At 41.5% G+C, this 230,686-nt stretch carries 201 protein-coding genes, 4 tRNA genes, 1 pseudogene and 3 riboswitches (2 of these 209 only partly in view); of the genes and pseudogenes, 110 read left to right on the forward strand and 96 right to left on the reverse strand.

What is annotated here, in order from left to right:
* Both OQ289_RS08245 and OQ289_RS08250 read right to left on the reverse strand, forming a co-directional pair.
* Window positions 1-572: the start of an NAD(P)/FAD-dependent oxidoreductase gene (locus tag OQ289_RS08245; protein ID WP_270090267.1), read on the reverse strand. 598 nt of this gene lie to the left of the window's left edge; only the first 572 of its 1,170 coding nucleotides appear in the window; it begins with the start codon at window positions 570-572; its stop codon lies off the left edge, out of view.
* A gap of 101 nt (window positions 573-673) precedes the next feature.
* Complete coding sequence (locus OQ289_RS08250) at window positions 674-1,324, reverse strand: DUF6266 family protein (RefSeq protein WP_270090268.1); 651 nt, start codon at window positions 1,322-1,324, stop codon at window positions 674-676.
* Between the two features lie 550 nt (window positions 1,325-1,874).
* Here OQ289_RS08250 and OQ289_RS08255 point away from each other — a divergent pair.
* The 8 genes from OQ289_RS08255 to OQ289_RS08290 all read left to right on the forward strand — a co-directional run bounded on the left by OQ289_RS08255 (window position 1,875) and on the right by OQ289_RS08290 (window position 14,276).
* The gene (locus tag OQ289_RS08255; RefSeq protein ID WP_270090270.1) at window positions 1,875-2,501 is read left to right on the forward strand and encodes a class I SAM-dependent methyltransferase; all 627 of its coding nucleotides are present in this window, start codon (window positions 1,875-1,877) and stop codon (window positions 2,499-2,501) included.
* A gap of 168 nt (window positions 2,502-2,669) precedes the next feature.
* Entirely contained in the window at window positions 2,670-4,049 is a 1,380-nt protein-coding gene (locus OQ289_RS08260; RefSeq protein WP_270090271.1) for an MATE family efflux transporter, read from the forward strand.
* A gap of 672 nt (window positions 4,050-4,721) precedes the next feature.
* The gene (locus OQ289_RS08265; RefSeq protein WP_270090273.1) at window positions 4,722-6,047 is read left to right on the forward strand and encodes an IPT/TIG domain-containing protein; all 1,326 of its coding nucleotides are present in this window, start codon (window positions 4,722-4,724) and stop codon (window positions 6,045-6,047) included.
* 19 nt (window positions 6,048-6,066) lie between these two features.
* Window positions 6,067-9,210, forward strand: a complete 3,144-nt coding sequence (locus OQ289_RS08270; protein ID WP_270090274.1) for a SusC/RagA family TonB-linked outer membrane protein — start codon at window positions 6,067-6,069, stop codon at window positions 9,208-9,210.
* A 23-nt stretch (window positions 9,211-9,233) separates the two neighbouring features.
* Entirely contained in the window at window positions 9,234-11,291 is a 2,058-nt protein-coding gene (locus OQ289_RS08275) for a RagB/SusD family nutrient uptake outer membrane protein (protein WP_270090275.1), read from the forward strand.
* 118 nt (window positions 11,292-11,409) lie between these two features.
* Complete coding sequence (locus OQ289_RS08280) at window positions 11,410-12,303, forward strand: BT_3044 domain-containing protein (protein WP_270090276.1); 894 nt, start codon at window positions 11,410-11,412, stop codon at window positions 12,301-12,303.
* 12 nt (window positions 12,304-12,315) lie between these two features.
* Window positions 12,316-13,590: a BACON domain-containing protein gene (locus tag OQ289_RS08285; protein WP_270090277.1), complete on the forward strand. Its 1,275-nt coding sequence runs from the start codon at window positions 12,316-12,318 to the stop codon at window positions 13,588-13,590.
* Window positions 13,591-13,793: 203 nt separating this feature from the next.
* Window positions 13,794-14,276 (forward strand): hypothetical protein, encoded by a 483-nt coding sequence (locus tag OQ289_RS08290; protein WP_270090279.1) that lies wholly within the window; start codon window positions 13,794-13,796, stop codon window positions 14,274-14,276.
* Between the two features lie 36 nt (window positions 14,277-14,312).
* On the opposite strand, the gene OQ289_RS08295 is transcribed toward OQ289_RS08290, so the two are convergent.
* Entirely contained in the window at window positions 14,313-14,993 is a 681-nt protein-coding gene (locus OQ289_RS08295; protein ID WP_270090280.1) for an alpha/beta fold hydrolase, read from the reverse strand.
* 264 nt (window positions 14,994-15,257) lie between these two features.
* On the reverse strand, window positions 15,258-16,172 hold the full coding sequence (locus tag OQ289_RS08300) for an SRPBCC family protein (protein ID WP_270090281.1): 915 nt from the start codon (window positions 16,170-16,172) through the stop codon (window positions 15,258-15,260).
* A 188-nt stretch (window positions 16,173-16,360) separates the two neighbouring features.
* Between OQ289_RS08300 and OQ289_RS08305 the strand changes: the two genes are divergently transcribed.
* The 3 genes from OQ289_RS08305 to OQ289_RS08315 all read left to right on the forward strand — a co-directional run bounded on the left by OQ289_RS08305 (window position 16,361) and on the right by OQ289_RS08315 (window position 18,331).
* Entirely contained in the window at window positions 16,361-17,344 is a 984-nt protein-coding gene (locus OQ289_RS08305; RefSeq protein ID WP_270090282.1) for a GlxA family transcriptional regulator, read from the forward strand.
* 319 nt (window positions 17,345-17,663) lie between these two features.
* Window positions 17,664-17,948, forward strand: a complete 285-nt coding sequence (locus OQ289_RS08310) for a DUF6922 domain-containing protein (RefSeq protein ID WP_270090283.1) — start codon at window positions 17,664-17,666, stop codon at window positions 17,946-17,948.
* Complete coding sequence (locus OQ289_RS08315; RefSeq protein ID WP_270090284.1) at window positions 17,948-18,331, forward strand: nucleotidyl transferase AbiEii/AbiGii toxin family protein; 384 nt, start codon at window positions 17,948-17,950, stop codon at window positions 18,329-18,331. Before OQ289_RS08310 ends, OQ289_RS08315 begins: the two co-directional genes overlap by 1 nt.
* A 384-nt stretch (window positions 18,332-18,715) precedes the next feature.
* On the opposite strand, the gene OQ289_RS08320 is transcribed toward OQ289_RS08315, so the two are convergent.
* Both OQ289_RS08320 and OQ289_RS08325 read right to left on the reverse strand, forming a co-directional pair.
* Window positions 18,716-18,800, reverse strand: a tRNA-Ser gene (locus tag OQ289_RS08320).
* A gap of 108 nt (window positions 18,801-18,908) precedes the next feature.
* Window positions 18,909-19,793, reverse strand: a complete 885-nt coding sequence (locus tag OQ289_RS08325; RefSeq protein ID WP_270090285.1) for a bestrophin family protein — start codon at window positions 19,791-19,793, stop codon at window positions 18,909-18,911.
* Window positions 19,794-19,940: 147 nt separating this feature from the next.
* On the opposite strand from OQ289_RS08325, the gene OQ289_RS08330 reads away from it, so the two are divergent.
* The 3 genes from OQ289_RS08330 to trxA all read left to right on the forward strand — a co-directional run bounded on the left by OQ289_RS08330 (window position 19,941) and on the right by trxA (window position 21,945).
* Window positions 19,941-20,801: a glycoside hydrolase family 25 protein gene (locus tag OQ289_RS08330; protein ID WP_270090286.1), complete on the forward strand. Its 861-nt coding sequence runs from the start codon at window positions 19,941-19,943 to the stop codon at window positions 20,799-20,801.
* 162 nt (window positions 20,802-20,963) lie between these two features.
* Window positions 20,964-21,635: a rhodanese-like domain-containing protein gene (locus tag OQ289_RS08335; RefSeq protein WP_270090287.1), complete on the forward strand. Its 672-nt coding sequence runs from the start codon at window positions 20,964-20,966 to the stop codon at window positions 21,633-21,635.
* 10 nt (window positions 21,636-21,645) lie between these two features.
* The gene (trxA, locus tag OQ289_RS08340) at window positions 21,646-21,945 is read left to right on the forward strand and encodes a thioredoxin (protein ID WP_270090288.1); all 300 of its coding nucleotides are present in this window, start codon (window positions 21,646-21,648) and stop codon (window positions 21,943-21,945) included.
* An 11-nt stretch (window positions 21,946-21,956) separates the two neighbouring features.
* Here trxA and OQ289_RS08345 read toward each other — a convergent pair whose 3' ends face one another.
* Both OQ289_RS08345 and rpoN read right to left on the reverse strand, forming a co-directional pair.
* A complete protein-coding gene (locus OQ289_RS08345) occupies window positions 21,957-23,276 on the reverse strand; it encodes a hemolysin family protein (protein WP_270090289.1) in 1,320 nt (439 codons plus the stop codon).
* A 263-nt stretch (window positions 23,277-23,539) separates the two neighbouring features.
* Window positions 23,540-25,003, reverse strand: a complete 1,464-nt coding sequence (gene rpoN / locus OQ289_RS08350; RefSeq protein ID WP_270090290.1) for an RNA polymerase factor sigma-54 — start codon at window positions 25,001-25,003, stop codon at window positions 23,540-23,542.
* 240 nt (window positions 25,004-25,243) lie between these two features.
* Here rpoN and OQ289_RS08355 point away from each other — a divergent pair, with 240 nt between their 5' ends.
* Window positions 25,244-27,604, forward strand: a complete 2,361-nt coding sequence (locus OQ289_RS08355; protein WP_270090291.1) for a transglycosylase domain-containing protein — start codon at window positions 25,244-25,246, stop codon at window positions 27,602-27,604.
* 44 nt (window positions 27,605-27,648) lie between these two features.
* Window positions 27,649-30,795 (forward strand): tolB protein precursor, encoded by a 3,147-nt coding sequence (locus tag OQ289_RS08360; protein ID WP_270090293.1) that lies wholly within the window; start codon window positions 27,649-27,651, stop codon window positions 30,793-30,795.
* Between the two features lie 35 nt (window positions 30,796-30,830).
* On the opposite strand, the gene OQ289_RS08365 is transcribed toward OQ289_RS08360, so the two are convergent.
* Window positions 30,831-31,163, reverse strand: a complete 333-nt coding sequence (locus OQ289_RS08365) for a hypothetical protein (protein ID WP_270090294.1) — start codon at window positions 31,161-31,163, stop codon at window positions 30,831-30,833.
* Window positions 31,164-31,275: 112 nt separating this feature from the next.
* Here OQ289_RS08365 and OQ289_RS08370 point away from each other — a divergent pair, with 112 nt between their 5' ends.
* From OQ289_RS08370 to OQ289_RS08395, 6 genes are all read left to right on the forward strand, one after another.
* Complete coding sequence (locus OQ289_RS08370; protein ID WP_270090295.1) at window positions 31,276-32,055, forward strand: XRE family transcriptional regulator; 780 nt, start codon at window positions 31,276-31,278, stop codon at window positions 32,053-32,055.
* Between the two features lie 107 nt (window positions 32,056-32,162).
* Window positions 32,163-32,633: a ribosome assembly cofactor RimP gene (rimP, locus tag OQ289_RS08375; protein ID WP_081981191.1), complete on the forward strand. Its 471-nt coding sequence runs from the start codon at window positions 32,163-32,165 to the stop codon at window positions 32,631-32,633.
* A gap of 2 nt (window positions 32,634-32,635) precedes the next feature.
* Window positions 32,636-33,874, forward strand: coding sequence for a transcription termination factor NusA (gene nusA / locus OQ289_RS08380; RefSeq protein WP_033564449.1), 1,239 nt, complete (start codon window positions 32,636-32,638; stop codon window positions 33,872-33,874).
* A gap of 103 nt (window positions 33,875-33,977) precedes the next feature.
* A complete protein-coding gene (gene infB / locus OQ289_RS08385; RefSeq protein ID WP_033564450.1) occupies window positions 33,978-37,058 on the forward strand; it encodes a translation initiation factor IF-2 in 3,081 nt (1,026 codons plus the stop codon).
* 66 nt (window positions 37,059-37,124) lie between these two features.
* The gene (locus OQ289_RS08390; protein WP_033564451.1) at window positions 37,125-38,171 is read left to right on the forward strand and encodes a ferredoxin--NADP reductase; all 1,047 of its coding nucleotides are present in this window, start codon (window positions 37,125-37,127) and stop codon (window positions 38,169-38,171) included.
* 64 nt (window positions 38,172-38,235) lie between these two features.
* Window positions 38,236-40,158 carry an acetoacetate--CoA ligase gene (locus OQ289_RS08395; protein WP_033564452.1) on the forward strand — a complete coding sequence of 641 codons (1,923 nt, stop codon included), beginning with the start codon at window positions 38,236-38,238 and terminating at the stop codon, window positions 40,156-40,158.
* Between the two features lie 134 nt (window positions 40,159-40,292).
* Here the strand turns inward: OQ289_RS08395 and gdhA are convergent, their stop codons facing one another.
* The 4 genes from gdhA to OQ289_RS08415 all read right to left on the reverse strand — a co-directional run bounded on the left by gdhA (window position 40,293) and on the right by OQ289_RS08415 (window position 44,244).
* The gene (gdhA, locus tag OQ289_RS08400) at window positions 40,293-41,624 is read right to left on the reverse strand and encodes an NADP-specific glutamate dehydrogenase (protein ID WP_033564453.1); all 1,332 of its coding nucleotides are present in this window, start codon (window positions 41,622-41,624) and stop codon (window positions 40,293-40,295) included.
* A 121-nt stretch (window positions 41,625-41,745) separates the two neighbouring features.
* Window positions 41,746-42,558, reverse strand: a complete 813-nt coding sequence (locus tag OQ289_RS08405) for a MetQ/NlpA family ABC transporter substrate-binding protein (protein ID WP_052144095.1) — start codon at window positions 42,556-42,558, stop codon at window positions 41,746-41,748.
* 20 nt (window positions 42,559-42,578) lie between these two features.
* Complete coding sequence (gene metI / locus OQ289_RS08410; RefSeq protein ID WP_270090296.1) at window positions 42,579-43,232, reverse strand: methionine ABC transporter permease MetI; 654 nt, start codon at window positions 43,230-43,232, stop codon at window positions 42,579-42,581.
* On the reverse strand, window positions 43,225-44,244 hold the full coding sequence (locus OQ289_RS08415; protein WP_270090297.1) for a methionine ABC transporter ATP-binding protein: 1,020 nt from the start codon (window positions 44,242-44,244) through the stop codon (window positions 43,225-43,227). Before OQ289_RS08415 ends, metI begins: the two co-directional genes overlap by 8 nt.
* Before the next feature lie 481 nt (window positions 44,245-44,725).
* Here OQ289_RS08415 and OQ289_RS08420 point away from each other — a divergent pair, with 481 nt between their 5' ends.
* The 6 genes from OQ289_RS08420 (at window position 44,726) to OQ289_RS08445 (ending at window position 50,557) form a co-directional block, all read left to right on the forward strand.
* Entirely contained in the window at window positions 44,726-46,054 is a 1,329-nt protein-coding gene (locus tag OQ289_RS08420) for an inositol-3-phosphate synthase (RefSeq protein ID WP_033564456.1), read from the forward strand.
* A gap of 165 nt (window positions 46,055-46,219) precedes the next feature.
* On the forward strand, window positions 46,220-46,927 hold the full coding sequence (locus tag OQ289_RS08425; protein WP_270090298.1) for a nucleotidyltransferase family protein: 708 nt from the start codon (window positions 46,220-46,222) through the stop codon (window positions 46,925-46,927).
* Between the two features lie 13 nt (window positions 46,928-46,940).
* Window positions 46,941-47,846, forward strand: a complete 906-nt coding sequence (locus OQ289_RS08430) for a hypothetical protein (protein ID WP_033564458.1) — start codon at window positions 46,941-46,943, stop codon at window positions 47,844-47,846.
* The gene (locus tag OQ289_RS08435; protein ID WP_033564459.1) at window positions 47,812-48,774 is read left to right on the forward strand and encodes a CDP-alcohol phosphatidyltransferase family protein; all 963 of its coding nucleotides are present in this window, start codon (window positions 47,812-47,814) and stop codon (window positions 48,772-48,774) included. The genes OQ289_RS08430 and OQ289_RS08435 overlap by 35 nt, the downstream gene beginning before the upstream one ends.
* Window positions 48,764-49,783 carry a lysylphosphatidylglycerol synthase transmembrane domain-containing protein gene (locus OQ289_RS08440; RefSeq protein ID WP_270090299.1) on the forward strand — a complete coding sequence of 340 codons (1,020 nt, stop codon included), beginning with the start codon at window positions 48,764-48,766 and terminating at the stop codon, window positions 49,781-49,783. The genes OQ289_RS08435 and OQ289_RS08440 overlap by 11 nt, the downstream gene beginning before the upstream one ends.
* A 45-nt stretch (window positions 49,784-49,828) precedes the next feature.
* Entirely contained in the window at window positions 49,829-50,557 is a 729-nt protein-coding gene (locus OQ289_RS08445; protein WP_033564461.1) for an HAD family hydrolase, read from the forward strand.
* A 51-nt stretch (window positions 50,558-50,608) separates the two neighbouring features.
* Here OQ289_RS08445 and OQ289_RS08450 read toward each other — a convergent pair whose 3' ends face one another.
* Window positions 50,609-51,205, reverse strand: a complete 597-nt coding sequence (locus tag OQ289_RS08450) for a DUF937 domain-containing protein (RefSeq protein WP_270090300.1) — start codon at window positions 51,203-51,205, stop codon at window positions 50,609-50,611.
* A gap of 349 nt (window positions 51,206-51,554) precedes the next feature.
* Complete coding sequence (locus OQ289_RS08455; protein WP_270090301.1) at window positions 51,555-52,538, reverse strand: aldo/keto reductase; 984 nt, start codon at window positions 52,536-52,538, stop codon at window positions 51,555-51,557.
* Window positions 52,539-52,806: 268 nt separating this feature from the next.
* Here OQ289_RS08455 and OQ289_RS08460 point away from each other — a divergent pair, with 268 nt between their 5' ends.
* Window positions 52,807-53,745 (forward strand): DUF2891 domain-containing protein, encoded by a 939-nt coding sequence (locus OQ289_RS08460; RefSeq protein ID WP_270090867.1) that lies wholly within the window; start codon window positions 52,807-52,809, stop codon window positions 53,743-53,745.
* 43 nt (window positions 53,746-53,788) lie between these two features.
* On the opposite strand, the gene OQ289_RS08465 is transcribed toward OQ289_RS08460, so the two are convergent.
* Window positions 53,789-54,052 carry a 5-oxoprolinase gene (locus OQ289_RS08465; protein ID WP_270090302.1) on the reverse strand — a complete coding sequence of 88 codons (264 nt, stop codon included), beginning with the start codon at window positions 54,050-54,052 and terminating at the stop codon, window positions 53,789-53,791.
* Window positions 54,053-54,116: 64 nt separating this feature from the next.
* A riboswitch (SAM-I-IV-variant riboswitch) is annotated at window positions 54,117-54,212 on the reverse strand.
* Between the two features lie 186 nt (window positions 54,213-54,398).
* On the opposite strand from OQ289_RS08465, the gene OQ289_RS08470 reads away from it, so the two are divergent.
* The 5 genes from OQ289_RS08470 (at window position 54,399) to OQ289_RS08490 (ending at window position 62,160) form a co-directional block, all read left to right on the forward strand.
* Window positions 54,399-56,594: a bifunctional alpha,alpha-trehalose-phosphate synthase (UDP-forming)/trehalose-phosphatase gene (locus OQ289_RS08470; RefSeq protein ID WP_270090303.1), complete on the forward strand. Its 2,196-nt coding sequence runs from the start codon at window positions 54,399-54,401 to the stop codon at window positions 56,592-56,594.
* On the forward strand, window positions 56,587-58,380 hold the full coding sequence (locus OQ289_RS08475; protein WP_033564467.1) for a glycoside hydrolase family 15 protein: 1,794 nt from the start codon (window positions 56,587-56,589) through the stop codon (window positions 58,378-58,380). The genes OQ289_RS08470 and OQ289_RS08475 overlap by 8 nt, the downstream gene beginning before the upstream one ends.
* 122 nt (window positions 58,381-58,502) lie before the next feature.
* Window positions 58,503-60,392, forward strand: a complete 1,890-nt coding sequence (htpG, locus tag OQ289_RS08480; RefSeq protein WP_270090304.1) for a molecular chaperone HtpG — start codon at window positions 58,503-58,505, stop codon at window positions 60,390-60,392.
* Window positions 60,393-60,508: 116 nt separating this feature from the next.
* A tRNA-His gene (locus OQ289_RS08485) sits at window positions 60,509-60,584 on the forward strand.
* A 340-nt stretch (window positions 60,585-60,924) separates the two neighbouring features.
* On the forward strand, window positions 60,925-62,160 hold the full coding sequence (locus OQ289_RS08490) for a PQQ-dependent sugar dehydrogenase (protein WP_033564657.1): 1,236 nt from the start codon (window positions 60,925-60,927) through the stop codon (window positions 62,158-62,160).
* Between the two features lie 85 nt (window positions 62,161-62,245).
* Here the strand turns inward: OQ289_RS08490 and OQ289_RS08495 are convergent, their stop codons facing one another.
* The 3 genes from OQ289_RS08495 to OQ289_RS08505 all read right to left on the reverse strand — a co-directional run bounded on the left by OQ289_RS08495 (window position 62,246) and on the right by OQ289_RS08505 (window position 64,513).
* Window positions 62,246-63,043: a class I SAM-dependent methyltransferase gene (locus tag OQ289_RS08495; RefSeq protein ID WP_270090305.1), complete on the reverse strand. Its 798-nt coding sequence runs from the start codon at window positions 63,041-63,043 to the stop codon at window positions 62,246-62,248.
* 104 nt (window positions 63,044-63,147) lie between these two features.
* A complete protein-coding gene (locus tag OQ289_RS08500) occupies window positions 63,148-63,645 on the reverse strand; it encodes a GNAT family N-acetyltransferase (protein ID WP_033564470.1) in 498 nt (165 codons plus the stop codon).
* A 7-nt stretch (window positions 63,646-63,652) separates the two neighbouring features.
* Window positions 63,653-64,513 carry a sulfurtransferase gene (locus OQ289_RS08505; RefSeq protein WP_270090306.1) on the reverse strand — a complete coding sequence of 287 codons (861 nt, stop codon included), beginning with the start codon at window positions 64,511-64,513 and terminating at the stop codon, window positions 63,653-63,655.
* A 296-nt stretch (window positions 64,514-64,809) separates the two neighbouring features.
* On the opposite strand from OQ289_RS08505, the gene OQ289_RS08510 reads away from it, so the two are divergent.
* Window positions 64,810-65,940, forward strand: a complete 1,131-nt coding sequence (locus OQ289_RS08510; RefSeq protein WP_270090307.1) for an MBL fold metallo-hydrolase — start codon at window positions 64,810-64,812, stop codon at window positions 65,938-65,940.
* Between the two features lie 32 nt (window positions 65,941-65,972).
* Here the strand turns inward: OQ289_RS08510 and OQ289_RS08515 are convergent, their stop codons facing one another.
* From OQ289_RS08515 to OQ289_RS08565, 11 genes are all read right to left on the reverse strand, one after another.
* Window positions 65,973-66,557, reverse strand: a complete 585-nt coding sequence (locus OQ289_RS08515) for a DUF417 family protein (RefSeq protein ID WP_270090308.1) — start codon at window positions 66,555-66,557, stop codon at window positions 65,973-65,975.
* A gap of 80 nt (window positions 66,558-66,637) precedes the next feature.
* Window positions 66,638-67,462 carry a helix-turn-helix domain-containing protein gene (locus OQ289_RS08520; protein WP_270090309.1) on the reverse strand — a complete coding sequence of 275 codons (825 nt, stop codon included), beginning with the start codon at window positions 67,460-67,462 and terminating at the stop codon, window positions 66,638-66,640.
* Between the two features lie 4 nt (window positions 67,463-67,466).
* The gene (locus OQ289_RS08525; protein ID WP_270090310.1) at window positions 67,467-68,036 is read right to left on the reverse strand and encodes a Crp/Fnr family transcriptional regulator; all 570 of its coding nucleotides are present in this window, start codon (window positions 68,034-68,036) and stop codon (window positions 67,467-67,469) included.
* A complete protein-coding gene (gene ribB / locus OQ289_RS08530) occupies window positions 68,021-68,695 on the reverse strand; it encodes a 3,4-dihydroxy-2-butanone-4-phosphate synthase (protein WP_270090311.1) in 675 nt (224 codons plus the stop codon). Before ribB ends, OQ289_RS08525 begins: the two co-directional genes overlap by 16 nt.
* A 5-nt stretch (window positions 68,696-68,700) precedes the next feature.
* The gene (locus OQ289_RS08535) at window positions 68,701-68,925 is read right to left on the reverse strand and encodes a DUF2798 domain-containing protein (RefSeq protein WP_033564476.1); all 225 of its coding nucleotides are present in this window, start codon (window positions 68,923-68,925) and stop codon (window positions 68,701-68,703) included.
* A 127-nt stretch (window positions 68,926-69,052) separates the two neighbouring features.
* A complete protein-coding gene (locus OQ289_RS08540; RefSeq protein ID WP_270090312.1) occupies window positions 69,053-71,452 on the reverse strand; it encodes a S9 family peptidase in 2,400 nt (799 codons plus the stop codon).
* Between the two features lie 251 nt (window positions 71,453-71,703).
* Window positions 71,704-72,855, reverse strand: coding sequence for a molecular chaperone DnaJ (dnaJ, locus tag OQ289_RS08545; protein WP_033564478.1), 1,152 nt, complete (start codon window positions 72,853-72,855; stop codon window positions 71,704-71,706).
* Between the two features lie 11 nt (window positions 72,856-72,866).
* On the reverse strand, window positions 72,867-73,412 hold the full coding sequence (locus tag OQ289_RS08550) for a nucleotide exchange factor GrpE (protein ID WP_270090314.1): 546 nt from the start codon (window positions 73,410-73,412) through the stop codon (window positions 72,867-72,869).
* A gap of 153 nt (window positions 73,413-73,565) precedes the next feature.
* Window positions 73,566-74,246: a cell division ATP-binding protein FtsE gene (locus tag OQ289_RS08555; protein ID WP_033564480.1), complete on the reverse strand. Its 681-nt coding sequence runs from the start codon at window positions 74,244-74,246 to the stop codon at window positions 73,566-73,568.
* Between the two features lie 6 nt (window positions 74,247-74,252).
* Window positions 74,253-74,456, reverse strand: a complete 204-nt coding sequence (locus OQ289_RS08560; protein ID WP_033564481.1) for a hypothetical protein — start codon at window positions 74,454-74,456, stop codon at window positions 74,253-74,255.
* Between the two features lie 62 nt (window positions 74,457-74,518).
* Window positions 74,519-75,541: an acyl-CoA reductase gene (locus tag OQ289_RS08565; RefSeq protein ID WP_333485595.1), complete on the reverse strand. Its 1,023-nt coding sequence runs from the start codon at window positions 75,539-75,541 to the stop codon at window positions 74,519-74,521.
* A gap of 153 nt (window positions 75,542-75,694) precedes the next feature.
* On the opposite strand from OQ289_RS08565, the gene OQ289_RS08570 reads away from it, so the two are divergent.
* Window positions 75,695-76,045, forward strand: coding sequence for a 4Fe-4S dicluster domain-containing protein (locus OQ289_RS08570; protein WP_033564482.1), 351 nt, complete (start codon window positions 75,695-75,697; stop codon window positions 76,043-76,045).
* Window positions 76,046-76,291: 246 nt separating this feature from the next.
* Window positions 76,292-77,728 (forward strand): dicarboxylate/amino acid:cation symporter, encoded by a 1,437-nt coding sequence (locus tag OQ289_RS08575; protein ID WP_270090316.1) that lies wholly within the window; start codon window positions 76,292-76,294, stop codon window positions 77,726-77,728.
* A 132-nt stretch (window positions 77,729-77,860) separates the two neighbouring features.
* Here OQ289_RS08575 and hmpA read toward each other — a convergent pair whose 3' ends face one another.
* From hmpA to OQ289_RS08600, 5 genes are all read right to left on the reverse strand, one after another.
* Window positions 77,861-79,066, reverse strand: a complete 1,206-nt coding sequence (gene hmpA / locus OQ289_RS08580; RefSeq protein ID WP_270090317.1) for an NO-inducible flavohemoprotein — start codon at window positions 79,064-79,066, stop codon at window positions 77,861-77,863.
* 54 nt (window positions 79,067-79,120) lie between these two features.
* A complete protein-coding gene (locus OQ289_RS08585; protein WP_033564484.1) occupies window positions 79,121-79,558 on the reverse strand; it encodes an RrF2 family transcriptional regulator in 438 nt (145 codons plus the stop codon).
* Window positions 79,559-79,603: 45 nt separating this feature from the next.
* On the reverse strand, window positions 79,604-79,966 hold the full coding sequence (locus tag OQ289_RS08590; protein WP_033564485.1) for a hypothetical protein: 363 nt from the start codon (window positions 79,964-79,966) through the stop codon (window positions 79,604-79,606).
* 106 nt (window positions 79,967-80,072) lie between these two features.
* Complete coding sequence (locus tag OQ289_RS08595; protein ID WP_033564486.1) at window positions 80,073-81,287, reverse strand: trans-sulfuration enzyme family protein; 1,215 nt, start codon at window positions 81,285-81,287, stop codon at window positions 80,073-80,075.
* 36 nt (window positions 81,288-81,323) lie between these two features.
* The gene (locus tag OQ289_RS08600; RefSeq protein WP_270090318.1) at window positions 81,324-81,692 is read right to left on the reverse strand and encodes a DUF488 domain-containing protein; all 369 of its coding nucleotides are present in this window, start codon (window positions 81,690-81,692) and stop codon (window positions 81,324-81,326) included.
* Between the two features lie 127 nt (window positions 81,693-81,819).
* Between OQ289_RS08600 and OQ289_RS08605 the strand changes: the two genes are divergently transcribed.
* From OQ289_RS08605 to OQ289_RS08645, 9 genes are all read left to right on the forward strand, one after another.
* Entirely contained in the window at window positions 81,820-82,212 is a 393-nt protein-coding gene (locus OQ289_RS08605; RefSeq protein ID WP_270090319.1) for a group III truncated hemoglobin, read from the forward strand.
* A gap of 26 nt (window positions 82,213-82,238) precedes the next feature.
* Complete coding sequence (locus OQ289_RS08610) at window positions 82,239-82,943, forward strand: DUF542 domain-containing protein (RefSeq protein WP_270090321.1); 705 nt, start codon at window positions 82,239-82,241, stop codon at window positions 82,941-82,943.
* Between the two features lie 493 nt (window positions 82,944-83,436).
* On the forward strand, window positions 83,437-85,101 hold the full coding sequence (locus tag OQ289_RS08615; protein ID WP_270090322.1) for a hypothetical protein: 1,665 nt from the start codon (window positions 83,437-83,439) through the stop codon (window positions 85,099-85,101).
* Between the two features lie 40 nt (window positions 85,102-85,141).
* Entirely contained in the window at window positions 85,142-86,080 is a 939-nt protein-coding gene (locus tag OQ289_RS08620; protein ID WP_270090323.1) for a hypothetical protein, read from the forward strand.
* Between the two features lie 34 nt (window positions 86,081-86,114).
* The gene (locus OQ289_RS08625) at window positions 86,115-87,059 is read left to right on the forward strand and encodes a gliding motility-associated C-terminal domain-containing protein (protein ID WP_270090324.1); all 945 of its coding nucleotides are present in this window, start codon (window positions 86,115-86,117) and stop codon (window positions 87,057-87,059) included.
* 286 nt (window positions 87,060-87,345) lie between these two features.
* Complete coding sequence (locus OQ289_RS08630) at window positions 87,346-88,065, forward strand: YARHG domain-containing protein (protein WP_270090325.1); 720 nt, start codon at window positions 87,346-87,348, stop codon at window positions 88,063-88,065.
* Window positions 88,066-88,104: 39 nt separating this feature from the next.
* On the forward strand, window positions 88,105-88,398 hold the full coding sequence (locus OQ289_RS08635) for a hypothetical protein (protein WP_156142793.1): 294 nt from the start codon (window positions 88,105-88,107) through the stop codon (window positions 88,396-88,398).
* Window positions 88,399-88,417: 19 nt separating this feature from the next.
* The gene (locus tag OQ289_RS08640; RefSeq protein WP_270090326.1) at window positions 88,418-89,089 is read left to right on the forward strand and encodes a hypothetical protein; all 672 of its coding nucleotides are present in this window, start codon (window positions 88,418-88,420) and stop codon (window positions 89,087-89,089) included.
* Window positions 89,090-89,471: 382 nt separating this feature from the next.
* On the forward strand, window positions 89,472-90,287 hold the full coding sequence (locus OQ289_RS08645; RefSeq protein ID WP_270090327.1) for an alpha/beta fold hydrolase: 816 nt from the start codon (window positions 89,472-89,474) through the stop codon (window positions 90,285-90,287).
* A 158-nt stretch (window positions 90,288-90,445) separates the two neighbouring features.
* Here OQ289_RS08645 and OQ289_RS08650 read toward each other — a convergent pair whose 3' ends face one another.
* Complete coding sequence (locus OQ289_RS08650; protein ID WP_270090328.1) at window positions 90,446-91,582, reverse strand: serine hydrolase domain-containing protein; 1,137 nt, start codon at window positions 91,580-91,582, stop codon at window positions 90,446-90,448.
* Window positions 91,583-92,293: 711 nt separating this feature from the next.
* Here OQ289_RS08650 and OQ289_RS08655 point away from each other — a divergent pair.
* The 10 genes and pseudogenes from OQ289_RS08655 (at window position 92,294) to OQ289_RS08700 (ending at window position 104,808) form a co-directional block, all read left to right on the forward strand.
* Window positions 92,294-92,860: an RNA polymerase sigma factor gene (locus OQ289_RS08655; protein WP_270090329.1), complete on the forward strand. Its 567-nt coding sequence runs from the start codon at window positions 92,294-92,296 to the stop codon at window positions 92,858-92,860.
* Window positions 92,861-92,985: 125 nt separating this feature from the next.
* Window positions 92,986-94,080, forward strand: coding sequence for a FecR family protein (locus OQ289_RS08660; protein ID WP_270090330.1), 1,095 nt, complete (start codon window positions 92,986-92,988; stop codon window positions 94,078-94,080).
* 36 nt (window positions 94,081-94,116) lie between these two features.
* Window positions 94,117-97,446 carry a SusC/RagA family TonB-linked outer membrane protein gene (locus OQ289_RS08665; protein ID WP_270090331.1) on the forward strand — a complete coding sequence of 1,110 codons (3,330 nt, stop codon included), beginning with the start codon at window positions 94,117-94,119 and terminating at the stop codon, window positions 97,444-97,446.
* Window positions 97,447-97,449: 3 nt separating this feature from the next.
* Window positions 97,450-98,727 carry a RagB/SusD family nutrient uptake outer membrane protein gene (locus OQ289_RS08670; RefSeq protein ID WP_270090332.1) on the forward strand — a complete coding sequence of 426 codons (1,278 nt, stop codon included), beginning with the start codon at window positions 97,450-97,452 and terminating at the stop codon, window positions 98,725-98,727.
* 2 nt (window positions 98,728-98,729) lie between these two features.
* Window positions 98,730-99,677 carry a phosphodiester glycosidase family protein gene (locus OQ289_RS08675; RefSeq protein WP_270090333.1) on the forward strand — a complete coding sequence of 316 codons (948 nt, stop codon included), beginning with the start codon at window positions 98,730-98,732 and terminating at the stop codon, window positions 99,675-99,677.
* An 8-nt stretch (window positions 99,678-99,685) separates the two neighbouring features.
* Window positions 99,686-101,443 (forward strand): hypothetical protein, encoded by a 1,758-nt coding sequence (locus OQ289_RS08680; RefSeq protein WP_270090334.1) that lies wholly within the window; start codon window positions 99,686-99,688, stop codon window positions 101,441-101,443.
* Between the two features lie 340 nt (window positions 101,444-101,783).
* Window positions 101,784-102,488 carry a hypothetical protein gene (locus OQ289_RS08685; protein ID WP_270090335.1) on the forward strand — a complete coding sequence of 235 codons (705 nt, stop codon included), beginning with the start codon at window positions 101,784-101,786 and terminating at the stop codon, window positions 102,486-102,488.
* 1,184 nt (window positions 102,489-103,672) lie between these two features.
* Window positions 103,673-103,966 (forward strand): hypothetical protein, encoded by a 294-nt coding sequence (locus OQ289_RS08690; protein ID WP_270090336.1) that lies wholly within the window; start codon window positions 103,673-103,675, stop codon window positions 103,964-103,966.
* Between the two features lie 85 nt (window positions 103,967-104,051).
* A pseudogene (locus tag OQ289_RS08695) lies at window positions 104,052-104,327 on the forward strand (transposase); the annotation flags it as partial.
* Window positions 104,328-104,418: 91 nt separating this feature from the next.
* Window positions 104,419-104,808 (forward strand): hypothetical protein, encoded by a 390-nt coding sequence (locus tag OQ289_RS08700; RefSeq protein WP_270090338.1) that lies wholly within the window; start codon window positions 104,419-104,421, stop codon window positions 104,806-104,808.
* Here OQ289_RS08700 and OQ289_RS08705 read toward each other — a convergent pair.
* Window positions 104,781-105,281, reverse strand: a complete 501-nt coding sequence (locus tag OQ289_RS08705) for a PDDEXK nuclease domain-containing protein (RefSeq protein WP_333485600.1) — start codon at window positions 105,279-105,281, stop codon at window positions 104,781-104,783. The genes OQ289_RS08700 and OQ289_RS08705 overlap by 28 nt on opposite strands.
* Before the next feature lie 70 nt (window positions 105,282-105,351).
* On the opposite strand from OQ289_RS08705, the gene OQ289_RS08710 reads away from it, so the two are divergent.
* The 4 genes from OQ289_RS08710 to OQ289_RS08725 all read left to right on the forward strand — a co-directional run bounded on the left by OQ289_RS08710 (window position 105,352) and on the right by OQ289_RS08725 (window position 107,519).
* On the forward strand, window positions 105,352-105,777 hold the full coding sequence (locus tag OQ289_RS08710) for a hypothetical protein (protein WP_270090339.1): 426 nt from the start codon (window positions 105,352-105,354) through the stop codon (window positions 105,775-105,777).
* 244 nt (window positions 105,778-106,021) lie between these two features.
* The gene (locus OQ289_RS08715) at window positions 106,022-106,270 is read left to right on the forward strand and encodes a hypothetical protein (RefSeq protein ID WP_270090340.1); all 249 of its coding nucleotides are present in this window, start codon (window positions 106,022-106,024) and stop codon (window positions 106,268-106,270) included.
* A 58-nt stretch (window positions 106,271-106,328) separates the two neighbouring features.
* Window positions 106,329-106,526, forward strand: coding sequence for a hypothetical protein (locus OQ289_RS08720; protein ID WP_270090341.1), 198 nt, complete (start codon window positions 106,329-106,331; stop codon window positions 106,524-106,526).
* Window positions 106,527-107,177: 651 nt separating this feature from the next.
* Window positions 107,178-107,519: a transposase gene (locus tag OQ289_RS08725; protein WP_443020436.1), complete on the forward strand. Its 342-nt coding sequence runs from the start codon at window positions 107,178-107,180 to the stop codon at window positions 107,517-107,519.
* A 191-nt stretch (window positions 107,520-107,710) separates the two neighbouring features.
* On the opposite strand, the gene OQ289_RS08730 is transcribed toward OQ289_RS08725, so the two are convergent.
* From OQ289_RS08730 to OQ289_RS08740, 3 genes are all read right to left on the reverse strand, one after another.
* On the reverse strand, window positions 107,711-108,286 hold the full coding sequence (locus tag OQ289_RS08730; protein ID WP_270090342.1) for a hypothetical protein: 576 nt from the start codon (window positions 108,284-108,286) through the stop codon (window positions 107,711-107,713).
* 102 nt (window positions 108,287-108,388) lie between these two features.
* Window positions 108,389-109,036 carry a hypothetical protein gene (locus OQ289_RS08735; protein WP_270090343.1) on the reverse strand — a complete coding sequence of 216 codons (648 nt, stop codon included), beginning with the start codon at window positions 109,034-109,036 and terminating at the stop codon, window positions 108,389-108,391.
* A gap of 28 nt (window positions 109,037-109,064) precedes the next feature.
* Window positions 109,065-109,658, reverse strand: a complete 594-nt coding sequence (locus OQ289_RS08740; protein ID WP_270090344.1) for a hypothetical protein — start codon at window positions 109,656-109,658, stop codon at window positions 109,065-109,067.
* Between the two features lie 534 nt (window positions 109,659-110,192).
* Between OQ289_RS08740 and OQ289_RS08745 the strand changes: the two genes are divergently transcribed.
* Genes OQ289_RS08745 through OQ289_RS08755 form a run of 3 tightly spaced genes read left to right on the forward strand, consistent with a single transcriptional unit; the run spans window position 110,193 to window position 118,593 of the window.
* Window positions 110,193-115,682 carry a SusC/RagA family TonB-linked outer membrane protein gene (locus OQ289_RS08745; RefSeq protein ID WP_270090345.1) on the forward strand — a complete coding sequence of 1,830 codons (5,490 nt, stop codon included), beginning with the start codon at window positions 110,193-110,195 and terminating at the stop codon, window positions 115,680-115,682.
* Between the two features lie 11 nt (window positions 115,683-115,693).
* The gene (locus tag OQ289_RS08750) at window positions 115,694-117,085 is read left to right on the forward strand and encodes a RagB/SusD family nutrient uptake outer membrane protein (protein ID WP_270090347.1); all 1,392 of its coding nucleotides are present in this window, start codon (window positions 115,694-115,696) and stop codon (window positions 117,083-117,085) included.
* 35 nt (window positions 117,086-117,120) lie between these two features.
* Window positions 117,121-118,593 carry a TlpA family protein disulfide reductase gene (locus OQ289_RS08755; protein ID WP_270090348.1) on the forward strand — a complete coding sequence of 491 codons (1,473 nt, stop codon included), beginning with the start codon at window positions 117,121-117,123 and terminating at the stop codon, window positions 118,591-118,593.
* A 50-nt stretch (window positions 118,594-118,643) separates the two neighbouring features.
* On the opposite strand, the gene OQ289_RS08760 is transcribed toward OQ289_RS08755, so the two are convergent.
* The 4 genes from OQ289_RS08760 to OQ289_RS08775 all read right to left on the reverse strand — a co-directional run bounded on the left by OQ289_RS08760 (window position 118,644) and on the right by OQ289_RS08775 (window position 121,973).
* Window positions 118,644-118,904 carry a hypothetical protein gene (locus OQ289_RS08760; protein ID WP_270090349.1) on the reverse strand — a complete coding sequence of 87 codons (261 nt, stop codon included), beginning with the start codon at window positions 118,902-118,904 and terminating at the stop codon, window positions 118,644-118,646.
* 78 nt (window positions 118,905-118,982) lie between these two features.
* Window positions 118,983-119,471: a MauE/DoxX family redox-associated membrane protein gene (locus OQ289_RS08765; protein ID WP_270090350.1), complete on the reverse strand. Its 489-nt coding sequence runs from the start codon at window positions 119,469-119,471 to the stop codon at window positions 118,983-118,985.
* Between the two features lie 332 nt (window positions 119,472-119,803).
* On the reverse strand, window positions 119,804-120,931 hold the full coding sequence (locus OQ289_RS08770) for a hypothetical protein (RefSeq protein WP_270090351.1): 1,128 nt from the start codon (window positions 120,929-120,931) through the stop codon (window positions 119,804-119,806).
* A gap of 304 nt (window positions 120,932-121,235) precedes the next feature.
* Window positions 121,236-121,973, reverse strand: coding sequence for a helix-turn-helix transcriptional regulator (locus OQ289_RS08775; protein ID WP_270090352.1), 738 nt, complete (start codon window positions 121,971-121,973; stop codon window positions 121,236-121,238).
* A 174-nt stretch (window positions 121,974-122,147) separates the two neighbouring features.
* On the opposite strand from OQ289_RS08775, the gene OQ289_RS08780 reads away from it, so the two are divergent.
* The 11 genes from OQ289_RS08780 to OQ289_RS08830 all read left to right on the forward strand — a co-directional run bounded on the left by OQ289_RS08780 (window position 122,148) and on the right by OQ289_RS08830 (window position 136,864).
* On the forward strand, window positions 122,148-123,518 hold the full coding sequence (locus OQ289_RS08780) for a hypothetical protein (RefSeq protein ID WP_270090353.1): 1,371 nt from the start codon (window positions 122,148-122,150) through the stop codon (window positions 123,516-123,518).
* Window positions 123,519-123,674: 156 nt separating this feature from the next.
* Window positions 123,675-125,084 carry a hypothetical protein gene (locus OQ289_RS08785; protein WP_270090354.1) on the forward strand — a complete coding sequence of 470 codons (1,410 nt, stop codon included), beginning with the start codon at window positions 123,675-123,677 and terminating at the stop codon, window positions 125,082-125,084.
* Window positions 125,085-125,121: 37 nt separating this feature from the next.
* Entirely contained in the window at window positions 125,122-125,619 is a 498-nt protein-coding gene (locus OQ289_RS08790; RefSeq protein WP_270090355.1) for a hypothetical protein, read from the forward strand.
* A 153-nt stretch (window positions 125,620-125,772) separates the two neighbouring features.
* On the forward strand, window positions 125,773-126,360 hold the full coding sequence (locus OQ289_RS08795; RefSeq protein ID WP_270090356.1) for an RNA polymerase sigma factor: 588 nt from the start codon (window positions 125,773-125,775) through the stop codon (window positions 126,358-126,360).
* Between the two features lie 55 nt (window positions 126,361-126,415).
* Entirely contained in the window at window positions 126,416-127,576 is a 1,161-nt protein-coding gene (locus OQ289_RS08800) for a FecR family protein (RefSeq protein ID WP_270090357.1), read from the forward strand.
* Between the two features lie 128 nt (window positions 127,577-127,704).
* Window positions 127,705-131,142 carry a TonB-dependent receptor gene (locus OQ289_RS08805; protein WP_270090358.1) on the forward strand — a complete coding sequence of 1,146 codons (3,438 nt, stop codon included), beginning with the start codon at window positions 127,705-127,707 and terminating at the stop codon, window positions 131,140-131,142.
* 30 nt (window positions 131,143-131,172) lie between these two features.
* Entirely contained in the window at window positions 131,173-132,804 is a 1,632-nt protein-coding gene (locus tag OQ289_RS08810) for a RagB/SusD family nutrient uptake outer membrane protein (protein WP_033564503.1), read from the forward strand.
* Between the two features lie 39 nt (window positions 132,805-132,843).
* Complete coding sequence (locus tag OQ289_RS08815; RefSeq protein WP_270090359.1) at window positions 132,844-134,514, forward strand: DUF5018 domain-containing protein; 1,671 nt, start codon at window positions 132,844-132,846, stop codon at window positions 134,512-134,514.
* A 67-nt stretch (window positions 134,515-134,581) separates the two neighbouring features.
* Window positions 134,582-135,943 carry an alpha amylase family protein gene (locus tag OQ289_RS08820; RefSeq protein WP_270090360.1) on the forward strand — a complete coding sequence of 454 codons (1,362 nt, stop codon included), beginning with the start codon at window positions 134,582-134,584 and terminating at the stop codon, window positions 135,941-135,943.
* A 142-nt stretch (window positions 135,944-136,085) separates the two neighbouring features.
* Window positions 136,086-136,244: a hypothetical protein gene (locus tag OQ289_RS08825; RefSeq protein ID WP_270090361.1), complete on the forward strand. Its 159-nt coding sequence runs from the start codon at window positions 136,086-136,088 to the stop codon at window positions 136,242-136,244.
* A 110-nt stretch (window positions 136,245-136,354) separates the two neighbouring features.
* A complete protein-coding gene (locus OQ289_RS08830) occupies window positions 136,355-136,864 on the forward strand; it encodes a hypothetical protein (RefSeq protein ID WP_270090362.1) in 510 nt (169 codons plus the stop codon).
* Window positions 136,865-136,870: 6 nt separating this feature from the next.
* On the opposite strand, the gene OQ289_RS08835 is transcribed toward OQ289_RS08830, so the two are convergent.
* From OQ289_RS08835 to OQ289_RS08860, 6 genes are all read right to left on the reverse strand, one after another.
* Window positions 136,871-138,112 (reverse strand): ROK family transcriptional regulator, encoded by a 1,242-nt coding sequence (locus tag OQ289_RS08835; RefSeq protein ID WP_270090363.1) that lies wholly within the window; start codon window positions 138,110-138,112, stop codon window positions 136,871-136,873.
* A gap of 714 nt (window positions 138,113-138,826) precedes the next feature.
* Window positions 138,827-138,911: transfer RNA gene (locus OQ289_RS08840), tRNA-Leu, on the reverse strand.
* Between the two features lie 13 nt (window positions 138,912-138,924).
* Window positions 138,925-138,997: transfer RNA gene (locus OQ289_RS08845), tRNA-Gly, on the reverse strand.
* 142 nt (window positions 138,998-139,139) lie between these two features.
* Window positions 139,140-140,324, reverse strand: a complete 1,185-nt coding sequence (locus OQ289_RS08850) for an oxygenase MpaB family protein (RefSeq protein WP_270090364.1) — start codon at window positions 140,322-140,324, stop codon at window positions 139,140-139,142.
* Between the two features lie 6 nt (window positions 140,325-140,330).
* The gene (locus OQ289_RS08855; RefSeq protein WP_033564510.1) at window positions 140,331-140,699 is read right to left on the reverse strand and encodes a hypothetical protein; all 369 of its coding nucleotides are present in this window, start codon (window positions 140,697-140,699) and stop codon (window positions 140,331-140,333) included.
* The gene (locus OQ289_RS08860; RefSeq protein ID WP_270090365.1) at window positions 140,674-141,327 is read right to left on the reverse strand and encodes a YgjP-like metallopeptidase domain-containing protein; all 654 of its coding nucleotides are present in this window, start codon (window positions 141,325-141,327) and stop codon (window positions 140,674-140,676) included. The genes OQ289_RS08855 and OQ289_RS08860 overlap by 26 nt, the downstream gene beginning before the upstream one ends.
* A gap of 197 nt (window positions 141,328-141,524) precedes the next feature.
* Here OQ289_RS08860 and OQ289_RS08865 point away from each other — a divergent pair, with 197 nt between their 5' ends.
* Window positions 141,525-143,528 (forward strand): M13 family metallopeptidase, encoded by a 2,004-nt coding sequence (locus OQ289_RS08865; RefSeq protein ID WP_270090366.1) that lies wholly within the window; start codon window positions 141,525-141,527, stop codon window positions 143,526-143,528.
* Between the two features lie 74 nt (window positions 143,529-143,602).
* On the opposite strand, the gene OQ289_RS08870 is transcribed toward OQ289_RS08865, so the two are convergent.
* The gene (locus OQ289_RS08870; RefSeq protein ID WP_052144106.1) at window positions 143,603-143,995 is read right to left on the reverse strand and encodes a YchJ family protein; all 393 of its coding nucleotides are present in this window, start codon (window positions 143,993-143,995) and stop codon (window positions 143,603-143,605) included.
* A 3-nt stretch (window positions 143,996-143,998) separates the two neighbouring features.
* On the reverse strand, window positions 143,999-144,880 hold the full coding sequence (locus OQ289_RS08875) for a cupin-like domain-containing protein (RefSeq protein ID WP_270090368.1): 882 nt from the start codon (window positions 144,878-144,880) through the stop codon (window positions 143,999-144,001).
* Between the two features lie 140 nt (window positions 144,881-145,020).
* Between OQ289_RS08875 and OQ289_RS08880 the strand changes: the two genes are divergently transcribed.
* Window positions 145,021-145,524, forward strand: a complete 504-nt coding sequence (locus OQ289_RS08880) for a lipocalin-like domain-containing protein (RefSeq protein WP_270090369.1) — start codon at window positions 145,021-145,023, stop codon at window positions 145,522-145,524.
* Window positions 145,525-145,586: 62 nt separating this feature from the next.
* On the opposite strand, the gene lysS is transcribed toward OQ289_RS08880, so the two are convergent.
* The gene (gene lysS / locus OQ289_RS08885; RefSeq protein ID WP_270090370.1) at window positions 145,587-147,305 is read right to left on the reverse strand and encodes a lysine--tRNA ligase; all 1,719 of its coding nucleotides are present in this window, start codon (window positions 147,303-147,305) and stop codon (window positions 145,587-145,589) included.
* A 304-nt stretch (window positions 147,306-147,609) separates the two neighbouring features.
* Between lysS and OQ289_RS08890 the strand changes: the two genes are divergently transcribed.
* The 3 genes from OQ289_RS08890 to OQ289_RS08900 all read left to right on the forward strand — a co-directional run bounded on the left by OQ289_RS08890 (window position 147,610) and on the right by OQ289_RS08900 (window position 150,867).
* A complete protein-coding gene (locus OQ289_RS08890; protein ID WP_270090371.1) occupies window positions 147,610-148,224 on the forward strand; it encodes an RNA polymerase sigma factor in 615 nt (204 codons plus the stop codon).
* Between the two features lie 5 nt (window positions 148,225-148,229).
* Window positions 148,230-149,561 carry a hypothetical protein gene (locus tag OQ289_RS08895; RefSeq protein ID WP_270090372.1) on the forward strand — a complete coding sequence of 444 codons (1,332 nt, stop codon included), beginning with the start codon at window positions 148,230-148,232 and terminating at the stop codon, window positions 149,559-149,561.
* Between the two features lie 244 nt (window positions 149,562-149,805).
* Window positions 149,806-150,867 (forward strand): endonuclease/exonuclease/phosphatase family protein, encoded by a 1,062-nt coding sequence (locus OQ289_RS08900; RefSeq protein WP_270090373.1) that lies wholly within the window; start codon window positions 149,806-149,808, stop codon window positions 150,865-150,867.
* A gap of 95 nt (window positions 150,868-150,962) precedes the next feature.
* Here the strand turns inward: OQ289_RS08900 and OQ289_RS08905 are convergent, their stop codons facing one another.
* Window positions 150,963-151,574, reverse strand: a complete 612-nt coding sequence (locus OQ289_RS08905; RefSeq protein ID WP_033564516.1) for an HAD family hydrolase — start codon at window positions 151,572-151,574, stop codon at window positions 150,963-150,965.
* Between the two features lie 3 nt (window positions 151,575-151,577).
* The gene (locus OQ289_RS08910) at window positions 151,578-152,774 is read right to left on the reverse strand and encodes a proline dehydrogenase family protein (RefSeq protein ID WP_270090374.1); all 1,197 of its coding nucleotides are present in this window, start codon (window positions 152,772-152,774) and stop codon (window positions 151,578-151,580) included.
* A gap of 143 nt (window positions 152,775-152,917) precedes the next feature.
* On the opposite strand from OQ289_RS08910, the gene OQ289_RS08915 reads away from it, so the two are divergent.
* The 3 genes from OQ289_RS08915 to OQ289_RS08925 all read left to right on the forward strand — a co-directional run bounded on the left by OQ289_RS08915 (window position 152,918) and on the right by OQ289_RS08925 (window position 155,134).
* Complete coding sequence (locus OQ289_RS08915; RefSeq protein WP_033564676.1) at window positions 152,918-153,124, forward strand: RNA-binding S4 domain-containing protein; 207 nt, start codon at window positions 152,918-152,920, stop codon at window positions 153,122-153,124.
* Window positions 153,125-153,157: 33 nt separating this feature from the next.
* Window positions 153,158-154,225, forward strand: coding sequence for a 3-dehydroquinate synthase (aroB, locus tag OQ289_RS08920; protein WP_033564518.1), 1,068 nt, complete (start codon window positions 153,158-153,160; stop codon window positions 154,223-154,225).
* 180 nt (window positions 154,226-154,405) lie between these two features.
* The gene (locus OQ289_RS08925) at window positions 154,406-155,134 is read left to right on the forward strand and encodes a ThuA domain-containing protein (RefSeq protein WP_270090375.1); all 729 of its coding nucleotides are present in this window, start codon (window positions 154,406-154,408) and stop codon (window positions 155,132-155,134) included.
* Between the two features lie 3 nt (window positions 155,135-155,137).
* Here the strand turns inward: OQ289_RS08925 and OQ289_RS08930 are convergent, their stop codons facing one another.
* Both OQ289_RS08930 and OQ289_RS08935 read right to left on the reverse strand, forming a co-directional pair.
* Window positions 155,138-157,039, reverse strand: a complete 1,902-nt coding sequence (locus tag OQ289_RS08930; protein WP_270090376.1) for a TonB-dependent receptor plug domain-containing protein — start codon at window positions 157,037-157,039, stop codon at window positions 155,138-155,140.
* An 80-nt stretch (window positions 157,040-157,119) separates the two neighbouring features.
* Window positions 157,120-158,061 (reverse strand): zinc dependent phospholipase C family protein, encoded by a 942-nt coding sequence (locus tag OQ289_RS08935; protein ID WP_270090378.1) that lies wholly within the window; start codon window positions 158,059-158,061, stop codon window positions 157,120-157,122.
* Window positions 158,062-158,224: 163 nt separating this feature from the next.
* Here OQ289_RS08935 and OQ289_RS08940 point away from each other — a divergent pair, with 163 nt between their 5' ends.
* From OQ289_RS08940 to OQ289_RS08950, 3 genes are read left to right on the forward strand one after another with little or no spacing between them, the layout of a single operon-like run.
* The gene (locus OQ289_RS08940; RefSeq protein WP_033564522.1) at window positions 158,225-159,211 is read left to right on the forward strand and encodes a glycosyltransferase family protein; all 987 of its coding nucleotides are present in this window, start codon (window positions 158,225-158,227) and stop codon (window positions 159,209-159,211) included.
* 3 nt (window positions 159,212-159,214) lie between these two features.
* Window positions 159,215-159,988 carry an FKBP-type peptidyl-prolyl cis-trans isomerase gene (locus tag OQ289_RS08945; RefSeq protein WP_270090379.1) on the forward strand — a complete coding sequence of 258 codons (774 nt, stop codon included), beginning with the start codon at window positions 159,215-159,217 and terminating at the stop codon, window positions 159,986-159,988.
* Window positions 159,975-160,883, forward strand: a complete 909-nt coding sequence (locus tag OQ289_RS08950) for an aldo/keto reductase (protein WP_270090380.1) — start codon at window positions 159,975-159,977, stop codon at window positions 160,881-160,883. Before OQ289_RS08945 ends, OQ289_RS08950 begins: the two co-directional genes overlap by 14 nt.
* Before the next feature lie 120 nt (window positions 160,884-161,003).
* Here OQ289_RS08950 and kdsB read toward each other — a convergent pair whose 3' ends face one another.
* The 3 genes from kdsB to trpS form a co-directional block, all read right to left on the reverse strand.
* Complete coding sequence (gene kdsB / locus OQ289_RS08955; RefSeq protein WP_270090381.1) at window positions 161,004-161,744, reverse strand: 3-deoxy-manno-octulosonate cytidylyltransferase; 741 nt, start codon at window positions 161,742-161,744, stop codon at window positions 161,004-161,006.
* Between the two features lie 90 nt (window positions 161,745-161,834).
* Window positions 161,835-162,449 (reverse strand): deoxynucleoside kinase, encoded by a 615-nt coding sequence (locus tag OQ289_RS08960; protein ID WP_033564526.1) that lies wholly within the window; start codon window positions 162,447-162,449, stop codon window positions 161,835-161,837.
* 21 nt (window positions 162,450-162,470) lie between these two features.
* Window positions 162,471-163,469 (reverse strand): tryptophan--tRNA ligase, encoded by a 999-nt coding sequence (trpS, locus tag OQ289_RS08965; protein WP_033564527.1) that lies wholly within the window; start codon window positions 163,467-163,469, stop codon window positions 162,471-162,473.
* Between the two features lie 392 nt (window positions 163,470-163,861).
* Between trpS and OQ289_RS08970 the strand changes: the two genes are divergently transcribed.
* Window positions 163,862-164,473 carry a TetR/AcrR family transcriptional regulator gene (locus tag OQ289_RS08970; RefSeq protein ID WP_270090382.1) on the forward strand — a complete coding sequence of 204 codons (612 nt, stop codon included), beginning with the start codon at window positions 163,862-163,864 and terminating at the stop codon, window positions 164,471-164,473.
* Between the two features lie 108 nt (window positions 164,474-164,581).
* On the opposite strand, the gene OQ289_RS08975 is transcribed toward OQ289_RS08970, so the two are convergent.
* The 8 genes from OQ289_RS08975 to mazG all read right to left on the reverse strand — a co-directional run bounded on the left by OQ289_RS08975 (window position 164,582) and on the right by mazG (window position 171,595).
* Window positions 164,582-165,292: a HesA/MoeB/ThiF family protein gene (locus tag OQ289_RS08975; RefSeq protein WP_270090383.1), complete on the reverse strand. Its 711-nt coding sequence runs from the start codon at window positions 165,290-165,292 to the stop codon at window positions 164,582-164,584.
* A gap of 111 nt (window positions 165,293-165,403) precedes the next feature.
* Complete coding sequence (gene thiH, locus OQ289_RS08980; protein ID WP_270090384.1) at window positions 165,404-166,519, reverse strand: 2-iminoacetate synthase ThiH; 1,116 nt, start codon at window positions 166,517-166,519, stop codon at window positions 165,404-165,406.
* Between the two features lie 5 nt (window positions 166,520-166,524).
* Window positions 166,525-167,295 carry a thiazole synthase gene (locus OQ289_RS08985; RefSeq protein ID WP_270090385.1) on the reverse strand — a complete coding sequence of 257 codons (771 nt, stop codon included), beginning with the start codon at window positions 167,293-167,295 and terminating at the stop codon, window positions 166,525-166,527.
* Complete coding sequence (gene thiE, locus OQ289_RS08990; RefSeq protein WP_270090386.1) at window positions 167,288-167,920, reverse strand: thiamine phosphate synthase; 633 nt, start codon at window positions 167,918-167,920, stop codon at window positions 167,288-167,290. Before thiE (OQ289_RS08990) ends, OQ289_RS08985 begins: the two co-directional genes overlap by 8 nt.
* Before the next feature lie 12 nt (window positions 167,921-167,932).
* A complete protein-coding gene (locus OQ289_RS08995; RefSeq protein WP_270090387.1) occupies window positions 167,933-168,541 on the reverse strand; it encodes a thiamine phosphate synthase in 609 nt (202 codons plus the stop codon).
* The gene (gene thiC / locus OQ289_RS09000) at window positions 168,541-170,361 is read right to left on the reverse strand and encodes a phosphomethylpyrimidine synthase ThiC (protein WP_270090388.1); all 1,821 of its coding nucleotides are present in this window, start codon (window positions 170,359-170,361) and stop codon (window positions 168,541-168,543) included. The genes OQ289_RS08995 and thiC overlap by 1 nt, the downstream gene beginning before the upstream one ends.
* A gap of 29 nt (window positions 170,362-170,390) precedes the next feature.
* A complete protein-coding gene (thiS, locus tag OQ289_RS09005) occupies window positions 170,391-170,594 on the reverse strand; it encodes a sulfur carrier protein ThiS (RefSeq protein WP_270090389.1) in 204 nt (67 codons plus the stop codon).
* Window positions 170,595-170,663: 69 nt separating this feature from the next.
* Window positions 170,664-170,758, reverse strand: a riboswitch (TPP riboswitch).
* Between the two features lie 30 nt (window positions 170,759-170,788).
* Window positions 170,789-171,595 carry a nucleoside triphosphate pyrophosphohydrolase gene (gene mazG, locus OQ289_RS09010; RefSeq protein ID WP_270090390.1) on the reverse strand — a complete coding sequence of 269 codons (807 nt, stop codon included), beginning with the start codon at window positions 171,593-171,595 and terminating at the stop codon, window positions 170,789-170,791.
* A 384-nt stretch (window positions 171,596-171,979) separates the two neighbouring features.
* Here mazG and OQ289_RS09015 point away from each other — a divergent pair, with 384 nt between their 5' ends.
* Window positions 171,980-173,761, forward strand: a complete 1,782-nt coding sequence (locus tag OQ289_RS09015) for an ABC transporter ATP-binding protein (protein ID WP_270090391.1) — start codon at window positions 171,980-171,982, stop codon at window positions 173,759-173,761.
* Here OQ289_RS09015 and OQ289_RS09020 read toward each other — a convergent pair whose 3' ends face one another.
* On the reverse strand, window positions 173,762-174,346 hold the full coding sequence (locus tag OQ289_RS09020) for a DUF4126 domain-containing protein (protein ID WP_270090392.1): 585 nt from the start codon (window positions 174,344-174,346) through the stop codon (window positions 173,762-173,764).
* A gap of 125 nt (window positions 174,347-174,471) precedes the next feature.
* Window positions 174,472-176,388 (reverse strand): ABC-F family ATP-binding cassette domain-containing protein, encoded by a 1,917-nt coding sequence (locus OQ289_RS09025; protein WP_270090393.1) that lies wholly within the window; start codon window positions 176,386-176,388, stop codon window positions 174,472-174,474.
* Window positions 176,389-176,439: 51 nt separating this feature from the next.
* Between OQ289_RS09025 and OQ289_RS09030 the strand changes: the two genes are divergently transcribed.
* Window positions 176,440-177,474 carry a quinone-dependent dihydroorotate dehydrogenase gene (locus OQ289_RS09030; RefSeq protein WP_270090394.1) on the forward strand — a complete coding sequence of 345 codons (1,035 nt, stop codon included), beginning with the start codon at window positions 176,440-176,442 and terminating at the stop codon, window positions 177,472-177,474.
* 72 nt (window positions 177,475-177,546) lie between these two features.
* On the opposite strand, the gene OQ289_RS09035 is transcribed toward OQ289_RS09030, so the two are convergent.
* The 4 genes from OQ289_RS09035 to OQ289_RS09050 all read right to left on the reverse strand — a co-directional run bounded on the left by OQ289_RS09035 (window position 177,547) and on the right by OQ289_RS09050 (window position 183,600).
* Entirely contained in the window at window positions 177,547-178,716 is a 1,170-nt protein-coding gene (locus tag OQ289_RS09035) for a tetratricopeptide repeat protein (protein WP_270090395.1), read from the reverse strand.
* A gap of 2 nt (window positions 178,717-178,718) precedes the next feature.
* On the reverse strand, window positions 178,719-179,819 hold the full coding sequence (locus OQ289_RS09040; protein ID WP_270090396.1) for a tetratricopeptide repeat protein: 1,101 nt from the start codon (window positions 179,817-179,819) through the stop codon (window positions 178,719-178,721).
* Window positions 179,820-179,832: 13 nt separating this feature from the next.
* Complete coding sequence (gyrA, locus tag OQ289_RS09045; protein WP_270090397.1) at window positions 179,833-182,397, reverse strand: DNA gyrase subunit A; 2,565 nt, start codon at window positions 182,395-182,397, stop codon at window positions 179,833-179,835.
* Between the two features lie 426 nt (window positions 182,398-182,823).
* Window positions 182,824-183,600, reverse strand: a complete 777-nt coding sequence (locus OQ289_RS09050) for a hypothetical protein (RefSeq protein ID WP_270090398.1) — start codon at window positions 183,598-183,600, stop codon at window positions 182,824-182,826.
* 222 nt (window positions 183,601-183,822) lie between these two features.
* Here OQ289_RS09050 and OQ289_RS09055 point away from each other — a divergent pair, with 222 nt between their 5' ends.
* Entirely contained in the window at window positions 183,823-184,086 is a 264-nt protein-coding gene (locus OQ289_RS09055; protein ID WP_270090399.1) for a hypothetical protein, read from the forward strand.
* Window positions 184,087-184,162: 76 nt separating this feature from the next.
* Here the strand turns inward: OQ289_RS09055 and OQ289_RS09060 are convergent, their stop codons facing one another.
* Genes OQ289_RS09060 through OQ289_RS09070 form a run of 3 tightly spaced genes read right to left on the reverse strand, consistent with a single transcriptional unit; the run spans window position 184,163 to window position 187,160 of the window.
* A complete protein-coding gene (locus tag OQ289_RS09060; RefSeq protein WP_270090400.1) occupies window positions 184,163-184,939 on the reverse strand; it encodes a methyltransferase domain-containing protein in 777 nt (258 codons plus the stop codon).
* 8 nt (window positions 184,940-184,947) lie between these two features.
* Window positions 184,948-186,495: a serine hydrolase gene (locus OQ289_RS09065; protein WP_270090401.1), complete on the reverse strand. Its 1,548-nt coding sequence runs from the start codon at window positions 186,493-186,495 to the stop codon at window positions 184,948-184,950.
* Window positions 186,492-187,160 (reverse strand): HAD-IA family hydrolase, encoded by a 669-nt coding sequence (locus tag OQ289_RS09070; protein ID WP_270090402.1) that lies wholly within the window; start codon window positions 187,158-187,160, stop codon window positions 186,492-186,494. Before OQ289_RS09070 ends, OQ289_RS09065 begins: the two co-directional genes overlap by 4 nt.
* A 121-nt stretch (window positions 187,161-187,281) precedes the next feature.
* Here OQ289_RS09070 and OQ289_RS09075 point away from each other — a divergent pair, with 121 nt between their 5' ends.
* Window positions 187,282-188,145, forward strand: a complete 864-nt coding sequence (locus OQ289_RS09075; RefSeq protein WP_270090403.1) for a mechanosensitive ion channel family protein — start codon at window positions 187,282-187,284, stop codon at window positions 188,143-188,145.
* On the opposite strand, the gene coaA is transcribed toward OQ289_RS09075, so the two are convergent.
* The 5 genes from coaA to OQ289_RS09100 all read right to left on the reverse strand — a co-directional run bounded on the left by coaA (window position 188,142) and on the right by OQ289_RS09100 (window position 192,637).
* On the reverse strand, window positions 188,142-189,077 hold the full coding sequence (coaA, locus tag OQ289_RS09080; RefSeq protein ID WP_270090404.1) for a type I pantothenate kinase: 936 nt from the start codon (window positions 189,075-189,077) through the stop codon (window positions 188,142-188,144). The two genes, OQ289_RS09075 and coaA, sit on opposite strands and share 4 nt — an antisense overlap.
* Before the next feature lie 203 nt (window positions 189,078-189,280).
* A complete protein-coding gene (locus tag OQ289_RS09085; RefSeq protein WP_270090405.1) occupies window positions 189,281-189,682 on the reverse strand; it encodes an OsmC family protein in 402 nt (133 codons plus the stop codon).
* A gap of 38 nt (window positions 189,683-189,720) precedes the next feature.
* Window positions 189,721-190,098: a methylglyoxal synthase gene (locus OQ289_RS09090; protein WP_270090406.1), complete on the reverse strand. Its 378-nt coding sequence runs from the start codon at window positions 190,096-190,098 to the stop codon at window positions 189,721-189,723.
* A 32-nt stretch (window positions 190,099-190,130) separates the two neighbouring features.
* Complete coding sequence (locus tag OQ289_RS09095; protein WP_270090408.1) at window positions 190,131-191,363, reverse strand: nucleoside recognition domain-containing protein; 1,233 nt, start codon at window positions 191,361-191,363, stop codon at window positions 190,131-190,133.
* Between the two features lie 218 nt (window positions 191,364-191,581).
* The gene (locus OQ289_RS09100) at window positions 191,582-192,637 is read right to left on the reverse strand and encodes a patatin-like phospholipase family protein (protein ID WP_033564547.1); all 1,056 of its coding nucleotides are present in this window, start codon (window positions 192,635-192,637) and stop codon (window positions 191,582-191,584) included.
* Window positions 192,638-192,914: 277 nt separating this feature from the next.
* On the opposite strand from OQ289_RS09100, the gene OQ289_RS09105 reads away from it, so the two are divergent.
* From OQ289_RS09105 to OQ289_RS09120, 4 genes are all read left to right on the forward strand, one after another.
* On the forward strand, window positions 192,915-193,373 hold the full coding sequence (locus tag OQ289_RS09105; RefSeq protein WP_270090409.1) for a hypothetical protein: 459 nt from the start codon (window positions 192,915-192,917) through the stop codon (window positions 193,371-193,373).
* A 116-nt stretch (window positions 193,374-193,489) separates the two neighbouring features.
* The gene (locus OQ289_RS09110) at window positions 193,490-193,978 is read left to right on the forward strand and encodes a BON domain-containing protein (RefSeq protein WP_270090410.1); all 489 of its coding nucleotides are present in this window, start codon (window positions 193,490-193,492) and stop codon (window positions 193,976-193,978) included.
* Between the two features lie 25 nt (window positions 193,979-194,003).
* A complete protein-coding gene (locus OQ289_RS09115) occupies window positions 194,004-194,423 on the forward strand; it encodes an SH3 domain-containing protein (RefSeq protein ID WP_270090411.1) in 420 nt (139 codons plus the stop codon).
* Between the two features lie 293 nt (window positions 194,424-194,716).
* A complete protein-coding gene (locus tag OQ289_RS09120) occupies window positions 194,717-196,579 on the forward strand; it encodes a M1 family metallopeptidase (protein ID WP_270090412.1) in 1,863 nt (620 codons plus the stop codon).
* Window positions 196,580-196,590: 11 nt separating this feature from the next.
* On the opposite strand, the gene tenA is transcribed toward OQ289_RS09120, so the two are convergent.
* Genes tenA through thiM form a run of 4 tightly spaced genes read right to left on the reverse strand, consistent with a single transcriptional unit; the run spans window position 196,591 to window position 199,484 of the window.
* Window positions 196,591-197,238 (reverse strand): thiaminase II, encoded by a 648-nt coding sequence (tenA, locus tag OQ289_RS09125; RefSeq protein WP_033564552.1) that lies wholly within the window; start codon window positions 197,236-197,238, stop codon window positions 196,591-196,593.
* Window positions 197,225-198,061 (reverse strand): bifunctional hydroxymethylpyrimidine kinase/phosphomethylpyrimidine kinase, encoded by an 837-nt coding sequence (thiD, locus tag OQ289_RS09130; protein ID WP_270090413.1) that lies wholly within the window; start codon window positions 198,059-198,061, stop codon window positions 197,225-197,227. The genes tenA and thiD overlap by 14 nt, the downstream gene beginning before the upstream one ends.
* The gene (thiE, locus tag OQ289_RS09135) at window positions 198,058-198,690 is read right to left on the reverse strand and encodes a thiamine phosphate synthase (protein WP_270090414.1); all 633 of its coding nucleotides are present in this window, start codon (window positions 198,688-198,690) and stop codon (window positions 198,058-198,060) included. The genes thiD and thiE (OQ289_RS09135) overlap by 4 nt, the downstream gene beginning before the upstream one ends.
* Complete coding sequence (gene thiM, locus OQ289_RS09140; protein ID WP_270090415.1) at window positions 198,687-199,484, reverse strand: hydroxyethylthiazole kinase; 798 nt, start codon at window positions 199,482-199,484, stop codon at window positions 198,687-198,689. Before thiM ends, thiE (OQ289_RS09135) begins: the two co-directional genes overlap by 4 nt.
* 251 nt (window positions 199,485-199,735) lie before the next feature.
* Window positions 199,736-199,831, reverse strand: a riboswitch (TPP riboswitch).
* Window positions 199,832-200,056: 225 nt separating this feature from the next.
* Between thiM and OQ289_RS09145 the strand changes: the two genes are divergently transcribed.
* Window positions 200,057-200,512, forward strand: a complete 456-nt coding sequence (locus OQ289_RS09145; RefSeq protein WP_270090416.1) for a hypothetical protein — start codon at window positions 200,057-200,059, stop codon at window positions 200,510-200,512.
* A 133-nt stretch (window positions 200,513-200,645) separates the two neighbouring features.
* Window positions 200,646-201,377: an AAA family ATPase gene (locus OQ289_RS09150; protein WP_270090417.1), complete on the forward strand. Its 732-nt coding sequence runs from the start codon at window positions 200,646-200,648 to the stop codon at window positions 201,375-201,377.
* A 14-nt stretch (window positions 201,378-201,391) separates the two neighbouring features.
* Here OQ289_RS09150 and OQ289_RS09155 read toward each other — a convergent pair whose 3' ends face one another.
* Both OQ289_RS09155 and OQ289_RS09160 read right to left on the reverse strand, forming a co-directional pair.
* Entirely contained in the window at window positions 201,392-203,218 is a 1,827-nt protein-coding gene (locus tag OQ289_RS09155; RefSeq protein ID WP_270090418.1) for a mechanosensitive ion channel family protein, read from the reverse strand.
* A gap of 205 nt (window positions 203,219-203,423) precedes the next feature.
* Window positions 203,424-203,678, reverse strand: a complete 255-nt coding sequence (locus OQ289_RS09160; RefSeq protein ID WP_270090419.1) for a hypothetical protein — start codon at window positions 203,676-203,678, stop codon at window positions 203,424-203,426.
* A 551-nt stretch (window positions 203,679-204,229) separates the two neighbouring features.
* On the opposite strand from OQ289_RS09160, the gene OQ289_RS09165 reads away from it, so the two are divergent.
* Together OQ289_RS09165 and OQ289_RS09170 are read left to right on the forward strand one after the other, a co-directional pair.
* On the forward strand, window positions 204,230-204,835 hold the full coding sequence (locus OQ289_RS09165) for a GNAT family N-acetyltransferase (protein ID WP_270090420.1): 606 nt from the start codon (window positions 204,230-204,232) through the stop codon (window positions 204,833-204,835).
* An 89-nt stretch (window positions 204,836-204,924) separates the two neighbouring features.
* Window positions 204,925-205,254, forward strand: a complete 330-nt coding sequence (locus OQ289_RS09170) for a HopJ type III effector protein (protein WP_270090421.1) — start codon at window positions 204,925-204,927, stop codon at window positions 205,252-205,254.
* 30 nt (window positions 205,255-205,284) lie between these two features.
* Here OQ289_RS09170 and OQ289_RS09175 read toward each other — a convergent pair whose 3' ends face one another.
* Window positions 205,285-206,745, reverse strand: a complete 1,461-nt coding sequence (locus tag OQ289_RS09175) for an aminotransferase-like domain-containing protein (RefSeq protein ID WP_270090422.1) — start codon at window positions 206,743-206,745, stop codon at window positions 205,285-205,287.
* 96 nt (window positions 206,746-206,841) lie between these two features.
* Between OQ289_RS09175 and OQ289_RS09180 the strand changes: the two genes are divergently transcribed.
* The 5 genes from OQ289_RS09180 (at window position 206,842) to bioA (ending at window position 211,547) form a co-directional block, all read left to right on the forward strand.
* Window positions 206,842-207,474 (forward strand): hypothetical protein, encoded by a 633-nt coding sequence (locus tag OQ289_RS09180; protein WP_270090423.1) that lies wholly within the window; start codon window positions 206,842-206,844, stop codon window positions 207,472-207,474.
* A complete protein-coding gene (locus OQ289_RS09185) occupies window positions 207,446-208,561 on the forward strand; it encodes an aminotransferase class I/II-fold pyridoxal phosphate-dependent enzyme (RefSeq protein WP_270090424.1) in 1,116 nt (371 codons plus the stop codon). The genes OQ289_RS09180 and OQ289_RS09185 overlap by 29 nt, the downstream gene beginning before the upstream one ends.
* Window positions 208,562-208,671: 110 nt before the next feature.
* Window positions 208,672-209,283 carry a dethiobiotin synthase gene (gene bioD, locus OQ289_RS09190; RefSeq protein ID WP_270090425.1) on the forward strand — a complete coding sequence of 204 codons (612 nt, stop codon included), beginning with the start codon at window positions 208,672-208,674 and terminating at the stop codon, window positions 209,281-209,283.
* 15 nt (window positions 209,284-209,298) lie between these two features.
* The gene (gene bioB, locus OQ289_RS09195) at window positions 209,299-210,291 is read left to right on the forward strand and encodes a biotin synthase BioB (protein ID WP_270090426.1); all 993 of its coding nucleotides are present in this window, start codon (window positions 209,299-209,301) and stop codon (window positions 210,289-210,291) included.
* Window positions 210,276-211,547, forward strand: a complete 1,272-nt coding sequence (gene bioA, locus OQ289_RS09200; protein ID WP_270090427.1) for an adenosylmethionine--8-amino-7-oxononanoate transaminase — start codon at window positions 210,276-210,278, stop codon at window positions 211,545-211,547. Before bioB ends, bioA begins: the two co-directional genes overlap by 16 nt.
* Window positions 211,548-211,553: 6 nt before the next feature.
* On the opposite strand, the gene OQ289_RS09205 is transcribed toward bioA, so the two are convergent.
* The gene (locus tag OQ289_RS09205; protein ID WP_270090428.1) at window positions 211,554-212,666 is read right to left on the reverse strand and encodes an acyltransferase family protein; all 1,113 of its coding nucleotides are present in this window, start codon (window positions 212,664-212,666) and stop codon (window positions 211,554-211,556) included.
* A 368-nt stretch (window positions 212,667-213,034) separates the two neighbouring features.
* Here OQ289_RS09205 and OQ289_RS09210 point away from each other — a divergent pair, with 368 nt between their 5' ends.
* On the forward strand, window positions 213,035-214,096 hold the full coding sequence (locus tag OQ289_RS09210; protein ID WP_270090429.1) for a linear amide C-N hydrolase: 1,062 nt from the start codon (window positions 213,035-213,037) through the stop codon (window positions 214,094-214,096).
* Window positions 214,097-214,302: 206 nt separating this feature from the next.
* On the opposite strand, the gene OQ289_RS09215 is transcribed toward OQ289_RS09210, so the two are convergent.
* From OQ289_RS09215 to OQ289_RS09235, 5 genes are all read right to left on the reverse strand, one after another.
* A complete protein-coding gene (locus OQ289_RS09215; RefSeq protein WP_270090430.1) occupies window positions 214,303-215,682 on the reverse strand; it encodes a RagB/SusD family nutrient uptake outer membrane protein in 1,380 nt (459 codons plus the stop codon).
* Between the two features lie 19 nt (window positions 215,683-215,701).
* A complete protein-coding gene (locus tag OQ289_RS09220; protein WP_270090432.1) occupies window positions 215,702-219,103 on the reverse strand; it encodes a SusC/RagA family TonB-linked outer membrane protein in 3,402 nt (1,133 codons plus the stop codon).
* Between the two features lie 148 nt (window positions 219,104-219,251).
* Window positions 219,252-220,421: a FecR family protein gene (locus OQ289_RS09225; RefSeq protein ID WP_270090433.1), complete on the reverse strand. Its 1,170-nt coding sequence runs from the start codon at window positions 220,419-220,421 to the stop codon at window positions 219,252-219,254.
* Between the two features lie 228 nt (window positions 220,422-220,649).
* Window positions 220,650-221,225 carry an RNA polymerase sigma factor gene (locus tag OQ289_RS09230; protein WP_270090434.1) on the reverse strand — a complete coding sequence of 192 codons (576 nt, stop codon included), beginning with the start codon at window positions 221,223-221,225 and terminating at the stop codon, window positions 220,650-220,652.
* A gap of 126 nt (window positions 221,226-221,351) precedes the next feature.
* Window positions 221,352-221,690 (reverse strand): hypothetical protein, encoded by a 339-nt coding sequence (locus OQ289_RS09235; RefSeq protein ID WP_270090435.1) that lies wholly within the window; start codon window positions 221,688-221,690, stop codon window positions 221,352-221,354.
* 279 nt (window positions 221,691-221,969) lie between these two features.
* Between OQ289_RS09235 and OQ289_RS09240 the strand changes: the two genes are divergently transcribed.
* The 3 genes from OQ289_RS09240 to OQ289_RS09250 are packed head-to-tail and all read left to right on the forward strand — an operon-like array spanning window position 221,970 to window position 227,627.
* Entirely contained in the window at window positions 221,970-222,872 is a 903-nt protein-coding gene (locus OQ289_RS09240) for a dihydrodipicolinate synthase family protein (protein ID WP_270090436.1), read from the forward strand.
* Between the two features lie 57 nt (window positions 222,873-222,929).
* Entirely contained in the window at window positions 222,930-226,109 is a 3,180-nt protein-coding gene (locus OQ289_RS09245; RefSeq protein ID WP_270090437.1) for a SusC/RagA family TonB-linked outer membrane protein, read from the forward strand.
* 15 nt (window positions 226,110-226,124) lie between these two features.
* Window positions 226,125-227,627 carry a RagB/SusD family nutrient uptake outer membrane protein gene (locus tag OQ289_RS09250; protein ID WP_270090439.1) on the forward strand — a complete coding sequence of 501 codons (1,503 nt, stop codon included), beginning with the start codon at window positions 226,125-226,127 and terminating at the stop codon, window positions 227,625-227,627.
* A gap of 58 nt (window positions 227,628-227,685) precedes the next feature.
* On the opposite strand, the gene OQ289_RS09255 is transcribed toward OQ289_RS09250, so the two are convergent.
* Entirely contained in the window at window positions 227,686-228,384 is a 699-nt protein-coding gene (locus OQ289_RS09255; RefSeq protein ID WP_270090440.1) for a FadR/GntR family transcriptional regulator, read from the reverse strand.
* Between the two features lie 175 nt (window positions 228,385-228,559).
* Between OQ289_RS09255 and OQ289_RS09260 the strand changes: the two genes are divergently transcribed.
* The 3 genes in view from OQ289_RS09260 to OQ289_RS09270 are tightly spaced (at most 3 nt apart) and all read left to right on the forward strand, a layout consistent with a single transcriptional unit that may run on beyond the window.
* Window positions 228,560-229,690: a sialidase family protein gene (locus tag OQ289_RS09260; RefSeq protein WP_270090441.1), complete on the forward strand. Its 1,131-nt coding sequence runs from the start codon at window positions 228,560-228,562 to the stop codon at window positions 229,688-229,690.
* Between the two features lie 3 nt (window positions 229,691-229,693).
* Entirely contained in the window at window positions 229,694-230,458 is a 765-nt protein-coding gene (locus OQ289_RS09265; protein ID WP_270090443.1) for an SGNH/GDSL hydrolase family protein, read from the forward strand.
* A protein-coding gene (locus OQ289_RS09270; RefSeq protein WP_270090445.1) for a succinylglutamate desuccinylase/aspartoacylase family protein crosses the window boundary here: on the forward strand, window positions 230,442-230,686 show its 5' end (the start). Its footprint extends 676 nt past the window's final position; the window shows 245 of its 921 coding nt (coding positions 1-245); its start codon is at window positions 230,442-230,444; its stop codon lies beyond the right edge, outside the window. Before OQ289_RS09265 ends, OQ289_RS09270 begins: the two co-directional genes overlap by 17 nt.

Below are 230,686 nucleotides of genomic sequence, written 5' to 3' on the forward strand. Positions count from 1 at the left end.
GCCTGAAGAGGGGTGATGTGAATTTTTTTATCGATCAACATAGGTACCCAACCCGCGTCAGATCCTGTTTTTGCCCATGAGCCTCCGCCCAAGGCCAATATAAGTTTGTGATAGCTTTTGTTTACAACCGTATTGTCATGGCTAAGGGTCACCGTATGTGTATCAAAGTCTAAAAGTGTGTGCTCGTAATGTATATGAACGCCCAACTTGGCTAAATGTGTTAACCAAGCTTGCAGCACCTGTATGGGTTTGATGTTTTTAGCTGGAAATATTTTTCCTGAACTGCCGATGTACGTGGGGATTCCGATTGACAAAAGCCATTTTACGGTATGACCGTTGTCGAATGCCCGTACGATATTGCGGATTTCATGAGTATCATATTTTTCAACAAATGTATCGATTGCCTCACTATGTGTCAAATTGAAGCCACCATGGCCCGCCACCAGAAATTTTCTAGCAGCTGCTTTATTTTTTTCATATAGGTGTACTTGATGACCATCAGTTGCCAGCTGCTGTGCGGCCATTAAACCTGCTGGGCCTGCTCCAATGATGATGATAGGACCTTTTTTCATGCCCCGTAAAAATAAGCATTTAAAAAGGGGATAACATAGTTGTATAGATAAATATCCATATTTATCTATATATTCCTACGCGCTTTCTGTCCGTGTAGCGGCTATGTCGTGAAAGTTCCGGCGTACATGCTGTCCATTTTTCTATCGCTATGATCCACTGATACAAAGCCAATGTGTACATGGTAAGTTGCCCCTTTTTCGATATCTTTTCCAGTGATGCTTTGGGCCTTGTCGGTAAGATAGTTTCCGATTACTTGACCCGCTGGCCAGTGCTTTCCAAGGTCTGGGATTAGGGCAATCACGGATCTGAAGTTGCCACTCTCTGATTTCTTGACCCTATCCTTGTCATACTCCCACTGACAATGCAGGATTCCGTTTTCATATCGAAATGTGACATCTGTTATTAGCGATTCCATTCCCTTACAAATGCGAAGTGAATCGTGATCGATATGTAATCCATCATCGTCCATGCTTACCGCATGTAAGAGCGTATAGGACATCGCGGAGTTGAAGGCCGTTCGGTTTTCCTCGTAATTGTGAAATCCTGACCTAAGAAATGGCTTCAGTAGACTTAAAAAGCGTTGTGTAAAACCAAACCGACCACGGTTTTCGACCTCCCCATTGGATAATTCCCTGTTTTTCTTTACTCGGGGCAATGTCCGGACACACTCAATGTCTTTCCATTTATAAAATACATGCGGTCCAACTTTCCCAGAAACTGAACCATTGGCACCTTTCTTAGTTCTTCCCATATTTATGTTAAGGTTTATACTTGTTCCTACTAAGATAGGGAAAAATGGGGGATAAATTATATCTAACTTCTTTTTTAACAAGTATTTAATACGAAATATATTAGGATATTATACGGTTGTAATCCGTATTATTCCGAGTAATATCCGAATGAAGTCCGTATAATGTCCGAATAAAACCCGATTAAATTCATAAATTAATCCCCAATAATACCCTAGTTGTCCTCTCGGATGGGTAAGCTTGAGAAGGCGTATATTATCTCTTTACAATCGGTTTATGGTAGTTATTTGCTCTTAAATGAGTGTCCTTTTGTGAAGATGTACCCCGTATCTATCGCGAGCGGTTTTGGTCGTTTATAATGCTAATGTCATAATTTATGCACCTTGCATCTCTTTATTTATAATGATTCTAAATAATATATATATTCGTTCACTATTACGGATAGGAATAAGGCGATTTATCGCTGTATCATTATGTACTATAGGTAAACAGGGTACACGGAAATAGTCTAAGTAGAGCAACAATTAGGAATAGACACTTAACAATATACGTATGGACAATGTATGGCTGGGTAGATGGAATGACCGTTACAGTGAAGCGGGGTATGCTTATGGAGCTGAACCTAATAAATTTTTTAAAGAGACGATTGGCCAGATAGAAAGTGGTGTAAAAATTCTGTTCCCTGCTGATGGTGAAGGACGGAATTCGGTATATGCGGCCGCATTGGGATGGGATGTCTATTCGTTTGATATCAGTGAAGTTGGGAAAGCAAAAGCCGAAAAACTCGCAGTAGAACGAAATGTGAGCTTGAACTATCAACTAGGTGAGTTACCGAAATTGTCTTACCAGCAGGGAGAGTTTGATGTGCTGGCATTGATATATGCCCATTTTCCATCAGAGATCAAGGTTGCGTATCACAAAAGATTGATTGATTTATTGAAACCTGGTGGACACATAATCTTTGAAGCTTTTAGCAAAAATCACCTTACTTATCGAAAGCGAAATCCTGGGGTGGGTGGCCCGACTGATATAGATAGTTTATTTTCGATTGAAGAATTGATGTCCGATTTCCAGGGATTCACGTTTTTGAGTATGGAAGAGGTCGAAGTGCAGCTGAGCGAAGGTCGTTACCACATTGGGACGGGAAGCGTCATACGATTTGTAGCACGTAAGTTATAAAAGAATATGCTAACAGTAACCGCCGGGCTATCGAGTCTTGAACGCTCCAAAAGATAAAATCCTCGACAACAGCGAATGCATCCTATGTGCATGATTTCCTAACGGGCTATTTATCTGCTGCTGTATAGCCGGACAAAGCCACGGGATTCAATTAAATTAGAGAACCAAATGGATAAACAAAAAAATGTCATCTTAAACGAACGATTGTCCAAGGTCATGCAGTTGTCGTGGCCCGCAGTGGTAGCGATGGTATTATACGGACTGAATAACTTCCTCGATGGGATTTTCGTCGGACATCTCATAAACAATACCGCATTGGCTGCCGTTGGGATTACCTATCCCTTGGCCCAATTTGCGCAGGGCTTCGGGACACTAATTGGTACTGGGGTTGGTTCGGCCATCAGCATTTGGATTGGTGCCAATGATAAGGAGAAATTAGAAAAGGCTTTTGGAACGGTCAATTACTTGACGTTCCTGTTTTCGATTCTCATCACCGTTCCATGCTATATTTTTGCAGAACAATTGGTGTTCATGATGGGTGGGAGGGGTGAAATCCTCGTATTAGGGGTGGAATATTTTCGAGCGACTATCATAGGAAGCTTTTTCTGGATACATGGATTGGCACTGAATATGATTATAAGGGCTGAAGGACGAATGAAAACTGCCGCCTGGATGATTGCCGTCGGGCTGGTAGTAGATGTTGCGCTCAAACCGATTTTCATTGCCACATTTGGATGGGGAGTAGCAGGTGCTGCTTGGGCCACTAATATTTCCATGATTATCTACACGATTCTAGGGGTATGGTATTATGCTGGAGGAAAGTCATCCTTTAAAACAACGTTTTGGTCCCTCAAAAAGGATGTAGCAATTATCAAAGAAACGCTTGCATTGGGGATGCCTGGTTTTATCATGATGGTGATGATTGTCGTTCAGAATATTGTTGTTTTCAATGCATTGGCCAGATATGGAAATGAAATGGATATTACCTTTTTTACTGCAGTCAATCGTTTTTATATTCTGCTGAATACCCCTTTGTGGGGGTTGATGCGGGCTTTGCAACCCGTGACAGGAATGAATTACGGAGCCCAACAATATGGTCGAAGTATAGGAGCATACCGATTGTTTTCGTTTACAGGTTTGGTCATCCTATTGCCTTTTTGGTGTTTTGTCATGTTCTACCCTGCTGAGGTAATGTCCGTCATGATTCCCGGTACGACTTTTTCTGGCGACCAGTTAATGGATTTCCGGGTATACATGAGTGTGCTATTGGTATTGCCATTTGTGTTCATGGCTATGGTTTGGTTTCCGGCGATAGAAGATGCAAAGCCTGCCACGATTATTAGTATTTTGAGACAGGTAATTTTTTATATACCCATACTTCTCATTGTTCCTCGATTTTATGGCGTTAGTAGTATTTATCTGGCAAGTGCAGTTATCGATTGGATTATTTTTGGAGTCGTTATTTATGCGGTTTGGAAGAGCGCAAAAAAAATAAGTTTACGACCTAAAGGGGCTCGAGTAGTCCAGTTAAATCCTCGAGACCAATAAGTGTGGAAACAGTGGGCGATACCTTATAGTAATAAAAGTGCTAATCACGATTCTTTATACTCTTCTTCCAATGACATCAGGGTTCGACTTCTACAGAAGGTCGAACGCTAGCGAAGTTCAGCTCCTGCCGATATATAGCTGGCAGCAACCTTGCCCTAGCCAATAATCTGCCCTACTTCACCGGACATCATACCATCTATTTGATGCGGTGTCGGTATTGCGCCCTTTCCCGATACATCGATTACGGCTATAGATGCTGATTTGGCCATAGGTGCTTCCCTTTTAGCACGTGCGTGTATGCGCCAGCCTCTAGCCCTTTATTCTACTGTTATTTCTTGGAGTTAGGTACCTGCTGTCCCATTTGCGAACGGAGAGTTTGCTTTTTTGATACAGCGATTTCTTTTGTTTTTGGGTGACTTCTCTTTTTTACCTCGTATTGTCTAGATGAAAAAATGACTCACGCACGTGATGTTATTTTAATATAATATTAATGAAATGGTAATGGCATTTGTGAAGGTTTGTGCAAGGGTATTGCATAGTTTTGCAGCATCAAAATAAAACCCTACACCTGTGTTAACTTGTATTATATGTTTATCGTGTTTTTGAGTTGTAATCCGAGTTATTCGTTTGTTTTATATTTTAATTAGTCAAAAAATTAACCATCATGATGTTATGAAAAAATGTAATCTATTGACATTTTCGTTTTTGTTATTACTGCTCTTTTATGGTTGCAAAGATGATGCTGCAATAAAGGCCACGGAGCATGATTCCACCAAGCCTATCACCCTTACCTCTTTCTTTCCAGCAGAAGGGGGTGCCAAAGATAAAATTTTGTTGAATGGCGATAATTTTGGGGCAGACCCTAAGAAAATTAAAGTGTATTTTAACAATGCCCAAGCGGCGGTAGTGTCTTCCAGTGGAGAGCGTATTTATGCCATTGTACCTCGCTTACCAGGAGACGATCCTAAGATTTCCGTAGTGATCGGCAAAGATTCTGTCGTCTATGATAATTCATTTGTATATCACATACAGGCGCAAGTCAGTACGGTGACGGGCACGGGCGACAAAAACTTTCTCGCGGGGACTCTGGATCAGGCCCATGTGTACGGTAAGTACTTGGACATGGATGCGCAAGGGAATCTGTTTATGACTTGGCGTGATGGGGGATCGTTTGGTGTAGCACGGATCAATGAAAAGGAAAATATCGTAACTCCTTTATATCAGGCTCCATCTGCTCCGAATCCGTATGCCAACGGGGTGACGGTAGATCGCGAGACGGGAATTATGACTGTATCCCATGAATCGGTAGCGGAGGTGTTTTTCTCCTTCGATCCTCGTGAAGCTTGGACACTTCGTCAGCGTAATGCCCAATTCTCTGCGGCAGATTACGGTAAAATTGTCCAAGCGGATCGCTATGCCAATTTTGTGACATTCTGCCCCTATGATGGCTACCTCTATACCCGCTTTCGTGATGGGCATATCGCCAAAATACATCCCGTGACTTATGCGGCCACGATCGTGCATAAGGGACCCTATGGTTCTCAATATGGGCAAGCTATCAATCCTGCCAAGCCATGGGAACTGTATATAACACTGCATACCAATGCAAGTCCCAATACCTTTGCTCAAGGTATTTCAGTTTTAGATCTCCGGGATCCGGATGGTACAGGCGGATTCAAGCGGGTCAACGCTCCCGGTGGTTCGGGATTCCGTGATGGCCCAGTCAAGGATGCTATATTCAACGTGCCAAAGGACATCAAATTTGATAAAGCCGGGAATATGTTTATTGCCGATTATGGAAACCATTGTATCCGTATGCTTTCAGCAGATGGTATAGTATCTACCGTAGCAGGTCAACCTACCAAAGCCGGGTACAAAGATGGAGGACCTGTCGAATCCCAGTTTAATCAACCTTGGGGTGTAGCGGTCAATGATCAAGGCGATATTTATATAGCCGATTGGAACAATGCACGTATCCGTAAACTAGTTATTGAGTAATTAACCTTTTATCTATATCATGAAGATCATTCATTTTTTGTGCATACTGCCCTTGTGCTTATGGCTCTCGGTTTCGTTTGCACAGCAAACACAAGAAGAATTAACCATTGCTGGTTCCGTAGTAAGCGATAAGGGGGAGCCGATAGCCAATGTCTCCATTTATATTAAGGACAAACCTACTGGTGCTACATCAACAGGCAATAAAGGAGAGTTTAGTATCAAAGCCGTGTATGGTGATAGGTTGATATTTACCTATGTGGGATACGAGTCTGTCGAACATCTCGCAGTGCAGCCTACCACAGATTTGAGAATCGAACTAGCGGATAAGACTTCGGAACTCGACGAGGTTGTCGTTGTCGGTCTGGGTGCTCAACAACGGAAAATCAGTTCCGTGGGAGCCATCACCACTGTTGATGTCAAGCAATTGCAGAGTCCAGCGCCATCGATCGCCAATTTACTTGGAGGGCGTGCCGCGGGGGTAATCTCGATGCAGAGCTCAGGTGAGCCGGGTGCAAATATAGCCGACTTCTGGATTCGAGGCATAGGTACATTCGGGGCCAATGCGAAAGCACTTGTGCTCATTGATGGTCTAGAAGGCGATTTAAATACTATTGACCCCGCGGATGTCGAGAGCTTCTCTATTCTGAAGGATGCTTCTGCTACAGCTGTATACGGTGTTAGAGGAGCAAATGGGGTTGTATTAGTGACAACGAAAAGAGGTACGGTAGATCGCATTCAGATTACTGGTCGCGTCAATTCAACACTTTCTAGACTTAATCGATTGCCGGAGTATCTGCGGGCATATGACTATGCGCTGTTGGCCAATGAAGCTACTGCAGTACGTGGGGCCGAACCTCTGTTTAACGAAACGGAACTCGGTATCATAAAACATAATTTGGATCCAGATATGTATCCGGATATTAGCTGGCAGGATGAAATCCTTGGAAAAAACTTTTGGCGCCAGAGTTATTATGCTTCTGGGCGTGGTGGATCCGAAGTTGCACGTTACTTTTTAAGCTTGGGAGCTAATACAGAAACCGCTGCCTACAAAGTAGATAAAAATAGTATCTACGCTTCAAATGTGGGGTATAATACCTATAATTATCGCGTCAACTTGGATATAAACTTGACTAAAACCACTAAAGTGTTTTTAGGCTCAGATGGCTTTTTATCTCAATTAAGTCAGCCGGGAGTTGCTGATACAGACTACATCTGGAAGACACAATCTACGCTTACACCTGTTTCCATTCCTATTCAATATTCTAATGGACTGCTACCAGGAGTGGGAAGTGGAGAACGCTCATCTCCCTACGTGATGATCAACCGTACAGGTAAATCAACGGACGATTTGTATAAAGGGAAAGTTACCCTAGCTATCGATCAGGACTTAAAAAGTTTGTTGGAAGGCCTGAAGATTCGCGCACAAGGTGCTTATGATATTCATAATTATTTCAATGAGAAAAGAACCATACAACCAGCATTATTTGAAGCGACTGGACGTAATTTGGATGGTTCCCTCATCATGACCCAAAAGGTACAAGAAAGACCTGCTTCCTATACCAAAGAGCTAAGACAATATCGCAAGTATCATTTTGAATCCACGCTTAATTACGACAGGAGGTTTGGCGAGGATCACCGTACTTCGGCATTGGTATACTATTATTTAAGTGATTCAAAGGATACCAAAGACGCGAAGAATAACTTGACTGCGATACCTGTTCGTTATCAAGGGGTCTCCAGTAGGTTTACTTATGGTTACAAAGATACCTATCTATTGGATGCCAACTTTGGATACACCGGTTCTGAAAACTTTGAACCAGGTCGTCAGTATGGTTTCTTTCCTTCAATTGCGGTAGGTTGGGTGCCGACAGGATATAAATTTGTCCAGGAAAAAGCGCCTTGGCTCGACTACTTTAAAATAAGAGCATCGTATGGTACCGTAGGTAATGATCGAATCACCGACGACATCCGATTCCCATACCTGACCAAAGCTGATATTTATAATAATACTGCAAATAATAATGTATGGGGTATTGGAGGCATCGAAACGATTACCGAAACGCGAATCGGAGCCGATAATTTGGCATGGGAGAGGGCTATTAAGTCCAATATAGGTATTGAAGGGAAGCTCCTGAATGGTAAAATTGATTTCGTAGTTGACTTTTTCCAAGATCAACGTAATGGTATCTTCCAACAACGGGTGCAGGTGCCTGATTATGTGGGGGTAATCTCTAACCCATACGCCAATGTGGGCCGTATGAAAAGTTCGGGTGCAGATGGTAGCATTACATATACCTCCAAGATCAATAACGATATGACGCTGACCTTGCGTGGTAATTTTACCTATTCCAAAAATGTGGTGCAGAATTGGGAGCAAGCTTATTTGGAATATTCTTATCTGGAATTCAATGGTTATCCACATAATTCTATCCGTGGCTACCAATCCTTGGGTTTATTCAAAGATGAGGATGATATCAAGTATAGTCCTACACAGAGCTTTGGGCCTGTATTGCCCGGGGATATCAAATATAAAGATGTCAATGGAGATGGTGTAATCAATACGTTGGATAAGGTGCCGCTGACACACAGTAATTATCCCCTAACAATGTATGGCATAGGAGGGGAGTTTCGCTATAAAAACTTGTCGTTGGGAGTTCTTTTCAAAGGGACAGGTAAAACTTCTTTCTTCTACGTAGGGCAACCGATGAATTATAAGGGCGTTACAGAAAATACAGGCATGGGGTATATGCCTTTCTTTGGTGGAACAGATGGTAACTTGATTTCCTTGGCCAAAGATCCTGCCAATCGTTGGATACCACGAGAATACGCATTGGAACATGGCATAGACCTTTCTTTGGCTGAAAATCCAAATGCGCGTTTTCCTCGCTTGCAATATGGCAATAACAGCAATAATAGTCAGCTGTCAACCTTCTGGCAGGGTGATGCTCGCTACATACGCTTACAGGAAGTCACGCTGAATTATCATGTAAGTCCTAATTTCCTAAAACGAGTAGGGGTGACTTCAATGGACCTTCAGTTCGTCGGGAATAATCTCTATATCTGGGATAATGTTAAAATATTTGATCCGGAGCAGGCGGCGTGGGGCGGACGTAAGTATCCGATACCAACCACCTATTCCTTACAGGCATATATCAATTTTTAGTATTACAGACATAAATTAAAGACATGAAAACGTCAATAATCATAAAAAAAATAACAAAAGCGGCTTTAGCCGTACAGCTGTTGTTTATGGCAACTTCCTGTGATGATTATCTCAATATCGACACTTACTTTGACGATGAGTTTAATATCGATTCGGCCTATGCCAATACCCGCTATATGGAGGCCTATATGTGGGGTGCAGCAGCGTTGTTTCCAGATGAATCCAGTACGGTACGGAGTAATTATACTCCCGGCCCTATGGCGACAGATGAAGGTATTAATGGTCTTACCGGCACCGGAACAGCTAATATCTATTATGGGATGGATTTCGTAACTGGAAATATTACACCAGATTATTATGGATCGGGCGGCACTCTGAATCAATGGGGCAAGAACTACAAAATAATTCGTAAGTGTAATAATATTCTGAAGAATATAGACGTGCCTAGGGATATGACCTATTCGGATCGGAATCGTATTGAGGGGTACACCCGTTTCATACGGGCCTATGCGTATTACAATCTAATCCTCGATTTTGGCCCACCGATTTTATTAGGCGATGAGGTCATCAATACCAATGAGACGATTGAATATTATGATCGTCCAAGAGCTACTTATGATGAAGCGATGAACTACATCTGTGATGAATTTGAGAAGGCTGCTATACAGCTTCCTGTCGATGTGGGTTTGTTGGATTTTGGAAAGCCCACCAAGGGGGCAGCATTGGCCTTGATCGCGCGCCTACGTCTGATACATGCTAGTCCGTTGTTTAATGGCGGGGCTGCAGCTGCCGCCTATTACGGTAACTGGATCCGTAAATCCGATGGTGCACACTATGTATCGCAGCAATATGACGAAAGCCGTTGGGCTGTAGCAGCAGCGGCGGCCAAACGCGTAATGGATATGGGGAAATATAGACTTTATACTGTGCCTGCCGATGAAAGGACGCCTGTATTGCCGGCTGGAGTAACTACCGACCCGAACTTTTATGGAGCTTATCCGAATGGGGCTTTGGGTATTGATGCGCTTAAGTCGTATTCAGATGTATTTACTGGAGAGTCGGTAGCGGCCATTAATCCGGAATATATCTGGGGTAGAAATACAGACTACCTAAAAACAAATATTAGCCAAGGGTCCATGCCGCCTACTTTAGGTGGCTGGGGGCGATTCTCTGTGACACAAAAAGTGGTGGACGCCTATTTGATGGAGGATGGCCGCACAAAAGAAGAGGCTCGTGGTCAGACCTATTTTGAAGTAGTCGCTGACCTTCCGACTGGCGGAACTTTTGATGATCTCTTTACCACCCAAGCAAAGAATTTCTCCGGTTATCCGCTTAATGCTGGCATATTTAAAATGTATGCCAATCGCGAGATGCGGTTTTACGCATCCATTGGGTTTAATGGTGCTGTATGGCAGGCCTTATCGAGTACGACATTGAACAACCATACGGCTAAATATTTTTATCAGGAGCCTGATGGTCGTGGGGGCGTATCGGCATCATCACCCAACTACCCATTGACAGGATATGTGATAAAGAAATGGAACAATTCCTACGATGCATTTACTGGTACAGGTGCTCGACACTTGCCTAAGGCTTATCCTATAATCCGCTATGCGGAGATATTACTTTCTTATGCAGAGGCATTAAATAATCTAACAGGTAGTCATACGGTAAAGCTAGGGGAGCAAACATACACGCTTGGTCGTGATGAGAATGAGATTAAATCCTCCTTTAACCTGGTACGTTACCGTGCGGGGCTACCTGGTCTTTCGTCGATGCAGCTAGCAAGTAAAGCTGAAGTGCAAAAGCAGGTAGAACGTGAGCGTATGGTGGAATTCTTATGGGAAAATAGACGTTTTTATGATGTGCGTCGTTGGGGGATTTATGAAGAAACTGAGCGCGAGCCTATCCGCGGGATGAATCCAGACGGAGCAGACAGGGAATCTTTTTACAGACGTGTCAGTCCTGGTACTTCTTCTTTCTTAACACGTCAGGTGGACAAGAAGTTGATTTGGGTGCCTATACCACGCGCGGAGATGAGAAGGTTGCCTTCTTTGGATCAGAATCCAGGCTATAATTAGGATTAAGCATTTTAGAATTAAATATAAAATGAAATATCCAGATAGTACAGACTGCACTAGCACGAACGGTTACAGTCTGGATATTCCATTTGACAGATGAAAATCAAATTAAATATAAATGAAACGAAGATATATTGCAGCACTTGCACTTTCGGCTCTTTTCGCTTCCTGCAAAGACAATGACATATTCGAAAAAGAAATGTACAAAAATGAGGTAGCATTGATCAGTAGCGATTATCATAATACCTTTAAAGAAGTCGTCCAATTGACCGGTGAGGAAGTTCTCGGTTATGTCGCAGCTTCTTCGGGAGGGACCCATGCACCCAGCACTGATTTGGTAATCGGGCTGGAGGAAGATTTAGCGCCCTTGGCAAAATACAACTTTGCTGTATATGATAATGCGGAGGATTTATATGCGAAGATGCTACCAGCAGAAAAGTACCAGATTATGGATGATAAAATTGTGATCAAAGCGGGCGAACTAACGGGACGTACCATGATCAAATTGCGTCCTGATGGGTTATCACCAGACTCGACCTATTTTATCGGAATAAAGGCGACCAATGCATCCGGTGTGGAGATCAATCCAAAGAAAAATACGATGTTGTATCAGGTTATTATCCAAAATGAGTATGCATCACAGGCTACAAATTCGATGTATTCCATGGTTGGGTTTGCAAATGGTTTGTCCACAGCAGCAAACAAGCAGTTGTTTCCACTTACTAGTAATAGCGTGCGGATGATAGCCGGAAACGAGACGTTTGTTTCCAAAGTCCCAAACATAGCTAAAAACTGTATCACACTTGAGATGGATGAATTTAATAATGTGACCATCAAACCGTATAAGGATATACAGGTCGTGCAATTGGATAATGACCCGATGTACCCAAATAAATTTAAGGTTGAAGAGGCTTTCGGTATGCGCACGAATGTCTTCCTATTGTCGTATCAGTATACGATTGGTAACGAGACGAAGATTATGAAGGAACGCGTGGAGATGCAGGTTAAATAATATATGGAATCCATGAAAGCTACTAATTATCACAAATTGAAGGTTGTACCCAAAACAATATTAGCCTTTTTCCTGAGCTTGGGCGTGTTGTTTTCGTCTTGTAAAGATGAAAATGAGATGAGCGACTTCTTTACCCTTAAAGATAACCCATCAAAAATGGAGGTCACTGCAAGTGGTTCCTCTGAGACGTATACCGTACAGGCGAGTGGTTCTTGGAAAGTGGAACCTTTGCGTCAGGAGCATTGGGTCAAGATTGATCCAATGGAAGGTAATGGAGAGGGGACTTTTACTATTACGGTAAGCAAAAATACGGATGAAGAAGCCCGAGCTTTGACGCTGTTTTTTACGGTAAACGGACATTTGCAAAATAAGGTATTGAAAGTGGAGCAGGCTGCAGCTACGGACGGTGAACAGCTGGAAGACCCGCATCTAAGAATAGATGGTATTTCTGACAGGTTGGACGTCTTGGAAGCTGGTCACACAGGGAAGTACATTTTGCGTGCTACCGGTAAATGGAAGTTAGATGTAGAGGAAACGTCTGATTGGTTGACTATCGCCCCAATGGAAGGCACTGGTGATACGCCTATAACACTAGCAGTTGCCAAGAATATAGATGTCGAAAGAACGGCTAATTTATTGTTCTTCCTAAATGAGGTGCAACAATCTAATTCCATTGCTGTCTATCAAAAAGGTGTGAAGTTGCAAGTAGAGGGTGATGTTGTATTGAGAGAGGACTTTAGTTGGCTAACTTATGGGAATGAAGTTTTTAACGTCACTACCGGTGAGACGAGGATAGGTTCCTGGAATGCGGCAGAATTAGCCAAGGGATGGACAAGCACTATAAATACGACTGAGGGAGGAGGTAGTTATGCCTCCATTTATGCACGACCAGGTTTTATAAAATTGGGTCGGACGAATTACGGAGGTGATCTCGTCTCGCCTAAACTATCTAACGTGCAGCGTACCAAGAATCTAGTGGTTACCTTTAAAGCTGTCCGATATGCAGTCAGTGACCATAATGTCCTCACTGTTGGGGTGAAAGGGCCCGGCACAGTTAGTGTAAGTCAATTTGACGTCAATAACGTAGCTGCTGTTAATTCTAATTTGGAATCATGCAGGGCGGCATGGCAAGCGCCTGCCGCAACGTATTCCTTCGTCATCACGGGTGCTACAGCTGAGACCCAATTTTGGTTTTTAGGGGGTGCTTTTGACCAGCGTTCAGGTAACTGGCCGGCTACCGTTAACCGCATTTTTATCGATGATGTTGTCGTTACCGTAACAAAATAATAGGGTTAGCCCATGTATGCTATTTTTTCAACTTGCAACATGGGCTCGCCCTCAAGCATTGGGGTACCAGATGAAATAACTAGCTAAAGTTTCAGGGGGACTGTCATTACCATTGTCACTGTCTTTTGTAGAATCTGATAAACGTGTTAGACTAACATCGATATCTATTAAAAAACGAGGCACATATATTGTGGAGACTTGGTATGATATATTGCCGTTTGTTTTTGCTTTTTATTGGATTGCAGTTTTCGTTTGATGGCTTTTCGCAGGTGTTTAGTGTGGGAGCCAAACAGGACAAACGGACGATGTTTCAAGCAGCTCTTAATTTTCCTATTGTTTTTGATAACAATAAGAATTATGATTTTACGATAGGGGTGGATTATACCAGTAAAAATCATACTCAACCTTCTGGTTTGTCCCCACAGCTTGGATTTGTACGTTATATTGTCGATAGTAAATACAAAGAGTTCTTAGTTTCGGCGAATGTACAGACAGGGTATTTGTTCGATTTTAATAGGGGTATGGGGAACCAATTTCGTGTGAGCCCACACCTGTACATAGAATATCAAAGTTTTTTAAATTGTAAGATTGGCTATGATTATGCGATGCCGTTGCAAAAGGGCTATCCCTTTGTTTCCATCGGAATTGGGGGGCTCATGATGTTTCGGCATTTTAGTATTATGTGAGGATAGTGGGGATACAATAATGTTGATCTCTATATTTTATTTCTCCTTATTGACACGGTTGTAGAGTTTTACTATTTCGTCAGCGACCAGCTTTGGTTCGTCGTAAAAAACATGATGCTCAGCGTGTTCTGCTAATATATATATTCTGTTTTTCTTTTCGTCAGCGAATTTCTTTAGACTAGTAAGGAAGCGAGTCCTGTCATTTCCATCGAATGGTGTTAATCCTGAGGCTATGACTGTCATTGGTGTCTGGATAGAGGCTGATACGCTACGCATTACTTCGCTTGTATTCTCATAATTGAGGACTAAATGATAGAATCCTAAACTTTCCTTTTTGATTTGTTCCAAACTATCTATGAATAGATTTTTAGTGTATGTGGCTCTTTGTTCATCCATAAATGAGGGACTTACGACATCAATGAATACTGCTCCTTTCACCTTATCTGGATCGTTCGAGATAAATTTCATGGCATAGTTTCCGCCTAGAGAATGTGCAACAAAGAAATACTCATCGTTAAAATTCAATCGATGTAATGCATCCTCTAAGTTTTTAACTTCATTAGTGATGTTTATTTGTATTGTGTCTATTCCGCTTTTTCCAAATCCGGCTCTATCATAGGCGATTAGCGGCGCAGTAATCCTTTGATTGATTAGCGCCATAACCTCTTTCCAGACCGTACCGTCATTACCTGCTCCGGATTCGAAAACTATAGGCATCCCATTTCCGGGTATAATGGTGAAATTTAGCTTATGGTTACCGACATCGATAAGCTTTTCTTGTGTTTGGGAGTTGGCTTTGTTTGTTAAAAATAATAGTATAAAAATTATGAAGTTGTAGCGAAATTTCATTGTGCTCTTAAAATGATTGATTTTTCAAATATACCTAAAAGAAAAAGACAAAAAAGAAGTCACGATAGCAATTGCTAGTCGCAAAAAACGAGGGTATAAGCCCAATTTTGAAGACCCTCGTTTTTGACGTAATTATACTTTGTCGAACTCCGGATAGGGAAATCCCTTTCCTTTTTCACAGAGGGATTTAAGGCTTCTGAAAAATAGCCCCCAATCATGCGTACAGGATGCAAATTCTGGTGTATAGGCTTCCCATCCATCATGATGAAAAAACAGCGTACACCCTTTAGGATGGGGTTCCAGTTCAAAAGTTAGTGTAGTACCTACCCAATCTTCGTAGGCTTTGATGCAGTTCCATCTTACAATACTGTAGGGTCTTAGTTCGGTTACAGCCATTTCTTTAAAATATTCAGGACCGAAGCCAAATCTTAAAATACTTCCTACTTCTGGTTTTGCAACCGTATCAGGTGTCCACCAGCCTGCCAGCCCATCTTGTTGGGTAATAGCCTGATAAACTTTCTCCACAGGTGCCGCGATTGATAACCTATGGCATATACTTTTGGTATCGTACCGTTGATCGGTCGAGGCGGCTGTTCCTATATTCTCTCTAGGTGTAGGATTGCCTTCGCCTGTTAGAATAAGCCCCTTTAAACTGTCGTGGATGTAATGTGTCCATGCACTATGGCAAACCTGGTAGCACTCATAGGAGGGAACCAGACCCTGATGTGTAAATTTTAACTGTGTTTTACCATTTTTTGCAGATATTTTAAAGATAATGTCAGTATCAATCCATTCACTGCTGTCTTGGGTGAATTTGAAGTAATTGTCAAGTACATGCCAGACCACCGTTTCGCCGGGTTCCATCTCGGTAATTTTAATACGGCAGCGATGGACATCCTGATAATGATATGAGAACTCACTGCCAAGTTTTGCAGTTTCCCCGTCAATATTTGCCGACCACCATCCGCTTACATTATTAACAGCATCAAATACTTCTTGCGGGGTGGCATCTAACTCAATTGTTGTTGTAAAATCCTGTTGTTGCATAATTCATTTTTTTATTAATCGGGTTATGTATTCTTTTTCCAGTTCAAAGTTAGTGACATATAAACACCTTGATAGCGTGTCATATAGACAATATGAGGGGTTGATTTGGACAATATGTTTTTCTAACTTTACTTGAGGGAATAAGAGTATAACTTGAATAAGCAGGTCTTTTACATAAATCACATTTTATGAGACATCTCACAATATTAGTACCGGATATGCAGACAGGTCCCAATACACTATCGTGTATTATTGGCTCCTATCACATTTTTACGGAAGCCAATAACTATTATGAGCGCCTTAATAAAGGGAAATTGTTTACGATAGAATTGGCAGGGGTTTCTGTACAGGCGGATTTTGTAAATGGTTTATTAAAGGTTATGCCACAAACGAATATTGATGCTTTGTCCGAAACAGATCTGATTATAATTCCGGCTATAACAGCTGCTTTTAAAAAGCCTGAAGCAGGCAATGTAAGATTAGTAGACTGGATCACGAAACAGTATAAAAAAGGGGCAGAGGTTGCAAGCATGTGTACAGGAGCTTATTTACTGGCGGCAACTGGTCTCTTGGATAGGAGGAGTTGTTCTATTCATTGGAATGCAGCCGCTAATTTTGAAAACCTATTCCCAAAAGTGGATTTGAAAGCAGAAAAACTCATTACTGATGAGCAGGGGATTTACACCAATGGCGGTGGCTATTCTTTTTTAAACCTATTGCTTTACCTGGTTGAAAAGTATTACGACAGACAAACGGCTATCTATTGCTCCAAAATCTTCCAGGTCGACCTGGACAGACAAACACAATCAGATTTTGTGATATTTAAGGGGCAAAAATCACATGGAGATGAAGTAGTGGTAATGGCGCAAGAATACATTGAAAAGAATTTTTCGGGAAAAATATCAATGGATGAGCTTTCGAAGAAATTTTCTATTGGAAGAAGGAGTTTTGATCGGAGGTTTATAAAGGCTACAGGTAACACACCTGTGGAATATTGGCAGCGGGTAAGGGTCGAATCTGCGAAGAGGGAATTCGAGACCTCTCGCAAGACGGTCAATGAGGTCATGTATGAAGTGGGCTATACTGATGTAAAGGCTTTTAGGGAGGTGTTCCGTAAGGTGACCGGTGTGTCACCACTTGGATATAAGGGTAAATACAATACCTTCAAGTGAATTGCAGGTGACATACTGCAATTAATTGATGTTACAATCGGCTCTATTAGGATTGCCTATAGATGTAAGTAAGATTAGTACACAGGCATGCATGGAGAAAAGTAAGTGATGGAGAACTGAATGTTGCTGGACAACGTAACCAAGAATGAAGCTAAGCGTAATGAACGCGCCTCGCAAGACAGTCCCATGGAAGGCCGAATGCCTTATTTTCTTCCCCTCGTTTACTATTGGATAATTTTAAAATGACATGTCGTTAAATGGACGGCTTATGCTCAAATTTATTTTACTTTTATTTCCAATATGCTGTAAATTTGTATAAATGAGCGCAATAAAGGATATATCGCAAATTTTTCCCAAACACTTATTTTGGGATGTCGATCCACAGAATTTAGATATTCAGGATGACAGTGATTTTATTATCCCTAGAGCGCTAATTGCTACAACTGCGGAGACATTTGCTAAAGATATCCAACCCTTGGAAAAGCTTTACAGCAAAATGCAAATTGTCAGAGAATTGCAAAAAACAAAAGAACGTATTAGTAATGAGGTCTGTAAACTTGTTGCTCGTCGTTACCATGTTCGGCAATTTTTACGTTATCAATAATGTCTGCTATTTCTCAAGGTCTACTAAAGACTATTCGTGAGTTACAATGTTTTGAAAGTTTTTTAGGTGGAGGCACAAACTTAGCTATTCGATATCATCATCGGATATCCACTGACATTGATTTCTTTTTCCCTCATATTGTCGGAAAAGCAGGTTATGAAAGAATCAAAGAAGATATCCAAAATTTTTATGGCGCACGTGTGTTTGGCCTCCAATTCCCGTGCGATATCAATGACCAGTATATTTTTCTTCGTTTTTTTGTTATATGTGATGGAGAAACGATTAAGGTAGAGGTTCTTCAAAATATGAAAATGGCTGGGGTCTCGCACGAAATAGGAAATCTGAAATATGTTGGAAGGCTTATAAAAGCAAAAACCCTATAAATACTGCTATTTATTTATAGGGTTTTGATACTTTTTCCTTGTTTTGATACTTTTTCCTTGTTAGGATGCGGAGATCGAGGGATTACCTACGGTCATCCCTAATTGGAGGTGGCTTCAAATAAACCCAAAGTACTCGCTTTGCTCATTTCTTTCGTCGTTTTTCTCTTTTTTTCTCAAACTGCGTTTGTCAAAAAGCTATAAAACGACAAAACCTGACTAATGTCAGGCTTTGTGTTTGTTTGGCGGAGAGCGAGGGATTGGCTCAGTCCTACAGGGCACCTGCACGAAAACCGTGAGCCTTCTAGAATCGAACCCCGGCCATCCCTTCTGGTTCTCATCCCTCTAAACGCAAAAAACCTCCATCTTTCGATGAAGGTTTTTCTGCGGAGAGCGAGGGATTCGAACCCCCGAACCTGTGACAGTTAACGGTTTTCAAGACCGCCGCATTCGACCACTCTGCCAGCTCTCCGCCACAAAAGTAGAAAATCTAACTAATTATCCAAAACTAAAAATGAATCCAAGGTCTTAAAGCTTGAAAATGAGCCTAATTAATTTATTTCCCTCATTTCTGACTTGATTACGGATGTAAAATTTCGTGGATATGCTTCTTGATATTGGACATAAGCTTGTCTTGGGGGAGGTCATCCGAATCGGTTCCGAAGGGATCTTCAATGGATTCGGCAATTAATTCCAACGATGCTAACACATAGAATACGAATGGGACGGCGGCAATAACAAAGTACCCAATAGAAAAAACATAGCCTATAGGAAGCGTAAACACATAAAAGACAATGAATTTCTTTATGAATGAACTATACGACTGCGGGATAGGGGTGTTTTTGATGCGCTCGCAAGCTCCACATACACGTGTGAGTTGCTGTAATTCGTCGTTTACGATAATAAATTGGTCTCCAGATATAATGCCAGCCTGATATAAGCTGTTCACTTTTTTGAAAATCAGCGCCGCCAATTGGTTCGGTGTATGTTTTTGAAGGTCCAGATTGCCTAATTCAGGATGTTCATTGTCATCCAGCATATAGGTGGTATAGTCTGACCGGAGGAAATTACGCATGATCTGAGCATACATAGGAATGGCTTTCCTGAAAAATGAACGGTTGACGTGGTCGGCTTCAGGTAGGAATGCATTCATTTTGAAAGCTAGCGTACGGCTAATATTTGTCAACATACCCCACTGTTTACGTGCTTCCCACCATCGATCATAGGCTGTGTTGGTTCTGAATACAAGTAATAATGATAACGCAAAGCCCAATAAGCTATGTACAATAGTAATGTTCTTAATCCAACTTTTTTCGGAGAGGTGCAAATATTCCAATTCGAAATAGGCAATGCCACCGGATAAAATCGCCGTTAACAATAAGTAAGGGAATAGTTTGCGTACGGTGTCTGATCGGTGTAGATAGAAAGTGGCTCTAAACCATTCTTTTGGATTATATATTTGCATGTGCAAACTAAAATAAATTTACTTTTATATGCAATTTATAATTGCATATAAAAGTAAATTTTTCTTCTCTCTTATGCGTTTGATGACGAAATTATATTTCTTGGATTTTAATTTGAAAGTATCCTTACAATGCCTTAATTTCATGCCATGGCTAAAAAAGCTGTAAAGCGCGTGCAGACCCCCAAAAAGGCAGGACCGAAAGACGATAGGCGGGTATATTTGATATGGAGTATTATCATTCCTATCCTAATTGTAGTATTGGGAGTGACTTGGCACTACCGATCAGGCATTAAATATTATTTCAAAGAGATTTCTTCTGGAAAGCACGACACGGCATGGAAGGATGCGAAATATGACATTCGTAACGTCGAGTTGATGACCAAGCACGATGATAAGATTTTTGGAATCGATATCAGTCAATATCAGGGCAAGATAGATTGGGTGGAGGTTAATACAATCAACGATAAATTTCCGGTGGATTTTATTTTTATTCGATCGACAATGGGGGAGTCGAGTGTGGATAGTAAATTTAAGTCAAACTGGAAGAGTGCGCAATCGAGGGCTAAGCTTAGAGGAGCATATCATTATTTTAGGCCTAATGAGAATTCGCTGAAGCAAGCTCAAAATTTTATCAAGACCGTACGACTGAGACCTGGAGATCTTCCTCCTGTATTGGATATTGAAGAGCTGCCTCGAGGACAATCTATGGATAGCTTACGTGTGGGTTTAAAGCGATGGTTGGACATCGTGGAGCAACACTATGGTATTAAACCGATCTTGTATTCTGGGGATAAATATTTTACTGATTTTCTGGAAAAGGAATTTTCTGATTATGTAATTTGGATAGCAAATTATAATTTTTGGATAGATGATTTGAAGGATCACTGGGATTTTTGGCAGTTTTCGGAAAAGGGAACGGTACGCGGGATTAAGGGACCGGTGGATCTAAATATATTCAATGGCAATATTGAAGATCTAGAGCGATTGGCTATACCTTATTCAGATTAATGACGGTATGGAGACGGTAGTATATAATATATTGTCGATTTTTGTATCTTAAGGGTTGGCCTTACATCGAAATGTAGAACGGATTTTGGTTAAGACCCTGTGGTCTATGATATATAAAAAGGAGAATAGCATATGTGTGTCTTTGGAATAAAAAAAAGTGTGGTGTCACTATTGATGGTGATAGCACTGATGATGACCAGTACTGTCTTTGCACAACAAGCATCTTTCGCTTTGGATGTGAAAAAATTTTCAGAAATATCGAAGGAAAGTATCATTGTCGACACACGTCCATCTGCTGATTTTTTAAAGGGTTTTATCGATGGTAGCATTAGTATTGGATGGCAAGGACCTTTTAATACTTGGATACAGAAGATAGTAGACGACAAGACCAAGTCTTTGATTTTGGTCACAGTGCCGGGTACCGAGCAGGCTGTAATGGAGCGATTGGATTCACTCGGATATACTGCAGTGAAGGGATACCTTGCAAATGGAATGGATGCTTGGCTGAACGCCGATAGGCCTATTGTAAGTCTTCCTAATGTGACGGCCGAAGAGGCTATGGCACTGAATAAGGACGAAAATTATATATATGTCGATGTGCGCTCGGCGAAAGAATTTGAAGCTGGGCATGTAGCAGGTGCATTGAATATGCCTTTGCAGAATTATTACTATGAAATGAAGTCCGAACCCCACATAACGTATTTACTTCAGTGCCAAGTTGGGTATAGAAGCACATTGGCGGCTTCTATTTTATATGCAAAGGGCGTGAAAAATATAAAAAATGTAGATGGTGGTTATAAAGCGGTTTCTGCTATTTCCCAGTCAAAAAAATAAAAGGTAGATTATGGCAACGTTTAACGATATCATTCAAAAAAACCCATTGGTCTTGATCGATTTTTCGGCGTCCTGGTGTGGCCCCTGTCAACAGCTGTCACCTATATTAGATGAGGTTAAAAAACATTTTGGTGATGATCTTTCCGTCATTAAGATTGATGTTGACAAGAATCAAAAATTGGCGGCTTATTATCGTGTACAAGGGGTGCCAACAATGATGTTGTTCAAATCGGGAAACCAAGTATGGCGACAAAGTGGCTTATTGATGAAAAGTGAGTTAATTAAAGTCATCAATCAGCATCAGAAATAGGAGCGTTTCGGTTAATCTTCGTAGTTATCTATTCTTGGTTCGGGTAATTTGGTGACTAATAATTTGTCAATACGATTGCCGTCCATGTCGATGACTTCTAGACTTAAGCTTTTGAAGGTAACTTTGTCTCCCTCTGCTGGAATACGGTCCAATATTGAAAAGACCAATCCTGCAATGGTTGTCACATTGTTGATTTCCTCTTCTTCTTCTTCGTCAAGACCAATTTCAAAAGTCTCCAGAAAATCATCTAGTTGATATCGTCCATTTACGAGAAAGGAACCATCTTCTCGTTTGAGCATGTGACGGTCGTGTTCAGCGACTTCTTCTTCAAAGTCACCTACTAGTCCCGTGAGGATATCTTTTAGTGTGATGATACCCTGGGGTATACCATACTCGTCGATAACAATGGCTTGTGCTGATTTTGAATTTTTGAAGGAAGCAAGTACCGTCAGCGCCGGACTATTTTCATTAATATAGGGTATGGGTTGTATCAGTTTCTCAAGATCTGTCTCTTGCCCGGTGAGGTATTGCATTAGAAGTGTCTTGACATGTACTACTCCACGGATTTGATCAAAGTTGCCCTGACATATTGGATATACGGTGTGCTTGGATTTCATGATGATTTCTTTGTTTTCTTCAAAGGTGTCATCTAAGTCCAGAAACGCTATTTTACCACGGTGCACCATCAAGTTGATAGCCCTTTTGTCACCGAGACCTAAAAGTCTGTCGACGATATCATGTTCGAAATTGTCAATAATGCCACTGTCTACCCCTTCGTCCACGAGTGCTTTAATCTCTTCTTCTGTTACCGTATTTTTACTCACTTTGATGTTTAATAACTTGACGATAAAATCGGTAGAGCTACTTAAAAACCACACGAACGGACGCATAATCTTACTCAGGAAATTCATAGGAACTGCAACGAGTATAGCGTATTTCTCTGGAATTGCCATCCCGATTCGTTTCGGCACTAATTCACCAATGACCAATGAAAGATACGTTATCAGAATGACAACTAGGACAACGGATAACTGCTGACTGTATGGTGCTATCCATTCAATATGTTGGAGTTGTACTTGTAGGAAGGACGATATAGAACCTCCGCTGAAGAAACCCGTTAGAATACCAATCAACGTAATTCCAATCTGCACAGTGGAGAGAAATTGGTTTGGAGATTCTTTTAGGGATAAGGCTATTTTTGCAGAAGCATTTTTTTTGGAGCTCTCTGCTTGTAATCTGGCTTTTCTACTGGATACGATGGCAATCTCAGAGGCGGAAAGAACTCCGTTTAAAACAATAAGAATAAGAATGACTATAATCTCTGTTAACATACGTTGTGTTGAATAGTCAGCAATTTACTGAAAAAACGCTATTAAAAGCAGAATATTTTTTATTTAAGGTCGTAATAGTGTAGATATGCGTAGAGGTGGGTGGTTGCGGTCATGGACAGTGTTAAGGCCTTCGAATCGTCTGGCGGTGCAAATAGGAATCGGCTAGCTTAAAATTGATTTAATCGTATGCGCTCGATAGCATATCAAACGCATACGATTAGATATAGTGGTGATTCTTTCTGAAATTTTGAGAGCATTTTTGATTAAAGCTCTTTTCTCAAGCGTGCTACTGGAATGTTCAAAGCTTCTCGATATTTAGCTACTGTACGTCGTGCTATTGAATATCCTTTTTCTTTCAGAATGTCAGTTAGCTTCTCATCAGCTAAAGGTTTGCGTTTGTCTTCATTGGCAATGCATTCTTCTAGGATTTTCTTGACCTCTTTGTTAGAAACCTCTTCACCAGAGTCTGTTTGTATAGCTTCTGAAAAGAATGATTTCAATAAGAAAGTGCCAAATTCGGTCTGCACATATTTAGAGTTAGCTACACGGGATACGGTTGATATATCCATCTCTATTCGGTCGGCAATATCTTTCAAGATCATGGGTCTAAGCATACGGTCATCCCCCGTCAAGAAGTAATCATACTGGTATTCCATGATGGCATTCATGGTCTTAAGTAGGGTTTGTTGTCTTTGCTTGATGGCGTCGATAAACCATTTTGCAGAGTCTAACTTTTGTTTGACAAATTGAACCGCTTCCTTCATCTTTTTATCGCTTTTTTCAACCTTTTCATAATGCTCAAACATTTCTTGATAAGAGCGTGACACCCGAAGTTCGGGAGCGTTACGGCCGTTGAGCGTGAGATGTAGGACACCATCATTATTGGAAATGTGGAAATCAGGGATGATATGCAGCTGCTTGCCCGCTACTGCGCCAGAATCTCCTGGTTTGGGATTCAACTTTAGGATTTCGTTAATAATGCTTTTCAGCTCTTCAGATGTTAAACCTAAGGATTTCTCAAGCTTATCATAGTGTTTTTTGGTAAACTCGTCGAGATAGTTTTTAACAATTGTAATCGCTTGATTTATAGTAGAGCTGTTTTGGCTTTTTTTACGTAGCTGGATGAGTAGACATTCTTGCAAATCGCGTGCACCTATTCCTGCGGGTTCAAAATCTTGGACTACTTTGAGCATTTCGAGCACTTCTTCTTCAGTAGCTATGACGTTTTGAGAGAAAGCAAGGTCGTCAATCAGGGATAAAATGGGCCTACGTAGATAGCCATCATCATCTAAGCTGCCGATAATCTGTTGCCCAATAAGGAAGTCCTTGTCGTCCAAAGCCAAGAGGTCTAGTTGATTTTGCAGATTTTCAAAAAATGAATTTTGAACGGCAATCGGGATTTCTTTGCGATCATCTTCGTCATCACCTCCATAGGAGCTACCGTAGTCACTAAAATCACCTTCTTGTATATATTCATCCACGCTGAAATCTTCCTCAAATGAGTTGTCTTCACCCTCGAATTGTTCGTCAGGATCCTTATCTGGATATTCCTGAACAGGTTCATTCATGTTGATCAAGCTACCATCTTCTAGTGCGGGGTTTTCTTCTAATTCTTCTTTGATTCGGGCATCTAATGAAACTGTGGGCACCTGAAGCAGTTTGATGAATTGGATCTGCTGAGGTGAAAGTTTCTGTAAAAGTTTCTGTTGTAAAGTTTGCTTCAACATGTTTTTTCGGATGAACTAATTGCTGTAAAAATATGCAATAATTATTTAAATGTTTACATCTTGTAGGTAAATCTACTAAAGGTATATGGCTTTTGGATAATATGGGTATCAAAAGCCATATAAAGTCCAGTTTGTAAGCATACAGATATAAATGTTAAAATTCGTTAATTTTGATTAGGGTGTCTCTAATTAATGCATTTAAACAGCTTTTTTACCAAAAGTATTTTCCATATTTACATCATGTTTAGACGTGTCAAAAATAAGTTTTTGCGTTATTTTATTATAGCTATCTATTTTATTGTTCTGGTTGTTTGTGCGGTACAGATTAATTTCTTGTGGCTTTTTGGATATTCTCCGACAAAAAAGGACATCGTGATGCCGTCGCTTAATATATCTACCGAATTATATACTGCAGATTCTGTACTCATAGGCCGCTATTTTGAGGAAGATCGGGATCCTGTACCTCATGATAGTATTTCATCTAATGTATTCAATGCCTTGGTAGCCACTGAGGATATACGATTTTATAAACATAATGGCATCGATTTTCTAGGCTTGGTCTCTGGTGTGGTCTCGACACTGAAGGGGGATAAACGGGGTGCCAGTACTATCACCCAACAACTTGCCAAGAATCTATATCGTACCCGTTACAATACCTCGGCTGGTATTTTGGGCAAAGTCCCTGGTGTAGGATTGATCGTTAATAAATTCAAAGAATGGATGACGGCCTACAAACTGGAAAGTAAGTATGGAAAAGATGATATTATAACGATGTATCTCAATACGGTCTCTTTCAGTAACAATGCGTATGGAATCAAGTCCGCTGGACTTCGGTACTTCAATAAGATGCCTAGCCAACTGACTGTCAATGAAGCGGCAATGCTGATTGGGATGTTGAAAGGTACAACACTTTATAACCCGCTTCGTAATCCCAAAAACGCACTTCAACGTCGAAATGTTGTATTATCTCAGATGCAGAAAGCAGGTTATTTGAAAGCGGATGAGGTAAAGCACTTTGCTGCTCAGGAATTGGGTCTTAATGCAAGTAATCAAGATCGACAGGATTCCAATGATTCGTATCTACGAGTAGCTGTAGAGCGTTGGTTGGAAAAATGGAGTGAGGAGAATGACGTAGATATCTACAAAGATGGGCTTAAAATCTATACCACCATTGATTCTAGGATGCAGAAAATCGCTGAGGAGATGGTTTCCAAGCAAATGAAGTTCTTACAGCAACGCCTAAAGAATGCATGGGGTAGCGAGGAGCCTTGGCGTGACAAAGAGGGGAATGTCATTCCTAATTTCATTGAAAATCTGGCGAAAAAGACGCCCTATTATGCTGCTTTAATCAAGAAGTATCCCAATAGCATGGATAGTGTCAATTATTATCTTAATAGGCCTAAAGAAATGGAAATCTTCACTTGGAACGGTAATCAAAAGAAGGAGCTTTCTACCATGGATTCTATTCGGCATTATGTAGTGATGCTCAATGCAGGGATGATGTCTATGGATCCTTATGACGGAAAGATAAAAGTGTGGGTAGGCGGGATTAATCACAAATATTACAAATTTGACCATGTTAATCAATCCAAACGTCAGGCGGGTTCTACATTCAAACCCTTTGCGTACTTAGCGGCTTTGGAGGCAGGGAAATCTCCATGTGATAAATATGTTGATAAACCTGTACGTATTTTTGCAGGAGTAAAAGATGGTGTGGATGAATATTGGGAACCGAAGAATGCCGATTGGAATTTCAGTTACAGAGATATGTCGCTTCGTTGGGCGATGGCACGATCGGTCAATTCTATTACGGCACAAATTACCGAAGAGGTGGGATGGGATAAGGTCGTGGAAACGGCTCATCGATGTGGTATCGAGAGTCCTTTGAAATCGGTGCCATCGGTCAGTTTGGGTTCGAATGATGTTTCGGTATATGAAATGGTACGTGCATATGCTACCTTTATGAATCAAGGTAAGCGTTTGGATCCTATTTTAGTTTCCAAAATCGTAAATTTTGATGGAAAGGTAATCGCGGAATTCAAGGCCAAAGAAGAAGAGGTATTGACGAAAGAGAACGCTTGGCTGATGACATATATGTTAAGAGGAGGAATGGAAGAACCTGGAGGTACTTCACAGGCGCTTTGGGAATGGGATTTGTTCAAGAAAGAAAATCAAATCGGCGGAAAGACGGGTACGTCTTCAGATTATGTAGACGGATGGTATATGGGAGTAACCAAAGATTTGGTGACTGGTGTATGGATAGGCTGTGACGAGCAAAGTATACATTTCAAGAATTCACATACAGGAGAAGGGTCAAAAACCGCTTTGCCTATCTTTGGAATGTTTATGGAAGAGATTTATAAGCGCCCTGAATTAGGGTATACCTTCGGTAAATTTCCAGAGGCTACCGTTGAGATTACAAAGAAATATAAATGTGAAAGTCCTCGATTGCCTGCTCCTGAATTGGAATCGGATAGTACAGCTATTGGGGATGAGATGCCAGAAGGAGAATTTATTGAAGGTGAAGGAGGGACGGAGACGGAGGTTTTGCCTTTGCCGCTGCCTAATGATGGGGAAGACAGGGCGGGTCCGGTGCTGTAATACACGAATATGCTTGCCAATTTTTGATAACTTAATTGAATTAAATGAAAGGAACTTTACGTAATCGGTTTTTAATTGGAACTAGATTCCTATTTGCGTTGCTCTTATTTTGTTTTGTATTACCTAATCTGAGCCAAGCCCAATATTTCGGTCAGAATAAGATGAGGTACAAGAAGTTGAAGTTCAACGTCTATGAGACGCCACATTTTGATTTGTACTATTATCTGAAAAACGATAGTATGGTGAGATGGTTGGCTAAGGAAAGTGAAGTTTGGTATGAGTTGCACCAGCAGGTCTTTCAAGATACATTCTTACGCAAGAATCCTGTTATTATCTACAGCAATCACCCTGAATTCCAGCAAACTACAGCAATATCCGGGGAAATAAGTGTCGGTACGGGTGGGGTTACGGAGGCGTTTAAGCAGCGTGTGGTGATGCCTATTATGCAGATTAACCAACAGACCCGACATGTGTTGGGGCATGAGTTGGTACATGCTTTTCAATATCGAGTATTAATTGATGGGGGTGATTCGACACGGTTGGAGAACATTGCTAACCTTCCTCTTTGGATGGTGGAGGGGATGGCCGAGTATTTTTCTATTGGTAAGAAAGATGCCTTTACCTCGATGTGGATGCGGGATGCGTATCTCAATAAGGATATCCCATCGCTGAAACAGATGACCGAACAATCTTACAAGTATTTTCCTTACAGATATGGGCAAGCCTTCTGGTCATATATAGGCTCTACTTATGGCGATACTGTCATCATGCCTTTGTTTATCGAAACAGCGAAGTATGGATACGAAATGGCTATGAAGCGAGTCTTTGGCTACGATGCGCAGACGATGTCCAATCTTTGGAAGAGCAGTATGGAGACCATGTACAAGAACTCAGGAAAGGATACGGTGTCGCGACCAATTGGTAAGGCGATCCTGAATACCAGCAATTCTGGCCGCATGAACGTGTCTCCAGCAATATCTCCAGACGGAAAATATGTGGCCTTTCTTTCAGAGAAGGACATGTTCAGCATTGATCTCTTCCTCGCTGATTCGCAATCGGGGCAGGTGATACGTAAACTGGGGAGTAGGCTGACGAATAAGGATATTGATGAATTCAGCTTTCTGGAATCCGCTGGAACATTTTCTCCCGATAGTCGAAAGTTTGCATTTTCGGTATTTAGTGAGGGTAAGAATAAGTTGATGACCGTGGATGTGGAGACGGGTAAGACACTATCTGTCGAGGCGATGGGCGATATTACAGAATTCACAAATATTACCTGGGCTGCAGACGGGGATCATGTTGCGTTTTCGGGATTAAGGAATGGACATAGCGATATTTATATCTACAATTTGAAGAGCAAGAAATTGAATCAGTTGACGAATGATGTGTATTCAGATTTTCAGCCTAGTTTTTCCCGTGATGGTAAATCGATCGTGTTCAGTACGGACCGCGTATCGTTGGCAGCGAATAATCGTTCTGTGGATATTCCAATGAACCTTTCCATAGTGGACGTGGGCTCTAAGCAAATCCGGAATTTGGAATTGTTTCCAGGTGCCAATAATCTAAACCCTCATTTCTCGGCCAATGGCGAGCAAATCTATTTCCTTTCTAACGGCGATGGCTATCGAAATATGTACCGATATACGCTGTCATCAGGGCAGGTAGAAAAATTAACGGACTATTTTACCGGAATCAGCGGGATTACGGAGTATTCACCTGCTATGAGTGTCTCTGCGCATGATGATATCGTATATTCCTATTTTAAGAATAATGCCTACAGTGTATATCATGCCAAGAGTTCGGAGTTCACGGGGACAGTGGTGGATGCGGGCGTTGTCAATTTTGATGCGGCGATGTTACCTCCTCCGGTGAGTCGTGGTGTGAATGTGGTGAATACCAATCTTCGAAATTTTAACGCCTTTGAACGTATCGGAGATGACCAGATCAACACAATCGCGTATAAACCTAAGTTCAAATTGGATTACTTGGCCAATAGTGGGATAGGCATGTCGGTAGGTAGCCGATACGGAGCGGGTATATCCAGTGGTATACAAGGGATGTTTTCGGATATTTTGGGGTACAACCAGATATTTGCTGCTCTAAATGTAAACGGCGAGATTCAGGATTTTGGAGGGCAGGTGGCTTATATCAATCAGAAGGGACGCTTCAATTGGGGTGGCGCTATTTCGCATCTTCCATATATATCGGCTTATAATGAGTATGGTTTGGAGGATTTTGGCAATGGAGAAGAGGCGTCGTTGAATACGTACATCATCCGGACTTTCCAACAACAGGCCGAGATGTTTGTCGCGTATCCATTTAATAGGCACCATAGGGTGGAGCTCGGAGCAGCCCTCATGCGGTATAGCTATCGTGTAGATAAATGGAGGCAGAGCTACTATTATGGTTATGGCGATCGGCAGAAGCTGAGTAATGAAGAGGCGTCTCAACTTGGATTTGGAAATTTGAAACCTTTTGTAATCCAACAAGTGAATACTGGCTTTGTGGGAGACAATTCTGTATTTGGTATTGCTGCTCCTTTGCAGGGATATCGGTATCGAGTAGGAGCTGAGCAGTATTTTGGAGATTATAATTTCTCTGCTGTCAATATAGATTTACGAAAATACAATCGATATCAGCCAGTCACCTTAGCCGCGAGATTTTATTCATATGCTCGCCTCGGGAATAGTGAAAATGCACTTTATCCGCTCTATATTGGGTATCCGTATTTAGTCCGTGGTTTTGAAAGTGGAGATTTTGATCAATCTGGAAAGGTGAATCTATCCGATTTGATGGGGTCTAGGACGGCGGTTTTCAATTTTGAGGTGCGACTGCCATTTACAGGGCCAGAAAAATTGGCGGCCTTTAAATCAGGATTTTTATTCTCGGATTTAAACTTATTCTTTGATGCAGGATTGGCCTGGTCGAAAGGAAATAAGGTGGTGTGGTCAGCAGATGATAGGCCTATAGTGCCTTTGACGGATCGGAATGGTCAGGATTTAATAGGTTCGGATGGGCAGCCGGTAATGGGGCCTGATCCAAATTATAAGATTCCAGTGATGAGTGCTGGGGTATCGCTTCGTATCAATCTTTTTGGAGCGATGATATTAGAGCCATATTATGCTTTCCCGTTTGTCAAAACGAACTCCAAGACGGGGACATTTGGAATTAACTTCACTCCGGGCTGGTAAACGCTAGTGCCCGGAGGAAGAGAACAGCTGTTGCATTAGGAAAGATATGCAACAGCTTTTTTGTTATTAGGGATAGTTAAAGAAGGGGTTAAGGTGCAAAGGTTTTTCCAATTTGGATTTTGTTTTCTGACGAATCGCTCTTTGACAATACGAGGTAAGGCGAAAAGTTCGCGCACCCGAATTTCTGCTTGTTCAAGAGCGTCCATATATTCCACGTAAACAATGCTACTCAATTTGATGCTTTGGCTGAATAAGGAGGAATGGATGGTTCTCATCTCTTGATAAGTGGACTGAATGTCACAGCTCATGTTGACTTCAAGATGACGGCGATTGCTGTCTGATGCGATGTAGATGCAGTATTTTTTCATATTTCCTCCTTGTTGTGACTAATATATTTGGATTTTATAAACCTTTTTGCTAATTTTGTTAGTGCAATTATACTAACTATTTTAGTATTTACAAATTTTATTTTAAAAATATATGTCTAACATCGCCTCAAATCTGAAGTATCTCAGGAGAAAAAAGGGATTAACACAGCAGCAATTTGCTGATTTAATGGGTATTAAGCGTGCTTCGGTGGGCGCATACGAGGAGGATCGTGCTGAACCAAAATATGAGTTGCTAAAAAAAATAGCGGAATGTTTTGATTTGACAATGGATGAGTTAGCGAATGAAGAAATTGATGAAAAGTGGAAGCCAACACCTAAGAGTAATGCTTCTAGTATGCGTGTGCTAAGTGTCACCGTCAATCAGGACGATCGGGAGAATATCGAATTGGTGCCCGTAAAGGCGAGTGCGGGATATATGAATGGATATGGGGACCCAGAGTATGTGGCAGATTTACCTAAGTTTTCATTGCCGATGTTCAATCAAGGGACTTATCGGGCATTTGAAATCAAGGGTGATTCCATGTTGCCCTTACCTTCAGGAGCTGTAATTATAGGTGAGTATGTCGAGAATTGGCATGATGTGAAGCCTGGGCAGACCTATGTCGTTGTATCGAGAGAGGAAGGGGTGGTGTACAAAAGGGTGGCTTTTAAATATAAGGAGGACAAGGGACTTAAATTGGTTTCGGATAATAAGACCTATGATCCTTATTGGGTGTCGTCTGGTGATATTTTGGAGATTTGGAAAGCGAAAGCTTTTATTTCAACAGAGCTTCCTGAGCCAAGTCCTGAACCTACTATGGAGACTTTGACGTCTATGATGGCGCAGATGCAAAAGACAATCAGTGCAGTGGTTGATAATGGTAAAGGGTGAAAAATTTTTGAAATTAAAAATATATTTTGTATTTTTGTACAATCTGAAAGGAAGGGGGCATGGTATGCCCCCTTTTTTAATTCTTTATTGACTTATTAACTAAGCAAGTGATGACAAAAATAGAACAGCGGGTTCAAGAATTGGTTTTAGAGAAGATAAGTGATCGATCCGATTTATTTATAGTAAGCATCCATATGAAGGGGAATGGAGTATTGGAGATTTTGATGGATGGGGATCAGGGAATAGCCATTGAGGACTGCGTTAAAATTAGTCGGCACGTGGGGTTTCATTTGGAAGAAGAAGAGGTCATTGCGACCGCTTACCGATTAGAGGTTTCTTCTCCGGGAATTGATAGCCCTTTGGTATTAGTTCGTCAGTACGAAAAGAATATTGGACGTAGTGTGCAGGTCAAGACCCCTGAAGGCGAAAAACGTGAGGGTAAGCTTTTGGAGGTGTCTTCTACTGCAATTACAATCGAAGAGAGTAAAAAAGAAAAAGGGAAGAAGGCCGAATTAATACAAGCGGTGATTCCATTTGAACAGATAACAGAAACAAAGGTGTTAATTTCATTTAAGTAAAAATGAGCAGCAATATCAATTTGATTGACTCTTTTCAGGAGTTTAAAGAGTTTAAAAACATTGACCGACCTACGGTAATCTCTGTATTGGAAGAAGTATTTCGCAGTATGATTCGGAAGCGCTTCGGTACAGATGAGAATGTGGACGTAATCGTCAATCCTGATAACGGAGATTTAGAGATTTGGCGTACCCGTGTGGTCGTTGAAGATGAATTTTCAGAAGACGATGATTTGGAGATTGAATTGGCTGAGGCGAATCAAATCGATCCTGATCTGGAGGTCGGTGATGACTATATCGAACAGATTACATTAGAAAGTTTCGGTCGTCGCGCAATTTTGGCTGCACGTCAGACTTTAGTTTCTAAAGTTTTGGAACTAGAGAAGGACGAGGTCTTCAAAAAGTACAAAGATCGCGAGGGAGAGTTGGTCATCGGTGAGGTGTACCAGATTTGGAAGAAAGAAATCTTGGTATTAGATGATGATGGTAACGAATTGATTTTGCCAAAGACCGAGCAGATTCCAGCCGATTATTTCAAAAAAGGAGATAGTATTCGTGCGGTAGTGCACAAGGTCGATATGATGAATAATAATCCAAAGATTATCATCTCTCGTACGGCACCTGAATTTCTACAGCGTCTGTTTGAGTTAGAGGTTCCTGAGATTTTCGATGGTTTGATTACCATCAAGAAAATTGTACGTGAACCGGGCGAGCGCGCTAAGGTAGCTGTTGAATCCTATGATGATCGTATCGATCCGGTTGGAGCATGTGTGGGAATGAAGGGTTCGCGTATCCATGGTATCGTCAGAGAGTTGAGAAATGAAAATATTGACGTTATTAATTTTACGACAAATCACTCTTTATACATTACGAGGGCTTTAAGTCCTGCACGTATTGGTTCAATAAAAATTGATGAAGAAAACAAAGCTGCGGCGGTGTATTTGAAATCTGACCAAGTATCTTTAGCGATTGGTCGTGGTGGACACAATATCAAGTTGGCAGGTAAATTGACCGGATACGAAATTGACGTATACCGGGAGAATGATGAGTTTGATGAGGATGTGGATATCGAAGAATTCAGCGACGAAATCGAAGGCTGGATTATCGAGGAATTGAAACGTGTAGGTCTAGATACTGCAAAGTCTGTGCTTTCTTTGACAGAAGAAGAGTTGGTCAGACGGACAGATTTGGAAGAAGATACGATTCAAGAGTTGGTCCGCATTCTGCAATCCGAGTTTGAATAGCCTTGGACTCACAATTTATTCATACAGCAATTTTGAATAAATTGTGAGTTACAAGTAAAAAAAACATATTTTTGTATATACTTATAATTACAGGACATAATAAATGACAGAAGGTAAAAGCATAAACTTACTAAAAGCAGCAAAAGAACTTAACATTGGTATCGCAACCGCTGTTGATTATTTAGTAAAAAAAGGTTTTGATGTGGAATCGAAGCCTAATACTAAATTATCAGGGGAGATGTACGGTGTTCTTTTGAGCGAATTTCAAGGTGACAAGATTGTTAAGGACGAGGCAAAGCAAATCGTAATTGGTAAAATTCGCCGTGATGAGTCGCCTGCTGGAAGTGGCAATGTGGCACCTAAAGAATCTGTCTCTGAAAAAGAGGATACGACTGAGGTGAAGGAGATTTTGATTAAGAATGCTCCTGTCGAAGCTGCAGTTCCGGCGAAGCCAAAAGATGTTGAAGAAAAGAAAGCTACCGAAGATCATCCCCATTTATCAGGAATGAAAATCGTAGGAAAGATTGACTTGGATAGCTTGGGAAAAGGTAAGCCTAAGAAAAATGAAGAAACAAATGAGCCTGTTTCGCAGAAAACCGATGAACCTAAGCCGGTTGAAGCTAAAGAGGAAAAGGTTATAGAACCTGTTGAAAAGCCTAAAGAAGTGACAAAACCAGTCGTTACAGAGAAAGTCGAGATTCCGAAAGAAGCTCCGGTTGTACAAGCTCCTAAGATAGTAGAGCCTGTTAAGCCAGTTGTCCAGGAAACCAAACCTGTGGTTCAGCCTGAGAAGAAAGAAGAAGTAAAACCCGCTCCGGTGCCAGAAGTCAAGAAAGCAGCTCCTCAGGATGATGTTATTCGTGCAAGAGCCGAGAGTTTAAGTGGTCCTAAAGTGATTGGCAAAATTGAATTGCCGGTTGCGCGTCCATCTCATAGAGATAGACCAGTGGCTTCCTCTTCAAACGCCACAGGTAATGCTAATGATCAAAAGCGTAAGCGTAAGCGTACGAACAATGCTCCAAATACAGGGGGGAATAATCAGCAGCAAAATAGACCGGGCGGTCATCAACAAGGTGGTGGTCAAGGCGGACAGGGTGGTCAAGGTGGTCAAACTGGGCCTGGAAATAACCAAAATCGTCCTGGAGGTAATAATCAAAACCGCCCTGGTGGTCATAATCAAAATCGCCCCGGTGGAAATTATCAAGGAAAAGGTGGTAATAGACCTGGTTTCCAAGGTAGAACAAAACCTGTTGAAAACAAGGAAGAACCTTCAGAAAAGGAAATCCAAGATCAAATCAAAGCAACACTTGCTCGTTTGAGTGGTGCTGGTAAATCTGGTAAATTTGCTCAACGTGCCAAATTGCGTCGTCAAAAACGTGATGAGGTAGCACATAGTGCAGAAGAGGCTGCATTGGAACAAGAAATGATGTCCAAAGTATTGCGTGTAACAGAATTTGTAACCGCAAATGAATTGGCCAATCTAATGGATGTATCTGTTACACAGATTATCGCTACTTGTATGAGCCTTGGTCTATTTGTCTCGATCAACCAACGTTTGGATGCAGAGACTTTAGCAATTGTTGCAGATGAGTTTGGATATCAAATTGAGTTTATCAAGCCTGAGGATGAAGAAGTAGCTGAGCTGGAAGAGCCGGATAGTCCCGATGAATTAGTGATGCGTGCACCTATTGTTACGGTAATGGGACACGTTGACCACGGTAAGACATCTTTACTGGATTATATCCGTAAAGCTAACGTTACAGGTGGTGAAGCCGGGGGGATTACGCAGCACATAGGTGCTTATGCAGTGAAACTTGAAGACGGTAGAAAGATTACATTCTTGGATACACCGGGTCACGAGGCCTTTACGGCCATGCGTGCACGTGGTGCGAAGATTACGGATATCGCGATTATCGTAATTGCAGCGGACGATAGTGTGATGCCTCAAACAAAGGAGGCTATCAACCATGCCCAAGCGGCAGGAGTACCAATCGTATTTGCTTTTACCAAAGTAGATAAACCAGGTGCTAATACGGATAAGATACGTGAACAGTTGTCTGTCATGAATATCTTGGTAGAAGATTGGGGTGGTAAATATCAATGTCAAGAAATCTCGGGTAAAACAGGTCTGAATGTAGATTTGTTGCTAGAAAAAGTATTACTGGAAGCAGAAATGTTAGATCTGAAGGCTGATCCTAAGAAGCGTGCGGTGGGATCTGTTATCGAGTCGGCATTAGATAAGGGACGCGGTATTGTGACAACAGTATTGATTGAAGGTGGTACATTACGTATCGGAGATCCAATCCTTGCGGGATCACACAGTGGTAAAGTGAAGGCTTTGACCAATGAACGTGGCGAACGTGTGAAGGAAGCAGGACCATCTACGCCAGTCCAAATTTTGGGTATGGCAGGTGCACCGACTGCAGGGGATAAATTCTACGTCTTAGAAAGTGAATCGGAAGCACGGCAAGTGGCGAACAAGCGATTACAGTTGCAACGTGAGCAAGGTATGCGTGCGCAGAAACATATTACACTGGCAGAGATTGGCCGTCGTTTGGCTATCGGTAACTTTAAGGAGCTGAACGTTATTGTGAAAGGTGACGTGGATGGTTCAATCGAGGCGTTGTCAGATTCATTGTTGAACTTGTCAACAGACGAGATTCAAGTAAATGTAATCCACAAGTCTGTTGGTCAGATTTCAGAGTCGGATGTATTGTTGGCATCTGCTTCGGATGCGATTATCATCGGTTTCCAGGTAAGACCATCACAAGGTGCTCGTAAGCTTGCTGAGCAGGAGCAAATCGATATCAGGCTTTACTCTATCATCTACGATGCTATTGAGGAATTGAAGTCGGCTATGGAAGGTATGTTAGCTCCCAAATTGGAAGAGAAGATTGTTGCGAACGTTGAAATTCGCGAAACATTCAAAATATCAAAGGTGGGCACGATTGCAGGTTGTATGGTGTTAGATGGAAAAATCAACAGAAACAGCGATATTCGTATCGTACGGGATGGTGTTGTCATCTTTACCGGTAAACTTGCCTCTCTAAAACGTTTCAAAGATGACGTGAAGGAAGTATCTCAAGGATATGAATGTGGTCTTAACATCCAAGGATATAACGATATCCACGAGGGTGATATCGTAGAGGCCTTCGAGCAAGTAGAAGTAAAACGTAAATTGTAATTAATTTTTACATATAGCTGAAACCCCATCTCCAGAAGAGATGGGGTTTTTTATTATCTTTGAAATATGCACAAGCTTCGTATTTCGGCTTTAAGGCAAGAGCCTAATCAGAATATTTCTATTGATTTCGATCCTGTTGAAGGTACTTATCCTGCCTACAAAGCAGGTCAATTTTTGACGCTCATTTTTACGTTTGATGAACGGGAGATCCGACGATCATATTCCTTTAAAAGCTCGCCATATGTTGATGAACCATTGAGCATTGCAGTAAAACGTGTCGATAATGGGGAGATATCCCGATTTTTGCATCATAAGATAGAAACAGGGCAGGAGATATCGGTGTTGGAGCCTCAGGGGCTTTTTGTATATGAACCTGTTGTTGATACGCAACGGACTGTTTTTCTTTTTGCCGCAGGTATTGGCATTACACCGCTTTTTTCCATATTGAAGACTGCTTTGGTCGCTGAGGTACAATCAAAGGTCGTGTTGGTCTATAGCAACAGTTCTCCTGAGCAAACTCCTTTCTTAGAGGAACTGGATGATTGGCAAAAACGATATCCCTCTAGATTTCATATTATATGGGTATTCTCGAATAGTAAAAACTTGATGAAAGCCAGATTGAATCGGGATTTTATTTATGATATCCTGGGCGAACATGTCTCCGAGCAGCAGCCGGATACTTTATTTTTCACTTGCGGACCAGTGATCTATATGGACCTTTGTAGATTTACACTTGTGGGTATGGGGTATCCAGAACATCAGATTCGACGGGAAACATTCTTATTACCCGAGAATGAAGAGGACGATGATGATGAGACGGAGAAAATCGTTGATGAAACGAGTTACGATATTTTCTTGAATTTCCAAGGTCAGTCTTACCCATTGACTATTCCCTATAATAAATCCATTTTGGATGTTGGTCTTGAGCATAAGATTAAATTGCCGTATTCCTGCAAATCAGGTATGTGTAGTACATGTATTTCACAATGTTCCAAAGGTCATGTACGGATGGATTATAACGAGATATTGACCGATCGAGAAGTAGACAATGGACGTATATTGTTGTGTACAGGTCATCCTACCGAGGACGGAACGGTAATCGATGTGTTATGAATATAAGGTTGTGAATGCAATGCATTTTGTCTAAGTTTGGGGCATAACCAATTGCTACACATGTATGAGTGATTTAATTTGGCAACCTCGACTGGAATATCGAAACGACTCTACTATCTATCAGTTTAAAACGTATGTAGAGCAAAATTATAGCCGTTCTTTTAGCAATTATGATGAATTTTGGCAATGGTCAGTTGATGAGTTAGCTGATTTTTGGACATCTATTTATTGCTATTTTGACATCCAATCGCACTCACCTTATGAGTCTGTTTTGAAGACTTCGTCACAGGGATTTATTGGCAATGAGTGGTTCAAGGGGGCGACTATCAACTATGCCGAACATATCTTTCGTCGTCATACACAGGAGCGACCAGCTGTCATCTATAAATCCGAAAACGCAGTAGTCAAAGAAGTTTCATGGGATGATTTGGCTTTTCAGGTACAGGCCATTCAACAATTTTTGATAAAAAAAGGAGTTCGGAAGGGCGATCGTATAGCTGGATTGCTAAACAATACAGTTGAAACCCTTGCTATCTTTTTGGCTGTTAATGCGATAGGTGCGATTTGGTCTTGCTGTTCTACAGACTTCGGAATTGCGAGTGTCGTGGAGCGATTTGAGGTCATTGAACCTAAGATTCTTTTTGCAGATAAGGACTATTCGTACAATGGAAAGGTATATGATAAGCGAGATGCTGCAACCGAAATCAAGAATCATGTACCTTCGCTTCGTGATGTTGTATTGGTGCACGGGGATATTTGGCAGACTATATGGAACGAGGTAGATACCAGTATGCCGTTGTATTTTGTGCCGGTGGCATTTGATCATCCGATTTGGATTTTGTATTCGTCGGGTACCACTGGTAAGCCAAAAGCCATTACCCATAGTTCGGGCGGAAATTTGATTGAACATTTCAAAGCGATGGCACTTCATCAGAATGTTCAGACAGGAGATCGATTTATGTGGTATTCTACTACAGGTTGGATGATGTGGAACTATGCGCTAGCCTCTTTATTGGTGGGTGCTACCTTATGTATATATGATGGGTCGCCTGTATTTCCTGAACGGACTTCTATGTGGAAATTTGCTGCTGAGCAGAAGATCAATCATATAGGGGCCGGAGCTACTTATTTCACTTCTTGTCATGATTTGGATTTGAAGATACTGTCTATGGACTTGAAGACTATAGGGTCGACAGGTTCGCCGCTACCTCCAGATACCTCTAGATGGCTTCAGCATCAGTTCGTGGATACTCAAATTGTGTCATTGAGTGGTGGGACGGATGTGTGCAGTGCTTTTTTATCGGGTAATGCGCTTTTACCTGTGTATGCTGGGGAGATACAATGTCGAACGTTAGGAGCTAAGGTGGTTGCATACAATGAGGCTGGAGTTGCTGTGTATGATGAAGTCGGTGAGTTGGTTATCGAAGAGCCTATGCCTTCGATGCCTTTATATTTCTGGAAAGATGAGGACAATCGCAAATATCAGGAGAGCTATTTTGAAAAATACCCAGGAGTATGGTGTCATGGTGATTGGATAAGGATTACATCGCATAATAATGGTGTTATCATATACGGACGATCGGATGCAACATTAAATAGGGGTGGGGTACGGATAGGTACAGCTGAGGTCTATAACGTGCTGAGTACCTTTGAGGAAATAGAGGATAGTCTTGTTATTTGTATAGATGGCAAGGATGGAAGTGCTGTAATGCCGCTGTACATAAAAATGAAAGCGGGTGTTAAGTTGGATGACGTGCTTCGTGTCGAAATCAAACAACGATTGCGTTCTACGTATAGTCCTAGACATGTGCCTGACCAAATTGTTGAAGTCCCTGATATCCCGTATACGATGAGTGGAAAGAAATTAGAGATTCCTGTAAAGAAGATTATGATGGGGATCCCTATAGCGCGCGCTGTCAGTATAGATGTCGTTAAAAATCCGGCTGCTTTGGATTTTTGGTTGATGGCGGATAAGCAATTTTCCTAAATCGATGGTAGGGATGGAGTACGATATTTAAAGATCGATGCTGCTTTTAAAAAAAAAGAAAGGTAGGTTTTTCCAAATGATGATATTTGAAAACACCTACCTTTCTTCATAAGAGGATAGTTCCCCTTTATAGACTAGACAACTCCCTGTGCAATCATAGCTTTGGCAACTTTCAGAAAGCCACCAATATTTGCTCCTTTTAGGTAATTGATATGGTTATCATCGTGTCCGTATTTGACGCAGGTCTTATGGATGTTATTCATGATGCCATGTAATTTCTTGTCTACTTTTTCTTTGGTCCATTGCTCTCGGATAGAGTTTTGTGACATTTCTAAACCTGAAACGGCTACACCGCCAGCATTGGCTGCTTTTCCTGGGGCAAAAATGACTTTGGCTTTGTGGAATAGCTTGATGGCTTCAGCAGTGGAAGGCATGTTAGCACCTTCTGCGACACATGTACATCCGTTGTTGATAAGTAGTTGTGCATCATCGGCATCCAATTCATTTTGAGTGGCGCAAGGTAAAGCGATGTCACATTTGAATTCCCAAGGATTTTTGCCTTCGTAGTATTTTGCAGTTGGATATTTGGAAACATATTTATCCAAATCACGACCTATAGTAGCTACAAACGCTAATTTTTCTGAGGTAATGCCTTCTTCATCATATAAGACACCCTGACTGTTGGAAAGCGTGACTACTTTTGCACCTAGTTGGATTGCTTTTTCAGCCGCATAGAAAGCAACGTTTCCTGCACCTGAGATGGTCACAATCTTATCTTTTAATTCTTCGTTGCGATAGTCGTATATACAGGATACAAAGTATAGTAATCCATAGCCTGTGGCTTCTGGACGGATGTATGAACCTCCCCAGTTGGCACCTTTTCCGGTCAATACTCCAGTGAAATTATTTTGAAGACGTTTGTATTGTCCAAACATGTATCCAATTTCGCGTTCGCCTACGCCAATATCTCCTGCAGGGACATCGGTCTCTGCTCCAATGTGACGGTAGAGCTCCGAGATAAAGCTTTGACAAAATTTCATGATCTCGGTATCAGATTTACCTTTTGGATTGAAATCAGAACCACCTTTACCACCTCCAATTGGAAGACTGGTCAGGCTATTTTTAAATACTTGTTCAAATGCCAAAAACTTGAGGATACTTAAATTGACATTGGGTGCAAATCGTAAACCTCCTTTATAGGGTCCGATGGCACTATTCATTTGTACACGATATCCACGATTTACCTCAATCTCGTTTTTGTCGTTAAGCCAAGCTACACGAAAAGATACCACACGCTCTGGCTCAGCAAGACGTTCAAGGATTTTTAGTTTTAAAAGCTCGGGTTGATATTCTTCGATATAAGGAATTAAATCCTCAGCGACTTCGGTAACCGCCTGTAGGAATTCTGGTTCGTTAGGATTACGTTTTTCGATATAATCAATGAATGATTTGTATACTTTCGACATATGGAAATAGGAAGTTTGTAAATTATTGTTGCTAATATATAAAAAAAAAGCTGAAATTGTTGATATTAATACAATTTCAGCTAATAAAGTTTGTAATTTTTATATATTCAAAAGGTGGATTTTACCAACCTTTAATGGCGTGTCCTTTGAATACTTTTTTGGCAACGGCTTCTACTTCTGGTGAATGATAAGCCTCTACGAATTTTTTAATGCGCTCATCATCCTTATTGTCTTCTCTCGTCACGATTAGATTGACATATGGAGAATCTTTATCTTCTGAAAATAGGCCATCAACCTCTGGGTCTAATCCTGCTTGGGCAGCAAAGGTATTGTTGATGACGGCTACATACACTTCTTTATCATCTAGTACACGAGGAAGTTGAGGGGCTTCTAACTCTAAGAATTTGACCTGTTTGGGATTGGATGTGATGTCCGTCACACGGGGTAATCCACCGGCGTTTTCTTTCAGGGTGATAAGGCCTTGTTTTTGAAGTAGGAGTAGGGCCCGTCCGCCATTGGTTGGATCGTTGGGAATGACAATGGTCTGTCCTGCTTTTAGTTCGTCGATATGCTTTATTTTTTTAGAGTATGCGACGATTGGGTATACAAATGTCTTACCCACAGGTGTCAAGGTGTAACCTCTTTGCTTGGATTGCTCATTCAGATAAGGTTGATGTTGAAAGGCATTGGCGTCGATATCTCCTTGATTTAATGCTTCATTGGGCACCACATAGTCATTGAAAGTAATTAATTCTACATCGACATCATATTGCTCCTTCGCTATTTTTGCAGCTTCTTCTGCAATTTCCTTCTCGGGGCCTGAAACTATTCCAACCTTAATTACCTTACTGTCTTGTTTGTTGCTGCTATTGCAGCTTGAAAAGGTGCAGAAAAGTAGTGAGAGAGAAAGTATTGTTGATAGTGATTTGATCATCGTTTTGTGTGTTTTAAATATTACCTATGGTTTGTTTTTTTGGAGAGAAAGTCTCCTGTCCATTGCATAATGAAAACGATTATAATCAGGAGAATGAGTACCGCATTCATGATAACGCTGTCGTAGCCAATATAACCATATTGGTATCCAATTTGTCCAAGACCACCTGCACCTACAGCGCCGCCCATTGCTGAATATCCAACTAAGGTAATTAATGTAATCGTAATATTGTTGACTAATGAAGGTAGACTCTCTGGAAGTAATACCTTGCATATTATGTGTCTATATGTAGCGCCCATGGCTCTTGCTGCTTCGATGAGCCCTTTAGGAATTTCTAAAAGACTGTTTTCTACTAATCTAGCAATGAATGGAGCGGCTCCGATACTAAGGGGGACCAATGCGGCGGAGATACCGATGGATGTGCCGACTATCTGTCGTGTAAATGGAATCATCCATACAATCAAGATGATGAAAGGGATGGAACGGAAAATATTGACGAGGATAGAGATGGTGTGATGTATGCCCTTATTTTCCATGACCTGCCCTTTTCTGGTCAAGAATAAGGTAATTCCTGTAGGAAGTCCAATGAGGAATCCAAAGAAGCCGGATGCAAATGTCATGATTAGGGTCTCAATGGTACCTTGTAATAGAAGGGTAAAGATGGTATCAGACATATCCTAAAATTTCAAAAGATGAATAATCCAGTTGCAAATAGCTTAGGCTATTGGCCACCGCTTGAGGTGTTCCATTGAGTTCCATGAATAAAAGACCGAAGCTGGTATGGCCTATGTATTCTATCTGAGCACTTATTAGTTTGGCCTCCACACCGTATGTCCGCTGTAAGTTGGATATGATGGAACGTTGCTCTTCGTCGCCGGTGATGTAAAGCTTGACGATGGGGCTTCCCTCTGTCTTAAGCTGGCTTTGTAAGGAAAGAGGAAGGTCTGCTTGAAAGGAAGATTGGATAAACTGTTTGGTTACAGGGTGTTGAGGGTCTGTAAATATCTGTTCGACCGTGCCTTCCTCCACAAGTTTACCGTGTTCCAGTACAGCTACGCGATCGCATATTGTCTTGATGACATCCATCTCGTGTGTAATCAATAGAATGGTGAGATTTAATTGCGTATTGATGGATTTCAGCAGTTGAAGGATCGATTTCGTGGTGCTAGGGTCCAAGGCGCTCGTCGCTTCATCACATAATAAAAGAGAAGGGTTGTTGGCTAATGCCCTTGCGATAGCGACTCGTTGTTTCTGTCCACCTGAAAGTTTCGCTGGATAGTCATGAGCTTTATTTGATAAACCAACGAGGTCTAATAGCTCGTCGACTCTATTTTGTATTTTTTCTTTTGACATGCCCATCAGTTCGAGCGGGAATGCGACGTTGCCGAAGACTGTACGGGAGGAAAATAGGTTGAAATGTTGAAATATCATACCTATCTCACGTCTTTTTACGTTGAGGTCAGCAGCGCTAAGCTGTATGAAATTTTGACCATTGATAATCACGCTTCCTGTGTCGGGTCGTTCGAGCAAATTGACGCAACGGATTAGGGTGCTTTTTCCAGCACCCGAACTCCCGATTACACCGAAAATCTGACCAGAAGGAATCGTTATAGAAACATCTTGCAAGGCAGGGGTGGTATTTCCCTTACTTATGAATGTTTTTGAAATATTGACTAACTCTACCATGTAGCTATATTAATAACATTTTTAACAAAAAAACCTTTCTCTTGAGCGTGGAAAGGCTTATTTATAAAGTTATTATCTTAGCATCAAAGGTATCAAATCTTTCTTTTTTTTCCAAGGTATTTTATAGTGTACAATTTCAGTTAGTAAACGCATTTTTATAAGAATATGAATTATAAGGAATTATTTAAACAATTTGGATGCGGTTGAAATTGTCAAAATTTAGCAATTTATTGCGGACGCTATTTCCAAGAGAGAGGCCTTTTGGAGAACTATATTTGTAATATAAGTATTTTATATAGAGTATGTTATGTTTTATTGAATTTGATGATTAAGTATTTGTGGTTTTTTGACCATTTAGTTTAAATGGTAAATACGTCAAATATTAAGTTCCTGTAAATAGAATATTATCTAAAATTCTTAACTTGCCACAAATTATAGTTAAATTGTATCAGTTCAGAACAATAAAATAGATTATATTAATATGGAAAATCAGGTGAAACAAGCCAACGGAAAATTGGGTATTTTAATTCCGGGCTTGGGTGCAGTCGCTACAACTCTTATCGCAGGTGTGGCGTCTATTAACAAAGGGTTGTCTCAGCCGATTGGGTCTGTATCACAACTTAGTCGCATCCGTTTGGGAAAACGTACTGAGGATAGAAATCCATTGATTAAGGATTTCGTTCCTTTGGCTAAGCTAGAGGATATTGTTTTTGGTGGTTGGGATGTTTACGAGGACAACGTATACGAGGCAGCCTCAAAAGCTCAGGTATTGGAACAAAGTCAATTGGACCAAGTAAAAGATACGCTGGTGGCTATAAAGCCTATGAAAGCGGTCTTTGATAAGGAGTTTGTCAAGAACTTGGATGGTACTCATATTAAGACCGAGTCTACCCGTCGTGAGCTTGCTGATGCTGCCCGTCGTGATATTCGTGAATTTAAAGAGCAAAATGGTCTTGATCGTATCGTAATCGTATGGTGCGGTTCTACAGAAAGATATATTGAAACAAATGATGCTTTCTCTACGTTAGCAAAATTGGAAGAAGCTTTTGACAACGACGACAAGCGTATTCCGCCAAGTATGATCTATTGCTATGCTGCATTGATGGAAGGTGTACCTTATGTAAACGGTGCTCCAAATCTTACTTGTGATGTTCCTGCTATTGAGGAATTGGCACAAGTCAATGGCGTCGCTATTGCTGGCAAGGATTTCAAGACGGGACAAACGTTAATGAAGACGATTGTCGCTCCAGGACTTCAGGCTAGGGCATTGGGTGTAGAGGGATGGTTTTCTACAAATATCCTCGGCAATAGGGATGGATTGGTGCTGGACGATCCAGATAACTTCAAGACTAAGGAGGTGTCAAAATTGTCTGTATTGGAAGAAATCCTGGATGCGAAGAAAAATCCGGAACTATATGGTAATCTTTATCATAAAGTGCGGATTAATTACTACCCTCCACACGGAGATAATAAGGAGTCTTGGGACAATATAGATATCTTTGGATGGATGGGATACAAAATGCAAATTAAGATTAATTTCCTATGTAGGGATTCAATCTTGGCAGCCCCAGTTGCCTTGGATTTGGCTTTGTTTATCGACTTGGCACAGCGTGCAGGTATGTCAGGTATCCAAGAGTGGTTATCTTTCTATTTGAAGTCTCCGCAGACAGCACCAGGATTGCCCCCTGAACATGATATCTTCAAGCAATTGATGAAATTACAAAATACACTTCGCCATATTATGGGAGAAGATTTAATAACGCATTTAGGCTTAGATTACTACCAGGAGCTAGTCGATAGTATTCAATAATTGCTAATTGCGCACATAAATTTTTAGAGGAGGCTGTTCAAAAATGTCACCCTGAGCAAGTTCAGAATCTCTTGATTTGCCTGTGAGGGCATCTTTTCGGACAGCCTCTTCCCATTACCATTACAACTTTATCAAACCAGTAATGGTAATTTTTTAATATAGAAGATGATGAACTTTGCTATTATAGCTGCTGGAGAAGGATCTCGCCTCAAAGAGGAAGGGATCGATATTCCCAAACCCTTACTACCTTTGAATGGTGTGCCTATGATTGGTCGCTTGATTCAAATCTTTGCAAACCAAGGTGCACAACAGGTTCATGTTATTATCAATAGTCAATCTCCTTTGCTCGAGAAATATCTGACTACTGAAGCTTTTGATGTCCCCATTATCCTCCTCATCCAAGATACCCCGAGTTCATTACACAGTTTTCATGCGTTGATCCAAGCCAACCCCGATTGGGATGCGGTGTGCTTGACGACTACGGATACTATCTTTAAAGAGGCTGATTTTGGGAAATATCTGCAGCAATTCAATATCGATCAGGAATCGGATGCTTTTATGGGGATAACGTCTTTTGTGGATGATGAAAGTCCGCTGTATGTGGAAGTGGATCAGAAATTGCAGATTACCGGTTTTGTGGATCGTTATGTTAGCGGAATTGAGTACGTCTCGGGAGGGATCTATGGCTTGCGCAGGAATGCAATAGCGGTTGTCAACCAATCAGTGATGGAGGGAAATACGCGAATGAGAAATTACCAAAGAGCATTGTTGTCCAATAAACTGAAAGTTAAGGGACATGTTTTTGAAAAAGTGGTCGATGTTGACCATCTTAAGGATAAAGAAATGGCGGAAGCCTTTCTGTTGGAGAAATAAGTATAAAATAAAGATGGCCAAAAAAACAAAGATTTTGGGTGTGACGAGAAAAAGTCGGTTCTCGCCAAATCATATTGGTAACGATGCTGCAATATTTAATGAAGTATGCGAAAAGCTCACCTTAAAGGGTGCTGAGGTAGAGATTTGCAACGAAGATGAATTTTTAGCAAAGGAGTCTGTATCACAGGATTTTATTGTGACTATGGGGCGTACAAAGACCTTGGTGAAGAAATTGCAAAAATTAGAAAATGAAGGAAAGACGGTGGTCAATTCCGGAGTAGGAATTGAAAATTGTTTTCGGACAAATATGACAAATGCATTGTTGGATGGTGGAGTGCCCTATCCGAAGAGCTATGTTGTCGCCACGACGTCTGATATAAGGGATATATTCAATACATTGGCGGGCAAGGGCGTGTGGATAAAGAGAGGAGATTTTCATGCCATTCACAAAGAAGATGTTACTTTTGCATCCTCAGCCGAAGAAGCACAATATATACTGAATGAATATGCCTTAAGGGGAATCAAGGAAGCAGTTATTTCGGAACACTTGGTTGGGGATTTACTTAAATTCTATGCAGTAAGAAATACTGGGTTCTTCTATTGTTTCTATCCATATGAACATAATCATCACAAGTATGCTGTGTACGAGCAAATCAATGGCGAAACGGTGCATTACCCTTTTGATGAAGCTCTTTTGAAAAGCACAGCTGATCGGGCTGCCGATATTCTAGGTGTTCAAATCTACGGTGGGGATGTCATTATTGGCCCGCAGGGAGATTTTCATATCATTGATCTCAATGACTGGCCTAGTTTTGCACCTTGTCGTGCAGAAGCTTCTGAAGCGATTGTTAATCTTTTAATTCATGTCTTTACAACTCAACAAAATGCAAAGAGAGACACCCGTATACAACACTCCTAATCCACCTGAAGAGGGGACAGCTTTTGAACAATCCCTCAAATCTAATGATACCGAAGAACGAATCGATATCTGGTTTTACAGACCGATTGGTTTTAGAATAGCACAAGTGTGCGCTAAGATAGGAATCACACCAAATGCGGTGACTATCATCAGCATCTTTTTTGGTGTGGCGGCAGGTATTTTATTTTACTATGAGTCCTTGGGACTGAATGTAGTGGGTATGCTGTTGCTGGTATTTGCCAATTCATTGGATTCGGCTGATGGTCAGCTGGCACGGATGACGGATAATAAAAGCCGATTTGGTCGGATTCTGGATGGCTTTGCGGGTGATTTTTGGTTTGCTTCTATCCATATTGCATTGTGTCTTCGCCTAATGAATGAAGGGTGGAGTGCTTGGATATGGGTGCCTGGTGTGTTGGCAGGCATATCACATGTATTCCAATCGGCTATGGCGGATTACTATCGAAATGTACATCTGTATTTTATTAAAGGAAAAGCGGGCAGTGAATTGGATAACAGCCGTGATTTACAGGCTGAATTTGACCAGATGACGTGGAGAAAACAAGCTTTCAGTAAATTTGTCTTAAACGGCTACTTGGGTTACACCCGTATGCAGGAACGCCTCTCTCCGAAGTTACAGCAATTGCTGACGTTGATTAAAGGTAAATATGTAGATCAGCTGCCTCAAGGCTTGGTAACGGAGTTCAGGGCGAAGAATCGTCCATTGATGAAGTACACCAATATTGTGCAATTCAATACACGTGTGATTTTTTTATTTCTGTGGTTGTTTATCGATCAGGTGTGGTTGTACTTTTTCTTTGATATGTTCATATTGAATCCTATTCTTATCTACATGGTGAATAGACAGGAGAAGGTGAGTGGCTATTTTGTGGATAAACTTAAAAACGAGAACTCGTATGGCGAGTAAGATATATAAGGTTATCTTCTTTATTTTAGGTATAGGCACATTAGGATACATGATCTATGCACTAGGACCTGATGTTATTTGGGAGAATATCCAAAAGACAGGTTGGTGGTTTATACCTGTTTTGATCAGTTGGTTGATTATATATTTAATGAATGCGATGGCTTTGCGGGATATCATCCATGAGGAGGGTAATCCAAGGACGAAGTTGCCATTTGGGAAGATATTTCAACTTATCGTGACTGGTTTTTCAATTAATTATATTACTCCCTTTGTGGCACTTGGGGGAGAACCTTATCGTATCATGGAGCTCAAGCCTTATGTCGGTAGCTCCAAGGCAGGCTCCTCGGTCTTGCTGTATACAATGATGCATATTTTATCGCATTTGGTCTTTTGGGTGGCATCGGTTGGATTGATTCTTTGGTTTGTACCGGCGAGCAAGATTGTAGTAATCGCATGTGTGACGATTATTTTGATGGCTGTATTAGGTGTATGGTGGTTTTCTAAGGTGTATAGAAAAGGGGTGACGGTGAGTTTGATGAGATCATTGCGTAAACTGCCATTTGTAGGTAAGAAGATTGCTGTTTTTGCAGAAAGCCATCATGAATTGTTAAATGATATAGACGGACAGGTAAGGTCGTTGTATGTGGATCGTAAAAGAAATTTTTATACTTCCTTATGTTGGGAATTTTTTGCGCGTGTAGTGGGATGTGCCGAGATTTATTTCATAGCGCACGCTTTGGGCTTACCAATGACGTATGTGGAGTGTTTAATCGTGAGTTCGGGCTCGTCACTGTTTGCTAATCTTATTTTCTTTTTTCCGATGCAATTGGGGACGCGTGAGGGAGGTATGGCAATGGCTGTTGCTAGTGTTGGGTATGCGGCTTCAGTAGGCGTATTCATAGGTATTGCAACTCGTATACGTGAGTTGGTGTGGATTGCTATAGGTCTGTTGATGATGAGCTTTGCTAAACGAAGTAAAGCTCGGAAAATGGTGGAGGTGGAGGTCTGAGGCACAAATGTGTGCCTGGGGATTTTTAATATGGAAAACTAAATAATGAAAGAAATAAAAGGATTGATATTTGATTACGGTGGGACATTGGATTCCAACGGACAGCATTGGGCAGCCGTGATATGGAAGTCTTATCAAAAGGTGAATGTTCCGATTACGCGTGAATTGTTTAATGACGCTTATGTCTACGCGGAAAGGAAGATGGCGAGACATCCATTGATAGCTTCGGATTTTAACTTTTTGCAGGTTCTACAGACTAAAGTGGAAGCACAATTTGAATATCTGAAAAATCAAAGCGTGGTGGTCGATTCCGATTGGATTGACTTGATTGCTGCGGACGGATATAGTCTTGCCCGGGCCACGGTGCAAAGCGTCGAACAAGCACTGAATAATATCCATGAGAAATATCCTATTGTGATGGTCTCTAATTTCTATGGAAACTTGTCAGCAGTATTGCGTGATTTTGGTATATACAATAGTTTTGACAGAATTATTGAATCGGCTGTAGTGGGTGTGCGTAAGCCCGATCCAGGTATCTATGCGTTGGGAGTGGAAGCGATTGGACTGGATGCATCAGAGTGCTTGGTCATCGGCGATTCGTATAGTAAGGATATGGTACCTGCTAAGGCTTGTGGCTGTCAGACATTGTGGCTAAAGGGAGAAGGTTGGTCTGAGGACGAAGAGCTGGAGGCAAAGGATGCGGATTATACTTTTTACGATATCAAAGAGTTGGAAGAGATTATCTTCCGCTGGACGTCGTTAGGGGCTGTATAATTTGATGAATGATATCGTTAAAGGAGCCCGCTATAGCGGGCTCCTTTGGTCTTATTTTTTGGTAAACATACCGGCAATGTCGTCTAAGAAATTGCCGTCTTTATTCTTATCGAAGAAACCTCCAACTAAATCGGCAAGTCCGCCACCATTACCGGTCGTCTGCTGTTGTCCTGTGGTGGTTGTATCTGAACCTCCCAACAAGCCCCCTAGTAGGTCGCCGATACCACCGCCATTATTTTGAGTGGCTTTTTCTTTGCCTAGATAGCCCATCACTATAGGAGCAAGGGTAGATAGTACGGTGCCAACGGTTTCGGAGCTGATGCCCGTCTTTGCCGAAATTTCGCTTTTTACCTGATCAGCATTTTTACCGAACATGTTGCTGACTATTTTGTCATCGTCTTCGGTTGGGCCATCCGTCACAATCTGATCGACTCTATCCAATGCATCGCCTGTATGCTTGGTGTCCAATGCATTAGTTAAGCTCTCGGCCTTGTCTGATTTTTTGCTTGAATTGTATTTCAATGCGGCAATCATTAATGGTACCGCAATGGCGACCATCCATTTGGCCTTGCTTTCACTGATTCCGAGCTTGCCAGCCAAAGCTGTAATGACCTTGGTGCCAATACCGCCAGTGATTAAATCAATCATTCCCATAATTGTATAGTGTTATTTTTAGTATACTGATTCTAGTCAAAATCTATTCCAGAGATTTATGCGTTATCCTTGAATATGGTAAACAAATGTCTATATACTTTGTTTTTTGGGAGGTAATAAAAAGATTATTCAAACTATGAATATGGGATTCTGATGGACACTTTTCACGGAATAGAGGTGTGGCGCAATAATGATGGAGTGGGGTGGCCTTCGTTCCCTTATAGGGTGTAAAATCATCGAGAGATGATTATCCAGTTAACAAGTTGTCGCTTACTTAGTAATCTATACTGTTCGATTAGAGAAAATATGGCGCAAGACAACTTGTTAACAAGATAAGAAGTTGCTACATTTTGTTGAGTAGGCTGGTCATATTGTTGATATCCTCATGTGTGAGTTCCAAGTCTCCAGCTCTGGCATTGCTGATGGTCTGGGAGGCATTGCGTGCACCTGCTAATGCGATCGTGATACCTGGTTGTGCGACTGTCCAAGCGAGTACCAATTGACCCAACGTTACATCATATCTATCTGCAATAGGTTCGATGTTTTTGAGGAAGTTATTTGTTTTGGTAATGCTGTCATCGGTAAAGAAAGGATGATTGGCTCTGTGATCTCCAGCTCCAAATTGCTGCCCAGGTTTCATTTTGCCAGTTAGTAATCCTCTTTCCATGGGACTATAGGCAAGTATGCCTAATTGATGCTCGATACAGTAAGGAACAGTCTGCTCTTCAATGCCTCTATTGACCATTGAGTAGGGGACTTGGTCGGAAATAATAGGGCAGACAGAAGCGGCCTTGGCTAATTGCTCTTTATCATAATTACACACACCGGCATATCGTATTTTTCCTTGTTCAATAAGTTTGGCTACGGCTTCGAAAGTTTCTTCAATGGGAGTGGTCTTATCATTCCAATGGATTTGGTATAGATCAATATAGTCTGTACCCAACCTTTTTAGGGATTGTTCGCATTCATAGATTACACTGTCTTTTCCGGCATACTTGTAGATGGTGATGTCTTGTCCGTGATTGTTTTTACTAGGCCCAACTAGGTCGCCTTTGTCGGTATCCCAACGCATGCCGAATTTGGTGAGGATTTGGATTTTATCCCGTGACCGTCCTTTTATGGCTTCGCCAACAATCTCTTCACTTGTCCCTTGCCCGTATATAGGAGCGGTGTCAATGGATGTCATTCCTTCTTCAAGTCCAGCCTGAATAGCTTTCAGGGCCTCATTACGGTCGGTGCTTCCCCACATCCATCCTCCAGCAGCCCAAGCTCCAAAGGCAATGGTTGATAATTCAAGGTCACTGTTCCCAATTTTTCTATATCTCATAATACATTTGTTTTTTTTGCTGACCCCTAAATTTACGAGTACTTTATACAAATTAAAAATGGAGATCTTCAATATGAGCTTATTTTGACTATCTTTAGCCAAACTATGATCTAGATATGATAAAAAGATTATTTTTTGCAATCCCCCTGTTGTCTTTTGTAATGTCCTGTCAGTCAAATACTCCACAGACTGAGTCTTCAGCAGATGCTACTATTGCACTCGATATAAAAGAGGCAAAGCGTATTTTGGATTTACCTTGCATTGCTTGATGACGGAATATCCCAATAAATTAGGTCAAGTAATTGGTAGTGAGCAAGATTTGAAGACACCAAAGCAATTGCGCCCCATTTTTTACGGATGCTTTGATTGGCATTCGTCGGTACATGGTTACTGGTCTATTGTTCGGATATTAAAGACTTTCCCTGAATTGGATGAGGATGGGGAGATAAGGGATTTGCTAAAACAGCATATTACGACAGCTAATGCAAAAATTGAATTAGCCTTTTTTCAAGATAAGAACAATCTGGGGTTTGAGCGTACTTATGGATGGGCATGGTTGTTTAAGCTTCAAGAGGAATTGGTGACTTGGGATGATCCGGATGCCCAATTATGGGCCGCCGCGCTGCAGCCTCTTGTAGACGTACTGGTGATCCGCTATGAAGAGTACCTGCCAAAGTTGGTGTATCCTATCCGCTCGGGACAGCATGATAATTCGGCCTTTGGGTTTTCATTGTCGTTGGACTATGCTCGGACAGTGAAGCATATGGCATTTGAAAAAGTGTTGATAACGCATGCACGTAGATTGTATACGGCGGATCGTGACTGTGATATTGCTTATGAACCTAGTGGATCTGATTTTCTTTCTCCTTGTTTGGAAGAGGCTTTGGTGATGAGTAAAATATTACCACAGGAAGAATATAAGAAATGGTTAAAGGAATTTATGCCTGCTTTGTTCCATGCTGATTTTGAATTGGAACCAGCAATCGTTAAAGACCGTACTGATGGTAAGCTGGTGCATTTGGATGGATTGAACTTTAGTAGGTCTACCTGTCTAAGTGGCATAGCACACGCCCTACCTGAATTGAAGCATCTCAAACAGGTAGGACATAAGCATCTTGCTTATTCGCTTCCGAATATTTCGAATGATGATTACATGGGAAGCCATTGGTTAGGAACGTTTGCATTGTATGCCCTGTTCCATCAGTAGGGACATGATTATAATGAAAGCCAGGAATTCCCTCCTGGCTTTTTCAATTTATAGGCACGACAATATTGTCTTCCAGTCGCAGCTGGGTAATCTTGACGGATGTAAAACCATCTTCCCGAACTATAATTTTTGAAAGGTCGAGCCCTCTGGCTGACAGCGTATGGAGCAGTGCGCTCCGAAACGCACCCCTAGAACTGATCCAATCCCGATGTCTGATGTCCTGATTGTTGACTTCGATAAGTTGATCGACGCTGTATTTTTGGAATAACTCCAAAAAATCTTGGTAAAGTTCGACTGCTGTTGACATACAATTTAAAATTAAAAGTTTAACATAAATTGTATTCAGAAGTTGGGTTTGATAAATAACTCGTGTAGTACGTTTATTTTGGTGAACACCCGTATTATATTTACCACCGTGGTGACTCCACTCGGTTGGTATTGTCAATAGACAATTCTGAATACTCTACCAAAGTTATAGTATTTATTTTTTATATGCAAATCTGACGGTTAAAATTGTAGGATTTTAAAGCAAATTCGAGGTTTTTAAAACAAAATAGGCCTTTAATTGTTAATTACCTAACTCGCTTATTGAAAGCATCTCACCTAAATAAATCCTCAGGATCTGATCTGAGGTCAAATACAACGTATTAAAAATGAGTAAAACAATAATTGTTTCGAATAGACTTCCTATAAAAATAGAACGGACCGAACAGGGTTTGAATATTCTTCCTAGTGAAGGTGGACTTGCAACCGGACTGGGGTCTATTTATAATACCGGCGGTAATGTATGGATAGGTTGGCCAGGTATAGTACCTGAGAATGAAGAGGAAGAATCGGAGATTCGGATGAAATTGAAAGAACTGAACTTGATTCCGGTATTTTTGGACCAGGAAGAATTGGAAGGCTTCTATGAAGGATTTTCGAACGAAGTAATCTGGCCTATCTGTCATTATAAGCCTAGCTATGCTGTGTATGACGAAGCAAATTGGGAAACGTACTATCGGGTGAACGTTAAATTTTCAACGTTGATTAAAGAGCAGGTAGCGGATGAAGACGAGATTTGGATACACGATTACCAGTTGATGCTGCTGCCTAGTTTAGTAAGGGCCTTTAAACATGATATCTCTATCGCTTATTTTCAGCATATACCTTTTCCATCGCATGAAATATTTAGGCTTATTCCGTGGCGCAATCAACTGCTGAATGGATTGCTTGGGGCTGACCTTGTCGGCTTTCACACGTTTAATGATGCCCAATATTTCATAGATGCTTGCTCACATATATTGGGTACCAAAAACAAAGAAAATAGTTTGCAACATGGTGGGCGTACAGTTTTTGTGGAGGCCTATCCGATGGGAATCGATAATTTGAAATTTGAGGGCCTCTCTCAGACAAATGAGGTAAGAAGTCGTGCATTGGGGATTAAAGAGGATTTGAAGGATCGGAAGATTATCCTTTCTGTGGATCGGTTGGACTATAGTAAGGGTATTTTGGAACGAATCCATGCCTTTGAAAATCTACTACTGGAGTATCCCGATTATGAGCGAAAAATCGTGTATTATATGTTGGTGGTGCCGTCTCGGGATCAAGTTCAACAGTATAAGATGTTGAAAGATGAAGTGGATCGTTCGGTAGGACGTGTGAATGCCAAATATGGCAAACAAGATTGGACGCCAATTGCTTATTTCTACAGTTCTTATCCGTTGGAAGAGCTTTCGGCGCTATATGTCTCGGCTGATGTGTGCTTGGTAACTCCTATACGGGATGGAATGAATCTGGTGTGTAAAGAATATATTGCTAGTCATCCGGAAGGAAGAGGGGTGCTTGTGCTTAGCGAGATGGCGGGGGCTGCTCGGGAGTTGACGGAGGCCTTGATTGTCAATCCCAATGACGCCGCTGGAGTAGCGGCGAGTCTGCGTGAGGCACTGGAGATGCCTGTAGCTGAACAGACCGAACGTATGATGCCTATGCTTGCGAATATCCGCAAATTCAATATTCATCATTGGGTACGTCAATTTATGGAACGCCTGCGCGAAATCAAAGAGCTCCAGCATCATGAATTGGCCCGTAAGGTGGGTGATCGGGTGAAGGAGGAGATGTGTAGGGAATATGGAGCTGCTTCTCGCCGACTTATATTACTGGATTATGATGGTACATTGGTGGGGTTTAACAAGGATGCGGAGAAGGCGACGCCTACCATGGAGCTTTACGAGGTGCTGAACGAATTGAATAATGACGACAAAAATCTAGTGGTCATTATCAGTGGACGTAAGCACCAAACGTTGGAATCGTGGTTTTTGGGAATGGAGATGACAATGGTTGGTGAACATGGTGCTTGGTCCAATTATCCAAATGGTGAGTGGAAAGCAAAGAAGGGGCTTTCTACACCTTGGAAAGAGGTCATCAAAGATGTAATGGAAAAGTATGCCGATCGTACACCAGGCGCATTCGTAGAGGAGAAAAATTATTCCTTGGCTTGGCACTATCGAAAAGTACAAGCGGGCTTGGGCCGATTGCGGGCGCAGGAGTTAATGGATAGGCTACGGTATATCGTTCCTACATATGGTGTACAATTGCTGGACGGGGATGATGTGATTGAAGTCAAGAACTCGGAGGTGAATAAGGGGAGAGCTGCATTGGAAATATGGAAAGATTATAATCCTCAATTTGTCCTTGCTATGGGGGATGATAAGACAGATGAAGATATGTTTCAGTCTTTACCGGAGCAATCTTTTACGATCAAAGTGGGGAATAAACCTTCTTCTGCTCGTTACTATATCGAGGGGCAAGGGGAGGTAATGCAATTATTGAAGGATATGTTAACTTGTAAAGGGAGCGCTCATGATTAAGGATAGGCATGTTTACAATACGGGAATAGTGGGCAATTGTTCGTTCATTGCACATATTAATAAAGATACGAATATCGACTGGCTGTGTTGGCCATCGTTTGAGGATTCATTCATATTGGGAAGACTCTTGGATGTTAAAAAAGGGGGGGAGTTTTCGATACTTCCAGCCGAAGGAACTTATGAAAGTGCCCAAAGTTATTTGGAGAACACTAATATTTTGCAGACGGTGATTACTTCAGACGAGGGGAGCTATCAGATTACAGATTTTGCACCTCGCTTTGAGCAGTTTGGACGATATTATAAGCCTTTGATGTTGATTCGTAAAGTGGAGGTTATTTCTGGACGACCTAGAATAAAAATCAACTGTAGCTTGACATATGACTATGGTAAAGGGGAGTTTGAAAAGCAACGGGGTAGTAACCACGTCGAATTTACAAATGAGAATGAAAAAATTAGATTGACCACGAATGTGCCCGTAAGTCATTTCTTCTCAGATTTTCCGTTACCCTTGAATGAAACGAAATATCTTGTTTTGACTTATGGCAGTGCCTTAGAGGCTCCTCTGGTTAAGACTGTTGAGGATTTTTACCATAGTACAAAGCGGTATTGGCGTAATTGGATTAAAAAGGCTTCTATCCCCCACTTTTATCAAAAAGAGGTGATTCGTTCAGCCTTGGCACTCAAAATACATCAATATGAAGATACGGGAGCTATTATTGCATCTAGCACGACGAGTTTGCCAGAGCATCCAGGGGCGGGGCGTAATTGGGACTACCGATATTGCTGGTTGAGAGACAGCTATTATGTGTTGAATGCGCTTGAGCATGTTGGGCATTTTGAAGAGATGGAAAAATATGCTTCTTATATCACAGGAATCACGCAGTCGGATATCGGCAGGTTACAGCCCTTGTATGGTATCATGGGCAACAGGGATCTGAAGGAGACCATACTGGATCATTTGACGGGCTACCAGGGTAACCAACCTGTGAGGATAGGCAATCAAGCTTACGAGCACGTGCAGAACGATGTGTATGGGCAGGCTATCATAGCTTTATTGCCTCTTTTTACCGATCACCGATTTACTTATAAGGAACGTGCGGGGGTGAGCTATTGGCTTGACTATTTTTTGCAACGTATCGAGAAGACGATAGATGAAAAGGATGCAGGCATATGGGAGTTTCGCAATTTTGAGAATCATCACTGTTATAGTAACCTGTTTCAATGGGCAGGTAGTGCCGCTGCATTGAAGATTGCGAAGCAGATTGGTGATCAGGATATCATGACACGTGCACAAAAATTGATGGCCCAAGCGGCAGAATATATCGAGAGCTGCTACGATGAGGAGCGGATGGTGTATACGAGTGCGCGTGGAAGTGATAATCTGGATGCGAGCACACTACAATTGATTATGATGCATTATCTTCACCCGGGTAGTGAGCGCGCTAGGAAGCACTTAGAAGGTTTGGAGCGAGAGTTGAAAACAGATGAGGGATTATTTTACCGCTATCTCCACAAGGACGATTTTGGCAAACCTAAGTCTACGTTTCTAATCTGCGCCTTCTGGTATGTAGAGGCGTTGGCTTGTGTAGGAAGGGTAGACGAGGCTCAACGTATTTTTGAAAATCTGATGAAATATGGCAACCATCTGATGTTGTTTAGTGAGGATATCGATGAGGTCGATGGTAGTCAATGGGGCAATTTTCCACAAGCATATAGTCATGTCGGATTGATGAATGCGGCCTATCGTATTGCCATTAAATTGGATGAACCGCTTTTTTTGAAATAGCAAGGGAGAGCTATTTTGTCACATTGGACTGTCAACCTGTCTTATATCCACTCAGAAAGCAGAGTTTGGAATATTCCTTGATGTACATATTCTAACAAAATTGTATAAAATTTAGGAGATATATGAACACAGAAAAAGGAAGTATTTCTATTCACACCGAGAACATATTCCCGGTCATTAAAAAGTTTTTATATTCAGATAACGAGATTTTCTTAAGAGAGTTGGTTTCCAACGCCGTAGATGCTTCTCAAAAAATCAAGCGTCTAGCTTCATTGGGACAATATCAGGGAGAAGTTGGTGATTTGATGGTGGACGTCAAATTTGATGAAGAGGCGAAAACCATCACCATTTCGGATAAAGGTATCGGAATGACTGCTGAAGAGGTTAAAAAATACATTAACCAGATTGCATTCTCAGGTGCCACCGAATTCATGGAAAAATTTAAGGAAGCTAATGATGCTAATGAAATTATTGGTCGATTTGGTTTAGGATTTTACTCGGCATTCATGGTTGCTGATAGTGTTGAAATCCAGACTTTGTCCTATCAAGAAGGTTCGGAGCCTGCGAAGTGGGTTTGTGACGGTAGCACGTCATACGAGATTTCGGAAGGTGTACGTACAGAACGTGGGACGGATATTATCTTGCATATCAACGAGGAGTCTGTCGAGTTTTTGAATAAGTCTAGATTGCAAGAGATATTGGATAAATACTGTCGTTTCTTACCTGTTCCAATTCGCTTTGGCACCAAAACCTCTTCGGAGCCAGACGGTGAAGATGAAGAAGGCAAGCCTAAATACAAATCGGTAGAGGTTGACAACATTGTTAACAACACGCATCCTGCATGGACTAAATCACCTTCTGAATTGAAGGATGAGGACTATTTGGCCTTCTACCGCGAACTGTATCCATACTCGATGGATGAACCTTTATTTTGGATACACTTGAACGTAGACTATCCGTTCAACTTGACAGGGATTTTGTATTTTCCTAAAATCAAGAATGAATTAGAAATACAACGCAATAAAATCAAATTGTATTCTCGTCAGGTATTTATCACGGATGAGGTGAAAGATATTGTTCCAGAATTTTTGATGCTACTTCATGGGGTGATAGATTCTCCAGATATTCCGTTGAACGTATCACGCTCTTTCTTGCAAGCAGATGGAAATGTGAAAAAAATCAACAATTACATCACTAAGAAAGTGGCGGACAAGCTCCAAGAAATCTTCAAATCTGACCGCAAAGGCTTCGAAGAGAAATGGAATGATATTGGTCTTTTCATTAAGTACGGCATGTTGAGTGATGAAAAGTTTGCCGAAAAAGCGAGTGATTTTTGCCTTGTCAAAAATGCGACAGACGAGTATTTCACAATCAAGGAATACTACGAGAAAGTAAAGGATATTCAGGTGGATAAGGACGGTAATATCGTATACTTATATACACATGATAGATTGCAACAAGACAGCTTTATAGCTGCAGCAAAGCAAAAGGGCTATGATGTATTGTTGTTGGATGGCCCGTTAGATACTCACTTTGTGGGGTATTTAGAACAAAAAGGAGGAGAGAAAATCCAATTGAAGCGTGTAGATGCAGATGTTATCGACAAATTGATCGCAAAAGACGAGAAGCAAGAATTGTCTTTGACAGAGGATGAATCGAAGCAAGCGTTGGGTATCTTTGAGAAGGCGATCACTCGTCCAGATATGAAAGTAGAAGTAGATGCGCTACATGCTGATGAAGCACCTGTATCGGTCACGATCGATGAATTTATGCGTCGGATGAAAGATATGGCTAAGACAGGCGGGGGTATGGGATTCTATGGTAATCTTCCGGACAACTATAAAGTGACGGTAAACGGTAACCACCCATTGATTAAACGCATCTTGGAAGCTCCGGAAGGAGAGGGTGAACAGTTGGCAAAGCAGGCTTTTGACTTGGCATTATTGTCAAGAGGATTGCTAACTGGGGCTGATTTAACAGCCTTTGTGAAGAGAAGTGTAGCGCTTATTTAAGTTTTTTGATAAAATAATTGCTTAATCCTCATTATGATACAAAATAATGAGGATTTTTTATGGAAAAACATTTGCAGGATGTGGTGATTTATTCTACCTTTGTAACACAAAATCACGGTGGTTTTAGCTCAGTCGGTTAGAGCGCCTGATTGTGGTTCAGGAGGTCGTGGGTTCGAGCCCCATATTCCACCCATCGTTTTTGAAAGCAGTCTGAAAAGACTGCTTTTTTTGTTTAATAGGGTTTGATAGGCATGAGTCAAATGCAATGCTCTGTAAAAAATCGGATAGCAATGACCGTCGACTTAAAAAAAATGATATATTTACGTGATGTAAAGTGGGGGGTGGTACATGAATCGATAGGTCCACCAAAAGTATAGGAATGCTTTATAAACCGAAAATAAGTGACCTACGGACACTAGATGCGTGAATTAGTGGTCACATAAAGCAGACTTATGATGAATAAAATAAACGAATCCATCGACTGATGGGTGATAGCTGCTTCATTACCTTAAAAAAAGATAACTATATTTCAATGAAAACAAACCTAAAACTTGCTTATTTACTTTCAGGACTTGCTTTGATGACGTCATGCAATTCGAATGCGGAGAAAGGAAGCGATGCAGGGGGCGCAGATACAACCTCGTACCCTTCAGTAGAAAAGAATGCCGCGAATACGGATTATAAACCTGCATTTGCTGGACAAACGAGGGTAAAGGGGGTAAAGACCACAACACCTTTTGATGTGACCGTATTGAGCAAGGAGCTTAAATCTCCTTGGGGAATAGCTGTTTTGCCAGATGGTAAACTGTTGATTACGGAAAAGGAAGGTACACTTCGAATCGCTTCAGAGGGGAACCTTGGCGAACCTATCAAAGGAATATCAGAAATTGACACCAAAGGACAGGGTGGTTTATTGGGGGTCACGGTGGACCCTGATTTTGCCAACAACAGAATGGTGTATTGGACTTTTGCGCAGAAAGTAGGAGATAAGAATCTGACAGCTGTTGGAAAAGGTAAATTGGCGAATGATGAGAAGAGCATTGAAAATGCGCAAGTGATCTACCAAGCGGGGCCAGCTTACAAAGGCGGGCTGCATTATGGGTCACGTATTCTTTTTGATAAAGCGGGGAATATCGTTTTCAGTACGGGCGAGCGTTCGGATTTGGAAACTAGACCTCAGGCGCAAGATTTAAAATCTGGCTTGGGTAAAATTATCCGTATTACTACTGATGGAAAACCTGCTACTGGTAATCCATTTGAAGGTAATGCTGCTGCTAATCCTGAAATCTATTCTTATGGACATCGTAATGTGCAGGGGTTGGCATTCCATCCAGAAACAGGCGATTTATGGGAGACCGAATTTGGACCAAAAGGTGGAGATGAGGTCAACATTATTAAGCCTGGTAAAAACTATGGTTGGCCAACAATTACGTATGGATTGGAGTATAGTGGTGCAAAAATTGGAGATGCTATACAACAAAAAGATGGTATGGAGCAACCTGTTTATTATTACGATCCTGTTATTTCACCTAGTGGTATCACATTCTACAGCTCAAACGTAATTCCAGAATGGAAGAACAATCTTTTCATCGCGGCATTAAGTGGTACGCACATCGCTAGATTGGTGATTGAGGACAATAAGGTGGTGGGAGAAGAAAGACTGCTGACGGATCAAGGACAGCGCTTTAGGGCGGTGGTCGAGGGGACTAATGGCGAACTGTTTGCCATCACGGATGCAGGGTGGTTGATCAAAGTATCGAAAAAATAGTACTATAAAATCAGATTTCTATAAATAAGGGTCCGTATCGCGATAGATACGGACCCTTATTTATTTGTTTACGGACAAAGGGCGTTTATTTTGTTGCCACAATAGAGTAGGCCATAGGGACTTTTCCTTCCATTCCCTTGATTTGAAATTGACCAGGGCTCTGCTCTACGAGTTGATTGAAACAGATGTATGGCGAATAATTGTATTCCTTAAAATCCTGAATATGTAGGCTCTGGCCTAATAAGCTAGTGAAAACTTCACTTAAACTATGATTCCAGGATACGGACTGGTCTACGATATCTGCTTGTTTATCGGCATAGGTTCCGGTCTCGGTTTCGATAATGGCACTTTGATTGAAGTAAGGGTAGATAATTTGTTGAAAATTGTCATCCCATATCCACATGAAGGGATGGAATTCTACAAATATGAATTGACCACCTGGTTTGAGGAATTTAGAAATTACCTTGGCCCATTTGTCTAGATCGGGAAGCCAGCCAATCGTACCATAGCTGGTGTACACGATGTCGAATTGTTGATTGAGATGCTCGGGCAAGCTATATACATCACAGTTGATGAACGTTGCATCTAAGCCGAGTTCGGTATTCAATTCGTTAGCTCGTTTTATTGCTTTGTCAGACAGGTCTACGCCGGTAACGTTGGCCCCCATTCTGGCCAGTGACAAGCTGTCTTGGCCGAAGTGGCACTGTAGGTGTAGGATGGTTTTCCCTGAGATATCCCCTAATAAATCTAATTCAATTTGATTAAGGGAGCTTTTCCCCTTTTTGAAGGCCTCCACATCGTAGAAATCGGAAGCGATATGTATATCTGTCTTGTTATTCCACAAGGCTTTGTTGATATCAATATAATTGTTTTCGTTGTTCATAAAAGTATTATGGTTGTTTTGCTGACGCTATCGAGTAGGTTTGTAAATCGTCAAAAATACATATTCTCGGGTTAGCGGTATTCATTATTATCTAGTGTTGTGAGTCAATTGTCAATCCTTTTGCCAAATATTTTTAGACTTCTTTCTATTCCATCGAGTTCGGCGATATTGGGGAGCATGGCCCACTCTTCAAATCCGAAATGTTGGAAGAGGGCGATACTTGGTACGTTGTGGGCAAATATGAATCCCAGTAAGGTTTTGATACCATAGTGGGGGGCCTGGTCGATGGCGTATTGAATGGCTTGCTTTCCCAGCCCTTTGCCTCTGGAGTTTTCATCCAAATAGATGCTGACTTCGACGGTGCCCTGATAAGCAGGGCGGCCATAGAAAGATTGAAAGCTGATCCAGCCTACGATTTGTTGCTGATCGTCTTCGATTACCCAAAGTGGCCGTTTGTTGCTGTCGTGCTTTTCGAACCAAGGTATGCGGCTGTTGACGCTGATGCACTCTGTATCGGCGGTTACTATTCGGGAAGCAACAGTGGAGTTGTAGATTTCAACAATTTTAATCAAATCTGCTAATATGGCATGTCTAAATATCATCGTATCGCTAGTTGGTCTTTTGGGTGATCATGGGTAAGTTGTTTCGAGACCATTCGCTCCAGGATCCGACATACAGTCGTGGGATTGGTAGTCCAGCAGAAGCGAAGGCCAATAAGGTATGGCATGCAGTGACACCGGATCCACAGTGGACGATGACATTGTCGGGGCCAACTGTAGATAAAAATGGAGCATATAGTGCATGGAGAGCTTCTTTATCCTTGAATGTCCCATCATCATGGAGATTAAGAACGAACGGGATATTGATTGCTGTAGGAATGTGTCCCGCGATGAGGTCTATGGGTTCATGCTGGCCAGCATATCGAGCAGTATCTCTGACATCGATAATGGTTGTCCTATTTGTCTCGCTGGCCTTTTGCACATCTGTAAGAGTAGCTTGTGGGAGTGCCCAATCGCTCGTCGGATAAGGGGTTGTATATTGCGGTATATTTTCCCCTTGTGAAGTATGGATTCCCGCTTGCAACGCAAGTTGAAGACCTCCATCCAGGACATAGACGTGTGTATGGCCAACTGCCTTGAGCATCCACCAAAATCTAGCCGCTGCGTTGGAGCCCTTCTTGTCGTCATATATCACGACATAAGATGTTGGGCTGATACCTAGATGGGCGAGTGTCTCGGAAAATGATTCGGGAGTAGGAAGGGGATGCCTACCCCCAAGGGCAGCATCTTCGCCTACTTCAGCAAGCTGAGTTTCCAAATTGGCGAATATCGCCCCTTGTAGGTGTTGCTGCTTATAGTTTTCAAACGCATTTGGTCCGGCTGACGCATCTACTAGCACGAGGTTGGAGGCATCATGTTGAGATAGGGCTATCCACTCGTGGGGTTGTATTAAAGGGGAGACAGTTATCATGGTATTCGGATATCTTTTTTCAAACTAAAATTAAACTATTTAGAGATATAAAGTTAAAATCTTTTTGAAATTACTACCCTAACCTTGAGATATTGTCGGTTTTCGAGTTTAGTCTGCGTGCTGCAATATTTACACTTCCATACATTGATTTTACTGGATTTATCGATAAAAGTATCTAGATTGCATTAGGATTGTACGGAATATCAAGACAAAGGATATGGTGCTGAATGCCATGCTATTTGAAAGAGAATGAGTCGGACAGGAAGTCAATTGGCGAAAAGAATGAGATCATAAAAATGAAAAGAACGCTAAAAATTTTAAAGAAAACAATGATTATACTTATTAGTGTGTTAGCTCTTCTGGCGGTTGTCGTGTACTGGTACATGCAAAAACCTGAGTTTGGCAAATCGCCTCAGGCTGCTCGCCAACAAGCGATAGAGCGGTCGAAGCATTACAAAGATGGGGCCTTTCAGAATATACACTATACACCTACGCTGACTAAGGGGTATAGTATGAGCGGTGTGATGTACGATCAATTGACCAAGAGCTTTCCGCGGCGTAGACCTTTGGACAGCTTACCGTCTGTAAAGACGGATTTGCATACATTGCCCAAAGATGTGAATGCACTGGTATGGTTCGGTCATTCGTCTTATTTCATTCAGTTGGATGGGAAGCGATTTTTGGTAGATCCTGTATTTAGTGGCAATGCATCACCTATACCCGGGACAAACACTTCTTTTAGAGGAGCAGATATCTATCAAGCGGAAGATATGCCTGATATCGACTATTTGCTGATCACACACGATCACTATGATCATTTGGACTATACGACTATGTTGAAGCTCAAAGATAAGGTGTCCATGGTGGTCTGTGGACTTGGTGTAGGGGGGCATCTGGAAAGTTGGGGATTTGCAACAAATGCTATTATCGAGAAAGATTGGTATGAGCACATCCCCTTGAGCGATGGATTTTCTTTGGATACGGCTCCTACTCGACATTTTTCGGGCCGGGGATTTAAACGAAATAATACCTTGTGGTTGTCTTTTATACTACAGTCACCTAACATGACGGTTTATATCGGGGGGGATAGTGGATACGATACACATTTCAAAGAGATTGGAAACAAGTTTGAACACATTGACCTAGCGATTCTAGACAATGGGCAATATAATGTCGCTTGGCAGGCCATCCACATGCTGCCTGAGGAGGTAATTCAGGCCAGCCAGGACTTAGGGGCCAAACGTGTTTTTCCGGCGCATTCGTCTAAATTTATGCTGGCGCAGCATCCCTGGGATGAACCCCTTATCCGGACTTCTACTTTAGCTGATGAGGCAGGGATACCTCTGGTCACGCCAATGATAGGAGAGGTGGTACGACTTACGGATTCTACACAGGTATTCAAGCACTGGTGGGAGGGCTTAAAATAGCAGTTCTGCTAGTCAAAAAATGTGAAACGTGGTCAATCCTGTGCTTGGCTGCGTTTCTTGAGTTTATTGGCTGAATCAGCTGCAATAATCAAGCCGCCGGCCATCATAATGATATCTTTAAGTACTAACCTCCCTGCTCCAGAAAGATAGGGGAATCCGTAGTGCGGAGTCGGTAGATCTCCTCCTAGATTGGGTACGTAGACTTCGGGAGTGGTTATCAAAAATGTGAGGGTGACGATGGACATACCAAATGTCAGTAAGCCGCCCCATAACCCTATATTGGGATACCATATCCCTAAAAGTGTGAAGATGCCTATTGCCAAGATGACGCTGCCCAATGCGTAAGAAAAGGTATAAGTGCCGTTGGCCTCATGCCAATCGATGTTCTTTTTGACCATCTTGCCTTCTGGATTTTTATATTGTTGATATTCGGGTGCTTCTTTAGTCAAAAAAAAGCTCATGAATGGGCTATTGGCAACAAAAGGAATGATGCCGTCCGCCTCATATTGAAAGGCCTTGAGCCCCCCAATCCAGGCCATGACTATAAAGATAGCAAGTCGAAGGAAATTGATAAATGTAGGTTGCGACTTCGCCAATATGGAAATGATAGCGTTCATACGTTGGATTTTGAATAATATATCCAAAGATAGCCCATTCCCAAAGCTTATGGAATGGATAAATAAGGCCTTGACATAGACTATTTTGCAACGACGGAGATGCCTACTTGCTCACGGTAATGTGCTGGGGATAGGCCTACACACTTCTTAAAGTATCGACTGAAATAGAACTCGTCCTCAAAATGGAGTTCGGATGCTATTTGTTTGATAGATTTGAAAGTGAGGTGCAATCTTTTTTTTGCTTCTAGCACGACGCGATCTTGTATGAGTTGGCTGGGGGTCTTTCCGAATTGTTTCTTGATTTTTTTGCTGAAGGCATCGGTACTGAGGGCCAGCTGATCAGCATAATGCGCTACGCTACGCTGCTGTATAAAGTTCTGTTCGAGGAGTTGCTGAAACTGATCCATGTCAGTGGGTACATTAATGGGCTGGGCTTGGCTTGCCAAGATTGTCTTCTTCTCTTTACTGCATAGCGCAAGTGTCAATTGGAGGTAAGCACGCAGTACCGAATCAGCATATATATGGGTATCTTTGACTTCCAATTTGAGTTTGTCAAAGATAGCTGTGATTTCTTCAAAAGAGGGATAAGAAAGGGGCAAGTGTGGGTGTAGGTAAATGTTGTTGAATAGGAGACCGTTGCAGGCGACTTCCTTTTTGTGATATTCAATACAATAGAAGTCGCCATGAAATTGCAATTGGTAGATGTCAATGTCACAGTCCGTACTCCACTTCAAATGCTGATAAGGTGAAAGAAACAGAATCGTGTGGGACTTAAAGTTGTAACGGGTGAAATCTACTTCAAAGGAGCCTACGCCGTCAAATAGCATAATCTGATAATATGGCGAGTCAAACCCGCTTGTGTACGTTTCGCTTGCTGTATGTTGTATGGAGATAAGGGAATCCATTGTTTCAAATTTTGGATTTAAGTCTACTTAATGTTTCTTGCGAAATTCCGAGATAAGAGGCGACCATTTTATTGGGTAGTCTTCTGACGATAGCCGGATTCTTGTGCAGCAAATTCTTATACCGCTCCAAAGCATCCATGGTAATGAAAGACTGTAGTCGCTTGGTGTTATTGACATAGGCGAACTCCAAGTACAGTCGATAGAATTTTTCCCATTGGGGCACCTCTTTGAGTAGATTGTGAAAATCGCGGTGAGAGATATAGAGGATATCTGAATGTTCTACCGATTGTATGAATTCAAGAGAGGGTTCACCGGTGATGAAGCTGGTGAGTGCAGTTGCAAGTTGATTCTCAAATGCAAAGTAGCGAGTTGCTTCTTGACCATCTTCATTGATGAAGAATATTCTTAAACACCCTTTGCCAACGAAAAAGGTCCGTTGGCTGGATTCTCCATTATGAAGTAGGAGCTCGTTCTTTTTGGTTGTTAGCGGTTTGAAATATTGGAGGATTACATCCAGTTCATCTGCTGATACATCAATGGAGTCCTGAATATATTTTTTTAGTTGTTGAACCATTCATAGGGATAATCTCTGACAAAGGTACGGTAATAAACGATATCTTCAATGGTCAATACCGTGAGCCCATGCAGATGCGCAAATTGAATGACCTGAGGGAGCCTAGCCATCGTACCATCTGGATTCATTAATTCACATAATACAGCTTGTGGTGCAACACCGGCTAATAAGAGGAGGTCTATACTGCCTTCTGTATGGCCATTGCGTACCAATACACCGCCTTGTTGTGCTCGAAGGGGAAAGATATGCCCAGGACGTACGATATCCGACGGCTGCGCCATGGGATGACTGGCACTTTTGACGGTTTGAAGACGGTCTGCGGCGGAGAGTCCGGTAGTGACTCCCTTTTTGGCTTCAATACTGACAGTAAAGGGTGTTTGGAATTGACTGGTATTGTGCGTGACCATATAGGGGAGTTGGAGGGTATCTGCTTTTTCGTTAGTAAGACATAGGCAGATGACTCCACTGCATTCCCGAATCATTAGCGCCATGTCTTCTTCTTGGATATGCGCTGCTGCAAAAATAAGATCACCTTCATTTTCGCGATCTTCATTGTCTAGTAGTAGGATACCTTTGCCAAGTTGAAGTGCTTCCAAGGCTTTTTCAACCCTTTCTTTTGGACAGTTGCCAAATGCTAAAAGAGAGATGTCTTTGCTCATGATGTTTACTTTTTAAGGATAAGTTTTTCTGCAATTTTGCGCGCATTGGGAATGATGACAAAGGCCGCAAGATAAGCGACAGGAAGCATTGTTGTCCAAGATTTAAGAAATTTGAAAAACCAATCTTCGCCAAAGCCATAGGTGCGCATAAGACCAACTATGGACATTATGAGGGTCATCGGAATCACAACAAAGAGTGTGTTGATGTACTTAAAATACTTTTGAGTCATTTGTATCGTGTTTTGTTTGGATATGGACAAAGGTGTAGGTTCTCCAACTTTTAAACATTGACAAATGTCAAGAAATGATTAAATCAAAAAAAACTCCCAAGTTGGGATTACTTGGGAGTTGGTTACTTTATTTTTTTAAGTACTTTTCAAGGAATTGATCTTGTTCCCAGAGGAGATGTAGGATGTTTTCTTCGGCAACATATCCGTGGGATTCTTTCGGTAATAAGAGCATTCGTACGGGAGCCCCGAGGTTTTTAAGGGCTTGAAAGTAGCGTTCGGTCTGCAATGTAAATGTCCCGGGGTTATTGTCTGCCTCACCGTGCACCAATAACATAGGCGTTTTCATCTTATGGGCATTCATGAACGGTGACATGGTGTTGTATACTTCGGGTACATCCCAATAATTGCGCTGTTCATATTGAAATCCGAATGGAGTTAATGTTCGGTTGTAAGCACCACTTCGGGCTATACCGACCGCAAATAGGTTGGAATGCGTCAATAGGTTAGCGGTCATGAACGCACCGTATGAGTGGCCACCGACACCCACACGTCTGCGGTCGATGTATCCTAATTGGTCGACGGCATCTATTGCTGCTTCGGCATTAGCGACGAGCTGTGGGACAAAAGTATCATTAGGCTCTTCCTTACCTTCACCAATAATTGGGAATGCCGCATCATCCAATACTGCATATCCTTTAGTGACCCAATATACGAATGAACCATAGTACGGAAATGTAAATTCATTCGGGTTGGCCGTGCTCATACCTGCGGTACTCTTGTCTTTATATTCTGCAGGATAGGCCCATATCAACAGGGGTAATTTCTCTTTTTTGGCTTTGTCATAGCCCGCGGGTAGATAGAGGGTGCCGGAGAGGTCTACTCCATCTTTGCGTTTGTAACTGATGACTTCTTTGTATACGTTCTTGATGCTTTCAAATGGATTTGCAAAATGTGTCAAAGGGGTAAGTTTGTTGCCTTTGATTGTTTTGATGTAATAGTTAGGGTAGTCACTTTTGGATTGTAGCATGACCAAAATCTCGCCCTTTTTGATGTCCAATATATCGTTGATGTCTTCCTTTTGGTCTTTGACGTTGGATGTGTATATACGTTTGATAGAGAAATCCTTGAGGTTCATTTCATTGATGAATGGAAACTGTCCCTCTTTGGTATAGCCATCGCCAATCCAATAAGTCTTTCCATCTTTGATTTGAATAACATGTCGGCCGTATTGATTGCGAGCTGTCTGTACTTTTCCAGGGTCGTTGTACACATCTTGAAAGTTACGATCATTGAACAGTTTGGTTTCGCCAGTGGTCGGGTTGAGCAAGTGCGATTTTTGATTGCGGGTGTCATACCAGCTTTCATATAAGAAAGCGTGGGTAGCATCTCCCCATTGGATGTCGGCAAATCTATCTTTGGTCTTGACCAGTGCTTTGGGGGCTGCGGTGAAGGGTGCCTCCCAAGTATATACTTGATCGCGATATTCTACCTGTTTGGCCTGATCTCCTTCATCCAATGCTTCGGCATAATAGAGTGTCGCTGGCTGATCTGCTCGCCAAGAAATTCCTCGTTTTCCCATTCTTACTGAAGAAAATCCTTTTGGCATGATTTCATTTAATGCAACCTCGTTGACCTTCTTGACTTCTCGACCTTGAAGGTCGTATACGGTAGTCTCCATTGGGAATCGATTCAATGGTACAATGTAAGAATAGGGGCGTTTGATAGTTGTAATCAAAATGTAATTGCCATCCGGAGAAAATGATTTGGATGTATATATAGCAGATGCTTTGAATGGTGTACTAACGCCTTCAAGACTTACTTTAGCAAGGTCTGAAGAGGCTAGCGTCTCAAAATTGGTCTCATCCTTTGGATTTTTCAATAAATCTTGATAGGTCCTATTTTGGGAGACTTTGCCATCGCTAGTGGACACGATTGGACCTTTTGGTAAGTCTTTTCGTTCGTCCAATAATGCAGGTCTGTTGGTGGGTAATAGGTTGACGAGAAGGGATTGGGAATCTTTAAACCAGGTGTACGGGGAGCCCAGATTTGCATTGAGATTGTCAGCCGTCAATTTTTTTGCTTGAGCTGTAGCTAAGTCAATAATCCAGAGTTCGACTCCTTTGGATGTGGTGTTGGTAAAAGCAATCGTTCTCTCGTCAGGGGAGAAGGACATGTTGGTGATTTTGGGATGGGTAGGGAGACCATTGACCTGTGTCTCTATGTTGTCCTTGACACGCTTAAGCTTTAAATTGTAGAAGTAGGTTGCTGTGCTGGAAATATTGGTGGTGGGGTTGACACGAAGGCCTGCCAGTTTCATCTCCTCTTGATTGAGGTCGTCCAAGGTCTTGTAAGTGGCTCGGTAAGAGAGAACCATCCATTCTTTATTGCCGCTCATGGATACTGTTGGTGGTCTGTCAAATTCAGCTAATTGGAGGATTTCTGCAGAGGGCTTTTGATAGGTTATGTTCTCTTGGGCAAAACTGAAACTAGCCAATCCAATAAAAAATAGGGTTAGTTGTCTTTTCATCTACTTATTGTTTAAAATGTTATGAAGAGGTTGTGTTCAAAGCCTACGTCTTACCGCAAAAGGGGACTGTGTATCGGGATCGTGAACTGAACAGGCATGTTTTTTTTTAGTCAACTCCTTCATCAAATGAATATCTGTTTGTGCTTCGAAAATACTCATTTGTTTTGAATTAGAAGGGTCATAGCACCATCATAAAAAAAGCCATTGACCTGTTTCAGATCAATGGCTGTATTATGCTAGTGTTTCAATTATTATTCGAAGTATTCTTTGATACGTTCAAAGAACGATTTTTCGCTCTTACCCGGCTGTGGTTTGAAGTTTGGCGATTCTCTTAGCTTTTCTAAGAGTGCTTTTTCATCTGCGGATACAGCCTTTGGTGTCCAGATGTTGATGTAGATCAATTGGTCTCCTTTATGATAAGAATTGACTTCTGGAATACCTTTTCCTTTTAGACGCAATATTTTTCCACCTTGGGTTCCAGGTTCGATTTTTATTTTGGCTTTACCATCGATGGTAGGTATTTCTACGGACGTGCCCAATGCCGCATCGGCAAAGTTGATGTATAAATCGTAGATGACATTGATGCCATCACGTTTTAATTGTTCGTGAGGTACCTCTTCCACTAAGATGATAAGGTCTCCTGGTACTCCTCCGCGAGCAGCTGCATTACCTTTTCCACTCATAGAAAGCTGCATGCCTTCGCTGACACCTGCTGGAATATTGATGGTAATGGTTTCTTCACCTCTGGTCAAGCCTTCTCCTTTACAAGTTTGGCATTTGGCTGTGATTTCAACTCCTTCACCATTACAAGTTGGACAGGTGCTGGTGGTTTGCATCTGACCTAATATGGTATTGGTGACTCTTCTTACGGATCCTGCTCCGCCACATGTGCTACAGGTATGGTATGACGATTTGTCTTTTGCTCCGGTTCCTGTACAGGTATTACAGACTACTTGTTTGTTGACCTTGACCTTTTTCTCTGTTCCTTTTGCAATTTCATCTAGTGTCATTTTGACTTTGATACGTAGATTACTTCCTTTGGGAGCTCGGCGACCTCCGCCTCTAGAACCACCACCGAAGAAGCTTTCAAACGGATTTCCGCCTCCGCCGAAGATATCGCCAAATTGGCTGAAGATGTCATCCATATTCATGCCACCGCCACCACCAAATCCGGATGCAGAGTTGCCTGCATGCCCAAATTGATCATAGCGTTGACGCTTTTCAGGATTACTTAATATTTCGTAAGCCTCAGCACCCTCTTTAAATTTCTCTTCGGCCTCTTTGTTGTCCGGGTTTTTATCAGGGTGATATTTGATTGCTAGCTTGCGATAGGCAGACTTAATCTCTGCAGCATCGGCACCGCGAGCTACCCCTAATATATCGTAATAATCTCTCTTTGACATTGTCTTCCTTATTATTTACCTACGACTACTTTTGCATAACGGATCACTTTGTCATTCAGATAGTAACCTTTCTCAATAACGTCTACTACTTTATCTTTCAGATTGGCTGATGGTGCAGGGATAGAGGTAATCGCTTCTTGAAGGTCAGCATCGAATGGTTGACCAATGACTTCCATTTCTTTGAGGCCTTCTTGCTCTAATATTTTTCTAAATTTATTGTTGACAAGATCGATACCTTCTTTTACTCCTTGCACGTCTTGCGTAGTTTCCATTGCTTTCAAAGCCCTGTCAAAATCATCCAATACTGTCAATAATTTGGATACCACTTCTTTTCCTGCAGATTGAATCAACTCTACACGTTCTCGGGAAGTCCGTTTTTTGTAGTTGTCAAATTCTGCGAATAGGCGCGTGTACTTGTCTTGAGCATTTTGCAATTGTTGCTCAAGGGTTACTTCTGCTACAGGTGTCTCCACAGACTCTTCTGTAGTGTTTTCAACTGTTTGATTTTCATCTAGAGGAGTTTGTTGCTCCTCGTTTATATTTTCTTTTTCGCTCATGATCCGGATATAAATACTTTAAATTGTTAAAATACCTGCTTTTGCTGGCTCAAAGTTGCTGCCAAACCAAAAAAAAAGACAGCTTGTCAGTTAATGTCGAACATGAACTAACAATCTGTCTGAATTTTATCTTTTGTGTCAGTCTTTATACCGCTATATTTCTACATTGTCATGTAGGGCACCATCTGCAGTTTTGATAATACGTGAAGGCATATTGCGGATAATCTGATAATCATGCGTGGCCATCAATACAGCAGTACCTGATGAAGCAATATCTCTCAATAACAATACAATTTCCTCCGAAGTGGCAGGGTCCAGATTACCTGTAGGCTCATCTGCCAGTATAATCTCGGGGTTATTCAATAGTGCACGGGCTATTACGACACGCTGTTGTTCACCACCAGATAGCTCGTGTGGCATTTTCTTCAATTTGGAGCGTAAGCCCACCTTTTCAAGTACATCTAGCATACGATTCTCAATAAGACCTTTGTCTTTCCAACCTGTAGCTTTGAGTGCAAATTCAAGGTTTTTTTCAATAGTACGATCGTTGAGCAGGTGAAAGTCTTGAAAGACAATACCCAATTTACGTCTCAGAAACGGTACGTCATTGTCGTGTAATTTACGAAGATCGAATCCTGCCACCATGCCTTCGCCATTTCCGATGTAAAGGTCGCCGTAGATTATTTTTAATAAACTACTTTTTCCACTACCCGACTGACCGATGAGGTACAAAAACTCGTTTTGGTCTATTTTAAGATTGACATTTGACAGTACTAAATGTTTCTGTTGATAGATATCAACATTTTTTAACGTTATTACGGTATTTCCTATCATCTTTACTTACAGTTCTAATTTTTTGATTTGACCAAAAGGCAGTTCATTGACCACCTGCATGATATATTCTGTCTTATCTCCCAAACCTATTTTTTCCAACGATTTGTCGGGACGGTCCACCCTAAAATAAGCCAATAGCGTGAATTCATCATCTCTAAGTTGCACATAGTCTGGTATTTTTGCGACACCTTTTACTTTAACGATATACATATCAACACAAAGTTATGATTTTTTGATAAACCTGACTTATGAATGCTAAAATAAACCTATCCCTATTGGTTTGCAAATAAAAAGTCTAATGTGTTGATGCCGTCAGCATAATCATCGAGCGCTGGACATTGACTCTGGCCAAATTGGAATGTTGGAATTTCTGTTTTCAAGGCTATTGCCGTAGTGATACATTGGACCTGCTCTGCCGAGGCATTCAAGGTGTCTTCGACCTGCTGTATATTGTCATATTCTTGAAAAAATAGGACGGCTAAGGGCGAAGCCGTACGGTCATCTTCTTTAAGTAAGAGGAAGCCGTTGTCAAAGTGACGGTCCTTGTTGATAAGGTATATAGACTTGTTGTAGTCGTAGTTATTGTTGTATTTGAAATGATCGCCAATTGCTGAAAATTGTTCCAGACCTTCAAATAAATGTGCAACATTGTATCCTTTGGGTACGAATATCTTAGAAACGGATCGGCAACCCAATCCAAAATAATCAAAGATATCATGGCCTAGTTGTTGGAGCTGTTCACTGGATTCATTTCCGGAAAGGACGGCTATGGAATTTCTGTTTTTACGGATGATATGTGGTTTTTTTCCGAAATAGTATTCAAAATAACGAGAGCTGTTGTCACTGCCGGTGGCGATTACGAGGTCGAAGTCGTGGAGTCTATCCACGAGTTGGAAGCGCTCGGCAAATCGAGGTTCGACATCTACCAGTAAGCCAAGTATAGCGGTGGTGAGGCCTGCATCGTCAGAGGAAACTTTAATCTGGGCCTTAAATCCAGCCAAAAGTACACAAAGAATATCGTGAAAGCCGACCAAGGGTATATTACCCGCCAACACGAGCCCTACTGTCTTTTCGGATGTTACGTCCGGATAGGGCTGTAACCAGTTTGTGAGTTTGCTTTCTTCAAGATTGGCCGATATCGCGGAAATGGACTGCTCTACGTTGGGAGCGGTGTACCACGGATTTTTGTATACCGCGTTGGCAATGGTTTCAGCGAGGTACTCCGGCGTTTTTCGCAATTGCTGACCTAACTCAGTGAAGGCTTTGATGCGTTGTTCTTTTGTCAAAATGTTCAATTCTTCTATATTTAAAGCCTCAAATTGTGCTATCTTTGTGAGAGCAAAGAGACTATATTCGGATTATTGATTTAAAATCTATACGATTAATAGTCTAATATATTATCTTTGCGGTACAAAAATAGTTTATTTATCAGAATTGAGAGGTTATAAATGGCGATAAAAATTACAGATGAGTGCATTAACTGTGGAGCTTGCGAACCGGAGTGCCCTAATAATGCGATATATGATGCTGGAGTAAGTTGGAAATTTTCGGATGGAACATCCTTGGACGGTATCATTGATTTTGGTGATGGCGTGACGTTGGATGCAGGGGAGACACAGGATGCAATTTCCAATGAAGTATATTATATTGTATCGGACAAATGCACAGAATGTGTCGGTTTTCATGATGAGCCGCAGTGTGCTGCAGTATGTCCAGTAGACTGTTGTGTTGACGACGAGGATATTCGCGAGAGCGAAGACGAGCTTTTGGCCAAAAAGGCATGGCTTCATGGTGAATAGTATCCTTTAAAGATATTTTGATAAGGCTTATTCCTCTAGGAGTAAGCCTTTTTTTGTGTTATAGAATTCTTCTTATCGTAGGGATATGACCATTTGTCGAGTCGGCTGAGGATGGGATATTTTATTGGATTTTTTGTCCTTATTTCCTAATTTATACGCTCTAAATTGTTCGTTCAAGCGAATAAAATTTGTCTATCACCTTAGATTTTTTATTTTTGTTCATTAAATAACCTTAATAAATACTGAATGTTTAAATCAAAATTGGGTCTTTTGACCTTTGCAATTCTTTCAATAGCCACGATCCTGACGGTTGTCTACGAGTTTGGGTGGGTGAATATTTCGCCTGCTGTAATGATGGTGGTTCGTTGGATTGTGGGAATTGTTTTGGTCATCACCGCCTTACGACGTAAGAATCTGACGACTTGGATTTTGACCTGTATGATATTGGGTATCTTTGTAGGAATTGACTTCCCTAATTTTGCAATCGCCTTACAACCCCTAAGCCAGGGATTTATTAAGCTTGTGAAGACGATTGTAGGTCCTATATTGTTTGCTACTTTGGTGTATGGTATTGCTGGCCATTCGGACTTGAAACAGGTGGGGCGTATGGCTTGGAAATCGATGCTGTACTTCTTCTGTGCAACTACTTGTGCTATTTTTATAGGCTTGGCGGCAATTAATATCACACAAGCGGGTGTGGGAGTAGATATAGAACATATGCCGCACGAAGAGTTACCGGCTAAGAAGGTCGATGCCAGTCAGGCGATATTGGAACATCTGCCTGAGAACGTCCACGGAGTCTATAAGTTCACTTCTTTCTTCCGTGATTTGTTTCCGGAGAATATCGTGAAATCTGTTCATGAAAATCAGGTTTTACAGATTGTGGTCTTTGCTGTACTGTTTGGGATAGGTCTGGCATTGGTAGAAGAGAAGAAAAGAAAGCCTTTGGTCGACTTTACGGAAAGTCTATCCGAAGCGATGTTCAAATTTACGAATATCATCATGTACTTTGCGCCAATAGGGGTGGGAGCAGCGATGGCGTATACCGTGGGGCATTTGGGAGTTGACATCCTCAAGAATCTGTTTATGTTGCTGGCAACTCTATACTTGGCGTTGATTGGCTTTTTACTTTTGGTTTTATTGCCTGTGGCGCTGTATCTCAGAATACCTATTGGTAAGTTTATAAGCGCTATCAAGGAGCCTGTTTCCATTGCATTTGCAACGACTAGCTCTGATGCTGCTCTTCCGAAAGCAATGAATGCTATGGAGCGCTTTGGCGTACCTCGTCGTATAGTTTCATTTGTGATTCCTACGGGCTACAGCTTTAATCTTGACGGAACTTCTTTGTACTTGTCTTTGGCTTCTATATTTGTAGCACAAGCCGCTGGTATGCACCTTTCTTTGGGACAACAGTTGCTTATTGCATTTACATTGATGATTACCTCCAAAGGGGTAGCAGCTGTACCTAGGGCATCCTTGATTATCCTGATTGCTACGGCCGACCAGTTTGGGCTCCCCGTTTTTGTCATAGCTGCCATTCTGGGTATAGATGAGTTGATGGATATGGCGAGGACCTCTGTAAACGTTATTGGTAACTGTTTAGCTACTGTTGTAGTGGCCAAATGGGAAGGTGAGTTTGACGAAGAGGGACCCTATCGGACAGATGACCCAGACGCCTTGTAAAAACCGATTCTAGTATATAAAAAGGCCTGAAATTATTCAGGCCTTTTTTTGGTTATAGATGCGGTCGATTCTATATTTGAGTAAGAATCAACCAGGCATTGGTTGCTTTAAATGCAGATAGTCTATGCGGCTTTAGTTGAAATTCAAAGAGGCGGGGCCAAACTCTTCGAAGTAGATCGCCTCTATGTTTATTCCGTTGCTGGTGAGATATGTTACATGTTTTTTGATAAAAGGTGCTGGACCGCAGATGTAGTATTGTGCCTGTGTGTCCAATACATCAGCTGGAACTTGGTCAAGTGAGACCCAGCCTTGATGTAGGTCCTCTTGCATGGCTTCTACGCTGTCGTAGAATATGTGCTGCTTGAGATTATCGTTATTGGTCTGAATTTCTTTGATTTTGTCTTTGAATGCATGGACTTGTTCACTGCGACAGCCGTGTATCCATGTGATTGGAATATTGACTTGTTGCTTTGTTAATGATTCAAGCATGGCCATTAAAGGTGTTTGACCCACGCCGCCACTGATAAATACTTGTGGGCGATTACCTTCTTGTTTTAACGTGAAGTTTCCAGCTGGAGCGGTCAATTCGATGTGGTCACCTTCTTGTATATGCTCATGCAACCTATTGCTGATCATGCCGTCTGGATGCTGGCTGCCTATTTCCTTCTTTACGGATATTCGGTAATAGATGCCATTTGGCGCACACGAGATACTATACTGACGGGGTTGGAGGAGACTCAATTGAGGGAGGAATAGTCGCAAGCTAATAAATTGACCAGGTTGGAAATCTGCGACAGAACCACCATCGGCAGGGTAGAGGTAGAATGATGTGATTTCAGCCGACTCTTGTTCTTTTTTGTTGACGATAAATGGTCGCCACCCTGTCCATCCACCTACTTTTGCGGTCTGCTGTTGGTATAGCTTCTGTTCATGCCCTGACATAAGCGTTGCCAGTTGTTCGTATGCAATCGTCCAGGCTTCTAAAAGTGCGGGGCTGGCTCCCTCACCCAATACCTCTTGTATGGAAGCAATCAAGTGTCTTCCAACGATGCTGTAATGTTCTGGACGTATATCCAAGCTGGTATGTTTGTGTCCTATTCCGTCAACAGCTGGAAGCAGTACGGAGGGGTCTTCAATATGTTCGGCATAGGCGAGTACCGCCATGGCGAGCGCAGTTTGCTGTCGTTGATTTTGCTGATTGCCCATGTTGAAGACATTCTTCAACTCTGGATTGTGTACAAACATACGGTTGTAAAAGTGAGTGGTTAGCAATACACCGTGTTCCCTAAGTACAGGGACTGTTGCCTTTACAAGGTCTTTTTGTTGTGGGGTCATCATATTTATTAGCGATTAATAGAAGAGTTTTTTATCTTCTATTATGTTAAAAAAATGCTATTTGCATAGCGTTAAGTTTCCTTTAATCAATTCAAGGTTGAATTGTCCAATGCTTGTCTTTTTGAGCATGATGCTGAGTTGATTTCTGACTTTCTTAAAGTCATTATGCAGGGGGCAAGGATTTTTTTCCGAACAATAGTCCAATCCCATTCCACATCCTATAAAAATCTGCTCGCCATCAACCGCCATGACAATATCGGCAATAGGCTTCTTTAGCCCTTCGGGATCTATGAAAAAGCCACCATTCGGTCCCTTTGACGATTGGATGAGTCCTTCCTTGCTGAGATTTTGAAGAATTTTACCCAAGAATGGTTCTGGAGATTTTACTTTCTCAGCAATCTCCCTGATGCCCACTTTCCGACCTTCGTGGGAACTTTGAGCGATATAAAAGACTGCGCGGATTGCGTACTCACATGTTTTTGAAAAAACACCCATTCTTGATTTAATTTAATATGTGACCAAAAGGATAAAGATACATATCTAATTGTTATTAATCACATTTTGCACCCGATGCAAGTGGTCATTTTTGTGTATACTCAATCTGACGATAGTGTCCTGCACAGCTGTTAGGTCGTGGAGAACGGATCCTTCCAATCCAATCAGTTGCCCCGCCTTCATACGGTGTTGCTCACTTTGTACACCTAGGATTATTTCCCCTGTCAAGATATGGATTACGATAGGGAAGGGGCTTTGGTGTTCGTCCATGGTCTGGCCGTTTGCTAGGCATATTCGGATTTCCTTGGTGGTGCTTGTTTCCAATACGAGGGTCACGGATGGTTTGTTGTCTCCATAGGTTACTCCCTCTGTGAAGGAGGCAGGCAGGTTATCTTTTTTTGTTTCCATGTCTGATTCGATTCAATTACAGAACAAAGGTAGCGATTAAATAATAAAAGAGTGTAAACTCTTTTATTATTTAATCTTTCTGAACAAACGATGACAAACTCTTGGTTTATCGGAGCGCTTGCTCAAAATCTGCTATAATATCTGCTATTGCCTCCAATCCTACACTGATACGAACTAGGCCATCTGTGATCCCTGTTTGTAGCCGAATTTCTCTCGGTATACCGGAGTGTGACATAGAAGCGGGATGAGACACCAGTGTATCAACGGTGCCCACGGATACTGCTCTGGTACAAATCTGGAGTTTGTTGACCAAGTTTACAGATTTTTGGTATCCTCCTTTTAGATCAATACTCATAATCGAGCCTGCGTGACGCATTTGCTTGCGACTGATGTCGTAATCGGGGTGGGTAGAGAGGCCGTTGTAGTGAACTTTTTCAACTTCAGGGTGCTTGGTCAGGAACAGGGCCAGATCCATGGCATTGCGGCAGTGTTGTTCCATGCGTAGGGCCAATGTCTTGATTCCTTGTAGGACCAAAAAGCCATCAAATGCATTACTATTGGCGCCTAATAATTTATACGTATGCAAGATATGGCCATTCATGGCAGCTGTGTCGCGTCCTATCAATACGCCACCTATTGCATTTCCATGCCCATTCAGGAATTTGGTGGTGGAGTGGAAGATAAAGTCTACGCCATACTTAAAGGGCTGTTGGAGGTAGGGAGTGGCAAAAGTATTGTCTACCGATACAAGCTTATTGTATCTTTTCGCAAGTTGGACTATCTGCTCCATATCGATGCATTGCATGGTTGGGTTTGCAGGAGATTCAAAGTGTACCAATTTTATTTCGGGAGTTTGTTTTAGGATGTCCTCCACTTGATGGATATCAGTCATGTCCGAAAAATATGCTTTGATCCCGAATCGAGGTAGCAGTTTGGTGATGAACTCATGTGTGCCGCCATACAAAGAAGGTGTAGCGAGTATGGCATCTCCTGCTTGGAGTGTAGAGATGAATAGGGTAGACATTGCGGCTTGTCCACTTGCGGTCAATAAGGCTCGGGCTTGCAATGGCTGCCCCTCGGTGTCTGTAATATTCCAAGTTTCAAGGTCGGCAATGGCCCGTGCTGTCGCATCGGTAGTCGGATTGCCAAATCTAGAATATATATATCCGCTTTCTTCGCCCGTAAACCTACGCATACCTTGTTCGGCACTGTCGAATGTAAAAGTAGAGGTGGCATAGATGGGTTGGAGATGCGCATACTTGTCGTGGGTGTGCTGTTGATGTAAAGCCAAAGTTTCAAAGTCGATTTTAGGTGTGTCCATATTGGATTTGTATAGGTTTAGGTCATTTATGAATGATTATCTCTGCTCTTTGTAGTATTCTTCAAGGTACTGCTTTAGTACGATAGCGTTGGAGTGTTGTTGGTCCTTTGCAGCATACAACAGTGTGATGGTCGGTTGGTCTTCCCATTTGTCCAAGTAAGTGGGAAGGAGTTCATTTCGGGTAAGCTCTTTTTTATACTGTGCTTCAAACACTTCCCAGCGTTCAAGAACATGTGCATACGCTAGCCGAATTTCCGTCGATGAAGCAATATCTTTCGCCCATTCATCTATTTTAGCATTTTCCTTAGCGAGCCCTCTTGGCCATAGTCTGTCTATAAGCACACGATATCCGTCTTCTTCGTCAGGTTTTTCATATATCCGTTTGATACTAATCTGAGGTTGCATGTATTAAAGTTAAGGAGAAATGAGGATAATATTACAATAAAAGATATTTTACTCTTTTATTATACATATATTTGTTTACCCAAATAGGACAGAGGGATATTGTGGAGGCATATTAATGGGAGCATCTATGGAAAAGAAAGATATAACATCATTGGAGGAAATCCGATTGCTGGTGGATACATTTTACGGCAGGGTAAGGTTAGATGGTTTGATTGGTCCTATCTTTAATCGACTACTCGATGGTCGGTGGGAGGAGCATTTGAAAAAAATGTATGCTTTTTGGGAGACCTTACTTCTGGATGAGCACACGTATTTCGGTAGTCCCTTTCCACCCCACGCTGCGATGTCACTTACGCCGACACATTTTGAGACTTGGTTGGGGCTTTGGCGTCGTACGGTCTATGAATTTTTCGAAGGAGAGAAAGCCGATGAGGCTGTCTTGAGGGGCGAGAAGATGGCGACGATGTTTCTGTCCAAGATTGAGTATTTTAATAATTTGCAGTCGAAGCCGCTTACCTAAGGCTTTCATCCTACTTACCCACTCCTATGCATATCACAGCGCAGACTCTAATTGGCGATCTTGTTCGCAAGTACTACAATACTACCGTCGTATTCCATACATATAGAATCGATTATTACTGTCACGGTAATAGGAGTCTACTTGAGGCTTGTGATGAAAACACTGTTGATGTAGACGAATTGGTGAAGCAGTTGCAGATTTCGTTACATATTGAAGATCCGCACGAAGTCCCTTACTATAAATGGAGCATGGACGACCTTACTGCACATATTGAAAAGATACACCGCTACCTACAAAATGAATTGCGGGATATCCTTGGAAAAGTGGTGGCCAAAGGGGCGCGAGCCATTTCTGAACAAAGGTATTGGCTGGAATTACAACGTTTGTTGACCTTGGCCTTGGGCCGATTGCAGCATCACCATCAGAAAGAAGAATTGTTTTCACTCCCTTATTTTAGAAAAATATCCTTGGCCAAAGACAGTGGCGAAGCCATCCCATCATTAGAGGCCGAACAGTTGGAGCGACATTTGGATATCATGCGGCAGGAACACGAGGTGATTGCCAATAAGGTGAAACGTATTTGTAACTATGTGCTTGCCTCTGAATCACAAGAACAGGACGAAGAAAAGTGGTTGGTCCGGAAACTCAAAAATCTAGATGACCAGGTCAGGTTGTATATCCATTTGGAAAACAATGTCTTATTCCATAAAGTAACACAGATTAATAACTAGTTATTTGTTTCACTCTCATTAGGCTACACGAGAGATTAGCGTCAATTTTGGATTTGTTTTTCTGTCCTTATCGCTATGACCTATTTAGGGTCTGCTCATCTTATTTGCGCTATTTTTCCTTTTTTTGTGTTACACGTTCAGTCAATATATCCACTTTATCTTTCCTTTTTTTGTTTATCATTTTTTTCTTCTTCAAAAAACATTGACATCTCATCTATCCAAATTTATGAGTTAAATCACTTTTGTATTCATTACAAGGTGAATTTTAAAATCAAAAATAAACGTATATGGAAATAAAAAACAATATCGTTAATTAACTGTTAAAATATATATTGGTTGTTGATTGCGAAATCGAAATTTAGTTTTACTTTTGCAATAAGAAACTTTGGAGGATTGTCTTACACTTCTTCAAGTTTCGATTATCTACTATGAAAACGTATGGATGTAATCTGTGCTTGACCTACAGGTGTCCGGTTGCATCATTTATTAATCTATGAAAAGAGTTGCGCTCAATTGGGTATGGACGTTGGTGCTGGTGATGCTGTTCTGTGGGACGGAAAGAGAGGTGTATGGGCAGTCTAAAACTTATTTGAACGGCCAAAAGACCGGGAACAGATACCAAACTGGAAGCTTAATTGGACTGGGGCCGGGATCTGCAAAACTAACTGCTCCAATGGAAACATATCAGGATGGATGTTTAGTAAATGAATTTAAATATTATTATGGAGATGTAAATATTTTAAATGCAAGTACAACGACTGCTACACAGCTTATAGCAGCAAGAACATTAGGTGTTGCAGGGCTATTAGGGACGGGGGCCGACGTTTATTTTCAAATTAGAAATACGAGCAATACAGTTCTTCAAGGTGGAACAACCGTATACTTTAAATTAAAAGAGGCACCGGTAAGTACAGGTATAGATTTGAATGTTGGAGGATTACTTGGATTAACACCTCTTTTAAGTATATCGGGCGGAGGATATATCCAAGCTTCAAACTATAAATTTCACTCTGGCGGATGGGGAGTGTTGTGTAGTAATGCATATAATGGGAATGAAAATGCTGGAAATCTGGTTGGTACATCTACGGGTACTAAAACATTATTGTTAATTGATGAATTTGGGGAGTGGTATGCTGCTGTTACCCCAGATGCTGATTTCAATTCAGTGAGATTAAATCTAGCTTATCCAACAACGGGTGTTACGGTTTTAAGTGCCTTATCAGAAATAAAGGTCAATATTTATAATGCTTTTACTCAGTCTTTTGGAGGAAATTGTAATATAGCGGCACAATATACTTCCCCAGGTGAGGCTTCAGGCATTGCATTAAATGCAGGAGCTTTAGGGCTAAACCTATCTCAACTAATCGCTAATCCTCAATACGCCATAAATAATAACAGTAATGAATATGCATCATATTCTTCTGGCGTATTGAATCTTGGGGTTGCTAGTACTATTTCGCAAACTATATATTTTGATCACGTTACTTCCGTTCAGGATGCAGTGAAAGTTAGGTTGGGATTGAGCAATAGCTTGATTGGTCTGGGTGTTGGAAAGTTAAATGCCATTAAATTTATAGCTTATAAAGGCGTATCAGAAATACCTGTCTGGTCTGGTGGGCTGGAGGCCATAGCTCAACTATTGGGTTTAGATCTTCTGAATCTAATTAATTTAGGGGGGACACATAAGGAAGTTAATATAACTTTTAAACCTAATACTGAATTTGATAGAATAAAAATTGAATATGATGCAGGTTTGTTAAACCTTGGTGTGATAGGTGATGCACTTCGAGTTTACAATATGTCGTTAGCACCTGCTGCTCCTCTAATTGTTGATACAGGCCAACCTCATGATGTACAAGCCTGTGCTGGAGAGAACGCAATATTAGATGTTACCGCGATACCAGCTGGCGGCACTTCTCTTACTTATCAATGGCAAGTAAATAACAGTGGAAGTTGGGTTAATATAGGAGCAACCTCTGCGTCATCCAGCCTTACTCTTTCTAGTGTACAAATAAGTGATAACACTAAGAGATATCGAGTGATAGTAACAGGTGGAAACGCTGGATGCCTTCAAACTATTACTTCTGAGGAGGCATTGTTGACAGTGTTGCCTTTACCCAAAAATCCCAGTTTAAGCATTCAGAACACCTTTGATTAGATAGAATTATAAACACAAAAAACAATTAAAATTAATCGATATGGAAAGTAAACTAAAATTATTGAAAACAGGGTTGTTAGCACTGTTTTTATGTGCGTTAAGTAATTCCTCATGGGCGCAATTGGTAGCACCTGTTCCTGTAGCGCCTATTGCTAATAAAACAGGATTGGGTTTGGGAACGTTAAATGACGGTGTAGGTACCGTAACTGACCAAGTAAATACCGTTTTATTTTATAAGGAAAGTGCTGGCGTTTCAGAGACTGGCCTAACCTTGCAAGCAAGTTTGACAGATGCTAGTGCATTAACTTTCACTAGCTATAAATGGTATAAGATGAGTTATGACGGTACCACAGAAACACCTACAGAGGTCACTGGTCAGACTACTCGTGATTTGGCGTTGACAGCTCTTCAACCGGGGTATTACAAGTATCGGGTATACGGTTTGGTTGAAGATGGAACTGTATTGTGTCAATCTGAGGAATTTCAAGATATAGTATTCTTTGTACTCCGTCCCTTAGCTCCAACAGCCGGTGCTGCGTCTGGCAGTCTTCCAGGTTTTTGTATTGGAGATGCAACTCCAGCCCCTCTTGTTTTAGATGCCTCTGTGGCCTTTTCTGCCGTTCCGTATCAGGGAGGTAGTTATCCAAATCCAGCGGTAGGAGACTTTGAACTTACCTATAGGTGGTATGCAGTTAAAAAGGGTGATGCATCCGCTACTCAAATCAATCTGCCCACTAATACAGTGACAGATGATGGAGCAGCTAATACCTTCACTTTATCAGATTATTCAGCGCTTTCAGATCCAGCAACATACCATTTTTATGTCGAGGTACAATATAGTGAAGCTATTAAGCAACGTGATAATAGACCTCATGCGTTATGGACGGCTCAGGTCGGAGGAGCTACTACACCTTACGAGTTAATCGTATCTCCGAAACCAGGAAGACCATCAATCACTATCGAAGCTGTTAACGACTAACAATAAACATTAACTAACTATTATACTCATCAATATGCGTTGTCTGTCCCGATACTTGGGGATTATCTTAGCTGTGCTGTTGTTCCTTTCTCAAGGAGCAATGGCGCAGCAGGGGCAGACTTTGCATATTGTTAAAGGTAAGAAGGTGACCTTGCGCGCCGATGCTACCCATGCTATTTCGTATATCTGGTTTCGAAATAATGAGCCAATCAACGGTCTGCATGACCAGCGTATCGTAGTCACCGAAGCAGGTGTATACACCGTTATTGCATTGGGTGATGGCTGTAATTCTGATCTGTCAGATCCCGTCGAAATCATTGTCGACCCCGATGGGGGTGAAGTTACTGTAGATCTAGAAATTCGCAATTTACCTGATGTTAATACAGCAGAGTTGGGCAATACATTCAACTACCAGCTCATGATTCTCAATAACGGGAAGATTGATGCGACCAATTTGGTTGTCACGTTTGATCTTCCTTCCGAATTAGAATATCTACAACCCACGGGAAGCTATATTGGCGAGTTAGTGTATAATGCCGAGCGCAGACAACTGATCTGGAAAATATCTACACTGCAAGCGAAAGATTCACGCGCATTGTGGATTTCTGTAAAAGGAATCATGGATGGTCAGGCCATCACAATGGCCAAAGTTACGGCCAAAGAATCGGAGCATGACTTGACGAACAATGAAGCCACTTCAGCAGTAGATATTGTATTCCTACATATCCCGAATGTCTTCACTCCTAATAATGACGATAGGAATGAGACCTTCTTTATAAAAGGACTGGAACTCTTCACCAAGAGAAGCATCCACATCTATAATCGATTCGGAAATGAGGTGTTCCATGCTAAACACTATGAAAACGATTGGACCGCCGAGACGCTCCCACAGGGCACCTATTTCTATATTCTCGAGGTAGAGGGACCCGAGTACAAACCGCGTGTATTCAAAGGATACGTCACGGTAATCCGTAAGTAAAATAGCAGATAATCAATGCGATTATCTATATTTCTATTCTTCAATTTGCTCTTCACATGCTAGCGCTGAGCGATTGCATCCTTCGCTTTGTAAAACCTTAAAACGAATCATAAACCAACCTAATTTTCTATACGCACAATATCTTACCTTTACGCTGTATAAAAAATGGAAAGATGATAACCGTTGCCATTATAGAAGACGAGCGTGCGCTGGAGCTGATTGAACCTACAGATGGAAATCCCAAGATTCGAGCATTGATATAAGCTATTACCTAAACATGATGTATATGATTGATAATCTTATGAAATACCTAATTGCGCTATTATTTATTACCTCTACGTTGAGCGGCCATGGACAGACGTTGACTGACTGTTCTAGCTGTTCAAAGCAGTTTCTCAAAGCCGATCATATAAAAGATTTGAGCATCGACGAAATCCGTTATTTGACCAATGACCTTTTCGCTCGAAAAGGTTATGCCTTTCAGGATGCAGATATCGATGCCTATTATGCTAGTAAGGAGTGGTATAAACCTGTAAATGCCAACTACACTATTGAATACAGCGCCATAGAAAATCAAAATATCAAACTGCTTCAAGATCGAACCAAAGTGCTCCAAGGCCAACGGAAGCTGTTGATCGCTGAATTGAAAAAATTCAAAGCCTTGGTTGAGGCAGGTAATCAGCAACAATTAAAAACACAGTTTAATTATAGTTTGGGACAAAAAGACGATTTTATCAAAAATGTGTTGGATGAGCTCTTTTTGGACGATATCCATTGGTTCAAGAAGGAAGGACTATCTAGTGTTACCAAAGACAACGGCGATATGGTCAAAGTCTATGCTTTGAAAATAAATGACGATCGCATCGTCTTTGAGTTTGGTCTACAGGGAGGATCTAGTTTAGGTACCCTTTATCCACGGGAGCAGGTCACGGAAGCCTCCTACATCTATATTTTTAGTTTTAAAAATCAAAAACTGAGATTTGAAGAGATAATCGTAGCAGGTTAGCCCATCAATTACCCAAGTTAGTTTATCAAAGAATAGGATATGATGAAATTTTTGAAAAAGAAAGCAACGATTTTTTTAATTCTCGGCATTCTGTCGATGTTGGCAGGTGTTGTTTGGGCAATCGTATTGGCTAGTGGGGCTTCCGCACCTGACAAACTAGCTGCTGTGTATATTGGATTTGCTTTGGTGCCAGTTTTGCTTGTGATTATTGTCGATCGAATTTGCGTTTGGAAATTTGGATCGACAAAAGTCAACAAGGTCCAGCTTTACCTCGTCGGCATTTTTATGGCACTGTTTATCATTAAACTGCTCGCCATTACCTTTACAATTTAACCTAATTATACCTATTCTAATGAAGAGAAAGTCCACCATTCTTTTAATCATCGTCCTCGCAATCGGCATATTATTGCTCATCAGTAATTTTATCCAAGTGTCTCATCATGAAACCTTGTTTTACAAATTGCAGCAATACGTCACCTATTCCAAGACGGACTGGGAGAATTATGAACACAATAAGCAAATGCTTGCCAACAACACAAGTGATGACAATGTTGGAGTCAATGTGACCGAAGTCGAATCTCCTATCGATAATTATCCAGTGGATACCAATCGAGTAGCCCCCGAAGTGAAAGCACGTGAGTTAGCCAAGATAAAAAAGGCTAAGTTTGAAAGTCTTGTTGTAGCCAAGGGAAGGCCCGATCATGAAGACGCCCAAGCGGCATTGATCAGATCCACACAGGGACGATTGACGGATGTTATCATCCAACAGAAAATCAATATCAAGGTGGGGACATGTTATGAAAACCCAAATCGCGAGGGTAATTTCAATTGTGTAAGCTGTATGATTTTACTTTACAATAGAGACAAGAAAGATTGGCAGGAAGCACCGGACGGCGAAAATTTTCTTCAAACTGCTTATGATTTCTATCAACCATCGGAGGGAGCTCCTTGGGAAGCCAAGGACTTGTCTATTCCAATTCCTTTTGACTATGACCTGTATCGCCAGTTTGAAGCAAAAGAATAAATCATTCGACTGTTAACATGCCCACAGAATAACCGAGTGCATCAAGTTTACTAGGATTTTCCTTGTTTTATCTCGAAAATATAGCATACCTCTTTATCGTAATGATGTGCTAAAGGACGGTCTGTATCTGGATTATAGTCATTTCAGCCATGTTTGGCGCTATCGGATCCGTAATAGCAGCTAATGGAGTATTACGTAACCAAAATCGATTTTTATAACGGGAGCTTTGTCAAAGTATCGAAGCTGTAGTACAGCTTCCTTTCCCTCACTCTTTGCCATATCTGCTTTTCGACTAATTTTATAACATTTTGGCTTAATCCTATAAGGAAATACATTCGATAGCCCACTACCTTTGTGTAGTAACCCTAAATCAAAGGTAAACATGATGAATGAGCTTTCTTATTTTGGTAGTGATGGAACTCCTCTTTTTGCTTTGGCATTAACTTGTAAATTGGAAACTCCCAAATCAACGATTATTTTTTTACACGGTGGTGGACCGGATCACAAAAGCATGCTTCCACTTGGTGAAAAGTTTACGGATGCATATAACGTCATTCTACCTGACCTTCGCGGATACGGACGCTCGGTATGCCGGAATAGAAGTCGATATACTTGGAGCCAGTATAGTGATGATTTAATGGTGTTGATTGCCCTTGTAAACGCTCCAAGTGTCATCGTAGTTGCTGCTGGTATCGGGACAACAATCAGCCTGAAGACCATTCTAAAATATCCGCATAGTATCCAAAGTCTAGTATTGATCAGCATCGAGGATATGGAAGATGATGTACAAAAGGAATTGGAAATTAAACTTTTGGAGTCATTTGCTTCACGGGTAGAATCTGATGGAATCGAAGCTGCTTGGAAACCATTGCTTGATAGTCTATCTCCAGTCATTGGACATATGGTCCAAGATGCGATACATCGGTCTGATGCGCAAAGTATCGCTGCTGCAGCCGCAATTGTATACGACCGCTCATTCCAGAATATTCAAGAGTTGAAAGATATAGCTATCCCGGTATTGGTTATCCCGGGTTCTGACTATAGACATCCTAGGGCGCTATCTGAAAGCATCTCCAAATTGCTGGTTAAAGGTCATCTTGCACCAGTTTCACTCTCTGATAGCATTCGAACTACACAGGATTTCTCAAATATGTTATTTAGTCCCATAAAAGATTTTGTAGACCAACTGGAAATCTAAATCCAAAAACCCTCGTCAAAAAAGAATATATTAGCATACTAACTGGAACACTAACCGATCTCGTTGGTTACAAGTTGTATGCAGGTCAGGTGAGTTTCTTGTCAGCGGATATTTTATACGCTATCATTTCTAATCGTATTGCTGTAGCGTGTGGACAGTTAGTATACCTCACTCAAAGCGGCAAACACATCCCACCAGTCAGCTTTCCCGTTACCAGCTCCCAGTCGTACGATAATCAGGTCCTTTGATGGATCTACATAGATATATTGGCCCAAGATACCTTGAGCTAAGAATGTTCCTTTTGACGGTATCCACCATTGGTACTGATAGTAGGATGCACTACCTGGACTATCACTAGGGGTGGTAGATTGCTCCACCCAAGAATGGGAAACGATCTGTTTCCCGTTCCAATTACCACCATTGAGATATAGTCTGCCGATTTTGGCATAATCTCGAGCGGTGGCATTGATACAGCAAAATGTTTTTTCCAAACCATTCTTTTTACGGTCTAAGCTCCAACTCGCATCGTGCTCCATTTGTAAAGGAATCCAAAGCTTTTCTTCTAAATAGCTGCTGATGGTTTTTGTCTGGAGCGCACGTTCCAGTATGAGTCCCAATAACTGGGTGCTGCCGCTCACGTACTCAAACTTTTCTCCAGGTGCTCTTTTGAGTTTTAGCTTCTTGATGGCCTTACGAAGATTGGTGCCGTAATAGAAAGTTGCTACATGGCCAAAGGGGTTGTAATAGCCTTCGTTAAAGTCTAGGCCAGAGGTCATCTGCAGTAGATGTTCGATGGTCACCTTATCAAAGCCATTTGGCAGTAGTTCAGGGATATAATTGGTAATAGGTTCGTCGACAGACTTAATCAGCTTGTCATCCAACGCACAGCCGATAAGGATGGAGGTGATGGACTTTGCCACTGAAAATGAAGGTACGATAGAAGCTGAATCGTAGTCATTCCAATATTTTTCGTACTGGATACGGTCATTCTTAATAATCAAAAAAGCGACGGTTTTGTTGTCTTTCAAATAAGCCTCAAAGGGTACCTGTTGGCCATTGATGGGTAAATATGCAGGTGCCTTTCCGATCGTGTCGCTTACAAATGAAAAAATCTCATCGCCGTTGTGTACAGGACGAGAAGGGAATTTTTTATGATCGTTTATATCGGCAAAATTGTACACGACAAAGCGGACGACCTTGCAAGCGTCGAAGGTAAAGCAAACCAATAATAGGAGAATCACAAGTGATACCCTCGTGAGGTGATAGGTCAACCAGATTTGCTTTAGTTTGCTCATTATCAAAGTGATTTTTAAGGATGTAGTTATCCGAAAGGTACAAAAAAATTAGTAGATCGGTATGGTGTTGCTGGAAAACGAACGATATCATACAGTGCTGTTGTATCTACGGATAATTTTATGAAATTAACATGTCACCGAAGGATTAATCAACAGATTACACAGAGATTTCTAAACATCAGTATCATAACAATAAAAATAATCAGGAAGATGCCTGCCGAAGCCAAACCTATCCCTGCTAATTGATTTTTCTTGATAATGAGGCTGTAAGCTCCCAATAATAAAGCTATTATAAAGAAAAGCAGATAAAATAGAATGGACATATCCATCCAAGATACCGGACCGAATACAATTGACAAAAAGGATATTAACCCCATTGATGAGCTTATCAGCGAACCTATTGCGGAGGGATAATAATCTTTTTTCATGGGTAATTTAGAATTATTGTTATTGACAGGCAAAGAAACGAAATTTTTATATGGATATATATCCCTGAAAACCAGTATTCTTGCGTCAAGTATAGTGTTGCCATCTCTCGGCTGTTTTTTTTCGACTGCTTATGGGGCAATAATCAACTGCCTGACTAGGCAAAAGGTGTGTTTCGAATTATAAAATTTTATTCTGTACTTTTGATGCCGAAAACCATACATTAAAGATAACTTAACCTAGATATAATATAAGCTTTATTCTAGGCCACCTAAATTTGCCGACGTGAATCCAATTGATTTAAACTATGAGTTTGATGCGGAAGCTGCTCTGCTCGGCGAGTTAGCGTCTGGTAGCCACGAAGCATTTGAAAAACTTTATCGGCTACACTGGGTATTTGTCTACAATGAAGCTTACAAACGGCTAAAGGACCAAAATGATGCGGAGAATATTACACAGGATATTTTTACGACAATTTGGGAAAATAGGGAAAACACGACGATTCACAATTTAAAACCTTACCTATTCGTCCTGACAAAAAATAAAACGCTAAACTTCATCCTGAAGAATAAGCCTACCCTAATAACGGACTACGAAGAGGATTTGCACGACGATTCTTCACCATTAAAAGACTTGCTTACAAAGGAAGCCTACAACAACCTTAATAAAAAGATTCTTTCGTTGCCTCCTCAGCAGCGTACAGCTTTTGCAATGCGCTATCAGGAGAATAGATCGACTGATGAGATTGCGCAGGAGATGGGGATATCAGTCAAAACTGTTCGGAATCATTTAGGAAGGGCTATTTCCGCAATTCGTGATATCCTGCAATTTTTAATCCTGCTTTTTTTCTGATAAGGCAGCTCTTCTATTGTAATCTTGGACGTTCCATGTTCTGAGAGGTACCAAAAAATTATTTATTTTTTTTAGGAATGTGACTGGGCTTTTGCATTTTTCATCTGTCTTTAGAATAACAACAGATGATGAAGAGAAACAACACATTAAAAGAAATAGTACAAAAATACCTTTTAGGTAAAGCCAGCCTGGAAGAGGAAGCACGTGTAGATCGCTTCTATCAGGAATTGGAATCCGAAAAGGATATCACTAAGGAGCAATCTTCGCTAGAGCTCCAAGAAATCGAGTCCCGTATCTTCGACAATATCAAGGGGCAGCGACATGTTAGGTCATTGCGCAGATCGCGTGTAGCCTATTGGCGTTGGGCAGCAGCGGTACTCCTTCCTTTATTTTTGACAGGTGGGTATTATTGGAGACTGAGCGATTCCCCACAAATCGACCTGCATAATGTTGCCCCTGGGAAGATGAGTGCTAACTTAATCATGGAAAGTGGAGAGGTATATTCGCTAGCTTCCCTTGCTGACCTTGAACAATTGGAGGATAAGGGGATATATCGGGAAGATAGCGGACTCGAAACAGCTATGCACGAAATTGTGACACCAAGAGGCGGATATTATCAATTGCAATTGCCTGATGGTACCTCCGTGTGGCTCAATGCCGCAAGTTCGATTCGATTTCCGGCTCATTTCGAGAACGATAAAAGAGAAGTGTTCCTATCGGGTGAGGCCTATTTTGACGTGACACACAATGAACAAGCTCCTTTTATCGTCCATACAGGCCTACAGTCGACCAAAGTGCTAGGAACCAAATTCAACATTACATCTTACCCCGGCCAACACAGTGATGTGGTGACGCTAATAGAGGGTTCGGTGGAAGCATCGTCCAAGCATAACGAAAAAGTACGTATGACGCCTGGTCACCAAGCCCATATTGGACAGCATATTCATTATATCGCGCTAGACAATGCTGTTGACGTGGCCGCTTGGCGCAAAGGCGAATTCTATTTCGATAATACACCTATGCGAGAGGTCATGACCATGATAGGACGATGGTACAATATAGAGGTCAATCTTGAAAATCTACCGAGCAATAAACTGAATGGATTGATTAATAGAAATGTACCGTTGAACCAATTGCTGGATCTGATCGAGACGACATCGAACGTGAAGATAATAACTCGTGATGGTAAACTTTCTGTAGATATAAATCAAGATAAATAATATGCGATTGAACAACCTAATTAAACAATCTAATTCATGAGTTTTTTGAAGAGAAAAAAGGGGGCTTTATGGATAGCCCTTGCCATGCAAGTGGGCGTGATGATGCCGGCAGTGAATGCGATACCATTTCAGCGGGTATCCTTAGACGTAAAAAATGAAAAATTGGTCGATGTTTTTAAGAAGATTAAGCAACAGACCAACGTTTCCTATTTGTTTGACGGACAGTTTGGTAGAGAGGCCAATCGGGTATCTATCCGCGTACGCAATACCGAGCTGGCCGAATTACTCCCTACGATTTTTAAAAATCAACCTTTTGACTATGAATTGAATCAAGGAGTGATTGTCATTAAGGAAAAGACAGAGTCGGATTTGCCAAAGGTCGAGCGTATCCAGCAATTTGTCGCGGGATTCGTGGTGAATGAAACGGGAACGCCACTCGTTGCGGCCTCTGTTCAATTGATTGACGGCTCTAAAGCAACCCAGACCGATGACAAGGGATACTTTAGCTTGGCTACCGTATCGAATACGGTGTCTGTACGTATTAGCTATACGGGCTATGAACCTAAAGTAGTACAGATTGGTCTACACGAAGCACCAAGGATTATCCTAAATGTACAGGAAAATCTGCTGGAAGAAACAGTGGTAGTGGGGTATGGTACACAGCGTAGGTCACTCGTGTCCAGTGCGGTAGCGAGTCTGAAGATTGACGACTCGAATATGAGGCAGGTGGCTAGTCCCACACGTCTATTGGAAGGACGGGTAGCCGGTGTAAATGTTTCGATGGGATCAGGCAACCTTGCTTCGGGTGAAAAGATTACCATCAGAGGCAATTCATCCATCAGTGCTGGGAATAACCCCTTGTATGTGGTAGACGGCGTACCGATCAATACATCGGATATGGCCTTGTTTAGTTTTGGTGAGTCTTATAGCCCCTTGGCTGCATTCAATCATGCAGATATCGAGTCGATAGAGATATTGAAGGATGCGGCCTCAGCTGCGATATATGGCTCTAGAGCCAGCAATGGGGTGATTCTGATAACCACAAAATCCGGAAAAGCAGGCCGAAACGATATACGGGTCAATGTGACAACAGGTTTTAGCCAATTTGCCAACAAGGATAAAATAAAGCTCAGCAACTCAGATCAATATTTGGCAAGCTATAACCAAGGTGTTACCAATTATAATGAACAGTATGGGCGTCAAATAGGGGATTCGGACTATAAAGTGCATATACAAAATCCCTTTAAAGGACTTCCGGATACAGATTGGATGGGATTGATATTACAGACGGGGTATTTTCAAAATTATGATGCTGCATTATCTGGTGGTAATACCAAAACCAACTATTACTTTGGCTTAGGGATGACAGACCAATCTGGCGTGATTAAGAACAACGCCATTCGTAAGTATAATCTGAATTCAAAGGTGAGCCACAAATTTTCGGATTGGTTGGAAGTGGGTGCTAATAATATGGGGAATTTTATCAAAAATAATCAAGTTCCGGGAGCCAATTTAGGCTCTACCATTATAGCACGTGCTATCGAGCAACGTCCTTTTGACCGCCCTTTCAAACCGAATGGGGACTATTATGTGGGCGGGACCGACGAACTGACGCGTCACAATCCGTTACAGATTTTGAATGAACAGGATGCCTATGTAGACAATTATAGATACTTAGGTACGTATTATGGTCAAGCTAATTTCTTGGATCATTTTACTTTTAGGTCTTCTTTTAGTGCAGATATAGGCTATACCTACGATTATACGTACTATAATCAAAAACATCCCTATGGGACAGGAGTAGGCCGATTATTGGACTACAATCGATTGATTCAAAATTTGGTTTTTGATAACGTCTTGAATTATAATAATTCTTTTGGAGACTTGACGGTATCGGCCATGTTGGGCCATTCGTATCAAAAGCAGATGAGTCGCTCTTCGTCTATCGATGGTAGGGGCTTTCCAACACCTTCGCTACAAGTCATCTCAGTCGCTTCTGAAATATTTGCCGCTAGCGGTGGGCTGGGCGAGTACGCGTTGGAGTCCTATTTTGGACGAGGTACATTTGCCTATAAAGATCGGTATCTGATGACAGCTACATTACGTGCTGATGGTTCATCTAAATTCCACCGTGACAATCGTTGGGGCTATTTCCCTTCCTTGTCTTTTGGATGGAATATCTCGAATGAGGAATTTATGGAGGGCAATGAGAATGACCTGAAATTCAGGGCAAGTTATGGCGTCACCGGCAATCAGGAGGGTATAGGGCAGTATGCTTATCAGGCATTGATGTCAGGTGGACAAAATTATGGTAATGAGTCCGGTATATCAGTTTCGTCTTTCGGGAACAATGATCTCCGTTGGGAAAAAGCAGATCAGTATGATGTAGGATTTGACGTATCGTTCTTTAAAAGGAAGCTGAATGTGGTATTTGATGCTTATTACAAAAAGACCTATGACCTCCTTTACAGTATGCCTATCCATGCCACCACAGGGATGACAAGTATTGTGAGTAATGTTGGCTCTATGATGAACAAGGGGCTTGAACTTGGAATCAATACGAATATACCGCTAGGCCAGGTACATTGGAAATCAGGGTTGAATATTGCGCACAATACCAATCGCATCACTTCGCTCTTGGAGGATGAAGCCCCTATTGCGATAGGTAGTAATAGGGCACTTAAGGTAGGAGAGAGTATTGGGGCCTTTTATCTTTTTGATTGGGATGGATTATACCAATATGATGGGGAAGTGCCACAGGAGCAGTTTGAACTGGGTGTTCGCGCTGGAGATGTCCGTTGGAGAGATTTGGATGGCAACAATATTATCAATGATAACGATCGTGTAATAGCTGGTGACTCAAATCCCAAATTATCCGGCGGCTGGAGTAATTCATTCGCATACAAGGGGGTTCAGCTTGACTTCTTATTTACCTACGCTTATGGCAACGATGTGTATTCAGAATGGAAAGCCACAGGTATGGCAAATCTGGGGTCCAATTATACAAAAGATTTGACCTATATAGAAAATGCATGGACAGGTCCGGGGACCACGAATGTATATCCTAGGGCTTTGGTAGGATTGGGGCATAATACCAAAAATTCAACACGTTTCTTGGATGATGGTTCGTTTATTCGTCTACGGTCATTGACCCTCGCTTATAATTTTGATAAACAATTGATTAAACGGGCTAGACTGAATGGTTTGCGTGTGTTTGCGACAGTGGATAATTTGTTCCTACTGACCAACTATAGCGGTTGGGATCCAGAGGTCAATAACAACTTAGATCCTAGATTCTATGGGGTTGATCTATTTGGTGTGCCTCAACCTAGGACATTTAGTTTTGGTGTAAATATAAATCTGTAAATCATGAAATTCCGAAATCTATATATTATTGCTTGTGCTGCAACATTATCACTTTACTCCTGTGCAGACAAATTAGACCTTTACTCACATTCAGCGATGTCTCCAGATGAGGTGACAGCCAATGATATCCCTGCACTACGACTGGGCATGTACAACAATATGCAGAATGACCCCGGCGTGCACAATTTCATCCTTTTTGACCTACTTGGTGGAGACTTGCAAGGAGGCGCTAATAGCTCGCCTATCAATTTGATTAATTCCACATTATCCCCTTTGAATGCCGTGGTCTCTAGGGGCTGGAACGGCTACTATAGCTCGCTTTACCAAGTCAATAATGTGCTCTCTATCTGTCTGGCACAACCTGAGAGTGCTATTCGTAACCTCACTTTGGGGGAGGCCTATTACTTTAGAGCACTCAATTATTATAATTTGGTAACACGGTGGGGGGATGTACCCGTACTCCCTGAAAATACGCTGGAGAAGCCCTTTAGGGCTCCTAAAGCGGAAGTTTGGGCCTTTATAGAGTCCAATCTCACCGAGGCAGCCAAGTACCTTTCCACGTCAAAATCGTACTACTATGTATCTGCAGATGCCGTGACAGCCTTACAGGCCCGTGTGTACTTAGCCCAAGGCAAAAAAACACAGGCTGCAACAGCTGCAGAGGGACTGATATCTTCGGGTAAATATGCCTTGGATGGTTTCGAAAAAATATTTAGAAAGCTAGGCAATACAGAGGTGATATTTGCCTTTGAAAACTTATCAGAGGAGTCTTCAATCAATATCTCGGACTTATTCTATTCGTATGCACACCCCAACAAGGGGCAGGGGACCTATAGGATCACCAACGAGATGGTCAATCGATTTGCTTCCAATGACAAGAGACGTGATATGACCATCATCAATATTGCGGGCACTGACTGTGTAAACAAATACCCTAGTGGACAAACTGGTCGGGATCCTGTTATTATCTCTCGGATATCGGAAATGTATCTCATAGCGGCAGAGGCGCTTGGCCTAGACAAAGGATTGACGCACCTGAATAAGGTCCGTCAGTATCGGGGATTGGTTGCGGTATCTCCTGCTTCAGAGGCTGACTTTTTGAACGCAGTGCTTCACGAACGGCAGTTGGAATTTTTAGGCGAGAATTTCAGGTACTACGATTTGATACGGACCGGTAATGCTGTAAGCACATTGGGGATACTGCCTTATCAAACCCTATTGCCTATACCAGGTAGCGAATTGCAGCGAAATACGAACTTAACACCTAATGCGGGATATTAATTATGAAAGGTATAAAATTACAACGAGTCCTATTGACCACAGTAGTAGGCGTATCCTTGACGATACTCTCTTGTAGCAATAAAGATGAGTTTATACGGGTAGCGGATACATACTCACTAGTACCCACTACGGAAGTGGCCAAAAAAATAGTGGAACAATCAGATTTGATGGTGCATATCCATCAAGATACGAGCTATACAATCGTGAATGGCGTGACAGCCACCGAAATTAGCTACATTTCAAAAACGGGATTGGCTAAGAAAATATTCGTGGTAGAGACAGATTTGAACACCCCGAACATCGGAATCGAGGCATCGACTCCCAATAATGCCGCACAATTTGGTATGCAACCTATGCGTACTCAGGCGACGTTTGAGGATGTCGAAGGACATAAGGTATGGGCCGGGATCAATGCCGATTTTTACAATATGACCAACGGCACACCGCAGGGCATTGTGTACAAAGAAGGAATAGCTATAAAAACGACCGTGACCGATCAATTAAATACCTTTTTTGCAATTCTAAAGAATGGGAAAGCTTTTGTCGGGGACCAAGAGGATTATGCAGCCGTCAAGAGCCAAATCCAAGAGGCAGTAGGAGGACGGGTAACATTGATTTCAGATGGTATCTTGCAACCACAGACATCTGCGGTATTGGAGCCACGAACAGCTATAGGTGTCTCCCAGGACGGTATCAAGGTGTATATGCTGGTAGTGGACGGTCGTCGCTTTCACTATTCGAATGGTATGAGCTACGAGGAATTAGGGCAATGTCTCAAAGCCTTAGGTGCCTACGATGCCATAAATCTCGATGGCGGAGGCTCTAGTACATATTTCCAACGTAGCACACCGGACTTTGCGACGGATAGGTTTAAACTGCGCAATTGGCCATCTGACAATGGCGGTGCTGAGCGTGCCGTGGCAAATGGATTATTGATAATAGCTAAATAAGAAGTATTATGTATCGTATTATAAAGTTTTTTTTCTTCTTGGTATTGGGGACGTTCAGCTTGTCGTCTTGTAAGGATACCGATTTGGAAAGTTTCAATCCCGAGGCAGGCAACATTAGTTTTGCAAGTGCAACACTAGATGCTGCCAATACCGTGGATACTCTGTGGGTAGATCTGAATAGCAATTTACCTTTTCGTTTGAAAACGGAAGCTAGTTGGCTGTCATTTGTCAAGCCGAATGGGATGGCATCTGAAAAGGTAGGTATTATCGTAGCGCGCAATCGCGACTTGACCGAAAGGGTCGCTACAGTGGTGGCCTACATTACGGAAGATGTACTGACGGAATTGCAGATAAAGCAATCTGCTGGTGACCCGGCACCTGATTTTACACGTCATTTTTACGTGAAAGTAGATGGACAGCCCACGACAGATGGTCTCTCGTGGGATAAAGCGACTACACTGCACACTGCACTGGATGAAGCGGTAAATGGAGATTACATACATGTGGCTGCGGGTGTATATACACCGACAAAAATGATCACAAATGGAACATCAGCACAGGATGTCACATTTGAGGTGGTAGAGAATGTCCATATCATAGGTGGTTATCCTGCGCAAGCGACGGACGGCGCGGTCGCTAATCCCGCCCTGCACAAAACAGAATTGAATGGAGGTAGTAAGGCTATCCATGTGGTGACGGTGATTGCACCCAAGATGCAGGGACACCAGGTCGAGTTGAATGGCATCACGATCACCAAAGGATTGGCCGGTGGTACAGGCAGTGTCAATGCGGCTGGTACTACGGTAAGCAGGCAGCATGGTGGCGGACTATTTGTGTCCAAATCCAACTTGCTTCTGAAAAACTCTTCTGTGCTAGACAATGGGTCGGCCAATCATGCTCCGGGTGTATATATTACTGCATTGGCGGATGTGACTATGGACCATGTTTCCGTAAAAAATAATTATACAACCATTGCGGCCTCTAATGGTGGTGGTATCTGGAATGATGGTTCACGTTTGGCTATGTACGATTCAGAAATTGTGGGTAATCGTATTGGTGGGGTAGGTGCTGGCCTATATAGTCTGAATACGGCAGTAGAAAGTGTCAATTTACTTTACAATGTCACGATTGCGAGAAATGTGTGCGGTATTTTCGGAAATAATAGTGTCGGTGGGGGTATATATGCTCGAGAAAAATCTTTGTTCTATGTAGTAAACTCCACGATATATGGAAACAAGGCCGGTGGTACCAATTTTGGAGGCGGTATTGCGTTATATGGGGCTACTACGTTTCACTTGATAAACTCGACGGTGTCGGGCAACGAAGCTGGGGTAAATGCGACTGCCATAGGGGGGATAGGTATACACAATTCGTCTGCAAATAACAATAATTTGTATATCTACAACTCCATCGTCTCGGGCAATGTTGGGGGCAGTTCACCTGATATTGGAGGAAGTGCTTATGCCGCATATTCGGTCAAATCGTCTATATTAGGTGCGCAAGCACTTGATTTTGATGGGAATTTGACGAATGCACAGTTTGATCCTTCAAACTCCTTTTCGGTCTTTGGATTGAACGGGGGGTATGCCGAGACGTTGCCATTGAAAGGGACGTCAGTGGCTACCACAGATGGTATGTCTAGACTGCAACTCGAAATTCTAGCGACCAATCTACAGGGGCTAGAAGCCTCTCGATTGTTGGTCGATCAAAATAACGTATCACGAACGAATAAAAAGGTGATGGGCGCAGACGTTTCTATCAAGTAAATAGCAGATGCTATATATGCAGTGCCCCCAAAAAGATAGACACTTTCTGGGGGCACTACTCAATTAAGGACAAGACAGTTACCAATTATTCCGCGGCAAAGCACGCCACTTTCCTAAAGGTTGAGTGTTTGTTAAGGTCTGCTACTCCTGATAAAATCCACTGATTATCAGTGTTTTTTTTCTGCTTTCGAACATATTTCGGACAGAAATCCTCGTCTTCGGATAATTGGAGAGATTGAAAATATAAGTGTAGTGCAAAAAAACGTCAGTTCGTTCTGAGACCAGCAGTTTCTAAAGCTTTTTTATTAAGTTTACGTTCCACGAAAATGAAATTATGAAAATGAAACGCATAACTTTTTTTTATGTATTTACAATGGTTCTTTTTCTTGCATGTTCCAAGAACGAATCAGAGCCAAAATCTTATGAATATTGGAACAATTTAGTGAACGAAAAGCGAGAAGAGATTTTTACCTTGGTTCAGTCTGTCCCCTGTACAGTGATTGACGAATTTGAAATTATTAAAAAGAATAACTACTATCTAGTACACCCGTCTGTGAAAGCGGATTTTGACAATCTTCAAGGAGAATTAGAAAAACTGGAAGTCGAAAGAAATGCGGCAAGAGCGAGAGAAGGTTGGATCGGAGACCTACCCCTTACGATTCCATCTCATCCTGTTAGGAAGATTTGCGACAATGGCAAACCGAAACTTGTGTATGTGAAAGACCTTTCTATAGAAGAAATCAATGCGGAGCTACCTGTTAGATACAACGAGATAAACAATTTTTACAAAGACGAGGTATGTAGCGATGCAACTCAGTGGATCGGTCGTTATATTTTTTCAGGTTGTAATGTTGAACCGATAGCTGTCCATAAAACGATTCGAAATGAAGAAATGGTCTCGAAAATAGACATTTACAATCAAATGATGGTAATGAAAATACAACATGAAAAACAAAGTTGTGATGTAAAAGGTCGATTCTATAAAGTATTCGAGACCAAGTCGGTAATATGTAAAGAAGGGAAACCCATTGTGATACTAGAATAGCAACCGGGGGAGTGATTAGTTTGTTTTTGCAAAAGGCCCTTTCATGCTTTGGGGAGGGAGTGTAAAATATATAGATCTAACACTTGGCCACAGTGATGATTGGCTAGTAACGCCTGACACAATTTTTTTTACCGTGGAAGAAAACCAAGGTGGCAGTCCACCAAGTAATGGTAGTTAATAAGAGATTTTATGAAATTTTTCGTTTCGACCCTCACCCTCGTTCTTTTTTTACAGGGACTTTGTTGGCGCAGAAAGACAGCTTTTTTTTGATGATTCGGTCCATACGGCGTGGCTTGGGGAGTTGGATGGGAAATCGGAAGGGGTATCTCTACTACATCAGGATACCAAAAATGGCGGGATAAGACGGTCATTCCCGCAATTGGAAAAGCAATAGATTTATTTAGATAGTTAATCAATAAGAGCGTTATGTTAAACGTCGTATATTATAATTTTTATTTAGCTTACCGTAAACTGCCGAAGGATGTTTCTCCTGACGTGAGTGCCTGTTTAGCATTGGGTGCATGCGAGAGTTTTCTGCTAGTCGGTATATTGCAGATATGTTCTCTAAAATATTTCTGTTTTGATATTGACTTTCGTGTTTTTTTTGTACTCGCTGTTTTATTGTGTGCTGTAAATTATTGGTATTACATAATAAAAGAGAATGGGAAAGAGTTGATTGATGCAAAGCCGTCGTATTTTAATAGTCGACGGCTTTCTGTGATTATTAGTCTGTTTTTCTTCTTAATTACTGTTTCGTGGATGTTCTGGGGACCAATTTATAGTAAGCATCTTTTGGAAAACTGTCGGGAGATTGCAGAGACAAAGCCTCGACCTTAAATGTATATTTAAGTATTATTTATTTAATAAGGTTGTATATTTTTGATGTTTAATTGAATAGCGCATTGCGTAGAGTAGAGACAGTTAATATGGTAAATTGTTGTTGGATATACTGGAGCAAGCTGACCTCACAAAATTGAATTAGTTTTAGGAAGTCATATTGCGTTTACAGCTCATATCCGCCTGCGTCGTTATATTTTTTCAGGTTGTAATGTTGAACCGATAGCTGTCCACAAAACGATTCGAAATGAAGGAATGGTCTCGAAAATCAGATAAACACTTTTAAGAAGGATATTAAAAATATAAAATAAGGGAATAAAAATGTTTTACATAAATAGGCTTGTCTTATGAAAATACAGAAGAAGGAGGTATTGGATGTGCTTAGGCTTTTATCAAATAAAATAAATGAAAGATTTGGCGACGAGATCACTTTAGGTTCTCAAGATTATTATTGGCAAATGACCTTAGATGAAATGTATGACGTTCAACAGGAGCCCAAGGAATTGATGATTGGACAGATCAGTGATGACTGGTTGGAGCTGAAAAGATTATTGATAGATGATGATGCGATCTCATATGATTTGGTTCGTTTTGGGGAACTACTAAAGGCGTTAAAGTATAGCAGTTCAGGTATTTGGTGATGAAAAACTTTTAAGAACAAAAGGAGACTGTAAAATAAACTGTGTCATAGATAATAATTGAATATATTATTTTTGACATAGTTTTATGAGCGTTAACGAGACAGATTTTGATTTTGAGTCCATGAAGGACAAGGCCCTTGAACAATTACGTAGTGGCAAGTCACTTTATGGGAAAGATAGAGCTTTTGCTCCATTGCTAAAAAGTTTTTTAGAATCCGCCCTTGAGGCGGAGATGGAGAGCCATATGGACGATTTTGAACGTTCTAGCGGTAACCGTCGTAATGGTAAGTCTACCAAACAGATCCGTACATCCGATGGGACTATTGATATTGATACTCCCCGCGACCGTCGCTCTAGCTTTGGTTCCACTATTAATGTTAGACCAGCAAGCACCGATGGTAGACCCACATTGGAGGTGTTACACCCAGATAATACTACTACAAAATTTAGATATGATTAATAGTAAAATATACAAATGGAATCCGATAGGTAATATTCCTAATCAACTTTATTTGAATCTGGTAAGGAATGAGAATAATAATCTTATTATCTTATTGAACATGGCCGACAGTGAGTCGACTTTGTCCATTGTTTTTGATAAAGTGATTTTTTATAAAAGCGTTATTGAAACATGTAGCTTAGGAAGACTTGATAACTATCCTATTTTAAGTACTGAATGGCCTCTTTTTAAGGATGAACAATCCGAATATATTGAAGATCTAATTGCTCAAAGTTATCAAATCTATACAAGGGAAGATTTGAATCATTATATTATCACCCATGGTGATGGGATAATAGATGTTGTATGTTTTTCTCAACCATTGGTAAGGTGGGAGGAGTAGTAGAAACCAAGCCTGTATTCTGTTTGTTTAAATACTTCACCAAGAAGTATCAAAGTCGTTAGGCTTATGATGTGTGTATAGTTTTCGTTCTCATTATTCTTCCTGTCCATATACGATTCCCTGTTCGCGCAATACATTTTTTCACGTTCGATTTCAGCGATAAGCTCTTCTTCCGAAGGCAGCTCGAGCAAATATTTGCTCACGAACAATTGTTGGTCACTATCAGCAATGGCATATTCTACCAAAGCTCTGTTCTGATTTGTGACCAGCAATAATCCGACAGGTGGATTATTCTCCTCTTGCATAATCTCCCTTTTGTAGTAATTTACATACGTTTTTAATTGGCCGATATGTTCGTGCTTGGCTTCGTCTACTTTGAGTTCTACAAGGATGTGGAATTTCAATATCCGGTGATAAAAGACAAGGTCGATAAAGAAATATTCGCCACCTATTAGTAAATGTCCAAGGAAAATCTTGGGATGATATAATCAATAGTGCAACAAGGACAGGTGGTAAAGATTTAGGATTTTAAAATAAGTAAAGATGAGACTATTAAAAAACTTTGATCTATTCAAGGAATATTATAATATAGATACAAATCAATTTTGTTCTTTTGGGGATCTTCAAAAAACAATAGGAATATACAAAATTATAAAAAGTATAATGACGGGTTTACTGGTTGAAGATGGCTGCCTTTATTTTTTGTTTGGGGAAGAAAAGTTTCTAATAACAGAATCTCATCAAGTATTACTTGAAGTAAAAAGTAATGTTGAAAACAAATTTAGTCTTATCAAGGGAAATGATGTGCTTGTTGAATTTTTATATTCAAAACCAAGCACTAAATTAAATGTTTCGCCAATTGAATACATTGATGAAGATGATTTTAAATGGGGTGATTTTATCGCAAGAATTATAAATGATGAATCACGAAAAAGAAATTTTGTAACGAACTTAATGGAAAGCCACTAAGGGCGTAACTAACATTGCTAAGAATGCTAAAAAGATATCACCTGATGGTATTGACAAATTCTTAAATGCATGAAAGGATTGGCATAAGGGCTCAGCTAAAGGTAATTTTCTTAAACCATTCAAGAAAGAATTGAAAAGTGATACTAATGCAGATTTTTACATTGATAAGACCACAAGAGAAGTCTTTTTGAAAAGTAATAAATCTTGGTAATTGGATAAACACGGGTCAAAAATTTGATTAAGTATGATTTTTAAATATAGGTTTTCAGTTGCGGGAGATAATTTTTATCCAGAAGTAATCCTTAATAATATTCAAGGTGATTTTGTTGTCGACTCTTATTTTAACCCAACAGATAAAAAGGTTGACAATAAACCTGATGAGTATGGTTATGGAAATTTGTCTTTCTGGCACAAAAGTAAGTTTTCAACTGAAGATGAAATCGCAGAATACGAAAAGGACTTTATTGAGTTTATAGAAAAGAATCATTGGTAGCCTTACCTTACCACCGTGCGGGATTATTCGTTCTATAATTTGGTTTTTAGCGGTGCTCATGAACTCATCTCGATACTCGAAATTCGGTTATGTAGGCGGCATCGAATATAATAATGGGGCCATCGATATCATCCACAATTCGGAGGGTTATGCGCTCAAGAACGGGACTACCTATGTATACCACTACAACTTGATCGACCACCTTGGCAATGTCAGGGCCACCATCAAGGACAGCAGTAGATGTCGTACAGCGTGACAATTATTCATTGATGTTTTACCTTCAGCGGCGTTCATGAGCTCGATACATTTGGGTGTAGCTCGGTTTTTATCCATTCGGTATGCGTAAGGGAAAGGCTTCACACCTAGGGAAAGAACTTTTACCTCCTGCATAGCTTTTTTCAATCTGAGCCTTAAAAAACTTTCAATAGAAACTTCAGACTTATATGGATACCACATATAAAATTTCTCAACTAATTTTCACTCACTAGCCCATACTCCTTCCTAAAGGGTTTGGTAATAAAAAACACAAGTAATTGAAGGTAGAACAATAATGGAAATATTCCTACAAACCATCTCAATCGACTAATGTCAAATTCTTCTTCTACTAGAATTTGAACAGGATATAGAAAATCCATTATAAGCACATTACTGGATATCCTCCCTATATAAAGTACATCATATACTCCATAAAGACAAAACCCAACAAGAGCAAACCAATTAATCTTATTTTTCACTTTAATAAGAAGAAGAATAGCTACTATTAATAAAATACTACTGTTTCGCAATGGCACATTATAAATCAAGCATATTGTGACATTAGCTATCAATATTACCATCAAAAAAACGCAAACAGTTTTACGATAAACATCAAACATCACTTATAATTATAATATTTAACAACATCACTATATACTTTTTTAAGGTAGTTAACGGACCTGACTTTTGGAGTTTCATAAAGTCCATCCTTGCTCCATGTAGGACGAACTTATCTACTTTTTTCGAGTATGATGAGCAGGTTCGCAAGACTATTTACACCACTAATCCTATTGAGGGAATGCACCGTCAGGTCCGTAAAATTACGAAAACTAAAGGTGCATTCAGTTCTGAGCAGGCTCTTATGAAGTTGATGTTCTTGATAATAAAGGACATCTCTAAAAAGTGGACTATGCCGATGCACAACTGGGGCTTGACGATATCTCAACTTTATATTAAATTTGGAGATAGGCTCAAGCTGGATAGAGGCTTTTAGAATTAGGTTAATTATCCAATGACACAGTTTGAGTTACACTCCCCATTTTTACTATTCGTTTTATTCCATTATAGATATATTTAAAGTTACTTTTTTTGAGCGACACACGCGAAACGCTTGCGCCAGCTCGATATGGACGATGTATTAACGACCCAACACCATCATTTTGCCGAACTGCTACTCTACAAATTTTAAAGTCTATCTAACAATAAAATTAACTCTTCAATAGCTGTAAATGTTTCATTAATAAATGTATTATCTATATCAAATTTTGTATCTATTGGTAAATCCAATCCCGTCTTTTGCTTAAAACTTTCATCAACAAATCCCATATTGTGAATACAAATATGTCTAACTTGAAATGCTATTTTTATTTTATTAAAAAAAGAATGCCTATTTAGATCTACACCCTTATTCGTGAAAATTTGATTGTTAACATCATCTAGTCTTTGGTAGAAATTTTTAGGTTTATTAGCATTTGTATCGTAATAATTTTCAATATACTGTTTTAATAAAAATTCTACATCACTACAAGCAGAAACAATAGTTAACATTTTTAATCGTGAGTAGTCCGCGCCTAAAAGCAATGTATACTCATACATATTATTTACTTCCTGAGGAATACCTAGAGCTGCTTTCAATTCTGTATTAAATACTCGTCCTTTATGGTCAATCGGCGTCATGTCTGATGAATAAAACACAACGTTTCTTGTTATGTTATGAAATATTGCGTGCATTCCTTTTAAAATAGGATTATTAACATTCATTTTGATTGTTTTTGAAGGTATTGATTTAAGGTTTAAATATTCAGTATTTGTGTGGTCTCGATAGTATCTATTAAAGACGTCACTTTCGGAACAGGAGATTAACTATGCTTTCTTGATATCATAAACAAACCTCGCATTATCATCCTTTTCCTTGTTGATCTTTGGCAGTCCTTTTGTGCCGTTGCAGGACTTCAGAGCGTTAGCGAGGAATAAGGGACGGATTGGTTGGTCGAGTTCTGCTTCGCAGTTTTTGAATATTTGTAGGGCTGTTTTGGATGTGTTGAAGTAGTCTGTTTGGCATTTTGCTAATACCCAAGTCATGACTTCTTCTTCGGTAATTGTGCTTGCAGATGGTAACAGTATCTCTTTGTCTTCTGTGCCGAAAGTAGCAATTTCCTTTACTGTACCATTCTCGAATCTCTTCTCAGCTTTGGATATGGTGTTTCCTACGTCATCTTTATGCTCAAAGACTTTAATTGTATAGCGGGGACTGACGTTGATATTCGGGACTATGGCTGGAAATCCGCAGTTGAAAATCTGCCTTAACATATTTGATTTTTCAATTTTGTACTCAAGGGTATGGAGTATACCCTCAATCTTTCGAACGTAAAAATCTTCCTGACCTAGTAGAAAAGACAACTCATATTGGCTATAACCTTTGGATATTCTGAGCAGTAAGACATTGAGCATTTTCTCAATCTCTACTATTGACATTTCAAGTTTCTCTACTTCGTTGAATATGGATTTCATAATATAGGCAACTGCTTGTGCAAATATACTAATCCTTTTTTTGGATTTTAGCTAGTTTATAGCTATTAAGCCCATCACTAATTGTTAAATTAAGACGTTTGTTTTTTACAGCATTTTCCAATGGTTGGGTGAAATTACTGCCTTCCCAAGTCTGATTTTGGACTTCGTTCGCTTTTTCAACAATCTCTTTTAGAGTTCTTTTTGTTTTGAAGAAGTCAGTTGATTCGATAAGAGAGTTTAGTGTTCCTGTAGGACCCGATTCGTTGAGGATATATGGTATAGCTTTGATAACTCTGTTATCACTAAGGATGTCAGTAGGATAGAAGTCGTGAATCGAGAATTCAACTTTGCTTGGAGATTGACGCTCTTTTGCTTTGTGTGCGAAGTACGCTGCAATATGATTTAAGACCGAGTCATTATACTTGCCATTATGGGCACTACTCTCAATATTTCCAATGTAGTTTTTGTTTCTATCTAAGTGGATGGAAAGTTCTTTTGGGGAAATTCCAAGTTCAAGCCGATAAAATTTGACTTTAATTATAATATAAAGATCTAGAGGTGACAAATATTCTATAGTAGTTGCATCCATAAGATCAAATACAAGAATCTTTCTGTATATCATATTTCTCGTAAATAATTTTATTTATTCAGAACTAATGGTTATCTTTGATATAGAAAGAAAGCAAAAGTTGTTTTCTTAAGAATTTTGGTGTTTAAATCCAGAGTCTTGCGCCTACATATTCTGACGCCGTAACGCAAGGCAGTAGTTTAAATACCCATATCTATCCTTATTTAAGGCATTTTACTATATTTGCTTAGTAAGATAGGTGTGGGCCTACTGTTAGTCCGTGTTACGTTAGGCGTCAGAAACTTAAACTGTAGGCACGGCATGTAGTCCCGCACTTATCGATTCTACATGTCCAAGGCTCGTTAACCAATAACGAGTTATGAAATCCAAAAAACTAACAACAGACTTCTTGAAAGCTCCGGAATGATGGAGTGGATTGTACTTTCTACAGACAGAACCTGAATCACGTTCAGGTTGACGTGTGGAGGAGGTATGACCCTTCTTATGATCCTAGAGCTTAGGCGCCCGCTTGGAGGTTCATAAGTATTAAAGCAAACCAATTTATGAACTTAAATTACCTATTTTGTAATGAAGCAAATCTGCTCCATCGGGATTGCTTTGTCCATAGCCAAGGACAAAGGGCGCCGATTATCACTACCACATACTTCGTTGATGTTGGACACGATCCGGCATCAACAGATAACTGTCCACATTCAACGGTACATCAACACAATAGCAGACACCATTTCTTCTACAATCCTGCGGGGAGGCTTTGACAGCTTTCCCAGATATGGTCGGGAGAAGTTTTGGACAACTTCGGCATTCCTTCGGCTAGGCTGTCACTCATTCCCGAAGCGCCACCGAACAAGCCTCGAAGCAGTCTCGAACAAGTCCCGAAGCGGAGTCGAACAGCTCCCGAACACCCCTCGAACAACTGCATGTCGGGAAATCATGATTTTTGGCAGGATAATCTCTTTTGGTCAGCAAATATCCCGTATTTGCCAAGCACGTGTTAAGTACTCCTTAAGTACTGATATGGTACCAATTACGCAACTGTTGCGTAAGACGGTTGGCAAAGGGGAAATGTACCTGTCAGGTACAGGTCGATTATTGGACAATACCATAGCAACTTCGCTATTCGTTCGGGTCGGCAAGCGAGCAAGTTCGTACTTGAAAGGCCAATCCATTGGTAAGGGGTCGCTTTTTCATGGGTGTGTCCTTGCTTCCACAGCAATCAAACACCAAACAAACGGCAACCAAACACCAATAAAAGACCAAACAAATAGCAACGAAAAGGTAACCAAACAGCAAGCAAACAGCGAAGGAGTCTCGAACAAAGACCAAGCAAATGCCCTAGAAAGACCAAAGGAACGGCAAACAAACGGTAATGAAACGGCAATAAAACACCAAACAAATAACAAAGAAACAGTAACGGAACCCCAAACAAACAACAAGGGAATAGGACAATTTGCTTTCCTGCCAACTTCGTCCGCTGTTCGTCAATTATTCGGAGCTCGACCACCTCAGCTTAACCTCGGCATATCCAAATCATTACCTCGTCACCACGATAAAGGTAAAGATAAGGTAGTAATAAGGTGGTCGGAAGGTAGTAAAGCTCCGAAGCGGAGACGAATGATTTCCGAAGAATGTCCGAAAAAGAGAGGAAAAATAGGGGTGAGCCTACCTCAAGCCTACGATGACTATAGGATGAGCCTCCCTCAAGCCTACGATGACTATAGGATGAGCCTACCTCAAGCCTGCAATGACTATAGGATAAGCCTACCTATAGACTGTCTATACACTGGTTTGAGCCTGCAACAAGCCTCCGATGAGTATAGGACAAAGCTACCGATAGTTCACAAAGGATGCACCAAGGGTGTACGGTTAGTTCACGGGAAAGGTACCGAAAAGGTACTGCAGAGGTACTGGAGATTCACCAAGAAGGTACTAAAGAGCTACCAAAGAGGTACCGGACATCTACAAGCTGCTGGTAAGTGGATCGTGGATAGGATGGGTATCAAGGGTCATACTGCGCTATCTTGGATGCCGGAGGATAGAGGAGCTTCCGTTACCGAGACTAAGGTCAAAGATTGCTTGGTCGTACTTTCTCATAATGAGAATAAAAATAATCCCGAAAAAGGAGATGGGATAATGTCTTTGAAATCAACGCATTTACAGATGATTTGCCGTGCCATATTGCAACGGATGAGGTTGATGTTGGCTGGAGTTTTATCGCCCCTTAAAAGGACTCTAATCAGCTTAAATCAAAGAGGTGGTAATTTATGGCAAATAGCCCAAGGTAGATTGGAGGATAGTGGCTGCGAACATAGGTATCATAATTCTACTTTCAGGGGCTTCCATCACAATTTCTTAACGCGATATCGCCCAAGGTCATTAAAGGGTCGTACATGCAATCGGGACGCCAAGTCGATTGAGAATTATGAGAAAAGGCTTATCGGGAATGGTCACTGGCATATCGCTTATAGGCTTCGGAGGACTGGGGATGGTATAAAGGCTATTTTACGCCGCCTATTACCTACGCTCAAACGAAAAATGCCCAAGGTCTACAGCTTATTGCTGAGTGCCTATTGCAAAATGTTAATCATCTATTGCAAAGTACTGATCGCACAAAGCAGATGCCGGATAGCGTACTGCAAATTACTAATCGCATGTTGTAAGAAACTTGTGTTATCAGTTAATCGGCAAGAAACTAATGAATTACCCTGTTATAATGGAAGTTTTACATTAAGACTGATGATGGCGAGTTTGCTGCTTGGGATAAGGATAAAGAAGATGATGACGTATAGGAAATGGCGGATAGCTTATAGCAGATGGCTGATGGTGTTGGTACAGCTGTTTACGATAGTGTTTATGTTCAATGTTTCGGCCCAAGAGCTGCCCGGCAACCAAGGGGCAGTGAATGGGCATGTCCAGCAGCCGAGGACGGTACTCCGCGGTGAAGTGCGCTCGGCTGTCGATGGGCGCCCCATTGAGGGGGTATCCATCCGAATCGGGAAACAGCACAGTAGCAGCGATAAAGAAGGGAAATTTAATGTAGACCTAGTAGAGCAGGAGGGCAGTCTCGAAATAAGGCACTTGGGTTATCAAAACAAAAAAATGAAGTATGGCCCTACATCCACCTATATAACAATTACTTTAAATCCTGTTGAGAATCAATTAGAGGAGGTAGAGGTGGTCTCTACGGGCTATCAGAATATTCCGAAAGAACGGGCTACGGGCAGCTTCGTGCATCTGGATAAGGAGGTCATCAATCGACGGGTGGGCGCCAATATTCTCGACCGACTAGAGGGTGTCACCAGTGGCTTGGTCTTTAATAAAAATATCAGGTCGTTCGAAAACGAATCTCCCATCAGTATACGTGGGCGAAGTACGCTCTTTGCCAATACCACTCCTTTGGTCGTCGTGGACAACTTTCCGTACGAAGGCGATATCAATACGATCAATCCAAATGATGTAGAGAGCATTACGGTATTGAAGGATGCCGCAGCGGCATCTATTTGGGGAGCCCGAAGTGGCAACGGAGTCATCGTGATCACCACCAAGTCGGGGAAATTGGAGCAGCCCATCCGTATCTCCACATCGAGCAACCTGACGATTGCCGAAAGGCCCAATCTAGACTATCATCCTCGTATGTCCAATACCGACTACTTGGCATTCGAAAAACAGCTCTTCGATAAGGGCTATTTTAACGGTAGGATCAATACCAATCCTAGATTTATAGTGTCCCCGGGGGTAGATGTATACCTCCAGCAGCGTAATGGCGCGATAGATGAGCTAGAAGCTGCAAGACAACTTGTCGAATTGGCAAAGTACAATGCCATGGACGACCTCGTGCGGTACTTCTACCAAAAGAACGTGCAGCAACAGTACAATGTGGGCATTGCGGCGGGGTCGAAAATAGCGACCTATTATTTTTCGGCAGGGTATGACCAAGGCAGGGCCGCAGAAGTGGGCAATGCGTTTAGAAGGATTACCTTAAATGGCAAGAATAGTCTTTCCTTTTTCCAAGGAAAGCTGACGATGCTCCATAATATTGTCTTTTCCAGTACCATCAATGATAATAATGCGATGATACCCAGCAATATGCATCCATATGCGCGGCTTGTAGGGGAAGAAGGCGGAGCATTGCCGCTATATAACCAAGGCTACCATCCATCATTTATAGATACGGTGGGGCAGGGGTTACTCTTGGACTGGAGATATAGACCGTATGATGAGCTTAGACTAGCGGACAATACGATGAGCGTGTCCGATTATCGGATAAATACAAGCCTCACATACCAGATCCTACCCGGTCTGGAAGCGAGTGTGCTGTATCAGTTCAACAGCGGTAGCGGGCGCGGCCGAAATCGTCAATCTCAGGATTCCTATTATACACGCAACCAGATCAACCGTTTTACCCAATTAGACTATCTTAAAGGTGCAGTAGTCAAGACACCGATCCCTTTTGGTGATGTCCTGGACGTATCCAGCTCGAGCTACACCACGCACAATGTTCGAGGACAACTGAACTATCAGCAGACTATGGCCCAAAATCACAGCATCGCAGCCATCCTCGGTGCAGAGGTGATGGATCGTCATACGGATGGATATAACAGCAGGCTGTACGGCTATGATGAGCGCAATGGCACCAATGTACCGATAGACTATGTCAATACCTATCCAGTTATGCCCGGTAATAGTTTTGCGTTATTGGCGGGCTCGAACGTAGCGAATAGCTTTGGAACCAATCGATTCCTGTCGTACTATGCGAATGCTTCTTACAGCCTCTATGAACGTTATACGTGGAGTGGGAGTATTCGCAAAGATGAGTCTAACCTATTCGGCGTGGCTACCAATCAGCGCGGTGTACCGTTGTGGTCTATCGGTATCGGCTGGGAATTGAGCAAGGAAGGGTTTTATGCTTCACAAGCCCTGCCATTCGTCAAAGTGCGTATCACCTATGGTGTGAATGGCAACATCGATAAATCAGTGAGCGCCTATACTACCGCTAGGGCGGGTGCGGCAAATCGATATGGCGCTACACAGTATAACTTGGTGAATCCACCCAATCCGGATCTACGATGGGAGAAGATAAAGATGCTGAATGCCGGATTGGATTTTCGGAGCAAGGGCGGCATCTTGTCAGGTAGTATAGATGTATTCAGGAAGCGAGGGGCAGACCTGATTGGCAATATTCCCGTAGAGGCCAGTAGCGGTATTACGCTGTTCAAAGGCAATAATTCTAATCTGGAAACGAAGGGAGTGGACGTGGTGCTCCATACTCGGAATATCCGAAAGAGATTCGATTGGAATACGACATTCCTGCTTAGCTATGCGGCGGATAAAGTCATTAAATACCTTCCAAAACCGGCCTCATTGGCAGCTTACGTATCACAGGATTTTAATTATCCCTACGAAGGGAAGCCGTATAATGCCATTTTCGCCTATCGATGGGCAGGTCTTGATGCTGCCACCGGAGCGCCCATGGGCTATTTGAAGGGGGAGCCATCCATGGACTATAACGCCTTACGTGCCGTGGGCGATCCCGACGATCTCCTGTATATCGGGCCGGGAAGGCCGCAGCTATTTGGGGCCCTCCGCAATAATGTTGAATATAAGGGATTCTCACTTTCGGTCAATTTGACCTACAAATTCAACTATTTTATCCGGGAGCCATCGGTACGATACTATGCGCTGGTGGCCGTATATGCCGGAAGTCCTATCCAGCCCGGTTATGAAAATCGTTGGCAGCAACCCGGGGATGAGCAGCATACACACGTACCTTCCTTTTCATATCCGCTCAATACGAATAGGGAACTCTTTTACCGTGATTCAGAGGTGTTGGTGGCCCGAGGCGATCATATCCGCATCCAGGATATCCGTATAGGGTATAGGCTGTCGGATCGGCAAGGTCGAAAGGGCTTTAGGGATATCCAACTCTTTGCATACGCCAATAACCTGGGTCTATTGTGGAAAAGGACAGGTTCCTATGTGGATCCGGATCACAACGACCCCACGGCAAGCCAGTATGTACCGCCAAAGGCTTTTTCCTTCGGTATCAATGTTCAACTCTAAAAAACGAAAAAATGATCGATGTTAACTGTAAAGACAGATCACATTTGGGAATGGTGATCTTATTGATAATAATGGTGTTATTGTTGGTAGGCTGTGATAAAGGGGTGTTTCTAGAAAAGAAACCCTCCAGTAGTTTGGTCGTGCCCACGAAGATAGCCGAATTGCAGGGACTGATGGACAACGAATTCAGCGTATATGGCACGCCCTTGATGGGGATGCTCTCCTCGGATGAATATTATCTAAAGAATAAAGATTTTGAAGCACAGAATGCCAAATCTAGGAATACGTACACATGGGCGGTCAATGTATATGATGGTGATTCATATGGCGTGATCAATGACTGGAACCAGCTATTCTCGCAAGTACTGATCGCGAATATTGTCTTGGAAGGGCTGGAAGCCATCGAACCTGCAGCTGCAGAAGTGGATCGATGGCGTTATACAAAGGGAGCGGCCTATTTTTTACGGGCCAAAGCTTTCTTTGGACTGGCAGAGGTATTCTGTCTGCCCTATGATGCCCAAACGGCCGATGTAGACCTTGGGTTACCACTGCGATTGCATTCGGATATCAAGCGTACCACACCCCGGGCATCACTTGCAGATACCTATGCACAAATCATTAAAGACCTGAAGCAATCTGAGGAGCTAATCGATTTTGACGGTGTATGGCCCAACAAGCTGCGGCCCACCAAACTCACGGTATTGGCCATGTTGGCCAGGGTATGCCTTTCCCAACGTAAATATGTGGAAGCCATGGACCATGCCAATAATGCCTTATTACGCTATCCAAATCTATTGGACTATAACGGTGTGATGGTATTTAAGCTTGACAATCCTGAGTTGCTCTCCCATGCGATTACGGTATCGGGGGAGACGATGTTGACCACTTCTTCGGGGGTGATGCACGTAGATTCGATCTTGTACAACAGCTATCATGCAAACGATCTCCGAAAGACGCTTCTTTACAAGGTGATGCCCGATAGTAGGGTGACGCTCAATACTACATATTCTACTTTGACCTATCCATTTACCGGGCTGGCCACAGATGAGCTGTACCTCATTCGGGCAGAAGGTTATGCAAGGAAGGGGGAATTAGCATTGGCAGCAAAGGATATCAATACGTTGCTGGTCAAGCGATACAAAACGGGGACATACACACCGATAACATTTGCCGACTCCGAATCGGCATTGGCAGCCATCCTGCTCGAAAGACGTAAAGAGCTCGCTTTTAGAGGGGTGAGATGGTCTGATATACGGCGACTGAATAAGGAAGGATACGACATTAGGATGAAAAGAGTGTTGGACGGCACTATCTATATCTTGCCGGCGAATGACCTCCGCTTTGCACTCTCGATACCGCCCTACGAAATTGCGCTAAGTGGACTTGAAGACAACCCCAGATAATGGGATAGGATATTTTAACAAATAAATCACATGACATGCACTTTATAAAAACAACACTGGCCATATTGATTTCGCTGCTCTGCTATAGCAGCATGTGGGCCCAAGTGGAGCCAATGCTCCCAATTAAGATTTCAGGAAAGATAGAGGTAGAACGCTGCGATAGCGTACGGATACGGATTCACCCTTATTCGATTTCAAGCAATTTGAGAGTACTTGTAAAGGATACCATCATGAAGACAGATAATGGGTATTTTGAGATCGGAACCGAATCCAATCATCCTATCTACATGCAGATCTATCCGCTCATCGATGCGCGAATAAAAGGCTACTATTCTAATTTTACGGGCACTGCGCAGATGTTCGTTTGCGAGCCCAATGATTCAGTATTTATCAATATCGACGACAAGACCATGCGTGCCTCGGGAAGAGGGCAAGATAAATATAACTTGATAGCAGATCTATGGAAATACAGCTACTATGCCTACGGTATGCTGATAACCAGACCTACCAAACTACAGACAGACGAAGAGGTCGAAGCCATCGGTAAGGGACAAGAGGCTATCTTCGCGGTCAAATCGTCCCTGTTGGAATCCAGAAAGTACCTCCTGAGCGATGATATATATCGTCTCATGAAGATGGAGCTGGAAATGGAATTTATGGGAATAGAATTGTATGCTTTGTCAACAGCGCTCTCTAATTTATCGGTTAATCATTTGCAGGATATTTCAAAAATAAGAGCAATCAAAAAATTTAAGCAAAAATATCTAACCCCGATTTCCTATGTAGAAAAGGATACCAATCTCTATAGATACTCTTCGCTCTATAGCCATACGCTATTCAACCAGTTGGCATGGCGCAATAAGCTTAGGGAACCTAGTTATTGGGAACCTATAGATCTGGAAGAGCTATTTGAGCTGATCGTCCATAATTATTCGGGTATACTCCGGGATCGGTTATTGGTGGATTTCATCTCGACGCTGAAAGGGAATTACGATGTAGAGCCATATCTGGACAGGGCGGCGGGGCTGGTTTCCGATCCCGAATTTGCGAAGATAATGGATAAGCTCGGCTATCTAAGAACAGGTAAGAAGGTCACTTTCTTTTCAATGCCGGATTCCTCCGGCAGATACTGGAGTTTGGACGATTTTAGGGGCAAATATACGCTGATAGATCTCTGGTACACGGGGTGTATAGGCTGTATACAACTGGCTAGGGCAATGACCAAGGATATCGCTAGGTGGCAGGACGATCCAAGGTTCCAGATGGTATCGATCAGTATTGACAGTAGTAAGGATAAATGGTTGCAGAGTTTGAGAGGAGGAAAATATACGCATCCTGGAAGTATCAACCTACGGACGGAGGAGCTAGGGGGGCTCCATCCCTTTATCAAAAGTTACGATATCGGGACCTTCCCGACACTGATGCTCATCGATCCCGATGGTAAATTGTTGCATATCGGGGTGCAGAGCGATAAGCAAGTGAGAGCGATCTTGGATAGGGTGATGTAATGTTGGTATATAGTAAACAGGAAGAACTTTAGTTCTTCCTGTTCTTTTACTTAATAGGCAACAGCTAATCCGGTTTCAGCCGAAGGGGTATTGTCTGCATGTCTGTAACAGGGTTCTGGTTGAACATTCTGACATTCCCAACGACTGGGACTGGCGTCGTTGTCCTTATCAGCCAAATCTAGCTGTTGTGGACCCGAGGGCGTATTGGCCGTCACGATTTCGGATACGACAGATGTGTTGATTTCAGCTACTGCTCCACCGATCCCGAGTAGCAACGCTGCTGCGAGGATAGATACTTTTAACTTTTTCATTTTGGTTTGTTTAATTGTTTCTGCCATTTAATATCAGGGGGCAGATGAACCTTTCTATATAGCGCTATCTTTTTTATTTTATGTTTGTTGATGGATCGAGGCGTTGGCACTGTTCGTATATTCGCCCTTTGGGTCGACATCTATCGAAGGGAGGAGGATTAATGCTATTCCGCCTAAAAGGATGTAAACCAAATTGAGCATTAGATGCCCATTCCAGCTTAGTCCCAATATGCCCGCACAGGCACAGGGGTATGATGGACTGATGGTTCGGGTTATGATCAGTATTATAAAGATGGATAGGGTCGAGAGGATGCCCATGGCAATACATACTGTTCTTTTAGGTTTTTTATTCATCATCAATAACAAAGCGAGTATAAGCATGGTGCTGGGTAAGCCATATGCAACATAGGGAGCCGCCCAATCTGGAAAGGGCATGCGCTCCATCTGGCCAACGAACGTTGGCATCTGTACCCATTTGACGAAAGCTGTATAGATGAATAATGTAATAAATAGACCTCGTATACTTTCGAAGCAGATAGGTATGTATTTTTGACGTGTAATTTTCATTGCGTTTTTTTCCTATGTTTCTTACTTCCAAATTTCTGAAGGATAGTGACACTGGTCAAGAGACATGGAATGTCCCCCAAGGCTGTCTCCTTTTTTTAGACACTTAAAATCCGATATAGCGTGAGCGATACAGCGGTTTTGGGTCGTGGTGAAAAAATGAAATTTATTTTTTTGCTATTTTGGAAGGACTGAGAAAGCCCTATAGAGGTGGGTATTCTGATGTCAATGGTTAATCTATTCGATTTTCACCAAAAGAAACTTGTTTTTTACCATTATAGGTCGAAAATAGCGGCTTTTAATGAAAAGAATTATGCGTTTTGGGTCAGGAAATGTCAAAATGGATACAGCTCTTTGAGTTTATCTTGAAGAGCTTGCAGATAAAGACGCGTACCTTCTATGGTCTTGTTGTCCATTTCTTTGATTTTCTTACGATTGGTCTCGAAGCTGAGCGTGCCGCCTCTCACGGTACGAACGTGATTCAATAGGATGCGTAGCGCCTGAGGGGTGGAGAGCTCCACAATATGCCGGGTCTGTACATTGAGGTCTGTCAGTAGGCTGAGTTGCTTGGCTGTGAGAGTGACCGTGATGGCGTCTTGGTTCAGATTACTGGATAAGGAGGGAAGCTTTGTTTGCCAATCAATCTCGGTTAGGAGAAGATTTTCGATAAAATCTTTGAGACTGGTACGTGAAGGCTGGTAGGCATAGCCAAGTTGTGTATCCAACTGTTGGAGTTCTTTGAGGTATTCTTCTAGTTGTGTACGTATGGTCAAGGGGGGTGCGCCCGACGTTACCAAATCGTCAACATGTCGACGGCAATGGTTCATCAACCGCTCCCGGTTGAAATTGAGGTAGATAAGTGTCTTCCATATTTTGGTACTCCATAGATTGGCAGGTTCCGTAAGGATTAAATTCTCGATGCCACGTAATACTTTATGGGCGTATTCGAGCTGATGATAGGAAATGGCATGTTGATGTGGAAAGGCGAATTGTTTGAAAAATTGATTTAAGGAATCCAATAGAAGAGGAGGAACGTCGTTTTTCTTAAGCTTGCGTTGGTATTTTTGGTAGTGGACCAATAGGGTATGGCCCTCGGCGTGTAAAGCGAAGAGCGGCATGCCCATGTGTTGGATAGTCTCGCCGCTGGTCAGGCGTAGATGGTGTAGGACTTCTTCTATTGCCAAGAATGTATTGAGCCGAGAGGTATCGGGCTTACCCTGCCGTTGATAGAGTTTATTGGCCAATACAGTGAGCGAAAGTTGCAGCACACGTACCTTTTGTTGAACAAACTGGGTGTCAGGTTCGGTGAGCATCAACTCTCCAATCTTGACAATGAGCTCTTCCTTGAGCGAGAGCAGCGTGTGACAATAGCAATAGCCCTCCATCCGATCACATGCCAAGCCGGGAAGCACCACGGGGGACTGTTCCACGGCCATGATAAAGCTGTACAAACTATCTTTCATAATAGGAATCATATTGGTTGCAAACGCCTAGGAGAAGTCGGATTTCTCATAGTACGCAGTAAAATATCTCTAATATAACAAATATATCACCAATAGGTGAATTAATGTTGTGCGAAGGGTGATGCTCTTGAAATTAAGGTATTACGAGTAGTTTTGGTGTCAGATGAGTTCTGTCGTCTCTTAAAAAGCTTTAAATGACCTCTGTTCAGAAGGTACAGGAAAAAGAGGGTGATGACCTTGTTGGATGTCGGAAATAAGTGATAGGGAAGTTTGGGATGATGAAAACGGGATAATGAGGAATATATTAGAGCAGTTCGAAGGCGATGGCAAACTTAAGTAAAGTAGCGAATGAATTGCATTGGGTCTTTTGGATGACATTCTTACGGTGAGTATTTACTGTATGGATAGATATAAATAATTCATCGGCTATTTCCTTGGATGATTTACCATTGGCAATCATGGCAATAATCTCTTTTTCACGTCTGGTAAGTGTCGCAAATATCTTGTAATTGTTTTTAACGTAAATGTCTTCGTCCAGTACTTTATTAACCCTGGATATCATCAAGTCAATTCCCTCTACAGGACTGGAAAGCATGATCATTTTGTTGACCGTACAATCACCTTCTTTTATTTTAATCAACTTACAGACGGAGTAAAACCACTTATAGGCTACTTCCTGATGTAATTTAACACGCTGAAAGAAATTGTATTGCTTGTCAAAATCAGCCTCGTGAAGGTATTTTTCTATTCCCTCGAATATAGCAAGGGATTCCTCTTTGATAAAGTACTTGTTATAGTATGCATCACCCAAAGCATTGATTTCATCCACGGAAGTCCCTAAATGCTCAGCACCCCAATTGTTCATGTAGCTTACAGCCAGTGGTTGTAGCTTGTCCATATCGTGCATCATGACAGAGGCAGGAAGAATACTGCCCAAGTCGTCAATAGCGTAATTGCCTTTCTTCAGGTTTTGCTGTACGCCATGTAGCCGTTGGAATAGCTCCGCCTTCTGAAAATCAAATGATGTACTGCCTAAAGCCATAGCGGGAATAATTGGTGTTGGCCAAGGTAGGTAAAAAATTAACGGTAAGCAAGAAGATGTTTTAGAAGGCATATTCTGCATATGCAGCAGTATCGTAAGAAATACCTAGTGCTAGCGATGTTTTGAGAAAAAAGATTGTGCGAATTTTGTAGTAGACAAATATTATGACAAGATATGAAGATGCTGACAAAAATCCTAATCGGAATGTTCGCGATGATTTGCTTATTAAGTGCACAAGAAGTGAAAGCACAATGGCAAACTGTGAAGATAGCGGCCAATGATACTGAATTGATGCGCGCTACCAATCAAACCTTTCAAAATTATAAAGGGTTGTCTCATGTATCCTTTAATGTACAGGCGATGGTAGAAAAAAGAAAGGTAGGTGACAACTATAAAATACTTTTGCGAACACAGCAAATATCGATGAATGATGTTTACTCGTACATCTACAAACCTGGGATAAGTGTGAAGAGCTGCATCTATGGCAAAATAATAGAAAGGTTGGACTATAATTTTTCATCTTCCCAGATTGAAAAAGAACCATTTGAAAAGATTAAAAATACGGCTAGCGCTACTTTTGAATTTGAGATACTCATTTGGGTCAAAGATAAGAACTATAGGAATGGTGGATATCGGGTTGCTCACATGATAAAAGGCGTAAAGGACAATGGTGTGTATTGGTCAGACAATGAAATTGAAGGTGATTTTGACCTTTCAGAAGTTAAAATTATAGGTAAAAAAATGACCGCTTTCAAAGCTGATGAATCAGCTATACTACCAGCTCTTGAAGCTTATGTAAAAGCGGTCAATGAAAAGGAAGAAGCCAGTTGTAAAAATGAAAATAATCAAAAAAATGCAGAAAATATCGAAAAAATAAAGCAACAAGAATTGGCTGATGCAAAAATTAAAGACCTTGATAAGCTAAAGATAAAACTAAGTGGGACAGGGGGTGAAAAGACGCAAGCGCAATCCAAAACGGAGACGGATAGTTTTTGGAAGGGGGGAGACGAAAAAAAAGCTGGGGAAGATTCTAAAAATAGCAATGCTGGCGTTGGAAAAGGTGTTGAAGAAAAGGAAAAGGATTCCCAAAATGAACATCAACCCTCGAAACCCACCGGTTATGCAGTTGTTTTTATATACTTTTTAGACCACTGTACGAATACTAGACGAGATTTTATCTCCAATGTTTTTAAGATTGAGGAAGGGTGTAGCGACTATGTACTGAAGTTTTATAACCTAGTGATGGAAAAATACGGTAAAGGTTGTTTTAAAAACTTAAGTGATCCGAAGTATGGGGTCATGGAAGTTCGAAAAACTTTAAATGAAGGATGGCTTTTTGACAAATTCACGGATGCTCGTTATCGAGGAATACAGGATGAAGGGAGAGTATTAGATAAAGAGCAAATTATAAAATTTCGGAATGAGAAGATAGAATCGTATGATAGTCCTGATAAGAAGATGACTATCGGTAATAGTCCAATTCTTCTAGAAAAGGTTAATGATTTTCATCCCTGCACGGTAATGCACGATGAGAACTCAAGATAAGTAGTGCAATTTAACATTTGCGATACTGTTGTAGATAATATATACAGACATAGGATAAATGAGAGATAGTATAAAGTTGTTTTGTAGACTGATTGTTATAAAGATATATGTAGTTGAGTTCAAATACATCAAATACATTTTAATTAATATAAAATAATGAAAAAATATATAAGCATTTGTGTTTTGCTATTTAGTAGTTTTTATGCTATAGGACAGACCTCACAGGATAGAGCGAAAGCATTCTATCAAGAAGCTGTGAGACTATTCGAGAAAAAAGATTATTCCAAAGTATTGGAATACTGTCAACGCGTTACGGACGAATTAAAGACTACCAATGCGCGAATAGAACTGTTGCGGATAAAGAGCTATTATGAATTGGGCGAGATCGAAGAGACTAAAAGAGCGCTCAGTGCTTTTTCGGATTTGCCTTCCGAGCTATCATTGAAGCAGGAGGCGCTCAGCTATTTAAATAAGATAGAAAGAAGTGAAAAAACTATGTTAGAGCAGGAGATATCGCTGCAACGCCTATTAGAAGTAAACCGTTTGGAGAAGGAAGGGAAACTTACAGAAGAAGAAAGAAGAAGGAAGGAAGCTGAAGCTAAAAGCTACCAAGCGGCGATGTCAGGTAACCTGACTGCCATCCGACAGTTTTTGAAAGATTATCCGACTCATAACGAAAGACAACATGTGCTTGATGTACTAGCAAATGAAGAACAACGGACGTATGATAATGCCATCTTACAGGATGAAATCGGAGGCTATGAAAATTATCTAACTTTATTTAATGATGGAAAGCACAAGAATGTGGTGGTAAAGGCTTTGTACGAAGCGAGGGAAAGTGAAGCATCGGATCAGGTACTACGAGATAACTCTGTCGCTGGCTGCGAAAAGTATTTGGAAGCTTATCCAACTGGTAAAAATAAAGAAGCCGTATTAAAACTTTATGCTGAGATCCTACATAAAGAAGGACAACAGGCCTCGAGTATTAAAGATTATAAAAAAGTGGAAGAGCTTTATGGTAAATACAAAAGTATCTTCCCCTCTGGTGGTCATATAAAGTCAGCGCAGATGAAATATGATGAAGCAATTCGAAAAATAAAAAGGGCAGAGGTAATCGCAAGTAGGAGTGACAAGACCTACTTTATGATCAACTATGCAACCAACAAAAGTGCTGGACTAGAGGTCGGCAAATTAAAAATCTCTCATAACCCATCTGTTTATTGGGGACTCAATTATGGATTTACATTACCTGGGTTTTCCTCGCTGGAGGAACTCGAATCCCTTGATGACTATGCTGGAGATGGCACCTTAAAGGCAGGATTTTTTACCTCAAGTTTTGGATTGACCATGAACATTAGTTATCCGCTATGGGGTTATGCCGGTATTGGTGTGAGATACCAAACGTATGAAGATGGTACAGATTCCTATAAAATAGCCGGTCAAAATTCTTGGCAATTTTTTCCCGAATTTGGATTGAAAGGTAGAATTGCCAGGAGTTTGATTTTAAAAGCGGGTATACAACTAATTAAAGATAAACCTGCTTTTCAAATAGGAATAGGGTTTTAATGACAGAGATTTTGCGTAAATATATCATATACCTATTATGCAAGATTTTGTTTATTTGCTGAAAGGGCGGGATTTTATAAGAGAAGTGGCAGTTGCCTGTCCAAAATGCAAAGCTAAGGCGCTGGTTTCAGGCGGGGAACCCGATAAAATGCTTGCAGAATATGAGCATAAAGTTCATTTCTCCTGTCCAACCTGTCACTATTTCCTGAAATATACCAATACTCCTAAATTTAGGGTGTACACCAATAAGCGCGGGCAAAATATCAGCTCCAGGTTATTGATGCTCAATAGTCCATGCGACCCTTTTTTTGGATTTGAGGTTTGGTACCAAATAGATACTCAAAATGGACTGTTGTGGGCTTATAATCTGGAACACCTAGTCCTGATAGAAAATTATATTGCGAAAAGGCAAAGCAATTGTGTGGGATTGCCTTTCGATAACAATAGTAGGTCTTACCGATTGATACAAGGGGTATTGGATGTAAAGAATAGGGAAACTATCTTGAAAACGATACAGCGAGTTAAAAAAACATAACAAGTCGTCGTGGGGATGGCGATGTATTGATAAGATCCGTCATACTAGCTTTTACAACAATATTCATCTAGGTATCCTTTGTAGTGAAAAGGATACCTTCTTTTTTGGGATTTAAAAGCTTACATTTACTCGCAGAAGAATTATAATAAACCTATGGCTGATTTTAAGTCTTTATCTGAAGAACAACTGGTTCGACTATTACAGGACGGAAATCAACATGCTTTTAATGAAATCTACAAACGACACTGGTCGGGTATCTTTTTGGTCGCCAAGAACCGACTGGGAAGTGAGGATGATGCATATGAGATTGTCCAAAACATCTTTCTGAATCTCTGGCGTAAGGGGGCGTCATTCGAGTTGAATAAAAATTTTGCGGTTTATTTTGCAACCGCTGCCAAGTACGAAGTCCTGAAGTTTCTCTCCCGACAGGGGCATCTGGACCACCATCGGAATGTATTGCGCGAAGAAATGTCCGAGCGTGATGATTCCACGCTCCAAGCATTGGAAGCAAAAGAGCTGATGGAAACATTGGAGCAATCGATTTGTCTACTTCCTGAAAAATGTCAGCTCGTATTTCGTTTGCGGTTAGAAAAGGAATACAGCCAAAAAGAAATTGCCAAAGAACTGGATATTTCTGAAAAAACGGTAGAGGCCCACCTTGCTAAAGCCAGAAAACACATCCGTACCGATTTGAGTATCGTGACGATTCTACAGCTAGCCCATTATTTTAAGATTTTTTAATTCAGACTAAGGGATATGTCAGATTCAAGGGGCTTATAAGTATAGCCCCTATATTATGACGTATAAACCGAAATCCGAGAGATTAAAATATTTGGCCGATAAATGGCTGAAGGGTACCATTTCAACGGAAGAGAAAATAGAATTTGATGAGTGGTATTTATCATATGAGGATCATTTGGTAGAAGATTATACTGCAGAAAATTTAGAGACCATAGAAGTAGACCTTTATAAGCAGATACAATCGCTAGCAGGGATGGATCAAGCCAAACAACTATCCCGTATCCACCGTTTCAAAAAAATATGCTATTGGGCAGCTTCTATTCTTGTAATCGTAGGAATCTCTACATTCTTCTATACGAGGCAAAAAACAGAAATCAATACTGCTGAGATAGCCGCGATAATGCCGGGTTCAGATAAGGGTAATCTACGATTGGGGGATCAACAGGCTTATGATCTTGAAAAACTGAAGAATGGAATATTGGAGAATAGGGGTGGTGTGGAGATTGTCAAAACAAAAGAAGGGGCAATCAGCTACATATTGAAGGGCAATGTGGACATGGATTCGAAGGACATCATAGAAAGCAGTGTATCTACACCCAATGGTGGGCAGTATCAAATCCAACTGAGCGATGGTACACGTATCTGGCTGAATGCAGCGTCAGAAGTGAAATTCCCAATTGCTTTTGTGCAAGGACAACGTGTTGTGGAGCTACAAGGTGAGGCCTATTTTGAAGTGGCGAAGGATGCAAAGCGGCCTTTTATTGTCAAGACTGCTACGGAAGAAGTGAAAGTGCTCGGTACGCATTTCAATGTAAATGCCTATCGAGAGGAAGCTATCTCCAGGGTATCGCTCCTAGAGGGTAAAGTAGAGGTGTCTGCACAGCACGGCAGCTACAAGACCTTACTGTCGCCAGGCCAACAAACGGTCAATGGTTTGACGGGAATGCAGGTTGAATCTTTCAATCCTGAGGAAAGCATAGCCTGGAAAAATGGTGATTTTGTTTTTAATAATGAAACGCTAGAACAAGTGATGATCAGGGTGGGCCGATGGTATGACGTGCAAGTACAGGTAGATCCGAAGATTGCAAATATCCAGATTTGGGCCTCTATTTCCAAATCCGAACAGATTGATAAAGTATTGAGATTGGTCAAATTGGCAAGTGAAGATATTACATATCGTATTGAAGGAAGGAGGGTGTATATGATGCCCAAATAAGAGTGGACTTCAAAGAATATGTAAATATGCTAGAGAAGGTTGAAGGCTTCTCTAGCGGTATCGCAATATTCTACATTGAACAACTTACAGGTATTCTCAATGTAAAAACCTATTACTAATCAAATATAATGAAAATAACCTCTAATTATGAGAGAGAAGGAGACCCTATACGCACTTCTCTCCTAAAATTCCTTATTGTGATGAAACTCATTACATTATTTATGGTAGCGACCCTCTGTCAAGTACATGCACATACTCATGCCCAAATGCTGACATTGAAGGGGAGAAATACCAAACTCACAGATGTCTTGAAAGAGATCAAGAAACAAACGAAATACGATGTGATCAGTGAGACTGGTGTGGTAAGTACCTTGCGGGTACCGGAACTAAATCTCAATAACGTGCCCTTGGATAAGGGGCTCAATAGTATACTGACGCCACTTTCGCTCACATTCGTAATCGAACAGAATGCGGTCATCATCAAACGAGCACCTATTTGGACGACCAAGGAGGCTCCGATTATCGAAGCCCAGAAAAACATCAAGGGGAAGGTGGTGGACAGCAAGGGGATAGCGCTGGCCGGGGCGACGGTTAGTGTGAAAGGCGGGACCAGTATGTCAACAGATGAGAATGGAGATTTTCAGATGAATGTTACTACAGGGGATGTATTGACTGTTGAACTCATGGGATTCGAAGTGCAGACCCAGACTATCGGTGCACAAGGGTATTATACAATAACAATGAAGGAGAAGGTGGATGCATTGGATGAGGTGGTGGTGGTGGGGTATGGTACGCAAAAGCGTGCATCTTTGCTGGGGTCGGTGGCCTCGGTACAGGCCGAACAATTATCCAAAGTCCCGGTAACAAACCTATCGCAGGCGTTGGTAGGTCGATTGCCAGGATTGGTGACTACCCAATCCTCCGGATTACCGGGGTCTGATCAAGTAGACCTGTATATACGGGGATTTAATTCGTTAAATAGAAATTCCCCTTTGATATTAGTGGATGGTGTCGAACGCTCGTTCAATAATCTTGATCCTGCAGAAATCGAATCGGTCACGATATTGAAAGATGCGGCATCAGCCGCAGTCTACGGGGTTCGCGGGGCCACAGGTGTTATCTTGGTGACGACCAAACGTGGTGCCGAGGGCAAACCCTCACTGACTTATTCTGCCTCTTACACGCTAAGTTCGAATACACGCATGCCGGAGTATCTGAATGGTCGAGAATTTGTCAGTTGGTATAATTATGCCGACGAAATAAATGGACGAGGCCCAACGTTTCCGGATGCTGTAGTGGATAAAGTATTTAATGGCGACCCAGAGGGCGTGTATGGCAATACCAACTGGACTAATGAGATACTCAAATCTACAACACCTACTACACAGCACAACGTGACCTTGAGGGGGGGACAAAGTGCAGTCAAATATTTTGCTTCATTGGGATACTTGAATCAGCAGGGTATCATAAAGGGAGTGGACTTTAAGCGATATAACTTAAGGACAAATATTGATGCAACGGTCACCAAGGACTTGTCTGTTTCTTTAGACGTTGCCGGAAACGTATCAGCGGCAAATAGCCCTCAGATATCCAACTTCACTGGAAATGGTAATTCGGTAGGGACGAATCTGATGAATCAAATCATTTCTGCGCATCCTTATATCCAAACAGTATTACCAGATGGGAGATACCTGAGTTCGTCGTTATTGCCCGGGAATAATCCGTTAGCGGCTAGAGACCTCTCGGGATATAATGATAACGATAATACCGGTATACAGAGTAGCCTAACGCTTAACTATAACGCCCCTTTTTTAAAAGGGCTATCTTTCAAAGCGGTGGGTAGCTTCGATAAGAATTATTACCATACCAAATCATTCTATACACCTTATACCCTTTGGACGGCAGATGCCAGCAATGCAACCCCTACTTTGTATGAGACGGCATCACCATATGGTACATTGGCCATGCTTAGTGAAAGCTATACGCAGTCCAGACGATGGACCATGCAGGAGTTTATTAACTACAAACAGACTTTTAATACGAAACATTCTGTTGATGCATTAATAGTAGCCGAGCAATCTAGTTACAATAATACTGGACTAGGGGCGTCTGCCCAAAACTTTGATCTTACGGATTTAGATCAATTTGGATTTGCGAAAGACAACCCCAATAAGCCTACTGGTAGCGACAATACTGCTAATAGACTGGGCTATGTAGGACGGGTAAACTATACCTATGATAATCGTTACCTAGCTGAATTCTCTGGCCGTGTCGATGCGTCAACCAATTTTCCGGCCAATAATAGATACGGGTTCTTTCCTTCGTTTTCCGCGGGCTGGCGTATTTCGGAAGAAGGATTCTTTAAAAGGCTAAATACCGCCGTATCTAGCTTAAAGCTTACAGCATCCTATGGTGTATTGGGTAATGATGTCACTGGAGGCGCTTATCAGTATCTACGTTTTATGACGCTTTCTGGTGCACCGGTAGCTCACTTGGGCGGGGCGAATGTGAACGGCATGCTGCCGACTTCATATCCGAATACAGATTTAACCTGGGAAAAAGCCCAATCTACCAATATAGGTTTGAACATAGCGCTATGGAACGGGTTGTTAAGTGCCGACTTCAACGGATTCTATAAGTTGACAACGGATATTCTGACCAGTGTCAGCAATACGTACCCACCTTCAATAGGAGGGTATTTTCCAACAACTGTAAATTCGGGTAAAGTTGATAATCGCGGATTTGAACTGGAACTGCATCACCGGAACCAAATAAATGATTTTAAATATTCAATAACCGGAGCGGTAAGTTGGGCACATAACCGGATTTTGAGCATGGACCAATCTATCGATATTCCAGAATATCAAAGCCTTATTGGGCAATCCATCGGCGCTAAAACAGGCTTGTTTGCAGAAGGCTTGTTTCAAAGTGATGCCGAGGCGAAGTTGTCACCGGTCGTAAATACCTCAGCCAGGGCGGGAGATATTAAGTATAGGGATATAAATGGTGATGGAAAGATAACCTATGAACAGGATGTCGCAGTCATTGGTCGTAGCCACGTACCCGAGTTAAACTATAGTTTCAACTTCAATTCAAGTTATAAGAACTTCGATGTCTCTTTCCTCATTCAAGGGGTTGGAATAAGCGACAATGCCTTAATGGGATATTATGATGGGATCGGCTGGGATGATACGCAGTTTACGCGTACCTTCTATGGAAGGAGTAATACACCTAAATATTTGGTGGCAGATTCATGGACCCCTGATAATCCTTTAGGCAAATATCCAAGGTTAGATAACCAATGGCGGCCAAATAATAATTGGGCGTCATCTATGTGGATTGTGAGTGGAGCGTATTTACGTTTAAAAAATGTGCAGTTGGCCTATAACCTACCCAAATCAATAGGAGGACGATGGGGACTGTCCAATGCCAAGATATATCTGGCGGGAATGAATCTGCTGACGTTTTCAGAGTTTAAATACCTAGATCCCGAAGCACCTAGTGTCAGCAACGGATATTATCCACAACAGAAGACGTACAGCATGGGGCTGTCCGTTACTTTCTAAATACCTTGTAAAACGACAAATAATATTAGGATGAAAAAATATAGTATTTATTTAATCACGATAACGGTAATGTTATTGGGGACCTCATGTAATGATTTTCTCTTACCTGAACCGACCGATAGATATTCTGAAAACGTTGCATTCAGTAGCGAAACCAACGCGAAGTTATACGTCAATTCATTTTACCCCATCCTCAACCACTACGGCTTGTTTGGGAGCGCTTATATAGGTGGAAATATGTATACGGATGGATTGACCGATATCATGAAAACGGCGGGAAGTACCATCGGGTCGAATGGGGCAAGCGCCAACATCTATGCTACGAATCCAAGCTTAATTACCCCAGACCAAAATTCGTTGGATATCTGGAGTAATGCCTATTACTATATCCGGTTAATCAATGAATTTTTGACGGGATTGGAGAAGAGCAGCCTGCCGGCTACTGCTAAAACCAATTTATCAGCAGAGGCTAGGTTTTTTAGGGGTTATCTCTACTTTTTATTGATGAGAAACCATGGAAGTGTGATTGCGCTGACGGAGCTTACAACGACACCGAACAATCCACGAACTACAGAAGCGGAGGGATGGGATGTCGTGCAAGCAGATTTGGATTACGCTGCTAAAAATCTACAAGCAGTAGCAACGGATGTCGGACGTATTACCAAAGGGGCTGCTTATGCTATGCAATCGAGAGCGATGCTGTATGCGCAAAGATGGCAAGCAGCCTATGACGCAGCTGTCGAAGTGGAAGAATTAGATACCTATTCCCTTAATCCGGCTTATCAAAGTGCGTTTGGCTCATACTTTAATGGGAATAAAGAAGCTATACTTGAATTTCGATATAGTTTTCCTCAGCTAACCCACTCATTTGATGCTATTGTTAGTCCTGGTGGGGACGACAATTTATATCAATTTGGAGGAGATGTACAGCCTACTCAAGAATTAGTTGAACTGTATGAAAAAGCAGGTGGGGGGAAGGTCAACTGGGATGCATGGCATGGCGACATCATTGCAAGTACACCACCTTGGGCAACACTTGAACCACGTTTTCATGCGACTGTATTATACAATGGCGCTACTTGGAAGGGTCGGACGATAGAAACATTTGTCAACGGGCGTGATGGATGGACAGCCTATCCACCGGCTGGGGGGAGTAATAGAGGAGCCTCGGTAACGGGATATTTTCTTCGAAAAAATCTTGATGAAGGCCACGCCGATCTTGTGAATATAGCAAGTGCACAAACCTTGGTAGAGATACGACTGGCAGAAGTATATCTGAACTTCGCTGAGGCTGCCTACCATCTGGACAAAATAACGGATGCTAACAAAGCCTTGAAAGAAGTGCGAGGACGTGTGGGATTACCTGAATTGAACCTAAGTGGGGCGAGCTTACTTGCTCAAATAAAAAAGGAGCGTACAATAGAGTTGGCAGGTGAAGGACAGCATTATTGGGACTTAAGAAGGTGGAAGGATGCCGAAAGTACGCTTACGGGTAAGTATGTGCATGGCATAAAGATAACAGGCGAGGCCAATTCATTCCGATATACATATATACGTTGTGACGACACACCGCGTCAATTCCCGGCTAAACTTTATTCATTCCCAATACAGTCATCCGAATTAATAAATAATCCGGCTTGTAAACAAATTCAAGGTTGGTGAGACCAAACACTCATCAGCTCCTGACAAAAAAGTAAACAGATGAAGAAAATAATAAACCCCATATTCATAGCAGTGTGCGTAATAATGGGGGCATCTTGCGCAAAGATAGATTCTCAATTTTTGGAAAAAAGCCAAGCAAAGACCTTGACTACCGTACAGGTTAATTTTACGGATGGTACAGGAGGATTCAAGCCACTAGAGCCTGAACCTTATAGTAGTGATCTTACTATTGAAATACCATGGTATTATCCCGAGGGCTCTTATACTGAAACATCCCTAGACAGTCTGATTATCACTGGAAGTATACCTAATAGTGCTTATATGATGCCTTCCTTTGGTTTGGTCAATCTTTCCGTTCCCAAAACATTTGCATTAAAGGCTCAAAACGGAGAAACACAGACTTATAAAATCACGGCTATACGGAAAAGAAGCAGTAAAGCTGATATCATTTCGTTCAAGTTGGCAGAAGCCGAGATAATGGGAGTGGTCGTAAATGATAAGGTGATGATTCCCTATTCTAATGTCGATATAACCAATCAAACCGCAACAATCGAACTATCTCATTATGCTAAGATATCTCCAGATCCCGCTGTCGTACGCGATTATAGTCAACCTGTTGTCTACACGGTAACAGCAGATGACGGAACGATCAAAAAATATACGGTTGAAATTGGAACACCTGTCAAATTGCCTAAGGGATTTGGTACGGTAAGGAAACTCTGGACGAAGTCATCCGGCGATTTGGGATTTGAGGATTACCGTCAAATATCCATTGCGACTAGTGGTGATTACTTTGTTCTCCCGACTTCGAATGAGTGGTTTGGTGGCTCTAATATTAAATATTATAACCGTAAAACAGGAACGATAGCGGGTAATTTGAATGTTAGTGGAGCAAATGGTATTTACGCTGTGGCCAATGATGTCAATGGTAAAATTATAGGCATCAATAACTTGTATGCCGGCAATAACGTTGGGCTTTATGTTTGGGACGATGTGACTGCAACGCCTAGATTATTAGCCCGTACAACAGACTGGAGTAGCGTGGGTAGTACGTTCTACGGTAGAAAATTGGCAGTGTATGGTGATTTAAATAGCAATGCCATTATTATGACCACTACAGATGGTAGCACAATAGGCTCAGCCAATAACGTATTGAAATGGACGATAAAGGACGGCGCCCTCGTGTCGCAAAATCCAGAAGTGATGACCTATCCAAAACCGTATGGGTATGTTGCCAAGGCGGTGCCAACGGGACCACTACCTACGGATGACTTTTATTTCAGCTCAAATTCCCCAGCTTTCATCAATTATACAAATTGGGCGTCAAAATCTATCCAATATGCTTTCAGCAGTGATTACATCACCGCTGCGAGGGGCTATATATCTGGTATGACGTATTTTGAATTTAATAATGCCAAGTACGCAGCTGTAATAGATGCAAGTGCTTATAGTAGTGCTTTGCATATCTTTGACGTTACCGATCCTTCGAAGATATCAACATCACCGTCGAGTAGTGACTATGCCGCTTTCCACGCATTTGATGGGTCTGCTGAATATGTTGCCAGTCCTTCACCAAACTTGAATGTGACAGGGGATGTTGCTGTAGGGGCTGTGTCTTCTGATGGCTATACGATGACCGTGTATTTTTTGGTGACAAACGGAGGGGTTGTGGCATACGAACTTAATTGTATTGATTTAAACGCATTTTAATGAAACAAGCAGATGGAGGAACCTAGATTACCTCATCTGCTTGTATAACTATTTTATACTTAAGGATATGAATATTAAACAATTATTAAACTACGCAGGTATCCTCGCTCTGTGTTGTATTTTGGCCTTTTCTTGTGAACGTACACAGGGAGACCTATTGCCTCCTGCAAAAAAGCCTGTCACACCAGTCGATCCTGGTGCTGGCAATGAAGTGATTAAGGAGTTGTTTGAAAAAGCTCCCGTGGTGGTGTGGATTGAAGCTGCCGCTAATTTTTCAAGATTGGGGACGGCCGAGAGAATGGCTACCGTTTTTCAAAAACTGTCCGATATAGGCGTTAAGGGAATAGTGGTTGACGTCAAAGGTATACCGGGATTAGTCAACTACGATTCGAAGATAGCTACACAACTAAAGACTTGGAATGGCTATACGCAAAAAGCAGAATTTGACTATTTGCAGAATGCCATTGTGGAGGGGCGAAAGAAGGGATTAAAAGTCTTTGTGTCTATGAGCGTATTTGCCGAAGGTATGAACTATTATGGCACTCCTATGGGAAAAGTATATACGGATAATGCTTTTTCAGATATTCAGGCTCAGGTAATGACGGTGACGGGTGAAGTCAAGAAAATAACGGATGTACACGCATATGGTTTGTTAAATCCGTTACAGCCATTGGCGCAAAATTATGAGCTTTCTCTTATCAAGGAAGTCATCTCGAACTATGATGTAGATGGTTTTGTATTGGATTATTGCCGTTATTATGATATCAGCGCTGATTTTTCGGATTATTCCATCGAAGGTTTTAGAAAATGGGCAAAATTGCCATCTGTCTCGAGGACAGATATTGTCCAGCAGTGGGGAGTAACAAACGGGGCAGTCACTCCCCAGAAAACAGGACCATTATTTAATAGCTGGTTGGAGTTCCGTGCGCAGACGATACGAGATTTTGTAAGTAAGGCAGGGGGAATGGTTAAAGAAGTAAAGCCTAATTTAGCCTTTTGTTCCTACGCAGGTTCGTGGTATGATTCATATTATGGAGTTGGGGTAAATTGGGCGAGTAATACATACGATCCTTCATCCGATGGCTTTAATTGGGCGACGCCTACGTATAAAAATACTGGCTATGCCGAACTGCTGGATATGTTTATGACGGGCAATTATACTGCGGCTTTGACAGGACCGGGGTGGTGGACGGTCCAAGGACAGATAAATGGTGCTAATAAGGTGTTGAAGGGTGCTAATATCCACTACGGTGCAATAGATATAGGTAATACGCAATGGGTAAATTTGCAAAACGTGAAGGATGCTATAAAAATGATTAGGCAACAAACCAAAGGTATTATGTTGTTTGATTTGGTCCATATCGACGATCCGACGACCAATCAGTTTAATATGCAACTTTATGACGAATTAAAAGCGTCCTTGGAATAATCCTTTTGGCCCGTTGTACCATGTATAATACAGCAGCGGCAGCTGATAAGGTCGCATATAATAGAGCAGCCTCACTTACACAAGTGAGGCTGTTCTATTATAGATATTTGTCTCTCGATATTTTAAGCTAAATTATCCTTGGATGCTGTACGATTTAAAAAATGACCCTAAGGAACAAACCGACGTTGCTTCCCAACATCCGGCTGTACTTCAAGTATTGGATGATATCGTCAAGCGTGAACATCAAAATGCGCATATCCGTGAGTGGGAATTTATTAATAGTAAGATGCCAATTAAATAGGGAAGCGTTGCGTACGTAGATGAATAATTGCTAGAAGCGATGATTTGTAAATATCTAATATTTTAGCTAGGTTTATAAGTAGTATGGGTTCACGAAATAATTATAGGTGTATGAAAATCAGGATCTTTGCAACAGTGTTGGGCGCCACATTAATAGGCGTATCATGTCAGTCTAATAGTAACTCAGGGTCATCCACGGAGCAGGATAGTACGGCGGTGGATTCTTTGGCGGAGACCCCATACCAAGGTGGTGTGGAGATACCATTTACAGAAGCACAACGATACTTTGTCAATAATACGTACAACAATACGGAGATCGATGAGCTTAAAATCGATACACAGGAGGAATTTGATCGTATCTTTGGTATGGCTGCTGTAATGGGGGAAGATAGAACGCCAACTTCTATTGATTTTGCCAAGGAATATGTGCTGGCTATAATTGGAAAGGTGACTGATAAAAAGACTGTTATAAAAGCTGATCACCTTTGGCAACAGGGAGCGGATATCGTGCTGGATTATCATATTGAAGAGGGCGATAAGTTGTCTTATACGCTGCACCCTTCGCTATTGGTCGTCGTGAATCGGCAGTATGCAGGGAATACGGTCTTTAAAAGGCGATAGTTCAGATCATTGTTCTATAGACAAAAGCTTATTGCGCACCAATAAGGCGCCACCGATAAGGCCCGCTTCTTCCCCAAGGCTGGACATCTTGAACTGTGTATCTCCGTTGACCAAATTGGGTGAAAACTTATTGATAGCCGATAGAATGGGGAGGAGTACGATTGGACCTGAAAGGGCGACCCTACCCCCGAGGACTACAAGCTCCGGATTGAATATGTTGAGTAAGATAGCAAGACCTTTGCCTATTCGCTCCCCAGCTTTGGAAATAAGGTCTATTGCCAGCATGTCGTCGTGTAATGCGGCGTCTATAATATGGACCAGTTTGATATCTTCAACATGATGTATATGATCGGTGAGGATAGTGGTTGTACCCTGTCGTATAGCGTGCTTGGTCTGTTGTATCAGCGTGAGTCCAGATGCTTCAGTCTCTAGGCAGCCCTTTTTTCCGCAATGGCATAAGATATCGTTGTGTAAAATAGGCATGTGCCCAAATTCGCCTGCGAAACCCGACTTGCCAGAGTAAAGGATACCATCTATAATAATTCCCATCCCTATCCCCTCATCTAGGTTGATGAAGAGTACGTTTTTCTCTTCTTCGATAACTCCTTTTGCATATTCGCCATATGCCATGGCACGGGTATCATTTTCGATAAATACAGGAATTTGAAATCTGCTTTCTAATACCTCGCTCAAGGGTTGGTTTTCAAAATTAAAGTAGGTATAACTGTTTCCTGATTTTTGATTGATACGGCCGATAAGATTGAGTCCCATACCTATTGTTTTGGTACGGTCAAAATCTGGGATAGACAGGAATTCTTCGATGATAGAGCAGAGTCTTTCAAAACATTCGTCGGTGTTTTCCAGTGTAAATGGAATGTCACGCTGGGTATGGATGGGTTCCTCCAGAAAATTGACAATGGCGATATTGATATGTTGGCGAGTCGCTTCTACAGAGAGGAAGTAGGCACAGTCTGGGTTCAAACCATAGATATTCGGCTTACGGCCTACACCATTGAGTATTTTTCCGTGATCCAGTATGATGCCCTCATGAATGAGCTCATTGACAGTCTCGTTGATTTTGGGGATACTGGTCTTGGTGTGTTGGGAGAGCTCGGCAATAGTAGCTCTTTCTTTTTTTATTAAATAGAAAATTATATCCTGCTTAAGTTGGGCAGTTTTGTATAGTACGGCATTACTAAAGGTTATTCCTTCTTTCAATGGTGAAAGTATCTCAACAATTGTCTTCATTCAAATTCTTTTACTACACAATGATACCGATAAAAACCAAGAAAAATACGTAAAAGATTGGAATGGATGGTGAATATTAATACCTAGCGTTGGTTATGTGAGATGATTAAATAGGGGCAATACTATTTAATCATAATTTGGATACGGTATTAGCTTTTGGATATGTTTTTAGGAAATTTATATAATTATCAAAACAAAATTGATTTTACTTTGTATTATTATATATAAGGGTCGCGCATTTTAGGAAGATGTGTGTCAAAAATCCATTTGTTAACTGAAAATAACCATTATGAATGTACTCTTGATTGTATTCGGAATCATATGTCTGTTCTGCGTTAGCAGCTTAATCTATCTATTTGCGCAATATTTTATGGAAAAAAATCAAAATGACTAATCGGTTAGCAAATAGGAGGGGAATACCTAGGCTTAAAGAGATAAAAAAGTGACTCCGTCGTCGTGAATTAAGTAGACCATTCTAGAGTAAATAAGATATATTAAATGAAAAACATGTAGAGGGGACCGGGCGATAAGGTATTGGGGAATGCACTTATCAAAAGAAGCCGCTTTCAGAAATGAAGCGGTTTTTTTTTGAAATATTGATTACCTCGTGAAGAATTCGACATACTCCGTTTCATCAACGCACCCATGTAGGTGCCGATTTTGGCTTTAAAACAGAAAAACCGCTGTCAGATGAATCCGAAGCGGTTTTTGCTGTACCTAGGGCGGGAATCGAACCCGCACTCCCTTAACGGGAACAGGATTTTAAGTCCTGCGTGTCTACCAGTTCCACCACCTAGGCAGGTGATTTGCGGAGCGAAAGACGAGATTCGAACTCGCGACCCCAACCTTGGCAAGGTTGTGCTCTACCAACTGAGCTACTTTCGCTTTTAACGTTCGGAGTGTGTATCTCTTTCCGTTTTGGTGATGCAAATATAGAGAGAAAAATGTAAATCCAAAATTTATTTATCAAAAAAACATGCCTTGTAGACTAATGTGCTCAATTTGTGGAAGATAAATTTTAACATTTTTAATGATTATTATATTTGAGATATATGGCTTTTACTTTTGCCTGTGCATCGCCTCCTTTTTTGATCAGTAGCTCCCGTTGATAGGGCTGATGTATCTTCTTTTCGTCTGATTTATTCTTTAAAATATTAGCATATGCAACTTTACCGATTAGGGTATCTCGAAGACCCAATAGGTTGCAAGAATAGTTACCTAATAAATACTGATTATAATAAAGGTGTATCTCTTTCATCAATAATCGTCCAATCCTGTGTGGTGGGTAGGAGGCTAGATAGGGCTCTTCCATTAAAGCTTTGGCCAAGTATTTGGAATCGTTGTCGCCATCGGCTTGTGTCATGGTCCAATAATAGAGCGATTCGATAGCTTCCTGCTCATTATTGGGCAGGAGCTCGATTGGTATCCCGATCAGGTAACCGATATACTTCCAGAGGTGAAAGAGTCCCTCTATTTCTGCTTCGGAAGGCCGGATTCCCATACGTCGGAGACCAACGATGAAAACTAGTGAAAACCCAAGATTGGTGGCCAGCAGATCCCAAGTGTTGATGGGCAAGCCCCATTTATGACTTTCCCAATCTGTAGATTGAAGAATGTTGACTCTTGCATATGCATGGATCAAGCGCGTAGTAATGACATTCTTAAAGCCTTCCCCTTCTGATTGGAAAGCTCCTTCACGTGTAATATTGACCCAGAAATCTACCGTATCGGTCAAACGTTTGACTGCCCCTTTTTTGAGGGCTCCGGTATAAATTAGGGGCTTATTAATGGCGGAAGATTCATACCCACCCATTAGGCAATAGTCTCGTAATACGATAAGAGCGCTAATACCGGGGCGTCTACTCAGCTGGGCGCCAATATCTAGTTTTTGCTTATCTATCCAATCGGGCTTGGTTTCAAAGGACGAAAAGAACTGGTCAAGTAGCTGTCGGTGGGGGGCAGCAACAGTGGAGGGGTCTTTTAGATACTGAAATGTCAAGATATTGCCCTGCTTGAATCCGACTATTTGATGTAATCCTTTGATAAGGGCATCGCCCACATCATCTCCCTGCAAAAGTAAGGGGATGAATTGGTCTGCTTGTGCTAGGTCTGGCGTGTGTGGGAGCTTCTTCAAAAGTGTAGCACCTATCCCCTGAGACCAGTAATGGGCAAATGATGAAGTATTTAGTCTGTAACGGAGAGGCGGTATCATGTGTTGCTAATTATCAAGTGTCCAATTAAAATAGGCGGCAGTAGCAAGGAGTTTATCTTGTTGAATACTGAATGTCCAATCCACGTAGTCTTTTGCCCAAGAGACTTGCTCACTGCAGCAAAAACGTCGATGGATTAAGAAAAACATCCGAAAAGTACCTTGATGTATGTTCTCATGATATTCCAGATTGCCTATTTCTACTTCGTCCAATTGCGGTGAGCCGTCTTGGTCGTCTAGTGCACCGACGATAAGATCTTGGATGGTATCCCACTGGTCAGATGGTATCATAGTCAAAAGTTCTTGAGGAGCATTCGTGATTCGTGCGATATCTCCGGTGGCCAAGGTGATGCTAAGTGTTAGATTTTGATTGTTCATAAGAGAGTTCGTCAGCAATTGCAAAATGATTGGGAATATGTTGGGTTAACAGCGCTTGTTTGGAGCTGGTGTCCATAGTTGTGGTGTCCAGTAGGGAACGTAGCGTGATGTAGCGTAGTCGGGCGTGGCTCTGATTGGCCAGTAGGATTGAAAAGCTAATATCTGCGGTACTAGTATTGGTGGTGTACCATTTGTCTTTCAGTTTTTTTACGACGATATTTCCACATAGCATACCCAATTGCTCTTCCCAATGTCCAATCTGATGAGATAACTCCGTCAGTAGTAAATGCTTTTTTAGTGCTGCTATTTTACGAGTAGATAGTTGCTTGGAGTGATGGGGGACGTAAATTCGACTACCTTTTATATAGGCTTGGGAAAGGGAAGTCTCCAAATAGATGAAATAGGAGGTGTCAAAGAGCGTTAGCATTTGAATCTCGGGCTGCTCTTTTTGTACATTCCGTTTGCGAAGTACGGTGCCGTTTAATTGGATAAAGCTCCTAACCAATGATTCATCTGCATCAGCAGGTACTTGGATACGAATGAGGTGTTCAGAAGATTCCAAAACCTTGAACTCCTGTTGGGTAGAGATTACCCACTCATACCAAAATCCATCAATTTCTATTCTCACGGTAAGCGAAGTTAATATTAATAAAATAAAGTTATGTTTTTGAGCAAATAGAGGATGTGTTTTTTTTTGAATTTGATCACTTTTATTGTGTCAAAGTTTTAGTAAGTTTGTCTGAACAACTATTTTTTACAATATCTGGATATATGTGGGAGTATCCCACATATATCCAGATATTCCATTTAAACAAATTATAGCATATGAAGAAGCATGTAGCTGTTGCTGTGTTGATGATGGGAGCGGGAATAGCTCTTGGACAAACGCCGAAGGCAATCAATCCCGACTTTATGGACAATGCTGTCCGACCTCAAGATGATTTTTATAATTATGTGAACGGCAATTGGATGAAAACCGTTAAAATCCCAGCTGATAAAGCCAGATGGGGGTCATTCGATGAGCTTCGTGAAAATACGGATGAGGCTACGCTAAAGATTCTAAAGGAGTCTCTGGGGGAGAAGTTTGAGCAGGGGACAGATGGTCAGAAAATCGCAGATCTGTATCGCTCATATGTAGACTTTGATGCTCGTAATGCAAAAGGTATCGAACCTATAAAACCGTATTTAGCAAAAATAGATGCCATTCAAAACTTTGATGATCTCTACAAGTATTTAGTGGAAGTGGCACCGGAGGGGGGAAATCCATTTTTTGGAGCCTATGTGTACGCCCATATGAAGAATAGTAAGATGAATGCTATTTATCTTGGTGCGGCAAGTCTTGGTTTAGGACGCTCGTACTATCAAAAGGTGGACGAGAAGAATACACAAACATTGGCTGATTATTCGGCCTATGTATCGGCGCTTAACAGTGCTGTTGGTCAAAAGACTAGAGATTTGAAAGGGCCCAAGTTGGTGGCTTTTGAAAAGGAAATCGCAACTAAATTGAAGACAATCGAAGAGTCTCGTGATGCGCAAAAACGGTACAATCCTGTGGCGGTCAATGACCTTAAAAAGATGGTCAAAAATATCGATCTTGCCAAATACATGCGTGACCTAGGCTTCCAGGCAGACACGGTAATCATTTCGGAGTTGAAGTATTTTCAAGAAATGGACCAAATTCTAAAGCCTCAGAATCTAACACAGATCAAAGAATTATTGCGTTTCAACGTGATGAATGATGCGGCTACTCTATTGACTGCGGATTTGGATAAATTGTCCTTTGAGTTTTGGGGCAAAAAGCTGAATGGACAAGAAGAACAACGTGCCCTGGATAAAAGAGGGTTGGCGTTTGTAAACGATCGCGTGGGTGATTTGTTGGGTAAGTTGTATGTGAAAGATAATTTTCCTCCGCAAGCGAAATCTGCAGCTGAGGAAATGGTCAAATACTTGATTAAGTCCTTCGAAGTACATATTCAGCAGCTGGCTTGGATGTCACCAGCGACTAAAGAGAAGGCGCTTGAAAAACTGTCGAAGTTTAATGTTAAAATTGGGTACCCTGATAAGTGGAAAGATTATTCGAAGTTGACAATCGGAACTTCACTTTTCGAGAATGTACATCAAGTAAATAAATGGGCATTTGAAGAAAATATGGCTAAGCAAGGCAAACCTGTCGATAAGTCGGAGTGGGGGATGACTCCACAGACTGTAAATGCTTACTACAGTCCGTTATTTAATGAAATCGTTTTTCCAGCGGCTATTCTTCAACCACCTTTCTATGATTATAGAGCCGATGCAGCGATTAACTTTGGGGGTATCGGTGCGGTAATTGGTCATGAATTGTCGCATGGATTTGACGATTCTGGAGCCCAATACGATGGCAATGGTAATCTGAACAATTGGTGGACTGAAGAGGATAAGGAGAAGTTTGACGCCTCTGCAGACGCATTGGTTAAACAATTTGAGGCCTATGAGCCTGTCCCAGGGGTATTCGTCAATGGACGCTTTACGTTGGGCGAAAATATTGGAGATTTGGGAGGCTCTTCCGTGGCATTCGACGCTTTGAAAATGTATCTGAAAGATAAAGGTGATCCAGGGCTGATTGATGGATTTACACAAGAACAACGCTTTTTCTTGTCATGGGCTACGATTTGGAGAACCAAGACTACGGATAAGTTTGTGATTAATCAGGTGAAAACAGATCCGCATTCTCCAGCGCAATACCGTGCATTTGCACCTATCATCAATCTTGACGGTTTCCATGAAGCATTTCAAACGAAGCCAGGGGATAAGATGTATGTTCCAAAAGAAAATCGAATCGTCATCTGGTAGTATCAGGTGAATTTAAAAAGTCTGCCTAAATGCATTGCCCCCAAAAGTTAGACACTTTCTGGGGGCATTTTTTATTAAGCGTGCTCATGTAAGAGGCTTCCGTCTAGATAATACCAACAACCTTCCCATTGTCTAAATATAGATCGTTCGTGATGCACGGATTCTTCTCCATCAATATTGATGTAGTGTGCCTTGAATTCGACCGAATTGGGCGTGCAACGGGTTATTTCCAGTTTTATCCATTTGTTCTCTTTGGCCCATTGCTTGATTTCGTTTTTGTCCTGATAGATTCGCGTCTCAGGATGAAAGGTCTCGTATAGGAAATCAATGAGGCTCATTGTAAATGCCGTGTATCGAGCCCGCATGATTTTTTCAGGTGATGTAGCTTTTGTCAAATCTTCATGAACCTGAGCACAGCAGTGTTGATAATTTTCTCCACTGCCGCAAGGGCATAGCAATATTTCCATTAGTTATTTTGTTAAGGTCGTCAAATGTTTTTCCAATGCTTTTTTTCCTCTTTTGTGGGCCCATCGTTGTTTATGGTCCACCCATTTTTGCTTTCCAAGCTTGCGCATCAATTTGTCGCTGTAACGCATGACAAAAACTTGATATAACATGTTGAAGAAACGAAGTGGCTTATTAGGCAGTGCTCTTAGCGAAAGGGAGAATCCGGGTTCCAAATAGCGATTAAAATGCCAATATCCACCAGGAATATAAAGTGCATCTCCGTGTTCCATAAAGATTTCGTAGCCCTCTGTATATCGTAGTGCTGGAAATCGTTCATAATCGGGGTTTTCATAATCTACGTCGTAAATGGTATGGACAGACATAGGGACTTTATATAAGAGGTCCGATTGGGTTTGGTCAAAGAGAAGTATACGCTTTTTTCCTTCAAAGTGTATATGCATGAAATCCCCCAAATCGATATCATAGTGCATCAATACCCGTGCTTCACTTCCTCCAAAAAATAGCGTCGGGATGCGTTTGAAAAATTTGATGCCAAGGTCAGGATAAGCGAAGTTCTTGAGTAGAGCGGGAAGTTTGTCGGTAATGATATAAAAGAAAATACGTAAGTCTGAAGGTTGGGTACGTATCAAGGTGAGATAGTCTTTGAAGCGCATTTTTTGCACAGGGGCGTCGGTACTTTTTTTAGCATCAGCAGGTTTGTTTTCATAAAGTCCAACCACTTGCTCTCCGACTTGCTCGTAGATGTAGTCGAAGTTCCATTTGTTGTATGCTTCCCACTGCTTGGCAAATCCCTTGATGAGCACCGGTTTTTGAGGTTTGAAATAATGGTCAACAAAGTATTGTTTACTGATTTTTTCGACGGTATCCACTCCTGATAACTTCATACTAGCTAGTTGTTTTTTTAAACTCTAATTTAGGAATAATTTATGAATGTCATGCTATTATCATATCGTACGAATCTCAAACCATAGGATTAAGATAGACGTTATTATAGGGTATACACACGAAATATTAGCGACGCAGTATGGCATCAATAAAAAATGAATTAATTGGAAGTTGGAAGCTTCTTTCTTATATCGAATTACCTATTAACGGCACAGATTCTCTATTTCCCATGGGGCAGCAACCTGACGGGATACTCATGTACAGTCCGGATGGATATATGTCTGTACAGATTGCAGGACAACAACGACCGACTTATACCTCTGATGATTGGCGGATAGGATCTTGCGAGGAGCATACTGCTTCTGTGTCTTCGTATATCTCCTTTAGTGGGACGTATCGGATACTGGAAAATCGAATAGTCTCTTATGAGATCAAGACTTCCTTATTTCCAAATTGGAAAGGACAAACGCAGGAACGGACGTTTGATTTCGAAGGAGATATCCTTTATTTGAAGTCCGTAGAACCTCAGCTTTCGAACGGTATGCTCGTGCATGCACACATGACCTGGAAGAAAAATCGAAAAGCCGAGACCAATGCCGAGCAAGGTGAGCGCACACTACATCTGCAGCAGTCTGAGGGCTAGTAAAAAGAGAGGGCGATAATCCATTAGATTATCGCCCTCTTCTTTTTTACCTTATGGGTGCTCTAGTTGAACCAAGCTGTGACGTCATCTTTAGAAGGCATGGTCATGTCAAGTTTCATTTTCTTGCGCATTCCCCCTAGGTCATTGAATACCTTGTTGGGATTAGCTTCTTTCAATGCTGGAATAGTCGTGAATCCCATTTTTTGAAGTACCGGTACCCACTCGGCAGGTATACCTAGTGCAGTATAATCTTCTGTTGAAGCGACTTTGCTCACCTTTTCGGGTCTCATTTGCGGGAAGAATAGTACGTCTTGGATAGATGCCTGATTGGTCATCAACATAGCTAGGCGATCGATACCGATACCGATACCTGCTGTTGGGGGCATACCATATTCCAAGGAACGTACGAAATCGTAATCGATAAACATGGCTTCGTCGTCACCACGTTCCATTAGTTGGAGTTGTTCTTCAAAACGCTCCAATTGATCGATTGGATCATTTAATTCAGAATATGCGTTGGCTACTTCTTTTCCGTTAATCATGAGTTCAAAGCGTTCAACAAGTCCTGCTTTTTCTCTGTGTTTTTTGGTCAAAGGAGACATCTCTTTTGGATAGTCTGTGATAAAGGTAGGTTGTATATAGTTGCCTTCACATTTTTCGCCAAAAATCTCATCAACTAATTTTCCTTTACCCATGGATTCGGATGTTGGGATGTGAAGTTGCTTACAGACATCTCTTAAGCCGGATTCGTCCATTTCGCTTACATCGAATCCGGTATGCTCTTTAATGGAATCGTAAATAGAGATACGTTTATATGGAGGCGCAAAATTGATTTCTTTGTCTCCCACTTGTATTAAAGTCGTTCCATTGGTCTCCAGAGCTACTTTTTCGAGAAGTTTCTCTGTAGTTTCCATCATCCAAACATAGTCTTTGTAAGCTACATAGAATTCAAGAACAGTAAACTCGGGGTTATGTGTACGATCCATTCCTTCATTCCTGAAATTACGGCTGAATTCGTATACCCAATCAAACCCGCCCACTATTAGACGCTTTAAGTAGAGTTCATTCGCTATACGCAAGTATAATGGAATGTCTAAGGCATTGTGGTGGGTGATGAAGGGACGTGCAGCAGCTCCACCAGGAATGGATTGCAAAACCGGTGTGTCTACTTCAAGTGCGCCTTGGGTATTCAAGAAATCACGAATTGCTGTCTTGACTTTGGATACTTTTACAAAAGTCTCCTTCACTTGTGGATTGACAACTAAGTCGACATAGCGCTGACGATAACGAAACTCTGGGTCCGTGACGGCATCAAATGTTTTGCCATCTGCCGATTTGACCACAGGAAGTGGTTTTAACGATTTGGCCAGTACGACAAAGCTCTCGACATGTATACATATGGCTTCTGTCTGCGTCGTGAACACATAGCCTTTGATACCGACGATATCACCAATATCCAAGAGTTTTTTGAAAACCGTATTATAAAGAGTCTTATCTTCTCCAGGACAAATGTCGTCCCGCTTGAAATATGCTTGGATTCGCCCTGTCGAATCTTGAAGTTCGATGAAGGAAGCATTTCCCATTACGCGACGAGTCATCATACGACCGGCGATACTGATTGTTTTATAGCTTATCTTATCACGTTCATAGTTTGCTAAGATATCTGCTGCCGTGACATTGACATCAAATTCCTCGGCAGGATAAGGGTCGATTCCCAAATCGATAAGTGCTTGAAGAGCTTGTCTACGTTGTTGTTCCTGTTCGGATAATACAGTACTCATTTATTTTCGATTGTTAAGTTGCAAACTTAGATAAAGTTGCTTATATATGCAAGCTTGTAGTAAAGTGTATAAGGGGGCCTCGGGTGTCTTTTTGATTCCTATAAACACTTAATCTCCATATAGATTGATGAGGTTGAAAAAATAGTGAAAAATGAACGTTTGCCTGTAGCGAATTCGTACGTACGCTCGTCTTAGTATAAAATATGTTGAAACTTTTAGTGCAGACCATATGGCGGTCGATTTCTAATGTTATGTAAATAATTCGTAAATTGATGTTCAATTAGCATAGAGATATCCGCCGTTTGTGAAACTTATTCGTAAAAATACTAACCATGCAGAACCCTTGAGCTTAAGAAAAGCCTTGGAAGACTGTCGCATGGCAAAGAGCGAACGAGGGAAGGCATGGATGTACAAGAAATATTATGGCTATTTGATGGCCATTGTTATTCGATATGTTAAACATGAGATGGAAGCCGAGGAATTGGTGAATGAGTGTTTTGTGAAGGTGTTTTTAAAGATCGAATCTTTCAATGCAGATATTGAAGAGGATAGATTAGAGAAATCATTCCGTTCGTGGATAGCCCGAATCGCGGTCAATCAATCCATAGATTTTTTAAGAAGTAGAAAGCAAATGGCTATGCTGGATGATGTATCCGAGTTTGAGTTGGTCCCTCATGCGGTCTATAATCAATCTAACTTGGAGGTGCAGGATATCATGAGGCTGTTGGATGAGCTTCCAGATATCCAACGTACGATATTCAATATGTATGAGGTGGAAGGGTTTTCACACGATGAAATTGCCACTCTACTTAATATACCGGATAGTACATCCCGGACATATCTGACACGAGCGAAGCAGAAATTAAGAAAATTATACGTAGAACAGTTTGAAGCTGATGCTACAAATCATAGAGGTTAAGTAAAATGGCAACAGGAAATAATAAGGAGTTAATCGACGACATAGCAAGTAAGCTACGCGATAACGAATTGCCGTATCGAGAAGGGGCTTGGGAACGTTTTTCTGCTTTGGAGAATAGCAGGAAGAGACGTGTCCTTTGGCCTTATTGGAGTGCCGCAGCCGTGCTTTTGGCAGTAGGTGCCTCCTATCTGACTGTCAGGAATAATGCTACTGTGGAGCATCCGCAAGTAGCAAAATTGAATACTGTAGTCGAAAAACCTGCTATCATATTTCCTGATTCAGCCGCTATTGCTGCTGTGGAATCCAATCTGGGAGCGGATAAGGGCGCTGCGTCGCCGACGACTACCGAAAGACGGCCTACTCAGTCATTATTGATTGAAAATACGGGTCATGAAGCGCAAATATTGGCTTATAGCCCAGCTCATTCACTTCAAGAGCGTGCTACGCCTGTAGTTGATTTGGGAGAGCTTATAAGCTTGGGGGTGAAGCAGACGCAAGGAAAAGTGAGTCCTTCGCTGTCTCCAGCGATTGGGGATTTGACAGCGTATCCGATGCTGTCGAATATCAAAAATGAGGAACCTGATCAAAAATTGACAATATCTACTCTTGGTGCCCTAGAGCGCAACCATACCTTAGGGTTGGCCAATAATCCAGTTAATAGTCCGACAATGGGGCGTAAGTGGGAACTGGGCGCCTTTGTATCCCCTGCGAGTTCAAATGATGAAATGAGTATGGGGGGAGGACTTTCTGTCGCTTATAATTTGACCAAAAAATTAAGTGTGAGGTCGGGGGTGGCCCTTCAGAATTATCAAATGGCAATGGCTCTTAATCCCATCCAAAATGCTCCAGCCAGTATGGACGCTCCAGCGAAGGGGAATGCTTTTCTGACGGATGTATTAGGTAATAGCGCGCGTATGAACCCTAATTTTACAGCTGTGTCTGGTTCGGTCTTGACATTGGATATTCCTGTAGAAATGAAATATAACTTCACAAGGACGTTTTATACATCAGTAGGGATGTCGATGGTGTCTGTATTGCAACAGAGCAGGGTAAATCACTATGTGGAAAATATCAGCGCAAATACATTTAAGGAGGGCAGTTCTGCATCATCCAATACCGGAATACAAGCCGTCAATAGAACTATAAAATCCGACCAAGAGAATGTGAATACAGATGGGTTCAATGGGTTTATAAATCTGTCCATTGGTCGAAAACTTCCATTGAAAAAATCATTCTCGATATCCGTAGAGCCATTCTATAGGGTGCCACTTGGTCAATTCAGAAGTGCCGATGGCAATTATTCTAATGGAGGGGTAAAGGTAATCACCAATTTTTAATGTATTTTGAAGCATGGAGATAGTCCCACATCTTCTATTGGGACAGCTTTCAGATATTGCTATTTAAGTGCCTTAAAATCAGGTAATAAGTATTTGTTTTTCTAGTTGTCAAGTCTGTTGCGATTCGTCGCAAATCTTATTTTTGTTGTTAAGTCTTTCCATGCTTATATTTGTCTTCAATGCATACATGGACACGCTGATGGATAGCGTGTTGTAAACAATGTGTTTTATTTAGCTTTATAGCATGGTAAATCAAAAAAATATCGAAAAATATATCCTGTCCATAATCCTCACTTTTAGTGCTGCGTATCTATTTGCTGAACAACCAAAGTTCGAGCTGAAAGTGCTCCAGATGAATATCTGGCAGGAGGGAACAATGGTTCCGGGTGGATTTGAAGCGATAGGAAATGAGATTATAGATAAGGATCCTGACATTGTGTTGTTTAGTGAGATCCGCAATTATAATAAAATAGATTTCATACAGCGTATTAGAGAATATTTGGCTTTCAAGGGAAATACTTATTATGGTGAGAGTAGCGGCGAGAGTTTGGATGTAGGGCTGATTTCCAAATATCCGATACAGACACAAGCACCCAATCCTGAAGAGGGGCACAACACCGGAAGTGTATTGAAGACAAAATTGTCCATTCAAGGGCAACGTTTTATTTTCTATTCGGCACATCTTGATTATACCAACTATGCCTGTTACCTTCCTCGTGGATATGATGGGGTAACCTGGAAGAAGATGTCTCATCCTATAGTGGACCATGAGGTTGTGTTGGCTGCAAATAAGCGCTCGAAAAGGGATGAAGCTATTCGAGATGTACTTGTGGATATGGAGAAAGAGGATAAGGGGCAAATCATTATTTTAGGAGGAGATTTTAATGAACCCTCACATTTGGACTGGACGGTAGCTACCAAAGATTTGTTCGATCATGGCGGTGCTGTCATTCCTTGGCATTGTTCTGTGATGCTGCAGGAGGGAGGGTTGATGGACAGTTTTCGGGAATTTTACCCCAACCCTTTGACCCATCCCGGATTTACCTATCCGGCTTACAATAAAGATGTGGATATTGGGAAGTTGGCTTGGGCACCTGATGCTGATGATCGTGACCGTATAGATTATCTATATTATCTGCCACATAAGCGATTACAGTTAAAGGATATTCGAATTGTTGGGCCTATTGAAACCGTGGTTCGAGCCAAGATGCAAATAAAGGATAGTGAAGATCGATTTATATTGCCGAAGGCTGTATGGCCCACGGATCATAAAGCTCTTTTGGCTACATTTGTGGTCTATAAGTAGACAACCTGCACGTGTGTATTATGAGGACATCCGTTCGTCAATAGGGGGATAAAAAAAGAGCGGCTATAATAACAGTCGCTCTTTTTTTTCATGGATTAAAGATGATCTATTCTGACCCAAGCCATTCCTGCATTGATGGCTCCTTGTACTCCAGGGTCACCATCTTCTAAAACGATACAGTTTTCAGGGGCTACTCCGAGCTGTTGGGCCGCGAGTAAGAAAGGGTCTGGAGCGGGTTTGCCTTTTGGTGTATCGCCGGCGCAGACCAATGTCTCAAAACGTCCCGTTACATCAATAACGCTTAAGGTGATGGTGAGGGTCGAGCGAGATCCCCCCGATACAATGCCTATTCGTTTGCGGCCTTGATTGGCTAGCAAATGTGCATGTACAAAATCTACGGGTTTGGTCTCTTGGATAAATCGTTCTATAAAAATCGCAGATTTGCGTTTCGAGAATACATCGAAATCGAATGTCTTACCATAGCGGTCAGCAATTTCTTTGGCAACGGCTACCGTTGGCCAACCTGCTGTCTCATCAATCAAATCTGTGTCTAGATCGATCCCATATTCTGCCGCGGCAGCTTTATAAGAGAGTTTGTGCGCAAGCATATTGTCTGCTAACGTACCATCTACATCGTAAAGCAGGGCTTCATAGGAATGCGTAATATCTTGAAGTTTTTGGAATTTTTCCTGGGATTTTGGAGACATGTATTATCGTTTAGCTTGTTTTCTTCTTTTCTTTTCCTTAATAATAAGGGAAAGCTCACGGCCTGTTTGTCCACCAACAGAGGTATTTTCCTGAGCTCTACGAAATAAATAAGGCATTACCGCTTTGACGGGGCCATAGGGCATATACTTTGCCACGTTGTATCCTTCCGCCGCAAGATTAAATGTCAAGTTATCGGACATTCCTAATAATTGAGCGAAGTATATATGTTGATTTTTATGATCGATACCTCGTTTGTTCATTTCTTCGGCCAATAACAGGCTGCTCTCTTCATTGTGTGTGCCGGCCATTAATCCAATGTGCTCGGTGTTATCTAGACAAAATAATAGTGCATCATTATAGTCGACGTCTGAGGCTTCTTTTGTAGGTTGTATAGGTGATGGATATCCTTTTTCTATGGCACGGTCCCTTTCGATTTCCATATAAGCTCCGCGGACCGTCTTTGCTCCTAAAAAGAATCCTTGGGTACGAGCATAGGCAAAATCGGCTTTCAGAGACGCTAATTTATCGTGACGATATAGTTGGTAGGTGTTGTACACAATAGGTTTTTCCTTATTGTAAAGCTCCATCATCTCCCTCGCGATATCGTCGATTACATCTTGGATCCACGAATGCTCGGCATCTACTAGTACTTTGACGTCAGCCTCGTAGCATGCTTTGCATATACGATTGGTACGGTCCCACATTTTTTGGTATTCTACCTGTTCAACGTCTGATAGTTCTTTTTTTGCATTTACCTTTTCAAAGAGTTCGAACCGTCCGAGTCCAGTCGGTTTGAATACTGAAAATGGAATATTAGGGTTGTTTTTTGCTGCGGCGACCGTTCTAAGAACTTCTTGGCAGGTGTAGTCAAATACAGCTTCTGTATCTTCGCCTTCTACCGAATAATCTAAGATAGTACCCACATTATTCTGGCCTAGGTGAGCAATAGCAGGAGCACAGCCCGCTATGGTCTCACCTCCACAGAATTGTTTGTAGATCGTGTTTCTGATGATGCCTTGGATAGGAAGGCCGATGTTGAGCGAAAAATTGGTGAGGGGTGTGCCAATTTTTATTAAAGTATTGCTGGCGACCATTTTGAATAGCCAATATGCACGTTCTAAATCTTTGTCGCTTTTACTTTTAAATGCTATTTCGGTATTGTCAAAGGACAATTTACCGGGGGCAGCTATGTTTGACATATTTGTATTTTAAATAACGGCACAAACTTAGATAAACTTGCTTTTATATGCAAGTTTGGAGGGGGACATGGAGCAAGTTTGTTTATTTGGTAGGATGCTATATTCTTGTTGGAATGCAGTTTAATTTAAATTATTTTTGCGCTATGCAGACGTTCAAATTAGAAGGAGAGTATATCCAAATGATTCAATTGCTTAAAGTAATGAATTGGGTAGAGCATGGTGCGATGGCACAGATGGTCGTGACGGAGGGATATGTAAAATACAATGGTACCGTAGATTATCGCAAACGGCTAAAAGTGAAGGTAGGAGATGTGGTTGAATTTGATGGCCAACAGGTGAAAGTAGTTTAAAAATCCTTATCTTTAGCAGACAATCCATATAACATGCAAGTAATAAACAGTCTAGGTTATCAAGTGATATTTGATGATTCTTTGGTTTCATTGAAAACATTCTTAGCTGAACGCCAATATTCAAAAGTTCTGGTCTTGGTCGATAGGAATACAAATGATCACTGTCTGGGGGCACTTCAGGTGGTCTTTAATGATCTTGAGGACTATGATATCATTGAGGTAGACCCTGGTGAGGAAAACAAAAACATCGATTTTTGTATCGGTGTATGGAAGACCATGTTAGATTTTGGTGCCGATAGGAAGAGTTTGATGATTAACTTAGGTGGTGGTGTCGTTACGGATATGGGTGGTTTTGCAGCTGCAACATTTAAGCGGGGGGTAGATTTCGTGCAGATACCAACGACATTGTTGAGTCAGGTCGATGCGTCGGTTGGAGGTAAGACCGGAATAGACTTGGACAACGTGAAAAATATTATCGGGACGTTTACCCAACCCCAAGCTGTATTTATCAATACACAATTTTTGAAAACATTGGATGATAGACAGCTGACCTCGGGATTTGCGGAAGTAATTAAGCACGGATTGATATATGATAGAGATTTATATAACAATGTCAAGGAATTAAAAGTGCGTGATATAGCAGCTGATATTATCTTCCGTTCGGTGGAGATAAAGAATGAGGTAGTCTCGCAAGATCCAACTGAGAAGGGATTGCGTAAGATTCTTAACTTTGGACATACTATAGGACACGCGATCGAGGGATACTCGCTTTTCAATGATAACAACCCATTACTACACGGTGAAGCGATCGCTGTCGGGATGATTTGCGAAGGATATCTTTCTCATAAATTGACGGGACTGCCTGAAGAAGAATTGAACGATCTGATAGCCACGTTCCGAGCATATTTTCCCGACTACCGCATTGCAATAGAAAACTATGATGATTTTTTTACACTGATGAAGAATGACAAAAAGAATGTCGGTGATAAAATTGGTTTCGCACTGTTAAGCAGTATAGGTAAATGTGAGTACGATCAATACGTTGGTGAGGAACTGATTATTGAAAGCCTTGATTTCTATCGCGAGCTTATATCTAGGTGATATGATGCTCAAGTTGATAGTTTGGGTAGACGAGATACCTGTTTGTTAGGTGGTGTTAGGGTTTTACCCCCGATATCCAGCAGATTATTGATCAACTGTTGATGCGTGAAGTAATTTGTATGCATATGAAATACGCTCCTGAGCCTTTCATATGACAGACAAAAATCAAATTATACACTTATGAAAAGAACGGTCATTTTATTTGTTTTGGCAATGTTGCTGATTCATTTTTGTCCTGCTTATGCTCAACTGGCTAATAAGCGTGTGTTGATTTTCAGTAAGACCTCGGGATTCCGGCATAGTAGCATCGAGCATGGAACCGCGGTTTTGAAAAAAATGTTTGAAGCGCAGGGAGTTCTTATCCAACATTCGGAAGATGCGGCCTTGTTTTCGGACGCGGGACTCTCTGAACTTGATGCCATCATATTCTTGAGTACAACAGGGGATATTTTTAATGAATCGCAGAAAGCCGCATTTGAAAAATTCATTCGATCGGGAAAGGGGTTTGTAGGCATACATGCGGCCAGTGATACCGAATATAACTGGCCTTGGTATGGACAGATGGTGGGTGGTTATTTCGCTAGCCATCCAGCGGTACAGGAAGCTACTATCCACGTGGTGAATCGCAAACATCTATCTACCAAGCATCTTGAGTCCGATTGGAAACATAGAGATGAGTGGTATGATTTTAAAAATGTACAGCCAGATAATAAAGTATTGATGAAGTTGGACGAGAAGTCTTATAAAGGAGGGAAAATGGGTGATAATCATCCAATCGCTTGGTATAAGGAATTTGATGGCGGAAGAATATTCTATACGGGCTTGGGTCATACGGAAGAAGCTTATGACGATATCGATTTTCAAAAACACGTTTTAGGCGGATTGAAATATGTACTAGGTGGGAATTAACTTCTATTTCCTAAAAACCTGGTTCAGCTTAACTCCTATACTGTACCACCTTCCCGGCATAGGTACAGCCCCACTTTCAATATAAGAGACATCAAAAATATTTTGGGCATCCATATAGAGATGAATATTTCGAAGTTGATATGCTAACTTGATGTCTGAGAGAAAGTATGCTCTGTAGGAAATACGTTCTTGGAAACGATTGGCAGTGGTAATTGACCAATCACGATGTTGAAAAGTCAGGTTGGCAATCGCTTGATGCCTGAGGCTCTCGATGGCGTATTTGGAATCTATTTGCTGATCAGCTTTCTTTGTTGAGGGGTGTAAGTAATTATAGCCAATGTTAATGGAGTACCTATTTATATCCTGCCTGTCACCAATGCGATATTGCAAAGAGGTGTTGATTCCGTTCACATTATTTTTTCCAAGATTGAACGGTTGATAGGGTACTGTCTCTTCGGGGCGAGTCCAATCGATGAAGTCGTGGATTGAACGATAGAAGTATCCCACTTGGGCAATGAGATTATTATCGATATATTTAACCCCACTTTCGACTTGGTAGGCTTGTTCTGAAAGGAGGCTTGGATTGCCTATATTTCCTGTTTGTTGAAGATAGAGGTCTGTAAAGGATGGGATGCGTTGGCTGCTTCCTGCATTGAATACTAACTTCCATTTTGGAGCGACATCATATCCCAGGTCTATTCCAGGAAATAACTGCCACCCATAATCTGAGTTGTAATTAATATACGTTCCGATATTAATCATCAGATTTTGGACTTGCTCGGTTTTAAACTCAGCGTAAGCACCTTGATTGTTACGCTCATGTCGTCCTATATTTGAGCTGTTTATCTTTTCCCAACGGGACTCGAATCCTATACCGAAATCACCAAATGATGTTTGGTACACACCGTTCAACTCCATACTGAAAGCGTTGTTAAAGTGTATACTTCTAGCTTTCGAAAAGTCATGGCGATAGTATCGATAGTCATCTTCATTATATCGATTGCTTATACGGGGTGAGAAAGCGAGCCTTGGAGTCAATTGGTGTTTTGAGGAAATCATCGCAAAGACTGTTTCTACCTTTTCTTCCGATTCGACGTCTCCGGGTGCTGCATAGAACCCATTTGCTCCAAATTTGTTGTCGATGTAGCCTGCAGCCCAGTTTAGTTGATTGGCGCTATCTGGGACATATTCCCCTTGATAATAGAGCTTGTTGTTTTCGGAAGCTGTGTTGTAGCGCTGCCCACTTGACTTTTGATAGTTATACGCGAACAAGTGATTGTGTTTTTCCCGATACCAGGTGCCACCGATTTGCCCACCAGCACCGTAATATTTTCTATTTGCTTTTTCTTCGTTGCCTTGGAATGAACTCCCGATATAGGCATGCGCTTGCAAGCTGTTTTCTGTCGTTTTTTTTGTGACAATATTGATAGCTCCTGTGAGACTGTTGATTCCATAGATACGTGAAGCAGGACCTCTGATAATCTCTATGCGCTCAATTGCATCGATTGGAATAGGAAGGTTCAAAGCGTGGTGGGCGGTCTGTGGGTCGGCCATCTTTACCCCATTCAGTAGCAAAATAGTCTGCTCGAAGCTGCCGCCATCTATGCTGATGTCTGCTTGTGAACCAAATGGACCTCGCTGGCGTATATCCACACCGTTAGCAAATTGAAGGATTTCGTTCAAAGAGCTGCCGGGTAGCTTTTGGATGTCTTCGGAGGTAATAATCTGAATATTTCGACTTTGTTTCGAAAATGGGAGGTGTAATCTATTTTGTTGGATCTGAACTTCAGACAGTTTGGTTGTATCTGTAAGTAAGGAATAATAGTGTGTTGGAGCGCTATCTTGACGACCATATGCCGTATTATATGTACATAAGGCGACCAGCACCCATCCTAAGCTCTTCATGTTGGTTGAAAATTTTCCAAACTTAGCAAAATGTTCGCTAAAAGAACAAGATAAATATCTAAACTGAAATAGAAAGGATATTAATGCCATTCTTCTCTGCCGAGAATACGACCTGACGCTGGGGGGCTGATAGTAGTTTCGGAAACCTCTTTTTGTCTTTTTATTTTGTTGAGTTTTGGTTGTCCTGCTTCTATCCAAGCCGAATACCAAAGACTTCCAACGGCATGTATGGCTTGGGTCATACGCCTATGCACCATACCATTCAGTGCTGTATGATAGGCGCCAGCATACTGGTCTGAATAGGTGCGTGTCAAGACATTGTTTCGAACTATATACGACATTTTTTGTGAGGGAGAGAAGAGAGCTGTTAGCTCTTTTTCCAAGGAAAGTACAGAGTCGACTAACGCATTGCTTTCATGGACTATATTCCACGCAAACGATAAGGGGTCATCTATGAATATGGCTTTACCTGTTATGAGAGAGTAGGAGGATGCAAACATTTCTGGAAGTCTGCTTTCCCAAAAGGCATGGATACCAATTTGGTTACTGTATTGGCCATTATAGTTTTTGGTGGTGTGCAATGGTACATGTGCATCGGAGATATAGTGGCCCAAATCTGCGGAGTGGCGGATAATACGATCCATATCTCGATCTCGAAAGGCAGCGACCAGCTTTTGATAGGTGAACGATATTTGCCAGGGTACAATGCCTGCTGCTAGTAGCCGTCGTTCTGTAAATTTTTCTTTAGCCTTGCTCCAGTGTATGGGAATCGTATCATGATCTTGGTAATCATCAATGTCTATAAAATGGCGGGGTGATTCGAGTGTGTCTACGTAACATCTTTTATCCGCATCAACGGCTCGCTCCGTAATCTCTTGGATATGTGTTTTATAAAACATAGCGAGGGTCGTGGGCAGTATAAATACCGCGGTCTGATTAATCAGTTTGTGGGCATAAAATCCCCATGAACTACAGCATAGCCATGTAAGTATTAAGAGAATAGGTATGCAAAAAGCTTTCATGGGCATTAATTGGTTTTATCTCTCTGGAAGCCTAATCTCGAATATAGCCAATATAATTGAAAAACGGATGAAATGTGGTCAGTCAATTATTTTAACTTAAAGATTTGTTAACAAAACATTGTCAGTATTAATTTGTATTTTGCGAGCTAATAGTTGATTGCATATGAAAGTACTTTATGCTGTCCAAGGCACCGGAAATGGACATTTATGTCGTGCTATGGATATTGTCCCATGCTTACGGAAAGCTGCTGAAGTAGATGTGCTGGTGAGTGGTATTCAGGCCGATATTGCTCTTCCGTTTGAGGTTAAATATAGGCTTCATGGATTGAGTTTCATCTTTGGGAAATCGGGAGGGGTGGATTTATGGAGAACTTTTATGAGCTCTACCGTGCGCAAATTTACGCAAGAGATTAAGTCGTTGCCCATCGAAAAGTACGATTTGATTATCAACGATTTCGAACCTATATCCGCTTGGGCTTGCTATTCTAAAGATAAGCCTTGCATAGGGCTCAGTCACCAAATTGGTGCCCTGGACTCATCTAGTCCCAAACCTGAGGAAACGGATATGCTGGGTAAATTTATCATGAAAAACTATGCGCCGAGCTCATCCTCCTATGGATTTCATTTTAAATCTTATAAAGACCATATTTTTACACCAGTGATTAGGCAGTCGATACGGGAAATCGACCCCGAAGACCACGGACACTATACCGTATATCTTCCTTCCTATGATGATGCGCATCTGTTGAAGCATCTCGGGAGATTTCCGGACATCAGATGGGAAGTATTCAGCAAACATAATAGTAGACCCTTTCGGATGAAAAACGTGTCTATTCAGCCGATTAATAGTGATGCATTTATCAAGAGTATGTCTACAGCATCTGGGGTATTATGTGGGGCTGGATTCGAAACTCCAGCGGAGGCGCTATATTTGCAAAAGAAGCTATTGGTGATTCCTATGAAAAATCAATATGAGCAACACCTCAATGCCGCGGCTTTAGAAGAAATGGGCGTGCCGGTAATCAGCAGTTTGAAACCTAAGAATGAGTATGCCATTGAATCGTGGCTGAATAGTCGTCGCAAGATAGATGTCCATTACCCGGACTATACGCAAGAAATTATAGATAAAATCTTAAACAAACATCAATAAAACATGAAAAAAGTATTGGCCGTCAGTTTTTTAGCTGCGCTAACATGGAGTGCTACAGCACAGACAAAGAAAAAAGTGAATACGACAAAAAAAACAACGGTCACTAAAACAGCGACTAAAACAGCTGCGACACAGGGACTGATGCTGAAAAATTCATCTGACTCGGTTTCTTATGCATTGGGATATGATATCGGTTCTTCTATTAAGTCAATGGGGCTAGACCTTAATCTTGACGTCATGAAAATGGCTTTGGAGGATGTGATGAAGGGCAAAGATGGTAAATTTACAAAGGAGCAGAACGTAGAATTTATCCGCAATGCTATGCAAAATGCTGCCGAGAAAAAGAATGAAACAGCTCGGAAGGCCGAAGAAGAGTTTTTGACGGCGAATAAAACAAAGGCTGGTATACAAGTGACCTCCGAAGGAGTGCAGTATGAGATTATCACGGATGCTGCGGGGGCAAAACCTACTCGAGACGACGAAGTGAAAGTACACTACAAAGGTTCACTATTGGATGGCAAAACGTTTGATAGCTCGTACGATCGCGGAGAGCCTATTGAATTGAGCTTAGGGAATGTCATTGAGGGATGGAAGATCGGTATCCCCTTGATGTCCGTTGGAGCCAAATATAGATTTTATATTCCTTCAAAGCTAGGTTACGGTCCTAACGGATCTGGACCTATTCCGGGCAATAGTACGCTGATATTTGAAGTGGAGCTGCTCGAAATTAAAAAAGCGGAGGGAGAAAACGTGGCGATTGAAGATGCAGAACAATAAATTAGGGAAATCCAATCTACGGATTTCGACTATCGGATTTGGATGTATGTCCATCCGAAAAAGTTTGACCATATCTACCCATTTAAAAATAATCAAGCAGGCATTTGAAGGTGGTATCAATTACTTTGATACCGCCGACCTGTATGATCATGGGTGGAATGAAGAGTTCTTGGGACAAGCTGTAGCAGGTTTTCGCAAGGATGTGATATTGGCGACGAAAGTGGGCAACCGATGGCGAGCTGATGGCAACGGATGGGATTGGAAAGCCTCTAAACCTTACATAATCAAGACCGTGGAGACTTCTCTTTCGAGGTTGAAGACCGACTATATCGATCTATATCAGTTGCATGGAGGCACTATCGAGGATCCCATTGATGAGATTATTGAAGCCTTTGAAACGCTTGTCCAACAAGGAAAGATAAGGTACTATGGACTGTCCAGTATACGTCCCAATGTGATTCGGAGCTATGCCGAAAAATCGAATATTGTCAGTGTCATGATGCAGCTCAATTTGTTGGATCATAGACCCGAAGAAGAAATATTAGAATATCTGCAGCAGCGGCAGATTGGCGTCGTGGCTAGGGGAACCATTGCTAAGGGCTTATTGATCGACAAACCTGCAGAGCGTTATCTGCAATTTACGGCAGGGGAGGTACTTCATGCAGCTAAGAATATCAAGAAATTAGCGATGGAGAAAAAAACTGTTGCCCTGCAGATCGCAATTGCATATGCAAAGAGTCATCCGGCCGTAGCTGCCGCAGTGATGGGGGTACGGACGAAGGCGCAGTTAGAATCGATTTTAGAGATTGCCAATGTAGTGGATGGATTGGAGGAGTCTGACATAAAGCAACTTAAAAATGGTGTTAGAACGTTCAAATATATCGAACATCGCTAATTGTTTTTGAGTAGTACGGGGGTGCAGACACATGCATTTCGCCATGTGAAACGGCACCATCATCCCCCTAGATTTGATTCGAAAGCTTTCGAATCAAATAGGAGAAAAATCCAGTTTTTCTTATTTGAAATAGCGATCTATAATACTGGCCAGGTCATCGGGTGTATCTACTGCTACGGTTTCATGATCGGTAAGTGCTGTTTGTATCCGATAACCATTTTCAATCCATCTTAGTTGTTCAAGCGCCTCGGCTTTTTCAAGCTCTGATATACCCAATAGGGCTAGCTCTTTGAGGACATCCGTGCGGTATCCATAGATGCCGATATGTTTATAGAATTTGTGGCTTGACAACCATTGGTCTTGTGCCTCACGACGGATAAAGGGGATGGTCTGTCTACTAAAGTAGATTGCTTCCCCTTTGAGGTTGCGCACTACTTTTGGTGTATTGTTATTCCATAACTCTTCTTCGCTCTTTACTTCTTTTACCAAAGTTGCAATTTGTGTGTCTGCTGATTGAAAGCAGGAAAGCAATAATTCGATTTGGAGCGGACTGATGAAGGGCTCATCTCCCTGTATATTAATAGCGATGTCAAATCCACTTATTTTGTTGATGACTTCTGCACAACGATCGGTGCCAGACTCGTGCGCTGTAGAGGTCATCATCGCGTTTCCTCCAAAACTTTGGACATGTTCCAGAATCCGTTGGTCATCTGTGGCGACGATGACTTCATGAAGCCCCGCCGTTTGTCTGACCTGGCTATATACACGCTGAATCATGGATTTACCTCCAATATCGATGAGGGGTTTTCCAGGAAATCTAGATGATGCATACCGCGCGGGAATGATGCCTATAGTTCTCATTAGTGTTTAATTATATAATGCGTGTCTGTGTTTCTGTAATGACCGTTAACTTTGGTTACATCAAATGATATCCATTTACCCTGCTGTGTGCTAAAATAACCCAAATAATTCAGCTTCTATTTTTTGGATGATAAAGCCCAAGTCTTCGGGATTGTTAGTGAAGTCTAATTTGTCTTTATCCAAGATCATCACCTTCCCATCTTTATAGTTGTTGATCCATTTGTCGTATTTGTCGTTGAGTTTAGATAGATAGTCCAATCGGATACCTGATTCATAATCACGTCCCCTTTTCTGAATATTGTTGACCAATGTGGGGACAGAAGCTTTGAGATAAATGAGTAAATCCGGTGGTTTGATGTAATGGATGATACTTTGAAAAATATTGCTGTAATTTTCGAAGTCACGTTCACTCATCAATCCCATATCGAAAAGGTTCTCCGCAAATATATAGGCATCTTCGTAAATCGTCCGGTCTTGAATCATGTTGATTTCCTTCTCTTGTAGTTGGACTATATGCCTAAATCTACTGTTCAGGAAGAAAATCTGTAAATTAAAAGCCCATCTTTTCATATCTGCATAAAAGTCTTCCAGATAGGGATTGTTGTCTGCGGCCTCAAATTGGGGCTCGTATTTGAAATGATTGGCTAATAATTGAGTCAAGGTTGTCTTACCTGCACCAATGTTTCCCACAATAGCAATATGCATATCTCTTTTGCTTAGTAAATCTTAGTAAAATTTTTTAAATCCAATAATATCACGGACTTCCTTAATTGTTTGGCGTGCAGATTCCCCTGCTTTTTCAGCGCCCATTTTCGCAACTTTGGCAATGTATTCATCGTCTTTAGAAATTTCTTCAATACGATTGCGGACGTCATCTGTAGCGATAATCATGTCTTCGGCAAGTTGTTTTTTGAAATCCCCGTAACGAATCTCACACTTGTTGTATAGGGCGTCAAAATGCGCTACAGTATCAGTGGATGAGACCACCTTCATTAAGTCGAACAAGTTTTGGATTGCTTCTGGCTTGGTCTGGTTCATCTCTGTAGGACCTCCGTCAGATACTGCACGCATGACCTTCTTGCGAATTATTTCGGGTGAATCTGATAGATATATACAGTTTGCATCGCCATTCGATTTTCCCATCTTGCCTTGACCGTCAAGACCGGGAACTTTCACTAGCTTGTCGGAGTAGGAAAAGGCAAATGCCTCTTTGAAATAGTCAACTTCATAAAGTCTGTTGAATCGATTGCCAAAAGTACGAGTCATCTCTAAATGCTGTTCCTGATCCTTACCTACAGGTACTTTCGTCCCATGATGTATTAAAATGTCACATGCCATCAATACAGGATAGGTTAAGAGGCCTGCATTCACATTGTTGGGGTCTGCTCGCACTTTATCCTTGAACGATGTCGCTCTTTCTAGTTCGCCCAAATAGGCATTCATATTCATATAAAGATAGAGTTCGGCTACCTCGGGAACGTCAGACTGCACATATATAGTAGACTTTTCAGGATCTATGCCGGCGGCCAAGTATTCCACAATTACTTGCCTCACTGTTTGTTGGAGGCCGTGAGGTGTAGGATGCGTGGTCAAAGAGTGAAGATCTGCTATAAAAAAGAAACATTTGTACTCGTCCTGCATTTTGACGAAGTTGCTCAATGCTCCATAATAATTTCCTAAATGTAATTTTCCGGTACTTCTGATACCACTAACAACAGTTTCCATATTGATGCGAATTTAGCGATTTTTATTAGAATATTATACGCTTGTATATGTCGCTTTATAGGGTATGACCCGCTTTTGCAATGGGTATCTTTGAAATATTAAAGCCTAATGGTTTGAAAATGAGGATTTGTACCATTATTTCCGGAATTGAGTTGGCCCGCAAGGATTGGAACTGCGCATTAATCAATGCTGTATTTGCCATCACTTTGATACAATATTATTATATTGGCGGTGTGAGCGGCTCGAATTGGCGGTGGCTGTGCGTTTATCTTATATTTATTTCTTTGTAATATAGAACATATTAATTCAAAAAAATTATCCCTATATCTAAAAGTTTGAAAAATAATGTCTTATATTAGTTATATTTGATTAACTATTTAACCTAATATGTAATGGGAAAAAAGAGAGACAGCGAGCGTACGAAAGAAAGATTGCTATCAGCAGTCGATAAAATCGTAAAAACAAAAGGGTTTCAGGAGCTGAAAGTCCTTAACATAGAGAGTGTGTCGGGGATTGATAAGAAGCTCATTTATTTTCATTTTACGGACTTAAAGGGATTGATATCAGCTTATTTGACCCGTACTGACTTTTGGATGAATATAGATACACCTGAAGATGCAACACTTGATAAAGATCTTGCGCTAGGTGTCTTGTTGAAGCAATTTGACGAAATTAGCAGCAATAAAAAGTTACAAAATGTGCTCATTTGGGAGCTCGCTCAAAAGGATCCCTTGCTTCGTAAGTTAGCGGACTCGCGTGAGAAAAGAGGAGAAGGATTATTGAAAGCGTACGAAGAATCATTTGCTGGAACGGATGTTGACTTTCGGGCGATCAGTGCACTTTTGATTGGAGGTATTTACTACCTTAATCTACACTATCTATACAATGGCAGTAAATTTTGTGGACTGGACTTTAAAAAACAAGAGGACAAAGCTCGGGTAAAAAAATCACTAGACGTATTACTCACTCCTTTGTTTGATCAGAAAAAAAGAAAGAAGAAATAGCTGCGCTCTCGTTGCTTTGCCCTCCGTTTTTCCGGAGGGATTTTCTGTTGTAGAACGGGGGCGCTTCCTCGCTGTTTCATGAGTTCGTTTACTTGTTTAGCTATTCTGTTAAAAGTTTATTTTTTGAAAGTCCATTCTTAAGGTGTCTATAATAAGAAATTGATTGTCTAAAGAAGGGATTCCGACTATTAATTTCAAGGCCTCATGTGCCATCATTGTGCCAACTATACCAGGTAGGGTACCGATTACGCCATTATCGTTACAATTAGGCACATCCTCTGGGGGTGGGGGTAGGGGGAACAGGTCTCTCAGATGCTTCGAACCTTGATGGTTAAATACGGCTATCTGTCCTTGAAAATTGAGTACACTTCCAAATACGAAAGTCCGCTCTAATAACACGCATGTATCGTTAACCAAATATCGGGTAGCAAAGTTGTCACTCGCATCCAATACAATATCATAACCTTGTATGATAGATACAGCGTTAGCACCATCAAGCTTGATGTCATGGCCAATAAAAGTCACGGTTGAATGCTTGGTTTGGAGTGATTTTATAGCCAACTCTATTTTTTTCTGACAGATATCCTTTTCTCCGTACAAGATTTGTCGATGGAGATTATCTAGCTCTATCTTATCAAAGTCGACAATACCAATTGTGCCAACTCCGGCTGCAGCTAGATAGGGGAGGATGGCAGTTCCTAATCCGCCAGCCCCGACTACCAGTACTTTTGCATCTCTGATTTTCTCTTGTCCCACAATTCCAATTTCTGGAAGCATAATGTGTTTTTTGTATCGTAATATTTCTGTTCTAGGGAGCATTTTTTTAGTCTTTAGTGTGGCTTAGGTAAGTATATTTTTATTTATGCATGTTTTTTGACCTAAGGATCGTAGCTCGTATTGTGTGCTTAGTATCTTTGGCTTTAGCTATTTTTAATGGAATGCGCTATCCCAATCTTTCATGATGGGTTCGTAACCGTGAGCACTGATTAATTGTTGGATGTCTAGGATACTGCGTTCATCGGATATTTCAAATTGTTCTAGAGATTGTGGGTCTACGGTATATCCCCCTGGATTGGTTTTGGATTCTGCACTCATGGTGGTCACTCCTAAAGGGATGATATGGTTTCTGAAATGCTCACTTTCGCGAGTAGAAATCGAAATTTCCAAATATTCGTTCCATAGTCGATAAGCGCAGATTAACTGAACCAAATCTCTATCTTCCATATGGAAATTGGGTTTGATAACACCTTCTGCGGGGCGTAGACGAGGAAATGAAACTGAGTATTTGGTTTTCCAATATGTTTGTTGCAAATAGTCCAGATGAAGTGCATTCATGAAGCTGTCTACTCGCCAGTCCTCCAAGCCTAGGAGGACACCGAGTCCGACCTTATGGATTTCGGCTCGCCCGATTCGGTCGGGGGTATCGAGCCTGAAATCAAAATTCGATTTTTTGCCCTTGGGATGATAGATCTTGTATACCTCACGATGATAGGTCTCTTGATAAACCAATACTGATGATACTCCCGCTTGATAAAGCAGCTGATATTCAGGCTCACTCAAGGGTTGTACCTCTATAGATATGTTGGAAAAGTAAGGTTTTATAAGCGTAATTGCATGTAGAAAATAGAATACATTGACGGTATGGTTAGCCTCCCCTGTTACCAATAGGATATGGTCAAATCCTCTCGATTTCAGATATTTGGCTTCTTCAAGCAGTTCGCTGTCATTGAGTGTTTTTCGCCTGATTTTGTTGTCCATACTGAAACCACAGTAGGTGCAGATATTCTGACACTCGTTGCTTAGATATAAAGGCGCATAAAGTTGGATGGTCTTTCCAAATCTTTTTTTTGTGGCTTCGTGACTCTTTTGCGCCATCTCTTCCAAGAATGGCCTTGCTGCTGGGGATAGGAAATGGAGGAAGTCATCTAGATTTCGCTTAGTCTTGGAAAGTGACTTTCTTACATCTTGCTCGTGGATATTGTATATCTTTTCTTTCACGTCTTCCCATTTATACTGTTTCAGTATTTCAATGAATTGTCTATTCATGCTTGCTAAGTGTTTAGAAATGCTGTAAATGGACTAGATGCTTGAGCTTTGGTCCCTATGTTCGCTAATTTGGCATGGTAGGCCATCCTACCTGCCTGTACAGCCAAATTAAAGGCCCGTGCCATCCTGACAGGGTCGTCGGCTATTGCTATGGCTGTATTCACCAATACTGCATCTGCGCCTAATTCCATTGCTTGAGCGGCATCGGAGGGTGCACCTATACCCGCGTCAATAATGACGGGAACATTGCTCTGTTCTATTATTATTTCTAAAAAATCTAATGTTTTGAGTCCTTTATTGCTACCGATGGGAGCGCCAAGCGGCATTACGGCTTGTATTCCCACTTCTTCTAGTCGCTTGCACAGGACAGGGTCAGCATGTATGTACGGGAGGACAACAAATCCCTGTTTGACCAATTCTTCGGCAGCAAGGAGTGTCTCGATAGGGTCTGGTAAGAGATAATGAGGGTCTGGATGGATTTCCAATTTAATCCAATTGGTTTCTAATGCTTCTCGAGCTAGCTGAGCAGCGAGTATAGCTTCTCTTGCATTGCGTGCCCCCGAAGTGTTAGGAAGAAGATTGATGTGAGGTGCGGTTAGATGATTCAGTAAATGGTCGTGTTTTTCTTGCACATTTATACGTTTTAAAGCAAGAGTCACGAGTTCGCTCTCTGATGCTAACACGGCTTTTTCAAAATTGAGTCCTGTACCGAATTTACCGGATCCCATGAAAAGACGAGAGGTGAATTGACGGTCTGCAATTGTTAATTTATCCATTGTAATGTAGGTTGATTTGCTGAAGTATGGAATGAGGTGATGGATGCTTGGTGAGCAGGGACGACAGCGCTACGCCGTATACGCCAATGACACTTAGTGGCTGGAAATCTTCTGTGGAGATTCCACCAATAGCGTATATGGGTGGGATGGCTGACGGGACGTCTAGCGCATTAAGAATAGAGGCGTAGCCTTGATGGCCGAGTATAGGGCTTAATTTTTGCTTTGAGCTTGTGAAGTGACAAGGACCTAATCCGATGTAGTTGCAACCTTCCGCTGTCCGTTGCAATACCTGATCTTTTGTATTGCAAGTGCCACCTATTATCTTATCCGGACCTAGAAGTGTGCGGGCTTGCTGTATGCTTAAATCATCAAGCCCAAGATGTATGCCATCAGCATTGACCTTATATGCAACGGATATGTGATCATTGATGATATAGGTAAACTCGTACAACCTCTTCAGTTCGTACAGTTGTGTGGCTAACGCTAAAAAGTCAGCGGTTGGCTCTTTCTTCCATCGTAGTTGTACCCATTTAACACCTGCTTCGAGTACTTTCTTAATGTTCGTGTACTGTTCTTCGACTGTCTCACCTGAGGAGATATATTGTATTCTACTGTACTCTTTCATTGAAATTATTGGTTAATCGTTTGCATGTTCTAGTACGCTTTGTGCAAAACGTACCCTTTCCAGTGCTATGGAAGGTGCTTGAGTTTGCCAGATGTAGCCACATAAGGCCACATCGTCATACCCCATTGTAATAAGTTCTTGTATATTTTGGCTATGTATGCCACCTAATGCAATGAGCTTAGTATGGTCGTTAGTCCGCTCTTTGATATTATCCATCTTAAAATCCAAGGTTTGTTTATAGTCTTTTTTGGATATACTTGGAAAGACTGGGCTGATGAAGGCGTAGGAGAAACGCCTATGCAGTCTATTGAATGTATGAATGTCGTGTACGGAGGTCGAGATGGTCCATGTCGTATCCTCTGGTATATCGGTAATCCATTCTGTATGGCGCTCGGAAAGGTGTATACGATTCAATAGCACATGTTTCTTAACAAGTTGGGGGTGATTGTGTATAGCGATGAAAGGGTAGATGGAGCTATCCATATCGCGAAGAATACTTTCTATTTCACTCTCTTTATATACAGATGATCGCAAGTGGAGGATGAGCCTATCATTCCAAGATATGGCATGGATAAGCTCAAGCTCCTTGTTGCCGATAATGTCTGGTGTGATGATAATCATCAGATGTAGATTTGTTTGCCGTTTTCTATAAATTCCCGAGATTTTTCAAGGAGCCCCTGTTGGGTGGCTTCCCGTATTTCCTGGGTTATTTTCATCGAGCAGAATTTCGGTCCGCACATCGAGCAAAAGTGAGCGACTTTCGCTCCATCGGCAGGCAATGTCTCATCATGATATTCGCGAGCAGTGTCTGGGTCCAGGGATAGATTGAATTGATCTTCCCATCTAAACTCAAATCGAGCTTTACTGAGCACATTATCCCTATACTGCGCTCCTGGGTGTCCTTTTGCCAAGTCGGCCGCATGGGCCGCTAGTTTGTAGGTAATTACTCCATCCTTGACATCTTTTTTATTGGGTAGCCCTAAGTGCTCTTTTGGGGTGACGTAGCAGAGCATGGCACATCCAAACCAGCCAATCATCGCTGCGCCGATGGCGGAGGTAATGTGGTCGTATCCGGGCGCAATATCAGTGGTGAGGGGGCCTAATGTATAAAATGGTGCTTCTTGACATTCTTGTAGTTGCTTCTCCATATTTTCTTTAATTAGGTGCATCGGTACATGACCAGGACCTTCCACCATCACTTGGACATCATATTGCCAAGCGATTTTTGTCAATTCGCCTAATGTTTCAAGCTCGGAAAATTGGGCTGCATCGTTTGCGTCAGCAATGGATCCGGGACGTAGACCATCACCTAAGGAAAATGCGATATCATAGGCTTTCATGATTTGGCATATTTCTTCGAAGTGGGTATAGAGAAAATTCTCTTGATGATGATACAGACACCATTTCGCCATAATGGATCCGCCCCTAGAGACGATTCCTGTGACGCGGGACGCGGTAAGATGAATATAGCGAAGCAATACCCCAGCGTGGATAGTGAAGTATGAAACACCTTGTTCGGCTTGCTCGATTAACGTATCCCTAAAGATTTCCCAGGTCAGGTTTTCGGCTACTCCTTTCACTTTTTCTAAGGCTTGATAAATGGGTACCGTGCCGATAGGGACTGGTGAATTGCGGATAATCCATTCCCGGGTTTCATGAATGTTTTGACCAGTAGAGAGGTCCATAATGGTGTCTGCTCCCCAACGGCACGCCCACACGGCTTTTTCTACTTCTTCTTCGATGCTGGACGTGACGGCGCTGTTGCCAATGTTTGCATTGATTTTGACCAAGAAGTTGCGGCCAATAATCATGGGTTCACTTTCAGGGTGATTGATATTGTTAGGGATAATGGCTCTTCCGGCAGCTATTTCATCTCTGACGAATTCAGGCGTTATCTTGTCTTTGGGGGTATTGGCACCAAAGGAGTGTCCCTGATGTGCATGTTCCATGCCTTTAGTAGCTTGCTGAAGTTGTTCTATGCGCTGATTCTCTCGGATAGCAATGTACTCCATTTCCGCTGTGACAATTCCTTGTTTGGCATAATGCAACTGTGTGACGTTCTTACCTGAAATGGCTTTCTTCGGTTTATGCGCGTATTCAAATCGTAATGAGTCTAGATGGGGATCTTGTTGTCTTATCTTTCCGTAATCGGACGTAATATCTTCTAATATCTCTACATCTCCGCGGTCTAATATCCACTGCTCCCTAAGACGAGGGAGCCCTTTGCGAATGTCTACCTCGATGTCAGTATCGGTATAGGGACCGGAAGTGTCGTACACGGTGATTGGTGGGTTATGCTCGGTAGTCCCATTAGATAGCTTTGTATTGCTTAGCGTGATTTCACGCATCGCTACACGTATGGGGAATAATTGACCCTCTACATAAATTTTTTGAGAGTTGGGAAATGGAGTGGTGGAAAGCGATTGTGTTTCGGTAGTCATATCAGTTGGTTTTGTAGAAGATAGATTGGCTATCCTCCTTGTGCAGCAGTAAAAACTAAAATATTGTCTTGATGAAAGATAGCATGAGTGGACCAGCTATTTTTGGGGACAACCGTATTGTTGACAGATACGGCTATGCTTTTTTGCTTATCAGGTAGTTCCTGATCGAGCAATTGCTGTAAAGTAAGAGATGGGACGAGGGGCTTGGTGAGCCCGTTGAATGTAATTTGCATAAGCCTAAAGTTTTAATATATGTTAATATCTACACTTTAGGAATGCCTACGTTGTGCTGCTGCACAAGACATAAGTCTTCTACTTTTCCCTACGCTAGTATGAACTAGATCAGGTTCAAAGGGTAATTCTCAGCCCACCTGCGTGGACACCCCTAAAGTATGACAAACATAATGAATTTTATTGACTAACGCAATCAACGTTGTTTCTTGGCTTCATTCCAATAGACATCCATTTCCGCTAGAGACATATCTTGGAGTCGTTGATTGTTTTGCTGTGCTTTCTGCTCGATATATGTAAATCGATGAATAAACTTCTTATTTGTGCGTTCAAGCGCGTTTTCTGGGTTTATGCCGACATGCCGAGCATAGTTGATCAACGAAAAGAGCAAATCTCCAAATTCTGCCTCTGCTTTTTCGGTGTCGATCGCTTTGTGGTCTTCGATATTAAATTCTGTCTTGAACTCCGCTAGCTCTTCCTCAACTTTCTTCCAAACTTCTTTCTTATCTTCCCAATCAAAACCAACACCTCTGACTTTGTCTTGTATTCGATAAGCTTTTACTAACGCGGGGAGTCCTTTCGGCACACCAGAGAGTACAGATGTATTCCCTTCTTTAAGTTTTAGGGCTTCCCAGTTAGATTTGACCTGCTCTTCATTCTCTACACTCACATCTCCATAGATATGGGGGTGGCGGCTGATAAGCTTGTCGCAGACTGCATTGAGGACCTCCACCAAGGAAAATTTATTTTCTTCTTCGGCGATACGTGCATAGAAAACGAGATGCATCATGACATCTCCTAGTTCTTTCTTGATTTCAGGGTAATCGTGATCTAGAATAGCGTCCGTAAGCTCGTATAGCTCTTCAATAGTGAGATGTCTTAGGGATTCCATCGTCTGTTTTTTATCCCACGGACATTCTACACGTAGGGTATAGAGGACATCTAATAGGCGTTGAAATGCCAATGGAGCTGTATGTTGCGAAGCAGGGGGGGTATGAGCCATTTTTATTTTCTTTTATCTTGTAAAGATACAGGAAGTTTTTTTGAAGCACTATAAAATACAAACCTCTTGGGATGAAGAATTACGTTTATGTTTTATACATGATGTAAACATTGTATTCAATAGAGATTGATAGCGTTCGTAATTATACGCGCTTATTTACCAGCATGCTCACTCCACAACACGGTAATGTTGTCGTATCATTCATTCTATTCCATTCCCTACAATACGCTTGTAGGAGATGGTTCGAAAATGAGTAGATTTATACAAACAAAAGGGGGAGGGGGGAAGTTATTAGGGAAGAGCTTTTTTTGATTATTATCAATGTTTTCCAAGCTATTCTTTAAGATTTTTGCCTTTTATGTTTCCGAAACTAAATAAGTACATATGACTATTTCTAACTTACTTCAAAAAATAAAACCATTTGCGAAGCCCTATAAGAATTTGATATTCTATACCTTGCTATTGACTGTTGTCGGCTCTTTTGCTGCACAGGTCAATGCTTTTATCTTGAAATATACGGTGGATTCCATCAGCGACCTGTTGGTAGCGGATGAGCCCCTGTCTAAGGGGCTGTATCTATTGACGGTAATTTCAGTTATTTTACTGCTGAAGGAAATCATATATTCAGTGGTGCAGTTTGGGCAAAAGTTCTATGGTGAGAAGTTACGGATTTATATTGCTCGTGATTTTTCGCAATTGATCGTAACCAAGATTCTGAGTTATCGAATGGCTTTTTATACTTCCTCACAAAATGAATCTGGTAAGTTGCAAACCCGAATAGATGCGGGTATCAGTAGCCTTACCCGTTTGGTGCAAAATTTCTTTATAGATATTCTACCTTTATTTGCCAATGCACTCGTCGCGTTGGGCTGTATGTTTGCTGCAAATTTCTATGTCGGGTTGGTGGGATTACTCATTGTGCCTATTTATTTTTATGTTAGTCAGATACAAGCCAATAAGCTGGGTGGTTTTCGACGCAATATGAGGCGGTACAGGGAGAATAAAAGTAATCAGATTATCAACTTAATCGAATCCATTAACGTTATTAAATCCTTTGTTAGGGAAGATTTAGAAGCGAAGCGCCATGAAAAGATTCAATATGAGATGACAGAAAATCAGATGGCTACCCGCAAAACCAGTTTTTTGTTTGATAGTATCAAGAGTTTTATTGAGCAAATTGGTGTGGTTATCGTAATCATCTTGACGGCCTATTTTGTCCTTAATAATCAAATGTCATTAGGTGCCATCATGTTTCATATTATGTTGTTCAACAATGTTTCTGCTCCGATTCGACAATTGCACAGGATCTACGATGAGGTGAATGATGCCTTGATCTATTCTGAGAGTTTCTTTGAAATATTGGAGGCGGATAGTGAAATCGAGTCGAGCGGCAATTATAGGCCTTCTGAAGTGAGGGGAGTGATTGAGCTGAAGAATGTAGATTTTGAGTACCCTAATGGTACCAAGGCGTTGACCAATGCTAATATGCTGATTCAACCCAATCAGATTACTGCTTTAGTAGGATTAAGTGGTGCTGGTAAGAGTACGGTAATAAATCTGATGGACAAGTTCTATGCACCAACGAATGGACAAATTCTTTTGGACGGTGTGGATTTGCAGGAGTACGATACGGCTTTTTTGAGAGAGAATATCGGTTTGGTCCTGCAACGAAACCATATTTTTAAAGGGTCGGTAGCGGATAATATTCGCTATGGAAAACCAAATGCCAGTTTAGAAGAAGTCATCTATGCCGCCAAGCAGGCCTATATACACGACCAGGTAATTGACTTGCCGAATGGGTATGACGCGGAAGCCCACCTGATGTCTGGGGGTCAGCAACAGCGGGTCGCTATCGCACGGCTTTTTCTTAAAAATCCACCTATCATCTTTTTAGATGAACCTACCGCCAATTTGGATGCAATCGCTACCGAACAGATCAAGAATAGTTTGGATGCGATAAAGGTAGGGCGTACGGTCATTATTGTATCGCACAGTATATCCCAAATTATCGATGCATCTCATATTGTAGTAATGGAAAAAGGAAGAATAGTCGAAAATGGAAGTCATGAGGAACTGTACGAGCATAAAGGGGTATATCATAAAATATTTATGGCGATGGCCAATAGTTTAAACATCAATAAGATAACAAGTTCAATGCATGATTGATCAGGTATGATGATAGCGTTTCCAAAGTCGTCGTCCATACCGAATCATCAATATGCACATGGTTATTGCCAAGATAAAGCCTAGGATTGGAGCGAATAGAGCAAGGATGGAGAGTACAATAGCACCCGCGGTTTCAATGGTTGAGACAATGAAATTGCCAAAACCTCCAGTCGTGGCGGAAGATGTAGCGCGAGTCCCTGCAAATCCAGACCCTATGACAGCGGCGGTGCCTCCTCCAGCAATGATGGCGAGTGCCCATTGTGGGAGTGCGCTCATATCAGCAAATTGACTGGCAAAAAGCAATGAACCCGCTAAGGTGGCAAGTGGGATATTGATGGTGTCCAGTATATTATCGATAAAAGGAATGTAGTAGCCTAGGATTTCGACTATTGTAGCCACACCTGTAATGATCAATGTAGGCAAACTTGCTAGCCAGGACCATTCGGTGTTTAACGGCACCCAATCAAAAAATGAGGCCATACTCAATAGAAAAAATGGTAAAAACACCCTAAAACCAGTTGCAGCGGCAAGTCCTATCCCGATACATGTACTGATGATATATGGTGAAAATGATGAAATATCCATACTGTAAATAATTGGTTTATAGTAAACTTAGGTAAAAAGCTTTGTATTCACGAACGGATGTATAAACAAAATGTCCTGCAAAAGTGAATTTACAGGACGATTGGTCTTGTGGAGAAGAAGAAAGTTTAGCTCTCCAATTCCATGATTTCTTCCGCTAAGTCTTCCCAAGCGCGTTGCAATTGGTCAAGCTCAGCTTTTGCAGAGTTGTATCTACGGGTATGGTCTTGCAGCTTCTGCAGATCGGAATAGATTTCTTCTTTTGCAATCTGTTGCTCGAGGTGGTTGACTTCGATTTCTTTTTCAGATACCTTTACTTCCAATGCGGACAACTCTTTATTCTTTTTACTAATTATCTTAAATTTATCTTCCGTTGGAACTGATTTTTCTTTTTTCGGCTGTTCTACGACTGCTTTTTTCTCAGTTTTAGCATCTATGGGTTTAATAACCCGTTTAGAATTCCACTCTTCATACTCTTGGTAGGTGCCGGGGTATTCTTTGATTTTTTTATCCTCAATGAACCATATTTTGTTCGCGACATGATCTAAGAAATAACGATCATGCGATACCACAATCAGTGTACCTTCATATTGTTGAAGGGCTTGGATAAGGATATTGACGGATTGCATATCCAAGTGATTGGTCGGCTCATCCAATACCAAAAAATTAGCATCTGCAGTTAAAGCCTTAGCCAGGGCGACACGTGATTTTTCTCCTCCTGAAAGGACCTTTATTTTTTTGAAAGCATCATCCCCAGAAAATAGGAAGCAACCTAAAATAGAGCGAAGCTCCGTCTCGGTATTTTTGGGTGCAAAAGCTTGCATCTCTGCAATAATGGAATTTTCTAGATGGAGGGCCTCCAATTGATGCTGTGCGAAGAATGTCTGAGAGACGTTGTGCCCTTTGGTACTTGTTCCAGTATATTCTTTATCGGCATCGGCAACGATTCGGAGTAGAGTTGATTTCCCTTTACCGTTGGCCCCGATCAATGCAATTTTATCTCCTTTTTCGATAAGTCCATCTGTCTCCTTTAGAATTTCCAGATTAGGGTAGGACTTGCTGATTTTTTCAAGGGTGACGACATGTCTTCCAGATGGTTTGGAAAATTTGAATTGAAAATTTACGGTAGGATTCTCATCATCTACATCTTCAATCTTTTCCATTCGATCAAGGGCTTTGATACGAGACTGCGCCATTTTAGCTTTTGATGCTTTCGCACGGAATCTCTCAATCAAACGTTCCTCTTGCTTTATCTTTGCCTGTTGATTTTTGAATTGGCTAGATTGCATTTCACTACGAAGAGCTTTCTCCTCTATATAGTAACTATAGTTGCCAGCATATAGTGTCAACTTCCCTTTACGGGACTCTACTGTTTTTTTGATAATTCGATCCAGAAAATATCTATCGTGAGAGACAATGACGATTGCACCTTCAAATGCTTGTAAATAGTTCTCCAACCATTTGATGGAAGGTAAATCCATGTGGTTGGTCGGCTCATCTAGTAACAAGATATCGGGTGTCTGCAATAATATCCGGGCTAACATGACCCGCATGCGCCAACCACCTGAGAAGGTCGCGAGTGGTCTTTTTTGTTCCTCTTCGGAAAAACCTAGACCAGCCAAGATTTCATGTGCACGAAATTCAATGCTATAACCATCAAGGGCTTCAAATTCCATTTGCTTGTCACTTAGCTTATTGAGAATATCGTCAGAGTAATCTGTTTCTAATTTTTGAAGTAAATTTTCAATTTCTGTGTGCAGTTGGTTTTGCCTTTCAAAGGCTTCCATCGCTACGTGCAAGATGCTCTTATCCGAATGATAAGATAGTAAATCTTGGTTGAGATAACCAATCTTGAGGTCTTTAGCCATCGATATGGAGCCCGAAGTAGGGGTGTACTGTCCGACAATGAGCCTCAATAGCGTAGATTTGCCAGTGCCGTTGGCACCAATTAGGCCTACCTTGTCGCCAGGTTTAATATGCCAATTGGCTTCATCGTATAATGCTCTAGAGCCAATTTCAAATGTTAAGTTGTTTATCGATATCATTTCGGATACAAAAGTAGTGAAATTTCTGCTTCTTTCTCTACCTTTGCAAACATGTACAAGTTGATCAAACCTTTTTTCTTTTCCATGAATCCCGAGTCTGCCCATCATACCGTGACTGGTGGATTGCAGACCTTTACTAAAATATGGGGAGCTAAATCTTTACTGAAATCTATTTATTCCATAACGGATAAGCGATTGGAACGTGAGGTCTTAGGTTTAAAATTTAAGAATCCCGTAGGGCTAGCCGCTGGATTTGACAAAAACGGAGAGTATATCGATCAGATGGCTAACTTCGGATTTGGATTTATCGAGATAGGAACGGTAACCCCCAAACCTCAACCGGGGAACGAGAAACCGAGGATGTTCAGATTGGTACCTGATGAGGCCTTGATTAATCGTATGGGCTTTAATAATCAAGGTGCTGATGTGGCAGCTGGAAGATTGAGACACCTGAAGAGAAGAGAGGGAATCATTATCGGTGGAAATATTGGCAAAAATAAAGTGACACCTAATGAAGATGCTGTACTGGATTATCTTTACTGCTTCCGGGCGCTCTTTGATTATGTCGATTATTTTGTGGTCAATGTGAGTTCGCCCAATACGCCTGGTTTGCGGGATTTGCAGGAAAAAGAGCCTTTGAAAAATATATTACGACAATTGATGGATATCAACAATAAAAATGGAGTGTCTAGACCCATTTTGTTGAAAATTGCTCCAGATTTGACAGACAGCCAGCTAAATGATATCATCGAAATCGTTCAAGAAACTAAAATTGCTGGCGTTATAGCGACCAATACCACGATATCGAGAGAAGGACTACGTAGCAATCCTGTGTTGGTCAATGAAATGGGAGGAGTGAGTGGAAAGCCATTGACGAAGCGATCTACCGAGGTCATCCGTTACCTTTCTGAAAAGTCTAATCGTGCTTTTCCTATTATTGGGGTGGGGGGGATCCATACTGCCGAAGATGCCATAGAAAAGTTGGATGCGGGAGCTTGCCTAATTCAATTGTATACTGGATTTATCTACGAAGGTCCAGGTTTGGTCTCGGATATTTGTAAGGGGATATTGAAAAGTGGACGTTAACCGCCATTTGTGTAGGGGCATAAAAAAATCCGAATCTTCAAGATTCGGATTTTTTTATGTTTATTATGCTTTTTAGTTCAAAGCATCAATTTTAGATTGTACTTCTTTGCTTTTTTCTTCATCTTGAACAAAGTCATAGTAGCTTTTTAAGTATCGCAATGAATCTGCATTTTTAGGCTCCAACTCTACTAATTTCAATAGATAAGGTAGTGCTGGTTTCAACTTGTCTTTAGCAGCTGTTACAGCGGCATTGTAATCAGCGGTTTTCAAAGTGCGATCGTTGTTAGCTTTATTAATGTCTTCCCGTACTTGATTCATAATCGTAACCGCCGCATTTGTATTGGCCTCAAAATAGTTTGGATCCAATTCAATTGCTTTTTGATAAGCTGTCAACGCTTTGTCCATATCTTTGGTTGCACTACTGGCAATACCCAGATAATAGTATAAGGTCTTGTTGGTAGGGTCTTTCGCAATTTGATTTTCTATATCTGAAACTACTTTTTGCTCATTCCCTGCTATTAGGTTCAATTCAATATTTTGTACAGCCGCGCCATTGTCAGTCGGGTATTCGGTAGCTGCAATTGCCGCATATTCAAGTGCACTGGTGGTATCAGCCGCAGATAGGAATAATTTTGGAAGGTCTACTAATATACTTTTGTGGTTTGAAAACTCTTTTGCAGGAATCAAAGCCTTATATTTTTCAATTGCATTTTTGTAATCCTTGTTTTGGATAGCAGCTAGACCAGAGTAATAAGTCAATGTAGTATCACCTGGTAGATAGACCAATCCTTTGTCGAACGCTGTATATGCAGTAGGGTAATCTTGTTTTTCCCAAGCGGCTACCCCTTGGTTAAAATTATATTGACCCAATGTTTGTTCGGCCACCTTGATGTTTTCAGCATTTTTCTTATCCGTATCCAACTCTTTGGCTTTCTTAATGCCTTCCTCGGCTTTTGCCGCTTCTTCAGCTGAATTGTTTAGAGAAGCATAGTTAGCACTCACCAAAGCATAATATGTCCATGTCTCGGCTAAATCCTTTGTTTTTTCATGTACAATAGCTTCGTTAAGCGCATCAGATGCCGTCTTTAAATTTGTCTCGCCCAACTTTGGCTGGCCAGCGCCTTTAAATTCCTCAAACTTTGCAATTGCAGATTTAGCTTTTTTTAAGTTTCCCGTTTGCGCAAAAACAAGTGTTCCTGCGGATACCATCACGGATAAAACTATTGTTTTTCTAATGTTCATTGTTAATTATTTGTAAGTTGGTTCAATAATAAATTGACGCGGTCTAATTGCGCCATATCTTTAGAAGCAGTATAATACATTGCTAATGATTTAAGCGCATTAACATCATAAGGCTTCACTTCATTAGCTTTCAATAGGTAGTTCTGAGCATTGTATTGCGCCTCATTATCATCGTTATTGACCAAGAAACCATTCAGATAAATAAGGCCTATTGCCAAATTAGCTTCGTAGTTATTGCGATCGAATTTGATGACCTTCTCATAGTATTCTTTAGCCTTTTCAATATGGTTAAGCGATTCATTCGCGTATCCAGCTAGATAATTAAGGTCAATATTTTCGGGCTCGTAAGCAATTGCTTCGTCAATGATCGGAACAATCGCATCATAAGATTTGTTGTTCGAATAAATCTGAATCAATTGGAAGAGTATCTCCTTACTTTTAGGAAATTGCAACCTACCTTGGGATAGAACGTCCAAAGTTGCTTGTTTCTTATCTTGAGCCGTGTAAATTTGTGCTAATTTTAAATAATCATTAGGTGTTACCTTGTCTGACTCCACAATAGACTCGTATAATTCAGCCGCCTTATTATAATCTTTGCTCTCTAAAGCCAGTATGGCAAGATTTGCTGTCACAGCCGTATTGTTGGAATTTAACGCATCGACCTTCTCATAAAAGGAAAAGGCCTCTTTAAGCTTGTTTTCTTTAAGGGCTTTGTTGGCCTTGAAGATAAGCGCAGAGATTAGATTCTGCCTTACATAATTAACTTCAGAGCTGTACTCGTCAGAAGCTCCCTTTTTATCAATAACTTGAAGTGCTTTTTCCGAAAGTTCAATAGGGTCAGCGCTATACTTTTGCTGACGCAAAGAGTCTGTAACAGCGTAGGAACTATACACCAATGCCCGCAGCACATTGTTTTTGACTTGCGCAGAATCTTTTTTGGTGGCAAATGCCGCGTCAGCAAATTTACGGGCGTTCTCTAAATGTTTAAATTCTCCTGTTTTCGTGTATAAAGCAAAACTGTTGTTGCCCTCCTTGATATTGGATTGGGCAACAACAGTAAAGCTGAATGTAGTGAAAATTAATATAGCTATTAAAATTTTCATGGGTTGTTTTTTTTTATTCAGTGTCGTTGATAGTTGTGTCTTCATCTGTAGCTGCAGTATCCTCGTCTTCGACTGGTTCACCTTCGATGAATTCAATCTCCTCTTCCTCTTCTCTTTCTACTTTAGTAATAGATGCGATTTCGTCATTGTCCTTGAGGTTTATCAATCGTACTCCTTGCGTTGCTCTTCCCATCACACGTAGGTCCGCTACGCCAATACGGATAACGATGCCCGACTTGTTGATGATCATCAAATCCTCATTGTCTGTCACTCCTTTGATAGCTACCAATTCGCCGGTTTTGTCGGTCACATTGATGGTCTTAACACCTTTACCACCACGGTTGGTGACACGATAATCCTCAATGTCTGTCCGTTTTCCATACCCCTTTTCAGAGACTACTAATACGGTGACTTCTGGATTATTCACACTAATCATGCCAACTACCTCGTCATTTTCATGGCCTAAGGTAATTCCACGTACACCTGTGGCTGTTCTACCCATAGGGCGGACTGTAGATTCATTAAAACGAATAGCGCGACCCGAACGCAGTGCCATGACGATTTCACTGCTACCATCGGTCAATGACGCTTCGATAAGTTGATCGCCTTCATTAATGTTGATTGCATTGATACCATTGGCGCGAGGTCTAGAGTATGCCTCAAGAGACGTCTTTTTAATCGTACCCTTTTTGGTACACATGATGATAAAGTTGTTCTCGAGGTATTCTTGGTCTTTCAGGTTGATGACCTTAATGTATGCCTTGATCTTTTCATCTTTCGGAATGTTGATGATGTTCTGTAGAGCACGGCCTCTAGAGGTACGGCTTCCTTCAGGTATCTCAAAGGCCCTCAGCCAGAAACAGCGTCCAGCTTCAGTAAAAAATAACATATAATTGTGCGCCGAAGCGGTAATGATATGCTCCGTGAAATCTTCTTCGCGGGTGTTGGTGCCGATAGAACCTCTTCCCCCTCTGCCTTGTCTTTTATACTCAGATAGTGGGGTGCGTTTGACGTAGCTGTTGTGCGAAATGGTGATGACAATCTCTTCGTCATCGATGAAATCTTCCATTCGCATATCTTCGGCAGAGTGTACGACTATCGAACGGCGTTCATCACCATACTTCTCTTTGACTTCTGCAAGTTCATCTTTGATAATCTGCATACGAAGTGTTTCGTCGCCAAGGACGCTTTTTAAGTATTCGATCGTTTTCATCAACTCGTCGTACTCTTCTCTGATTTTGTCGCGTTCCAGTCCTGTCAAGCGACGTAAGGTCATATCGAGTATGGCGCGAGCTTGCAAGTCTGATAAACCAAATTTTTCCATTAGCCCCATACGCGCGTCTTCTGGCGTTTGTGAAGCACGAATCAATTTGATAACTTCATCTAAATGGTCTAAAGCTATTAAATAACCCTCTAAGATGTGAGCTCTCTTTTCTGCTTCAGCCAATTCGAATTTAGTACGACGAATCACTACTTCGTGACGATGCTCCACAAACTCGTGAATCATGTCCTTCAGATTCATCATGACCGGCCTTCCTTTTACGAGAGCAATGTTATTTACTGAAAAAGAGGTCTGTAAAGCTGTATGTTTATATAGATTGTTTAGGACAACATTGGCATTGGCATCACGCTTGATATCATAGACAACACGAAATCCTTCTCTGTCTGACTCATCGCGAATTTCGGAAATACCTTCAAGTTTTTTCTCGTTGACTAATTCTGCCGTACGTTTGATCATGTCGGCTTTGTTGACTTGATACGGGATTTCAGTGACGATAATGGTCTCTTTTCCGTTTTTGGTCGTTTCAATCTCGGCTTTTGCACGCATCACAATACGTCCACGCCCTGTCTCGAAAGCATCTTTAACGCCGTTGTATCCATAGATGATTCCACCAGTAGGAAAGTCAGGAGCTTTGATATGCTGCATCAACTCTGAAATCTCTATATCACGGTTGTCAATATAGGCAATGGTACCATCTACTACTTCCGATAGATTGTGGGGAGCCATATTGGTAGCCATACCAACCGCGATTCCAGAAGCACCATTCACTAGGAGGTTAGGGATGCGGGATGGTAATACTGTCGGTTCTTCCAATGAATCGTCAAAGTTGAGACGGAAATCAACCGTGTCTTTGGCGATGTCTGAAAGCATCTCTTCCGCAATTTTCTTTAATCTAGCTTCAGTATAACGCATTGCCGCAGGAGGGTCTCCATCAATAGATCCATAGTTACCCTGACCATCTACCAACGGGTAGCGCATACTCCAATCCTGTGCTAGACGTACCATCGCATCGTACACCGAAGAGTCACCATGTGGGTGATACTTTCCGAGAACGTCTCCGACAATACGTGCAGATTTTTTGTAAGGTTTGCTGCTAGTGACCCCTAGGTCAAGCATGCCGTAGAGCACACGTCTATGGACTGGTTTTAGACCATCGCGCGCATCTGGAAGAGCACGGGAAACAATCACTGACATCGAATAATCGATGTAAGCAGCTTTCATCTGGTCCTCAATATTAATAGGGATTATCCGGCCGTTAGCGGACAAATTGTTTTCGTTTTCTGTTTCTTCAGCCATATTAAGTTGGGTTCGATAAAACTAATGCATTACCGTAGTCACTCTTGTAAGTGACATACGCATGCGAAGATACGGAATAATACCCATTTTTGGAATCATTTGGGCTTTTAAATTTGTTAAAAACGGCCGTCGGAAATTACATCGATATCAGCCACTGCTAGATAAGTTCAAATCATTTTACTCAATCTATAAACCTATTTTTATTTTCTATTTTATTTATCATATTTATTTCATAATCAGTTGTTTGAATTTTGTAATATATATTATGAATTTATCTAAATTTAGATTGAACCAATCTTTAGCGTTTGCGCAATCTGTCGGTTGAGTTTGCAAGCGACGGGGTAGGTGATTAGGCAGGTGGATGGTAAAGTGTCTTGATCCATCTTTTTAACCTCTTGTAGAGAGGTTTGTAGGTAGCAGATTAGACTATTTTTTGATGTTTTCAATGTCGATTATTTCTGCTCGATATCCAACTATGGCATCCTTTAGAATTTTTATCCTCAAGGAGGCAAGGTTGTTTTTGTCTTTCCTTTCCATCAGCAGGAGGATATTACCATTGTCTAAATTCACTTCTCTGATTTGGTCGTTCTCCAGTACCTCAAAAAAAGGAAAATCAGATTCAAATAGGGAATTGTTGGTTTGTGTAATCAAGCCCTTGTATCCATCATCACTGTTTATGAAAAGAATAGGGTAATGAGATTGGGAGGAAGTGGTAGTGCTATTCTTTGTAGTATCCAGTTCATAATTTTTTAATCGGACGAACGAAAGCTTGGTATTACCAATTTGCATCTCTTTTGGGGCAAAGGAACTGGATGGAGAGTATATCTGCTTACCGTCGACTATAGCATCTCCTAATGACGTTTTTATCCGTAGGTAGACCTGCGTACTCTCCGTTCCACTTGTTTGTATTGCTTCGCCATTTATCGATAGTTCGGATATGCCCGTAATCTGAACTATTTTACCTTCATTTATAAGTGTGTCAATGGCCATTAAGCTATCATTCAATAAAACAATCGAATCTCCGATGGCAATACCTTCCGTTTCCAAGCTTTGGAAGTCTAATGGGAGTGTGGCTAAGGTATGTTGTACACGTTCAGGCTGTGTATTGACAGTGTAGCTTTTTCCTTTGTTTTGACAGGAATATAGGTGTGTTGTCACTAGTGCAACGGTAATTAGGATGAGATTTCTACGGGATAAATTCATAATGTTTGCAACTTCTATGCTTTTTGAGAATAATGATTGCAAAAAATGTACCTCTTTTCGATAGGGTAGACTTATTTGTTCAATAATTTGCGTTGTGGAGATTTCTTAATCAACTTTTGGTCAGTTGTTTAATTAAATTTTAAGGATTCCTTTACTTTGAGTAAACAAGAGAACGTTTTCTTTGTTATGCAGATATAGGTTTATACTTAATAATGGATGGCCATGATTTTTAAACGTGTAAATTATCAGATCCTTCGTGATCTCAAAGCTAAGGGGTTCACTTTGTTGGTGTCCGATCACCGTGCTGACGACCAAACGCCAATTTATATTCCAGTTAAAGTGGAAAATGCGAAACGATATCTAGAGGTTGAGGCTACACCCCAGCGGACAGAAGAGTCTACAAGAAGCAAGTTGTTATTGATCATTGATGAATTGTTGGTCAAATTTGATGAAAAGCAAGTGTTTGGCGTTATTCGCTTTGACTGATGATCGTGGTCGTATTTGATTCATTACGTAATCGAAGACGAAATCCTTAATTGCCTAAACAAGTAATCCTAACAACTTAATAACTGGCATATAAAATATTCCGTTTGAAAGAGTATAGGGCGGGAAGCCTTTTAGTTCGTTGTGTTATTCTGTCCTTGAACTCGGCAACAAATTGTTCTCTTACTTCTCCATTTAAACGTTCCATATAAGGGATCAAGGTTGACCCTGAAATAAATTCAAATAAATCATTGGGGTGATTTGCAATAATCGGATATACTTTTTGCATCACCTCTTGTTTTTTACTGCCATTCTCAAATAATATCTGCGCATATTCATCAATACTTAGTACTGGGGATTCACGTTTCCAATGTCCCAGTGCAGACGCATAGGGCTCTTGCTGTACCAATTCGAGAATCATCAGATTAAGGATGTTGTCATTTTGTGCAGGAATCTGTATGGCCAGTTGACCTCCTGGTTTCAATTTAGATACAATCCTAGGGATGAGAGTGGAATGGTCATCTATCCACTGAAGTGCAGCATTTGAAAAAATAAGATCCCACTGCTCTTCTTGCGCCAGTTGTTCTTGGATACTGCGTTTGGCAAAAGAAACATTCTCCTTAACGAAGGGGATGGACTTGGCGAGCATTTCTGCGGACGAATCCACTCCAACGATATTCGCATTGGGCAAGTGCTCGGAAAGCTGGTGGGTCAGCTCCCCGGTGCCGCAGCCCAAATCGACCACCTTCATATCACGTCTTTTCTCAATCCAATTTAACAAATCGAAAAAAGGTGCAAATCGCTCTCTTTTAAACAGCGTATATTGGTCTGGGTTCCATTGCATTGCTTTTGTCATTTATCTGGTCAATTTATTTTCTTAAATTCTAGGTCGTGGAAATCATAGCTGAAGTCTGTCAATGGAGATATTGCTTTCATTGTGAACCCACTAACCTTATCTTGATATACCTTAAAGTTAACAAAAGCATCTGCTTGAAAATAACGATTGTCCCATTTTATGACAAACGTATCATCTTTATAGAAAAAGAGCTGCCCTGTTAACTGTGGCGATCGCTTGGATTGGAATCTCAGTTTCCCGTTACTGCGAAAGATCTTCACCTCTCCCAGCCAATTATCAACAAATTTTCCTTCCCATATGTTTGCTAAAAGTCTATTTTTTTTGCTTTGATTGCTTATCGTTTGCCAGACATCACTTGTGATTTTGTCAGCTTCTGTAGTTGACGATTCGTTTTCGGATTGGTATTTGGCAACCCAGTCTTGCGGAGGTATCCCGAGGTAAAAATCCTTTATCGTGTTGGATATGGCCATGAAAGCCGCGCCCTCCTGTTGATTGGTTAGTACAATGATACCTAATTGAAGCTGTGGAATCATCACAATCTGTGTCACCATACCCTCTAAACCTCCGGTATGCGATACCTCCAATTTACCCGCGACATCGGTGAGTCTGAATCCCAATCCATACGCCCTAAAGAGGGAGTTATATGGTGGGGTGGTATAGACGGGCATCAAAGTTTGTGGTTTTTTCAATTCATCCATCTGTTGTTTGGATACAATTTGACGACCGGCTATGGTCCCATTTTCCAAGTGTAGGGACACCCATTTGATGAGGTCATCTACATTGGAATAGATACCACCTGCGGCGTCCACCGTAGTGCCGTCATATTTGTGTACCACGTGTAGTTGGCCATCAATAGGTACATGCGGATCGATTATATTTTCAGAGCTCTTCAGTAAGTGCCAATTTGGTGCGGAACGCTCCATCTGGAGTGGGGTCAAAATATGTTCAGAGATGAATTGCGCCCAAGTTTGCCCAGATGCACGTTCAATGACTACACCTGCAACAATGTATAACAGGTTGTCATAATCATATTTTGCCCTGAAGCCGGAGACAGGTTTGAGGTACTGGATGTTATGAATAATGTCTTTAGGAGTGAAATCATTACTATCAGGCCAAATCATCAAATCTCCTGCACCCAATCCTAGTCCGCTGCGATGTGTAAGCAAATCACGGATTGTAAAGTGTGAGCTCACGTAGGGGTCGTACAGTTTGAACTCTGGGATATACTGTTGTACTCGATCATCCCATTGCAGCTTCTTTTGGTCAATGAGGATGGCGAGGGCAGTTGCCGTGAATGCTTTTGAATTGGAAGCAATTCCAAAATTTGTCTGTGTATTGACAGGTTGCTTGGTATGGATGCTGGTCACACCATATCCTTTTTTTAGGACTACCTTTCCGTCTTTTACAATGCCTAATGCAACACCAGGTACGTTGAAGGTTTTTAATGTTTTTGCAACTAGTGCATCTATTGTGTGCTCTTCGATGTCTTGGGCAGTACTTCGTTGAATTAAGGTGAGGAGTAGTACGAATGTCAACAATGGATATAGTCTGGTCATGCTGAATGGCGATTAGCGGTTAAGAACTGATTGAGTGCTGCTACGCTCTCGATGGTGTATGTCGCTCCGGCTACCTCCAACTCTTGGCGATTTCCAAACCCGTACAATACACCCATCGTGTCCATCCCTGTATTTTGCCCACCAATGACATCGTATTTACGGTCGCCAATCATCAGCGTATGTGTCGTGTCATGGATGTTGTTTTCGGCCAATACGTGTTGGATGACATGTGTTTTGGTCGGTCTGGAATCGTCAAGTGCGCTGCCTCCCACAAAGTCAAAATAACCGCGAATACTAAAATAGTCAAGTATCTGTTCGGCAAATACAGTCGGTTTTGAAGTCGCCAAATATAACCGGTATCCATTTTTCTTGGCAGTGGCTAGTAAGTCTTTGATACCATCATAAAGTATATTTTCATATAGTCCTTTCTCCGCGAAGCGTTCCCTATACTTCAATACCCCTATATCAGCCTGGTCTTCAGTGAAATGATATTTTTCCAATAGTGTTTGTTTGATAGGAGGGCCTATAAGCGGTTCCAAGCTATGTAAATCATCGACTTGGATTCCAAAATGTGCTAAAGAATAAGCTATTGATTTGGTGATACCTTCCGCAGGGTCAGATAAGGTACCATCTAGGTCGAACAATAAATTTCGATAGTGCTTCATATATCCAATATAATGAATTGAAGAGAATAATAAAAATTCCGAATAAGAATGGGGCAGCTTTTGAAATCTAATGTTGAAGAAAGTAGAAAAATTGTTAGTTTAGCAAAAGTTAGGATAAGATATGGAAAATAACAACAAACGAGGCGGATGGCCTATTACTTTTATTGTTAAGAGCACATTATGGGTAGGGCTTATCGTTTCCTTTCCGGTGATGGAAGATGCATATAAGAAGAGTACATATCTTTCGCAAATGGGCTATGCATTGAACACTTTCCTAACGGCTAGCATTTTATTGTCGGTCGGACGTTTCATATTGATTGCCCTGTATAATCGCCGCAGTGCGCAGCACAGTGTGCGCGGGAATTTTGTATTGGGGATCAATAGGGTTACGGTTGTCTTGAATGCAGTCTTTGGCATTATCTCCCTTATGATAGCCTTTGGTATTAATCCTAAGGATTTTGTGACGAGCATGACCATTGTTGCTATGGCCATAGCGGTTACATTCCGAGAATATATTACCAATATGATCAGTGGATTGATTTTAATGTTTTCCGATCAATTTTCAGTAGGAGATCGCATCAAGGTGGGCGAGTACAACGGTAAGATTGTCGATATTACCCTCGCCAATATTGTAGTCAAAAATGATGATGATGATATCGTGTTGATTCCTAATAATGCGGCTTTCACCGAAAAAGTCGTGAATAAATCTGTACATCAGTCCAACAAGTTGACGGTTAGGTTTGAGCTGCCATTGCAGTCTGCCGTATTTTTGGAGCAATTGGAGGCCGACCTCAAAAAACTTCTTAAAAACCACCCTGAGGTCAGCTGGAACAATGAGGTGATGCTAAAAGTAATTGATATAGGCAAAGACTACGTCAAGTACAAAATAGAATTCATTGCCATCAATAGCACGAATAAGCTTCACCGTCAATTGGAAAATGAGGTATTGGTAGAAGTCTTAAAATATCAACGGAATCGGGTTTAAATCTTTCGAATCTTAATCTTGCCAACAAAGTGGTGATCTCCTTTTTCTAAGATTAAGTCTGCGCGATAGCGAGTAGGGAGGATGTTTTCAATCAAATTGGGCCGATTGATTTCGTTCCAGATATCTGTGGCCATCTGCTTACTTTCGTCCTTATCCATTCCCGCAAACTTGTGGAAGTATGATTTGGGGTCTTGGAAAGCTGTGGCTCTAAGTGATTCGAAGCGGTCTATATACCAGGCCATGATATCCTTCTCTTTGGCATCCACATAGATGGAATAATCGAAAAAATCAGATACGAATACTCCAGTACGTTGCGAATTGACCTGAAGTACATTGATGCCTTCAACTATCAAGATATCTGGTGCATCAATGACAATCTTTTCACCCAAGACATCGTATACCAAATGCGAATACAATGGGGCTTCTATATTGGCCTTTCCAGATTTTACATCTGCTAGAAACGTTAATAAACCTTTTGCATCATAGCTTTCAGGGAATCCTTTTCTATTCATGATACCCCGTTCTAAAAGGGTGTCGTTGGGATAGAGAAAGCCATCTGTAGTCACCAAATCCACCTTTGGTTTATCAGGAAGTAGGGATAGTACTTTCTGAAGGACACGAGCGGTAGTGCTTTTGCCTACCGCCACTGATCCAGCTATACCAATGATAAATGGTAGTTTCTTATTGTTGGTCAAGAAAAAACTATTTGTACTTTGATGCAGAGTCTTAGCGTGTTGTATATGGATATGCAAAAGATGCGCCAATGGAAAGTAGATGTCTTCTATCTCTTCCATGGTAAGCGGTTCGTTCAGCGCACGTAAGTATTGGATATCACTATCCGAGATATTATGCGAAAAATGACCGTTTAATTGCTTCCATTCTTCTCTTGAAAGCAATTGAAATGGGCTATTGAAAGTTGCTAATTCTGTCATTAATCCGTATTGATACTCTTAAGATGCAAACCTAAATAAATTCTTTTGCAAAATAATACCATAGATATAGAAAATGAATTATTCATAGTAACATGTGTTCAAAGATAGTCATGGATACCTGAGGTTTTTGTAACTATCTTCCACTCCGAAGTATGCTATTGCAGTGTTAAGAGAAGTATTCTAAGCATATTAATGCAAAATAGTTAAAGGAGATTGCTATCGATAATGATGGGATTGGATAATATTTTGTGGATAGGGCACTTGTCAATAATTGTCAAAAGACGTTTCTTCTGTTCATCATCCAAATCGCCATCGAAGGATACGTGGCATTTGACATAGGTCGCTTGTTGTTGTTCGCTTTTTTGCACTTCAGATGATAGGTGTACAGTCACTTTTTCAAGAGACCACTTTTTTTGATCAGCATACATTCTGGCTGTCATTACTTTGCAGGCTCCTAGCGACGATAGCAATAACTGTGTGGGGGTAAGCCCCTCATCCTGTCCCCCAAGTTCCTTAGGTTCATCTGCAATGACCGTATGATTTTGGGTTGTGATGGTAGTCGTGTACTTGATTTGTTCGATTACTACGGTGACTTCATTGTTCATATCCGATTGTTGGGCTTAAATAAAAATGGAAAATACTGTTAGTTGTCGTCTTCAAGAAGTCCTTCTATGATAAGGCTTCCAGTCGCTGGATTGGTGGCCAATGGTACATTGTATAGGTCGCAGATCCGCATCAACATTTGTATGTCGGGTTCGTGTGGATGTTTGCCAAGGGGATCTCTGAAAAAGATAATGCCATTGACAAGACCCTCCGCTGCCATAGCAGCAATCTGTGCATCCCCGCCTTTGGGTCCACTCAATTTGAGCTCCACAGGAAGGCCAGTTTGTTGGATATACGATCCAGTAGTCCCTGTTGCCACCAAATGGGCTCGTCTCAAGGACTCAATGTGGTCCTTGACAAATCCGACCATTTCTGCCTTTTTTCCATCGTGGGCAATTAATGCAATTGTTTTTTTCATTAGCGTATTGTTATTCATCTACTACTCCAAAATTAACCAAAGAAAATATAGGCCAAAATGATTGCCGCAACCAATCCGACAAGGTCAGCGATTAAACCGCAAGTCAGTGCGTGTCTTGTGTTTTTGATTCCTACCGAACCAAAGTATACCGCTAGCACATAAAATGTCGTCTCCGAAGATCCTTGAATCACGCTTGCCAACCTTCCTTGGAACGAGTCGGCCCCATAGGTCGTCATGACATCCACCATTAGTCCTCTCGCGCCACCACCACTAAGGGTTTTCATCAAGCCTACAGGAAGGGCCGGTACAAAACGCGTGTCAAATCCCATTGCTGCAAATGCAGAACCTATCCCATTCACAATATAGTCCATGCAGCCCGTGGTGCGAAATGCAGAGATGGCCACTAAGATGGCGATAAGGAAAGGGATAATCATGACAGAAGTCTTAAACCCCTCTTTCGCCCCTTCAATAAAAGCATCATAAACATTGATTTTTTTTATGGCTGCATATCCGATAAAGAGAATAATGATAGAGAATATAAGCAACCCGCCGATTAATCCCGTGATTTTTTCAATTTGCTCTGGAGGTAACCCATTTAGTCCGAAATACAATGCGGCCATCAATCCGACAAAAATCCCCAAGAATATTAAAATGGGAAGTTTGAAGAGATTGATTTTTTGAAAAATTGCGACAGCAATCATACCTGCGATGAATGAAATAAAAGTACCGATTAGTGAAGGAATGAAGATATCTGCGGGGTTGGCAGCGCCATTTGAAAGGCGTAAAGCCATGACAGAGGTAGGAATGAGCGCTATTCCAGCAGTATTGAGGACCAAGAACATAATCTGTGCATTCGTTGCCGTATCTTTATCAGGATTGAGCTCCTGAAGTTCCTTCATGGCTTTCAGCCCTACGGGAGTCGCTGCATTGTCTAATCCCAACATATTTGCTGAAAAATTCATGATGATAGAGCCATTTGCAGGGTGGTTTTTAGGTACTCCAGGAAATAATTTGCTGAAAAATGGATTTACGCCTTTGGCAAATACACGAATCATTCCTGCTTGTTCACCTACTTTCATGATGCCCAACCAAAATGTCATCATACCAATCAATCCTAAGGAAATCTCTGCACCTGTCTTTGCGCTGTCAAACATACCATTGATTACTTGTGAGAATATTTCAGTATCACCTAAGAAGATTAGTTTGCAGAGTGCAACGATAAAAGCGATTACGAAGAAAGCAATCCAGACGTAGTTTAGGGCCATGTTGTATGTTTGTTATCGTAAACTTAGATAAAATGCCTCGCATTCACGAATACCTAATAAAAAAAAGGATCATTATTTGCCGAAGTATGCAATAATTGTTGTCATATGTGCAAAAACAAGTGTAATAAAAAACGGGCTTTTACACATCTATATCGATTCAGATACCTCTTATTGATATTTTCATTTTTGAATAATACTTTTTTGTATTTTACAAGGCGTTAATCTCTTTTTTTTAAAAAATTCCAATTTGATTTTCGGTTTCTGGAATTACGGTCCTCGATCAGCTCAACAACCAGCTTGTCGATAATATCCTCATTTTCGCTGATCATTCTGTCAGCCAAAGACTCCAATTTTTGGATATTGCTTTTTGTGGCTGCATCAAGGGATGATTCTACAGAAAGTAAATTATTAGGTTCAATTCGGGTATAGTTTTCCAAATGATGTACCGACTTAAAAAGTTGGCGAAGAAAATAATCTATGCTTTCGGATGAGCTGCTCGTCATGATGTCCACCAAAGCGGGACCGATAGATATGGCCCATTTCTTTTTGAAGTCTTCATAATTATAAGCATTTCTGGCAGCTCCAGTGCCCAATGAAAGGATGGATATATCTGTAATCTTGAACGTATTAAAGGTCTTAAGTACTTCTAATAGTGCAGATATCGAAGGATTTTGGGCGAATACCCCTCCATCCACAAGCGGATAGCGAATATTGGCGAGCGAGAATATTTCAGCAACCGAAAAATATGTTGGCGCAGCGGCAGTAGCTCTACATACATCTCTCACAAAAAAGTCTCGTGATTCACCATGACTAATTGCCTTTTGTTGACGGAAGAAGTGATTCTTACGTAATTCGATATTGTAGGCTGTAATGATACAAGGCTTAATCAATTGACTAAGTTTAATATCTCCGAAATAATCCATCAACACTTTTTCAAATGTGGTTTCATCGTAGAGCTCACTCAACAGACCGAATTGACTTAGAAAACGCCTCCATCGTGTGGTCGAAAAAATTTCTGGACCATGATCTAGATAAATGTTAAGCGCTTCGCGCGTGCTGAAACGAGGCTTGTTGGGGTTTTCTTCGCTAGGACAGAGAATCAGGGCTGTCAATATCCCACCTGTGCTTGTTCCTGCAAAAAAATCGAAAAAATCAGAAATATGCACGTTAGGGTCATTAGTCCCAGCTTTTAATTTGTCTTCGAGGTGGACCATTAATAAACCCGGTATTATTCCTCGGATTCCCCCTCCATCTATCGAAAGAATTCGCTTCATCTGCCAATAATTACTTGATATAATTGTCTATTCTCAATAGTATATATGAGCTCGCTATGTTCGATTTTTGTTCCATCAATGGGATGACAGCGGCTTTTTATAACCAAAGTCCTCTCATTCGTCGACAAAATAGAATTTTTACGGTTTATTTAGACATGATTCAACATACGTAAATGTATTGAATTTTGTCGAGAAGGCAAACAGTTTTGCCGATAGAAATGGCGCTAAGTACAAGCTTAGTCTTTTCTTTTACTTGGAATAGTATTAGATTAGGACCATGAATGAAGACCTTATAATTAAAGAGAAGCTAGTTGCATACATATTTACTGTTACAAACAAACGGTTGGAGGAAATCGATATTGCCCTTTCTCAGGCACGGGAATCGTCCATTGACGACACAAAAAGTAGTGCCGGAGACAAATACGAAACTTCTAGAGAGATGATACAGCAAGATATTACACGCTTGCAAAAGCAACGTCTAGAAGTTTTAAAGGAATTAGAAATATTGCGTAAAATCGAGCTTGTTCCGATTAGAGTAGGACGTTTGGGAGCATTGGTCACCACCGATCGTCTGGTTTATTTTCTTGCAACCAGTTTGGGGCAAGTTAGCGTGGAGGGCAAGAGCTATGCCGTCATCTCGGCGCATTCCCCAATTGGCAAATGTTTGAATGGAATACAGATAGGACAATCCTTTGAGTTCAACGGGGCTAAGCAGGTGGTGAAGAATATTGTCTGATCGATTTAACAAAACATTTTTGTAAGCAGATTGTTAGCATGAAAAGTCAATCGCGAAGACCTGTATAGTTTGGTCTTCGGTTGATAAGTTAAATCGAACATGCTAAATTAATAATTATGAATTTGAGAAAATTAATCCCCATGCTGCTGATGTCTGGTGTACTGACCATGAGCATGGTAGCTTGCAAGTCCAAAGTATCGGATGCAGACCTAAAGGCTAAAGTAGAGACTGCTGTAAGCGGCAATCCTGATGTGTTGGTAGATGTGAAAGATGGCGTTGTGACGCTGTCAGGTACAGTGGCGACCGAGCAGGAGAAAATCAGTTTAGAAACGGCCGCAAAAGCGGCAGAAAAAGGCGTGAAGTCTGTAGTCAATAATATTGTCGTGGAGGCGCCGGTATCGGTATTGCCAACACCCGCAGATGATGCTTTGGTCAAAAATGTGACAGACGCCCTAAAGGACTTTCCGTCAGTTACTGCCCAGGTGCAAGATGGTATTATCCATGTGACAGGTACGCTTGAACAGACTCGTATCATGACGTTGAAGCAAGCCTTAGACAATCTTAACCCTAAGAAAGTCGATTTATCAGGCGTAACCGTTAAATAATCAAATCTCAAAAACACGTATAACAATGGCACTACAAGATAAGTATAAAGTATTACTCGATACGGCTAGGGCCTCGGGTATAAATGATTTACAGGTGGCCGAGCAGGATGGCGTACTGCGTATTGCAGGAACAGCACCCACAGCAGATGTGAAGAACAAGCTTTGGGATATCTATGGACAAATCGACCCCAATTTTTTGACAGGAGATGTAGTCATGAATGTAGATGTGGCAACGGAGGTTCCTGGTAGTCAGGTTCGGGTCATCACCGATAATAGTAATCTCAATATTCGAAAAGGACCAGGCACAGATCAGCCCATAGTAGGGAAGGCCGCTAAAGGGGAAATCATTACCTTGATCAGCAAGGCCAACGATGAATGGTGGTTAGTCCGTACTAAAGACAATGAAGAAGGATATTGTTATGCGCAATATTTAGAATCTATTTAGTCTTTTTATGACAGGTAGATAGGAAAGCAAGTTACCATGTCTTACTTGGCAAAGTAGAGGACTTTTTAGACATTTTGTAAAAAATGCCGATCTATTAGATTGGCATTTTTTATTTTTGACCTATTATTAAATTGGCTGTGTGGATAGCTCTATCAGAGAAAACAGATTGGACTAGAATTACATATCATAATCACTAAAGATTGTTTGGATTCCTTGAAGATTGGATAATTGATGAATTGAAGTTCAGTCATGCAGTAGAAGCGAACATTCGTTATTTTTATTATTAATTACAGATGAAAAAAATACTCAGTATACTATTATCCCTGCTGACGCTCTCTGCTTTTGCACAGGAGCTTTATATTCCTAGAAATATAAAAAAAGCTTATGAACAAGGCACGCGCAGTACAACAGGTGCTCCTGGTACAGCTTACTGGCAAAACAAGGGAGTATATGACGTGCAGATAAAAGTCGACGCCGCAACAAAAGTAGTGAGCGGTACGGAGACCATACTTTATACCAACAATAGTCCGGACACGCTTACGCAGGTGGCTATTCGATTTGATAATAATGTGCATAAACCCAATGCACCGCGCGCAAACTATGCAGAGAACGATTTTTTAACCAGTGGATTGAAGATACATTCTTTCGCCATGAATGGTCGACAATATGAAGTTAATGCGCAAGATTGGGGTACTGTGACCTTGGGCGATTTTCAAGAAACCATCCTCCCTGGTGGGCATGCCACGTTTACAATATCTTGGGAGTATCCGCTTTCGATATTGAGTGATAGAGAGGGACAAATCGACCCATCTACTTTTTACCTCGCCTATTCGTATCCGCGTATATCTGTATATGACGATTACAACGGATGGGACCTCTTACCACATAATGGACGTCAGGAGTTTTATAATGATTTTAACGATTATACATTCCGTATTACAGCTCCAAAGAATTTTGTGGTGTGGGCGACAGGGATATTCCTCAATCCCGAAGAAGTATTGACCCCCCAATCCCTAGAGCGATACAAACAATCCCTGATTAGTGATCAGCGTGTACATGTTGCCAATCTTGGCGAGATGAAATCAGGTAGCGTTACTCAGCAGAATGAGTGGAACGTCTGGAAATTTAAAGCAGACCACGTCACCGATTTTTGTTTTGCTATGAGTGATCATTATGTCTGGGATGCCGCTAGCGTGCAGCTGGCTAGTAAGCGTGTAAGTATACAAGCCGCATACAAATCAGGGACCAAGGATTTTGAACAATATGTGGATTGGTGTCAATATGCGATTAAATGGTTTTCAGAGCATTGGCCGGGTATAGAATACCCTTATCCCGTCATGACGGCTATTCACGGATTTGCAGATATGGAATACCCGATGATGATCAATGATTCCAGCGTACCAGACAATTTTTTGGACGCCAGACAAACTGCCGATCATGAAATTGCACACACTTACTTCCCGTTTTATATGGGAACCAATGAAAGTAGGTATGCATATATGGATGAGGGGTGGGCCACAGCATTTGAGTATTTAATAGGTCTAGACGAGAATGGACTAGAAGTGACTCAACAAATGTTTAAAGATTTTAGGGTCAAGAGCTGGATTTCAGATCCATCTGCCGAACAGGATCAACCTTTGATTTCGATGAGTTCGCAATTGACAGGGGTAGGCTATGGCAACAATTCCTACATCAAATCGGCACTCTCGTACTTAGCGTTGAAAGAATATCTTGGTGATGAATTGTTCAAAAAAGCGCTACATCACTATATGGACAATTGGAATGGGAAGCACCCGAATCCTTGGGACTACTTTTATTCGATGAATATTGGTGCTGGCAAAAATCTGAATTGGTTTTGGAATAATTGGTTTTTCAGCAACCATTACATAGACCTCCAGATAAGCGAAGCTAAGCAAGCAACAGGTCAATTGGAGATTACGGTGGACAATGTGGGAGGATTTGCAGTGCCTTTTGATTTACATATCAACTTAGCGGACGGCACGACTAAGACGGTGCACTATACTCCTGACCTGTGGGAGAAAACACCCAAACAAACTAAACTGAGCGTACCTGTAAAAGGAAATGTGAAAAAAGTTGAATTGGATGGTGGCATATTTATGGATTACACCCCTGATGACAACGTCAAAGTGCTCTAAAATCGCCTAATTTACCAAGTTCTAAGCGTATAGGCGGCATTCCAAAAGTCGTATTCTAGACGGGCCGCAGTGACAAAGGCTTCTGTCATTTTTTGGCGCATGTCGATCGTAGTTGCTGATGCAATGCGGTCACATATGCCGATCGCCTTTTTAACCTCATTTCCAAATTCCTCGCCCGCATAGGTATCTATCCATTTCTGATAGGGATTGTCCCGTTGGGATTTAGCCGAGTAGATGTAATCACCTACTTGCTTGTATATCCAAAAGCAGGGTAGTAGTGCAGCCATACCTACTTCTACTGTATCCAAAGCTGCAGTACTTTTCAAAAAATGGATGTAATGGTGACAAGCAGGTTGGATTTGTCCCCGTGCCGTAAGACCGAAGTCAGCAAAGTAGGACTCATGCAGGGCATTCTCCACAATAATAGCATTTTCGCCAAATCGCATAAAGGTTAGCGCATCCTGTATGTGGTATGCCCGTGCGCCAATCAATGCAAGAGCTCTGCCGAAGTGCTCTAAATAGGCCGAATCTTGCGCCATATAAAACTGAAATTTTTGGATATCGAGCGTGCCTTCTGTTAATTCAACGATAAAAGGCATCTCTAAAATATTCTTATAAATTGGCGTTATCTCTTGCCATGCCTGTTCAGACCAGTTCATACTTAATAAGTTTTTGTGGGTTGAAAAAATGATTTAAGGGACCATTACCTTTACCTACTTTCACGTCCTTACCATTTGAGATGGCTTCGTGTACATAATTTTGTCCAAGTTGGACGGCTTCAAGAAGAGACTTTCCTTGCGCAATGTAGCTTGCTATAGCAGAAGAAAGCGTACAGCCTGACCCGTGGGTATTCCTGGTCTCAAATTTTTCAAAATCAAATTTATGGATTTGAGCATTACTGTCAAAGTAGAGAGACGTTAATGTAGGGGTCCTTAGGTGTCCCCCTTTGAGTAGGACCGAACGGCATCCTAATGCCAGTATTTTTTGACCGGCAATATACATATCATCGAGTGTGCGGACTGGCATTTCGGCGAGAATTGCAGCCTCGTCCATATTAGGAGTCACTACTTCGGTAATCGGAAACAGCCTTTCAATAATGGTTTCTATCGTACTGTCTTTTATAAGTCGGTGGCCACTGGTCGCAACCATTACCGGGTCAAAAACCAATGGAACTCCTGGATACCCCTGTAACGTGTCTACGATAACATCTACAAGTTCTGATGTATGGACCATTCCTATTTTGATGGCGTCGGGAAAGATGTCATCCAGTATCGTCCAAATTTGATCCTGCACGACTGAAGTAGGTATCGGATAGATGCTTTTTACTCCCAAAGTATTCTGTACAGGTAAAGCCGTAAGTACCGACGTTGCGAAACACCCCAATGCTGAAAAAGTCTTGATATCCGCTTGGATTCCAGCACCTCCACTTCCGTCAAATCCTGCAATAGTCAGGACGCTGCGATAGCTATATTCTTGATTCATTTCGTTATCTTATTTTTAAGTTCAAATGCCGCTTTTTGAGGGTCATCGGCTGCACATATCGCAGATACCACCGCTACTGAATGTGCCCCAGCAGCAATTACATGTTCGACGTTTTCAAGCTTCATATTTCCTATAGCGACCAAAGGCTTGTCTGTTAAACTGGCAATCTGTCGAATTCCGTCCAGACCCCATTCGGTGATGGTATCTCGTTTGGTAGGCGTACTAAATACCGGACTGATGCCCAAATAGTCCGCAGCCTCCGTTTCCGAACTGTGAAGTTGAGAAAGACATTCTATTGAGTACCCAATATTTTGCACCCCTGTCCATTGTTTCCGTATGTCGGTAGGAGCTATGTCCGAATTACCCACATGTATCCCATAGGATTGGACTTGCATGGCGACAGTTAGATTGTCGTTGATAATCAACGATATCCCATGCTTATCTGTAAGCTCTTTCAATCTGCTGGCTTTTTCTAAAAAGGCCCTTGTAGACAAATCCTTCTCTCTTAATTGAATGATGTCTACACCTCCTAGTATAGCCTGTTCTGCCACTGTCAGCATATCTTTGCCATAGCAATCACTTTCAGAAATAACTAGATAGAGTGGATAGGGGAACAGCGGATGTATCATGCGCCTGATAGGGTTAAAGTATCCAAAAACTGTGTTTTAGATAGCGTGTGTAGCTCGTCGAGTATATTCACTTGCAGACTTCCTGGCCCCCCGCTTCTAGATTGCGCCAACTGACCTGCGATACTCAATAAGGCAGTTCCAGCGATAGTAGCCTCTGCTTTGTCAGTTACAACAGCTATAAAAGCTCCTATAATCGCTGTCGCACTACAACCCAATCCCGTAACGCGTGTCATCAGGGGGTGTCCGTTCTTGATTTCGAAAACACTATTCTTCGCAATCACATAGTCCACTTCCCCAGAAATGCAAACAATACTATCAAAATTTTCATGCAGATATTTTGCTGATACAATGGCTTCACTACTGCTATGGGTGCTGTCCACACCCTTTGAAGGCGCAGCATTGGTTTGGGCAAGTGCCATGATTTCGGATGCATTGCCCCGAATCACCGTAGGTTTGTAAGATAGTAGTTCAGACAAGACTAGATCTCTGTACGGCGTCGCACCTGCACCTACAGGGTCCAATATCCAAGGTTTTTGAAGTTCGATGGCTTTTTCGATGGCCATTTTCATCGACGTCACCTTGTACTCATCAAGGGTGCCTATGTTGATGACCAGAGATTGACAAATTTGCATCATCTCTTTCACTTCTGCATGCGCATGCGCCATGATAGGAGAGGCTCCTATGGCTAATAACGCATTTGCCGTATTGTTCATTACCACATAGTTCGTAATGTTATGAACCAGAGGTGATCGCTTTCTGACCGATTCAATGTGCTGCCAAAGTTTATGTTTCATCTACACCTATTATTTGTTCCATTATTAGTCTATTGTCCTATTGTCGCGTATTGATACCGCCTTTTCGGTATCAATATATTAATCAATAAAATTAGCACCTAGTACGATTTTTTATTGATAATAAGCCCTGTAAATAATATAACGGTCTTTCCGTCGATATTATTTACCTCTGGCATGTATTTAATGCGTCACGCTGAATAAAAAAAATGGCTATAGAGATTTGTGCTGTATGCGACACCAACATGAATGTGTTGCGGTCATTAACTTTTTCCTACGCCGGTATTAACCGAATCAGGTTCAAAGGGACTATCTCAATTCATATTACATGAATACCCCTAAAGCCAGCCCTAAGTTAAGGAATATTTAATAGGTGACCAAATGCTCTAATCGAATCTGTTTGCAAATGGGTATCCAAAATAGAGCCTTTGGCTCCCAACGGCATTCAAGGTGTGTCTTACCTATCCAATCCCCAAGATATCCTCGAGTCTCGTCCGGATATTGAATTGTAGTGTATTGCAAGTACAAGACATTTTAGCTAAGTTTATACGCATAACCCTTAAGATGAAACCTAGATGAAGAACGCATCAATTATTTCTTTCGCTGCCATTGCCCTGTTATTCTCCTGTCAGGCTAAAGACGAAAAAAAAGACATTTCACTCATTGGAAGTTGGAAACTAGTCGAAAGTAAAACCATAAAAGGAAAAGATACCACACAGGCGCATACCGATACGACAAAGAGTGAGATGGTCAAAATGTTTAATGCAACTGATTTTGCTTTTTTCAATCACGACAAAAAAAAGGGGACGGATAGTGCAGCTTTCTTCGTCAGCGGTTCTGGACGATATGCCTTGATGGGAAACGCGTATCAAGAAGAATTGATTTATTGTAGCTTCAGGGAGTGGGAAGGTAAGAAGTTTGATTTCGAGCTGCATATGGCTGGAGATACATTAATACAAAGTGGGATCGAGCATATTCCTGAACTAGGGGTCAATCAAAAAATCATTGAGAAATATATCCGTATCCGATAGCTTGTGCAATCGCCAAACATGTGATGGCCATAAGTTTAGTATTGGATCATGGGTAATTAGCAAGACTGGACTATTTATATCTACAAAGAATGATGTATTTTTGCACTGTGAGAATTAAAAATCAAAAGTAGATATGAGTGTTTACAATCTTATACTGGGGGCTCCAAAGAAGGTCACTTTTGATGATTTGCTATTCAGTACCGAAAATAGGGATATCATCAGTCAGATTATTAAAGAGCATCACTATATTGACGAACTTCAGAAATACGGATTGACAGTTGATAATAAGATATTACTCTATGGGTATTCGGGATGTGGTAAGACTTCTACTGCTATTGCCATTGCCAATGCAATGGACAGACCCCTTAATATTTTGAACTTAAGTACCTTGGTTTCATCTAAGTTAGGAGAAACGGCATCAAATCTCAAAGCGATATTTGATAAGGTAGCGCGTGAAAAATCGATTCTATTTTTGGATGAGTTCGATCAGATCGGCAAAATGAGGATAGCAGACGAAAAGGATTCTTCTTCTGGTGAAATGAGAAGAGTGGTCAATACGCTGATTCAATTGATTGACTATTTTCCGGCAGATTGCTTATTGATTTGCGCAACCAACTACTACGATCTAATCGATGCAGCCCTATTGAGGCGCTTTCAACTCCGCTTGAAGTATGAAATGCCTAGTGAACAAGAATTAGACGTATACTATCAAAAAATATTACAACCTTTCCCGATGCATTTGCACGATATCGCACCTAGATATGATATTTCATACGCAGAAGCACGGGACTATGTTCACACTCTCATGAAGTCCCGGATCATTGCAGAGTTGGAAAGCAAGGTGCTTGTTGATGTTGAACATTAGTTAGCAGCGCATATCTAATTGTTGTCAAGACCGCTCTTGTATTGGGGGATAGGGTCTACCTTGGTAAATATATGCGGAGCAGACATTTCGATACCAGCTGCCAAGAAGTCATTCAGAATGTGCTGAAATATTTCTGACTTCGCCAATTCGATTTCTCCGGATTTGGATATATAGACATTCAGTTCGTACAGAACAAAAAAATCGTCTAACTTCTTTTGTAATACAAAGGGAGCGGGCGTTGTATTAACCCGTTCTACACGGGCTGGTATACGCAGTAATAATTCATGGACACGTTGCCATGGCTCTTCATATCCTACTGTCAATTCAACTTGAAAACATATCCCTTCATGCGAGTATGTCGTATAGTTGACCGTATTTCCGGAAAGAATCGAGGAATTGGGGATGGTTATTTCTTCATTTTTGATGGTTCGCAACTTGGTTACCAATGGTGATTTTTCAATGACCACTCCCGTTTTATCTGCTATCGTGATACGGTCTCCAATTCGGAAAGGACGCATGTAGGTAATGACCAGTCCAGCGATGATATTAGAAATGGCTGAGGATGAACCTAGCGAGAACAATACGCCAATGAATACAGAGATGCCCTTGAATACGTCAGAGTTGGAGCCAGGAAGGTAAGGGAATATGAGCACCAAGGTGAAAGCATGTAAAAGAAAGCGGATAATGGTAAAAGTAGGCATGGCAAATTCACGGTGGAAACCATTGATTTCTAGTTTTCCTTTGTCTATTTCATTGAATATATATTTCACGAATTGCACTGCATATCGCATAATAAATAAAATCACGAATACCGTAATCAGTTTAGGTATATAATCCCAGATAGCCAAAAATGCTTTTTTTAAAGGTTTGGTAAACATACCTATCAGGTTGTTTGCCCAGCTTTGTGTGAATGGGAACACACTGAAAATAATCGGAAGCATAATAAACGCCATCAATATAATCAGCGCCCACCTCAGCATGTTGATTGCATTGATCAGTATGCGAGTTTTTTGTAGCGAAGTGACCAGTACGTAATTCTTTATCTTGATATCCTTGATCCGTTCGGTACGCTCACTCAAGATTCGTTGTACGCTATACTTTTTCAACTTGTTGATCAGGAAAATCAAAATTGAAAATATAATTAGGATCAAGATTACAAGCCCTGTCCGTATCAATAGTTTTGTTAGGCTATTGGCTTCCTTTTCCTTGGTAATGGTCTCCTGAATGCTTTTTAGGTATTGTGCGGCAACCTCTTCTTTATGTTTGCCTTCCAGCATCGCATCAAGCTCGGTTACCGAGGTGATGATCAAATCTTTATAAACGATGTCTGAACTAATTTCGTTATTTTCAATTTTAAAGGAGTCTACCCGGACAAAATCATCCTCATATAGATTCTGGATTCGATTCACGACATTTGAAGCCCTATCCTTGGCCAAAGATGAACCCAACTTGTTGTAAATATAAAATAAGGTATCGCTGAAAGGGGCTACAGCGTAGCGACTGGTGTTTTTCTTAATAGAATCCACCTTGAGTTTCACCTGTTGGTTTCGAATATTATTTTCTTGATCTAATTCATTCAGTTGCTGTTGGAGGTTCTCTTTCTTGGGGCTATTTTGCGCCTTTAGGTTGGTGATTTCGTTTTGCAATTTCAGACGCTCCAATGAATCGTTGATCTGTTGTTGTCTAATCCCATTTAATAGGGAGCTCAGTCCCTGTTCCTTGTTGGTCAACGAGTCTGTTTTTTTTGTCGCATTTGTGGAATCCACTTGCTGAGCTGAAAGCATTAATGCCGAAGAAAGAGACAGCAGTGTCGCAAGAAAACAAATATAAAATCTTTTCATATCCCAATAGGTATATTGCTATGTAAGTCGGGCTTAAGGTTAGATAGTCCTAGGCCCGCCATATAATACCAAACATAGATAAAATGCCTTGCATTAACAACACTTCTCCATCACCTAATGGAGAGCCTAGACATATCATTGATTATAGGCTAGTGGAGCGGGGTACCTTAAGGGCACAATACCTAAGGGAATAAGCATCTGTTCGTTAGTAGACAACGGTCTCTTTCACATCACAATTTTCATCTATCCACTTACTGTCAAATTCACTCAGGTTTTTACGTTTACCTTTGTAGATGTAGTAGGACTTGTCTTTGTCGCCCTTGGCAGGGGGGCCGGGCATCCTATTGACTATTTTCTCTTCAGGGCAGTCTCTGATCAATGTCGAATTACTGGTACTGTGTAAAGTGCTGCAGGACGACAGTATAAAAAATGCCAAAAATGCTAGAAATAATGATTTCATCTGTTTAATTTACGTTGTGAGCGCTCTACCAGTAGGTAGAACTACTATTTGTTACTGGCTGATGAGCATGCTCCCGATTGATATAGGCTAGGTATCTTTGCATATACAGCTTGAAAATAGAACGTATATAGTTAGCGATATGATACAGTCATCAATGAAAAAAAATGGGAGAATGGAAGACTACAAAGTTATAGACAGATTATTCAAATTTTATAGAACAATCTAATTTTTTTGACTAAAAATGGAGGAAAGTATATTTATGGAAATTTTACAGATTCCCAGAAAAATGCGATTATAAAGGGAGCCCTATTCAAGAGCAATTTGCCTCCTACACCAATCTCCTGAAAGACATAGACGCCCAGATGGCGGTCGTCAACAACAGCTTCCGTAGCACTACAGACGAACAAAAGAAAGATGCTGAGTTCGTAGGTGCTCTACGTGGAAAATTTAAGGAGATGGCATTTAGCTACAGTACTGAATATTGAATGTCAAGAATTTGTTAAATAGAGGCATATCATTAATATTTGCTTAAGTTTATCTAAATTATGGATATGACACATTTATTTGACTTAGAACATGACTATATCTTAGAAAACGATTATTGCAAATTGATTCCACTGCAAGAGCTGCATTACGACGAATTAGTCAAGTTTGCTCTTGACGAACCCGAATTGTGGCAGTTTTCATTGCAAAATGCAGGAAGTCCCGAAGGGATGAAAAAATATATAGGCGCTGCCCTTTTGCAACGGGCAGCGAGACGTGGGTATTCCTTTGTCGTCTATGATAAGCGACGGGACACTTATGCAGGCTGTACCCGCATTTATGACATAGATCTTCTGAACAAGAATCTATCCATTGGATATACCTGGTATGGTAAAGCCTTCCAAGGAACAGGGCTTAATAAGCATAGCAAATACTTGTTATTTGAATTTGTATTCGATCGACTTGGTTTCCAGCGCGTTGAGTTCAGGTTGGATAGTCAGAATGACCGAAGCATGTCTGCTATCAAGAGCCTTGGGTGTACATTTGAAGGTATACTTAGAAGCAATGGTTATAGGACTGATGGTACGCGTAGAGATTCCGCTGTCCTTAGTATTCTACTGCCGGAATGGTTAAGTGGCGGACGGAAAGCGTTAAAAGATAAGCTCGTGAGATGAGGTTTAAAGACTGTTTTTCTTCAATAAGCACTTTCCAAAATATCTATTTTATTTATCTTTATCCTTTCTAGATACATATATTTTTTTACATGAACAATATTCTGACCATGCTGGCTGCAGGCGACACTAAATTTGCCGACGTCATTACATATATTGAAAATCGCTACAACCATATTCCTACAGGATTTAAGAACGGTGCTCAATACAATTCCGCTTCTGAAAATCAAGGTAGTGCAAAGGTGCTATATTTTGCCAAATTGGCTGATTTGAATCAGCAAGATACTTTACGGTTATTTGCCGAGCATTATGATGCTGTATGCATCGATCCGGATGGTGATAATCATCAAAATATCCGTCAGTTTATGTTGAATGGATGGGAAGGAGTGTCCTTTGATGGACAGGCACTTGTTAGCAAGTAGAATCTATAGGGCCAATTATAGACATTATTATTAGCTCAACCTGTCGACCTGCTGCTTGAGGATATATAGACTTTCTTGCATTTCCTCAAGCGTGAAATGGCCAAAGCCCAATCGCATCGCCGTCATGTACTTGTTTTGATAAAGCAATGTTTTCGGGATAAAGAGATTATTTTTTGCGCATTCTCGACTCAAGAGCATCAGGTTGATAGGCTGTTTCCATGTTGTCCAAACAGCCAATCCTCCTGTCGGCTTTTGAAAGGTTAATTGATCAGCAAAGTGTTCTTCGAGTAATGCCATAAAGCGGTCTCGGCGTTGTTGATAGACCTTTAGTGATTTTTTGAGATAACGATGAATTTCCCCCTCTTCAATCATTTCACCCAGCACCTGCTCCATCAAAATGTCTCCTTGACGATCAATAATACCCAAATACTTGCGCATTTCGGTCATCAGATTCTCCGGAGCGACGATAAATCCCGTGCGAAATCCAGGTATCAGCGACTTGCCAAACGATCCTACATACACCACCATCCCTTCTGTATCTGCACTCGATAAGGGAAGTACTGGTGCCTTATCATAATAGAAATCATAATCATAATCATCCTCTAATATGATAAAGCCATAGGTGGTCGAGAGTTGCAGTAACTCCAGCCTCCTTTGCGCGCTCAATGTCACGGTCGTAGGGTAGTGGTGGTGCGGGGTGATGTAGAGCATGCGAATCGTGTGTTTTTGGCATAATTCCCTTACTGCATCTACATCGATGCCTTCTTCATCTATCGGAACATGTAGGATTCGAGCTCCCGACTTCTGGAAAATCATATTGACCGAAAAATAACTCAACTCACCAACCAATACGATATCTCCTGACGATAATAATATTTCGCAACAGATGTATACACTCATTTCTGTACTGCGAGTGATGAGGATATTGTCTTTTGAAATATGTAGCCCTCTAGATTGATTTAGATAGTTGGACAGATTTTTTTTGAAATATTCGCTCCCATCCTGATTGTAATATCCCATTTTTTTTCGATTGCTGCGCCTCTTCATGTTGGCGCTATATAGGCTTGAAAGTTGGTCGATATGTGTCAAGCGGATGTCCGGTGTACCCTCCGTGAATACATAGTCACATGACGAATGTTCAAATGGGTTGTCCAAAAGACTGGATCGTCTAAAGTCATAGCCTGTCGTTTGGGGATATTGTACCAGTTGATTTTGAATGGAGGTGCGAATCTTTAACGGCTTGTGCTCGTCATGTCCTAATACAAAAGTCCCTTTGTTAGGTAAGGTTTCTATCCACCCCTGTGCGTTCAATTCATCATACACGGCCACAATTGTATTGCGGTGTACTTGGAGGAGTTCACTCAGTTTTCGGGTGCCGGGAAGCTTGGTCCCTTGTGTCAAGAATCCTCGTTGTATCGCGTTGATTAATTGATTGGCGACCTGAAGATATATGGAAGTGTTTGAATTTCGCTCAATTTTGATAAAATTCAAGTATAAAATCTGAACCGGACTATTCACAATATAAAAACTGGTACATGATGATTGTCCGGCAAGATAATACTTTTGTCGGATAATAATGACATAGATATGCACAATTTACTCCTACATATTGTCCAACAGGATACCGTACATGCCAAATGGTTGAATACACTGTCCTATATGGAAAATGCCGGTGCGCGAAAAATTTCAGCATGCGAGCATCCGACCAAAGTAAACTTGATTCAGCTCAAGCATGCGGCCGAAGAACATAGACATGCATATTATTTGAAAAAGCAGATTGGAAAGTTGGATTTGACGATTTGCGAAACATACGAAGATGATGAACTCCTAGCCTCTAGGTGTACTAAGCAGTATCTACATCAGTTGGACATTAAATCTTGCCGCTATCTCAAAGATGCCTTTGACTTGCAAGCTATTGAGCTCAAGCATGCAGCCTATTTGTTTGTAACTTATGCTATAGAAGTGAGAGCGGATGAACTTTATCCCGTGTATCAAGACGCACTGGATCAATCGAAAAGCAAAGTGATGGTCAAGTCCATCATTTTGGAAGAAGAAGGACATCTCGAAGAGATGATTGCCCAGCTGCAGTCGTTTTCACCAGATTGGGAGATGTACGCCAAAGATATACAGGCCATTGAGCAGGTTTTACATGAAGAGTGGATGAACGCTATTGCACAGGAGTTGAATCAAGATGTCAGACGTGTACAGTCTATTGGATAGTCGCCTACAAGTTCGTGCAGACGAAGGCCAACTTCGTGAGTTAATAGTACGAGGTGTAGGTGCAGATTTTTTGAGTAACGATTATCTCGGCTTAAGTACCGATGATAGCTTTCATCGGACAGTCCTTGCCGATTTGCTTGCATCGCCTGCTTTGATTGCCGGCAATACAGGTTCAAGGCTGATTAGTGGTCAGTCAGAAGAGGTGGTTGATGCCGAATTCTTTATTGCCCAAATACATGGCAGTGAATCGGCCCTACTATTTGCGTCAGGATATATAGCCAATTTGAGCTTGTTCTCCTGCTTACCTCAAAAGCACGATACGATTATCGTAGATGAATATATCCACCGATCTGTGCATGACGGCTGCATGATGAGTAAAGCTACGAAATGGAAATTTAAGCACAACGACCTGTGCGACTTGGAAGCTAAGCTAAAGCGCGTTAGAGGACGCTGTTATGTCGCAGTCGAAAGTTTGTATTCTATGGAAGGTGATTTTGCACCTCTCTTGGAGATAGGTCGTCTTACGACACGATACAATGCGGCCCTGATTGTGGATGAAGCACACGCCTTTGGCGTATTTGGTTACGGTTTTGTGCATCGCTTGGGTCTACAAGAGGTGGTCTTTGCCACCTTGATTACCTATGGGAAGGCAATGGGCGGACATGGTGCAGCTGTGCTCTGTCGGGAGGGGGTCAAGTCTTATCTAATCAACTATGGCTCACCCTTTATTTACAGTACAGCTATGCCCGACATTACGTGGCGATGTATCACACTAGGATACCGTTTTTTGGAAAGTAATCCTCATTTAGCCATCAATCTACAACAGCGTATTCAATACTTAAGGGCCAAGCAGCTCGCCTTGAGCTCGAGCAGCACAAGTCCAATCCAAGTCCTAAAGGGAATAGAGCCATGGCGCTTGCTTCAGATGAGGGATAGCCTTTCAGCTCGTGGTTTGCATACTTACGCTGTCTTAGCACCTACGGTCAAGGAAGGAGAGGAGCGCATGCGGATATGTGTACACGCCTTTAATACCGAACAGGAGATAGACCTTTTGACTGAAGTAATACATGAAGTAGCAGTTTTATAGCGAAAAATAATGAACCAAACATGTTCTAAATCTCATTTCATCACTCCTGCGAAAGTCAATTTTGAGCAGGGTGAATTCCATCTAGTGGATAAGAGAAAAAATATTTACAGATGAAGGAATCCATTTTTGTGACGGGAATTGGTACAGGTGTCGGGAAGACTATCTGTGCAGCGGTATTGACCCAGTATTGGAAGGCCGATTATTGGAAACCTGTACAGTCCGGCGATTTGTCTGCGAGTGACAGTATGACTGTAAGTCATCTGCTCAATGGCGATGTGTTGATACACCCCGAGCGATATCGATTGACATTTCCAGCATCGCCGCACAAATCAGCATTACGTGACGGTGTTTCCATTCAGCTGACTGATTTTAAACTGCCTATTACTGCCAATCATTTGGTTGTAGAAGGAGCTGGCGGATTGTTGGTGCCTTTAAATGACGAAGATAGTATCCTTGACCTAATAATGTCTTTGGATATTCCTGTAGCCCTGGTAGTCAGGGATTACCTAGGCTGTATCAACCATAGCCTATTGTCTATCGAAGTGTTAAGAAATCGTCATATTCCATTGAAATATTTGATTTTCAATGGTGCAATAGATATCGATAGCGAACGCGTCATCCGCCGCTCCCTGACAAAAGATACCAAGGTATTGCACATGCCTGAACTAGAAGTCGTCACCGCGATACACATTAAAAATATAGCAGATCAAATAATTTTTTAATCTTAACAGAGAGACATGAAAGCGACCATTCGAAACAATTGGACCAAAACAGAAATTCAGGAAATATATGACCTTCCCCTTTTGGAGTTGGTGTATCGTGCAGCCACTATCCATCGGGCGTATCATCGTGCAGACGAAGTGCAGGTATGTACGCTGTTGTCTGTAAAGACAGGCGGTTGTCCTGAAGATTGTTCATACTGTGGACAGGCTGCCCGTTATCATACCGATATTAAAGTACAAGCGCTCTTACCTACAGAAACTGTTCTTGCACATGCACAAAAGGCGAAGAATAGCGGTTCCACCCGTTTCTGTATGGCGGCTGCTTGGCGGGAGGTGCGGGACAACCGAGATTTTGATAGAATCATAGATATGGTCAAAGGTGTGAACGACTTAGGTTTGGAGGTCTGCTGTACCTTAGGTATGTTGACCGAGCATCAGGCCAAGAGGTTGCAAGAAGCCGGACTCTATGCATACAACCATAATTTGGATACCTCTGAGCAATATTACGATGAGATTATCTCCACCCGCACATTCGATAATCGCATTAATACCATCGACAATGTGCGCAAGGCAGGTATTACCGTGTGTTCTGGAGGTATTATTGGATTAGGTGAGACGCATAAGGACCGTATATCGATGCTGCTGACATTGGCCACCATGCCCAAGCATCCCGAGTCGGTCCCGGTCAATGCGTTGGCAAGGGTTAAAGGCACCCCTTTAGAAAATAATCCAAAGGTAGATATATGGGATATGGTACGGATGATCGCGACGGCACGTATGGTCATGCCTGCGTCTATAGTCAGGCTCAGTGCTGGAAGAATAGAAATGAGTGAGACCGAGCAAGCTTGGTGTTTTATGGCGGGTGCCAATTCTATATTCACCGGCGAACGTGAAACCTTGCTGGTGACCCCTAATCCTGGTGTGTCCGAAGATATGGCTATGTTCAAGAACCTAGGATTGAAGCCTATGGCCAAGGATGTAAAGGAGGAGTCGTGTACAACATACTAAGGGAGCGGGATAGGGAAGTCAATTGGCATCCCTATACCCAAATGAAAGGCGCCACGGACATTATCCCCATTGTCCGTGGTCAAGGTGCATATTTGTATGACAATGAAGGAAAGCGCTACATCGATGCTGTTTCTTCATGGTGGGTGACCTTACATGGTCATGCACATCCGCATATCGCCCAGCGGGTATCTGATCAGTTGCATACCTTGGAGCAAGTAATATTCGCCGGTTTCACCCATGAACCAGCCGTTCAACTCTCTGAAAATTTATTGAAACTACTACCTGCGAACCAACAAAAGGTGTTCTACACCGATAATGGGTCTACTGCTGTAGAAGTTGCGCTCAAGATGTGTATACAATACCATGTGAATAGAGGGACGCCCAAGTCAAAAATATTAGCCTTTCGCAATGCTTATCATGGTGATACTTTTGGTGCCATGTCTGTGAGCGCACGTGGAGCATGGACAGCACCATTTGGAGATATGTTATTTGACGTTGTCTTTATAGATACACCGACGGTAGATAATCTGGAATCGTTAATACAAAAAGTTGATCTCCATGCCGATGAGTTGGCTTGCTTTATATACGAACCACTTATTCAGGGTGCCGCCGGTATGTTGATGCATCACCCCGAAGATTTGAGCCGTCTAATGGCTTATTGTCGTCATAAAGGCGTTTTAATGATTCAGGATGAAATCTTTGTAGGCTTTGGGCGCACAGGCAAGCTCTTTGCAGCAGACTATTTGAGCGAATACCCAGATATTATGTGTTTCTCAAAAGGTCTGACGGGAGGTACTATGCCCCTAGGTGTTACGACCTGTTCGGATGTGGTCTACCAAGCCTTCTACTCGGATGACAAGCGGCAGGCATTATATCACGGACATTCCTTTACCGCTAGTCCGTTGGCGTGCGCCGCAGCCCTGGCCAGTATGGAGCTCTTACTTAAAGCTGAAACCACAGCCCGTATAGCTCGCATTGTAGCGAAGCATCGGGCATTTAAGGAAGAGATAACCAGTTGGCCAAAGGTGAAAGACGTTCGGCAACGAGGCACAATCATCGCTATTGAGTGGAATCATATGGAAAGTACATCGTACTTCAGCAAATTGGGAGAAGTGTTGTATCCATTTTTTTTGGAAAGGGGCATCCTGCTTCGACCTTTAGGAAACATCATCTATCTGGTGCCCCCATACTGCATTAGCGATTGCGATTTGGATTACATATATGTGACTATTAAGGAAGCGCTGAAACTGCTGTAAGTCTGTCTATCCAAGTTTTTTTCTCAACCATTTACGGGCGGGTTCGTCATACCATTTTAGGCTGACATACGCTAAAATAATACTACCGACCAAAATTGCTAGCCCATACGGCCATGCTTGTACAAGAGTCACGCCCTTATTGTTGCTGATCCAGGCTACATAAAAATATACTAAGGGATAATGCACCAGATAGAGCGGATAGGAGATATCACCTAAGAATTTACATATTCGACGCTCTGTCTGGGCTTGTACTACGCCACTGGCACCTAGATAGACAATAATTGGAAAAATAATGATAATACACACCGATTCATATATTCCATTCATCCAAAGGTGTTCAGCTCCACCGATACGAGGCATATATAGCACAAGAGCAAGTAAGAGGGTGCACCATATGAAGGCATACTTAATACGGGTGGGTTTAGTCACCCTTGAAAGCAGTAAGCCTGCAAAGAAAGGATACATCATTCGGGTGATACCTATACGCATTTGCTCAGTATTGAGTGTCCAACCGCCACTGACATCTCCGTTGGGGCTTGTAATAGCCATATGTGCAAGCGCAATTGCTGAGATCAATACCAATACGCTTAGCGCTGTTTTTGAAAACTTCCTAACCCAAATAGCATATAAAATATTAGCAATATATTCAAAGAACAATGACCAACCTACACTATTCAGCGGATGCATTTCTTGCCAACCCCTTATGTCCAATGATAGAGGTATTGGTAAAATAGTGTAACCGATGAGCATCACCAGTAACATTTTCCAAAGCGGAATGGTATGGATGAGTGGCCAGATAGTCGAATCTGTAAAATAGAATCCAATTGCCCCGAGGGTCATCCCCAATATCACCATTGGTTGAAGTCGTTCGATCCGACGTTTAAAGAACGTGCCGACAGTCATTTTAGCCCAACGGTCGTCATAAGCAAAACCCACCACAAAACCTGATAGCAGAAAGAAAAAATCAACAGCCAAGTAACCATGGTTTACTAAGATATCCAAATGGCTAGTTCCTAATGGTTCGGTCAAATGGAAGGTTACAACGATTATGGCGGCAACTCCACGTAATCCATCCAATATTGGGTAATGTGGTTTCGCGGAAAGACTATTGTTATTCATCAGCTTTGTATATAGAATTTAAGGTTTAGAAATAATGGGGTTAAATTAGCTAAACAACTTATCTAAAATCGGTCAAATAGTATCAAAATCCAGACAGATAGTCTCATTTTTTCACTATCCATGATACTGCCGCCCATCCAAAAAAAACAACCTTGGCCGCTTACTCGGGGGGGAGGTAAGTGGTAGGTTCTGATTGTTAGTATGAGCACTCTAAATTGTTCCTGACACGTATTTTTAATTAAATTATGTCCTATTAGCGTCTTCAAAATCCACGATATGCGTTGGTTATGCGCATCATTTTTTCTAAATTTACCCATTGTAAACAATTGTGTCTTTTGATTATTTGCTTAAAAAAAATATCTACTCATATGAAAAAAACTAGAATCTTTAAAAACGCAATTGCCTTAACTGCGGTTGCCCTATTGGGCACAACTAAGAATATAGACGCTTGTACAAGAGTAGTTTATAAAGGACCTAATAACACCATCATCACCGCTAGGAGCATGGATTTTACCATACCTATTCCTTCTAATTTATGGTTATTCCCAAGAGGGATGGAGCGTGACGGAAGTACGGGAAAAAATACAGCAAAATGGACTTCCAAATATGGCAGTATGGCTACCAGCTCTTGGGATATTGCTGTATCGGACGGTATGAATGAAAAAGGTCTTGTTGCCAATATGCTGTGGCTTGTAAGTTCAAAGTATCCTCCATTCTCGAAGGAAGGCAATGGAAAGAAAGGGTTGGCAGTTTCGCTATGGGCGCAATATGCATTGGACAATTTTGCTACAGTAGCTGAGGCTGTCCAAGAACTGAAGAAAGAGGAATTTGTGATAGTGACGGATTTTATTCCTGGAACAGACAAATTTACAACAGTCCATCTGTCTTTGTCAGATGCTAGCGGTGATAATGCTATTTTGGAATATATAAATGGAAAGTTGGTAATCCACCACGACCCCTCTTATACCGTGATGACAAACGACCCGGTATTTGAACAACAACTCGCAATAAACGAATACTGGAAAGGCATACCGGGCAATATCTTTCTTCCCGGTACTAACAGAGCTGCAGATAGATACGTGCGCGCATCCTATTATATTACAGCTATCCCGCAAACAGATGATACTCGAATTGCCGTAGCTGGTGCCTTCAGTGTTATCAGGCAGTGCTCTGTTCCTTACGGTATTTCTACCGAAGGTTTCCCAAATCTGTCTACCACACGTTGGAGAGCAGTCTCTGACCAGAAAAATCTCGTGTATTATTTCGAAGATGCCCTTAGCCCGAATGCGATTTGGGTGGATTTGAAAAAACTAGATTTCAGTAAAACCGCCAAGGTGAAAAAACTGGCATTGGATAAAAATCAAATTTATGCAGGAGAAACGTCTAGTCAATTTGTAGACACAAAGCCCTTTGTTTTTCAGGGGATTTAGAACTTAACAATATACAATATCAAAGTAATAGCGTTGAACCCGACTCACAAGGAGTCGGGTTTTTATTTATAGCAAATATTTTTTCTGACATTAACATGTACATCTCAGGAAGCATTTTAGATAGAGATGCAGAAATAACTAAGCCACAACTGCCTAGTAATTTCAACAAGATTCTCCCTTTGAGAACGCCCACTTTTTTATTAGACTTAGTAGCCTTTGTTTTGGCTCAGATAGATATTTCTAGCTAATTCTGTAGCGTTGAAAGGTAGATATAGCCGTGTAGCATCTTTTCCTTTTGTGTTCAAGAAAGCAAGGGCTTTATCAAAGCGTTTCATATCTTGCCATCTTCTTCCTTCCCCCACAAACTCTCTACGGCGTTCTGCTTCGATCTCCTTAATAAATTGCGTTGCGTCGGCAAAGTCACTGTTCGTTTTTTGACTACTACCTCTAGCTTTACGGAGTTCGTTATAGCGACTTACTACGACCTGACCTTGTCTTGCAGAAGCTTCGGCCGAGATTAGATACGCTTCGCCAATGCGGACAAGAGGATATACGATAAATGCGTTAGATGAAGGTTGCAGCGTATCTGTTGAAAATTTTAGTAAGTATGTTACTTGCTCTCCAATTGTATTGTTATGCCTTTTTAGAAGCAATGAAGCTCTGATGTCCGAACTTTCATAGGATTGTGCCAATGCAGGATCTATCCAAGTAAGCCCCATGCTAGCTCCACGAAATGGCGGCGGCGGAGAGTACATCGTGTACAAACCTCCTCGCTCATAACTATTGATAGGCTCTGACAGTCTCCATAGCATTTCCGAGCTCTTGCCATTATAGCGGTAAACCTCTCCAAAATCGCTATCTTCCAACTTGTTTTTACCACTTTTAATGACCTCTTCCGACAATTCGAAAGCCTCTTTGTTTTTGCCAAGATGTAGGTAGGCTCGCGCCAAAAGCAATTGTGCTGTAGGTTTACTCACATAATCTGCTGATTTGAATGCTTCCAAAAGAGGGATAGCTTCTGTTAGATCATTCGTGATTTGTTGGTACACTTCCTCTTCACTGTTCTTATCCCTCCGGATGACGTTAATGTCCGTTTCTAGGTCAAGAGTCAGGATTACACCACCATAAGATTCTACAAGACGATAATAGTTATATGCTCGAATAGTTAGCGCCTCGCCAAGTATTCCGCTCATGTTAGGTATCCTCTTATTTTTGATGTAATTTATAATAAAATTTGCGTTCCCGATGGCCGTATAAGCGCTATTATATAACCTGCCGTTGCCAAATCCATCTTCTACATTCGGACTGCAATCATCGTAAGAGCGTGGGTTATATTGAGTAGGGGTAGAACCCTGTAGCGACACCACATCATCACTGTATACATCCCATACCGGGAATGGTTGATAATAGATTGCACTTGGTTTATAAGCCCCTCGAAGTAGGAGCGGGATATCTCCCGGTTGTACCTTGTCCAAAGCTACCGAAGTATCGGGAGTCGGCTTGTCCAATGATTTGTTACAAGAGAAAAGAGCCGCCGCCAGGACGATAACTGCAAATAGTCTTTGTAGTGTATATATTGTTTTCATGTATGCTCGAATTGAAGTATTAAAAAGTTATGTCAAAACCGATTGAATAGACGCGAGGTAGTGGGGCTATCGCTTGTTGCCACCCACTTCCCTGTGCTTGTTCCGGATCATTGGAATTAAGGGCCTTGTCCTTCAGTATAAATAGATTCTGACCAGCTAAGTACAATCTGCAAGTAGAGAATCCGATATTTTTAAGTCTTTCTGAAGCCAGGTCGTAACCCACTGTCAGGTTTTTAAGCCTTAGGAATGAAGCATTGTATAAGTACAAGGTAGACACACGTGTATTCCAATCAGTGGTCATACCAGCCCCGTGCGGCCCCATTACAGCTCTAGGATATCTCGAGTCCGATTCAGGCGAAGTCCATCTATCTAGTACCCAGTCCGGTTTGTTGACCATAATACCAACATAATCATCAAAGCCGTATTGGCGAGCATCCTGTTCGCTGAAATTGTACACCTTACTGCCTACAGAAAACACGAATAAACCCGATAAGGATATTTTTTTATAAGAGACATTTCCGTGAAAGCCCCCCGACATTTTCGGTTGCGCTGTGGAGACATAGACCATATCTGCCTGATTGATGATACCGTCTTTATTGATATCTTCATAGATAACATCACCCGTTTGTGAATCTACACCAAGTGCATTATACATCTGTAGCAAACCTACAGGTCGACCAACCTGTATAAAACCTCTAGGTCCGCCAGGAGCGTAACCTCCATAACCGATGATGTTATCCCGTAATTCAGTAACCTTGTTTCGGTTGATATTCAAATCCGTACCCACACGCCATTTCCAATCCGAAGTCTGCTGCGATGAGTTTCCAAAGGATACTGAAAGGTCCAATCCTTTGTTAAGCATTCCTCCTAAATTAGCCTTTTGCGAAATGAATCCTCCACTCGACATCGGAATCTGTATACTAGTGATGAGGTCATCCGTTCTTTTTACATAGTATTCTGCTGTCAATTGAATACGATCCTTCCAAAACGTACCTTCCACTCCGAAGTCATATTGTTTGGTTCGCTCCCATTGTAAATCTGGATTTCCAAGTGTTGTGCTCAACTGCAGTGCAGGTTCATTGAGATAAGTTTGTGTACCTGCTAGGCTGTATACATCAAAGAGGCCTAATGGTCTAATATTTCCGGTGATACCGTAGCTAGTCCTTACCTTTAGAAAATCTACCCAAGACTGATTTTGGATAAACTGTTCTTTGCTCAAGATATAGCCACCTGATATCGCGGGAAACCATGCATAACGGAAGTTTTTTAGCTTACTGGAGCCATCATGCCTTAAAGATGCACTCAACAGGTATCGACCATCCCAGCTTAAATTGGTGCGCATGAAGTATGAAGAAGAATTTTCAAGATACTCTCGATTTAAATAAGCATAATTGTTGTTGTACGTGGAGGCATTGCCGGGCGACCAAAGACTTTCACTCAATGGAAATCCCTCTAGACTATATCCGCTGGTAGCATAACTGTTTTCCATATATTCCTGCCCCAATACCACATCTCCATTCAGTAAGCTATGATTTATTGAATAAGTCAATAGATTATTAAAAGTATATCGGATTCCTTTGTTCTGTCTCACTGTATAGCTCCCTGCACTGTATTGTCCTTCGTATGAAAATGGAGTGTAAAAAGCATTGTCTTCAATATTACTCTGCGAAGCCGCTAGACTGGTTCGAAAAGATAGATTCTTCGACAAGCGTGCATTGGCCGAAAAATTACCTACATAATTCCATGTGGAGACATGAGGCCGATAACCGTCCCTTGCCGCCAGTGGATGACTTTGGGCACCAAACCAATAGCCATATGTGCCATCGTCATTTTTTTTGACCTCCAGTGGTGTGTCAGGTCTGGCCTGAAGCGTTGCAAACATGTCACTATAGATATCCTTCGACACTGCATTAGATATTTGTATATTCGCTTGGAGATCTAGCCAAGGGTATAGCTGTTGTATGAGTGAGAGTTTTCCGCTCGTGCGACCAAAGCGCCCTTTTCCGATGGAATTATCTTCACCGAATTTTCCAAACGAAACATAGTAACCACTTTTTGCATTACCACCACTTACACTAGCTTGCAGATTGTAAGTGCCTGCATGATTAGGCGAAAGTAAATCCACCCAGTTATGGTTATTATCCATCATTGTTAGGCTATTGATCTGTCCTTTCAACTGTCCATTTTCCACGTTTAAGTTGGCGATTTGTTCGGGACTCAATCCCCCTGCTGCAATAATGTTTTGGATATCATTGATGCGGTTTTGTCGCGCCTCGTTGAACATCGATTGATACTGTAGGCTATTTAAAGGCTTGTAACCAAAATGAGTCTTAGTCACTCCATAGTAACTGTTGAGAGAGATTGTAGGCTTGCTATTTAATTGTCCTTTCTTGGTCGTTATCAAGATAACGCCTTGCGCACCACGAGCCCCATAGATTGCCGAAGATGCTGCATCCTTCAAGACTTCTACTGATGCAATGTCTTGAGGGTTGAGATTGGATAGACTGAAGTTTGCATTTGTGGAGGTTGCGGACATTGGATTACCGATCGCATCAATCACCAATCCATCCACCACAATAAGAGGATTCGCGCCTGTACCACCTATGCTTCCTTGCGTTGTCTGGACCCCGCGTACCACAAAATTTGGCATTTCGCCAGGAGTAGAGCTTGTATTTTGCACCTGTAGACCTGCAATACGTCCCTGTAATGCGCCTATTGGGTTACTTACGATATTCTCTTCTGGTTTGAGGTTTGTAACCCGTCCCACCGAACCTGTTACCTCACTACGTTTGCGTGTGCCATATCCGATAGTAATAGCTTCATCCATTATCGTTGTAGATTGCCTCAGGACAATACGGTTGTTGCTTTGCACATTAACCGTTACTTCTCTTGCTTCAAATCCCAACATGCTCACGAGTAGCGTTAACATATCTTTTTCGGCAGTAATCTGAAATCTTCCCTGTTGGTCGGTTTTCGTTATTATTTCTAATCCCTTTACACGGACGGTAGCTCCAATCAAAGCATTCCCAATAGTATCCACTACTGTTCCAGTGATTGTGGATTGTACGAGTTCTGGCTTTTCATTTTTTTGAAGTTTTGTGAGTATGATTTCCTGCCCCTCTACAAGAAAGGCCAAACCTCTGGGTTCTAATATATGAGATAGCGCTTTGGGTAGTGATTCATTTTTAATATCCACTCTGAAAGGGGGAATGTTTTCGAGGAGCGCCGTATTGTACACCACGCGGTATCCCGTTTGCTGCTGTACAGCGACGAAAAATTGCTTAAGGTTGATGCGTTCTTTTTTTAGACTAAATTGTTGCCCCATGCTATGAGCACTGATCTGGCATAGGAAAACAGTGAGGAGTAAGGTAATCGTTTTCAATATCCTGGAAAAAATTAGTGTACGTAAATTTTTATACATTTGTTGTATGTTTTGATGGATAGTGCGATGACAATGTTTTGGACGACATCATCGCCTATATACCCGTGAATGATTAATAAATAGGTTTATCGGAACACCATGTCGGGAGTGTTTGCAGCACTTCCGACTACATGTGGATCCGTTTAGGTTATTTGGTCACAATCAACCTCCTTCCCTTGATTATAAATTTTACATCGCCCGTTAGCTCGAGACGGCGTAGCACATCAGATAGATTTTTATACTTAGAGACACTACCTCCGAAGCGCATTTGAGGATCTATATTTTGAAATTCGACATCAATATCATACCACCGCTCTATTTTCTTCATGATCGTGACCAGATTTTCATCATTAAAACTGATCATTCCGTTTTTCCAGTCCAGTGCTACCGAAGTATCTACGGTGACGGTCGTTATCGCATTGTCGGATATCCGAGCTTCCTGTCCTGGAGAGAGCAACTGAGATGTGGCACTGCCAACGAGCTTCACCCGTACGCTTCCATTGATTAACGTCGTCTTTGCTAGTTTTTCATTTTTGTAGTCCGTTACGTTGAATGCTGTCCCTAATACGTGAATTTCTTGGGATTTTGTCTTCACTGAAAAGGGGATTCTTTTACCACTTTTTAGGACAGGTCGCACCTCAAAAAAAGCTTCTCCTTCCAGCAGTACCGAGCGTTCACTCGGATTGAATCGATTCGGATAGCTAAGTTTGCTTTCCGCATTGAGCGTGACGCGTGTTCCATCTGACAGGATTACGGTATAGTTGCCTCCTTTTGGTGTATGCAGTTCATTCATAGCGTTTGCTTCTACCGTATTTTGAGGTGACCATACCACGGTACCATCTTGATAAGCAATATCTTCACCGGCATGTATGGTATTTTGCTTCCCATTCAAATCTATCGTGTGCCCGTCAGCTGTCTTTACATAGGCCCTGTTTTTCCCGGGAACTACTTCCATGACCTGCTTAAATACTTCTGTATCAGTGGTGGGGGCGCGGATTTCGTTTTTCAACTTTATAACAATAAGTGACGCACTTACGACTATCGCCAGTACGGCTACAGCTCTAACAAATGGTGAACGAATCAAGGTATGTATACGGTTCGCTCGTTTCTTAGTAGCATGTTCGTTGTATCCGATATGTGCTTTAAGGTTTTTACCAATTTGAGCAGTGTGCAGTTGCAGACTTTCTTCATCAGGGAGTGTATGCTTATCTTCTAGGTCGATGAGCATAAAAGCCTCCACCAATAAGCGTTCATCAGCATTAGCAGTACCATTCCGATATTTGGTAATCAGCATGGCTGCATCATATTTCTTTTCCATACAATGAGTTGGTTTAGTACTTCTACTATATTGTAGGTTTACGAGAAGATAATCCCAGACAAAAAAATAAAAAAACAGACAATCTTTTTGAACTTATATTTTGAAAATAATCCTCGTGTATTTTAGACAAAAATAATATGTCTTTGGAGGTGATAGCAATGTTGTTACGACAGGGAAACGGTTCTATTAAAAGTACCCCAAATTGACAGATGTATCTTTAAGTAGGTTTTAAATAAGAAAGATTAACCAGAAGAATTTGCCCAGTTGTTTTCGCAATATATGATTGGCATTGTTGATTTGGTTTTGAACTGTCTTTTTCGAAATGTTTAGTTTTGCAGCTATTTCCGCTGTAGTTAGATGTTCCCTGTAGTTTAACAGGAAGACTATTTTCATTTTTTGCGGTAGCTTTTCTATCTGCTCTTCTACCATCTGCAGTACCTCACGCTCCGCTACAACATTGTCTGTTTGCCATTCCGATCGATCTAGAAATGCTTGAAATCGGATCATATAGTCCTGTCTGACCTTTTGTCGGTCTATCCAGTCGAAGAAACGGTAACGCAGCGCACTGAAAAGGTAGCTTTCTAACGAAGATTTCAACGCTGTAGATTCTCTTTTCTCCCACAGGCTCATCATGATATCTTGCACCAAATCGGCAGCTAAATCCTCATTTTTGACCAGGTTGCATGCAAATAGATACAGAGGTGTTTGATAGCGCTCGTAGATTTGCATAAAAGCGGCCTTATCCGACGATTTCAGTAATTCCAAAAGTTGGTGGTCAGTACGATAAGATTCTTCTTGCTGCATGAACTATTATGGCTCATTTGATAGGCGCCGATGCAAATAAAACAATAACCGCACAACATTCCAATGCTTTTTTGTAAAAATCAAAGTATAACTTATGTTGTCGAACTAATTGTATCCGCTGATTTTCTATTTTAAAGCGTAGTAGCAGCTTTGGCTATAAAGGTGTTGCAAGTTTTTCTTTGAAATCCAATTGTATTTTTTTAGCATAAACTGTTCAAATAGACCAGTATCGACAAATTGAATTTCTGACCCTACATGCAGCATTGGATTATCGAATACAAAACGATTTGCAGCTTTATTGACTTCTTTACAGACTGTATTGCATTTTTCCAGCTGGAGTCTATCTAGGTCTGGAAATTTTGTCGCCAATCGACCATCAATATCCATCAGCCAATTCTCTCCAAATTCCATTGACAAGTCGAGACTGTGGTTTAATATGTCGCCCGTTAGATCCATTTGATGCATTTGAAGTTTTTTGTCATCCTTCCCCTAAAGTTACTATAACTTCTTGACAAAGCAATTGGTGTAAGTTATTAAACTCTAAAATGTAAAGCTTTCACTTTTCGATTCATAGATTGTATATTGTTTCAGTTATATAAGTATTACATATTAATTTTATTGAATTACAACCATTAAATAGGTTTTTTAATATTTTTTTGAAATAATAATTTGTTTGATTCAAAATAAGCTTTACATTTACATATGTAGTACATATTTATTATAAACCTAACTACATTAAAATATATGGATAGAGATAACTTATTTAAGGGCCTTTGGCCTGCCTTATTCACGCCTGTGGATGAAAATGAAATGCCAGAATTGGATCAGCTATGTAGCTTGTGCGAATTATTGATCAATCAGGGAATAGATGGATTGTATGTGTTGGGTTCTACTGGCCAAGGAGTGTTGTTTCAAGAAAGTGACCGGAAGCAGGTACTAGACATGGTGATGCAAGTAGTCGGAAATCGAGTTCCCGTGATGGTGCAGGTTGGCGCATTGACTACTCGGGCGTCTATCAATTTGGCCGAACATGCTGCCAAGTCGGGAGTAGCTGCAGTATCTTCGGTAGGGCCTATTTATTTTTCGGGTGGCCCAAATATGGCAATACAGCACTATACTGAAATAGCGAAGGCTGCACAATTACCCTTCTTCCCTTATCAATTGGGAAACAATTCTATTCCGGGAAATATAGATAGTTTTATTGAACGAGTGCTCGAAATTCCCTTTATTGAAGGAATGAAGTTGACTACTGGAAATCTTCTGGAAATCAGTCGTGTACAGAATTGTTCGCAAGGTCGGCTAAAGTTATTTAGTGGAGCGGATGAACTGATGTGTCAGGCGGCATTATCAGGTACGGTGGGAGCAATTGGTACCTTTTATAATCTTTGGGGGAGCGAGTGTAAATTTGTGTTAGAGGAATTCAAGCAAGGGAATTTCAACTTGGCTGAGACATTTATGCTTCAATTTCAGCAGGTAATCGATCGAGTCCTCCCTAATATTTGGACATTTCTTAGACAAGCTATGATAATGAAGCACAGTATTGATATTGGTGCTACCGTGTCCCCGCTGGGGAGAGGGCAAACACCATGGGCCAACAGCGAGGTCGCCTCTATCCTTGACGATATAGATAAGGTGTTGAAGGGGTGAACTATTCCCGAGTAGGATAAAACCAAGATAAATCTATAAACTAACAAACAGTAAATTATGAAAGCCAATGAAAATTTGTACAAAATAGTAGTGGTTTTTTTGATGATGTTTCTTACTGGATTTGTACATGCACAGATTCAGATAAAAGGAAGAGTCACTGACGAACAAAATGAAAAACTAACAGGAGTGACCATTACTGAAAAAGGAACAGCAAATGCTACATCAACAGATGAGAATGGCCTATTTTCGATGACGATAGCTTCTGCGAACACCCACTTGGTAATCAACTATGTCGGTAAGCAGTCCCTTGAATTAAGTGTGGGGAATCAAAGAGAAATCCATGTTATATTGAAAGATGATAATCGCAATATAGATGAAGTTTTGGTAATTGGATATGGTACGCAGTCTAGAGAGACCTTGACTACCTCCGTATCAAAATTGGATAAAAAAGTCTTAGAAAATGTCCCCTATGCAAATGTGGCGAGTGCACTTCAAGGAACTTTGCCGGGGGTTAGGGTTCAAAGTACTTCTGGTCAACCCGGAGCAACCCCTCGAGTTATTGTAAGAGGGGGTACATCCATCAACAATCCAAACGGCGCAACACCGCTTTACATTGTGGACGGTATCGTGCGATCTGACATCAACAATATTAATGCTAACGACATCGAGTCCTTACAAGTTCTTAAAGATGCCGCTTCAACTGCTATTTATGGAGCGAGAGGAGCTAATGGGGTTGTATTGGTGACTACCAAATCGGGAAAAGAAGGTAGGGTACAAATCAACTATAGCTATGACCTAGGGGTTTCTAATCTGCAAAAGAAGTTTAAATTGTTGGATGCAGGAGATTACATATACTACCAGCGGTTGGGCATTGCGGCACGAGCTAAACAGGACCCTTCACAATTAGCAAAGTTGTCACTGCCCACAAGCGCAGGTACGGGCAATGATTTAACCAATAAGACTGGGTATACCACCCAATATTTGTCAGAATCAAATAAGCACAAATTGAACGAGGGATGGCAAAGTATGCCAGACCCCATAGACCCCACTAAAACCATTATCTTCCAGAATACAAATTACCAGGACGTATTGTTTAATACAGGATACACCAATAATCATAATCTCTCCGTGGCAGGAGGCAGTGAAAAAGCCAAATTTAATCTCGGGTTGGGCTACTTGGATAATGAGGGTATAGCGATATCAACCGATTATAAACGCTTGTCGGTCAATATGAATGGTGAGGTGCAGGCTACCTCTGATCTTAGTGTATTCGGAAGGTTGTTGTATTCAAACATGAGGAACAAACAAGTATTTGGTGCAGAGAATAATATGTTCGGTCGGTCTTTGGCACTTGCTCCAACGGCCAAGTATCGATTTGAAGATGGCACACTGGCCCCAGGGCTTAACAGTTCTATGGGTAATCCAGAGTATTACGCGAGTACACAAGATGCGAAAAATAGTCTAGACAATTTAGCTATATCAGTAGGTGGTAAATGGGATATTTTACCTGGATTGAACTTCTCTCCACAATTGTCGTTGTATCAGGTCATGGGAGCCAAGCGACTTTTTCAGAAAGGGTATTATAATGGTCCCACTCAATTTGTAGATTCGCGAAATGCGTCGGGGGAATATACCAAAATGCTGCAGTATCAGGCGGATGGAGTGTTCTCCTACGAACGAACATTTGCTGACAAGCATCAATTGGAAGCAAAGCTTGGGTTTTCCTACTTTCAGACTGAAAATTCGAGCTTATCTGCTGCCGGAAGAGGAGCAGCATCAGATTTAATTCCTACGTTGAATGGGTCGGCAGAACCTGTGTCCGTAAATGGGGTAGAGAGCGATTTGCGCATCATCGGTTATTTTTCGAGAATCAATTACAACTTCGATCAAAAATACCTCTTATCCTTAAACATGCGTTATGACGGGGCTTCCAATCTTGGTAATCAAAAATGGGGCTTCTTCCCGGGAGTGTCTGCAGGTTGGAATATACATCGAGAAGAATTCTGGGATAGCCTCGCGCCTGTAATGTCTCAGTTCAAACTTCGAGCAAGCTATGGGGTCAATGGTAATATTGGTATCTTGGGGCCTTATGATGCCCAAGGTCAGTATAGTGTAGGGGCTCGGTATGCTGGTGCCGCCGCTATTCAGAATACAGTGTTATCCAATCCGGATTTAACTTGGGAAGAATCCAAGACATTAAATTTTGGAGCTGATATCGGCTTTTTTAATGGCCGGTTGAATTTATTGGTTGATGTGTATCGTAGGATTACCGATAATCTTTTGACTAATATGTCTTTACCGCATTCTACGGGGTTTGCAAGTATTCTTACAAATCTAGGGAGCTTGGAAAATAAAGGCGTAGAATTAGATTTATCAGCTAGAGTACTTCCCAAAAATTCTATATTAGGCTGGGATATCTCTTTAAACGCTGCTAAAGTGAAAAATAAAATTCACAAGCTTCCTTATAACGGTGTCGATCGTAATCGTATAGGTGGAGATTATGTGTATATACCCGCTACAGGTGACTATGGCTGGGTGGGCGGTCTGCAGGAAGACGGAAGGATAGGAGACTTATATGCGTACCATCAGTTGGGAATTTATACGACTGATGAAGAGGCCGCCAAAGGACCTAAAGATTTATTAGTACCACTCAATGACAAAACCAAGTTTGGAGGAGATGTAAATTGGCAAGACGTGGATGGCAACGGTGAAATCGATTCGCGAGATAGAGTGTATGTAGGGAATATATATCCCGTCTGGACAGGAGGGGTTACCAATTCTTTCAGTTATAAGGGAGTCGGCCTGTCTGTGCGTATGGATTATACAACTGGTCATACCATTTACAATTATACAGAAGCGACAAGCGTGGGGCAATTTCAAGGAGAAAATGGATTGTCTGCAAGTCTTTTGGATTCGTGGCAAAAGGCCGGGGATGTCACCACAATACCCCGGATATACTGGGCCGACCAACAGGCTCGCAGTAATGTGTTTAGAGGAAATTCATATTATTATGAAAAAGGCAATTATCTTGCTGTACGAGAGGTCACACTCAGTTATCTTTTTGCAGATCATATATTGGAAAGGTTGAAAGTTAGTCAGTTGCGTCTAAATGTGACCGGCAATAATTTACACTATTTTACTAAGTATAAGGGTTTGAATCCTGAAGAGGGAGGGACAGACAATGGACGTTACCCAATACCTAGGACAATCATCTTTGGCGCAAGCATTACATTTTAAGAAAAAGCAATGGTTATGAAAAAAGTAGTTAGAAACATAGTAGTAGTATTTATATTGATTGGGGTATTGGGGGCTTGTACCAAGAGCCTGGAATTGGATCCTATAAGTCAAATCTCCAATCAATCCTTTTGGAAAACAGAAAATGATGTGACCGGCGCGCTTAATGGTATGTATGTACGTCTGCGCACTCAAGCAGTGGGCAACCTGTTTGTTTGGGGAGAGGCTCGATCGGATATGATGGATCGGAGCTTGGCAGGCACTGCGGGCTATCAGTTGTTCTACCTTAATGAGCTCGATCGCTCCAATGTTGGCACTATCTATGGCATGGGCTCCTCTACCTGGCAAGGTATGTATACCGTGGTACATGATGCCAACTTATTGTTGAAATATGCACCGACCATTTCATTTTCCTCTGAGGCTGGTAAAAACCAGATATTGGCCGAAGCATATGCCATGCGAGCCTACGCATATTTTGTGATGACTCGCACCTGGGGAGATCTTCCGCTTGTTATAGAGCCGACAGAAGGGTATAAGCCTGATGTGATTATGAGGGAGCGTACTTCGAAGGAGCAGATTATGGCACAAATTAAGTCCGATTTAGAGTCCGCTTTGGTTTTATTCCCTAATAGTAATTTCAAGACGGGGCGCAATATGTGGTCTCGACCCGCTACCCAAGCACTCAAAGCCGAAGTGTCGTTGTGGTCTGCAAAAGTATTAAAAGGAGGCAATGCTGATTTCCAAGCAGCTTTGACAGCAATAGAAGAAGTAGAAAAGGCAGATGTCGGCTTATTGGACAATTATGCGTCCATATTTGATTATACAAATAAGGGGAATAAAGAGATTGTAATGGCTATTCGTTTCCAAGATATTGAAGCCACGGATAATATTTATATGAATATGTATATCGAAAGCACATACATGAATAATACAACCGATCAAGCCACCAAAGACTTGATAGGGGTAGTAGGAGGCTTCCCCTTTTGGACGCTAAGTGAGAGGGTTAGAAAGCAATTTATTGCTACTGATCAACGGCAGTTGGGAACGTTTATTGATATTAATATCCCCGATAATAAGGGAGGGAGTGTGTATTATGGTACCGTCGTGTCTAAATTCAACGGTACGGTTATTGGAGGTGTAAGGCGTTTCTTAGACGACTATGTTTTATATAGATATGCGGATATACTTTTGATGAAGGCCGAGGCCCAGAATGCTTTAGGCATAGACCCCTCCGAAGCGATGAATAAAGTCCGGAAAAGAGCATACGGAGCTGACTATCTTAACCATACGTTCGTCAACAAATCCAAAGCAGAAAATGATGAATCCATTTTACAGGAACGCTTATTGGAATTAGCGGTAGAGGGCAAGCGCTGGTGGGATTTGGTCCGATTTGAAAAAGCATTCGACCTAGTGCCTTCGTTGGTAGACAGAAAAGGAAAGAACTACCTCCTTTTGTTTCCTATATCTGAGACAACCTTAAGCTTGGAACCTAAAGTCCAACAGAATCCAGGATACAATTAATCGATATCCCGAAAAAGGGATATTCTACAATAAATAAGCTGTAATAAATAATTACAGCTTATTTTATTTGTTCGAAGTATTGCATAAGGTGCTTATGCATGTTCACCCGAAATTCTTCTGCAGTACCGTTGCGCAGGATATTCAAAAGTACTTTGTGGGAGACGTAATCCTCATTTTCCTCTTGACTCCGAATGTGAAGGCCATTGTTCATGTAATCAAATATAGGCATTAGTATCTTTTGGAAACGCTCAATGGTATTGTTGCCTGATATCTGATATAGCATCGAGTGGAATTCTATATCGAATTTTAGCCTCTCATTTTTATTGACGGCAGATTGTTCCTTTGCTATAATAGTTTCAAGCTTCTTGAGATCTTCGTCCGTTCGACGGACGAATAGTAAGTCTGCAATACCCATTTCAATAACCAAACGCAGTTCAAAAAAGTCCTGCATGGTTTCTTGATTCAATAGGCGGGGATTGAGCACCCTGTTCATATTCTGCAATACATCAGGTTGTGTGATAATCATTCCTCGATTCTTACGCGATTCGATGATACCAAGTGTCTTAAAACGGGTCAATGCTTCGCGCATTGCCGTTCGGCTTACACCCATAGCTTCTGCCAGTTCGATTTCTTTTGGTATGGAATCTCCTGGAGCAAAATTTTCGTTGCGAAAATATTCATGGAGATTCATTTCGATCCTGTCGACCTGAGTCATGTTTTCGATAGGCCTAATGCCTTGTAGTTTTTCCTCATTCATATGATATTGCAAATATAAGTATTACTTATTTTAATGAAAATTTATTATTCATTAATTCTTATATATAAGCGTGTTGGATTTTTTCAAATTTTATTTGACATTCTATCTTATTATTCTTAGCTTAGATTTAAATATGTAGTACATATTTATTTTTATTAAACCTTAATACACAATTATGAGAAAAAGTCTACTTGTGCTGGGCATAGCCGCACTCAGTTTTATTAGTTGTCGATCATCGTCTACCACTGCTCAAGAAACATCTACAAGCATCAATAATGTCGTGTTAAAATTAGCCCCCAGTTCAACGAACCCGCGTAATAGCGAAGGCTCATTTGTCACATTGAAAGATGGGCGCATCCTATTTGTGTATTCCCATTATACCTCCGGGAATGGTGGCGATCATGATCCTGCGTATTTGGCCGGAAGATACTCATCCGATGGTGGACGTACCTGGTCTGCAACTGATGAAACTATAATCGAACAAGAAGGCGAAATGAATGTAATGTCTGTTTCATTATTACGATTGAAAAACAACCAGATTGCCCTGTTTTATCTAAAGAAAAATTCCACGGAAGATTGTATTCCGTTGGTTCGTTTCTCTGATGACGAAGCTAAGACTTGGTCTGAACCTGTGACCTGTATTACCGATAAGAAGGGATACTTTGTCCTCAATAATGATCGGGTGATTCAGTTAGGTAGCGGTCGTCTACTCATGGCAGTAGCCTTACATCAGCAACCTGGTGTCAAATGGTCAGATAGAGCACAGTTGTATAGTTATTATTCTGATGACAATGGGAAGACTTGGATGGCGGGTGCAGAAGTCCCTAGTCCTGAGGACATCGTTACTCAAGAGCCGGGGGTTGTTGAATTAAAAGACGGGAAGATCATGATGTTTATTAGGGCTTCGGGGGGTGCTCAATTGGTTTCGTATTCTGATGATAAAGGCAAATCTTGGTCAAGAGCCGTGCCTTACAATCTTCAGTCGCCGTTGTCGCCAGCGAGTATAGAGCGCATACCTTCCACTGGAGACCTCTTTGCAGTCTGGAATAACAATGATGGCACGAATCCAGAAATAAAGGACGAACGCACCCCGTTGACCATTGCAGTCTCCAAGGATGATGGAAAGACATGGCAACACATTAAAAATTTGGAAACGGATCCGGACGGATGGTATTGTTATATGGCTATTCATTTTGACAAAGAAAATGTATTATTGGCTTATTGTGCTGGTAGTCAAATGCAGAAAACCCACCTTGCTGTGACGGATGTTGCACTGATTGACTTAGCTACTGTCTATAAAGATTGATAGATGATGGACCGTCGTTTTTTTATCCGCCAATCACTTTTCTTAATCAGTGCATTTCAAGCATTGTATGCCACAGCTTTTCAAAATACTCAGCAGTTCGATTTGACAAGTTTGCTCAAACGAGCCGAACCCATAAAATGGGTCTTCACTGGAGACAGTATTACGCAAGGGGCTAAGCATACGCATGGCATGAGATCGTATCCTGAAATCTTTTCTGAACGTATACGCTGGGAGCTAGGCCGGAGTCGAGATTTGATTATCAATTCTGCAGTGTCAGGGAATACCAGTGTCGACCTTCTAAGAGACCTAGATTGGCGTGTGCTACAGTTTAAACCAGAGGTAGCCTTTATCATGCTAGGTACTAATGATGCTGCTTCGCAGAAAGCTATAACAACTACAGATTATGGGGATAACCTGACACGTATTATTAATTTGATTCGAGAAAATGGAGCAATACCGGTGTTAATTTCTCCTCCAACTATTATTGTGGAGAAGGCGCCAGAACGGGCCAGATTGACAGAATACGTGACTGTTTTGCGAAAAATATCCACACAAAAAGTGGTGCCATTAGTCGACTGTTACGCAATTTGGTCCAATGAGTTGACTGATGAATATAGAGGACAATTAAATGCTCGCCTAATGAACGATCCTTTACATCCAAATGGTTACGGGCACCAAGAGATCGCCAGGTCCTTGTTTAAGGCAATACATATTCTAGATTCTAACGCACCTACTTGTGGTGCAGCATATTATGAAGGAGAACATTGACATGCAGATAAGGGAAATTGACAGCGGTAAGATCGGCCCGACGGTATTGGTATTAGCGGGGGTACATGGCGACGAATATGAACCGATGTTGACTGTGAAAAAACTTTTTGACGAGTTGAAAGGGCATATCGTAGCCGGTAAATTGTGGGTCGTAGATGTCGTAAATACCACCGCATACCAATCTGCTCAACGGTTAGGTATAGATGGTCTAGACTTGGCTAGGAGTTG

Source organism: Sphingobacterium sp. SYP-B4668 (assembly GCF_027627455.1).
Lineage (GTDB): Bacteria > Bacteroidota > Bacteroidia > Sphingobacteriales > Sphingobacteriaceae > Sphingobacterium.

Coding starts and splice junctions, on each gene's coding strand:
- OQ289_RS08250 (WP_270090268.1), bottom strand. CDS start 1,324: ATGGGAAGAACTAAGAAAGGTGCCAATGGTTCAGTTTCTGGGAAAGTT.
- OQ289_RS08255 (WP_270090270.1), top strand. CDS start 1,875: ATGGACAATGTATGGCTGGGTAGATGGAATGACCGTTACAGTGAAGCG.
- OQ289_RS08260 (WP_270090271.1), top strand. CDS start 2,670: ATGGATAAACAAAAAAATGTCATCTTAAACGAACGATTGTCCAAGGTC.
- OQ289_RS08265 (WP_270090273.1), top strand. CDS start 4,722: ATGAAAAAATGTAATCTATTGACATTTTCGTTTTTGTTATTACTGCTC.
- OQ289_RS08270 (WP_270090274.1), top strand. CDS start 6,067: ATGAAGATCATTCATTTTTTGTGCATACTGCCCTTGTGCTTATGGCTC.
- OQ289_RS08275 (WP_270090275.1), top strand. CDS start 9,234: ATGAAAACGTCAATAATCATAAAAAAAATAACAAAAGCGGCTTTAGCC.
- OQ289_RS08280 (WP_270090276.1), top strand. CDS start 11,410: ATGAAACGAAGATATATTGCAGCACTTGCACTTTCGGCTCTTTTCGCT.
- OQ289_RS08285 (WP_270090277.1), top strand. CDS start 12,316: ATGAAAGCTACTAATTATCACAAATTGAAGGTTGTACCCAAAACAATA.
- OQ289_RS08290 (WP_270090279.1), top strand. CDS start 13,794: ATGATATATTGCCGTTTGTTTTTGCTTTTTATTGGATTGCAGTTTTCG.
- OQ289_RS08295 (WP_270090280.1), bottom strand. CDS start 14,993: ATGCCTATAGTTTTCGAATCCGGAGCAGGTAATGACGGTACGGTCTGG.
- OQ289_RS08300 (WP_270090281.1), bottom strand. CDS start 16,172: ATGCAACAACAGGATTTTACAACAACAATTGAGTTAGATGCCACCCCG.
- OQ289_RS08305 (WP_270090282.1), top strand. CDS start 16,361: ATGAGACATCTCACAATATTAGTACCGGATATGCAGACAGGTCCCAAT.
- OQ289_RS08310 (WP_270090283.1), top strand. CDS start 17,664: ATGAGCGCAATAAAGGATATATCGCAAATTTTTCCCAAACACTTATTT.
- OQ289_RS08315 (WP_270090284.1), top strand. CDS start 17,948: ATGTCTGCTATTTCTCAAGGTCTACTAAAGACTATTCGTGAGTTACAA.
- OQ289_RS08325 (WP_270090285.1), bottom strand. CDS start 19,793: ATGCAAATATATAATCCAAAAGAATGGTTTAGAGCCACTTTCTATCTA.
- OQ289_RS08330 (WP_270090286.1), top strand. CDS start 19,941: ATGGCTAAAAAAGCTGTAAAGCGCGTGCAGACCCCCAAAAAGGCAGGA.
- trxA (WP_270090288.1), top strand. CDS start 21,646: ATGGCAACGTTTAACGATATCATTCAAAAAAACCCATTGGTCTTGATC.
- OQ289_RS08345 (WP_270090289.1), bottom strand. CDS start 23,276: ATGTTAACAGAGATTATAGTCATTCTTATTCTTATTGTTTTAAACGGA.
- rpoN (WP_270090290.1), bottom strand. CDS start 25,003: ATGTTGAAGCAAACTTTACAACAGAAACTTTTACAGAAACTTTCACCT.
- OQ289_RS08355 (WP_270090291.1), top strand. CDS start 25,244: ATGTTTAGACGTGTCAAAAATAAGTTTTTGCGTTATTTTATTATAGCT.
- OQ289_RS08360 (WP_270090293.1), top strand. CDS start 27,649: ATGAAAGGAACTTTACGTAATCGGTTTTTAATTGGAACTAGATTCCTA.
- OQ289_RS08365 (WP_270090294.1), bottom strand. CDS start 31,163: ATGAAAAAATACTGCATCTACATCGCATCAGACAGCAATCGCCGTCAT.
- OQ289_RS08370 (WP_270090295.1), top strand. CDS start 31,276: ATGTCTAACATCGCCTCAAATCTGAAGTATCTCAGGAGAAAAAAGGGA.
- nusA (WP_033564449.1), top strand. CDS start 32,636: ATGAGCAGCAATATCAATTTGATTGACTCTTTTCAGGAGTTTAAAGAG.
- infB (WP_033564450.1), top strand. CDS start 33,978: ATGACAGAAGGTAAAAGCATAAACTTACTAAAAGCAGCAAAAGAACTT.
- OQ289_RS08390 (WP_033564451.1), top strand. CDS start 37,125: ATGCACAAGCTTCGTATTTCGGCTTTAAGGCAAGAGCCTAATCAGAAT.
- OQ289_RS08395 (WP_033564452.1), top strand. CDS start 38,236: ATGAGTGATTTAATTTGGCAACCTCGACTGGAATATCGAAACGACTCT.
- gdhA (WP_033564453.1), bottom strand. CDS start 41,624: ATGTCGAAAGTATACAAATCATTCATTGATTATATCGAAAAACGTAAT.
- OQ289_RS08405 (WP_052144095.1), bottom strand. CDS start 42,558: ATGATCAAATCACTATCAACAATACTTTCTCTCTCACTACTTTTCTGC.
- metI (WP_270090296.1), bottom strand. CDS start 43,232: ATGTCTGATACCATCTTTACCCTTCTATTACAAGGTACCATTGAGACC.
- OQ289_RS08415 (WP_270090297.1), bottom strand. CDS start 44,244: ATGGTAGAGTTAGTCAATATTTCAAAAACATTCATAAGTAAGGGAAAT.
- OQ289_RS08420 (WP_033564456.1), top strand. CDS start 44,726: ATGGAAAATCAGGTGAAACAAGCCAACGGAAAATTGGGTATTTTAATT.
- OQ289_RS08425 (WP_270090298.1), top strand. CDS start 46,220: ATGATGAACTTTGCTATTATAGCTGCTGGAGAAGGATCTCGCCTCAAA.
- OQ289_RS08430 (WP_033564458.1), top strand. CDS start 46,941: ATGGCCAAAAAAACAAAGATTTTGGGTGTGACGAGAAAAAGTCGGTTC.
- OQ289_RS08435 (WP_033564459.1), top strand. CDS start 47,812: ATGCAAAGAGAGACACCCGTATACAACACTCCTAATCCACCTGAAGAG.
- OQ289_RS08440 (WP_270090299.1), top strand. CDS start 48,764: ATGGCGAGTAAGATATATAAGGTTATCTTCTTTATTTTAGGTATAGGC.
- OQ289_RS08445 (WP_033564461.1), top strand. CDS start 49,829: ATGAAAGAAATAAAAGGATTGATATTTGATTACGGTGGGACATTGGAT.
- OQ289_RS08450 (WP_270090300.1), bottom strand. CDS start 51,205: ATGATTGATTTAATCACTGGCGGTATTGGCACCAAGGTCATTACAGCT.
- OQ289_RS08455 (WP_270090301.1), bottom strand. CDS start 52,538: ATGAGATATAGAAAAATTGGGAACAGTGACCTTGAATTATCAACCATT.
- OQ289_RS08460 (WP_270090867.1), top strand. CDS start 52,807: ATGACGGAATATCCCAATAAATTAGGTCAAGTAATTGGTAGTGAGCAA.
- OQ289_RS08465 (WP_270090302.1), bottom strand. CDS start 54,052: ATGTCAACAGCAGTCGAACTTTACCAAGATTTTTTGGAGTTATTCCAA.
- OQ289_RS08470 (WP_270090303.1), top strand. CDS start 54,399: ATGAGTAAAACAATAATTGTTTCGAATAGACTTCCTATAAAAATAGAA.
- OQ289_RS08475 (WP_033564467.1), top strand. CDS start 56,587: ATGATTAAGGATAGGCATGTTTACAATACGGGAATAGTGGGCAATTGT.
- htpG (WP_270090304.1), top strand. CDS start 58,503: ATGAACACAGAAAAAGGAAGTATTTCTATTCACACCGAGAACATATTC.
- OQ289_RS08490 (WP_033564657.1), top strand. CDS start 60,925: ATGAAAACAAACCTAAAACTTGCTTATTTACTTTCAGGACTTGCTTTG.
- OQ289_RS08495 (WP_270090305.1), bottom strand. CDS start 63,043: ATGAACAACGAAAACAATTATATTGATATCAACAAAGCCTTGTGGAAT.
- OQ289_RS08500 (WP_033564470.1), bottom strand. CDS start 63,645: ATGATATTTAGACATGCCATATTAGCAGATTTGATTAAAATTGTTGAA.
- OQ289_RS08505 (WP_270090306.1), bottom strand. CDS start 64,513: ATGATAACTGTCTCCCCTTTAATACAACCCCACGAGTGGATAGCCCTA.
- OQ289_RS08510 (WP_270090307.1), top strand. CDS start 64,810: ATGAAAAGAACGCTAAAAATTTTAAAGAAAACAATGATTATACTTATT.
- OQ289_RS08515 (WP_270090308.1), bottom strand. CDS start 66,557: ATGAACGCTATCATTTCCATATTGGCGAAGTCGCAACCTACATTTATC.
- OQ289_RS08520 (WP_270090309.1), bottom strand. CDS start 67,462: ATGGATTCCCTTATCTCCATACAACATACAGCAAGCGAAACGTACACA.
- OQ289_RS08525 (WP_270090310.1), bottom strand. CDS start 68,036: ATGGTTCAACAACTAAAAAAATATATTCAGGACTCCATTGATGTATCA.
- ribB (WP_270090311.1), bottom strand. CDS start 68,695: ATGAGCAAAGACATCTCTCTTTTAGCATTTGGCAACTGTCCAAAAGAA.
- OQ289_RS08535 (WP_033564476.1), bottom strand. CDS start 68,925: ATGACTCAAAAGTATTTTAAGTACATCAACACACTCTTTGTTGTGATT.
- OQ289_RS08540 (WP_270090312.1), bottom strand. CDS start 71,452: ATGAAAAGACAACTAACCCTATTTTTTATTGGATTGGCTAGTTTCAGT.
- dnaJ (WP_033564478.1), bottom strand. CDS start 72,855: ATGTCAAAGAGAGATTATTACGATATATTAGGGGTAGCTCGCGGTGCC.
- OQ289_RS08550 (WP_270090314.1), bottom strand. CDS start 73,412: ATGAGCGAAAAAGAAAATATAAACGAGGAGCAACAAACTCCTCTAGAT.
- OQ289_RS08555 (WP_033564480.1), bottom strand. CDS start 74,246: ATGATAGGAAATACCGTAATAACGTTAAAAAATGTTGATATCTATCAA.
- OQ289_RS08560 (WP_033564481.1), bottom strand. CDS start 74,456: ATGTATATCGTTAAAGTAAAAGGTGTCGCAAAAATACCAGACTATGTG.
- OQ289_RS08570 (WP_033564482.1), top strand. CDS start 75,695: ATGGCGATAAAAATTACAGATGAGTGCATTAACTGTGGAGCTTGCGAA.
- OQ289_RS08575 (WP_270090316.1), top strand. CDS start 76,292: ATGTTTAAATCAAAATTGGGTCTTTTGACCTTTGCAATTCTTTCAATA.
- hmpA (WP_270090317.1), bottom strand. CDS start 79,066: ATGATGACCCCACAACAAAAAGACCTTGTAAAGGCAACAGTCCCTGTA.
- OQ289_RS08585 (WP_033564484.1), bottom strand. CDS start 79,558: ATGGGTGTTTTTTCAAAAACATGTGAGTACGCAATCCGCGCAGTCTTT.
- OQ289_RS08590 (WP_033564485.1), bottom strand. CDS start 79,966: ATGGAAACAAAAAAAGATAACCTGCCTGCCTCCTTCACAGAGGGAGTA.
- OQ289_RS08595 (WP_033564486.1), bottom strand. CDS start 81,287: ATGGACACACCTAAAATCGACTTTGAAACTTTGGCTTTACATCAACAG.
- OQ289_RS08600 (WP_270090318.1), bottom strand. CDS start 81,692: ATGCAACCTCAGATTAGTATCAAACGGATATATGAAAAACCTGACGAA.
- OQ289_RS08605 (WP_270090319.1), top strand. CDS start 81,820: ATGGAAAAGAAAGATATAACATCATTGGAGGAAATCCGATTGCTGGTG.
- OQ289_RS08610 (WP_270090321.1), top strand. CDS start 82,239: ATGCATATCACAGCGCAGACTCTAATTGGCGATCTTGTTCGCAAGTAC.
- OQ289_RS08615 (WP_270090322.1), top strand. CDS start 83,437: ATGAAAAGAGTTGCGCTCAATTGGGTATGGACGTTGGTGCTGGTGATG.
- OQ289_RS08620 (WP_270090323.1), top strand. CDS start 85,142: ATGGAAAGTAAACTAAAATTATTGAAAACAGGGTTGTTAGCACTGTTT.
- OQ289_RS08625 (WP_270090324.1), top strand. CDS start 86,115: ATGCGTTGTCTGTCCCGATACTTGGGGATTATCTTAGCTGTGCTGTTG.
- OQ289_RS08630 (WP_270090325.1), top strand. CDS start 87,346: ATGATTGATAATCTTATGAAATACCTAATTGCGCTATTATTTATTACC.
- OQ289_RS08635 (WP_156142793.1), top strand. CDS start 88,105: ATGATGAAATTTTTGAAAAAGAAAGCAACGATTTTTTTAATTCTCGGC.
- OQ289_RS08640 (WP_270090326.1), top strand. CDS start 88,418: ATGAAGAGAAAGTCCACCATTCTTTTAATCATCGTCCTCGCAATCGGC.
- OQ289_RS08645 (WP_270090327.1), top strand. CDS start 89,472: ATGATGAATGAGCTTTCTTATTTTGGTAGTGATGGAACTCCTCTTTTT.
- OQ289_RS08650 (WP_270090328.1), bottom strand. CDS start 91,582: ATGAGCAAACTAAAGCAAATCTGGTTGACCTATCACCTCACGAGGGTA.
- OQ289_RS08660 (WP_270090330.1), top strand. CDS start 92,986: ATGATGAAGAGAAACAACACATTAAAAGAAATAGTACAAAAATACCTT.
- OQ289_RS08665 (WP_270090331.1), top strand. CDS start 94,117: ATGAGTTTTTTGAAGAGAAAAAAGGGGGCTTTATGGATAGCCCTTGCC.
- OQ289_RS08670 (WP_270090332.1), top strand. CDS start 97,450: ATGAAATTCCGAAATCTATATATTATTGCTTGTGCTGCAACATTATCA.
- OQ289_RS08675 (WP_270090333.1), top strand. CDS start 98,730: ATGAAAGGTATAAAATTACAACGAGTCCTATTGACCACAGTAGTAGGC.
- OQ289_RS08680 (WP_270090334.1), top strand. CDS start 99,686: ATGTATCGTATTATAAAGTTTTTTTTCTTCTTGGTATTGGGGACGTTC.
- OQ289_RS08685 (WP_270090335.1), top strand. CDS start 101,784: ATGAAACGCATAACTTTTTTTTATGTATTTACAATGGTTCTTTTTCTT.
- OQ289_RS08690 (WP_270090336.1), top strand. CDS start 103,673: ATGAAAATACAGAAGAAGGAGGTATTGGATGTGCTTAGGCTTTTATCA.
- OQ289_RS08700 (WP_270090338.1), top strand. CDS start 104,419: ATGATTAATAGTAAAATATACAAATGGAATCCGATAGGTAATATTCCT.
- OQ289_RS08710 (WP_270090339.1), top strand. CDS start 105,352: ATGAGACTATTAAAAAACTTTGATCTATTCAAGGAATATTATAATATA.
- OQ289_RS08715 (WP_270090340.1), top strand. CDS start 106,022: ATGATTTTTAAATATAGGTTTTCAGTTGCGGGAGATAATTTTTATCCA.
- OQ289_RS08720 (WP_270090341.1), top strand. CDS start 106,329: ATGAACTCATCTCGATACTCGAAATTCGGTTATGTAGGCGGCATCGAA.
- OQ289_RS08730 (WP_270090342.1), bottom strand. CDS start 108,286: ATGAATGTTAATAATCCTATTTTAAAAGGAATGCACGCAATATTTCAT.
- OQ289_RS08735 (WP_270090343.1), bottom strand. CDS start 109,036: ATGAAATCCATATTCAACGAAGTAGAGAAACTTGAAATGTCAATAGTA.
- OQ289_RS08740 (WP_270090344.1), bottom strand. CDS start 109,658: ATGATATACAGAAAGATTCTTGTATTTGATCTTATGGATGCAACTACT.
- OQ289_RS08745 (WP_270090345.1), top strand. CDS start 110,193: ATGAAGCAAATCTGCTCCATCGGGATTGCTTTGTCCATAGCCAAGGAC.
- OQ289_RS08750 (WP_270090347.1), top strand. CDS start 115,694: ATGATCGATGTTAACTGTAAAGACAGATCACATTTGGGAATGGTGATC.
- OQ289_RS08755 (WP_270090348.1), top strand. CDS start 117,121: ATGCACTTTATAAAAACAACACTGGCCATATTGATTTCGCTGCTCTGC.
- OQ289_RS08760 (WP_270090349.1), bottom strand. CDS start 118,904: ATGAAAAAGTTAAAAGTATCTATCCTCGCAGCAGCGTTGCTACTCGGG.
- OQ289_RS08765 (WP_270090350.1), bottom strand. CDS start 119,471: ATGAAAATTACACGTCAAAAATACATACCTATCTGCTTCGAAAGTATA.
- OQ289_RS08770 (WP_270090351.1), bottom strand. CDS start 120,931: ATGAAAGATAGTTTGTACAGCTTTATCATGGCCGTGGAACAGTCCCCC.
- OQ289_RS08775 (WP_270090352.1), bottom strand. CDS start 121,973: ATGGCTTTAGGCAGTACATCATTTGATTTTCAGAAGGCGGAGCTATTC.
- OQ289_RS08780 (WP_270090353.1), top strand. CDS start 122,148: ATGAAGATGCTGACAAAAATCCTAATCGGAATGTTCGCGATGATTTGC.
- OQ289_RS08785 (WP_270090354.1), top strand. CDS start 123,675: ATGAAAAAATATATAAGCATTTGTGTTTTGCTATTTAGTAGTTTTTAT.
- OQ289_RS08790 (WP_270090355.1), top strand. CDS start 125,122: ATGCAAGATTTTGTTTATTTGCTGAAAGGGCGGGATTTTATAAGAGAA.
- OQ289_RS08795 (WP_270090356.1), top strand. CDS start 125,773: ATGGCTGATTTTAAGTCTTTATCTGAAGAACAACTGGTTCGACTATTA.
- OQ289_RS08800 (WP_270090357.1), top strand. CDS start 126,416: ATGACGTATAAACCGAAATCCGAGAGATTAAAATATTTGGCCGATAAA.
- OQ289_RS08805 (WP_270090358.1), top strand. CDS start 127,705: ATGAAAATAACCTCTAATTATGAGAGAGAAGGAGACCCTATACGCACT.
- OQ289_RS08810 (WP_033564503.1), top strand. CDS start 131,173: ATGAAAAAATATAGTATTTATTTAATCACGATAACGGTAATGTTATTG.
- OQ289_RS08815 (WP_270090359.1), top strand. CDS start 132,844: ATGAAGAAAATAATAAACCCCATATTCATAGCAGTGTGCGTAATAATG.
- OQ289_RS08820 (WP_270090360.1), top strand. CDS start 134,582: ATGAATATTAAACAATTATTAAACTACGCAGGTATCCTCGCTCTGTGT.
- OQ289_RS08825 (WP_270090361.1), top strand. CDS start 136,086: ATGCTGTACGATTTAAAAAATGACCCTAAGGAACAAACCGACGTTGCT.
- OQ289_RS08830 (WP_270090362.1), top strand. CDS start 136,355: ATGAAAATCAGGATCTTTGCAACAGTGTTGGGCGCCACATTAATAGGC.
- OQ289_RS08835 (WP_270090363.1), bottom strand. CDS start 138,112: ATGAAGACAATTGTTGAGATACTTTCACCATTGAAAGAAGGAATAACC.
- OQ289_RS08850 (WP_270090364.1), bottom strand. CDS start 140,324: ATGATACCGCCTCTCCGTTACAGACTAAATACTTCATCATTTGCCCAT.
- OQ289_RS08855 (WP_033564510.1), bottom strand. CDS start 140,699: ATGAACAATCAAAATCTAACACTTAGCATCACCTTGGCCACCGGAGAT.
- OQ289_RS08865 (WP_270090366.1), top strand. CDS start 141,525: ATGAAGAAGCATGTAGCTGTTGCTGTGTTGATGATGGGAGCGGGAATA.
- OQ289_RS08870 (WP_052144106.1), bottom strand. CDS start 143,995: ATGGAAATATTGCTATGCCCTTGCGGCAGTGGAGAAAATTATCAACAC.
- OQ289_RS08875 (WP_270090368.1), bottom strand. CDS start 144,880: ATGAAGTTATCAGGAGTGGATACCGTCGAAAAAATCAGTAAACAATAC.
- OQ289_RS08880 (WP_270090369.1), top strand. CDS start 145,021: ATGGCATCAATAAAAAATGAATTAATTGGAAGTTGGAAGCTTCTTTCT.
- lysS (WP_270090370.1), bottom strand. CDS start 147,305: ATGAGTACTGTATTATCCGAACAGGAACAACAACGTAGACAAGCTCTT.
- OQ289_RS08895 (WP_270090372.1), top strand. CDS start 148,230: ATGGCAACAGGAAATAATAAGGAGTTAATCGACGACATAGCAAGTAAG.
- OQ289_RS08900 (WP_270090373.1), top strand. CDS start 149,806: ATGGTAAATCAAAAAAATATCGAAAAATATATCCTGTCCATAATCCTC.
- OQ289_RS08905 (WP_033564516.1), bottom strand. CDS start 151,574: ATGTCTCCAAAATCCCAGGAAAAATTCCAAAAACTTCAAGATATTACG.
- OQ289_RS08910 (WP_270090374.1), bottom strand. CDS start 152,774: ATGTCAAACATAGCTGCCCCCGGTAAATTGTCCTTTGACAATACCGAA.
- OQ289_RS08915 (WP_033564676.1), top strand. CDS start 152,918: ATGCAGACGTTCAAATTAGAAGGAGAGTATATCCAAATGATTCAATTG.
- aroB (WP_033564518.1), top strand. CDS start 153,158: ATGCAAGTAATAAACAGTCTAGGTTATCAAGTGATATTTGATGATTCT.
- OQ289_RS08925 (WP_270090375.1), top strand. CDS start 154,406: ATGAAAAGAACGGTCATTTTATTTGTTTTGGCAATGTTGCTGATTCAT.
- OQ289_RS08930 (WP_270090376.1), bottom strand. CDS start 157,039: ATGAAGAGCTTAGGATGGGTGCTGGTCGCCTTATGTACATATAATACG.
- OQ289_RS08935 (WP_270090378.1), bottom strand. CDS start 158,061: ATGAAAGCTTTTTGCATACCTATTCTCTTAATACTTACATGGCTATGC.
- OQ289_RS08940 (WP_033564522.1), top strand. CDS start 158,225: ATGAAAGTACTTTATGCTGTCCAAGGCACCGGAAATGGACATTTATGT.
- OQ289_RS08945 (WP_270090379.1), top strand. CDS start 159,215: ATGAAAAAAGTATTGGCCGTCAGTTTTTTAGCTGCGCTAACATGGAGT.
- OQ289_RS08950 (WP_270090380.1), top strand. CDS start 159,975: ATGCAGAACAATAAATTAGGGAAATCCAATCTACGGATTTCGACTATC.
- kdsB (WP_270090381.1), bottom strand. CDS start 161,744: ATGAGAACTATAGGCATCATTCCCGCGCGGTATGCATCATCTAGATTT.
- OQ289_RS08960 (WP_033564526.1), bottom strand. CDS start 162,449: ATGCATATTGCTATTGTGGGAAACATTGGTGCAGGTAAGACAACCTTG.
- trpS (WP_033564527.1), bottom strand. CDS start 163,469: ATGGAAACTGTTGTTAGTGGTATCAGAAGTACCGGAAAATTACATTTA.
- OQ289_RS08970 (WP_270090382.1), top strand. CDS start 163,862: ATGGGAAAAAAGAGAGACAGCGAGCGTACGAAAGAAAGATTGCTATCA.
- OQ289_RS08975 (WP_270090383.1), bottom strand. CDS start 165,292: ATGCTCCCTAGAACAGAAATATTACGATACAAAAAACACATTATGCTT.
- thiH (WP_270090384.1), bottom strand. CDS start 166,519: ATGAATAGACAATTCATTGAAATACTGAAACAGTATAAATGGGAAGAC.
- OQ289_RS08985 (WP_270090385.1), bottom strand. CDS start 167,295: ATGGATAAATTAACAATTGCAGACCGTCAATTCACCTCTCGTCTTTTC.
- thiE (WP_270090386.1), bottom strand. CDS start 167,920: ATGAAAGAGTACAGTAGAATACAATATATCTCCTCAGGTGAGACAGTC.
- OQ289_RS08995 (WP_270090387.1), bottom strand. CDS start 168,541: ATGATTATCATCACACCAGACATTATCGGCAACAAGGAGCTTGAGCTT.
- thiC (WP_270090388.1), bottom strand. CDS start 170,361: ATGACTACCGAAACACAATCGCTTTCCACCACTCCATTTCCCAACTCT.
- thiS (WP_270090389.1), bottom strand. CDS start 170,594: ATGCAAATTACATTCAACGGGCTCACCAAGCCCCTCGTCCCATCTCTT.
- mazG (WP_270090390.1), bottom strand. CDS start 171,595: ATGGCTCATACCCCCCCTGCTTCGCAACATACAGCTCCATTGGCATTT.
- OQ289_RS09015 (WP_270090391.1), top strand. CDS start 171,980: ATGACTATTTCTAACTTACTTCAAAAAATAAAACCATTTGCGAAGCCC.
- OQ289_RS09020 (WP_270090392.1), bottom strand. CDS start 174,346: ATGGATATTTCATCATTTTCACCATATATCATCAGTACATGTATCGGG.
- OQ289_RS09025 (WP_270090393.1), bottom strand. CDS start 176,388: ATGATATCGATAAACAACTTAACATTTGAAATTGGCTCTAGAGCATTA.
- OQ289_RS09030 (WP_270090394.1), top strand. CDS start 176,440: ATGTACAAGTTGATCAAACCTTTTTTCTTTTCCATGAATCCCGAGTCT.
- OQ289_RS09035 (WP_270090395.1), bottom strand. CDS start 178,716: ATGAACATTAGAAAAACAATAGTTTTATCCGTGATGGTATCCGCAGGA.
- OQ289_RS09040 (WP_270090396.1), bottom strand. CDS start 179,819: ATGAAAATTTTAATAGCTATATTAATTTTCACTACATTCAGCTTTACT.
- gyrA (WP_270090397.1), bottom strand. CDS start 182,397: ATGGCTGAAGAAACAGAAAACGAAAACAATTTGTCCGCTAACGGCCGG.
- OQ289_RS09050 (WP_270090398.1), bottom strand. CDS start 183,600: ATGAATTTATCCCGTAGAAATCTCATCCTAATTACCGTTGCACTAGTG.
- OQ289_RS09055 (WP_270090399.1), top strand. CDS start 183,823: ATGATTTTTAAACGTGTAAATTATCAGATCCTTCGTGATCTCAAAGCT.
- OQ289_RS09060 (WP_270090400.1), bottom strand. CDS start 184,939: ATGACAAAAGCAATGCAATGGAACCCAGACCAATATACGCTGTTTAAA.
- OQ289_RS09065 (WP_270090401.1), bottom strand. CDS start 186,495: ATGACCAGACTATATCCATTGTTGACATTCGTACTACTCCTCACCTTA.
- OQ289_RS09070 (WP_270090402.1), bottom strand. CDS start 187,160: ATGAAGCACTATCGAAATTTATTGTTCGACCTAGATGGTACCTTATCT.
- OQ289_RS09075 (WP_270090403.1), top strand. CDS start 187,282: ATGGAAAATAACAACAAACGAGGCGGATGGCCTATTACTTTTATTGTT.
- coaA (WP_270090404.1), bottom strand. CDS start 189,077: ATGACAGAATTAGCAACTTTCAATAGCCCATTTCAATTGCTTTCAAGA.
- OQ289_RS09085 (WP_270090405.1), bottom strand. CDS start 189,682: ATGAACAATGAAGTCACCGTAGTAATCGAACAAATCAAGTACACGACT.
- OQ289_RS09090 (WP_270090406.1), bottom strand. CDS start 190,098: ATGAAAAAAACAATTGCATTAATTGCCCACGATGGAAAAAAGGCAGAA.
- OQ289_RS09095 (WP_270090408.1), bottom strand. CDS start 191,363: ATGGCCCTAAACTACGTCTGGATTGCTTTCTTCGTAATCGCTTTTATC.
- OQ289_RS09100 (WP_033564547.1), bottom strand. CDS start 192,637: ATGAAGCGAATTCTTTCGATAGATGGAGGGGGAATCCGAGGAATAATA.
- OQ289_RS09105 (WP_270090409.1), top strand. CDS start 192,915: ATGAATGAAGACCTTATAATTAAAGAGAAGCTAGTTGCATACATATTT.
- OQ289_RS09110 (WP_270090410.1), top strand. CDS start 193,490: ATGAATTTGAGAAAATTAATCCCCATGCTGCTGATGTCTGGTGTACTG.
- OQ289_RS09115 (WP_270090411.1), top strand. CDS start 194,004: ATGGCACTACAAGATAAGTATAAAGTATTACTCGATACGGCTAGGGCC.
- OQ289_RS09120 (WP_270090412.1), top strand. CDS start 194,717: ATGAAAAAAATACTCAGTATACTATTATCCCTGCTGACGCTCTCTGCT.
- tenA (WP_033564552.1), bottom strand. CDS start 197,238: ATGAACTGGTCTGAACAGGCATGGCAAGAGATAACGCCAATTTATAAG.
- thiD (WP_270090413.1), bottom strand. CDS start 198,061: ATGAATCAAGAATATAGCTATCGCAGCGTCCTGACTATTGCAGGATTT.
- thiE (WP_270090414.1), bottom strand. CDS start 198,690: ATGATACATCCGCTGTTCCCCTATCCACTCTATCTAGTTATTTCTGAA.
- thiM (WP_270090415.1), bottom strand. CDS start 199,484: ATGAAACATAAACTTTGGCAGCACATTGAATCGGTCAGAAAGCGATCA.
- OQ289_RS09145 (WP_270090416.1), top strand. CDS start 200,057: ATGAAGAACGCATCAATTATTTCTTTCGCTGCCATTGCCCTGTTATTC.
- OQ289_RS09150 (WP_270090417.1), top strand. CDS start 200,646: ATGAGTGTTTACAATCTTATACTGGGGGCTCCAAAGAAGGTCACTTTT.
- OQ289_RS09155 (WP_270090418.1), bottom strand. CDS start 203,218: ATGAAAAGATTTTATATTTGTTTTCTTGCGACACTGCTGTCTCTTTCT.
- OQ289_RS09160 (WP_270090419.1), bottom strand. CDS start 203,678: ATGAAATCATTATTTCTAGCATTTTTGGCATTTTTTATACTGTCGTCC.
- OQ289_RS09165 (WP_270090420.1), top strand. CDS start 204,230: ATGACACATTTATTTGACTTAGAACATGACTATATCTTAGAAAACGAT.
- OQ289_RS09170 (WP_270090421.1), top strand. CDS start 204,925: ATGAACAATATTCTGACCATGCTGGCTGCAGGCGACACTAAATTTGCC.
- OQ289_RS09180 (WP_270090423.1), top strand. CDS start 206,842: ATGCACAATTTACTCCTACATATTGTCCAACAGGATACCGTACATGCC.
- OQ289_RS09185 (WP_270090424.1), top strand. CDS start 207,446: ATGTCAGACGTGTACAGTCTATTGGATAGTCGCCTACAAGTTCGTGCA.
- bioD (WP_270090425.1), top strand. CDS start 208,672: ATGAAGGAATCCATTTTTGTGACGGGAATTGGTACAGGTGTCGGGAAG.
- bioB (WP_270090426.1), top strand. CDS start 209,299: ATGAAAGCGACCATTCGAAACAATTGGACCAAAACAGAAATTCAGGAA.
- OQ289_RS09205 (WP_270090428.1), bottom strand. CDS start 212,666: ATGAATAACAATAGTCTTTCCGCGAAACCACATTACCCAATATTGGAT.
- OQ289_RS09210 (WP_270090429.1), top strand. CDS start 213,035: ATGAAAAAAACTAGAATCTTTAAAAACGCAATTGCCTTAACTGCGGTT.
- OQ289_RS09215 (WP_270090430.1), bottom strand. CDS start 215,682: ATGAAAACAATATATACACTACAAAGACTATTTGCAGTTATCGTCCTG.
- OQ289_RS09220 (WP_270090432.1), bottom strand. CDS start 219,103: ATGTATAAAAATTTACGTACACTAATTTTTTCCAGGATATTGAAAACG.
- OQ289_RS09225 (WP_270090433.1), bottom strand. CDS start 220,421: ATGGAAAAGAAATATGATGCAGCCATGCTGATTACCAAATATCGGAAT.
- OQ289_RS09230 (WP_270090434.1), bottom strand. CDS start 221,225: ATGCAGCAAGAAGAATCTTATCGTACTGACCACCAACTTTTGGAATTA.
- OQ289_RS09235 (WP_270090435.1), bottom strand. CDS start 221,690: ATGCATCAAATGGATCTAACGGGCGACATATTAAACCACAGTCTCGAC.
- OQ289_RS09240 (WP_270090436.1), top strand. CDS start 221,970: ATGGATAGAGATAACTTATTTAAGGGCCTTTGGCCTGCCTTATTCACG.
- OQ289_RS09245 (WP_270090437.1), top strand. CDS start 222,930: ATGAAAGCCAATGAAAATTTGTACAAAATAGTAGTGGTTTTTTTGATG.
- OQ289_RS09250 (WP_270090439.1), top strand. CDS start 226,125: ATGAAAAAAGTAGTTAGAAACATAGTAGTAGTATTTATATTGATTGGG.
- OQ289_RS09255 (WP_270090440.1), bottom strand. CDS start 228,384: ATGAATGAGGAAAAACTACAAGGCATTAGGCCTATCGAAAACATGACT.
- OQ289_RS09260 (WP_270090441.1), top strand. CDS start 228,560: ATGAGAAAAAGTCTACTTGTGCTGGGCATAGCCGCACTCAGTTTTATT.
- OQ289_RS09265 (WP_270090443.1), top strand. CDS start 229,694: ATGATGGACCGTCGTTTTTTTATCCGCCAATCACTTTTCTTAATCAGT.